Annotated in this window: 232 protein-coding genes, 1 pseudogene and 1 riboswitch (1 of these 234 running past the window's edge); of the genes and pseudogenes, 96 read left to right on the forward strand and 137 right to left on the reverse strand. The window is 63.9% G+C overall.

What is annotated here, in order from left to right; genetic code table 11:
• Together FJ988_RS16665 and FJ988_RS16670 are read left to right on the forward strand one after the other, a co-directional pair.
• Positions 1–479, forward strand: partial view of a phospholipase D-like domain-containing protein gene (locus FJ988_RS16665; RefSeq protein WP_140819438.1) — the 3' portion only. It extends 982 nt beyond the left edge of the window; the window shows 479 of its 1,461 coding nt (coding positions 983–1,461); its start codon lies beyond the left edge, outside the window; its stop codon occupies positions 477–479.
• 25 nt (positions 480–504) lie between these two features.
• A complete protein-coding gene (locus FJ988_RS16670; RefSeq protein WP_140819439.1) occupies positions 505–1,314 on the forward strand; it encodes an endonuclease/exonuclease/phosphatase family protein in 810 nt (269 codons plus the stop codon).
• A gap of 44 nt (positions 1,315–1,358) precedes the next feature.
• Here FJ988_RS16670 and FJ988_RS16675 read toward each other — a convergent pair whose 3' ends face one another.
• Positions 1,359–3,338, reverse strand: a complete 1,980-nt coding sequence (locus FJ988_RS16675) for a BTAD domain-containing putative transcriptional regulator (protein ID WP_140819440.1) — start codon at positions 3,336–3,338, stop codon at positions 1,359–1,361.
• Positions 3,339–3,499: 161 nt separating this feature from the next.
• Between FJ988_RS16675 and FJ988_RS16680 the strand changes: the two genes are divergently transcribed.
• Positions 3,500–4,552: a DMT family transporter gene (locus tag FJ988_RS16680; protein ID WP_140819441.1), complete on the forward strand. Its 1,053-nt coding sequence runs from the start codon at positions 3,500–3,502 to the stop codon at positions 4,550–4,552.
• Between the two features lies 1 nt (position 4,553).
• Complete coding sequence (locus FJ988_RS16685; protein ID WP_140819442.1) at positions 4,554–5,378, forward strand: DUF1194 domain-containing protein; 825 nt, start codon at positions 4,554–4,556, stop codon at positions 5,376–5,378.
• A gap of 20 nt (positions 5,379–5,398) precedes the next feature.
• Here FJ988_RS16685 and FJ988_RS16690 read toward each other — a convergent pair whose 3' ends face one another.
• The 5 genes from FJ988_RS16690 to FJ988_RS16710 all read right to left on the reverse strand — a co-directional run bounded on the left by FJ988_RS16690 (position 5,399) and on the right by FJ988_RS16710 (position 11,685).
• Positions 5,399–7,384, reverse strand: a complete 1,986-nt coding sequence (locus FJ988_RS16690) for a glycoside hydrolase family 127 protein (protein WP_140819443.1) — start codon at positions 7,382–7,384, stop codon at positions 5,399–5,401.
• A 24-nt stretch (positions 7,385–7,408) separates the two neighbouring features.
• A complete protein-coding gene (locus tag FJ988_RS16695; protein WP_140819444.1) occupies positions 7,409–8,266 on the reverse strand; it encodes a carbohydrate ABC transporter permease in 858 nt (285 codons plus the stop codon).
• On the reverse strand, positions 8,266–9,183 hold the full coding sequence (locus FJ988_RS16700) for a carbohydrate ABC transporter permease (RefSeq protein WP_181183556.1): 918 nt from the start codon (positions 9,181–9,183) through the stop codon (positions 8,266–8,268). Before FJ988_RS16700 ends, FJ988_RS16695 begins: the two co-directional genes overlap by 1 nt.
• A 127-nt stretch (positions 9,184–9,310) precedes the next feature.
• Positions 9,311–10,558 carry a sugar ABC transporter substrate-binding protein gene (locus FJ988_RS16705; RefSeq protein WP_140819445.1) on the reverse strand — a complete coding sequence of 416 codons (1,248 nt, stop codon included), beginning with the start codon at positions 10,556–10,558 and terminating at the stop codon, positions 9,311–9,313.
• Positions 10,559–10,638: 80 nt separating this feature from the next.
• A complete protein-coding gene (locus FJ988_RS16710) occupies positions 10,639–11,685 on the reverse strand; it encodes a LacI family DNA-binding transcriptional regulator (RefSeq protein WP_140819446.1) in 1,047 nt (348 codons plus the stop codon).
• Positions 11,686–12,171: 486 nt separating this feature from the next.
• On the opposite strand from FJ988_RS16710, the gene FJ988_RS16715 reads away from it, so the two are divergent.
• Positions 12,172–13,422 carry an outer membrane protein gene (locus FJ988_RS16715; protein WP_407067763.1) on the forward strand — a complete coding sequence of 417 codons (1,251 nt, stop codon included), beginning with the start codon at positions 12,172–12,174 and terminating at the stop codon, positions 13,420–13,422.
• 275 nt (positions 13,423–13,697) lie between these two features.
• Here FJ988_RS16715 and FJ988_RS16720 read toward each other — a convergent pair whose 3' ends face one another.
• From FJ988_RS16720 to FJ988_RS16740, 5 genes are all read right to left on the reverse strand, one after another.
• A complete protein-coding gene (locus FJ988_RS16720; protein WP_140819448.1) occupies positions 13,698–14,552 on the reverse strand; it encodes a patatin-like phospholipase family protein in 855 nt (284 codons plus the stop codon).
• Positions 14,549–15,943 carry a M16 family metallopeptidase gene (locus FJ988_RS16725; RefSeq protein ID WP_407067735.1) on the reverse strand — a complete coding sequence of 465 codons (1,395 nt, stop codon included), beginning with the start codon at positions 15,941–15,943 and terminating at the stop codon, positions 14,549–14,551. Before FJ988_RS16725 ends, FJ988_RS16720 begins: the two co-directional genes overlap by 4 nt.
• Positions 15,944–15,945: 2 nt before the next feature.
• The gene (locus FJ988_RS16730) at positions 15,946–17,307 is read right to left on the reverse strand and encodes a pitrilysin family protein (RefSeq protein ID WP_140819449.1); all 1,362 of its coding nucleotides are present in this window, start codon (positions 17,305–17,307) and stop codon (positions 15,946–15,948) included.
• Positions 17,308–17,389: 82 nt separating this feature from the next.
• Positions 17,390–17,944: a 16S rRNA (guanine(966)-N(2))-methyltransferase RsmD gene (rsmD, locus tag FJ988_RS16735; RefSeq protein WP_140819450.1), complete on the reverse strand. Its 555-nt coding sequence runs from the start codon at positions 17,942–17,944 to the stop codon at positions 17,390–17,392.
• A 17-nt stretch (positions 17,945–17,961) separates the two neighbouring features.
• A complete protein-coding gene (locus tag FJ988_RS16740) occupies positions 17,962–19,935 on the reverse strand; it encodes a pseudouridine synthase (RefSeq protein ID WP_140819451.1) in 1,974 nt (657 codons plus the stop codon).
• 184 nt (positions 19,936–20,119) lie between these two features.
• Here FJ988_RS16740 and FJ988_RS16745 point away from each other — a divergent pair, with 184 nt between their 5' ends.
• Positions 20,120–20,572 (forward strand): nucleoside deaminase, encoded by a 453-nt coding sequence (locus tag FJ988_RS16745; protein ID WP_140819452.1) that lies wholly within the window; start codon positions 20,120–20,122, stop codon positions 20,570–20,572.
• A gap of 22 nt (positions 20,573–20,594) precedes the next feature.
• Here the strand turns inward: FJ988_RS16745 and FJ988_RS16750 are convergent, their stop codons facing one another.
• Together FJ988_RS16750 and ileS are read right to left on the reverse strand one after the other, a co-directional pair.
• Positions 20,595–21,269 carry a hypothetical protein gene (locus tag FJ988_RS16750; protein WP_140819453.1) on the reverse strand — a complete coding sequence of 225 codons (675 nt, stop codon included), beginning with the start codon at positions 21,267–21,269 and terminating at the stop codon, positions 20,595–20,597.
• A 270-nt stretch (positions 21,270–21,539) separates the two neighbouring features.
• The gene (gene ileS, locus FJ988_RS16755) at positions 21,540–24,518 is read right to left on the reverse strand and encodes an isoleucine--tRNA ligase (protein WP_140819454.1); all 2,979 of its coding nucleotides are present in this window, start codon (positions 24,516–24,518) and stop codon (positions 21,540–21,542) included.
• Between the two features lie 366 nt (positions 24,519–24,884).
• Between ileS and FJ988_RS16760 the strand changes: the two genes are divergently transcribed.
• From FJ988_RS16760 to FJ988_RS16770, 3 genes are read left to right on the forward strand one after another with little or no spacing between them, the layout of a single operon-like run.
• The gene (locus FJ988_RS16760; protein WP_140819455.1) at positions 24,885–25,259 is read left to right on the forward strand and encodes a DUF2147 domain-containing protein; all 375 of its coding nucleotides are present in this window, start codon (positions 24,885–24,887) and stop codon (positions 25,257–25,259) included.
• Between the two features lie 13 nt (positions 25,260–25,272).
• Positions 25,273–26,733 carry a deoxyribodipyrimidine photo-lyase gene (locus FJ988_RS16765; protein WP_140819456.1) on the forward strand — a complete coding sequence of 487 codons (1,461 nt, stop codon included), beginning with the start codon at positions 25,273–25,275 and terminating at the stop codon, positions 26,731–26,733.
• A 4-nt stretch (positions 26,734–26,737) separates the two neighbouring features.
• Complete coding sequence (locus FJ988_RS16770) at positions 26,738–27,148, forward strand: DUF2177 family protein (protein WP_140819457.1); 411 nt, start codon at positions 26,738–26,740, stop codon at positions 27,146–27,148.
• On the opposite strand, the gene FJ988_RS16775 is transcribed toward FJ988_RS16770, so the two are convergent.
• From FJ988_RS16775 to FJ988_RS16795, 5 genes are read right to left on the reverse strand one after another with little or no spacing between them, the layout of a single operon-like run.
• A complete protein-coding gene (locus FJ988_RS16775; protein WP_140819458.1) occupies positions 27,127–27,720 on the reverse strand; it encodes a hypothetical protein in 594 nt (197 codons plus the stop codon). The genes FJ988_RS16770 and FJ988_RS16775 overlap by 22 nt on opposite strands.
• A 1-nt stretch (position 27,721) precedes the next feature.
• Complete coding sequence (locus FJ988_RS16780) at positions 27,722–28,750, reverse strand: cyclopropane-fatty-acyl-phospholipid synthase family protein (protein WP_140819459.1); 1,029 nt, start codon at positions 28,748–28,750, stop codon at positions 27,722–27,724.
• 2 nt (positions 28,751–28,752) lie between these two features.
• Positions 28,753–29,577 carry a DUF1295 domain-containing protein gene (locus tag FJ988_RS16785; protein ID WP_140819460.1) on the reverse strand — a complete coding sequence of 275 codons (825 nt, stop codon included), beginning with the start codon at positions 29,575–29,577 and terminating at the stop codon, positions 28,753–28,755.
• Between the two features lie 9 nt (positions 29,578–29,586).
• Positions 29,587–30,240: a ChrR family anti-sigma-E factor gene (locus FJ988_RS16790; RefSeq protein WP_140819461.1), complete on the reverse strand. Its 654-nt coding sequence runs from the start codon at positions 30,238–30,240 to the stop codon at positions 29,587–29,589.
• Positions 30,237–30,893 (reverse strand): sigma-70 family RNA polymerase sigma factor, encoded by a 657-nt coding sequence (locus FJ988_RS16795; RefSeq protein ID WP_140819462.1) that lies wholly within the window; start codon positions 30,891–30,893, stop codon positions 30,237–30,239. Before FJ988_RS16795 ends, FJ988_RS16790 begins: the two co-directional genes overlap by 4 nt.
• 158 nt (positions 30,894–31,051) lie before the next feature.
• Between FJ988_RS16795 and FJ988_RS16800 the strand changes: the two genes are divergently transcribed.
• The 3 genes from FJ988_RS16800 to FJ988_RS16810 are packed head-to-tail and all read left to right on the forward strand — an operon-like array spanning position 31,052 to position 34,405.
• Positions 31,052–32,386, forward strand: a complete 1,335-nt coding sequence (locus FJ988_RS16800; RefSeq protein ID WP_246688571.1) for an NAD(P)/FAD-dependent oxidoreductase — start codon at positions 31,052–31,054, stop codon at positions 32,384–32,386.
• Complete coding sequence (locus tag FJ988_RS16805; protein ID WP_140819464.1) at positions 32,383–33,201, forward strand: DUF1365 domain-containing protein; 819 nt, start codon at positions 32,383–32,385, stop codon at positions 33,199–33,201. The genes FJ988_RS16800 and FJ988_RS16805 overlap by 4 nt, the downstream gene beginning before the upstream one ends.
• Positions 33,185–34,405, forward strand: a complete 1,221-nt coding sequence (locus FJ988_RS16810; protein WP_140819465.1) for a cyclopropane-fatty-acyl-phospholipid synthase family protein — start codon at positions 33,185–33,187, stop codon at positions 34,403–34,405. The genes FJ988_RS16805 and FJ988_RS16810 overlap by 17 nt, the downstream gene beginning before the upstream one ends.
• A gap of 17 nt (positions 34,406–34,422) precedes the next feature.
• Here FJ988_RS16810 and FJ988_RS16815 read toward each other — a convergent pair whose 3' ends face one another.
• From FJ988_RS16815 to FJ988_RS16825, 3 genes are all read right to left on the reverse strand, one after another.
• Positions 34,423–35,220, reverse strand: coding sequence for a MipA/OmpV family protein (locus FJ988_RS16815; protein WP_140819466.1), 798 nt, complete (start codon positions 35,218–35,220; stop codon positions 34,423–34,425).
• 116 nt (positions 35,221–35,336) lie between these two features.
• Positions 35,337–35,549, reverse strand: coding sequence for a hypothetical protein (locus tag FJ988_RS16820; protein WP_140819467.1), 213 nt, complete (start codon positions 35,547–35,549; stop codon positions 35,337–35,339).
• Positions 35,550–35,572: 23 nt separating this feature from the next.
• Positions 35,573–37,117: an acid phosphatase gene (locus FJ988_RS16825; RefSeq protein WP_246688572.1), complete on the reverse strand. Its 1,545-nt coding sequence runs from the start codon at positions 37,115–37,117 to the stop codon at positions 35,573–35,575.
• Positions 37,118–37,259: 142 nt separating this feature from the next.
• Here FJ988_RS16825 and FJ988_RS16830 point away from each other — a divergent pair, with 142 nt between their 5' ends.
• Positions 37,260–37,814 (forward strand): HdeD family acid-resistance protein, encoded by a 555-nt coding sequence (locus FJ988_RS16830; protein ID WP_140819469.1) that lies wholly within the window; start codon positions 37,260–37,262, stop codon positions 37,812–37,814.
• A gap of 64 nt (positions 37,815–37,878) precedes the next feature.
• Here the strand turns inward: FJ988_RS16830 and FJ988_RS16835 are convergent, their stop codons facing one another.
• The 3 genes from FJ988_RS16835 to FJ988_RS16845 form a co-directional block, all read right to left on the reverse strand.
• Entirely contained in the window at positions 37,879–38,253 is a 375-nt protein-coding gene (locus tag FJ988_RS16835; protein WP_246688573.1) for a hypothetical protein, read from the reverse strand.
• A gap of 135 nt (positions 38,254–38,388) precedes the next feature.
• The gene (locus tag FJ988_RS16840; RefSeq protein ID WP_140819470.1) at positions 38,389–39,372 is read right to left on the reverse strand and encodes a bifunctional riboflavin kinase/FAD synthetase; all 984 of its coding nucleotides are present in this window, start codon (positions 39,370–39,372) and stop codon (positions 38,389–38,391) included.
• A gap of 32 nt (positions 39,373–39,404) precedes the next feature.
• Positions 39,405–40,265, reverse strand: a complete 861-nt coding sequence (locus FJ988_RS16845) for a TIGR01459 family HAD-type hydrolase (RefSeq protein ID WP_140819471.1) — start codon at positions 40,263–40,265, stop codon at positions 39,405–39,407.
• A gap of 269 nt (positions 40,266–40,534) precedes the next feature.
• On the opposite strand from FJ988_RS16845, the gene FJ988_RS16850 reads away from it, so the two are divergent.
• From FJ988_RS16850 to FJ988_RS16860, 3 genes are all read left to right on the forward strand, one after another.
• Positions 40,535–42,505 (forward strand): pilus assembly protein, encoded by a 1,971-nt coding sequence (locus FJ988_RS16850; protein ID WP_140819472.1) that lies wholly within the window; start codon positions 40,535–40,537, stop codon positions 42,503–42,505.
• A 199-nt stretch (positions 42,506–42,704) separates the two neighbouring features.
• The gene (locus FJ988_RS16855; protein WP_140819473.1) at positions 42,705–44,678 is read left to right on the forward strand and encodes a pilus assembly protein; all 1,974 of its coding nucleotides are present in this window, start codon (positions 42,705–42,707) and stop codon (positions 44,676–44,678) included.
• Positions 44,679–44,781: 103 nt separating this feature from the next.
• Positions 44,782–45,414, forward strand: a complete 633-nt coding sequence (locus FJ988_RS16860) for a LysE family translocator (protein WP_127304559.1) — start codon at positions 44,782–44,784, stop codon at positions 45,412–45,414.
• Between the two features lie 159 nt (positions 45,415–45,573).
• On the opposite strand, the gene FJ988_RS16865 is transcribed toward FJ988_RS16860, so the two are convergent.
• Together FJ988_RS16865 and FJ988_RS16870 are read right to left on the reverse strand one after the other, a co-directional pair.
• On the reverse strand, positions 45,574–46,398 hold the full coding sequence (locus FJ988_RS16865; RefSeq protein WP_140819474.1) for a DUF2189 domain-containing protein: 825 nt from the start codon (positions 46,396–46,398) through the stop codon (positions 45,574–45,576).
• Positions 46,399–46,566: 168 nt separating this feature from the next.
• On the reverse strand, positions 46,567–46,965 hold the full coding sequence (locus FJ988_RS16870) for a VOC family protein (RefSeq protein ID WP_140819475.1): 399 nt from the start codon (positions 46,963–46,965) through the stop codon (positions 46,567–46,569).
• Between the two features lie 97 nt (positions 46,966–47,062).
• Between FJ988_RS16870 and FJ988_RS16875 the strand changes: the two genes are divergently transcribed.
• Entirely contained in the window at positions 47,063–47,569 is a 507-nt protein-coding gene (locus FJ988_RS16875; RefSeq protein WP_140819476.1) for a CAP domain-containing protein, read from the forward strand.
• Positions 47,570–47,607: 38 nt separating this feature from the next.
• Here the strand turns inward: FJ988_RS16875 and FJ988_RS16880 are convergent, their stop codons facing one another.
• Together FJ988_RS16880 and FJ988_RS16885 are read right to left on the reverse strand one after the other, a co-directional pair.
• Positions 47,608–48,333 (reverse strand): haloacid dehalogenase type II, encoded by a 726-nt coding sequence (locus FJ988_RS16880; RefSeq protein ID WP_140819477.1) that lies wholly within the window; start codon positions 48,331–48,333, stop codon positions 47,608–47,610.
• Entirely contained in the window at positions 48,330–49,268 is a 939-nt protein-coding gene (locus FJ988_RS16885; RefSeq protein ID WP_140819478.1) for a DMT family transporter, read from the reverse strand. The genes FJ988_RS16880 and FJ988_RS16885 overlap by 4 nt, the downstream gene beginning before the upstream one ends.
• Positions 49,269–49,474: 206 nt before the next feature.
• Here FJ988_RS16885 and FJ988_RS16890 point away from each other — a divergent pair, with 206 nt between their 5' ends.
• The gene (locus FJ988_RS16890) at positions 49,475–50,365 is read left to right on the forward strand and encodes a LysR family transcriptional regulator (protein ID WP_140819644.1); all 891 of its coding nucleotides are present in this window, start codon (positions 49,475–49,477) and stop codon (positions 50,363–50,365) included.
• Positions 50,366–50,387: 22 nt separating this feature from the next.
• Here the strand turns inward: FJ988_RS16890 and FJ988_RS16895 are convergent, their stop codons facing one another.
• The 3 genes from FJ988_RS16895 to FJ988_RS16905 all read right to left on the reverse strand — a co-directional run bounded on the left by FJ988_RS16895 (position 50,388) and on the right by FJ988_RS16905 (position 53,872).
• Positions 50,388–51,920, reverse strand: coding sequence for a DHA2 family efflux MFS transporter permease subunit (locus tag FJ988_RS16895; protein WP_140819479.1), 1,533 nt, complete (start codon positions 51,918–51,920; stop codon positions 50,388–50,390).
• A 294-nt stretch (positions 51,921–52,214) separates the two neighbouring features.
• Positions 52,215–53,396 (reverse strand): HlyD family secretion protein, encoded by a 1,182-nt coding sequence (locus FJ988_RS16900; RefSeq protein ID WP_140819480.1) that lies wholly within the window; start codon positions 53,394–53,396, stop codon positions 52,215–52,217.
• Entirely contained in the window at positions 53,393–53,872 is a 480-nt protein-coding gene (locus FJ988_RS16905; RefSeq protein ID WP_140819481.1) for a MarR family winged helix-turn-helix transcriptional regulator, read from the reverse strand. Before FJ988_RS16905 ends, FJ988_RS16900 begins: the two co-directional genes overlap by 4 nt.
• A 265-nt stretch (positions 53,873–54,137) precedes the next feature.
• Here FJ988_RS16905 and FJ988_RS16910 point away from each other — a divergent pair, with 265 nt between their 5' ends.
• Genes FJ988_RS16910 through FJ988_RS16935 form a run of 6 tightly spaced genes read left to right on the forward strand, consistent with a single transcriptional unit; the run spans position 54,138 to position 59,938 of the window.
• Positions 54,138–54,740 carry a CDP-alcohol phosphatidyltransferase family protein gene (locus FJ988_RS16910; protein ID WP_140819482.1) on the forward strand — a complete coding sequence of 201 codons (603 nt, stop codon included), beginning with the start codon at positions 54,138–54,140 and terminating at the stop codon, positions 54,738–54,740.
• Positions 54,741–54,776: 36 nt separating this feature from the next.
• Complete coding sequence (locus FJ988_RS16915; protein WP_407067709.1) at positions 54,777–56,564, forward strand: bifunctional alpha/beta hydrolase/class I SAM-dependent methyltransferase; 1,788 nt, start codon at positions 54,777–54,779, stop codon at positions 56,562–56,564.
• An 11-nt stretch (positions 56,565–56,575) separates the two neighbouring features.
• On the forward strand, positions 56,576–57,907 hold the full coding sequence (locus FJ988_RS16920) for a phosphatase PAP2/dual specificity phosphatase family protein (protein ID WP_140819484.1): 1,332 nt from the start codon (positions 56,576–56,578) through the stop codon (positions 57,905–57,907).
• Positions 57,904–58,347: a hypothetical protein gene (locus tag FJ988_RS16925; RefSeq protein ID WP_140819485.1), complete on the forward strand. Its 444-nt coding sequence runs from the start codon at positions 57,904–57,906 to the stop codon at positions 58,345–58,347. The genes FJ988_RS16920 and FJ988_RS16925 overlap by 4 nt, the downstream gene beginning before the upstream one ends.
• Positions 58,344–59,003: a 1-acyl-sn-glycerol-3-phosphate acyltransferase gene (locus FJ988_RS16930; RefSeq protein ID WP_140819486.1), complete on the forward strand. Its 660-nt coding sequence runs from the start codon at positions 58,344–58,346 to the stop codon at positions 59,001–59,003. The genes FJ988_RS16925 and FJ988_RS16930 overlap by 4 nt, the downstream gene beginning before the upstream one ends.
• The gene (locus FJ988_RS16935) at positions 59,003–59,938 is read left to right on the forward strand and encodes a phosphatidate cytidylyltransferase (RefSeq protein ID WP_140819487.1); all 936 of its coding nucleotides are present in this window, start codon (positions 59,003–59,005) and stop codon (positions 59,936–59,938) included. The genes FJ988_RS16930 and FJ988_RS16935 overlap by 1 nt, the downstream gene beginning before the upstream one ends.
• Before the next feature lie 10 nt (positions 59,939–59,948).
• On the opposite strand, the gene FJ988_RS16940 is transcribed toward FJ988_RS16935, so the two are convergent.
• The 3 genes from FJ988_RS16940 to FJ988_RS16950 form a co-directional block, all read right to left on the reverse strand.
• Positions 59,949–60,935, reverse strand: coding sequence for an iron ABC transporter permease (locus FJ988_RS16940; protein WP_140819645.1), 987 nt, complete (start codon positions 60,933–60,935; stop codon positions 59,949–59,951).
• Between the two features lie 362 nt (positions 60,936–61,297).
• Positions 61,298–62,245 carry an ABC transporter substrate-binding protein gene (locus tag FJ988_RS16945; RefSeq protein WP_140819488.1) on the reverse strand — a complete coding sequence of 316 codons (948 nt, stop codon included), beginning with the start codon at positions 62,243–62,245 and terminating at the stop codon, positions 61,298–61,300.
• A 27-nt stretch (positions 62,246–62,272) separates the two neighbouring features.
• On the reverse strand, positions 62,273–63,061 hold the full coding sequence (locus tag FJ988_RS16950; protein WP_140819489.1) for an ABC transporter ATP-binding protein: 789 nt from the start codon (positions 63,059–63,061) through the stop codon (positions 62,273–62,275).
• A gap of 170 nt (positions 63,062–63,231) precedes the next feature.
• A riboswitch (cobalamin riboswitch) is annotated at positions 63,232–63,435 on the reverse strand.
• Between the two features lie 326 nt (positions 63,436–63,761).
• On the opposite strand from FJ988_RS16950, the gene FJ988_RS16955 reads away from it, so the two are divergent.
• From FJ988_RS16955 to FJ988_RS16975, 5 genes are all read left to right on the forward strand, one after another.
• Entirely contained in the window at positions 63,762–64,901 is a 1,140-nt protein-coding gene (locus tag FJ988_RS16955) for an efflux RND transporter periplasmic adaptor subunit (protein ID WP_140819490.1), read from the forward strand.
• Positions 64,898–66,472 (forward strand): FAD-dependent monooxygenase, encoded by a 1,575-nt coding sequence (locus tag FJ988_RS16960; RefSeq protein ID WP_210242767.1) that lies wholly within the window; start codon positions 64,898–64,900, stop codon positions 66,470–66,472. The genes FJ988_RS16955 and FJ988_RS16960 overlap by 4 nt, the downstream gene beginning before the upstream one ends.
• A 116-nt stretch (positions 66,473–66,588) precedes the next feature.
• Positions 66,589–69,693: an efflux RND transporter permease subunit gene (locus tag FJ988_RS16965; protein ID WP_140819491.1), complete on the forward strand. Its 3,105-nt coding sequence runs from the start codon at positions 66,589–66,591 to the stop codon at positions 69,691–69,693.
• A gap of 71 nt (positions 69,694–69,764) precedes the next feature.
• Positions 69,765–70,178 carry a hypothetical protein gene (locus FJ988_RS16970; protein WP_140819492.1) on the forward strand — a complete coding sequence of 138 codons (414 nt, stop codon included), beginning with the start codon at positions 69,765–69,767 and terminating at the stop codon, positions 70,176–70,178.
• A 29-nt stretch (positions 70,179–70,207) separates the two neighbouring features.
• Complete coding sequence (locus FJ988_RS16975) at positions 70,208–70,564, forward strand: hypothetical protein (protein WP_140819493.1); 357 nt, start codon at positions 70,208–70,210, stop codon at positions 70,562–70,564.
• Here the strand turns inward: FJ988_RS16975 and FJ988_RS16980 are convergent.
• Positions 70,540–72,075, reverse strand: coding sequence for a winged helix-turn-helix domain-containing tetratricopeptide repeat protein (locus FJ988_RS16980; RefSeq protein WP_140819494.1), 1,536 nt, complete (start codon positions 72,073–72,075; stop codon positions 70,540–70,542). The two genes, FJ988_RS16975 and FJ988_RS16980, sit on opposite strands and share 25 nt — an antisense overlap.
• 149 nt (positions 72,076–72,224) lie before the next feature.
• On the opposite strand from FJ988_RS16980, the gene FJ988_RS16985 reads away from it, so the two are divergent.
• Entirely contained in the window at positions 72,225–73,058 is an 834-nt protein-coding gene (locus FJ988_RS16985) for an AraC family transcriptional regulator (protein ID WP_140819495.1), read from the forward strand.
• A gap of 6 nt (positions 73,059–73,064) precedes the next feature.
• Here the strand turns inward: FJ988_RS16985 and FJ988_RS16990 are convergent, their stop codons facing one another.
• The 4 genes from FJ988_RS16990 to FJ988_RS17005 form a co-directional block, all read right to left on the reverse strand.
• Entirely contained in the window at positions 73,065–74,000 is a 936-nt protein-coding gene (locus FJ988_RS16990; RefSeq protein ID WP_140819496.1) for a helix-turn-helix domain-containing GNAT family N-acetyltransferase, read from the reverse strand.
• 335 nt (positions 74,001–74,335) lie between these two features.
• Complete coding sequence (locus tag FJ988_RS16995) at positions 74,336–75,472, reverse strand: alanine racemase (RefSeq protein WP_140819497.1); 1,137 nt, start codon at positions 75,470–75,472, stop codon at positions 74,336–74,338.
• Positions 75,469–76,749, reverse strand: a complete 1,281-nt coding sequence (locus FJ988_RS17000) for a D-arabinono-1,4-lactone oxidase (protein WP_140819498.1) — start codon at positions 76,747–76,749, stop codon at positions 75,469–75,471. Before FJ988_RS17000 ends, FJ988_RS16995 begins: the two co-directional genes overlap by 4 nt.
• 17 nt (positions 76,750–76,766) lie before the next feature.
• The gene (locus FJ988_RS17005) at positions 76,767–77,951 is read right to left on the reverse strand and encodes an MFS transporter (RefSeq protein WP_181183559.1); all 1,185 of its coding nucleotides are present in this window, start codon (positions 77,949–77,951) and stop codon (positions 76,767–76,769) included.
• A 121-nt stretch (positions 77,952–78,072) separates the two neighbouring features.
• Between FJ988_RS17005 and FJ988_RS17010 the strand changes: the two genes are divergently transcribed.
• Positions 78,073–78,699, forward strand: coding sequence for a TetR/AcrR family transcriptional regulator (locus FJ988_RS17010; protein ID WP_140819500.1), 627 nt, complete (start codon positions 78,073–78,075; stop codon positions 78,697–78,699).
• 49 nt (positions 78,700–78,748) lie between these two features.
• Here the strand turns inward: FJ988_RS17010 and FJ988_RS17015 are convergent, their stop codons facing one another.
• Positions 78,749–79,600, reverse strand: coding sequence for a hypothetical protein (locus FJ988_RS17015; protein ID WP_140819501.1), 852 nt, complete (start codon positions 79,598–79,600; stop codon positions 78,749–78,751).
• 70 nt (positions 79,601–79,670) lie between these two features.
• On the opposite strand from FJ988_RS17015, the gene FJ988_RS17020 reads away from it, so the two are divergent.
• From FJ988_RS17020 to FJ988_RS17045, 6 genes are all read left to right on the forward strand, one after another.
• Complete coding sequence (locus FJ988_RS17020) at positions 79,671–80,480, forward strand: class I SAM-dependent methyltransferase (RefSeq protein ID WP_140819502.1); 810 nt, start codon at positions 79,671–79,673, stop codon at positions 80,478–80,480.
• Between the two features lie 228 nt (positions 80,481–80,708).
• Entirely contained in the window at positions 80,709–81,005 is a 297-nt protein-coding gene (groES, locus tag FJ988_RS17025) for a co-chaperone GroES (RefSeq protein ID WP_073987612.1), read from the forward strand.
• Positions 81,006–81,067: 62 nt separating this feature from the next.
• Positions 81,068–82,720 carry a chaperonin GroEL gene (gene groL / locus FJ988_RS17030; protein WP_140819503.1) on the forward strand — a complete coding sequence of 551 codons (1,653 nt, stop codon included), beginning with the start codon at positions 81,068–81,070 and terminating at the stop codon, positions 82,718–82,720.
• Between the two features lie 602 nt (positions 82,721–83,322).
• Positions 83,323–85,398: a TadE/TadG family type IV pilus assembly protein gene (locus FJ988_RS17035; protein ID WP_140819504.1), complete on the forward strand. Its 2,076-nt coding sequence runs from the start codon at positions 83,323–83,325 to the stop codon at positions 85,396–85,398.
• Entirely contained in the window at positions 85,395–85,979 is a 585-nt protein-coding gene (locus tag FJ988_RS17040; RefSeq protein ID WP_246688574.1) for a TadE/TadG family type IV pilus assembly protein, read from the forward strand. Before FJ988_RS17035 ends, FJ988_RS17040 begins: the two co-directional genes overlap by 4 nt.
• 83 nt (positions 85,980–86,062) lie before the next feature.
• A complete protein-coding gene (locus FJ988_RS17045; RefSeq protein ID WP_140819506.1) occupies positions 86,063–86,509 on the forward strand; it encodes a TadE/TadG family type IV pilus assembly protein in 447 nt (148 codons plus the stop codon).
• 166 nt (positions 86,510–86,675) lie between these two features.
• On the opposite strand, the gene FJ988_RS17050 is transcribed toward FJ988_RS17045, so the two are convergent.
• Complete coding sequence (locus FJ988_RS17050) at positions 86,676–87,101, reverse strand: GFA family protein (RefSeq protein ID WP_140819507.1); 426 nt, start codon at positions 87,099–87,101, stop codon at positions 86,676–86,678.
• A gap of 192 nt (positions 87,102–87,293) precedes the next feature.
• On the opposite strand from FJ988_RS17050, the gene FJ988_RS17055 reads away from it, so the two are divergent.
• Complete coding sequence (locus tag FJ988_RS17055) at positions 87,294–88,283, forward strand: AraC family transcriptional regulator (protein ID WP_140819508.1); 990 nt, start codon at positions 87,294–87,296, stop codon at positions 88,281–88,283.
• Positions 88,284–88,314: 31 nt separating this feature from the next.
• Here the strand turns inward: FJ988_RS17055 and FJ988_RS17060 are convergent, their stop codons facing one another.
• Positions 88,315–89,388 (reverse strand): hypothetical protein, encoded by a 1,074-nt coding sequence (locus tag FJ988_RS17060; RefSeq protein ID WP_140819509.1) that lies wholly within the window; start codon positions 89,386–89,388, stop codon positions 88,315–88,317.
• Between the two features lie 229 nt (positions 89,389–89,617).
• The gene (locus tag FJ988_RS17065) at positions 89,618–90,229 is read right to left on the reverse strand and encodes a LysE family translocator (protein WP_140819510.1); all 612 of its coding nucleotides are present in this window, start codon (positions 90,227–90,229) and stop codon (positions 89,618–89,620) included.
• A gap of 124 nt (positions 90,230–90,353) precedes the next feature.
• Here FJ988_RS17065 and FJ988_RS31195 point away from each other — a divergent pair.
• Positions 90,354–90,490: pseudogene (locus tag FJ988_RS31195) on the forward strand (IS1 family transposase); the annotation flags it as partial.
• Positions 90,491–90,919: 429 nt separating this feature from the next.
• On the opposite strand, the gene FJ988_RS17070 reads toward FJ988_RS31195, so the two are convergent.
• The 6 genes from FJ988_RS17070 to FJ988_RS17090 form a co-directional block, all read right to left on the reverse strand.
• Positions 90,920–91,300: a YkgJ family cysteine cluster protein gene (locus tag FJ988_RS17070; protein WP_407067710.1), complete on the reverse strand. Its 381-nt coding sequence runs from the start codon at positions 91,298–91,300 to the stop codon at positions 90,920–90,922.
• A gap of 3 nt (positions 91,301–91,303) precedes the next feature.
• Positions 91,304–91,456 carry a hypothetical protein gene (locus FJ988_RS30830; protein ID WP_181183561.1) on the reverse strand — a complete coding sequence of 51 codons (153 nt, stop codon included), beginning with the start codon at positions 91,454–91,456 and terminating at the stop codon, positions 91,304–91,306.
• 27 nt (positions 91,457–91,483) lie between these two features.
• On the reverse strand, positions 91,484–91,867 hold the full coding sequence (locus FJ988_RS17075; protein ID WP_140819511.1) for a hypothetical protein: 384 nt from the start codon (positions 91,865–91,867) through the stop codon (positions 91,484–91,486).
• Between the two features lie 304 nt (positions 91,868–92,171).
• The gene (locus FJ988_RS17080; protein WP_246688575.1) at positions 92,172–92,501 is read right to left on the reverse strand and encodes a YciI family protein; all 330 of its coding nucleotides are present in this window, start codon (positions 92,499–92,501) and stop codon (positions 92,172–92,174) included.
• A gap of 46 nt (positions 92,502–92,547) precedes the next feature.
• Positions 92,548–93,222 (reverse strand): glutathione S-transferase family protein, encoded by a 675-nt coding sequence (locus FJ988_RS17085; RefSeq protein ID WP_140819512.1) that lies wholly within the window; start codon positions 93,220–93,222, stop codon positions 92,548–92,550.
• An 18-nt stretch (positions 93,223–93,240) separates the two neighbouring features.
• Positions 93,241–94,641 carry a patatin-like phospholipase family protein gene (locus FJ988_RS17090; RefSeq protein WP_140819649.1) on the reverse strand — a complete coding sequence of 467 codons (1,401 nt, stop codon included), beginning with the start codon at positions 94,639–94,641 and terminating at the stop codon, positions 93,241–93,243.
• Between the two features lie 204 nt (positions 94,642–94,845).
• Here FJ988_RS17090 and FJ988_RS17095 point away from each other — a divergent pair, with 204 nt between their 5' ends.
• Positions 94,846–95,025 (forward strand): CsbD family protein, encoded by a 180-nt coding sequence (locus FJ988_RS17095; RefSeq protein WP_140819513.1) that lies wholly within the window; start codon positions 94,846–94,848, stop codon positions 95,023–95,025.
• Positions 95,026–95,086: 61 nt separating this feature from the next.
• Here the strand turns inward: FJ988_RS17095 and FJ988_RS17100 are convergent, their stop codons facing one another.
• Positions 95,087–96,208 (reverse strand): metallophosphoesterase, encoded by a 1,122-nt coding sequence (locus tag FJ988_RS17100; protein ID WP_181183562.1) that lies wholly within the window; start codon positions 96,206–96,208, stop codon positions 95,087–95,089.
• 154 nt (positions 96,209–96,362) lie between these two features.
• Between FJ988_RS17100 and FJ988_RS17105 the strand changes: the two genes are divergently transcribed.
• The 4 genes from FJ988_RS17105 (at position 96,363) to FJ988_RS17120 (ending at position 99,809) form a co-directional block, all read left to right on the forward strand.
• On the forward strand, positions 96,363–96,956 hold the full coding sequence (locus tag FJ988_RS17105) for a hypothetical protein (RefSeq protein ID WP_140819514.1): 594 nt from the start codon (positions 96,363–96,365) through the stop codon (positions 96,954–96,956).
• 252 nt (positions 96,957–97,208) lie between these two features.
• Positions 97,209–98,606: a class II fumarate hydratase gene (gene fumC / locus FJ988_RS17110; RefSeq protein ID WP_140819515.1), complete on the forward strand. Its 1,398-nt coding sequence runs from the start codon at positions 97,209–97,211 to the stop codon at positions 98,604–98,606.
• Between the two features lie 186 nt (positions 98,607–98,792).
• Positions 98,793–99,209, forward strand: coding sequence for a DoxX family protein (locus FJ988_RS17115; protein WP_140819516.1), 417 nt, complete (start codon positions 98,793–98,795; stop codon positions 99,207–99,209).
• A 195-nt stretch (positions 99,210–99,404) separates the two neighbouring features.
• On the forward strand, positions 99,405–99,809 hold the full coding sequence (locus tag FJ988_RS17120) for a DoxX family protein (protein ID WP_140819517.1): 405 nt from the start codon (positions 99,405–99,407) through the stop codon (positions 99,807–99,809).
• A 6-nt stretch (positions 99,810–99,815) separates the two neighbouring features.
• On the opposite strand, the gene ppx is transcribed toward FJ988_RS17120, so the two are convergent.
• Together ppx and FJ988_RS17130 are read right to left on the reverse strand one after the other, a co-directional pair.
• Complete coding sequence (ppx, locus tag FJ988_RS17125; RefSeq protein WP_140819518.1) at positions 99,816–101,351, reverse strand: exopolyphosphatase; 1,536 nt, start codon at positions 101,349–101,351, stop codon at positions 99,816–99,818.
• A complete protein-coding gene (locus FJ988_RS17130) occupies positions 101,348–103,543 on the reverse strand; it encodes an RNA degradosome polyphosphate kinase (RefSeq protein ID WP_140819519.1) in 2,196 nt (731 codons plus the stop codon). The genes ppx and FJ988_RS17130 overlap by 4 nt, the downstream gene beginning before the upstream one ends.
• A 237-nt stretch (positions 103,544–103,780) precedes the next feature.
• On the opposite strand from FJ988_RS17130, the gene FJ988_RS17135 reads away from it, so the two are divergent.
• Entirely contained in the window at positions 103,781–104,026 is a 246-nt protein-coding gene (locus FJ988_RS17135; RefSeq protein ID WP_140819520.1) for a zinc-finger domain-containing protein, read from the forward strand.
• Positions 104,027–104,042: 16 nt separating this feature from the next.
• A complete protein-coding gene (locus FJ988_RS17140) occupies positions 104,043–105,275 on the forward strand; it encodes an FAD-dependent monooxygenase (protein ID WP_140819521.1) in 1,233 nt (410 codons plus the stop codon).
• A gap of 70 nt (positions 105,276–105,345) precedes the next feature.
• On the opposite strand, the gene FJ988_RS17145 is transcribed toward FJ988_RS17140, so the two are convergent.
• The 8 genes from FJ988_RS17145 to FJ988_RS17175 all read right to left on the reverse strand — a co-directional run bounded on the left by FJ988_RS17145 (position 105,346) and on the right by FJ988_RS17175 (position 111,311).
• Positions 105,346–105,534 (reverse strand): hypothetical protein, encoded by a 189-nt coding sequence (locus FJ988_RS17145; protein WP_140819522.1) that lies wholly within the window; start codon positions 105,532–105,534, stop codon positions 105,346–105,348.
• 19 nt (positions 105,535–105,553) lie between these two features.
• Positions 105,554–105,679, reverse strand: a complete 126-nt coding sequence (locus FJ988_RS31390; RefSeq protein WP_281407749.1) for a hypothetical protein — start codon at positions 105,677–105,679, stop codon at positions 105,554–105,556.
• 152 nt (positions 105,680–105,831) lie between these two features.
• Complete coding sequence (locus FJ988_RS17150; protein WP_140819523.1) at positions 105,832–106,497, reverse strand: TIGR02117 family protein; 666 nt, start codon at positions 106,495–106,497, stop codon at positions 105,832–105,834.
• A gap of 270 nt (positions 106,498–106,767) precedes the next feature.
• Positions 106,768–107,571, reverse strand: a complete 804-nt coding sequence (locus FJ988_RS17155; protein WP_095819976.1) for an amino acid ABC transporter ATP-binding protein — start codon at positions 107,569–107,571, stop codon at positions 106,768–106,770.
• 15 nt (positions 107,572–107,586) lie between these two features.
• Complete coding sequence (locus FJ988_RS17160) at positions 107,587–108,744, reverse strand: amino acid ABC transporter permease (RefSeq protein ID WP_140819524.1); 1,158 nt, start codon at positions 108,742–108,744, stop codon at positions 107,587–107,589.
• A gap of 4 nt (positions 108,745–108,748) precedes the next feature.
• Positions 108,749–109,936 (reverse strand): amino acid ABC transporter permease, encoded by a 1,188-nt coding sequence (locus FJ988_RS17165; RefSeq protein ID WP_140819525.1) that lies wholly within the window; start codon positions 109,934–109,936, stop codon positions 108,749–108,751.
• Between the two features lie 62 nt (positions 109,937–109,998).
• A complete protein-coding gene (locus FJ988_RS17170) occupies positions 109,999–111,027 on the reverse strand; it encodes an amino acid ABC transporter substrate-binding protein (RefSeq protein WP_140819526.1) in 1,029 nt (342 codons plus the stop codon).
• 83 nt (positions 111,028–111,110) lie between these two features.
• Positions 111,111–111,311, reverse strand: a complete 201-nt coding sequence (locus FJ988_RS17175; RefSeq protein WP_140819527.1) for a hypothetical protein — start codon at positions 111,309–111,311, stop codon at positions 111,111–111,113.
• A gap of 180 nt (positions 111,312–111,491) precedes the next feature.
• Here FJ988_RS17175 and FJ988_RS17180 point away from each other — a divergent pair, with 180 nt between their 5' ends.
• The 5 genes from FJ988_RS17180 (at position 111,492) to FJ988_RS17200 (ending at position 115,727) form a co-directional block, all read left to right on the forward strand.
• Entirely contained in the window at positions 111,492–112,664 is a 1,173-nt protein-coding gene (locus tag FJ988_RS17180; protein ID WP_140819528.1) for a cystathionine beta-lyase, read from the forward strand.
• 144 nt (positions 112,665–112,808) lie between these two features.
• Positions 112,809–113,507: an RNA polymerase sigma factor gene (locus tag FJ988_RS17185; protein WP_140819529.1), complete on the forward strand. Its 699-nt coding sequence runs from the start codon at positions 112,809–112,811 to the stop codon at positions 113,505–113,507.
• A 90-nt stretch (positions 113,508–113,597) separates the two neighbouring features.
• Positions 113,598–114,122, forward strand: coding sequence for a DUF4142 domain-containing protein (locus FJ988_RS17190; protein ID WP_140819530.1), 525 nt, complete (start codon positions 113,598–113,600; stop codon positions 114,120–114,122).
• Complete coding sequence (locus FJ988_RS17195) at positions 114,119–114,421, forward strand: cupredoxin family copper-binding protein (protein ID WP_140819531.1); 303 nt, start codon at positions 114,119–114,121, stop codon at positions 114,419–114,421. The genes FJ988_RS17190 and FJ988_RS17195 overlap by 4 nt, the downstream gene beginning before the upstream one ends.
• A gap of 232 nt (positions 114,422–114,653) precedes the next feature.
• Positions 114,654–115,727 carry an HPP family protein gene (locus FJ988_RS17200; RefSeq protein WP_140819532.1) on the forward strand — a complete coding sequence of 358 codons (1,074 nt, stop codon included), beginning with the start codon at positions 114,654–114,656 and terminating at the stop codon, positions 115,725–115,727.
• A gap of 12 nt (positions 115,728–115,739) precedes the next feature.
• On the opposite strand, the gene FJ988_RS17205 is transcribed toward FJ988_RS17200, so the two are convergent.
• Positions 115,740–116,597 carry a crotonase/enoyl-CoA hydratase family protein gene (locus FJ988_RS17205; RefSeq protein WP_140819533.1) on the reverse strand — a complete coding sequence of 286 codons (858 nt, stop codon included), beginning with the start codon at positions 116,595–116,597 and terminating at the stop codon, positions 115,740–115,742.
• Positions 116,598–116,678: 81 nt separating this feature from the next.
• Here FJ988_RS17205 and FJ988_RS17210 point away from each other — a divergent pair, with 81 nt between their 5' ends.
• On the forward strand, positions 116,679–117,320 hold the full coding sequence (locus tag FJ988_RS17210; protein WP_140819534.1) for a TetR/AcrR family transcriptional regulator: 642 nt from the start codon (positions 116,679–116,681) through the stop codon (positions 117,318–117,320).
• Positions 117,321–117,335: 15 nt separating this feature from the next.
• On the opposite strand, the gene FJ988_RS17215 is transcribed toward FJ988_RS17210, so the two are convergent.
• Together FJ988_RS17215 and FJ988_RS17220 are read right to left on the reverse strand one after the other, a co-directional pair.
• Positions 117,336–117,983: a class I SAM-dependent methyltransferase gene (locus FJ988_RS17215; protein WP_140819535.1), complete on the reverse strand. Its 648-nt coding sequence runs from the start codon at positions 117,981–117,983 to the stop codon at positions 117,336–117,338.
• A 114-nt stretch (positions 117,984–118,097) separates the two neighbouring features.
• Positions 118,098–118,601, reverse strand: a complete 504-nt coding sequence (locus FJ988_RS17220) for a hypothetical protein (protein WP_140819536.1) — start codon at positions 118,599–118,601, stop codon at positions 118,098–118,100.
• Between the two features lie 165 nt (positions 118,602–118,766).
• Between FJ988_RS17220 and FJ988_RS17225 the strand changes: the two genes are divergently transcribed.
• Positions 118,767–119,741: a nucleoside hydrolase gene (locus tag FJ988_RS17225; RefSeq protein ID WP_140819537.1), complete on the forward strand. Its 975-nt coding sequence runs from the start codon at positions 118,767–118,769 to the stop codon at positions 119,739–119,741.
• Between the two features lie 11 nt (positions 119,742–119,752).
• On the opposite strand, the gene FJ988_RS17230 is transcribed toward FJ988_RS17225, so the two are convergent.
• Positions 119,753–121,099, reverse strand: coding sequence for a tetratricopeptide repeat protein (locus FJ988_RS17230; protein WP_181183564.1), 1,347 nt, complete (start codon positions 121,097–121,099; stop codon positions 119,753–119,755).
• 202 nt (positions 121,100–121,301) lie between these two features.
• Here FJ988_RS17230 and FJ988_RS17235 point away from each other — a divergent pair, with 202 nt between their 5' ends.
• Together FJ988_RS17235 and FJ988_RS17240 are read left to right on the forward strand one after the other, a co-directional pair.
• Positions 121,302–123,344 (forward strand): YgiQ family radical SAM protein, encoded by a 2,043-nt coding sequence (locus FJ988_RS17235; protein ID WP_140819539.1) that lies wholly within the window; start codon positions 121,302–121,304, stop codon positions 123,342–123,344.
• A gap of 264 nt (positions 123,345–123,608) precedes the next feature.
• Positions 123,609–123,926, forward strand: coding sequence for a GYD domain-containing protein (locus FJ988_RS17240; protein ID WP_140819540.1), 318 nt, complete (start codon positions 123,609–123,611; stop codon positions 123,924–123,926).
• Positions 123,927–123,933: 7 nt separating this feature from the next.
• On the opposite strand, the gene FJ988_RS17245 is transcribed toward FJ988_RS17240, so the two are convergent.
• The 5 genes from FJ988_RS17245 to FJ988_RS17260 form a co-directional block, all read right to left on the reverse strand.
• On the reverse strand, positions 123,934–125,205 hold the full coding sequence (locus tag FJ988_RS17245) for an RsmB/NOP family class I SAM-dependent RNA methyltransferase (protein WP_210242768.1): 1,272 nt from the start codon (positions 125,203–125,205) through the stop codon (positions 123,934–123,936).
• Positions 125,206–125,432: 227 nt separating this feature from the next.
• Entirely contained in the window at positions 125,433–125,720 is a 288-nt protein-coding gene (locus FJ988_RS17250) for a hypothetical protein (RefSeq protein WP_140819542.1), read from the reverse strand.
• A 272-nt stretch (positions 125,721–125,992) separates the two neighbouring features.
• A complete protein-coding gene (locus FJ988_RS31030; RefSeq protein ID WP_210242769.1) occupies positions 125,993–126,433 on the reverse strand; it encodes a hypothetical protein in 441 nt (146 codons plus the stop codon).
• 127 nt (positions 126,434–126,560) lie between these two features.
• Complete coding sequence (locus FJ988_RS17255) at positions 126,561–127,778, reverse strand: hypothetical protein (RefSeq protein WP_210242770.1); 1,218 nt, start codon at positions 127,776–127,778, stop codon at positions 126,561–126,563.
• Positions 127,779–127,782: 4 nt separating this feature from the next.
• Positions 127,783–128,019, reverse strand: coding sequence for a hypothetical protein (locus FJ988_RS17260; protein WP_140819543.1), 237 nt, complete (start codon positions 128,017–128,019; stop codon positions 127,783–127,785).
• Positions 128,020–128,307: 288 nt separating this feature from the next.
• On the opposite strand from FJ988_RS17260, the gene FJ988_RS17265 reads away from it, so the two are divergent.
• Entirely contained in the window at positions 128,308–129,366 is a 1,059-nt protein-coding gene (locus FJ988_RS17265) for an aminopeptidase (RefSeq protein WP_246688576.1), read from the forward strand.
• Between the two features lie 406 nt (positions 129,367–129,772).
• Here FJ988_RS17265 and FJ988_RS17270 read toward each other — a convergent pair whose 3' ends face one another.
• The 6 genes from FJ988_RS17270 to FJ988_RS17295 form a co-directional block, all read right to left on the reverse strand.
• A complete protein-coding gene (locus FJ988_RS17270) occupies positions 129,773–130,006 on the reverse strand; it encodes a hypothetical protein (protein WP_140819545.1) in 234 nt (77 codons plus the stop codon).
• 159 nt (positions 130,007–130,165) lie between these two features.
• On the reverse strand, positions 130,166–131,149 hold the full coding sequence (locus tag FJ988_RS17275; RefSeq protein ID WP_140819546.1) for a substrate-binding domain-containing protein: 984 nt from the start codon (positions 131,147–131,149) through the stop codon (positions 130,166–130,168).
• A 70-nt stretch (positions 131,150–131,219) separates the two neighbouring features.
• Positions 131,220–132,275 carry an ABC transporter permease gene (locus FJ988_RS17280; protein ID WP_140819547.1) on the reverse strand — a complete coding sequence of 352 codons (1,056 nt, stop codon included), beginning with the start codon at positions 132,273–132,275 and terminating at the stop codon, positions 131,220–131,222.
• A complete protein-coding gene (locus FJ988_RS17285) occupies positions 132,276–133,793 on the reverse strand; it encodes a sugar ABC transporter ATP-binding protein (protein WP_140819548.1) in 1,518 nt (505 codons plus the stop codon). It lies immediately after the preceding gene.
• A complete protein-coding gene (locus FJ988_RS17290) occupies positions 133,790–134,803 on the reverse strand; it encodes a LacI family DNA-binding transcriptional regulator (RefSeq protein WP_140819549.1) in 1,014 nt (337 codons plus the stop codon). Before FJ988_RS17290 ends, FJ988_RS17285 begins: the two co-directional genes overlap by 4 nt.
• A 160-nt stretch (positions 134,804–134,963) precedes the next feature.
• Positions 134,964–136,190 carry an anion transporter gene (locus FJ988_RS17295; RefSeq protein WP_140819550.1) on the reverse strand — a complete coding sequence of 409 codons (1,227 nt, stop codon included), beginning with the start codon at positions 136,188–136,190 and terminating at the stop codon, positions 134,964–134,966.
• Positions 136,191–136,826: 636 nt separating this feature from the next.
• Between FJ988_RS17295 and FJ988_RS17300 the strand changes: the two genes are divergently transcribed.
• Positions 136,827–138,689: a CHASE3 domain-containing protein gene (locus tag FJ988_RS17300; protein ID WP_246688577.1), complete on the forward strand. Its 1,863-nt coding sequence runs from the start codon at positions 136,827–136,829 to the stop codon at positions 138,687–138,689.
• Between the two features lie 74 nt (positions 138,690–138,763).
• Here FJ988_RS17300 and FJ988_RS17305 read toward each other — a convergent pair whose 3' ends face one another.
• Positions 138,764–138,928 (reverse strand): DUF3309 family protein, encoded by a 165-nt coding sequence (locus tag FJ988_RS17305; RefSeq protein ID WP_140819551.1) that lies wholly within the window; start codon positions 138,926–138,928, stop codon positions 138,764–138,766.
• Between the two features lie 257 nt (positions 138,929–139,185).
• Here FJ988_RS17305 and FJ988_RS17310 point away from each other — a divergent pair, with 257 nt between their 5' ends.
• The 3 genes from FJ988_RS17310 to FJ988_RS17320 all read left to right on the forward strand — a co-directional run bounded on the left by FJ988_RS17310 (position 139,186) and on the right by FJ988_RS17320 (position 140,264).
• Positions 139,186–139,353 carry a Thivi_2564 family membrane protein gene (locus FJ988_RS17310; RefSeq protein ID WP_140819552.1) on the forward strand — a complete coding sequence of 56 codons (168 nt, stop codon included), beginning with the start codon at positions 139,186–139,188 and terminating at the stop codon, positions 139,351–139,353.
• A gap of 46 nt (positions 139,354–139,399) precedes the next feature.
• Positions 139,400–139,690, forward strand: coding sequence for a hypothetical protein (locus tag FJ988_RS17315; RefSeq protein ID WP_140819553.1), 291 nt, complete (start codon positions 139,400–139,402; stop codon positions 139,688–139,690).
• A 118-nt stretch (positions 139,691–139,808) separates the two neighbouring features.
• The gene (locus tag FJ988_RS17320; RefSeq protein ID WP_140819554.1) at positions 139,809–140,264 is read left to right on the forward strand and encodes a GFA family protein; all 456 of its coding nucleotides are present in this window, start codon (positions 139,809–139,811) and stop codon (positions 140,262–140,264) included.
• 183 nt (positions 140,265–140,447) lie between these two features.
• On the opposite strand, the gene FJ988_RS30835 is transcribed toward FJ988_RS17320, so the two are convergent.
• Positions 140,448–140,615, reverse strand: a complete 168-nt coding sequence (locus FJ988_RS30835) for a hypothetical protein (RefSeq protein WP_181183565.1) — start codon at positions 140,613–140,615, stop codon at positions 140,448–140,450.
• Positions 140,616–140,779: 164 nt separating this feature from the next.
• Between FJ988_RS30835 and FJ988_RS17325 the strand changes: the two genes are divergently transcribed.
• Positions 140,780–141,325, forward strand: a complete 546-nt coding sequence (locus FJ988_RS17325; protein ID WP_140819555.1) for a PAS domain-containing protein — start codon at positions 140,780–140,782, stop codon at positions 141,323–141,325.
• Positions 141,326–141,537: 212 nt separating this feature from the next.
• On the opposite strand, the gene FJ988_RS17330 is transcribed toward FJ988_RS17325, so the two are convergent.
• Positions 141,538–141,807: a hypothetical protein gene (locus FJ988_RS17330; RefSeq protein WP_140819556.1), complete on the reverse strand. Its 270-nt coding sequence runs from the start codon at positions 141,805–141,807 to the stop codon at positions 141,538–141,540.
• A 168-nt stretch (positions 141,808–141,975) separates the two neighbouring features.
• Here FJ988_RS17330 and FJ988_RS17335 point away from each other — a divergent pair, with 168 nt between their 5' ends.
• Complete coding sequence (locus tag FJ988_RS17335; protein ID WP_140819557.1) at positions 141,976–142,170, forward strand: hypothetical protein; 195 nt, start codon at positions 141,976–141,978, stop codon at positions 142,168–142,170.
• 112 nt (positions 142,171–142,282) lie between these two features.
• Here FJ988_RS17335 and msrA read toward each other — a convergent pair whose 3' ends face one another.
• From msrA to FJ988_RS17350, 3 genes are all read right to left on the reverse strand, one after another.
• On the reverse strand, positions 142,283–142,804 hold the full coding sequence (msrA, locus tag FJ988_RS17340; RefSeq protein WP_140819558.1) for a peptide-methionine (S)-S-oxide reductase MsrA: 522 nt from the start codon (positions 142,802–142,804) through the stop codon (positions 142,283–142,285).
• Positions 142,805–142,965: 161 nt separating this feature from the next.
• Positions 142,966–143,382, reverse strand: a complete 417-nt coding sequence (locus FJ988_RS17345; protein WP_140819559.1) for a hypothetical protein — start codon at positions 143,380–143,382, stop codon at positions 142,966–142,968.
• Positions 143,375–143,728 (reverse strand): hypothetical protein, encoded by a 354-nt coding sequence (locus FJ988_RS17350; RefSeq protein WP_140819560.1) that lies wholly within the window; start codon positions 143,726–143,728, stop codon positions 143,375–143,377. Before FJ988_RS17350 ends, FJ988_RS17345 begins: the two co-directional genes overlap by 8 nt.
• A gap of 497 nt (positions 143,729–144,225) precedes the next feature.
• Between FJ988_RS17350 and FJ988_RS17360 the strand changes: the two genes are divergently transcribed.
• The 3 genes from FJ988_RS17360 to FJ988_RS17370 all read left to right on the forward strand — a co-directional run bounded on the left by FJ988_RS17360 (position 144,226) and on the right by FJ988_RS17370 (position 145,687).
• Positions 144,226–144,537, forward strand: a complete 312-nt coding sequence (locus tag FJ988_RS17360; RefSeq protein ID WP_140819561.1) for a hypothetical protein — start codon at positions 144,226–144,228, stop codon at positions 144,535–144,537.
• Between the two features lie 149 nt (positions 144,538–144,686).
• Positions 144,687–145,214, forward strand: coding sequence for a hypothetical protein (locus FJ988_RS17365; protein ID WP_246688578.1), 528 nt, complete (start codon positions 144,687–144,689; stop codon positions 145,212–145,214).
• 203 nt (positions 145,215–145,417) lie between these two features.
• Complete coding sequence (locus FJ988_RS17370; RefSeq protein WP_140819563.1) at positions 145,418–145,687, forward strand: hypothetical protein; 270 nt, start codon at positions 145,418–145,420, stop codon at positions 145,685–145,687.
• Between the two features lie 287 nt (positions 145,688–145,974).
• Here the strand turns inward: FJ988_RS17370 and FJ988_RS17375 are convergent, their stop codons facing one another.
• Positions 145,975–146,598 carry a hypothetical protein gene (locus tag FJ988_RS17375; protein WP_140819564.1) on the reverse strand — a complete coding sequence of 208 codons (624 nt, stop codon included), beginning with the start codon at positions 146,596–146,598 and terminating at the stop codon, positions 145,975–145,977.
• Between the two features lie 176 nt (positions 146,599–146,774).
• Here FJ988_RS17375 and FJ988_RS17380 point away from each other — a divergent pair, with 176 nt between their 5' ends.
• Entirely contained in the window at positions 146,775–147,080 is a 306-nt protein-coding gene (locus tag FJ988_RS17380) for a hypothetical protein (protein WP_140819565.1), read from the forward strand.
• Positions 147,081–147,171: 91 nt separating this feature from the next.
• On the opposite strand, the gene FJ988_RS17385 is transcribed toward FJ988_RS17380, so the two are convergent.
• Positions 147,172–147,594 carry a DoxX family protein gene (locus FJ988_RS17385; RefSeq protein ID WP_140819566.1) on the reverse strand — a complete coding sequence of 141 codons (423 nt, stop codon included), beginning with the start codon at positions 147,592–147,594 and terminating at the stop codon, positions 147,172–147,174.
• A 290-nt stretch (positions 147,595–147,884) separates the two neighbouring features.
• Positions 147,885–148,652: a tryptophan 2,3-dioxygenase family protein gene (locus FJ988_RS17390; protein ID WP_246688579.1), complete on the reverse strand. Its 768-nt coding sequence runs from the start codon at positions 148,650–148,652 to the stop codon at positions 147,885–147,887.
• Positions 148,653–148,781: 129 nt separating this feature from the next.
• Here FJ988_RS17390 and FJ988_RS17395 point away from each other — a divergent pair, with 129 nt between their 5' ends.
• The gene (locus tag FJ988_RS17395; protein ID WP_140819567.1) at positions 148,782–149,252 is read left to right on the forward strand and encodes an Lrp/AsnC family transcriptional regulator; all 471 of its coding nucleotides are present in this window, start codon (positions 148,782–148,784) and stop codon (positions 149,250–149,252) included.
• Between the two features lie 115 nt (positions 149,253–149,367).
• The gene (locus FJ988_RS31035) at positions 149,368–150,234 is read left to right on the forward strand and encodes a hypothetical protein (protein WP_210242771.1); all 867 of its coding nucleotides are present in this window, start codon (positions 149,368–149,370) and stop codon (positions 150,232–150,234) included.
• Between the two features lie 53 nt (positions 150,235–150,287).
• On the opposite strand, the gene FJ988_RS17405 is transcribed toward FJ988_RS31035, so the two are convergent.
• From FJ988_RS17405 to FJ988_RS17425, 6 genes are all read right to left on the reverse strand, one after another.
• Complete coding sequence (locus tag FJ988_RS17405; protein ID WP_140819568.1) at positions 150,288–151,445, reverse strand: SdrD B-like domain-containing protein; 1,158 nt, start codon at positions 151,443–151,445, stop codon at positions 150,288–150,290.
• Positions 151,442–152,341 carry an HTTM domain-containing protein gene (locus FJ988_RS17410; RefSeq protein ID WP_181183566.1) on the reverse strand — a complete coding sequence of 300 codons (900 nt, stop codon included), beginning with the start codon at positions 152,339–152,341 and terminating at the stop codon, positions 151,442–151,444. The genes FJ988_RS17405 and FJ988_RS17410 overlap by 4 nt, the downstream gene beginning before the upstream one ends.
• Positions 152,325–152,765 carry a hypothetical protein gene (locus FJ988_RS17415; RefSeq protein ID WP_140819570.1) on the reverse strand — a complete coding sequence of 147 codons (441 nt, stop codon included), beginning with the start codon at positions 152,763–152,765 and terminating at the stop codon, positions 152,325–152,327. Before FJ988_RS17415 ends, FJ988_RS17410 begins: the two co-directional genes overlap by 17 nt.
• A 156-nt stretch (positions 152,766–152,921) precedes the next feature.
• On the reverse strand, positions 152,922–153,095 hold the full coding sequence (locus FJ988_RS30840; RefSeq protein ID WP_181183567.1) for a hypothetical protein: 174 nt from the start codon (positions 153,093–153,095) through the stop codon (positions 152,922–152,924).
• 264 nt (positions 153,096–153,359) lie between these two features.
• Positions 153,360–154,409, reverse strand: a complete 1,050-nt coding sequence (locus tag FJ988_RS17420) for a sensor histidine kinase (RefSeq protein WP_140819571.1) — start codon at positions 154,407–154,409, stop codon at positions 153,360–153,362.
• A 38-nt stretch (positions 154,410–154,447) separates the two neighbouring features.
• On the reverse strand, positions 154,448–154,693 hold the full coding sequence (locus FJ988_RS17425; protein ID WP_140819572.1) for a hypothetical protein: 246 nt from the start codon (positions 154,691–154,693) through the stop codon (positions 154,448–154,450).
• A 299-nt stretch (positions 154,694–154,992) separates the two neighbouring features.
• On the opposite strand from FJ988_RS17425, the gene FJ988_RS17430 reads away from it, so the two are divergent.
• Positions 154,993–155,307, forward strand: coding sequence for a hypothetical protein (locus FJ988_RS17430; RefSeq protein WP_140819573.1), 315 nt, complete (start codon positions 154,993–154,995; stop codon positions 155,305–155,307).
• 50 nt (positions 155,308–155,357) lie between these two features.
• Here FJ988_RS17430 and FJ988_RS17435 read toward each other — a convergent pair whose 3' ends face one another.
• The gene (locus FJ988_RS17435) at positions 155,358–155,582 is read right to left on the reverse strand and encodes a hypothetical protein (RefSeq protein WP_140819574.1); all 225 of its coding nucleotides are present in this window, start codon (positions 155,580–155,582) and stop codon (positions 155,358–155,360) included.
• Positions 155,583–155,688: 106 nt separating this feature from the next.
• Positions 155,689–155,898, reverse strand: a complete 210-nt coding sequence (locus FJ988_RS17440; RefSeq protein WP_140819575.1) for a cold-shock protein — start codon at positions 155,896–155,898, stop codon at positions 155,689–155,691.
• A gap of 276 nt (positions 155,899–156,174) precedes the next feature.
• Between FJ988_RS17440 and FJ988_RS30845 the strand changes: the two genes are divergently transcribed.
• The gene (locus tag FJ988_RS30845; RefSeq protein WP_181183568.1) at positions 156,175–156,348 is read left to right on the forward strand and encodes a hypothetical protein; all 174 of its coding nucleotides are present in this window, start codon (positions 156,175–156,177) and stop codon (positions 156,346–156,348) included.
• A gap of 2 nt (positions 156,349–156,350) precedes the next feature.
• On the opposite strand, the gene FJ988_RS17445 is transcribed toward FJ988_RS30845, so the two are convergent.
• Positions 156,351–156,764: an HD domain-containing protein gene (locus FJ988_RS17445; RefSeq protein WP_140819576.1), complete on the reverse strand. Its 414-nt coding sequence runs from the start codon at positions 156,762–156,764 to the stop codon at positions 156,351–156,353.
• A 261-nt stretch (positions 156,765–157,025) separates the two neighbouring features.
• On the opposite strand from FJ988_RS17445, the gene FJ988_RS17450 reads away from it, so the two are divergent.
• Complete coding sequence (locus FJ988_RS17450; protein WP_140819577.1) at positions 157,026–157,229, forward strand: CsbD family protein; 204 nt, start codon at positions 157,026–157,028, stop codon at positions 157,227–157,229.
• Between the two features lie 151 nt (positions 157,230–157,380).
• Here FJ988_RS17450 and FJ988_RS17455 read toward each other — a convergent pair whose 3' ends face one another.
• Complete coding sequence (locus FJ988_RS17455) at positions 157,381–157,674, reverse strand: hypothetical protein (RefSeq protein ID WP_140819578.1); 294 nt, start codon at positions 157,672–157,674, stop codon at positions 157,381–157,383.
• Positions 157,675–157,958: 284 nt separating this feature from the next.
• On the opposite strand from FJ988_RS17455, the gene FJ988_RS17460 reads away from it, so the two are divergent.
• Positions 157,959–158,471, forward strand: a complete 513-nt coding sequence (locus FJ988_RS17460) for a ferritin-like domain-containing protein (RefSeq protein ID WP_140819579.1) — start codon at positions 157,959–157,961, stop codon at positions 158,469–158,471.
• 50 nt (positions 158,472–158,521) lie between these two features.
• Here FJ988_RS17460 and FJ988_RS17465 read toward each other — a convergent pair whose 3' ends face one another.
• The 3 genes from FJ988_RS17465 to FJ988_RS17475 all read right to left on the reverse strand — a co-directional run bounded on the left by FJ988_RS17465 (position 158,522) and on the right by FJ988_RS17475 (position 160,516).
• Positions 158,522–158,704: a hypothetical protein gene (locus tag FJ988_RS17465; RefSeq protein WP_140819580.1), complete on the reverse strand. Its 183-nt coding sequence runs from the start codon at positions 158,702–158,704 to the stop codon at positions 158,522–158,524.
• A 115-nt stretch (positions 158,705–158,819) separates the two neighbouring features.
• Entirely contained in the window at positions 158,820–159,752 is a 933-nt protein-coding gene (locus FJ988_RS17470; protein WP_140819581.1) for a YihY/virulence factor BrkB family protein, read from the reverse strand.
• 461 nt (positions 159,753–160,213) lie between these two features.
• Positions 160,214–160,516 (reverse strand): hypothetical protein, encoded by a 303-nt coding sequence (locus FJ988_RS17475; protein ID WP_140819582.1) that lies wholly within the window; start codon positions 160,514–160,516, stop codon positions 160,214–160,216.
• A gap of 613 nt (positions 160,517–161,129) precedes the next feature.
• Between FJ988_RS17475 and FJ988_RS17480 the strand changes: the two genes are divergently transcribed.
• On the forward strand, positions 161,130–161,429 hold the full coding sequence (locus FJ988_RS17480) for a DUF982 domain-containing protein (RefSeq protein WP_140819583.1): 300 nt from the start codon (positions 161,130–161,132) through the stop codon (positions 161,427–161,429).
• A gap of 16 nt (positions 161,430–161,445) precedes the next feature.
• Here FJ988_RS17480 and FJ988_RS17485 read toward each other — a convergent pair whose 3' ends face one another.
• Positions 161,446–162,165 carry a Crp/Fnr family transcriptional regulator gene (locus FJ988_RS17485; protein ID WP_140819584.1) on the reverse strand — a complete coding sequence of 240 codons (720 nt, stop codon included), beginning with the start codon at positions 162,163–162,165 and terminating at the stop codon, positions 161,446–161,448.
• 114 nt (positions 162,166–162,279) lie between these two features.
• Between FJ988_RS17485 and FJ988_RS17490 the strand changes: the two genes are divergently transcribed.
• Positions 162,280–162,546, forward strand: a complete 267-nt coding sequence (locus FJ988_RS17490; protein WP_246688580.1) for a DUF6894 family protein — start codon at positions 162,280–162,282, stop codon at positions 162,544–162,546.
• Positions 162,547–162,555: 9 nt separating this feature from the next.
• On the opposite strand, the gene FJ988_RS17495 is transcribed toward FJ988_RS17490, so the two are convergent.
• The 3 genes from FJ988_RS17495 to FJ988_RS17505 form a co-directional block, all read right to left on the reverse strand.
• Positions 162,556–162,783, reverse strand: a complete 228-nt coding sequence (locus FJ988_RS17495; protein ID WP_140819585.1) for a hypothetical protein — start codon at positions 162,781–162,783, stop codon at positions 162,556–162,558.
• Positions 162,784–163,004: 221 nt separating this feature from the next.
• Entirely contained in the window at positions 163,005–163,463 is a 459-nt protein-coding gene (locus FJ988_RS17500; RefSeq protein WP_140819586.1) for an Lrp/AsnC family transcriptional regulator, read from the reverse strand.
• A complete protein-coding gene (locus FJ988_RS17505; protein WP_140819587.1) occupies positions 163,450–163,635 on the reverse strand; it encodes a hypothetical protein in 186 nt (61 codons plus the stop codon). Before FJ988_RS17505 ends, FJ988_RS17500 begins: the two co-directional genes overlap by 14 nt.
• Here FJ988_RS17505 and FJ988_RS17510 point away from each other — a divergent pair.
• Together FJ988_RS17510 and FJ988_RS17515 are read left to right on the forward strand one after the other, a co-directional pair.
• Entirely contained in the window at positions 163,634–164,377 is a 744-nt protein-coding gene (locus FJ988_RS17510; RefSeq protein WP_140819588.1) for an AzlC family ABC transporter permease, read from the forward strand. The two genes, FJ988_RS17505 and FJ988_RS17510, sit on opposite strands and share 2 nt — an antisense overlap.
• The gene (locus tag FJ988_RS17515) at positions 164,374–164,673 is read left to right on the forward strand and encodes an AzlD family protein (protein WP_140819589.1); all 300 of its coding nucleotides are present in this window, start codon (positions 164,374–164,376) and stop codon (positions 164,671–164,673) included. Before FJ988_RS17510 ends, FJ988_RS17515 begins: the two co-directional genes overlap by 4 nt.
• A 34-nt stretch (positions 164,674–164,707) precedes the next feature.
• On the opposite strand, the gene FJ988_RS17520 is transcribed toward FJ988_RS17515, so the two are convergent.
• The 6 genes from FJ988_RS17520 to FJ988_RS17545 form a co-directional block, all read right to left on the reverse strand.
• Positions 164,708–166,798 (reverse strand): EAL domain-containing protein, encoded by a 2,091-nt coding sequence (locus tag FJ988_RS17520; RefSeq protein ID WP_140819590.1) that lies wholly within the window; start codon positions 166,796–166,798, stop codon positions 164,708–164,710.
• Between the two features lie 100 nt (positions 166,799–166,898).
• Positions 166,899–168,056, reverse strand: coding sequence for a M20 aminoacylase family protein (locus FJ988_RS17525; RefSeq protein WP_140819591.1), 1,158 nt, complete (start codon positions 168,054–168,056; stop codon positions 166,899–166,901).
• 105 nt (positions 168,057–168,161) lie between these two features.
• Entirely contained in the window at positions 168,162–169,358 is a 1,197-nt protein-coding gene (locus tag FJ988_RS17530) for a diaminopropionate ammonia-lyase (RefSeq protein ID WP_140819592.1), read from the reverse strand.
• Position 169,359: 1 nt separating this feature from the next.
• Positions 169,360–169,548 (reverse strand): hypothetical protein, encoded by a 189-nt coding sequence (locus tag FJ988_RS17535; RefSeq protein ID WP_140819593.1) that lies wholly within the window; start codon positions 169,546–169,548, stop codon positions 169,360–169,362.
• Positions 169,548–170,783, reverse strand: coding sequence for a Zn-dependent hydrolase (locus tag FJ988_RS17540; RefSeq protein ID WP_140819594.1), 1,236 nt, complete (start codon positions 170,781–170,783; stop codon positions 169,548–169,550). The genes FJ988_RS17535 and FJ988_RS17540 overlap by 1 nt, the downstream gene beginning before the upstream one ends.
• Positions 170,780–171,982 (reverse strand): diaminopropionate ammonia-lyase, encoded by a 1,203-nt coding sequence (locus tag FJ988_RS17545; protein WP_140819595.1) that lies wholly within the window; start codon positions 171,980–171,982, stop codon positions 170,780–170,782. Before FJ988_RS17545 ends, FJ988_RS17540 begins: the two co-directional genes overlap by 4 nt.
• Positions 171,983–172,082: 100 nt before the next feature.
• Here FJ988_RS17545 and FJ988_RS17550 point away from each other — a divergent pair, with 100 nt between their 5' ends.
• Entirely contained in the window at positions 172,083–172,556 is a 474-nt protein-coding gene (locus FJ988_RS17550; protein WP_140819596.1) for an Lrp/AsnC family transcriptional regulator, read from the forward strand.
• 16 nt (positions 172,557–172,572) lie between these two features.
• Here the strand turns inward: FJ988_RS17550 and FJ988_RS17555 are convergent, their stop codons facing one another.
• The 5 genes from FJ988_RS17555 to FJ988_RS17575 are packed head-to-tail and all read right to left on the reverse strand — an operon-like array spanning position 172,573 to position 177,120.
• Positions 172,573–173,532 carry a branched-chain amino acid ABC transporter permease gene (locus tag FJ988_RS17555; RefSeq protein WP_140819597.1) on the reverse strand — a complete coding sequence of 320 codons (960 nt, stop codon included), beginning with the start codon at positions 173,530–173,532 and terminating at the stop codon, positions 172,573–172,575.
• Between the two features lies 1 nt (position 173,533).
• Positions 173,534–174,421, reverse strand: a complete 888-nt coding sequence (locus FJ988_RS17560) for a branched-chain amino acid ABC transporter permease (protein WP_140819598.1) — start codon at positions 174,419–174,421, stop codon at positions 173,534–173,536.
• Positions 174,418–175,122 (reverse strand): ABC transporter ATP-binding protein, encoded by a 705-nt coding sequence (locus tag FJ988_RS17565; RefSeq protein ID WP_140819599.1) that lies wholly within the window; start codon positions 175,120–175,122, stop codon positions 174,418–174,420. The genes FJ988_RS17560 and FJ988_RS17565 overlap by 4 nt, the downstream gene beginning before the upstream one ends.
• Positions 175,115–175,915 (reverse strand): ABC transporter ATP-binding protein, encoded by an 801-nt coding sequence (locus FJ988_RS17570; protein WP_140819600.1) that lies wholly within the window; start codon positions 175,913–175,915, stop codon positions 175,115–175,117. The genes FJ988_RS17565 and FJ988_RS17570 overlap by 8 nt, the downstream gene beginning before the upstream one ends.
• On the reverse strand, positions 175,912–177,120 hold the full coding sequence (locus FJ988_RS17575) for an ABC transporter substrate-binding protein (protein ID WP_140819601.1): 1,209 nt from the start codon (positions 177,118–177,120) through the stop codon (positions 175,912–175,914). The genes FJ988_RS17570 and FJ988_RS17575 overlap by 4 nt, the downstream gene beginning before the upstream one ends.
• A 375-nt stretch (positions 177,121–177,495) precedes the next feature.
• Here FJ988_RS17575 and FJ988_RS17580 point away from each other — a divergent pair, with 375 nt between their 5' ends.
• Positions 177,496–178,158: a GntR family transcriptional regulator gene (locus FJ988_RS17580; protein ID WP_140819602.1), complete on the forward strand. Its 663-nt coding sequence runs from the start codon at positions 177,496–177,498 to the stop codon at positions 178,156–178,158.
• A gap of 12 nt (positions 178,159–178,170) precedes the next feature.
• On the opposite strand, the gene FJ988_RS17585 is transcribed toward FJ988_RS17580, so the two are convergent.
• Complete coding sequence (locus FJ988_RS17585; protein ID WP_140819603.1) at positions 178,171–178,413, reverse strand: hypothetical protein; 243 nt, start codon at positions 178,411–178,413, stop codon at positions 178,171–178,173.
• A 179-nt stretch (positions 178,414–178,592) separates the two neighbouring features.
• Between FJ988_RS17585 and FJ988_RS17590 the strand changes: the two genes are divergently transcribed.
• The gene (locus tag FJ988_RS17590; protein ID WP_140819604.1) at positions 178,593–178,940 is read left to right on the forward strand and encodes a hypothetical protein; all 348 of its coding nucleotides are present in this window, start codon (positions 178,593–178,595) and stop codon (positions 178,938–178,940) included.
• 162 nt (positions 178,941–179,102) lie between these two features.
• On the opposite strand, the gene FJ988_RS17595 is transcribed toward FJ988_RS17590, so the two are convergent.
• Positions 179,103–179,699 carry a YdeI family protein gene (locus FJ988_RS17595; RefSeq protein WP_140819654.1) on the reverse strand — a complete coding sequence of 199 codons (597 nt, stop codon included), beginning with the start codon at positions 179,697–179,699 and terminating at the stop codon, positions 179,103–179,105.
• 186 nt (positions 179,700–179,885) lie between these two features.
• On the opposite strand from FJ988_RS17595, the gene FJ988_RS17600 reads away from it, so the two are divergent.
• Positions 179,886–180,608: an SDR family oxidoreductase gene (locus FJ988_RS17600; RefSeq protein WP_140819605.1), complete on the forward strand. Its 723-nt coding sequence runs from the start codon at positions 179,886–179,888 to the stop codon at positions 180,606–180,608.
• Here FJ988_RS17600 and FJ988_RS17605 read toward each other — a convergent pair.
• Positions 180,559–181,500 carry a LysR family transcriptional regulator gene (locus FJ988_RS17605; protein ID WP_140819606.1) on the reverse strand — a complete coding sequence of 314 codons (942 nt, stop codon included), beginning with the start codon at positions 181,498–181,500 and terminating at the stop codon, positions 180,559–180,561. The genes FJ988_RS17600 and FJ988_RS17605 overlap by 50 nt on opposite strands.
• A gap of 8 nt (positions 181,501–181,508) precedes the next feature.
• A complete protein-coding gene (locus tag FJ988_RS17610; protein WP_140819607.1) occupies positions 181,509–182,411 on the reverse strand; it encodes a S1C family serine protease in 903 nt (300 codons plus the stop codon).
• Positions 182,412–182,627: 216 nt separating this feature from the next.
• On the opposite strand from FJ988_RS17610, the gene yghU reads away from it, so the two are divergent.
• Positions 182,628–183,497, forward strand: a complete 870-nt coding sequence (gene yghU, locus FJ988_RS17615) for a glutathione-dependent disulfide-bond oxidoreductase (protein WP_140819608.1) — start codon at positions 182,628–182,630, stop codon at positions 183,495–183,497.
• A 33-nt stretch (positions 183,498–183,530) separates the two neighbouring features.
• Here the strand turns inward: yghU and FJ988_RS17620 are convergent, their stop codons facing one another.
• Both FJ988_RS17620 and FJ988_RS17625 read right to left on the reverse strand, forming a co-directional pair.
• Positions 183,531–184,076 carry a YbhB/YbcL family Raf kinase inhibitor-like protein gene (locus FJ988_RS17620; protein ID WP_181183570.1) on the reverse strand — a complete coding sequence of 182 codons (546 nt, stop codon included), beginning with the start codon at positions 184,074–184,076 and terminating at the stop codon, positions 183,531–183,533.
• Between the two features lie 392 nt (positions 184,077–184,468).
• The gene (locus tag FJ988_RS17625; protein ID WP_181183574.1) at positions 184,469–185,638 is read right to left on the reverse strand and encodes a PLP-dependent aminotransferase family protein; all 1,170 of its coding nucleotides are present in this window, start codon (positions 185,636–185,638) and stop codon (positions 184,469–184,471) included.
• 121 nt (positions 185,639–185,759) lie between these two features.
• On the opposite strand from FJ988_RS17625, the gene FJ988_RS30850 reads away from it, so the two are divergent.
• Together FJ988_RS30850 and FJ988_RS17630 are read left to right on the forward strand one after the other, a co-directional pair.
• Positions 185,760–186,047: a hypothetical protein gene (locus FJ988_RS30850; protein ID WP_140824862.1), complete on the forward strand. Its 288-nt coding sequence runs from the start codon at positions 185,760–185,762 to the stop codon at positions 186,045–186,047.
• Complete coding sequence (locus FJ988_RS17630; protein ID WP_140819611.1) at positions 186,044–186,358, forward strand: GYD domain-containing protein; 315 nt, start codon at positions 186,044–186,046, stop codon at positions 186,356–186,358. The genes FJ988_RS30850 and FJ988_RS17630 overlap by 4 nt, the downstream gene beginning before the upstream one ends.
• A 65-nt stretch (positions 186,359–186,423) precedes the next feature.
• Here FJ988_RS17630 and FJ988_RS30855 read toward each other — a convergent pair whose 3' ends face one another.
• The 5 genes from FJ988_RS30855 to FJ988_RS17650 form a co-directional block, all read right to left on the reverse strand.
• Entirely contained in the window at positions 186,424–186,579 is a 156-nt protein-coding gene (locus tag FJ988_RS30855; protein WP_181183571.1) for a hypothetical protein, read from the reverse strand.
• A gap of 280 nt (positions 186,580–186,859) precedes the next feature.
• Entirely contained in the window at positions 186,860–187,564 is a 705-nt protein-coding gene (locus FJ988_RS17635; RefSeq protein ID WP_140819612.1) for a hypothetical protein, read from the reverse strand.
• Between the two features lie 156 nt (positions 187,565–187,720).
• Positions 187,721–188,941 (reverse strand): amidohydrolase family protein, encoded by a 1,221-nt coding sequence (locus FJ988_RS17640; protein ID WP_140819613.1) that lies wholly within the window; start codon positions 188,939–188,941, stop codon positions 187,721–187,723.
• A 297-nt stretch (positions 188,942–189,238) separates the two neighbouring features.
• A complete protein-coding gene (locus tag FJ988_RS17645) occupies positions 189,239–189,700 on the reverse strand; it encodes a GFA family protein (RefSeq protein ID WP_140819614.1) in 462 nt (153 codons plus the stop codon).
• Positions 189,701–189,760: 60 nt separating this feature from the next.
• The gene (locus tag FJ988_RS17650) at positions 189,761–190,312 is read right to left on the reverse strand and encodes an isochorismatase family protein (protein ID WP_140819615.1); all 552 of its coding nucleotides are present in this window, start codon (positions 190,310–190,312) and stop codon (positions 189,761–189,763) included.
• Positions 190,313–190,451: 139 nt separating this feature from the next.
• Here FJ988_RS17650 and FJ988_RS17655 point away from each other — a divergent pair, with 139 nt between their 5' ends.
• Complete coding sequence (locus FJ988_RS17655; protein ID WP_181183573.1) at positions 190,452–191,000, forward strand: hypothetical protein; 549 nt, start codon at positions 190,452–190,454, stop codon at positions 190,998–191,000.
• A gap of 10 nt (positions 191,001–191,010) precedes the next feature.
• On the opposite strand, the gene FJ988_RS17660 is transcribed toward FJ988_RS17655, so the two are convergent.
• A complete protein-coding gene (locus FJ988_RS17660) occupies positions 191,011–193,038 on the reverse strand; it encodes an amidase (RefSeq protein ID WP_140819655.1) in 2,028 nt (675 codons plus the stop codon).
• 209 nt (positions 193,039–193,247) lie between these two features.
• Entirely contained in the window at positions 193,248–194,810 is a 1,563-nt protein-coding gene (locus FJ988_RS17665) for a WD40 repeat domain-containing protein (protein WP_140819616.1), read from the reverse strand.
• A 339-nt stretch (positions 194,811–195,149) separates the two neighbouring features.
• On the opposite strand from FJ988_RS17665, the gene FJ988_RS17670 reads away from it, so the two are divergent.
• From FJ988_RS17670 to FJ988_RS17680, 3 genes are all read left to right on the forward strand, one after another.
• Complete coding sequence (locus FJ988_RS17670) at positions 195,150–195,251, forward strand: putative RiPP precursor (RefSeq protein WP_140819617.1); 102 nt, start codon at positions 195,150–195,152, stop codon at positions 195,249–195,251.
• 225 nt (positions 195,252–195,476) lie between these two features.
• Positions 195,477–195,569, forward strand: coding sequence for a putative RiPP precursor (locus FJ988_RS17675; protein WP_140819618.1), 93 nt, complete (start codon positions 195,477–195,479; stop codon positions 195,567–195,569).
• Positions 195,570–195,610: 41 nt separating this feature from the next.
• The gene (locus FJ988_RS17680) at positions 195,611–195,709 is read left to right on the forward strand and encodes a putative RiPP precursor (protein WP_140819619.1); all 99 of its coding nucleotides are present in this window, start codon (positions 195,611–195,613) and stop codon (positions 195,707–195,709) included.
• Between the two features lie 216 nt (positions 195,710–195,925).
• Here the strand turns inward: FJ988_RS17680 and FJ988_RS17685 are convergent, their stop codons facing one another.
• The 9 genes from FJ988_RS17685 to FJ988_RS17725 all read right to left on the reverse strand — a co-directional run bounded on the left by FJ988_RS17685 (position 195,926) and on the right by FJ988_RS17725 (position 204,240).
• Positions 195,926–197,116 carry a hypothetical protein gene (locus FJ988_RS17685; RefSeq protein WP_140819620.1) on the reverse strand — a complete coding sequence of 397 codons (1,191 nt, stop codon included), beginning with the start codon at positions 197,114–197,116 and terminating at the stop codon, positions 195,926–195,928.
• A 145-nt stretch (positions 197,117–197,261) separates the two neighbouring features.
• A complete protein-coding gene (locus FJ988_RS17690; RefSeq protein WP_140819621.1) occupies positions 197,262–198,038 on the reverse strand; it encodes an exodeoxyribonuclease III in 777 nt (258 codons plus the stop codon).
• 173 nt (positions 198,039–198,211) lie between these two features.
• Positions 198,212–198,868 carry an alpha/beta fold hydrolase gene (locus FJ988_RS17695; protein WP_140819622.1) on the reverse strand — a complete coding sequence of 219 codons (657 nt, stop codon included), beginning with the start codon at positions 198,866–198,868 and terminating at the stop codon, positions 198,212–198,214.
• Complete coding sequence (locus FJ988_RS17700; protein WP_140819623.1) at positions 198,858–199,220, reverse strand: hypothetical protein; 363 nt, start codon at positions 199,218–199,220, stop codon at positions 198,858–198,860. Before FJ988_RS17700 ends, FJ988_RS17695 begins: the two co-directional genes overlap by 11 nt.
• Before the next feature lie 89 nt (positions 199,221–199,309).
• A complete protein-coding gene (locus FJ988_RS17705) occupies positions 199,310–200,413 on the reverse strand; it encodes a tetratricopeptide repeat protein (RefSeq protein WP_140819656.1) in 1,104 nt (367 codons plus the stop codon).
• A gap of 25 nt (positions 200,414–200,438) precedes the next feature.
• A complete protein-coding gene (locus FJ988_RS17710; RefSeq protein WP_140819624.1) occupies positions 200,439–201,344 on the reverse strand; it encodes a Ku protein in 906 nt (301 codons plus the stop codon).
• A gap of 325 nt (positions 201,345–201,669) precedes the next feature.
• Positions 201,670–202,866: a cell division protein ZapE gene (gene zapE / locus FJ988_RS17715; RefSeq protein ID WP_140819625.1), complete on the reverse strand. Its 1,197-nt coding sequence runs from the start codon at positions 202,864–202,866 to the stop codon at positions 201,670–201,672.
• Between the two features lie 180 nt (positions 202,867–203,046).
• On the reverse strand, positions 203,047–203,592 hold the full coding sequence (locus FJ988_RS17720) for a protease inhibitor Inh/omp19 family protein (protein WP_140819657.1): 546 nt from the start codon (positions 203,590–203,592) through the stop codon (positions 203,047–203,049).
• A gap of 210 nt (positions 203,593–203,802) precedes the next feature.
• Positions 203,803–204,240 carry a glyoxalase/bleomycin resistance/extradiol dioxygenase family protein gene (locus FJ988_RS17725; RefSeq protein ID WP_140819626.1) on the reverse strand — a complete coding sequence of 146 codons (438 nt, stop codon included), beginning with the start codon at positions 204,238–204,240 and terminating at the stop codon, positions 203,803–203,805.
• Between the two features lie 131 nt (positions 204,241–204,371).
• On the opposite strand from FJ988_RS17725, the gene FJ988_RS17730 reads away from it, so the two are divergent.
• The 8 genes from FJ988_RS17730 (at position 204,372) to FJ988_RS17765 (ending at position 211,609) form a co-directional block, all read left to right on the forward strand.
• A complete protein-coding gene (locus FJ988_RS17730; protein ID WP_140819627.1) occupies positions 204,372–205,388 on the forward strand; it encodes an MBL fold metallo-hydrolase in 1,017 nt (338 codons plus the stop codon).
• Between the two features lie 103 nt (positions 205,389–205,491).
• The gene (locus tag FJ988_RS17735) at positions 205,492–205,653 is read left to right on the forward strand and encodes a DUF1328 family protein (RefSeq protein WP_140819628.1); all 162 of its coding nucleotides are present in this window, start codon (positions 205,492–205,494) and stop codon (positions 205,651–205,653) included.
• A 96-nt stretch (positions 205,654–205,749) separates the two neighbouring features.
• Positions 205,750–206,634, forward strand: a complete 885-nt coding sequence (dapF, locus tag FJ988_RS17740) for a diaminopimelate epimerase (protein WP_140819629.1) — start codon at positions 205,750–205,752, stop codon at positions 206,632–206,634.
• Positions 206,634–207,959 carry a tRNA (N(6)-L-threonylcarbamoyladenosine(37)-C(2))-methylthiotransferase MtaB gene (mtaB, locus tag FJ988_RS17745; RefSeq protein WP_140819630.1) on the forward strand — a complete coding sequence of 442 codons (1,326 nt, stop codon included), beginning with the start codon at positions 206,634–206,636 and terminating at the stop codon, positions 207,957–207,959. Before dapF ends, mtaB begins: the two co-directional genes overlap by 1 nt.
• A gap of 16 nt (positions 207,960–207,975) precedes the next feature.
• Entirely contained in the window at positions 207,976–209,688 is a 1,713-nt protein-coding gene (gene ftsY / locus FJ988_RS17750; protein ID WP_140819631.1) for a signal recognition particle-docking protein FtsY, read from the forward strand.
• A 65-nt stretch (positions 209,689–209,753) separates the two neighbouring features.
• Positions 209,754–210,410: a septation protein A gene (locus tag FJ988_RS17755; protein ID WP_140819632.1), complete on the forward strand. Its 657-nt coding sequence runs from the start codon at positions 209,754–209,756 to the stop codon at positions 210,408–210,410.
• Positions 210,411–210,428: 18 nt separating this feature from the next.
• Positions 210,429–211,049: a pyridoxamine 5'-phosphate oxidase family protein gene (locus FJ988_RS17760; protein WP_140819633.1), complete on the forward strand. Its 621-nt coding sequence runs from the start codon at positions 210,429–210,431 to the stop codon at positions 211,047–211,049.
• A 35-nt stretch (positions 211,050–211,084) separates the two neighbouring features.
• A complete protein-coding gene (locus tag FJ988_RS17765) occupies positions 211,085–211,609 on the forward strand; it encodes an NADPH-dependent FMN reductase (protein WP_140819634.1) in 525 nt (174 codons plus the stop codon).
• A gap of 21 nt (positions 211,610–211,630) precedes the next feature.
• Here the strand turns inward: FJ988_RS17765 and FJ988_RS17770 are convergent, their stop codons facing one another.
• Positions 211,631–211,837, reverse strand: coding sequence for a 4-oxalocrotonate tautomerase family protein (locus FJ988_RS17770; protein ID WP_013892236.1), 207 nt, complete (start codon positions 211,835–211,837; stop codon positions 211,631–211,633).
• 156 nt (positions 211,838–211,993) lie between these two features.
• Positions 211,994–212,914, reverse strand: coding sequence for an SMP-30/gluconolactonase/LRE family protein (locus FJ988_RS17775; RefSeq protein ID WP_140819635.1), 921 nt, complete (start codon positions 212,912–212,914; stop codon positions 211,994–211,996).
• Positions 212,915–213,210: 296 nt separating this feature from the next.
• On the opposite strand from FJ988_RS17775, the gene FJ988_RS17780 reads away from it, so the two are divergent.
• Positions 213,211–213,375, forward strand: coding sequence for a hypothetical protein (locus FJ988_RS17780; protein WP_140819636.1), 165 nt, complete (start codon positions 213,211–213,213; stop codon positions 213,373–213,375).
• Positions 213,376–213,431: 56 nt separating this feature from the next.
• Here the strand turns inward: FJ988_RS17780 and ligD are convergent, their stop codons facing one another.
• Positions 213,432–215,930, reverse strand: a complete 2,499-nt coding sequence (ligD, locus tag FJ988_RS17785) for a DNA ligase D (RefSeq protein WP_140819637.1) — start codon at positions 215,928–215,930, stop codon at positions 213,432–213,434.
• Positions 215,931–216,208 lie beyond the last annotated feature (278 nt).

Below are 216,208 nucleotides of genomic sequence, written 5' to 3' on the forward strand. Positions count from 1 at the left end.
GCGCGTTTTCGGTGGCGCGCAAATCGATCCGCATCATGTCGCCCTATTTCCTCCCGGACCGGGAATTCATCAGCGCCTTGACCACGGCCGGCCGGCGCGGCGTCGAAATCGACATCGTGGTGCCGGCGGTGAACAATCTTTTCCTCGTCGACCATGCGATGACGGCGCAGTTCGACCAGGTGCTGAAGAACTATTGCCGGGTGTGGCGGCATGAAGGCGCTTTCGACCATTCGAAACTGATGGCGATCGACGGCGTCTGGGCCTATGTCGGCTCTTCCAATCTCGATGCGCGCTCGCTGAGGCTGAATTTCGAGATCGACATGGAGGTGCTCGATACCAGTTTCGCCGCCGCCATCGATGCCCGCATCGAAGCCGCGATCGCAACCGCCAGGCCGGTGACGCTTCAAGAGCTCAGAGCCCGGCCCTTCGTCATTCGTGTGTTTGACGGGTTGCTCTGGCTGGGATCGCCCTATCTTTAACGCAGAGAGATCGAGCAGCGGACCGATGGAGACGAACGACCTGAACGGACGCAGCCTGCCGGAGACCGTGCTGCTCACGCTCCGCGGCCGCAATGCGCGCAAGGCCAAAGCGACGCCGCGCAAGCGGGTCGCCGGCGCCGAGATCGTGGTCGCCTCCTACAATGTGCATAAATGCATCGGCACCGACCGCCGCTTCGATCCCGAGCGGACGGCGCGCGTCATCCGCGAGATCGCCCCCGACGTGATCGCGCTGCAGGAAGCCGACAACCGCTTTGGCGACCGCGCCGGACTGCTCGACCTTGCCCGGCTCGAACACGATACCGGGCTGGTGCCGGTGCCGATCACGGGTAACGGCAAGGGCCATGGCTGGCGCGGCAACGTGCTTCTGTTCAAGCGCGGCACAGTGCGCGACGTCCATCAGATCAAGCTCCCAGGGCTGGAGCCGCGCGGCGCGCTGGTCGCCGAAATCGACCTCGACGAAAAACGCTCACTGCGGGTGATTGCCGCCCATCTCGGGCTGCTGCGCCGCTCGCGCTCCGAGCAGGCGCGCGTCGTGCTCGACATCATGAGCCGGTCGGACGAGCGACCCACGCTTCTGCTCGGCGACCTCAACGAATGGCGGCTCGGCAACCGCTCGGCGCTGAATACGCTGCACGTCACCTTCGGCCCGACGCCGCCCGCTGTGCCGACCTTTCCGTCGGGCCTGCCGGTGCTGGCGCTTGACCGCATCATGGGCAACCGCAGCGACATGGTGAGCGCGGTGGAAGCGCATGACACGCCGCTGTCGCGCGTCGCCTCCGACCATCTGCCGTTGACGGCTTTCGTGCATCTATAAGTTGCCAGACGGAAACGTGCCGGGGTCGCCTTCGGCGCATCACTTCAACGTGAATCGGCAGCGGGGAGACCGGCTTTCGACAGCATGTCAAGGAAGCGCGCGTGATGACTGTCATTCACATATCGTGGCAGGAAGCCAGGGCAGACATTGTCCATATTAAGATGTGGAAGTTGCGACAGGCAGTGGTGGATGGCCCGTGACGCTTCTTCATTGTTTCCGGTTGCCGAAGCAGTTGCCGCCCAATAAAGCGCGCCGCGCACGAACCCTGGTTTTGTCCTGACCACCTTGCGGGCGACTTCGAGCGCCCGTCGATCGTCTCCGCCGGCGAACAGCGCTATAACCAGGCCGTGATGGCGCCAGAAGTCGATGACGTCGTGCGTTCCAAGCCGGACCGCCTCGTTGGCCTCGCGCATTGCCTCGCTGATCTGTCCGCGCAAGGCGAAGAGCATCGAAATATCGCCGTGGCCGCTTGGGTAGCTCGGGTTGAGACTGATCGCGTGCTGGCATTGCATGATTGCCTCATCAATCCGGCCATCGCATTCGTAGGCGAATGATAGGATGCAGCGGGCAATTTCGTCGTCGGGTACGGCCCTTACCGAGTCCTCGGCAAGCTCGATCGCACGATCGATGTGCTCCTGCTCGCGAGGCAAAGCACCGAACGCCACACCCATTGTTGTCGCGATGGAAAGCGTCCGTTTCGCGCGAACGTTGTCCGGCGCAATCGCCAGAGCTTTTTCGGCAAGACCCTTCGAGGCCAGGAGCGAGTCCCGTGTCATCTCGAAATACTTCATCAGGGCTTCGTTCACGAGCCGCCGTACCTCGGGCGGGCCGGGCGGGCTCTTGTCGCGAACCTTCCAGTTGGTCAGTTGAAGCTCAAGGCTGACTGCCAGCACGACCGACTGCGCGATCCTGTCCTGGAATTCGAGGGCGCTCTCCGATTGGCCGTCGAACTTCTGGGCCCAGACGTTGTGGCCATCCGCGGCATCGACAAGCTGGATGTTCACCCGCAGCCCGTCTCCAGACCTCTGAACAGTGCCCTTGAGCGTATAACGCGCACGCAAACTATCCGGCGCTCTCGGCTCCTCGCCGTTTTTCTCGATAGCCGAGATCACGATATAGTCGGCCACCTCGGAAAGCGCCGTGGTGATATCGTGAACCAGACCCTTGGCGAAGAAGTCGTCGCCGCGCTGTCCGGTCAGATTGACGAAGTCGGCCACGGCGATGGATGGGCGTCCCGAGCGCTGACCGGCGATGGCTCCATTGGCCGTCTGCGGATTTGAAGGGAGTTCGGTGGAGGAAAGCAGCGATTGCCAGAGCGCTCGTGTCTCAACGCTGACGTCGACACCAAACTCCTTTCTCAAGACGCTTCTGCAGGCCTCGAAGGTTCGCAACGCCTTGTCCCGCTGTCCGCCTGCAACCAGCAGCTCCATTTTCAGCCGGTAGGCTTCCTCACGCGTCGGCTCCATGGCCAGCATTCTATCGGCCACTGCCAGCCCGCTTTCGGGATCCACGAGCCGCGCGAGCTTCTCCAGCGATGCGAGCGCGCGGCTCAGCAGCCTTTCGCGCTCCAAGGCCGCCCAATCGTCGAAAACATTGGTGCCGACATAAAACCCGTCGAGAAACGGTCCATGATAAAGTGCCAAAGCAGTTTGCAGTTCGGCAGCCGAACGAGCTGACAGACCGGTTTCGAACTCTTCGACGTCAACTCTTACCGCATCCGGCCTGAGACCAATCAGGTCTCTGTGGGAATACAGAATGTCCAGGTTTTGCCGCGACAAATCCCGCCGCAGGACGCTGAGCGTTTGTCGCAGGCTGTTGCGCGAGTGTCCGCTGTCGCTGTCGCTCCACAGGAGGTCGGCCAGCCTCTCGCGCGGCGCTGCCATGCCTTGACACCGAGCCAGATAGGCAAGGATTGCAGGGCCACGCTTTCCGGTCAGCCAAATTGGACCACTAGCTTCCTTCTCAATCTGAAAGCCGCCGAAAAGCAAGATTTTACTGGCGGCAAAGCTTTCCGCACTTTGCATTGTCTAGTAACCCCAGCCTGACGAAATCCTAACTCGAAACTAACGCCTCGCAAGCTTTAGAACGGCGCGATCCAAGCGGTACCATGACGCACTTCATTTAGCGCTTGCTGAATTAGGGGTAACGGAACCTGAAACATGGTTCTGGCCCAGGGGTGCGGCGAATGTCAAAACTCACAGCCAATTTGTTGCTCCTGTTTGCAGCCGCGCTTTGGGGCCTCGGAAACGTGGCACAGAAGACGGTGCTCGATCACCTCGATGCGCTGAGCGCGGTCGGACTACGCTGCCTGATCGGTGGACTGCTGGTCCTGCCCTTTGCCCTGACGGAACGGCGAGCGCCGGCCGACGCCGGACATTCTTCCAGTCTAGCGCGGGTGGTCGTGCTGTTTGCGATCTCCGTCATGCTGCAACAGCTCTGCTATCTCGGTGCTAGCGTCACCAATGCAAGCTTCTTCATAAGCGCGGCAACGGTGATCACGCCGCTAGCCGCCTGGCTGCTCATTGGCGAACGTCCGACAGCAGGCCTCATGGCCGCCGCGGCATCGACAGTGATCGGTTGCCTTCTGTTGTCAGGCGGGGTTGCTGGTTTCGGCGGCGGCGACCTCACCGCACTCCTCTCGGCTTGCTGCTATGCGCTGTGGACAGTCGAGCTGGGGCGCCACATGCATGCCCATGCCCGCCCTTTCACGGCCGCAACCGCGCAGTTCCTTGCCGCTGCCGCGATTGCCCTGCCGCTCGGTGCAATTCAAGGCAATTTGTCATTGTCGGCAGCTTGCGAGGCCGGCCCTGAACTGGTCGTGCTCGGAGTTTTCTCCACAGCGATCGCCTTCAGCATTCAGATTGCCGCCCAGCGCTTCACATCGGCCAGCCGGGTGGCCGTGATCGTCAGCGCCGAAAGCGTTTTCGGCGCTGTGGGTGCGGCGATATTCCTCGGCGAGCGGTCTTCGACGGCAGGCGCGCTCGGCGCGGCCATCATTCTCGGATCGATTCTTTCGGTTGCGATATCCAACCGGACGTCGACGACGTCCTTGCGAACCGATCCCAACAGATCCGACGCGGCATTGCTTGCAGCCCCCTGGCCGGCTGCGAGACGCGCGTCATCGGCAATGCAGGTCAGAAGGACGCACTTGAGTGACCTTGCTGGCGACTACTCGCGCTCATCTCATCGGCCGAAGCCATATCGCGTCGAAAACGACCTGTATCGAGACGGAGGGTAAAATGGTCGAAGGTCTTCACGGCAAACCGGACTCTGGTGTCGGGCCTGCAAGGGGTGTTCTTTCATTGGCCAGGCTGACGACGCTGACTGTCGCACTCCTTTGGGGACCGGCCGCCGATGCAACGAATGCCGATGCGGTGTCGATGAATGTCGACGTCGCCGTGGTCTTCGCCGTGGATTTTTCCTCTTCCATCGCCCCCAGTATCGCCGACCTGCAGCGCGAAGGACATGCGGCGGCGCTCACCTCGCCCGAGATCATCCGCGCCATCTCGCAGAATTACCTGGGCTGCATCGGCGTGGCCTATTTCGAATGGTCGAGCCCCGGCCGCTCGCGCACCGTGCTGCCCTGGACCCGCATCTGCGGACTGGAAGACGCCGAGGCGGCCGCGGCCGTGATCAGGAAGAGAGGCGATACCGGGCATATCCGCCGAGGGCGAGGCGGAACCTCGGTCTCGACGGCAATCGATGTCGGAAGCCTTCTGCTCGACGAGTTTCCCGGAAATGCCATGAAGAAGGTGATCGATATCTCTTCCAATGGCGAGAACAATGACGGGTTGCCTGTGCAGCCGAGCCGGGAAACCGCCATCGCCAAGGGATACACGATCAACGCGATCGCCATCCCGGCGGATGACGAAGCCACGGGACGGCCGCTGGCGTCCTATTTCGCCCGGTCCGTCATCGGCGGCTCGCAAGCCTTCGTGATCTCGCCGAAGGGGCCGCGCGATTACGCGACGGCCCTACGCCGCAAGCTGGTGACGGAAGTGAGCCTGAACATCGGCGCGCCGGCTACGGAGACATCGGCGATGTCCACCGTCATTGCCGAGTAGGATTGTACCGCGCCACGCTCCTACCCCTCCCGCAGCCAGACCAGCATCTCGCCGGGATCGCGATTGTCCCAGGCGAAATAGGGAACCGCCTTAAGCTTCGTTTCCCCGGTCGCCGGCGGCTCGGCGCGATAGAGCTCCCTGCCCCAATTGTCGGTCTCCACCTTGTTGCCGATGGCCGAGAGCGTGACGATGCCGCCGAGCAGGTTCGGCTCGGCATGGGCCTCGAGCCTGGCCGTGCGCGGCAGGGCGATGCGGTGCAGCCCGCCGCCATTGTCGGTCTCCTCGACGCAGTAGATCAGCGGGCCACGCGCAAGTGCCACGCGGCCGATATCATCGCGCACATGCGGGTTGGCAAAGAACCTGGACATCGACATTTCTAGGTCGAGCTCGACGCGGTCGCCGGTTTGCCACTTGCGGCGGATCCCGGCATAGCCATCGCTGGTCGCGGCCTCGATATCGATGAGCTTGCCGTTGACCCGAAGTGCGGCCTTGCGGCACCAGCCGGGCACGCGCAGATGGAGCGTGAACTCGACCGGCGTGTCGGCGCCGATATCGATTAAAACCGCACCGTCCCAAGGAAAATTGCTGGTCTGGGCGAGGCTGACCGGACGGCCGGCGATCTCGAAACGCGCGGTCGAGTCGCCGTAGAGATGCACCGCCAGCGCGTCGTCGGCCAGGCCATAAAAATAGCTGCCGATGGACGCCACCATGCGACCTATATTGGGCGGACAGCACGGACAGCGGTGCCATTTCCAGCGATGATGGCCGCCACGGCTTTCCAGCGGGTTCTCGTAGAAGAACAGCGAGCCGTCGAGCGACAGGCCCGAGATCGAGCCGTTGTAGAGCGAGCGCTCCATCATGTCGGCATAGCGGGCGTTCGGACCCATGCCGAGCATGCGGCTCGCCCAGAACACCAGGCCGACGGAGGCGCAGGTCTCGGCATAGGCACTCTCATTGGGCAGGTCGTAGTCGCTGGTGAAGCCTTCGTTGTGCGCCGACGGGCCGAGGCCGCCGGTGATATAGAGGCTCTTGGTCATCAGATCGTCCCAGAGCCGGTCGAGCGCCACGCGCAGCGTATCGTCGCCATATTCGGTGGCGATGTCGGCCATGCCGGAATAGAGGTACATCGCCCTCACCGCATGGCCGACAACCTTGTCCTGCTCGCGCACCGGCTTGTGCGACTGGTTGTATTCGTAGGTCTTGAAGTGATAGGCCTTCGGGTCGGCGCCGCGGGCCAGCGCCTCTTCGTCGAAATAATGCGGCTCCTGGCCGCGCTGGTCGATGAAATATTTGGCCAGGTCCATGTATTTGCGGTTGCCGGTCGCCCGTGCCAGCTTGACCAGCGCCAGTTCGATCTCCTCATGGCCGCAATAGCCTTTCTTCTTCTCCGGCTCGGGGCCGAACATCGTGGCGATGTGGTCGACGTAGCGTGACAGGATGTCGAGCAGCTTGCGCTTGCCCGTCGCCTGGTAATAGGCGACCGCGCCCTCGATCAGATGTCCGGCGCAATAGAGCTCGTGGCAGTCACGCAGGTTCGTCCAGCGCAGGCCGGGCTGGATGCGCTGGTACCAACTCGACAGATAGCCGTCTTCCTGCTGCAGCTTTCCGTAGAGGTCGATGACGGCATCGATCTTCTTTTCCAGCTCCGGGTTGCGGCGGCGGTAGAGCGAATAGGCGGCGGTCTCGATGGTCTTGCCCCAGTCGGAATCCCAGAACATCTGCGTCGTCACCGTCGAGCCGGTGAAGGTGGGATTGGCCGCCTCGTCCGGCGACGGCGAATGGAAGGGAATGACGACGCCGGGCGACGGGCGGTCGGGATCGATCTGTTCCAGCATGCGCGCCTCGACGCAGCGCTCGTAGAGAATCTCGGCGGTCTTGGCGGCGACCGCATCGACACGGTCGCCCCAGAAGCCGCGCACATCGACCTGCGGCACCGGCAGGGGCCGGAAGGCGAGTTTCGGCCCGGCATCGGTCTGCGGGGCGGTGGCGGGTTGGGTTGCGGTCATGACGTCACTCCATTCGAATGCGATTTACTTGACGGCTCCGGCCATGAGGCCGCGGATGTAGAAGCGCTGCAGCGCCAGGAACAGGATCAGGCACGGCACCATCATCACGGTGACGCCGGCCTGCACCGCGCCCCAGTCGATGGCGCCGAAGCGGCCGGATTGAAGCGCCGTCATCATCACCGGCAGGGTGAATTTCGACTGGTCGGTCATCAGCACGAGCGCGGCCAAAAACTCGTTCCAAGCGCCGAGGAAAGCGAACAGCGCGATGGTGACGACGCCCGGCCAGACCAGGGGCAGCATGACCCTCAACAGCATGGTGACGTTGTTGGCGCCGTCCATGCGCGCCGCCTCCTCGATCTCGCGCGGCACGGCGTCGAAGGCGTTGCGCATCATGAAGATCGAGAACGGCAGTTGCAGCGTGACGTAGACGCAGACAAGCCCGGTCAGCGTGTTATGCAGGCCGAGCTTGGTCAGCACCAGGAAGATCGGCGTCAGGATCGACTGGAACGGGATCATGATCGTCGACAGGATGAGGATGAAGAAGAAATCCCGGAACGGAAAGCGGAAGCGGGAAAAACCGTAACCGGCGAGCACGCTGACCAGCACCGAAAGCAGCACCGTCATCACCGAGACATAGATGCTGTTTTGCGCCGAGGCCCAAAGCCCGTCGCCGAAGGAGTTCAGCGTCTCGTAATTCTCGATCGAGAAACCGGTGGTCGGCCAGGGCGGCAGCGGCGGCTGGCGCGCCTCTTGCGCCGGTTTGAAGGTGGACAGCACGGTCCACACGATCGGCGCCAGGAACAGCACCGAAGCGATGATGCCGGTGGAATGCCTGGCGAAGCTGAAGGCGGCCTTGCGGTTCTGCGACATCGCCTCGGCCATCAGTCGTCGAGCCCCGCCGGCTTGCGCAGCAGCCAGAGCTGGATGAGGCTGAGCGCGACGAGGATGACCAGCAGCACCATGGAAAGTGCGGCGCCGTAACCCAGCTTGAACGAGACGAAGGACTGGTTGAAGATCCAGTAGACGGCCGTCAGCGTCTGGTTGCGCGGGCCGCCGCGCAGGATGATGTAGAACTGGTCGAAGGCGAGGATCGAGCCCGCCACCGACAGGATCAGCGCCAGCGCCAGGGTGCGGCGCATCAGCGGCAAGGTGATCATCCGGAACCGGGCGAACGGGCCGGCGCCGTCGATGACGGCGGCCTCCTGCAGGTCCTGCGGGATCGACTGTAGGCCGGTCATCAAAATGATCATGGTGAAGCCGGCGACCTTCCAGACCACCATGGCGATGATCGACCAGAAGGCCGGCTGGAAGGTGGCGAGAAGATTGATCTTCTTCTCGGTCAGGCCAAGATCGTAAGCGGCCGGGCTGAACAGGCCGGAATCGACATTCAAGAGCCAGGACCAGAGCAGGCTCGCGGAAGCAAAGCCGACCACCGCCGGCATGAAGAAGGCGGTGCGGTAGAGGTTGGTCAGCGGCCGCGGCCGTTCGATGAAGATCGCCAGCGGAAAGGCGACGGCGAAGATCGCGATGGTGACGACCACAGTGTAGTAGAAGGTGAATTTCAGCGCGTTCCAGAAGCGCGTGTCGCGCAGGATGGCGACATAATTGTCGAGGCCGATGAAGGAGTGCTCGCCCATCAGCGGCCAGTTGTGCAGCGACATCCAGGCCGTCATGCCGAGCGGAATGACGAAGAAGACGGTGACCAAGGCGACCGCCGGCAGGACATAGAGCAGCCCCACCCATTGCCGCAGGCTGGTGCGCGCGCGGGCTCGGGCCGGTGCTATTGCAATGGAAGCCATTTCGTTCTCGCTGCGGGTGAACGATTGCCAAGTCCGGCCGCCCGGCCAGGGAGACGGGCGGGCGGCCGGGTCAGAGCTTTTCGGCGGTGAGCGTTGCCTGATCCTCGCCGCCGGCAAGCCCTGGTGTCTACTTGTTCGGCGCCTGGTCGATGATCGACTGCATGGTGTCCTGCGCGTTCTTGATGGCGCCGTCGACATCGTCGCCGAAAAACACCTCGTTGATCATCTGCGTCCACGGACCGTTGGCGGAGTTGATCAGGTCGTTGAACACCACCGAATAGGGCGTCTTGCCCTTGGCCATCGCCTCGGCCGCCACCTGGTAGCGCGGATCGAGATCCTTCAACGCTTCCTTGGCGATGTCGTTGCGCACCGGCAGGCTGCCATATTTGGCCAGGATCGTCTGCCCCTCGAGCGAATAGGCGAAGTCGAGGAACTCTTTTACCACCTCGATTTTCTTGGTGCCCTTGGTGACGACGAAATTATCGCCGCCGGCAAAGGACGACCAGCCGCCGTCTTTGCCCGGCAGGAAGGTGATGCCGTAGTCGACATTTGGGTACTGCGTGTTGAGCGCGCCGATGGCGAAGGCGCCGGAAGGCGAAATGCCGATATTGCCGGCGGCAAAGGCAGCGAAGAAGTTCGAGCCGGTGTCGGTCTGCGCGCCCTCGGGCACCAGGCCTTTCTTGACCATCGAGCGGTAGAGGTCGATGGCGCCGCGCAGCTGCGGGCTGTCCAGCGTCGCCTTCGAGCCGTCCTCCGACAGGATGTCGCCGCCCGAGGCCCAGATCAGCGGCGTGAAGGTGAAGATGTTGCAGCCGCCGCAGTTGCCGGAGAAATAGAAGCCCTTGATATCGCCGCCGAGCGCGTTGACCTTCTCGGCGTCGGCTTCGATCTCGGCCCAGTTGGTCGGGCCCTTCTCAGGGTCGAGGCCGGCCTGCTTGAACAATTTCTTGTTCCAGATCAGCACCGAGGCGTCGGCCGAGAACGGCAGGCCGTAGATGCGGTCCTTGTAGGTGCCGGTCTTGACATGCGCCGGCGACAGGCTGGCGAAGTAAGGCAAGGATTTCGCCCAATCGGTGATGTCCTCGAGCTGGCCGGCGGCAGCGAAGGACGGCGTGTAGATCAGGTCGAGCGACAGCGCGTCGGGCGCTGTGCCGCCTGCGGCGGCGGCGCCGTATTTCGGGATGATCTCGGCATTGGGGATGATGTCGAGCTTGATCTGATCCTTATGCGCCTTGTTGAAGGCATCGACGATGCGCGGCATGAAGTTCGAGCCGTCGGCGCGCACCCAGATGTTGGCGGTCTCGGCCGACGCCGCCTGCAGGCCGCCGCTGATGACGGCAGCGGCAAGCGCCAGTTTCGCGATCATGGTCTTCACTTTGTTCCTCCTCATGGTTCTCCTCCCAGTTTGGCCGTTGCCATCCGCGGGGGTCGGACGCGCGGCCTTCGACCATTGCTTCAGCCGCCCGGCGGGCGGCCGCATGACTGACGCACCACCAGCCGGCACGGCAGTTTCCGGATGCCCGGTGCGGCCGGCTGGCCGCCCACGAGCGAAAGCAGCGCGAGCCCGGCCTCGCGGCCGAGGCTCGCCAGATTCATGTCGATGGAGGTCAGCGGCGGGCGCGTCGCCTCGGCCACGATCTCCCAATTGTCGAAGCCGATGACGCCGACATCGTCGGGCACGCTTATGCCGCGCTCGCGCAGCGCATCGATGACGCCGCGCGCGATCTGGTCGTTGCCGCAGAAGATGGCGTCCGGCGGCTCGCCCCCACCCCCGAACAGTCTGGCGACCGCATCATGCCCCCAACCCTCCGACCACGGCCCAAGCAGCGGCTCGAAGGCAGGCAGACCATGCTCGGCAAGGACATCGCGATAGGCTTGGGCGCGAGCATGCACCACGGCAAAACTCGCCGGACCGCTGACATGGGCAATGCGCCGGCGGCCCAGTCGGCAAAAATGCTCGACTGCCAGCCGCGCACCGCCGACATCGTCGGAGACGAAGCCGATCGCGCCGGGATCCGGCTGGGTGAAGGCGTAGACGACGGGGATGCGCAGATTGGCGAGATCGACCGGCAGATGGCGGTCGATACGCTTTCCGGTGGCGATGATGCCGTCGACGCGCTTGTCGAGCATGGCCTCGACATGCAACTGGCCGAGCCGCTGATCGTCCTCGACATTGCACAGGAACACCGACACACCATTGTCGACCAGCGCATCCGAAACGCCGGCCATCAGCGGCAGCGAGAAGCGGCCGTATGTATCGTTGGTGAGCAGCCCGACAGTGAAGGAGCGTTTGCGCAACAGGCTCTGCGCCAGGCTGTTCGGCCGGAAGCCGAGATGCCTGGCCGTCTCGCGAATGCGCTCGCGCGTCTCGGCCGTCATGCGCCCCTGCCCGTTCAGCGCCTTCGACGCCGTCGCGACGCTGACGCCGGCGGCCGCAGCCACCTCGCGCAAGGTGACGGGTCTGTTGGCAAAGATAGGCGCTTGCTCGGCGTCCGAAGACATTTCAGCGTAGGACCTCCAAGTTTGGAAAAACCTTTTCTCCATGAGGCCTGCAGCGTTTCGAACCGAGGGGGCGGATGTCGAAAAGCGAACGACTGGGAAAAGGTTTTCTCAGATAGGACATTAAAGGGAAGCCGAAGTGGTTGGCAAGGGGGGGTTAGCATCTTGGGAGCGACATTGGCGAACTCGAGCCAAGACTCGCGTCGGGCACCCTTTTTAGCTGGCTTATGCGCCCGAGCATGCAGAACCTCCTGCAAGGCATGGTTAACAAATGATTTTTGGGTCAGCGACAAGTTGACTATTTCTGGGTGCATCGTCGCTATTTGCCTACTTTGAAGGCACTTTGCCTACCACTGTGGCATTTGTGCCACCACCAATTCTTACAACCGCTGTTAGAAGGTCGCCGGGGTTTCAATTGGGGTTAAGGGTATGGTTCTTCGTTTTTCTGCGAAATCTATCTTGCTGGGCGCTGTTTCGGCTGTCGCCTTGATGTCTGCCGCGCACGCCGCCGACGTGGTACAGGAGCAGGCTGCGTCCGGTTTTAACTGGAGCGGCGTCTATGTCGGCTTTGGTCTCGGCGCCGGCGCTAATGTTCACAAGCTGAGCAGCGATTTCATCCCGGGCCTGTCGTTCAACGGCATCGGGGGTGAAGGTGTCTATGGCCAGGCGACTGTCGGCTACGACTACATGGTTTCGCCGCGTTTTCTCATCGGCGGCCTGGTCGACGCGCATGTCGGCAACATCAAGACTTCGCTCGATATCGCCCCTCTTGGCGGCCTCAGTGCCGATATCAAGGAAACCTACGGCTTCGACGTAGGCGTGCGCGCCGGCTACCTGTTGACGCCGAACACACTGGGTTACGTGCTCGGTGGCTACGCCTGGCAGAAGTACAAGCTCGACACCAACATCGGAGGCTTCGGACTCGATTGGGACCAGGGCGGCTATTTCCTGGGTGTCGGCGCCGAAACCGCGATCAACAACAGCTGGACGCTCAAAGGCGAATATCGCTACACGCGCTTCGGCACGAATGACAATCTGCTGTCGCAGTTCGGCGCCCCGGGCGGCGCGCTCAACCTCGACACCTCACGCCACACGTTCGAGCTTGCCGCCAGCTATCGCTTCAACGCCAATGACGGCGGCGGCGCCAGCTTCGAGACGCCGAGCTACAACTGGACCGGTTTCTATGTCGGCGGCGGGCTTGGCGCCGGCGCGTCGGTGCACTCGATCGACTCCGACTTGATCGGCGTCAACTTCAACGGGATTGGCGGCGAAGGCGTGTTCGGCGAGGCCAGCATTGGCTACGATCACGATATGGGCAGCTGGGTAGCTGGTGTCCTGGTCGATGCGCGCTACTCCGGCATGACCTCGAAGCTTGAGCTACCCGGCGGACAGATCAACCTCGACACCGACTACGGCTTCGACGTGCTCGGCCGTGTCGGCATGAAGGTGAACGATAGCACCCTCGCCTACGCGCTGGCAGGCTATAGCTGGCAGCATTTCGACCTCAACGCGTCGTCGCCGATCGGCGACATCCTCGATTGGGGTTCCAGCGGCTTCTCGGTCGGCGCCGGCCTGGAAACGGCGGTGTCGGACAAGATGACTGTCGGCCTCGAATACCGCTATTCGCAGTTCGCCAAGAAGGACTTCTCATCGGACCTCGGCATCCCGGTCAGCGACTTCCTCACCTCGACGCCGTCCTTCCATACAGTGCGCATCGAGGCCAAGTACAAGTTCAACTAAGCAAGGCCCTCCAGCCAAAACAGAAGAGCCCGTCAACCGACGGGCTCTTCTTCGCTTGACCTGTTGCGTTGAGCCAAACTCGCGCGGCGGTTGCCTGGCTTTAGCCTTGTCGATCGGCTCAGGCTGCTCGTCTATCCGGCAGCCGCAGGCCGGGGCGAACGGCTTTTCCGTCCGACAAACCTGTCACGTTCGAGCTTGTCTCGGCCGTACCGTTCAACGATGGCGTGGCGGCGATGGAATACAGGACGAGCAAGGGATGACCGGCCAGACGAGTCTCACACAGTCTTCTTGCCGCGCTTGCCGCCACGAACCTCGACGGCCTTCTCCACCGCGCGCTTCAATTCGTCCTTGATCTCGACCGTCTCGGCCATCAGCGCTTCGATCTTGAGGAAATCGAGCACGCGGTATTTCGAGACTTTGGGGCGGATCAGGATGTCGGGTCCGGACTGCTGCAGCTTGTTGGCGATGATCGACTGCATCATCAGCTGCGAGGCGCCGTACATCAGGTCGACGGTGGTCGGGTGCTTGCGCTCGGCATCGCTCGGCGCGCCCACCACGTCGATGGCGATGATGATGTCGGCATCCTTCTCGAGCAGATCGAAAGGAACCGGGTTGTAGATGCCGCCGTCGATCAGCAGGCAGTCATTGCGCATCACCGGGCGGAACACGGCCGGAATGGCGGCCGAGGCGGCGAGCGCGGAATGCAATTCACCCTCGGCGAACACCGCGAGCTTATGGCCGAAATAGTCGGTCGCCGTCACCTTCAAAGGGATCTTGAGCTCCTCGAATGTCGCGGGGATGGCATCGGGCAGGAACGCCTTCAGGATGCGCTCGACATTGAACTGGCCGACGCGGATACCGCCTTGCATGGCTTCGGCGATCGTGCCGGGGCGCGAGCGCCACATGCGCGCCGCCATTTCCGCGCGGCTGCCGAGGACCGAACGGGAGTAGTCGTGGATCTGCGCGCCGGTCATGCCAGCGGCCATGCCGGCGCCCATGATTGCGCCGATCGAGGAACCGGCGATCGCCACCGGCTTGATGCCGAGCTCGTCCAGCGCCTCGATGATGTGGATATGCGCCAGTCCGCGCGCGCCGCCGCCGCCGAAGGCAACCCCGAAGGTCGGGCTCATCCCTTGCCGCTCCCCGCCACCTCAAGCATAGGCGGGCCAATGACCATCACGGCGGGGTCGACCGAGAGAAGCTTCTTCGCCGCCGCCTTGACGTCGGCCAGCGTCACCGCGTTGATCAGCGCCGCGCGGCGCTGCATGTAGTCGATGCCGAGATGGTCGACCTGCAGCTCGACCAGCGTCGCCGCGATCGAGCTCGAGGAATCCAGGTTGCTGATGGCGTAGGCGCCGATCATGTATTTCTTGATCGCCGCGAGCTCCTCCTCGTTCGGGCCGTTCTCGGCCATATCCTTCACCACTTGGCGCACGATCGACAGCGTCTCGGCGGCGCGGTCGGAACGCGTCGCCGTCGTCACCAGCAGCGTGTGTGAATGCTCGTTATCGACGAGGTCGGAGCTGACGCCGTAGGCAAGGCCGCGCTTCTCACGCACCTCGGCAAACAACCGCGAGGTGAAGGTCGAGCCGCCGAGGATCTCGTTCATGAGCACCGCGGCGAAGAAATCCGGATCGCCGCGCTTCACGCCCGGCCAGGCCAGTTGCAGCGAGGTCTGCGGCAGGTCGTAATTCACCTCCAGATGCTGTCCAAGCTTCGGCGTGACGTCGGCCACCGGGGCCAGCGCCTGTTTCTCCGGCAAGTCGCCGAACACCTCGTCCAGCCTGGCGCCGAGCGTCGCGGCGTCGATATCGCCGACTACCGCCACATGCACGCCGCCGCGGGCGAAAGCGGCCTTGTGGAAAGCCCTGATGTCGTCGGCGGTGATGCCGGCCAGGCTCTGCTTCGAGCCCTGATCGGAACGCGAATAGGGATGCTCGCCATAGATGGCGCGCAGCCAGCGCTGCTGCGCCACCGTGTTCGGATCGCGCTCGTTGGCGAGGATGCCGGACAGGATTTGACTGCGGATGCGATCGATCGGCGCCTGATCGAAGCGCGGCTTGTTGACTGCCAGCCGCAACAGGTCGAAGGCCTCGTCCTTTTGCTCCGACAGCATGCGCATCGAGCCATAGGTGCCGTCGCGCGACGCCTGGAAACCCATCTCGGCACCGGCATCGTCGAGCTTCTGCTGGAAAGCGTCGCTGTCGAGATCGCCGGCGCCCTCGTCGAACAGTCCGGTCATCAGATTGACCAGGCCTTCCTTCCCCGCCGGGTCCTGCGCGCTGCCGCCGTCGAAGACGAAGCGGATGGCGATCAGCGGAATCGAATGGTCTTCCACCAGCCAGGCGGTGATGCCTTTTGTCGACTTCACCTCCTGGATGTTCATCTCCGCGCGCGCGGCAAGCGCCGGCAAAAGCAGGAAGAACAGTGCGAAGCAGAGCGTGACTATTACGCGATATAGCTTACCCTCTCCCCGTTCGCGCGCAGGAAAAGCAGTCCTGTGGCCGAGAACCATGGTCATGATCAGTTCCCCGCCTGTTGCTGCGGCAAGAGGTAGCCGGTGGTCGAGCGGTCGAGCACGAGATAGCGGGCGGCGACCGCCTTGACCTCGTCGGCCGTGACCTTGCGGATGCGGTCCGGCCATTCCTCTACGTCCTTGACGTTGCCGCCGGTGGCGAGCGTCGAGCCATAGATGTTTGCCATGTCGTCCTGCTTGTCGCGGGCAAAGATCATCGAGCGCACATAGCGTGTCTTGGCGTGCTCCAGTTCGCCGTCGGTGACGCCGTCCTTGACGATACGCGCGATCTCGGCGTCGACGGCGGCCTCGACCTCGGCGAGTTTGGCGTCGCCGCGCGGCGAGCCGTAGACGGTGAAGTTGGTGGCGTCGAGCATGGTGCCCTGGAAATAGGCCGCGGCTTCCGAGGCAATGCCTTGCTTCACCACTAGCTGCTGATAGAGCCGGCTGCGGTTGCCGCCGCCGAGGATTTCCGCCAGCAGGTCGAGCGCCTCGGCCTCGCCGGGCTTGGCTGTGTGATAGGACGGCACCACCCATTGCGTGGAAAAGCTCGGCACCGAAACACGCGCGTCTGTCAGCGTCACGGTGCGCTTGGTGTTCTGCTCCGGCTCGACCGGGCGGATGCGCGGCGGCAGGTCCGGCCCGCGCGCGACCTTGCCGTAAGTGCGCTCGGCCATCGCCTTGACCGCATCCGGATCGACATCGCCCGCCACGATCAGCACAGCATTGTTGGGCCGGTAGTATTTGTCGTAGAAGGCGACCGCGTCGGGGCGGTTCAGCGCCTCCATCTCCTGCATCCAGCCGATCACCGGTATGCGGTAGGGCTGGTTCTGCCAGAGCGTCGCGTCGACCTCCTCGTCGAGCACCGCCTGCGGATTGTTGTCAATGCGCATGCGGCGCTCTTCCAGGATCACATCGCGCTCGGTCTTGATGACGTCGTCGGTGAGGATGAGGTTGCGCATGCGGTCGGCCTCGAAGTCCATCATCTTCTCAAGCGCCGAAGGCGGCACCGTCTCATGGAAGGCGGTGTAGTCGTAGGAGGTGAAGGCGTTGTTCGAGCCGCCGATCTCGGACACGGCCCGGTCGAACTCGCCGGCGGCATGATTGGTCGTGGCCTTGAACATCAGATGCTCGAAGAAATGCGCGATGCCGGATTTGCCGGGCGGCTCGTCGGCGCTGCCGATCTTGTACCAGACCATGTGCGTGACGATCGGGGCGCGATGATCCGGGATGACGACCACTTCCATGCCGTTGTTGAGCAGGAAGTCCTTGACCGAGCCGTCGTCGGTCGCGCGGGCCGGAGCGGTCGCCGCAAGCGCCAGCGTGCCGGCCAGAAGCGCTGCGCTGAGCCCAATGCCCGTTCGTGTCATCAAGGTCTCCGGTCCGGTTGCGCGACGATAGGCAAGCTTGTCGGCGAGGCAAAGTGAATTGTGAGTCATTTTCGAGGCGGCGCTAGTCCGCCTCAATGAAGCGGATGACCGTTTCGCCATAGCCCCGCTCGTCCACCACGGAAAAGCCCGGGCCCGCCTCGAACGGTGCCGAGGCCGCCTCCTCGACCACGCAGAGTGCGCCGGGCAGCACCCAGCCGCCGGCCTTTGCAGAGCGCAGCGCGCGCTCGCCGAGCCCCTTGGCGTAGGGCGGATCGGCGAAGATCAGGCTAAAGGGCGAAAGCGTGCCGGCCTCACCCAAATGAGCGGCGTCGCGACGAAAGATCTTGGTGCGGCCGGTGAGGCCGAAGGTCTCGACATTGTCGCGGATCAGGCCGCGCCCTTCCGTCGATTCCTCGATGAAGACGCAATAGGAAGCGCCGCGCGACAGCGCCTCAAGCCCCAGCGCACCGGTGCCGGCGAAGAGGTCGAGCACGCGGCCGCCTTCGAGCTTTTCGGCATAGCGATGCGCCAGGACGTTGAACACCGCCTCGCGGGTGCGGTCGGTGGTCGGGCGTATGGCATTCGAACGCGGCGTCGCCAGCGGACGCCCGCGAAACTCACCGCCGACGATTCTCATTTAAGTCCGGGCCCCATCTAGCTTCTGGGACCCTTGGGGCCGCGCGGACGCCCGCCGCCATCGGGGCGTTCGCCACGCGGCTTGCCGAACGGCTTGGCGCCGCCAGGCTTGCCACCCGGCTTGTAGGATGCCTTGCGCGCCTTCGCCTCGGCGGCCTTGGCGGCGTCTGCCTCCGCCCTGCCCTTGCCGATGGGACGCGCGCCCGGCGCCATCCAGACATTGGCCTTGCGTTGGCCAGGCGGCTCGATCGGCCGCTGCTCGCGCTCGGATTTCTTGCTGCCGAAGCGGGGTTTGTCGCCAAAGCCGCCACGCGGCTTGTCGCCAAAGGCACCACGGTCCGATTTCGGGCCGCGCTCGCCGAACGCCCTTTCCGGTTTTGTCGAGAGCTTGCTCAGCGCCTCGTCACGGCTGCCTTCACGGCGCTTGCGCGCCTTGATCAGGCCGCCTTCGCCGATCGGCCGGCGGTCGCCGTCGCGGGTGAATTTCGGCCGATCGTCCTCTTCGCGGCGCGGGCCGCTGCCGCGTACCGGCTTGTTGGAGAACGGCTTTTGGATATCGGCATCGAAATTGGCGCCGGCTTCCTCGATCAGCCGCTCGCCGAGCTGCTCGCGCAGCACGCGGCCCTTGATCTCCAGCACATGGCCCTCGGGCAGGTCCTCGAGCTGGAACGGTCCATAGGAAATGCGGATCAGCCGCGTCACGTCGAGACCGAGCGCGCCGAGGATGTTCTTCACCTCGCGGTTCTTGCCTTCGCGCAAGCCGATGGTCAGCCAGGCATTGGTGCCCTGCTCGCGATCGAGCGAGGCTTCGATCGAACCGTAGAAGACGCCGTCGACGGCGATGCCATCGCGCAGGCCCGCCAAGGCGCTTTCCTCGACCTTGCCGTGGACGCGCACCCGGTAGCGCCGCAGCCAGCCGGTGGCCGGCAGCTCCAGCACCCGCGACAGGCCGCCGTCATTGGTGAGCAGCAAAAGGCCCTCGGTGTTGATGTCGAGGCGCCCGATGGTCATCAGCCGCGGAAGGTCGGCCGGCAGCACGTCGAACACGGTCTTGCGGCCTTCCGGATCGCGGTTGGTGGTGACGACGCCGGCCGGCTTGTGGAACAGGAACAGCCGCGTGCGCTCGATCGGCGGGATTTCGGTGCCGTCGAGATGGATAACGTCGCTGGCGCTGACGTTGAAGGCCGGCGATCCCAACACCTTGCCGTTGACCTTGACGCGGCCGGCGGCGATCAGTTCCTCGGCATCGCGGCGCGAGGCGATGCCGGCCCGCGCGAGGCGCTTGGCGATGCGCTCGCCGGCCTCCGGCTCCGCATCGCCGGGACGCGGGCGCGGTTTGAAGCCGCCAGGCTTGCCCTGCGGCCGGTCGCCGCCGAATTCACGCTTGGGGCGATCGCTGAAATCGCGCTTCGGCCTATCCGCGAAATCGCGCTTGGGCCGGTCGAAGCGCCTGTCGCCACGCTCGCCCTCGGCCGCTGCGGGACGATCGCCGCGCGGCGTGTAGGGTTTGCGGGCGCCCTCGCGCTTCTCGAAAGGCTTGCCGTCACGCGGCGGGCCTTTGCGGAACGACCTGTCGCCGCGTTCGGCACTCTCGCCGGTTTCGCGTGGCTTATAGCTGCGCTTGAAGTCGCGGCGTTCTCCGTCAACCGCCATCGGCCGATCGCCGCGCGGTGTATAGGGTTTGCGGGCACCTTCGCGCTTCTCGAAGGGCTTGCCGTCGCGCGGCGGGCCTTTGCGGAATGGGCGGTCGCCTCGTTCGGCGCCCTCACCCGCTTCACGCGGCTTATAGCTGCGCTTGAAATCGCTGCGCTCGCCGTCCGCGGCCATGGGCCGGTCGCCGCGCGGCGCGTAGGGCTTGCGCGCGCCTTCATGCTTCTCGAACGGCTTGCCGTCGCGGGGCGGCCCCTTGCGGAAGGGCTTTTCGCCGCGCGCAGTTGGTTTCGATCCGCCCTTGCGCGGTCCCCGCGAAGATTTCTTGTCGTTGTCGTCCATTTGCTCTGGCTCTTCTTAAGCTGCTACAGCGGCGCACGCCCTTCCGGACGCCCAATGCAGGCAGTTTCATCTTGAATTTTGCGCCGGCACCCGGCGCGGCAAAAACCGATTCCGGTTTTCAGGGTCCCGCGCTAGATAACAGGATCGCTCACAGGTGGCGAGGAGTATTCGGAGTGGAAACCGCGTGAAACGGCCGGATTTCATGGCGTTGGCGTTGCAAGAGGCAGCAGCCGCGGCAAGCCGCGGCGAAGTGCCGGTCGGCGCGGTGATCGCCAATGGCAACAGCGTCATCGCGAAAGCCGGCAACCGCACGCGCGAACTCGCCGATCCGACCGCGCATGCCGAGATGCTGGCGATCCGCGAAGCCTGCCAAAAACTGGCCAGCGAGCGGCTGACCGGGCACGATCTCTATGTGACGCTGGAACCCTGCGCCATGTGCGCCGGCGCCATTTCCTTCTCGAGATTGCGGCGGCTCTATTTCGGCGCCGCCGACGAGAAAGGCGGCGCGGTCGTCAACGGCGTGCGCTTTTTTGCCTCGCCGACCTGCCACCACACGCCCGACATCTATCCGGGCATCGGCGAAAGCGACGCATCACTCATCCTGAAGGATTTTTTCCGCGGGCGGCGGGAAAACTAGAACTGCGGACGTCTTGGGACTTTTACAGCCCCAGCCAGTCGAACCAGCCGCCCTTCTTGCCTTCCGCCTGCGCCTTGAGGCGGCGTTCCTTCTTGAATTCGTCCTCGCCAAGCTCGTTCTGCGGCGCGTCCGAGGATGGCTGGCGATAAGCCAGCGGCGGCTCGCTCAGATATTTGCGCTGGGTCGGGTCGCCCTGCTTCTGCTCGGCCAGACGGCGTTGGATCTCGGCGGCGCGCTGCGGATTGGAATCTTCCGGCGACCAGCGCGGCGGGTGGCTGGAACCCGATTCGGCCAGCGCCTTCTTCACCGCTTCCGGATCGGTCTGCACATCCTCGGCCGTTTCCGGCTGATAGTTCGGATCGTTCTGATGCGCGGTGGCGTCGGCGCGGATACGGGCGCGGCGCGCCTCGGGCGATTCTGGCCAGTCGGCGCTGGCGGTCTCGATGCTCTGCTGCGGCGGCGGCAGGGTCTGCTTCTGGCCAGGGCCGGGTTTCACAAGATCCGGACGCGGCTTGTAGTCGATCGGATCCTTGTGCTTCGGCGTGATCGAGGCGGCGCCGGAAACATCGTCGAACAGCTGCGCGGCGGCGGTCTTGTCGGTTCCGTAGGTCGGCGAGCCCATGCAGCCCGACAAAGCGATGGCCGATGCCACAAGCGGCGCCGCCAGCGCGGCGCGCGCAAACGTTCTATCGGTCATGCCAAAAAATCCCACTCTAAAAGCCTTTCGGTCGTCACCGGCCACGGGCTCGGTCCCCATCACCACCGCCTTTGCGATGGAAATCCGGCGACAATTTGTCTGCCGGAGTTTGGCGTGTTTACCTCAACCACTTATTAAGGGCAACGCACGGGCGGATTTGCGCCGCCCGGCGTGGCATTTGTGCACTTGTTTGATGGTGCATGTCGTTGTCCCAAAACCGCTGCACACCCTCGGGTCAAGCCCGAGGGCATGCTTTTGGGCGACATGCACTTAGAGCCTGCCCAACGCTTTCAGCTCATGCAGAACAGCGGCATCGCGGGCCGAGACATCCGGAAATTCCGGATCCTGCCCGACATCTGCGGTGTAGCGCCAGGACCGCGCGCATTTGACCAGGCCGCGATCCTCGGCCTTCTCGACCACCACGCCGACGCCCTTGACGTCGTCCAGCGTGAAAGCTCCTTGCGGCGCCGCGCCATGCCTGACGACGAGATCGCTGGTGATGGCGATCTCGGCCATGTCGACGTCGGCGATCGCCGCTTCCAGCGCTGCATCGTCGATGGCGACCACCGGAACGGCTTCCAGCGAAGAGCCGATCAGCTTTTCGGCGCGCGCGATCTCCAGCGCGCCGGTGACGACGCGACGAACCTGGCGGATCTTGCGCCATTTCTCGGCCAGCGCCTCGTCGCGCCAGTTCTGCGGGATAGCCGGAAACTGGTCGAGATGCACCGAGACGGCGTCCGGATGGCGGTCGAGCCAGGCTTCTTCCGTGGTGAAAGGCAGCATCGGCGCCAGCCACTTCACCAGGCATTCGAAGAGATGGCGCACCACCTGCACGGCCGCCTTGCGGCGCAGGCTCGAAGGCCCGTCGCAGTAGAGCGCATCCTTGCGGATGTCGAAATAGAAGGCCGACAACTCGACCACCATGAAATCGAGCAGCGCCCGGGTGATGCGCTTGAACTCGAAGGCGTCATAGCCCTGGCGCACCACCTCGTCGAGCTCGGACAGCCGGTGCAGCATCAGCCGCTCCAGTTCCGGCATGTTCTCCACCGGGACTTCCTCGCCATCGTCATGGGCGAGCGTGCCCAGCATCCAGCGGATGGTGTTCCGCAACTTGCGGTAGGCATCGATATTGGTCTGCAGCACGTTCTTGCCGAGCCGCTGATCTTCCCAATAGTCGGTCGTCACCACCCAGAGCCGCAGGATATCGGCGCCGGACTGCTTGATGACATCCTGCGGCACCACCGTGTTGCCGAGCGACTTCGACATCTTGCGGCCTTCCTCATCCATGGTGAAGCCATGGGTGATGACCGTGTCGTAGGGCGCCCTGCCCCTGGTGCCGCAGCTTTCGAGCAGCGAGGAATGGAACCAGCCGCGATGCTGGTCCGAGCCTTCGAGATAGACGTCGGCCGGCCATTTGAGGTCCGGGCGGTCCTCCAGCGTGAAGACATGCGTCGAGCCGGAATCGAACCAGACATCAAGGATGTCCATCACCTGGTGCCATTTCGTGGCGTCATGGTTACCGAGGAAACGCTCCTTGGCGCCTTCGGCGAACCAGGCGTCGGCGCCCTCCTTCTCGAAAGCATCCATGATGCGCTGGTTGACGGCATCGTCCTTCAGCACATTGCCGTCGACATCGGCGAAGACGGCGATCGGCACGCCCCAGGCGCGCTGACGCGACAGCACCCAGTCGGGCCGCTCCTCGATCATGGCGCGGATGCGGTTCTGGCCGGCGGCCGGCACGAAGCGCGTGTCGTCGATCGCCTTCAGCGCGCGGCTGCGCAGCGTCGTGCCGTCGCCGAGGTCCTTGTCCATATAGACAAACCATTGCGGCGTGTTGCGGAAGATGATCGGCTTCTTCGAGCGCCAGGAATGCGGGTAGCTGTGCTTCAGTCGGCCGCGCGCGAACAGCGCGTTGCGCTTGATCAGTTCGTCGATGACGGCCTGGTTGGCATTACCCTTCTTGCCGTTGTCGTCAATGACGCGCGCGGCTCCGCCTTCGCGGTCCGGGCCGAAGCCCGGCGCGTCCTTGGTGAAGAAGCCGCCATCATCGACCGGGAACGGGATCGCGGTGTCGACGCCGCGCGCCTTGAGTTCGGCGGCCGCGTCCATCCAGGCGTCGAAGTCCTCGCGACCGTGGCTGGGGGCGGTGTGCACGAAGCCGGTGCCGGCATCGTCGGTGACATGCTCGCCGGCGATCATCGGCACGGGATATTCGTAGCCGCCGCCAAGGCCCTTGAACGGATGCGAAAGCGTAAGGCTGGCAAGCTGTTCGGCCGAGACACTGTGAAGCCGGTTCAAGGTGACTTTGGCCTTGGCCGCGCTTTCCTCGGCCAATGCGTCGGCGAAGATCAGCTTCTCGCCCGGCTGCGGGCCGAAGGCGTTCTCCGCCGCCGTCACCTCATAGAGGCCATAAGCGACGCGCGGCGAATAGCTCACGGCGCGGTTACCCGGAAGCGTCCAGGGCGTGGTCGTCCAGATCACGACATGCGCCTCGACCAGGTCGAGCGCGGCCCCATCAAGGGCCGGCGCCGCGCCTGCCGTCGGCTGGGCGAGGCTCGCGACCGGGAACTTCACCCAGATCGTGTCGCTCTCGTAGTCCTGGTACTCGACCTCAGCCTCGGCCAGCGCCGTACGCTCGACCACGCTCCACATCACCGGCTTGGAGCCGCGATAGAGCTGGCCCGACATGGCGAATTTTAGCAGCTCGGCGGCGATGCGCGACTCGGCGTGGTAAGCCATCGTCGTATAGGGATTCTCGAAATCGCCGATCACGCCGAGGCGCTGGAACTCGCCGCCCTGCACCGTGATCCAATGCGTGGCAAAGTCGCGGCATTCCCTGCGGAACTCGTTGACCGGCACCTCGTCCTTGTTCTTGCCCTTGGCGCGGTACTGCTCCTCGATCTTCCATTCGATCGGCAGGCCATGGCAGTCCCAGCCTGGCACGTAATTGGCGTCGTAGCCGCGCATCTGGAAGGAGCGGTTGATGACGTCCTTGAGGATCTTGTTCAGCGCATGGCCGATATGGATGTTGCCGTTGGCGTAGGGCGGGCCGTCATGCAGCACGAATTTCTCGCGGCCGGCGGCTTCCTCGCGCAGCTTCCTGTAAAGGTCCATGTCCTGCCAGCGTTTGACCAGGACCGGCTCCTTCTCGGGCAGGCCGGCGCGCATCGGGAAATCCGTCTGCGGCAAATAAAGCGTGGTGGAATAGTCGATCGTCTTGGACGTATCGGTAGTCGGTTTGTCGTTCATTGATCTGCCATCTCAGGGGCCCAGCGATGTAGCGCCGGGCGTTGAATTATCATCTTCTTGAGAAAGCGCGAGGGGGCGCGCCAAAAGTCCCGGCGGCTCCGGCGGCGCTCAAGCCACCCGGAACACCGGGCCCGTAATTCGTATCGCGATCGCGAAAAGGCGCGAAAAGCTCTTCATGGCGAGGCTTTTAGCGGATGGCGCGGCAGGAATAAAGCGCGGATTTCAGGGGCCGGAGCCTTCCGGCGCTGCGAAACCTGGCCCACATCCGTCCAAAGCACCCCGGATCTGGCAGCGGTGGATGCCTTAAGGTGATCCGATCTATCCCCCGCGCCGTAGAAACATCGAAGGTAGGCGGAGAAGAGGCCGATGCGTGGGACGATCGTATTTCTCAGCTTAGCGCTAGCCACCTCGGTCGCGCATGCGGACGCGTTCGCGGAAAGCCGCGGGGTCTGGATGCGCGACGACGGCAACGCAAGGGTTTCCATCGCGCCGTGCGGACAACAATTGTGTGCAACCAATCTTTGGATCCGCGACACCAGCAAGGGCGAACAGGCCGGCGACAAGCTTATAATGACGCTGCGGCCAACGTCCGGTAGCACGCTGACCGGCAAGGCCTATGACCCCAAACGGAACCGCACTTATTCAATGACGCTCCAGGTGACGGCCGGCGGCCTCACAACGCGCGGATGCATGGCCGCGGGCCTGATTTGCAGAAACGTTCACTGGACGCCGGCGAAGTGATCGACCAGACGGGATGAGCAGAAAGACCCAATCGCCGACGATTGTGCTGTTCCGGCGGGACTTGCGCCTTGCCGACAATGCGGCGCTTGCGGCGGCGGCCGAACGCGGTTCGCCGATCCTGGCGCTCTACATTCTGGACGAAAAGAGCGAAAACGTCAGAACCATGGGAGCAGCCAGTCGCTGGTGGCTCCACCATTCGCTCAAGGCCCTGGGCGACGGCATGCGCGACATCGGCGCGACGCTGTTCATGGCACATGGCCGTACCGGCGACGTCGTTTCCAAGGCTATTTCCGCCAGCGGCGCCGACTGCGTGTTCTGGAACCGGCGCTACGAGCCGGCGGAAGCCGCGGTCGATGCCAGCCTGAAGACGCATCTGCGCGGCAATGGCCTGACGGCGCAGAGCTTCGACGGCGCGCTGCTGCACGAGCCGTCGCTTTTGAAGACCGGGGCCGGTACCTACTACAAAGTCTACACACCTTTCTCGAAGGCTCTGGAGAGCGCGTGGGACCCACGCGATCCGATCGACGCGCCAACGTCGATCGACGGGTGGACAGGGAGATTTGAAACGTCGTCCCTAGCTGATTTCGGACTTTTGCCCTGGAAGCCTGACTGGTCCGGCGGACTGGCCGAGCAGTGGGCTCCCGGTGAAGCGGGAGCGCAAGAGCGGTTTCGGCGCTTCGTCAGCGACGAATTGGCCGATTACGAGCGGAAGCGGGACATTCCGGCCGATCCGGCAACATCGCGATTGTCGCCTCACCTCGCCTTCGGTGAAATCACGCCCTACCAGTTGTTCGCCGGGCTTCGCCGGTCACGCAGCAACGGAGCGGCCAAGTTCCGCAAGGAGGTCGCCTGGCGCGAGTTTTCGTATCACCTGCTTTTCCACAACCCCGATCTGCGCAAGCGCAGTTTCCGCGCCGAGTTCGAGGCCTTCCCGTGGCGGGACAACGCGCCGGCGCTGAGCAAGTGGCAAAGCGGATCGACCGGATATCCGATCGTCGATGCCGGAATGAGAGAGCTTTGGCAGACAGGCTGGATGCACAATCGCGTGCGCATGGTCGCGGCGTCCTTTCTCATCAAGGATCTGATGATCGACTGGCGCCATGGTGAAAAGTGGTTCTGGGACACGCTTGTCGACGCGGACCCTGCCAACAATCCGGCAAGCTGGCAGTGGGTGGCCGGCTCCGGGGCGGACGCCGCCCCTTATTTCCGTATCTTCAACCCTGTGCTGCAAGGGGAGAAATTCGACCCTCGCGGCGACTACGTACGCCGTTATGTACCAGAAGTAGCAGCTTTGCCCGACCGCTACATCCACCGACCGTGGGAGGCGCCGGGCGGTGTCCTCAAGGAAAGTAGGATCGAACTTGGCCGGACATATCCGAAGCCGATCGTCGATCACGCGTCCGCACGCGACCGGGCACTGACCATCTACCAATCCATCAAAGGCCACGCCGACGACCATAACAAAGCAGGATGACCGCATGATCCGCCATGCCTTCGCATATGTCGCTACCCTGATCACATTCCTGGCTATCGACGCGGTGTGGCTGACGATGATGTCGCAGCGCCTTTACCGCCGCTATCTCGGCGACATCCTCGCCGACAGCGTCAATCCCGCTCCGGCCGCGCTGTTCTATCTGGTCTATGTCGCCGGGATCATCTTTTTCGCGACGGCGCCGGCTTTCTCCAGCGGCAAATGGACGACTGCCGCGCTCAACGGCGCGCTCTATGGGTTCTTCGCCTACGCGACCTACGACCTGACCAACCAGGCCACCGTCCGCGGCTGGCCGACAATCATCACCGTCGCCGATATCTGCTGGGGTTCGCTGCTCAGCGCGGCTGCAGCCACTCTTGGCTTCCTGCTGACCCGCTACTTTTTGCGCGGCGCCTGATCGCCACGCTGTTCGGAGGCTGCCACCGCACCGGACAACAAGAGGCCGATGAAGACGACCAACGTCGCGGCGCTGACGGCATTGAGGCCGACCATGGCGCTGTTGTCGGCCGCGGTGTAGGCGGCCAGCGGCTGGCCGAAGAAGCGGGCCGGGATGAGATAGGCCGCCGCGCCGAGCGCTATCACAACAAGCCCGATTGCCCGCTCCGACGGCCTGAACAGCGCGGCGCCGATCAGCGCGCACGGGAGGAGAAAAATCTCGACGCCGGAGCCGACGCCGAACGCCTTGGTGCTCACGATACCGTTGGCGATGCCGGTCAGCGGCAGCAAGATGCGGGCGGCAAGCGGATGGCGCTTCGCGATGGCCGGAACAGCGAGAAAAAAGGGCGTGGAGAAGAAGGTGAGAAAAGACGGCGCAATCTTGTCGGCTCCGACGGCGGCCCAAAGGTACAGTGGATAGAAGGGCTGGTTCCAGGCGACGACCAGAGCGATCCAATTGGCTGCGCTGGTCAGTGGATCGTCATGTGCCGCATAGGCGGAGACCCGGCGCCATCGCCGCGCAAGGCCATCCATGTCAGCCGGCCGGCCGCAGCAGATAGTGGCTGACGCCCCACTCCTTGCCCTCGGCATGGCCGAACAAGCCTTCGGTGGCGAGATAGAACAGCCGCCAACGGCGACGCCAAAGCGCTGCATCCGGCCCATAGACATCGGCAAGGATCTCGCCGATGCGTTCCCGGTTCTCGTCGAAACGCGCCAGCCATTGCCGCGCCGTGCGCGCGTAGTGCACGCCGTTCCAGCGCCAGTCGCGCTCGATGGCGAAGCAGTCGGGAAAATGGCTGATCAATCCGTGGCTCGGCATGATGCCGCCAGTGAAGAAATGCTGCGCGATCCAGTCGGCGTCGTCGCGATGGTCGAACCGATAAGGGCTGTGGCGGTGGCTGAAGACGTGAACGAACAGCCGGCCTTCCGGTTCAAGCCAGGTGCGGATGCGCGCCAGCAGGTCGCGCCAGTTGGACATATGCTCGAACATCTCGACCGACACGACACGGTCGAACCGGCCTGGCGGCTCGAAGGCGTTCATGTCGGCGGTGATGACCTCGACATTGGTGAGCCCGCGCGCCGCCGCTTCGGCCTGGATGTACAGGCGCTGCGGCGCCGAATTGGACACCGCAACGATGCGGGCCGCCGGAAAGCGCCGCGCCATGAACAGCGTCAGCGAACCCCAGCCGCAGCCCAGTTCGAGGATCAACTGGCCGTCGCGAAGCCCGGCATGCTCGACGGTCTGTTCCAGCGCCGCGATCTCGGCCTCGGCCAAGCTCTCGTTGCCGTGCGGGTAGAGGCAGCAGGAATATTTGCGATTGGGACCGAGCGTCAGGGCAAAGAATTCGGGCGGAAGCTCATAATGCTGCTCGTTCGCGGCCGCCGTGTGTTCGGCGATGGAATAGCCCACCATGTCGCCGGCAAAGCGCTTTTCGTCGACCGCTCCAGGCCTGGCCAGCCGCCGGCGCGTCTTCCCGACAAGGACGCCAATGCCGTAGCGCGTGGCGGAATCCGGTATAGGCGTGCGCTCTACGGCGCGGATAGCGGTTGAGATCAGGCTCAAGGTCATCTCCCTGCGTTGACGGTTGCCGCTTTCGGCCCTCCGGGCCAGAAGGCGTTGACGCGCGCCTTGTAGCGGCGGAACTCATCGCCTCGCGATCGCAGCATATGCGCCTCGAGCGGCGGGATGCCGGAGACATGGACCAGCAGCCAGTACATCAGCACAGGCCCAGCAAGCGCCGCGTAGCCCCATGGATAGGCTGCTGGAGAGCCGAGCGCGATCGCCGCGTAAGCCACCCAGCCCAGCCATTCGAAGAAGTAATTGGGATGCCTGGAGAGGCCCCACAGACCGATATCGCAGACCTTCCCCCTGTTGGTCGGCTTGGCGCGAAAGGCTGTCAATTGGCGATCCGCGAGCGCTTCGCCGCCGACAGCCACGAGGAGAATTACAATGCCGGTCAGGTCGCTGAAGCCAAGTTCAGGCGCCGGATTGTGGGCCGCGGCCATGATCGAAATCACCAGCAGGAACGCGGCGGCGGCCTGGACCTGCAGGAACCAGAATAGGCGGGAAGCGAAGCCGGCGCCCCAATCCTGCTTGAGCTGGCTGTAGCGCGGATCGTCGCGGCCGTCGCCAATAGTGCGCATCGCGATGTGGAGACCAAGCCGGAGCGACCAGGCGAGCGCGAGGATGGCGACGAGCCATTGACGACGCTCATTGTCGGCCTCGGCGGTGGCGACGAGCGCCACGTAGGCGCCGAAGATTCCGACCGCCAACGACCAGATCGCATCGACCCAACCGGACCTGCCGGTGCGGATCGCGATCAACCAAGCCACAGCCATGGTCAGGGCAAGACCGACCGCGGCAACGACGATGGCTGAGACGATGCCCATCGGCGATGCTCAGCCCCCGAACAGAGGCTGGATCAGCCTACCGAAGAAGCCGCGCAGCTTCGTCTGGCCCTCGACCGCGGCAATGCAGATGCATTCGCCTTCCTTGTCGACGATCGGCTGGTGCTGGACCTCGTCATCGGCTTCGTCGAGATCTCCCGGGCCGTAACGGCCGCGCGCGTCCGAGAACGAGCCTTTCAGCACATGCGTATATTCATTGCCGACATGCGTATGCTCCGGCAGCCTGCGCCCGGCGACGACTTTCAGCAGCATGACGTTGGCGCCGTCGTCGTCCGGCAATGTCACGCGGCTCCAGCGCACGCCCGGTCCGATCCATCGCCACGGGCCTATGCCGCAATCGTCCAGCACCTGCGGCAGCCGGATGCCCACATCGGCGCGCGGCAACCGCCTCGCCGGTGCGGCCGCAGCGTGATCGGCCTCATCGGCTTCGATCCTCGCCATGACGCCATCAAGCGCCCCCGCATCCATTTGATCCGGCTCGATGTCGTGCAGCAGCGAACCGCCCACGGCTTCGAACTCGCCGATCCGGGCGGCGCAGGCCGCGCAGCCGCCGACATGGACCGCCACGACGATACGCGGACCCGGTTCCAGCGAGCCGTTGGCGTAGCGGAACAGCGTCTCATCGCTTGGATGATGCTTGATCATTTGAGGTCGTCCAGGATTTGGCGCAGGCGGCCAAGGGCCAGCCTGACGCGCGATTTGACAGTGCCTAGCGCTATGCCGGAGGCTTCCGCGATCTCGGATTGGGTTTCCTCGCCGAAGAAGGATTTTTTCAGGATGTCGGCCTGCTCGGGAGGCAGCAGCGCAAGTGCGGTCCGCACCCGCTCCTCGCGCTGCGCCACGATCATCGCCTGCTCGCCCGAAACCGGCTCGTCCGGTTGGTCGGAGGGGTCGAAAGCCTCGGCAATCGCCGCCGGTCGGCCGTCACGGCGCAGCCGGTCGATCCGCGCATTGCGGGCGATGGTGAAGATCCAGGTTGATGCCCCCGCACGCGCGGGATCGAAATAGGACGCCTTCTTCCAGACCAGCAGCATGGTCTCTTGCGCAACATCCTCGGCAACGGATCCCGTCATTCCCGAGCGCCTCAGGAAGGCCTTCAGGCGCGGCGCGTAGAAACCGAACAAAACAGCGAAGGCCGCCCGATCGCGCTTGGCCGCGACAGCCATCAGCAAACGGCTGGCCTGCTGCGCCGACAGAACCTCCTGGTCCTTGCGCATGGTCACCGCCAATCCGGTCTTCGCGAAATCGAAGGCGAGAAAGGCTTTGTCGGCAATGAAGAGGTGTCCCGATGCATTCATACGCCCTGTTACGCCCGGCAATCCCTTTCGGATCACAAGCCGCGCAACGAATGCCGGAAACAGGTGATCCACAACCCGCACCGCTGCGTAGAAATCGAAACTAGGGGAGGAAGGCGGTCCCTTCCATAGCAAATCGGAGGGCGAGGATGGCTGGCGGCATGCATCTCGAAACGGACAAGCCGATGGACATCGCCGTTATCGGCAGCGGTATCTCAGGCCTGTCCGCGGCATGGCTGCTTTCGACACGCCACAAGGTCTCGCTGTTCGAGGCGGACCGGCGCCTCGGCGGCCACAGCAACACCGTCGATGCCGGCGGCACCCCGGTGGACACCGGCTTCATCGTCTATAACGAAGTTACCTACCCCAACCTGACGGCTTTGTTCGATCATCTCGGCGTGCGCAGCAAGGCTTCCGAGATGTCCTTCGCCGTCTCGCTTGACGGCGGGCGCCTGGAATATTCCGGAACCGGGCTCGGCGGGCTGCTGGCGCAACCGGCCAATGTCGGCCGGCTGCGCTTCTGGCAAATGCTCAAGGAATTGCTGCGCTTCTATCGCGAGGCGCCATACGACATCGCGCGCATCGGCGAGATCAGCCTCGCCGAATATCTCGACGCCAAGGGCTATGGCGCGGCGTTCCGTGACGACCATCTCTATCCGATGGCAGCGGCGATCTGGTCGACGCCGGCGCTGGAGGTCGGCAGCTATCCGGCGGCGGCCTTCATACGCTTCTGCGAGAACCATGGTTTGTTGAAGCTGGCGGGACGGCCAATCTGGCGCACCGTCGACGGCGGCAGCCGCAAATATGTCGAGCGCCTGGCAAACAGCATCGCCGGCCGCGCTTTTGCCGGGCGCGGCGTGCGCTCGATTAGCAGGCGCGACGGCGCGGTGTGGCTTAACGACAGCGAAGGCACAGAGCAGCGTTTCGACCATGTCGTGGTCGCTACCCATGCCGACCAGGCGCTGCGCATGCTTTCCGATCCGGGCGATGACGAAGCGCGGCTGCTCGGCAGTTTCGGCTACAGCCGCAACGAGGCGGTGCTGCATGCGGACCCGCGCCTGATGCCGCGCCGCAAGCGCGCCTGGTCGAGCTGGAACTATCTGACCGAAGGCCAAGGTGAAACCCGAAAGCTCTCCGTTACGTATTGGATGAACAGGCTGCAATCGCTGCCTGACGATCAGCAGCTCTTCGTCACGCTCAATCCCGTCGTCGAGCCGGAGGCCAACATAGTGCGGCATCGCGAAACCTACGAACACCCCATCTTCGATGCCGCAGCGATGCGGGCACAGCGGAAGCTGTGGTCGCTGCAGAGCAGCCGCAACACCTGGTTCTGCGGCGCCTATTTCGGCGCCGGCTTCCACGAGGACGGCCTGCAGGCGGGCCTTGCCGTTGCCGAAGCGCTGGGTGGGGTTCGCCGACCCTGGAACGTGGCGAACGAATCCGGCCGGATCCACATCATCGATGCCGCGACGCGGCCAAACCTCGCGGCGGCGTGATGCCCGAGCTGAGGTCAGCCCTCTATGCCGGCAAGGTCATGCACCAGCGGCTTAAGCCGCTGCGGCATCGGCTTTCCTATCGCATGTTCTTCCTGCTGCTCGACCTCGACGAGATCGACGCGCTGGGCAGTCGGCTTCGCCTGTTGTCGCACAACCGGTTCAACCTTTTCGGCTTCGCCGACGCGGATCACGGCGACGGCGCGGGCGGATCGCTGAAGGCCTATGTCGAACGTCAGCTCGAGGCGGCGGGCATCGAAACGGATGGCGGTCCGATCCAGCTGCTGTCCATGCCGCGCATGCTCGGCTATGCCTTCAATCCGATCAGCCTCTATTTCTGCCACGACCGGCAGGGCGACCTGCAGGCGATCCTCTACGAGGTCAACAACACGTTCGGCCAGCGCCACAGCTACCTGATCCCGGTTGGGGACAGGCGTGACGGCATCATCCGGCAACACTGCGACAAGCGCTTCTACGTTTCGCCTTTCATGGCCATGGGAATGGACTACCGCTTCCGCATCGGTCTGCCGGGCGAGAACGTCGCCATCCACATCACCGGCAGTGACGGCGGGGGACCGCTGATCGTCGCCAGCTTCTCCGGAAAGCGCCGCGAGCTCACTGATGGCGCGCTCATGCGCGCGTTCCTGTCCTATCCGCTGCTGACGCTGAAAGTGGTTGCTGGCATCCATTGGGAAGCGCTGTTGCTCTGGCTAAAGGGCGTGCGCCTCCAGCAGCGCCCTACCCCACCGCACCAACCCATCACCCATGTCGCCGTGCCTAGACAGAGAAAGACCGAGCCCGATGTCGTTGGATACTGAAACCAGGACGAAAGCCGACCTCCGGTCCGGCATATTCGTCGGCCCGGTGCTGAAACGGCTGCTCGGCTGCCTGAAAGTGGGCAAGATCACCGTGCGCATGCCGAACGGCGCCACCCTGGACCATCAGACCGGCAGACCCGGCCCTGAAGCGACGGTGGCGCTGCATCGCTGGCGCGCGCTGCGGCGTCTGCTCACCGGCGGCGACATCGCCTTTGCAGAGGCCTATATGGACGGCGACTGGTCGAGCCCCGACCTGCCGGCACTGCTCGAGCTCGCTGCGGTCAACATCGCCGAGATCGAGCATGCCATCACCGGCCTGCTGCCCGTCCGCCTGTTCAACCGCGCGCGCCATCTGCTGCGCGCCAACAGCCGTAGCGGTAGCAAACGAAACATCGCCTTCCACTATGATCTCGGCAACGACTTCTACCGCCTGTGGCTCGATCCGAGCATGACCTATTCGTCGGCACTTTACCGAGCCGACAGCGACACGCTGGAGGAGGCGCAGGACCATAAACTCGACCGCATCGCAGAGTTGCTTGCGCCGTCGCCAGGCGCCGAGGTCCTCGAGATCGGCTGCGGCTGGGGCACGCTGGCCGCGCGGCTGGCCAAAGCCGGCGCCGACGTCAAAGGGATCACGCTCTCAACGGAACAGTTGGCCTGTGCCAGAGAGACGGCGGAGCGGGAGAATGTTTGCGATCAGGCTTGCTTCGAGCTGCAGGACTATCGCGACTGCCATGGCGCGTTCGATCGCATCGTCTCGATCGAGATGCTGGAAGCGGTGGGCGAGCAGTACTGGCCGGTCTATTTCGACAGGCTGAGGCAGTTGCTGAAAGCCGACGGCAAGGCCGTGCTGCAGGTGATCACCATCGACGACAGCCGCTTCGAGTTCTACCGCAAGGGCGCCGATTTCATCCAGCGCTACATCTTTCCGGGCGGCATGCTGCCGACCAAGGCGCTGATCGCATCTCACGCGGAGAAAGCCGGGCTGAAGCTCGTCGCTTCGGAGTGCTTCGGCGACAGCTATGCACGAACACTGGCCGAATGGCGCACGCGCTTCCGTCAGAACTCCGGAGCCGTGCAAGCGCTGGGCTTCGACCAACGCTTCCGCCGGCTGTGGGATTATTATCTCGCTTATTGCGAGGCAGGTTTCAGGGCCGGCACGATCGACGTGGGGCTTTTCGTCCTTCAACCCGATCGGAACTGATCCGGCCAAGCCTCAGCCTACATCGTGAAATTGAAGCGGTAGGTGGCCGATACGCCGAACATCCATTGGTCGCGGTCGCCACGCTCCTTGACCAGGCTGGAATCGGCCGCCGGTCCCATCAGGCGCGAGTACTCGGTGAAGACGCTGGTCGTGATCGGATCGGTTACCTTCCAGGTGATGGCGCCGCCGAGTCCGGTCGACTTCAGGCCGGAGCCCGGATGGTATTCACTTAGGCCCGAAGCAGCCGCTTCCTTGGCGTTGACGCCGTAATAGGCGTCGAAATAGTCGGACGAAGCGAAGGACACGCGCGGCCCACCGGAGATGCGCACGGTCGGCGTGATGTCATAGAAGGCGTCGACGTCAATGTCGGCGACGAAGCCGTTATGAGAGCGGATGCCGTGCCGGAGCTCGGCGCGCGCCCTCACCCAGTCCAGCGGATAGAATTCGAAGAAGCCACCCGCCTCGCCGCCGAAGCGCACCGGGTCGAGACCCTTCAGCTCGTCCTTGCTTTCGCGCGAGAAAATAAGCTTGCCGGTCAGGCCGGCGCGCACCGAGCCGTCGTCGATCAGCGCCAGCGAGATGTTGTCGTTGCGCGAGGTAAAGCGCGCCTCCGGGCCGACCTTGCCGAGCGAGATGATCGGCTGGGCGCTAAGCATATAGCGCTTGCTGCCCTCGAAATTCGGCGCGACGAGACCGGTAGCGCCGAGCGTCAGGTACCAGTCGCCGGAGAACCAGCTACCCTCGCCTGCCTGGGCGGCGGAGACGGTGAGCAGGCCGGCTGCCAACGCCAGCGGAATCGTGCGGACAATACGCATCCTTACCCCTTACGCGAAACCCGCCGGCAGGGCTACCCGCCAGCGTAAAAGCCATGGCTCGGCTTCAGTAAAATTTGACTTAAAATCCGAAACATCCCGACAGCGGGCCAAGTGGATCAGATACTGCGCGGCGCCGTCGGCAAGTCCAGCAGCCTGGTGACGGTCCTGGCTCCCTTTCCCGAAGCGCGCACCGATCCATCGTCGCCCACCTCGACCGTGGCGCCGCTGGCGAAGCTGAGCGACCAGCCGTCGCCCTTCGCGTTGCGCCGGCGATCGGTGAGCTCGATGCCGGCGGCCGTGACCAGGGCGACGATCCTGTCAGCGTCCATCGCCTTCCTCCGGACACGGGCCTTCAATTGAGGTCGAGCCCGCCGGTGAGATCGCCGAGCGGCGGCTCGCCATTCGCCGCAACGGCCCGGTCGCGAACCACGATGCCGCGCAGCACGGGCAATTCGAAGCGCTCGGTGATGAAGCGCAGGATCGAGGTCGTGTCATAGGGCGTATGATCGACGTAGCCGTGCTTGGCGAAGGGTGAAACGATGATCGCCGGGATCCGCGTGCCCGGGCCCCAACGATCGGCCTTGGGCGGAGCGACGTGATCCCAGATGCCGCCATTCTCGTCATAAGTGACGACGACCAGCATATGCGGCCATTGCGGGCTCTTCTCGAGATGGGCGATGACATCGGCGATGTGGTGGTCGCCGGCCTGGATGTCGGCATAGCCGGAATGCTCGTTGAGATTGCCTTGCGGCTTGTAGAAGGAGACCTGCGGCAGGGCGCCATCGTCGATGGCCTGGATGAAACTCGCGCCACCGACGCCGCCGTCACGCAGATGCTCGCGCCTGGCCTCAGTGCCCGGCGCGTAGTTGGCATAGTAGTTGAACGGCTGGTGATGGTACTGGAAATTCGGGATCGGCGTGTGGTTGCCGTGGTCGAGCGTGTATTGCCAGGCGCCCGAGTACCACGCCCAGCTGACATGCTTGAGACTGAGCATGTCGCCGATGGTCGGTTCGGTCTGCGGCGGCAGCGTGGTGGGCTTGGCCGGATCCGCCAGCAGCGGATCACCGCCAGCCGCCGGATCGTTGCCGCTCGGCTGGTAAGGCGGCTGCATCGTGTTCACCGCATAGAAATCCGGCGTCAGATTGCCGTCGGAGACGAATTTAGGGATACCGTCGCCCGCCGATTTCGGCGAGTTGTCGGCGATCTTCAGCGCCGTGCCGCTATCGTCCGTCACCGAGATCGAGGGCTTGGCAGGGCTCTTGTCGGCATTGGCGTAGTAAGGCGCGCAGGCGCAGATCAGCCATTGGTGGTTGAAGAAAGAGCCGCCAAAGCCGCCCATGAAGAAATGATCGTCCAATACGTATTTCTGCGCCACCGCCCACATGTCGGTCTTCGACGCGTCCCAGTTGCTCATCGGCATGGCGCCTGAATCGGCCCAGGCGACGAACATGTCGTTCTTGCCGCCGTTGATCTGCATCTGGTTCTGGTAGTAGCGGTGCCAGAGATCGTGCGTCGTGACGCTGAGCGCCACGTTGAAGCCCTTGGCGTCGTTGACAGTGAAGGGCGCGTTGGGAAGGTGCTCCGTCATCGCCTGCGTTACCGGCGGCGTCACGCCCTTGGCGGTCAGCCCGTCCCAGACCGGCGGCAGTTCGGACAGCACCGAGCCGTCACGATCGCGCTGCTGCAGGCTCTCCTGGCTTGCCTTGTCGATGCCCTCAGCGCCGGGAAAATGGCCGTACAGATTGTCGAAGGCTCGGTTCTCCGCAAAGATGACCACCACCGTCTCGATCTTGGAGATGCCGTCCGGCGGATCGCCGGGCTGCGCGGCGAAAGCGGCAGCGGCCGCACATAGGGCGAGTGTCGAGGAAAACAGGGCGAGCCAAAGGGTTCGCTTCATGGCCATACCTCCCTAGCGCAAGATGGGATGACACCAGCTTCGGCGCAGCTTGGCAATAGCCACCGCGCTGGACGGGTAGTGCCATCGGGATTACCTTCGATTGTGTGCGGAACGCGCGGCCAATTCTGGAGGGAGCAAGGTCATGACACTGCCCAGCGATGCCCTGAGAGACGCAATCGGAAAGACGCGCGACAAGTGGGGATGGTTCGTGGCGTTGGGCGTGCTGCTGCTGATTTTCGGCGGCATCGCCTTCGGCAATCTGATGATCGCCACCGTCGCCTCGGTCTATGTCGTAGGCTGGCTTATGCTAATGGCCGGAATCATCGAGATCATCCACGCCTTCGGCGTCAAGACCTGGGGCCGTTTCTTCTACTGGCTGTTGAGCGGCCTGCTCTATGCCGTTGCCGGCTTCTTCGCCTTCGACAACCCATTGCTCGCCTCGGCGGCGCTGACGCTGCTTCTGGCCATTGCGCTGGTCGCCTCCGGCCTGTTCAGGGCATGGGTCGGCTACAACCACCGGCCCGAGAAGGGCTGGGGCTGGCTGGTCATCGCCGGAGCTATTTCCATCTTGCTCGGCCTGACCATCGCCATGGGCTGGCCGGTCAACAGCCTTTGGGTGCTGGGCCTGTTCCTGGCCATCGACCTGGTCTTCCAGGGGTGGAGCTTCATTGCCATCGGGCTGGCGCTGAAGCGGTAAGGATTCTCGAATTCGGCATGATCTTATGCAAAAATCGGATCCCAACTTTTTGGGATCATGCCGCTCAGTCCACGTTGAGCAGCGTCACGGCGATCAGCGCCAGCGCGATGCCCAGATATTGCGCGGCCGACACCTCTTCCTTGAAGACGAGCGCGCCGACCAACACTGCGCCGGCGACCACGATCGTGTTGACCAGCGCACCGGTAACGGCGAGGTTCAGCCGCGTGTTGATCATGGCAAAGGCAAAGTAGGATACCGGCGACAGCAGCATGACCACGGCAAGGCTGCGGCCGCTGCCTGTCTTGCCCCAATGCGCGCTCAAGCCATCGCAAAGGATGAACAGCGCGGCGCAGACCAGCACGACAATCAGGACGACCGGATCGATCTTCATCGAGGCGTTTTGCAAGCTCGAGCGCCCCAGCACGATGAAATGTTTCACGAACCGCAGATCAACATTTCGATCTACTCGCCGAGAGCGTCTCACCGTTTCACGGAAACGGCGAGGCGCTCTAACCCTCTGTTTCACGCAACTCCGGACGGAAAAACGCTCACACTTTTCCTGGAATTGCTCCAGTTAGAACGCGATCGCGGCGTCCAGCTCGGAGAGCGGGCGCACTCCGGCCAGCAGCGCCCTCGCCTCGGCCTCGTCCGTCTTCATCTGTGCCACCAGCGCATCGAGGCCGTCGAATTTGAGCTCGGGGCGCAAGAAGCCGAAGAAAGACACCCTGCAGGTCTCGCCATAGAGGTCGCCGGAGAAATCGAACAGGAAGGTTTCGAGAAGCGGCGCGCCATTGTCGTCGACTGTCGGGCGGCGGCCGAAGCTGGCGACCCCGTCATGGAGCGTGCCGTCGGCGCGGCGGAAGCGGACGGCATAAATGCCTTCCTTGAGCGCGGCTTCCGGCGAAAGCCGCATATTGGCGGTCGGGAAGCCCAGCGTGCGGCCGAGTTGCTGGCCGCCGATAACTTCCGCCTCGACGGTGAAGCGATAGCCGAGCAGACCGGCCGCCTCCTCGACCTTGCCGTCGGCAAGCAGCGCGCGAATGCGGCTCGACGAGACGACCTCCGCGCCCTCGTCGCGAAAAGCATCGACCAGCGTCACGCCGAAGCCATGGCGCGCGCCGGCTGCCATCAGGAAGGCCGGGCCGCCTTGGCGGTCCTTGCCGAAATGGAAGTCAAAGCCGGTGACGGCGTGGTGGATGCCGAGATTCTTCTCCAGCACGTCGGTGACGAAAGCCTCGGCGGAAAGCGAAGCAAAATCGCGTGTGAACGGCTGCTCGACCAGAGCGGCAAAGCCGAGCTCGGCCAGGAGCCGCGCCTTCATCGGCGGCGGCGTCAGAACGAAGAGCGGCACGTCGGGCCGGAACACCTTTCTCGGATGTGGTTCGAAGCAGAGCACCAGCGCCGGCACATTGTTGCCACGCGCTTCGCCCAGCGCGCGTTCCAGCACCGACTGGTGGCCGCGATGCACGCCGTCGAAATTGCCGATCGCCACGACACCGCCGCGCAGATGCGCCGGCAGCGGCGCGGTTGCGGATATGCGTTCGAAAGTCTGCGTCATCCAGGAAGCGCCCGTCATGGCCAGGCCATACTCTATTGCAGGCGCGCGATGACGGCGACCGGTTGGTAGCCGTGCTTGTCGAGAAAGCCCTTCAGCCTCTCGGGGTCTGGCCTTAGCGGATCGCCATAGTCGCGAGCATGGATGCCGCCGGAGACATAGAGAACGTCGAAGCCGTTGTCGGCCGCGCCCTTGACGTCGGTCATCATGCCGTCGCCGATGGCCAGAACCTCGTTCCGCTCGACAGTACGTCCGAGCAGCGCGGCGACCTCCTTCATGGCGACATTGTAGATCGGCGCGAAAGGCTTGCCGGCAATCAGCGTGCGGCCGCCGAGCTGCGCGTAGTCGCGCGCGAGCGCGCCGGCGCACCAGATGGTGCGTTCGCCGCGCTCGACCATGATGTCGGGATTGGCGCATATAAAAGGCAGGTTGCGCGCGCGCAGCCGCTTGAGCAACTCGGCGTAGTCGGCCGGCTTTTCCACCTCGTCGTCGTAAAGGCCGGTGCACACGACGCCCGAAGCCTCGAACTCCTCGACCAGATCGACATCGACCCCGTCGTAAAGGGTGAAGTCGCGCTCCGGGCCGATGTGGAAGATCTTCCTCGGACCCTCGGCGATCAGGTCGCGGGTGACGTCGCCCGAGGTGACGACGCGGTCGAAGGCACCGGCGGGAACGCCGATGATTTCCATCTGCGCGACGACATCGGCGCTGCGGCGCGGCGAGTTGGTGATCAGCACGACAGGCACTTTTGCCGCGCGCGCTTTCGCCAGCGCCTCGGCGGCGGCCGGGAAATGCCACTCGCCATTGTGCACGACGCCCCAGACATCGCACAGGATGGCGGCATAGCGCCCCGCCAGAGGGCTGAGCGAAGCGATGATGTCGGGCGAATCCGCCATGTCGTGTCCTGATCCTCGATCCTGGCAAAGCCGCAGCCTAGGTTCGGCCGCGGCCGGTCCCGCATAACGGAAGCGCCTTGTCCTGTCACCCGCTTTCCCGCGCTCAAGCCGGAGGCGCGCAGTCGCGCGCTTGGCGATGCACAAACGGCACAAGGTTAACGGCCTCTCAAGAGACGGCGCGATCTTGATACTTTCGCGAGCTCTAAAATTTAACGATTTATGACCATGCTGAGGCTGGAAACTATAGGATCTTGGCGGGGGCTAGGTGCATGATCCGCAAATTCCTCAGTGACAAGCGAGGCAATTATGCCTTGATGACAGCCATCACGATGGTGCCATTGCTTGCTGCCGTGGGGCTGGCTGTCGATTACACCGAGCTGGTGCGCCAGCGGCAGGAAACGCTCAATGCGCTCGACGCCGCGGGCATGGCCACCGCACAACAGATTGTGGCCGGGGTCAGCGACGCCGACGCTAAAGCCTATGCAAAGTCTTTTTTCGAGGCCAATCTCAGGCACGTCCCTCCGGCAAACACCGTCCTCACGGTTACGTTGCCCAACAACAATACCGGCGGCGGCACGTTGGTCCTTCAGGCGGCGTTGAAATACCAGCCCATAATCATGCCGGCCGCGGCAATGCTGCTCGGCGGCCAGGCGGGCGCGACCGAGGTTAATGTCACGGCACGATCCGAGATTCGCCTTAAGAACACGCTGGAAGTGGCGCTGGTGCTCGACAATTCCGGCTCGATGTCGACCCTGGGTTCGGGAACCGGGCAGAAGCGCATTGATCTGCTCAAGAACGCAGCCGCGCAGTTGGTCAACACGCTGACACTGCAGGCCCAGCAAATGAAGCAGATTACCAAGCCGGTGCAGTTCTCCCTGGTGCCGTTCTCTGCCTCGGTCAATGTCGGACCTACCCATGACGGGGACGATTGGATGGATCAGGATGGCATCTCACCGGTCCAGCACGAGAATTTCGACTGGTCGACCATGACGCAGGCCAATTCTCCGTTTGGCGCGTCCAAATATGTCGAGAAGGTCAACGGCGTCTGGTACAAACGCGGTGCCGATTGGGGCGACAGCAAGGACGAACCGGCAACACGCTTCAGTCTTTATGCCGACATGACCGTGGAGTCGGGGCGCGAGGAAGTGCCCAATTCGAAGCAATACATTTGCGACAAGTACGACAAGAAGGGCAAATGCAGCTCGGGCCACTGGACCGATCCCGAATACGTCTACACGACCAGCCGCTATGCGAGTTGGCAAGGCTGTGTCGAAGCAAGGCCGTATCCATACAACAACGACGACACGACCCCGACAACCGCCACTCCGGGGACGCTGTTTGTGCCGATGTTCGCCCCGGACGAACCTGGTACGCTGTGGCGCGACTTCAACCGCGACGGCACGAATGATGTCACCAGCGTGAGCTACGGATATGACAACAACTGGTGGGCAGACTGGCCCAATTCTCCCAATCCGACCGCTACCCAACGCCAGACCGATATGCGGAAGTATTTTCTGGTGAAGCCTTATGGCTCGACTTCCGCCAGTTCCGGCGATGGTCCGAACGCGGCCTGCACCACCAATCCGATCACGCCGCTCAAGGACGTCACGGTAACGGCCCAGAAACAGGCACTGATCGACGCCATCAACGCCATGGCGCCGACCGGAAACACCAACGTGCCGGAGGGCCTTGCCTGGGGCTGGCGGACGCTCTCCAGCAACGAACCTTTTACCGAAGGTCGATCGAACGCGGAGAAAGGTAACGACAAGGTGGTGATCGTGCTCACCGACGGCGCCAACACCTATAGTGCGATCAGCGACGCCAGCTATGCCAACAACCGCTCCACCTATGCCGCTTATGGCTATACCGGCTTGGTCAACGCGGCCGTGAGCAGCGTCACGCGCCTGTTCATGAACACGACCAGTTCCGTGCCGAAGACGACCTATACGGACGCCAACTATACGGCTGCCCTCGATGAGCAGATGCAATCGCTATGCGCCAACGCCAAGGCGGCGGGGATCATGGTGATGACAGTGTCGCTGGATCTGGTCGACTCCAAGGCCGATGAGAAGAAGGCCATGGCCGCGCTCAAGGCTTGCTCGTCGGACTCGCGCTTTCGCAAGGATCCGACCGACCCGAGCAAGCCGGCGAAGCTGTTCTGGAACTCGACCGGCGCCACCTTGTCGGACGACTTCAAGGCGATCGGCAACGAACTGTCGAACCTGCGCATCGTCAGTTGAACGAAAGCAATCGAACGAGGCGCCCCTCCGCCATCGGGCGGGCGCCCTTGTTTGCGCGCAATGCCGCAAGGCGCCAGATTGGTTAGCGCTCGGTGAAACCAGGGGCGCGCAATCGAGCGGTTTCCCACACCGGTCCTTCAGCGTTTTGTGAAACTGTGATTCCGACAGCAAATCCGCCGGCGGGGGCCGCTTACCTGAAATGCGTGAATTCTGGCGTCACTTCTGCCGCGACCGGCGCGGCAACTATGGCCTGATGACGGCGATCGCCATGGTGCCGGTGATGGGCGCGGTGGCCATAGCCGTCGACTATAGCGAGCTCAGTCGCGAGCGACAGATGGTGCTGAACGCGCTCGACGCCGCGAACTTCGCCGCCGCGCGACGGCTTGCCGAAGGGGCGACCGACGATCAGATCAGAGCTTACGCGGTCGATTTCTTCAACGCCAACCTCAACAATATCGACCCCGCAAATGTGTCGGTCAGTGTCACGCTACCTACCAGTCAAGCGGGCGGCGGCCTGCTCACCATGAGCGCGACGCTGAACTATCGTCCTTACTTCTATCCGTCGTCGGCGCTGCTGGTCGGCGCTTCGACCGTCGATGCGAACAAGTCGGTCAAGCTCGACATGGACTCTCAGGTGCGGCTGAAGAACACGCTGGAAGTGGCGATGGTGCTCGACAATTCCGGCTCGATGACCACGAAGGGCACCGGTTCCGGCCAGAAGCGCATCGACCTGCTGAAACAGGCAGCAAAGCAACTGGTCGACACGCTGGCGCAGCAGGCGGCGCAGATCAAGCAGATCGACAAGCCGGTGCAGTTCAGCCTCGTGCCGTTCGCGGCGTCCGTCAATGTCGGAACGCAAAACGACGACGCCTCCTGGATGGACATTTACGGGCTATCGCCGGTCGCCAACGAGAATTTCGACTGGTCGACGCTCAGCGCCGCCAATAAATATGCGCAGAAGGTCGGCGGCATCTGGTACAAGAAAGGCAGCGGCTGGGGCACGACGGAAAACCAGGTGCTGAGCCGCTTCTCGCTCTATCGCGACATGCAAGTGGTCACCAGCCACGAGCGCATCGTCAGCAGCAAACGCGTCGTCTGCGACGAGTACCGCTCGAACAACACCTGCAAGCGCAGCCACAACGAATACGATTACAACGACACTTACGGGCCGTTCGCCAGTTGGCAGGGCTGCGTCGAGGTGCGGCCATACCCCTACAATGTCGACGACACGCCGGCCTCCGGCGGACCGAACAACACCGGCATCGGCGTCGGCGATCCGGCCACGATGTTCGTGCCGATGTTCGCGCCGGACGAGCCTGGCAATCACTGGAAGGTGACACAGGATCCGGACGAGCCGAACCCGGTGACCTATGGCGCCGCCAACAGCTGGTGGAACGACGACCCGTCGAGCACCACCGGCAAGACCAGACAGTCGAACATGGCCAAATATTTCATGCCGCGGCCGATCGATGCGCCGACGCTGAGCACAGGGGCCGGCCCCAACTACAGCTGCACCACGACGCCGATCACGCCGCTTACCGACGTCACCAACGCCGACGGGTTGGCTGCGATCAAGGCAGCGATCGACCTGATGCAGCCGAACGGCAACACCAACGTGCCGGAAGGCATGGCCTGGGGCTGGCGCACCGTCTCCAGCAGCCCACCTTTCACCGAGGGCCGGCCGGAAACCGAGCGTGGCAACGACAAGGTGGTTATCGTGCTCACCGACGGCGAGAACACCTATTCGACCGTGAGCCCCGACCCGGCCGGCAACAAGTCGACCTATGCCGCCTACGGCTATACCGGCGTCGGCTACAACGGCACGTCGGTGACGCGCCTGTTCGGCGGCACCTCCTCGGCCATCGGCCAGTTCAACTACTCGTCGAGCAATTACACCGCGGCGATGAACGAGCAGATGGCGAAGTTGTGCGACAACGCCAAGGCCGGAAAGATCATGTTGATGACGGTGGCGCTCGACATGTCGTCAACCGATTCGGATGACGTCAAAGCCATGAACGCGCTGAAAAGCTGCTCGTCCGACTCGCGTTTCCGCAAGGACCCGACCGACGCCAGCAAGCCGGCCAAGCTGTTCTGGAACGCCACCGGCGCGACGCTGTCGGACAATTTCAAGGAAATCGCCAACGAGCTGTCGAACCTGCGCGTGGTCGGGTAGGCCGCCGTCCGCAATTTTCAACACTGGCGCAAAAGCTTGCGCAGTCATGCTTCTTGCGGCCGACAGACGTCCATGGTGAGTGTCCGGACAACCGGAGACCCCGATGCCCGACGCCGCCAACCATCTGACCTTCGCGCTGATCTGCCTCGGCATGGTGCTGACGCCGGGGCCGAACATGATCTACCTGATCTCGCGTTCGCTGTCGCAAGGGCCGAAGGCCGGGCTGATCTCGCTGGGCGGCGTGGCGCTCGGCTTCCTGTTCTATGTCGTGTCGGCGGCCTTCGGCATCACCGCGCTCATCTTCGCCGTGCCCTTTGCCTATGACGCGCTGCGCTTTGCCGGCGCGCTCTATCTGTTGTGGCTGGCCTGGCAGGCGCTGAAGCCCGGTGGGCGCTCGCCCTTCCAGGTGCGAGAACTGCCGAGGGACAGGCCGCGCAAGCTGTTCGTCATGGGGCTGATGACCAACCTGCTCAATCCGAAGGTGGCGGTGCTCTATCTGTCGCTGCTGCCGCAGTTCATCAACCCGGCCAAAGGCCATGTTTTGTCACAGCTTCTGGTGCTCGGCGTGACGCAGATCTCGATCAGCCTGACCGTCAACGCCATCATCGCGGTGACCGCCGGCTCGATCGCGACCTTCCTGGCCGGACGGCCGTTCTGGCTGGTCGTCCAGCGCTGGATGATGGGTACGGTGCTGACCGCGCTGGCGCTCAAGATGGCGACTGAGGCGCAGCGATAGGGTGCGTTGAGATTCAAGTGAGGCCGGCCTGCGAATGATGCTTTCTGCGCTTCCGGTGCTCACGTACTTCAGTACGCTCCGCTCCGGTTCTCGACAGCCATCATTCTCGACTCGGCCTGACCTGAATCTCAACGCACGCCGGGGCAAACCGTCAGAACCCTACATCGGCCGGCGTGCCGGTCGGATCTGCTCCGGCTCGACCACCTTGCGGTAGAGATGCCAGGTCGCGTGGCCGAGGATCGGCATGACGATGGCAAGGCCGGCAAACAGCGGGATCGAGCCGATCACCAGAAGCACGGCGACGGTGAGGCCCCAGAGCGCCATCTGCAGCGGGTTGGCCATGACGGCGCGCGCGGACGTCTCGATCGCCGAGACGGCGCCGACATCGCGGTCGAGCAGCAGCGGGAAGGCAATGACGGTGGTGGCCAGGGCGACGACGGCGAAGACGAAGCCGACGGCATTGCCGACGAGGATCAGCGTCCAGCCCTTGCCGGTGGTCAACACGTCGCGCAGGAAAGTGCCGACGGAAGCCGGCGGCTCGGTTCCGAACAGGCTGGTGTAGAGCGACTGGGCGGTGAACAGCCAGAGCAGGAACAGCGCGAACAAAAGGATGCCGATGACCGCGATGGAAGGCAGTGCCGGCGAGCGCCGAACGTCGAGCGCATGGCGCCAATGGGTGTCCATGCCGAGTTCGCGCCGCCGGCTGATCTCATAGAGGCCGATGGCCGCGAACGGGCCGATCAGCGCAAAGCCGGACATCAACGGATAGACGAGCTGGATGGCGTTGGAGCCGGATGTCCATTGCGTCAGGATCAGGCCAACGATGGGGTAGACCAGACACAGGAACACATAATGCGAGGGCTTGGCCCAGAAATCCTCGGCGCCGAGCCTCAACGCATCGCGGAGATCCGCGGTAGTGATGCGGCGCACCGTGGGCTGCACATGCATCCCTTGCGCGTCCGCCATGACATGAAAACTGGCCATAACCATCCTCCGTTTGCCGGCGCATTCCATGCGCCTGATCAAAGCGGGCGGTCATCGCCTGAGGATGGCCGCCCCCTGGCTGCCACTTCAAGAACGGCGGCATGATAACCGATCTTCCGCGAAAAGTCGCCGTATCACGCGATTTTCATCGGTGGAGCCTCGAAAAGCCTATCCGGGCGCGTTGAAGACCGCCTCGAGGCGATGGCCGTCCGGATCGATGACGAAGGCGGCATAATAATGCGGGCCGTAATCGGCGCGCAGACCCGGCCGGCCATTGTCGTTGCCGCCATGGGCGAGTGCCGCCGCATGGAACTTCGCGACGCATTCGCGGTCCGGCGCGGCAAAGGCCAGATGAAATCCGAGACCGGGTGCGCGCTGGCCTTTCGGACGGAACTTCAGCGCCAGCTTGTCGCCGCCGCCGGGCAGGCCATAGCCGACCGCCTGGTCGGGCTCGCCCGGCCGAAGATCATCCCAGACGCGGACATAGCCGAGCGGCGCCAGCGCCGCATCGTAGAAGGCGGCAGCGCGTTCGATGTTCGAAACGCCGAGGGAGATGTGATGCAGCATTTGTGAGCCCCGCCAGAGAATCGGCCACGAAGGTGGCCAATGGCGATTTTGGCCACCCTGCCCGGCAAAAGCCATGATCGCCGGTATCAGAGGCCGGATGAGCATCATCGATATTCGCCCCGACCAACTCAACCGCCGTTCGCTGCTGACAGCGGCTGGACTGGCAGCGCTAGCCGGCATCGCCGCCTGCAGCACGGTCACCGTGCCCACCGGCGAAGGCGCCGGCGTTTCGTCCTCCGCCACAGCGACGCTGGCCGGCATCCGCAGCTCCGCCGGACTGCCCGCACTGACGCCTGACACGCAGCTCGAGCAAGCAGCACTCCAGCAGGCCGGCTACATGGCCTCGCGCGAGCGCATGAGCCATACCACCGGCTGGGGCAAGGATTTCGCCTCGCGCATGAAGGGCAATGGCGTGCGCGGCGCGGCGGCCGAAAACATCGCCGAGGGCCGCTTCGATCAGCAGAAGCTGTTCGACATCTGGATGCACTCGGCCGGCCATCGCCGCAACATGCTCGACCCGGACTTCAGCCGCTTCGGCCTCGCCTATGTGCGCGACGGCCGCGATCCCGCCCTGCGCTACTGGGCGCTGGTGCTCGGCAGATAAGATCGAGGAGCCGCCGCTTGCGGGCGGCTCGAAAAATATCATCCGCCGCGCAGTTCTTCGGCGTGCGCCTTGGCGAAGGCGGCCAAGCTGTCGAAGCGAAAATCCACCTTCGGCAGGTCGCCCGGGTGCATGGTGGCGCCAAAGCCCTCATCCGCATGCCTGCGATAGATCCAGCACGATTTCAGACCGATGCGGCTGGCGGGAACATGATCGTGGAACATGCTCTCGGCAGTGTGCAGAATCCGGCCCTTCGCGACGCCCAACGCCTCGAGCTTCTCCAGCATGTAATTGAAGTTGCGGTCGGACGGCTTGTAGGAGCCGATATCCTCGGCCGTGTAGACCGCGTCGAAATCCACGCCGAGCTTCTTGTTGCTGAACGAAAAGCTCGTGTTGTCGACGTTGGAAAGGATGATCAGCCTATAGTGCTGCTTGAGATATTGCAGGGCCTGCGCTGAATCGGCAAAGGCCGGCCAATCCTTCACGCTTTCGCCGTAGGCGACGCACTCTTCCCGGGTAACGCCGACGCCCCATTCCTCCGCAAGCCGCTTGTAGACGATCTGCAGAAGATCGCTGTAGCGCTTTTCGGGCGTCCATTTCTGCTGGCTGGACTCGTGCCGGGCGTGCGCCTCCAGTATCTCGTTGCGGCTCATGCCGCGGCCAACCCTCTCGATCAGCGGCCTCAGGCCGTCGATCATCCCGGATTCCCAGTCTATGAGGGTTCCGTAGCAGTCGAAGGTCAGCGCCTGGAAATCTGTCAGCTTCATGTGTTCAACTCCTTGACGTCCATGATTGGATCAATTCCGGCCCGCGATGTCGCGCTTCGCGACGAGGTGAGCCAGACCCCGAGAAGCGTCACGGCAAGGCCGAGGAACATCGCCACCGAAAGCGGCTCATTAAACAGCGACCAGCCCCAGAGCATCGTCACCGGCGGGCTGAGATAGATCACGCTGCTGACTTGGGCGACGCTGTAAAGGCGCAGGCTTGCGTAGTAGATGCCGTAGCAGAAGAAGGTCGAAAACAGCACCAGCCAGGCGATGCCGAACTCGAAGCGGCCATCAAGATGCGGCGCCAGCCCGCCGTTCCATGCGGCGCAGAGCGCAAAGAGGGTCGCCGCGGTCAGGCATTGGATGCACAGGGTCTGATGGATGGGCATATCGATCGCCCCCATCCGCTTCTGCACCACCGTTGCAAGGGCAAAGACGAGCATGGCGCCGACCGTCAGGACATAAGCCCAGGGCGGGGCCGTGCCGAGCGTCAGGCTGTCGAGCGAGACGATGAGCACGCCGATCGCCCCCAGAGCCGTTCCGATCCATTGCCTGCCGCTCAGACGCTGACCCAGAAGCGGTTGCGACAGGGCCGCGATGGCGAGAGGGACAAGATCGGAGATCAGTGCGACGAGGCCTGTCGGCACGCGTTGGCCGATGGCAAGCGCGAATCCGCCCAGATAGAGAAACATCATCGCGACGCCGAACATCATCTGCCGCAGCAGGGCGCGCACGCCGATGCGCGGCCCGATCAGCAGGGCAAACGGCAGGAGAAGCAATCCGGAGACCAACGTGCGCCAGAACAGGACCAGCATGACATCCGCATTCTCGCTGGCGAAGCGGATGCCGACAAAGCCGGAGCTCCAACTCACGACCAGGGCCATCGCCATGATCGGCCATAGGAGTGGATGGGCCTTGTTGTGCAGGAACGGCATGAGCTCTCTTTTCCCGGCGTCCACGCGTTCCAAAGGCGGATCGCAGCCAACCCGGTGCAGACATATGGCGGCGCAAATGCCACTTTGCACATGACAAATTTCGATATGTTCATGAAATGGTCGTTGTCGTTGGCATGATTGATTGCCGACAGCGAGATTCTGCGTCAGAAATTGGCGTGTTGTTTTTGCAATTAATAGGATTTGTCATGGCTGGAGTGATGAGCCGCCGCCTGGATGTCGATGCCATGCGGGCGTTGGTCGAGATCGAGAACCATGGTGGCGTCACGCGGGCGGCCGAGGTCCTGGGCCTGTCGCAATCGGCGGTCAGTCACAAGATCAGGAGACTGGAAGCGAGCCTAGACTGCGAGATCCTCAGCCGGAAGGCGAACACGCCGATGTTCACCGCCGCCGGGCGCGATCTCCTGGGTTACGCGCGGCGCATCCTCGGGATCCATGACGAAGCGATCCTCAGCCTGTCGAAGAGCACGTTGCAAGGCAAGATCGCGTTGGGAATGACCGAGGATACGACCTGCACGGACCTCTCGCGCATCCTTGGCCGGTTTCGCCGGCTCTATCCCGAGGTGAGCGTGCGCACGCAGGTGCGGATGAGCCTTGCCTTGCAGGGACTGCTCGGCCAAGGCGCGCTGGATGCAGCCATCATCCAGGTGTTCCAGCACGAGGTTCGCCCCACCGACATCCTGCTGTTTCGCGAAACGCTGCATTGGGTGAAGTCTACCGACCTCGTCCTGTCGAAGGACAAGCCGGTGCCTTTTCTGTCCTTCGACGAGAACTGCTTCTACCGGCGCTGGGGTCTCGATCTCGGGCAGGACGAAGGAACGCTGTTCGAAATCGTGTTCGAATGCTCCAGCGCGGCTGGAATCGTTGCAGGCGTCACCTCCGGCCTCGGCGTAGCGCTGTTGAGCCAGCGGCACCTGCAACCCGAGATGGAGATTGTCGACACGGCTTTTCCCAAGCCTCCGGACCTCGCCTACGTCATCAGGCGCGCACGCGGCCCCCGCAATCAGGCGCTGGAGACGTTGATCACGGAAATCGTCGCCGAGGTAAACCGTCACGGCGCGCTTCAAATAGCAGTCTGAGCAGAGGCCGGCTGGCCGCAGGTCAATCCATATGCGCTGCCGGCGCTCCACCGGCGGGTGCGGCCTTCGGCTTGCGCAGCAGGATGACGAAGGGGATCGCCGCCAGCGTCATCACCATCAGGATCTTGAAGTCGTTGATGTAGGAAATCATCATCGACTGAATGTTCACCGCAAGGTCGACCTGCGAAAGAGCCGCCGGATCGCCGGATGCCGCCGCCCGCGAAGCGGCCCACAGATTCGGGTTGTAGGGGTTGATGAAGGCCGACAGCTCGGTGTGGTTGATCTGTGTGTTGCGCACCATCAGTGCCGCGACCACCGAGACGCCGATCGAGGAGCCCAGATTGCGCACCAGGCTGAACAGCGCGGTGGCGTCGGTGCGGTAGCGCGCGTCGAGCGTGGCGAAGGCGACCGTCGACAGCGGCACAAAGACCATGCCCATCCCCAGACCCTGGATGACGCCCGAGGTGAGGATCAGCCAATTGTCCATCTGCGGCGTGAAGCTCGCCATGGTGTAGAGCGATTGCGCGGTGAGCAGGAAGCCGAAGGCGACCAGGATTCGCGCATCGAACCTGTGCATGATGCGGCCGACGACCAGCATCGAGATCATCGTGCCGATGCCGCGCGGCCCCAGCACGACGCCGATGGTCACGGTCGGGTAGCCGAATATGGTGGCCAGCATCGGGGGCAACAGCGACATCGAGGCCAGGATCAGCACGCCCATCACGAAGATGAAGCCCAGCCCGGTCACGAAATTGCGGTCGAGGAAAATCTTGGGATCGATGAAGGGATGCTCCGATGTCACGGTGTGGATGATGAACACCCAGAAGCCGGTGAGCGACAGAGCAAGCTCGATCCAGATTTCGGCCGAATTGAACCAGTCGACCTCGCCGCCGCGGTCGAGAAGGAGCTGCAGCGCGCCGACGCCGAGCGAGATCATGGCGAAGCCGAAGAAGTCGAAGCCGCGCACGCGCTTCGGGATGACAGGCAGATAGGCAGCCATGCCGACGAAGGCCAAAATGCCGACCGGCAGGTTGATGAAGAACACCCAGCGCCAGTTGAAGTTTTCGGTCAGCCAGCCCCCGAGTGTCGGCCCCAGGATCGGTCCGAGCATGATGCCGGCGCCCCAGATCGCCATCGCCTGGCCATGGCGCTCCTTCGGGTTGATGTCGAGCAGGAAGGTTTGCGACAGCGGCACGATGGCCGCGCCGAAGACGCCCTGCAGCAGGCGGAAAAGCACTATCGTCTCGAGGCTCCAGGCGAGGCCGCAGAGCATCGAGAAGATGGTGAAGCCGACGACGGATGCTAGGAACAGCTGCTTGCGGCCGAGCCGGTCGGCGAGCCAGCCGGTGACCGGCGTCATGATCGCGGCGGCGACGATATAGGAGGTCAGCACCCAGTTGATGTTGTCGGGCGAGGCGCCGAGGTCGCCGGTCATGGTCGGCAGCGCGACATTGGCGATGGTGGTGTCGAGCGCCTGCATGATGGTCGCCAACATCAGCGCGACGGTGATCAGCCCGCGATGCGGCACTTCCTTGAAGGGTTCGGGCGTGCTCATGGTGCTGAACTTCCAGCCGGTAACAAAGACGTGTAGACTAGGTTTCCGGGCGGCAAGCCTTCCGTTGAAAGACCTTCATCGCGGTGGGACGCGACTATCGATGTGGGGGTTACATCGACCGAAAGTCTCGACTGGAGCGGATGCCTGCCGCCCGGAAATTTGAGGACCGACGGGTCCGTGTTGAAGGCTTCAGTTTTGATGACGCCGCCAGGCGGCCGACCTCAAATGCTTGTCCTTCCCACCCCTCCCCTCAGACCAATCCCCTCCGCCCCCAATCCCCGGGCGCGTGTCTTGTTACTGCGTGTGCTCGCCCGCCGTGGCGTGGCTGAAGATCGACGGCCAGCCGCGCGCCACGCCGGTGTCGACGGTGACGGTGGCGCTCATGCCGGTGCGCAGCGCCATCTTGGCGTCCGGATCCGTCAACTCCAGCCGCACCGGAATGCGCTGCGTGACCTTGACCCAGTTGCCGGTGGCGTTCTGCGCGGGCAGCAGCGAGAACTCCGCGCCGGTGCCGGCGCCGATCGCCTTGACCGTCGCCTCGAAAGTACGGCCCGGATAGGTGTCGACGACGATTTCGGCCTTCTGGCCCGGCTTCATGTTGGTGAGCTGGGTTTCCTTGAAATTGGCGTCGATCCAGGTGTCGCCGGTCTCGACCAGCGCGAACAGCGGCGTGCCGACCGAAACATACTGGCCGACCTTGAAGGAGGCGGCCTGGTAGATGATGCCGTCGGCCGGCGCCTTCACCGTGGTCTGGCCGAGGTTGTAGGCCGCCTTGTCGCGCGCGGCCAAGGCCGACATCACGGTCGGATGCTTGTCGGTCTCGATGTCCGGATTGCCGCCTAGCGCGGCCTTGGCACTGACGATGCCCTGCTGGGCGACGGCCAGTTGCTGCTTGGCCTTGTCGAGATCGTTGCGGGCCTGGTCGAGCGAGGACTTGGCGTTGATGCCCTTCTGCGCCAGATCGGCGGCGCGGTCATATTGCGACTGCGCGAAATCGACCTCGCTGCTCGCCGACTTCTCCTGCGCCATCGCCTGGCTGTAGGCGGCGCGCAGCTGCTCGACATTGAGGCGTGCGGCGGCAACCGCCGCGTCGGCCTCGGCCAATGCAATGCGGTAAGGCTCCGGATCGATGACGAAGAGCAGGTCGCCCTGCTTGACCGTCTGATTGTCGTCGATGCCGACCTGGACGATGCGGCCGGCCGTGTCGGAAGCGACCGAAATCCTGGCCTGCTGCAGATTGGCGTTCTCGGTTTCCTGGTAGCGGCCGCCGGTCACCCAGACGTAAGCGCCGCCGATCGCCAACGCCGCCGGTAGGGCGATCATCAGAAGCATGCGGCCGATGCGGCGCTTCTTCTTCGGGGCTGCGGGTGCTGGCCGTGGCTCGGGCGCCGAGGCGACAGGAGCAGCAGCCGGCTGCGCCGGGGCCTCCAGCTTGGTGACGACGTTGTCGTCTTCTCGCTTGGCCGCCGCGCTCATGCCGCCGCCCCTTGTCTGCTCTTGATCTTTTCCAGGGACGATGCCTCGCCGTCCGTGAGGTTCTGCACGATAATGTCCAGCACCCGGATCAGCGTGCGCCGGTCTTCCGGCGAAACGCCGGTCAGGGATTCCTCATAGACCTCGCCGGCAAGGCTTTTGACGTCGGCATAGGCTGCGCTCGCCTTCTCGGTCGGGAAGATCATGCGCACGCGCCTGTCGGTCGCGTCCTGGCGGCGCTCGATCCAGCCACCCTCCTCCATCCGGTCGACCAGGCGCGAAACGCTGATCGGCTCGATTTCGAGAAGTTCCGCCAGCCGCGCCTGGGTGATGCCCTCTTCCTTGGCGACGCGCACCATCAGCCGCCATTGCGCCGAGGAAAGCCCCAGCCCGCGTGCGCGTCCCTCGAAGCGCTTGCGCATGAGGCGCTGCACGTCGTGGATCAAAAATCCCAATCTGTCGATGCCATCTGAAACCATGAGCGATAGATATAATAAGCGTGCTTACTATTCAAGGGAAAGCTTTGAGCCGGAGGCCGGCAATGGACATTGCCTGCATGCGATGCCTCCGCGGCCAGCTCCGTTGAGGTTTCGCTTGGTTCGGCCCAACGCGCCAGCAGGCTTGAGGCGATGCATTCACAGCAAGGCATCAAGCATCTGAAAATTCACTGTGTTTTTCATCTCACGCTGGCGCCGCCCGGCTCGCTCGTGATAGATATCGAGCCAAGGATCGGGGGATCATGCAATGCCGACGCTTTACGCGCTGAAGCCGGCTTTCCAGGACAGGTTGCGGCCGATTGTCGGCAGGCTGGCGGCCATGGGCGTGACGGCCAATGGCATCACCATCCTGGCAGCCGTGCTGTCGATCGCAGCCGGAACGGCCATCGCAGTCCTGCCCGGCTGGCGCTCGGTGCTCCTCCTCATCCCCATCGTGCTCTTCGTGCGCATGGCGCTCAACGCCATCGATGGCATGCTGGCGCGTGAGCACGGCCAGGCCTCGACCCTCGGCATGTATCTCAACGAAATCTGCGACGTAGTCTCGGACCTTGCGCTGATCCTGCCCTTTGCCGTCTTCGCGCAATTCGGCGCCTGGGGCGTGGTCGCTTTCGCCATCGCCGCGATGCTGACCGAGTTCGCCGGTGTGCTCGGCATTCCCGCGGGCATCGGGCGCAACTATGCGGGGCCGTTTGGTAAGAGCGACAGGGCGCTGGCGCTCGGCGTGATCGCGGTGCTCACCGCCGCCGGGCTGTGGCCCGGGGTGATCGCGCCTTTTGTGTTTCCGGCCATGGCTACGCTTTCGCTGCTGACCGCCATAAACCGGATACGTGCCGGTCTTACTGGCGGCTAGGTATCGAGGCCCACGATGCCGTCTGAGGGGAACACCATGCTGCACGAACCAATCGCCGCCGCGCCGGCGCAAAGCCTTGCGCGGAAGGCGCAGGAACGCATGTTCAGCAGCCATGACGGCACACAGATCTTCTACCGTTTCTGGCCAGCGGTATCAGCCGAGGCTAAGGGCGCCGTGGTGCTGTTCCATCGCGGCCACGAGCATGGCGGGCGCATGATGCATCTGGTCGACGAGTTAGGCATGCCCGACCACGCCTTCTACGCTTGGGATGCGCGCGGCAACGGCCGCTCGGCCGGCGAGCGCGGCTATGCGCCGTCTTTCGCGGCGCTTGTGCGCGACATCGACTGTTTCATGCGCGAGATCGCCGCCAAGGACGGTTTCGGCGCACAGGATATCGCGCTGATCGCGCAGTCCTTCGGCGCGGTACTGACGGCGGCCTGGGTGCATGATTACGCGCCGAAACTGCGCGCCATGGTGCTCGCCTCGCCCGCTTTCTCGGTCAAGCTCTATGTGCCCTTCGCCAAGGAAGGCATCGCGTTCTGGCAGAAGATCAAGGGGCGCTTCTTCGTCAATTCCTATGTCAAGGCTAGCCTGCTTACCCATGACCCGGTGCGCATCGCCTCCTTCGAGAACGATCCGCTGATCACGCGGCCGATCGCTTCCAACATCCTGGTCGAGCTCTACCAGCATGCGGCGCGGATTGTGTCCGATGCCCGCGCCATCACCGTGCCGACGCAGTTGCTTTTGTCGGGCAGCGACTGGGTGGTTCGTCACGGTCCGCAGCACGAGTTCTTCGTCAATCTCGGCAGCCGCGTGAAGGAACGGCATGTCCTGCCCGGCTTCTTCCACGACACGCTGGGCGAACGCGACCGCGCCAAGGCGATCGACCTGATCCGGCCTTTCCTGGAAGGCCAGTCCGAGGCGCCGGCTCCTATTGCCGACCTGAAGCAGGCGGACATCGCCGGCTATACCCGCGACGAGGCCGACAGGCTCGCGTCGCCGCTCGACCTTCTCTCGCCCAAGGGGCTCTACTGGGCATTGAGCCGCTCCTCCATCCGCATCGGCAGTTGGTTCTCGCGCGGCATGAAGATCGGCGTCGGCACCGGCTTCGATTCCGGCTCGACGCTGGACTATGTCTATGAGAACGACACGCGCGGCCTCGGACCGATCGGCCGCATGGTCGACAGGACCTTTCTCGACGCCATCGGCTGGCGTGGCATCCGCCAGCGCAAGCTCAATCTCGAAGAGCTGATCGGTTCGGCGCTGGCGACGCTCAAATCCGCCGGACGCCCCGGCCATATCATCGACATCGCAGCCGGCCACGGCCGCTATGTGCTCGATGCGATCGCCCAGAGCCCGGAGCAGCCGGCCAGCGTACGCCTGCGCGACTATTCCGACCTCAATGTCGAATTGGGCCGCAAGCTGATTGCGGATCGGCAATTGCCGGCGAGCGTCTCATTCGAGCGCGCCGACGCCTTCGACGGCGAGGGTCTGGCCAGGCTCGACCCGGCGCCGGATCTCGCCATCGTCTCCGGCCTCTACGAACTCTTCGCGGACAACGCGCTGATTTCGCGCTCGCTTGGCGGCCTGGCCCGCGCCATGCAACCGGGCAGCCTGCTGATCTACACCAACCAGCCCTGGCATCCACAGCTCGAAATGATCGCACGCAGCCTGACCTCGCATCGCGGCGGCGAGGCCTGGGTGATGCGGCGGCGCACGCAAGGCGAGATGGACCAGCTGGTCGAGGCGGCCGGCTTCGAGAAGCTCGACCAGCGCATCGACCAATGGGGCATCTTCACCGTCTCGCTGGCAAGGCGGCGCTAGGACTTCCACGCATGCCCGCCAGCGCCGAGCCCCCGCCACTTCCTGCCTCCTCCCAGTCCTATGGGCGTGTCGTCATTCGGGCAGCCCTTTGGCTCGCATTTCTCGCGCCGTTCTTCTACTCGACCTATGGCTTCGCCAATTGGCTGGCCTCGACGCGGGAGCACGTCGGCAGCATCGTGTTCTCCTGGGAACACCGTGTACCGTTCCTCGCTTGGACGATCGTGCCCTACTGGTCGATCAACCTGTTCTACGCCCTATCGCTGCTGCTCAACGACAGCACGCAAGGCGTGAACCGGCTGGCCGGGCGCTATCTTACCGCGCAGGTCGTCGCCGTTTCTTGCTTCATCCTGTTTCCGCTGACCGCCACCTTCGTGCGGCCGGCGACCACCGGCCTGCCGGGCTTCCTGTTCGCCGTGCTCGGCGGTTTCGACAAGCCATTCAATCAGGCGCCGTCGCTGCATATCGCGCTCCTGGTGATCATCTGGGATCACTGGCGCCAGCGCCTCGGCGGGTCCCTCCTGCTGGTTTGGCACATCTGGTGTTTCCTGATCGGCGCCTCGGTGCTGACGACCTGGCAGCACCATTTCATCGACATCCCGACCGGGGCGCTGCTCGGCTTCTTCGCGCTCTGGCTGTTCCCGGCCAAGGGCGAGCTGCCCTTCGCCGGTTTTCGTCTCACCGGCGATCTCAAAGCCAGGCGGCTCTCGCTGTATTACGGGCTCGGCGCCGCCTTGGCGCTTGCCGGCGCGGCCATCGGCGTCTTTTTCTCTCCGATCGCGCTTGTGCTCCTGTGGCCGGCGCTGGCGCTCGCCATCGTCGCCTTCGCCTATGCGGGGGCCGGCGCGAAAGTGTTCCAGAAGACGGCGAACGGCCATGTGTCGCCGGCAAGCCGCATCCTGCTCTGGCCGTACCGGCTGGGCGCCAGGGTCAATGTCTGGGCCTGGACGCGCAAGCTCCCGGCAACGGTGGCGATAACAGACGGCGTCTTCCTCGGACGATTTCCCTCGGCGAGCGAAGCCGACAGCTTCGGCACGGTGATCGATCTTGCCGCCGAGCTCGAACGGCCAAGCGGCGCGACGGAACGCTGGATCAGCGTCGACATGCTCGATCTACTGCCGCCGACGGCCGACAGGCTCGACCATGCGGCGGCGGCGATCGAGCCGGCGCGCCGTCAGGGCACGGTGCTGGTGTGCTGCGCGCTCGGCTTCCAGCGCAGCGCCACCGTCATCGCCAATTGGCTTGTCACCAGCGGCCGTTCGCACACGCCGGCGCAGGCGCGAAAGCAACTGGCCGCATCGGGCCGGCCGGTGCATCTTCAGGTCGGACTGGACGAGCCGGCATGAACGACGCCGCCTATCAGGAAAAAACAGGCCGCTTCGCCGCCATGCTGGTCACGCAGGCGACGTGGCCGGCCGTGATCGTGATCGCCGGCGACTGCCTCGCGCCGCTGGTCGCCTCGGCGCGCGGCGCGCTCCATGCTCCCTTCGCGATGCTGGGATTGCTCGGCGCGGCGGCGAGCGCGGTCGTGGTGCTTGGACTTTCGGCGCTTCTGTTTTTCGACGCGCTGCTGTTCCGGCTGATGGCGACGTATGATGACGAGCTTTCCGGCGGCGCCGCGGTCGACGACATGCTGGCGCGCATGCGGCTGAAGCCGGCGCCGGCCGTGACGCGCCCGCTCGACGATCGCATCGCCGGAACGCGCCGGCTGCTCGTCCGGCAGCGCATCGCCTTCGCGGTGTTCGTCGTTGCCTTCCTTTGGGCCGGGTTCTGGATGCCACGATGAGCAAGCTGGCGCTGCACACCTACACGCTCTTGCAGACGGTCACCTCCGTCGGCCTGTCGGCGATGGCCTGGGCGGTCACCGGCGTGCGTCCGATCTGGAACGGCAGCCAGCCGTCGGAGCGGCAGCGCATCTATTTCGCCAACCACACCAGCCATGGCGACTTCATCCTTCTGTCGGCCTGCCTCAGCGAGACCGAGCGCGCCAAGACGCATGCAATCGCCGCGGCCGAATATTGGGGCAAGTCGCGGCTGCGCCGCTTTATCGCGCAGGACATGCTGTCCTCCGTGCTGATCAGCCGGCAATGGACGAGCGAGGAAGAGCATCCGATCTCGATCATGCTCTCGGTGCTCGACCAGGGTCACTCGCTGATCATCTTCCCGGAAGGCACGCGCAACATGAGCGACGAGCTGCTGCCCTTCCGCTCCGGCCTCTACAATCTGTCGACGGCGCGGCCGGATGTGGAGCTCATCCCGTGCTGGATCGAAAACATGTCGCGCGTTTTGCCCAAGGGCCAGTTCCTGCCGGTGCCGCTGCTTTGCCGCGTCGTCTTCGGCGCGCCGGTTGCTGTGGCGCCGGGCGAGGACCGCCGCGCCTTCCTCCAGCGCGCCCGCGAAGCCCTTTTGGCGCTCGATCCGCGCCCCGACCGAGACGATTGATGCGCCACGAAATCAGCATTCTCATCATTGGTCTCTTCGTGGTGCTGAGCACAGCCAGCGTCACCGCCGGCATCTTGTCGATGCGCGCGCCGAAGCCGCTCAGCGCAACGCTCGTCAACCTCACCCAGCGCATCAACGCCTGGTGGGTGATGGTGGCGCTGATGACGGTCGCCTTCTTCTTCGGCCGTTACGGCATGACGATCCTGTTCGCCTTCATCTCGTTCGCGGCGCTGCGCGAGTTCGTCACGCTCACCCACAGCCGGCGCAGCGACCATTGGGTGCTGCTCGGCATGTTCGGCATCGTCATCCCGTTCCAGTACTGGCTGGTGTGGACAGCCTGGTACGGGCTCTTCGTCATCTTCATCCCGGTCTACTGCTTCCTGTTGATGCCGGCGATCACCGCCCTGCACGGCGACACCGAACGCTTCCTGGAGCGGGTCTCGGCGCAGCAATGGGCGATCATGATCTCGGTCTATTGCGTCAGCCACGTCCCCGCCCTGCTGACGCTCAACGTGCCCGGCTTCGAAGGCCGCAACTTGCTGCTCATCGCCTTCCTGATCATCGTCGTGCAAGGCAGCGACGTGCTGCAGTACATCTTCGGCAAGCTGTTCGGAAAGCATCGCTTCTCGCCCAATGTGTCGCCCTCGAAGACCTGGGAAGGGCTGATCGGCGGGCTGGTCGCGTCGAGCCTGCTCGGCGCGCTGCTCTCTTTCATCACGCCGTTCTCGCCGCTGGAGGCCTCCGGCGTCGCCTTCGTCGCCTGCACGATGGGTTTCCTCGGCGGCCTCGTCGCCTCGGCGATCAAGCGCGACCAGGGCGTCAAGGACTGGGGCCATCTGATCGAAGGCCATGGCGGCATGCTCGACCGCACGGACAGCCTGGTCTTTGCCGCGCCGATCTTCTTCCACCTCGTACGCTATTTCTGGACGGTCTGATCCTCGCCGATCACAGCCGATTGCGCATCAGCATGGTGACGACGAAGAAGGCGCCGAGCGAGCTGGTGATGATGCCGATCGGCAGTTCCTGCGGCGGCAGCAGCGTGCGGGCAAGCAGGTCGCTGGCCAGAAGCAGAATGGCGCCGAACAGCGCGCAGGCAACGATCAGGTTGCGGTGCAACGGACCGGCCAGCGGCCGGCTGAGATGCGGGATCATCAGGCCGACGAAGCCGATGACGCCGGCGACCGCGACCAGGATGGCGGTGGCCAGCGCCGCGACGAGGAAGGTGACCTTGCGCATGCGCGCCACCGGCACGCCAAGGCTTTCGCCGGCGCTTTCCCCGGCCAGGAAAGCGTCGAAGCGACGATGGTTCCAGAGCCCGTAGGCGACGATGATGCCCGCCCCCAGCGCCGCCAGGCCGATATTATCCCAACGGGCGAGGCCAAGGCCGCCCATGGTCCAGAACAGAACGGAATGGGCAGCGCGCTGGTCGCCGGCGAAGACGAGGTAGTTGGTCAAGGCGGTGAACAGGAAGGATACGGCGAGGCCGGCAAGGATCAGCCGCTCGGGACCTTGCCCCCTCACCCGTGACACCAGCAGAAGCACGATCGCCGCCGCCAGGATGCCGCCGGTGAAGGCGGCGAGCGGCAGCGTCCAGATGCCGAACGTGTCGCCGAAGATTGTGATGACGGAGACAGCGCCGGCCGCCGCGCCCGAGGACAGGCCGAACAGGAACGGGTCGGCAAGATCGTTGCGGGTGACGGTCTGCAGAAGCGCACCGACGACGCCGAGGCCGGCGCCGACGGCGATCGCCAGCAAGGTGCGCGGCAACCTGAGGTCGACGACGATGCTGCCGACCGGGCCGGACGGGCTTCCGCCATCCAGCCCAGCAGCGTGCGCCAGCGCGCCGATCACGTCGCGCAGCGGGATCAGCGTCGAGCCATAGGCGATCGACAAAAGGGCGAGCGCCGCAAGCAGCGCCGCGCCCAGCGTCATGGCCAGGGCGAAGGGTTTGTGATGTAGGTTCACGGCGTGGGGCCTGCCGCCGCGATACCTGCGTTCGGGATTAGCCGAGGCCTTCGCGACTTCGTCATTGCTGGGCGAAGCAGGAGCGAAGCTCCGTCGCGAAGACCCTGGAATCCATGCCGTGACCTCGCGCACGGGGTGCCACGGAGCAGAATTCTGCACCGTAGCGGCGCCTCAGCGTCACGGCATGGATCCTCGGGTCTGCGCCGCGTCGCTTCGCTCCTTGCTCCGCCCGTGGATGACGACGTCGCGGGCGTTTCAGCCAATCTCCAATGTGGGCGCTTCAAAGCCAGGCGATCCTTCAAGGGAGACATCCCCTACCCATCCGGACCTCAGAACGCTTCCGGGTGCATCGCGCGGGCGATCTTGCCGATGGCCTCGATGTTGGCGGGGCCGGGCGTCAGCTCGGCGTAGCGCAGCGCCACGAAGCGCTCGTTCTTGACGGCGTCCGTCTCCTTCATCGCGGGATGCGCCTTGAGGAAATCGAGCAGCTTCTTGTAGCCGCCGCCATCCTGGTAATCGAGCAGGATCAGGAATTGCGGGTTGCGCGAGGCGACCGTCTCCCAGTCGGTATTGCCCCAGCTTGTGTCCATATCGGCCATGATGTTCTCGCCGCCGGCTGCGGTGATCATGGCGTTGGGAATGGCGAACTTGCCGGCGGTGAAAGGCTTGTCTTCGCCCGAGTCATAGAGGAAGACCCGCGTGCCCTTGCGGTCCCCGACCTTGGCGGTGATGTCGGCAAGCTCGGCCTTCCAGCCGGCGACCAGCTTCTCCGCCTCGGCCTCTTTGCCAAAAATCTTGCCGAGCTTCTCGACGTCGCCATAGAGCAGGTCCATCGAGGCTGCGGGCCGGTTCTTGTCGAGATGGACGCAGCTTTCGGTCAGCACCAGCGTCTTGACGCCGTGCGGGGCGAGCGTGTCGGGCGTCACCTCGCCGCCCGGCTTCATGCCGTAATACCAGCCGGCGAAGAAGAAGTCGGGTTGTACGGCAACCAGGTTCTCCAATGTCGGATATTTCGGCGCGAGCTCCGGGATCGAGCCCTGCTCGGCCTTGAATTCGGGGCCGACCTTGTACCAGCCGGTGATGCCGGTCAGCCCGACGATCGAGGGCTGCAAATGCAGCGCGAAGGCCATCTCGGCCATATTGAGGTCATGGATGACGGCGCGCTTCGGCGGCGCATCGAAGGTGAGCGGCTTGCCGCAGCTGTCGACGGTGACCGGAAAGGCAAAGGCGGCGGACGCGACAAGCGAAAAGGCAAGCGACAAGGCAAGGCGTTTCACGGGGATGCTCCTTTTGGATTGGCAGGTTCAGGACGGCGAAGAGGTGCGGTTGGGCAGATCGAAAATTGTGAGCTCGCGGTCCTCGGTCGGGTGCGGCAGGCGCAGCACGTCGATGCCGAAGACGGCGCGGATGAGCGGCTGCGCCAGCGCCTCGCGCGGCGGCGCCAGCGCGTGCAGCCGGGCATGGCTCATCACCGCGACGCAGGTGGCGAAGGGCGCGACCAGCGCCAGGTCGTGCAGCACGGCGACGACCGTCATGCCGAAGCCGGCGACGAGGTCCAGCAGCTCGCCGCGGGCGCGCGGATCGAGATGGTTGGTGGGCTCGTCGAGGAACAGGATTTTTGGTTCCTGCGCGATGGCGCGCGCAAGCTGGGCGCGTTGGCGCTCGCCGCCCGACAGCGAGCCGATGCTGCGGCCAAGCAGCGGCAACAGGCCTGTCCGGCGCATCGCCTCGACGACGATGTCGCGATCCTCGTGCCGGCGCCGCAAGCCCGCATGCGGCACGCGGCCGAGCTCGACATAATCGATCACCGCCAATCTCGGATCAGGCTGATCGGTCTGACCGACGACGGCGATACTCAGCGCCCGCTCGGCCGCCGTGATCCTGTCGAGGCGGCGGCCGGACAGCCGCACCTCGCCGGCGCTGGGCGCCAGCGCGCCGCACAGCATGCGCAAAAGCGTGGTCTTGCCGGCGCCGTTGGGGCCGATAATGGCGAGACGCTCGCCGGCCGCCAGCGACAGGCTGACGTTCTCGACCAGAGTCCGGCCGTTTGCCGTGGCGTTGAGGTCGCGGGCATCGAGCAGCGGCGCGCTCATCGACCTCGCTCCCGCACCCTGCCCGAGGCACTCACGGGACAGCGGCACAGCGAACAGGCGATGCGATGGCTAGGGTCTTCCAGCATTCCGTCACTTTCCAAAATCGCGACGGAAGGAATCCGGACGGCCGACAGGACCGGCGCCCGCGTCTCCTCCCGGCACACCCCGTCCGGTCAACTCATGTCGATGGCAGGTCTCCTGGCTCGCGGGTCGTTGCGCCATCCGCCTTCCCAGCCTTGCCGGCCAGTGGCGTTTCGGATGGAGCTCGCCGCTCACAGTTGCGGGGGCAGCCACGGCATCGACCCAAAGGTCTCACCATGTTCCCTTTTCACCCCTCGCCTTGCGGCGCGGGGACCATGACGTGTCGAGCGTAGTCCGCCGGCGCGCGAGTCGCAACGGGGTTCTGCCCGGACATGCAGGGTGATGGCGCGGCCGCCGAAAGACGAGAGCATTCAAGATTACCACGGCTTGAAATGTAATAACGTTACATATTGTTGACATACGCATGTCAACCCCTGCCAGACCGTTCTCAGTCAAACATCGGAAAATTTTCAGAAACCGTTCGGGATTTCCGAGGCCCGAAACCGCAAAAAGATCGGGCTGGCGAAGACAGGCCGCAAACGCCCGATCTTTTTGGCCAGCCAATGATTTTTCCGGTTGCCGCATCCTCCTTGCGCGACCGCAACCTGGTGGAGACAACATGATTGCCGCAGTTCTTCATAACAAGGCGCTGAGGCGCCGCCTTGTCGCCGGCTCGATCGCCGTTCTTGCCTGCGGCGCCGCGATGGTCTGGCACGGTACGCGCAGCGAGGCCTCGAGCACAAAACCCGCCGCGCCCGAGACGAAGCTCGTCAAGGCCGTCGCGGTCGTCCCGTCCAGCAATGCCGACACCCGCAGCGCCATCGGCGAGATCCGCCCGAGGCTGGAGAGCGATCTCGGCTTCCGCGTTTCCGGCAAGATCGTCGAGCGCGTCGCCGAGATCGGCGCCACGGTGAAGAAGGGCGAGGTTCTCGCCCGCGTCGACGACCAGGATTACCGCAACCGGCTGGCCAGCGCCGAGGCCGATGTCGCCGCGGCCGAGGCCGTGCTGGTCGAAGCCAAGGCTGCCGAGGCGCGGATCGGCGCCCTGCTCGCCAAGGGTTTCACCACCCGCGCCAACCACGATGCGACGCTGAAGAATCTCCGCTCGGCCGAGGCCAAGCTGAAATCCGCCAACATCGCCTTCGCCATGGCCAAGGACCAGCTCGGTTACACCGAGCTGCGCGCCGAATTCGACGGCATCGTCACCGCCACCGGCGCCGAATCCGGCCAGTCCGTCAATGTCGGGCAGATGGTGGTGCGCGTCGCCGATCCCGAAAACCGCGACGCGGTGTTCTCGATCGCCGAAGCCGCCTTTGCCAACACCCCCGATACGCGGCATCCGCCGAAGGTGACGGTCTCGCTGCTCAGCAACCCGGCGATCACCGCTATCGGCACTGTTCGCGAAATCGCGCCGATGGCCGATGCCGCGACCCGCACCTTCCAGGTCAAGGTCTCGCTCGAGAATGCGCCTGCCGAAATGCGCTTCGGCTCCAGCGTCGCCGGCCGCGCCGAGATCGCCAGCAAGTCCGTCGTCGTGCTGCCCGGCAGCGCGCTGTTCGACAAGGATGGCCAGCCGGCCGTCTGGGTCGTCACCGCCTCGTCCGCTGTCGAGCTCAAGCCCGTCACCGTTGCCCGCTACGAGACCGACCGCGTTGTCGTCAGCGACGGGCTCGCCAAAGGCGATCTCGTCGTCACCGCCGGCGTAAACCGGCTGCGGGAACACGAAAAAGTCCGTATCCTCGAAGGAGGGATAAAATGACCATGTCCAAGACCAAGATCCTCATCGCCGGCGCCGGCCCGACCGGCCTGACGCTCGCGCTCTGGCTGACCAGGCTCGGTGTTCCAGTGCGTATCTTCGACAAGGCCGCCGCTCCCGGCGAAACCTCGCGGGCGCTGGCCGTCCAGGCACGCACGCTGGAGTTCCACCGCCAGATCGGCATCGTCGACGATATCCTTGACGCAGGTGTGAAGATGGAGCGGCTCACCATCCACACGCCGGCCGGCGTCGCCGCCAGGCTGCCGCTGTCGGATTTCGGCCGCGGCATCAGCCCATATTCCTTCGCCTTCGCCCTGCCGCAGGACATCCACGAGCGCGTGCTGATCACGCATCTGGAGCGCGCCGGCGTAAAGGTCGAGCGCGGCACCGAGCTCGTCGCCTTCCAGGACAAGGGCGATGCGGTGATCGCGACGCTCGCCAAGGACGGCCGCACCGAAACGGTGAGTGCCGCCTATCTTGCGGGTTGCGACGGCGCCCGCAGCGCCGTGCGCCATGGGCTGAACATCGGCTTTCCCGGCGGCACCTACGAGCAGTCCTTCTACGTCGCCGATGTGAAGGGTTCCGGCGAGGTCACGCCCAACGGCATGGACACGACGATCAGCAGCTACGGTTTCGCCATCGTCATGCCGGTCAGGCAGTTGGGCTCGCTGCGCCTGATCGGCATCGTGCCGAAGGCGCATGAGGCCGATGACGAGATCACCTTCGAGGCGATCCGCGCCGATGTCGAGCGCGACACCGGCATCAAGGTCGAGGAGGTCAACTGGTTCTCGACCTACCGCGTCCACCACCGCGTCGCCGAGCGCTTCCGCGTCGGCCGCGTGTTCCTTGTCGGCGATGCCGGCCACATCCACAGCCCGGCCGGCGGCCAGGGCATGAACACCGGAATGGGCGATGCGGTGAACCTCGCCTGGAAGCTCGGCGCCGTGGCGCAGGGCCGCGCCGATCCGCGCCTGCTCGACAGCTACGAGCCGGAGCGCATCGCCTTCGCGCACAAGCTGATCGAGAGCACCGACAAGGTGTTCCGTTTCATCACCAGCCGCTCGAAGGCAATCGGGCTCTTCCGCCGCTATCTGATGCCGAAGATCATGAACATCGCGCTGCACACCTCGTTCGGTTCGCGGCGGTTCTTCGGCCTGATCTCGCAGGCGGCGATCGAGTACCGCGCCGGGCCGATCAGCTCGGGTACGGCCGGTACTGTCAGCGGCGGCGACCGCCTGCCCTACGTGCCGGCCGCGAACGGCGACAATTTCGAGCCGCTGCGCTCGCTGGACTGGCAGGTCCATATCTATGGAGCGGTCAATGCCGAGTTCCGCGCGATGCTGGCGTCGACCGGCATTCCGGTTCACGCCTTCGCCTGGTCTGACGTAGCGGCGAAAGCCGGCCTGCAGCGCGACGCCGCCTATCTGGTGAGACCGGACGGCCATGTCGCGCTCGCCTCTCCCGTCCAGGAGGCTGCCAGCTTCCAGCGCTATCTGGCCGGGCTCGCCATCAAGCCGAGGCTTGGCGAGCGCGCGCCCTACCGTGTGCCCGGCACCATGCACAGCCTGGCCTGAATTGCCACGGCGCCCGCCAAGCGGCGGGCGCTGAGCGGAAACCCAACCGTCATTGTTTTGGCCAGCCGGCAAAAACCGGCGGAACGCGCCTTCGCGCGCGCTGAGAGGGATTTGTCATGACCAGCTTCAATCTTTCCGAATGGGCGCTGCGCCACCGCAGCTTCATCGTCTACCTGATGATCGCGGCAGCGCTTGCCGGGCTCTACGCCTATGGCGGCCTCGGCCGCGAGGAAGATCCGCCCTTCACCATCAAGACCATGGTGGTGAAGACGATGTGGCCGGGCGCCAGCACCAGCGACACGGTCGAGCAGATCACCGACCGCATCGAGAAGAAGCTCGAGGAGCTGCCCGACCTCGACTACGTCAAGAGCTACACCAAGCCGGGCGAATCCGTCGTCTTCGTCAACCTCAAGGACACCGTCGCCGGCGACCAGGTGCAGCCGCTCTGGTACCAGGTGCGCAAGAAGCTCAACGACATCAAGCCGACGCTGCCGTCCGGCGTGCAAGGGCCGTTCTTCAACGACGAGTTCGGCGACACCTATTCGCTGATCTATGCGCTGACCTCCGACAGCCTCGGCCATCGCGAGCTGAAGGATATGGCCAACAGCCTGCGCGCCGGCCTGCTCACCGTGAAGGATGTCGCCAAGGTCGACCTGATCGGCCAGCAGGACGAGAAGATCTATCTCGAATTCTCCACGCAGAAGGTGGCCGCACTCGGCCTCGACGTCGGCACGCTGACGCAGGCGCTGCAGGCGCAGAACGCGCTGACGCCGAGCGGCACGGTCGATGCCGGCCCGGAGCGCATCGCCATCCGCGTTTCCGGCTCCTTCACCTCGGAAGAAAGCCTGAAGGCGATCAACTTCTACGCCAACGGCCATTACTTCCGCCTGGGCGACGTCGCCGAGGTCAAGCGCGCCTATTCCGACCCGCCGCAGCCGATGTTCCGCTTCAACGGCAAGCCTGCCGTCGGCATCGCCGTGTCGATGACGGCCGGCGGCGACGCGCTGGCGCTGGGCGAAAACGTCAAGGAGAAGATGCATGAGATGGAGGCCGAGCTGCCGCTCGGCGTCGAGCTCGGCCTGGTCGCCGACCAGTCGCATGTCGTGGAAGAATCCGTCGGCGAGTTCACCAAGAGCCTCGGCGAAGCGATCGCCATCGTGCTTGCGGTCTCCTTGCTGGCTCTCGGCTGGCGCCCCGGCGTCGTCGTGGCCGTCGCCATCCCGCTGGTGCTGGCGATCACCTTCGTCACCATGGAGTATTTCGGCATCTCCTTGCAGCGCATCTCGCTCGGCGCGCTGATCATCGCGCTCGGCCTTTTGGTCGACGACGCCATGATCGCGGTCGAGATGATGATCGCCCGCATGGAGGAAGGCTACGACAAGATCTCGGCCGCCACCTACGCCTATACTTCGACCGCCTTCCCGATGCTAACCGGCACTGTGGTGACGATCGCCGGCTTCGTGCCGGTGGGCTTCGCCAAGAGCGGCGCCGGCGAATACTGCTTCTCGCTGTTCGCGGTCGTCGCTATCGCGCTCGTCGTCTCCTGGGTGGTGGCGGTGCTGTTCACGCCGCTGACCGGCGTCTTCCTGCTGCCCGACCGCATCAAGGGCCATGGCGGCAGCCATCAGCCGTCGCGCATAGCCCGCGGCTTCCAGGCGCTGCTCGAAATGGCGATGCGGGCGAAGTGGCTGGTTCTGTCGGCGACCGCGGGTCTGTTCGCGCTCTCGGTCGTGGGCATGGGCTTTGTCGGCCAAGAGTTCTTCCCGAAGTCCGACCGGCCCGAGGTCATGGTCGACCTCACGCTGCCGCGCACTGCTTCGATCAAGGCTACGGACGCCGTGGTCGAGCGCGTCGAGAAGCTGCTCGCGGCCGATCCCGACATCGACCATTGGAGCTTCTATGTCGGCCAGGGCGCGGTGCGCTTCTATTTGCCGCTCGACGCGCAGCTCGCCAACGACTTCTTCGCCCAGGCGGTCGTCGTGACCAAGGGCCATGTCGTGCGCCAGGCGGTCATCGACCGGCTGGAGAAGCAGCTGTCGACCGGCTTCGACGACGTCATGGCCCGCGTCACCCCGCTGGAGCTCGGCCCGCCGGTCGGCTGGCCGCTGAAGTTCCGTGTCAGCGGTCCGGATGCGGACAAGACGCGCAGCCTCGCGCAGCAGTTCGCGCAGGTGCTGGGCAGCGACGCCTCGGTGCGTAACATCAACTACGACTGGAACGAACCGGCCAAGGTGATCAAGGTCGAGGTCGACCAGGATCGTGCACGGGCGCTGGGCATCTCCTCGCAGCAGCTGTCCGAGACGATCAACGCGATCCTGTCGGGCTCGAAGATTACGCAGATGCGCGACGACATTTATCTCGTCGACATCGTCGCCCGCGCCGTGGAACAGGAACGCGCCAGCATCGAGACGCTGCGCGGCCTGACGATCAGCGCTGCGGGCGGACGGCGCGTGCCGCTCGAACAGGTGGCGAAACTCAGCTACCAGACCGAACCGCCGCTGATCTGGCGCCGCGGCCGCCTGCCGACCGTGACCGTGCAGGCCGACGTCGCGCCGGGCGAGAACGCCACCATCGTCTCGAAGCGGCTGGAGAAGGCGATCGCCACCTTCAAGGCCGAGCTGCCGGCGCGCTACAGCATCGAACAGGGCGGCGTGATCGAGGACAGCGCCAAGGCGCAGGCCAGCATCTTCGTGGTCTTCCCGCTGATGCTGTTCATCATGGCGACCGTTCTGATGATCCAGCTGATGAGCTTCCAGCGGCTGGTGCTGGTGCTGCTCACCGCTCCGCTCGCCATCATCGGCGTCGCCGGCGCGCTGCTTCTGTCGGGCGCTCCGATGGGCTTCGTGGCGATCCTCGGCGTCATGTCGCTGATCGGCATGGTGATCCGCAACTCGGTGATCCTGATCGCGCAGATCGACCAGCACATCGCGGCCGGTGAGGAGCCCTGGGCGGCGGTGATCAGCGCCACCACGCACCGGCTGCGGCCGATCCTGCTCACCGCGGCGGCCGCCATCCTCGGCATGATCCCGATCGCGCCGACGGTGTTCTGGGGTCCGATGGCTTACGCCGTGATGGGCGGGCTGATGGTGGCGACGGTGCTGACCTTGGTCTTCCTGCCAACGCTCTACGTCACCTGGTTCGGCATCAAGGCGCCGACAGAGACCGCCGCTGCGGCTGAACCGGCGGCAGTCGCCGCCGAGCCGCAGGCCATCGCGGCTTGAACCGACAACGCAACCCGACACGTCACGGCGGCGGGACCGCCGTGACAACTCCCAACCCGAAAGGAACGACCATGTCCCCCTTCTATGGAAATCTGCTTGTTCGCTTCAACGCCGGCTTCCTGATGCTGGCCTCGGCCGGCGGGCTGTTCACCGATATCGCCGGCTCCTTCTTCGGGCGCGGCCCGGAAGCGATCCTGCTTGGCGATGCGCCCGGCACCGGCATCGGCTTCATCGAGGCGCATGGGCTGGCGCTGATCATCGGCGTGACGCTCTGGCGCATCGCCTACTCCCGCAACTGGCACGCCGTCCTGGCTGCCGTGCATGTGCTGCTTGGAACGGCAAACCTTCTGTTCTGGCAGTTCTTCATCGCCGCCGACGTGCTCGTCGTCGGCTACGTCACAACCGCGGCGCACTGGCTGTTCGTGGTTGCTCACCTGGCGGCATTGACGGGCTCGACCCGGCTTGCCGCTCAATCCTCCCACTAGACTTCAACCCAACATCTGGAGAAACCGACATGTCTATGAAATCGTTTAAGAAATACAGCTCGGCGGCAGCCTTGCTCGCCCTTGCCATCACCGCCGTCGAGATCGTCGGCACCGCCGTGCCGGCACTGTCGCTGGTCAGCACCGCCGAGGCCCGCGTCGGGGCGCCCTGGACGCCGCGCAGCGCCGCCGGCGTCGCCCGTCGCACCACCGCCGCCGGCGTCGTGCGCCGCAATACGTGGCGGGTGCTGCGTCACACAAGCGTCTGGGTCGCGACGCTGCCGGCCGGCTGCGTTCGCACCAAGGTCAGAGGCTTCGACGTCTGGCGCTGCGGCGGCACCTATTATCGCCTCTATCAGGGCCGCTATATCGTGGTGGTCGTCGATTGAGGCGGCTCAGGAACAGTCTCGCCGAGGGCAAGTCTAACGCCTTCGGCGAGATGCTCGGCATCGGCGCGGTTCTCGAACGGAACGCCGCGCAGCGCATAATCGAGCGGCGAGAAGGGATCGCCCTCTTCGATGAGGGCGATCTGCCGCTTCGCCTTCTCCATGTCGCCCATCTGGGCATAGCAGGCCGCGAGCCGCGTGCGGATCCACGGCGCCGGGCGCGTCGCCAGTTCCAGCGCGTCGGCCGCCTGCCTATATTCCCCCATCATGTAGAGCGCCAAAGCGCGGTCGAACTGGTACCAGTGCGGGTGCAAGGGATCGATGCGGATGCCGCGCGCCAGCCAGGTCAGCGCGTCCAGCGGCCGGCCGCGCATGGTGAGCAGCATGCCCATCTGCTCGATGCTATCGGCATCGCAGGGGTTGAGCTGCAAGGCGATGCGCATGTGATGCTCGGCCGCCTCATGGTCGCGCATATAAAGGCGAATCAGCGATTGCACGCGATGGCCGGTCGGCTGGTCCGGCGACAGCGCCAGGCCTTTGTCGGCGAGGTCGCGGGCATTTTCCAGCACGGCATCGCTGGCGCGGCCGAACTCGCCGTCCAATGACCGCACAAGCCCGAGATAGGTATAGGCCAGGCCATAGTTTGGATCCTTGGCGATCGCCGCCTCGAACAGAGCTTCGGCGCTTCGCTGGTCGGTCTGGGCGGGATCGCGCAGCATGGCAAAGCCGCGCAACAGAAGCTCGTAAGCGGCAAGGCTGGTGACCGGCTTGCGCGACGCCTGCTCCAGTCCGGCATTGGCGACCCGGGTGACCAGCCGGCTGACGATCTGCTCGACGATCTCGCGCTCGATCGCGAACAGGCCCTCGCCATGCGATTGGAAGCGGTCACCCCAGAGCTGGCTGGCGGTGGCGATGTCGACAAGGCTGACGGCGACCACGACATGTTCGCCCTGGCGACGCAGCGACCCTTCGACCAGATAGTCGGCGCCGATGCGGGCGCGGATCTGCGGCCACTCGGCGCGCCCGAAAGAGGAGAAGGAGAAGCTGGAGTTGCGCGCCAGCACGGTGACCGTGCCAAAGCGCGCCACGCCATTGATCAAGTCCTCGGCAAAGCCGTCGACCATCGCCTCGTCGGCCGGATCGCCGCTTTCGTTGCGGAAGCGCACCACCGCGACGATCGGCTGCGAGCTGATCTCGGGCGCGGCTTCGGCTTCCGCCGCCAGCATATAGCCACGCTTGGAGATCGTGCGCACCATTTCGTCGCCCAGCACCTTGCGGATTTCGCGCACCGACTGCGTCAGCGAATCCTCGGTGACGTAGACGCCCGGCCAGACGGCATCCATCAGCTCGGACTTCGGCACCACGCGGCCCATGTTGCGGGCAAGATGCGAGAGCAGCGCGAAAGCCTTCGGGCGCAGGAAAAGCGGCTCGTTGACGCCGCGCAACGTCCCCATGGCGAGGTCGAGCGTGAACCCGCCAAACCGGAAAACCTGATCGGTCGTCGCCGTCGTCATCGGGACACCCCTTCCCGTCTATCCGCATTTGCCGTGTCGATTCCACTTCGTCGCGGCATGCTCGAAGCGCATTATTGCCCAGGGCGCAATTTCTATCAAACTGGCTGCCGGCGCGGTCGCTAGTCTCGGCCCGCCAAATGCGAGGAGCCATGAACCCGACCGAGAAAGCGCTGTGGTTCGTCGAAAGCCACCTGCCCGATGCCATCAGCCTCGACGATGTCGCGGCCAGCAGCGGCGTGTCGCGCTTTCATGTGACGCGCGCCTTCGGCGCCGCCACCGGACGATCCGTCATGGGCTATATGCGGGCGCGGCGCTTGAGCGAAGCGGCGCGCAAGCTCGCCGGCGGCGCGCCCGACATCCTGTCGGTCGCGCTCGATGCCGGCTACGGCTCGCATGAGGCGTTCACGCGAGCCTTTCGCGACGCGTTCGGCACCACGCCGGAACTGGTGCGCGCGCAAGGCTCGACCGACAACCTCGACCTTACGGAGCCTATCCTGATGGACAGCACCCTTCTCACCGCGCTCGAGCCGCCGCGCTTCGAGACCAGCCGCCCCTTCCTCATCGCCGGGCTCGGCGAGCGCTACAGCTGCGAATCCAGCGCCGCCATCCCGATGCAGTGGCAGCGCTTCGCCCCCTATATCGGCCACATCCCGGGACAAGTGCCCGATGTCTTCTACGGCGTCTGCACCAATGGCGACGATGCCGGCAATTTCGACTACATCGTCGGCGTCGAGGTGACGGATTTTTCCGACCTGCCCAAGGATTTTTACCGGGTGCGCGTGCCGGCGCAGAAATACGCCGTGTTTTCGCACCGCGAGCACATCTCGACCATCCGCCGCACCATCAACACGATCTGGAACAGCTGGCTGCCGGCCTCCGGCCACGAGGTCGCCGACGCGCCGGAATTCGAGCGCTATGGGCCTGAATTCGACGCGCATTCCGGCAATGGCGGGCTGGAGATCTGGGTGCCGATCAAGGGTTGAGCAGCACTACAATTCCAGGTCCCAGGTCTGCCCGACCAGATCCTTGCCGAAGGAATGGTGACGGTCCTCCGCGACCAGCTTGAAGCCCGCCGCCTGATAGATGCGGCGGGCGGCGCCCAGTATGTCGTTGGTCCAGAGCGTCAGCGTCTTGTAGCCTTTGGCGCGCGAGAACGCGATGCATTCGTCGACCAGCCGCGCGCCGATGCCGAGGCCGCGCGCGGAAGGCTCGACATAGAGCAGCCTCAGCTTCGCCACTTGCGGCGACTTGCGCACGATAAAGACGGAGCCGACCACCTCGCCGCCGCGCTCGGCGATCCAGGCGCGCTCCCACTGCGGATCGAACTTCTTGACGAACTCGCCGAGGATTTCGGCGACCAGCCCCTCATAGGTCCCATCCCAGCCATACTCCTCAGTGTAAAGCATGCCCTGGCGGCGCGTGATCCAGCCGATGTCGCCGACCTGCAGCGGCCTCAGGATGTAAGGCACCTTGGCTTCGGCCTTGTCGCCGAGCAGGTCCTGCACGGTGCGCATGGCCTTGACCAACCGCTCCTGTTCGGCAAGCGCCAGGCGGTCGAGCAACGCCGCCACCTGCTCGTGCGAGCCCTGGTTGAGCGGCGCAAAGGCATCCCTGCCCGCCGGTGTGATCGCAATCGAGGCGCGGCGCGCATCGACCTCGCTGGCGGCACGCTCGACCAGCCCGCGCTCCTCGAATTTCTTCAACAGGCGGCTGACGTAACCCGGGTCGAGCCCGAGATCGCGCACGAGGTCGCTGGCAACCAGCCCGTCGCGATGGGCAAGCTCGTAAAGCACCCGCGCCTCGGTGAGCGAGAACGGGCTCTTCAACAGCCCCTCGTCTAGCAAACCAATCTGGCGGGTGTAGAAGCGGTTGAAGGCGCGCACGGCGTCGATGCGGTCTTTGCCGGGGTGGTTGTGGACGGTCATGGCGCAGTTCTCCTGTCCGAAACAGGATCGGCTATTTAGTTGACTTAGTCAATAAATGCGCAAGCGGAGTGCTACACAACTTCGTCATTCCAGGGCGGAGCAAGGAGCGAAGCGACGCGCGCAGACCCTGGAATCCATTCCGTGACGGCGGTCGCAGAGTGCTACGCTGGAGAACAGACTCGATGGGTCTGCATTGGGTGCCAAGGAGCCATTTCGTTGCATAGCGGAAAGGTAACGGAATGGATTCCAGGGTCTGCGCTCCGCTTCGCGTCGCTCCGCCCTGGAATGACGAGGTCGCAGGGACCGGCGCCAGTCACGACCGTAGTGGTGCGTCCTCACCCCATCGGCAGCACGGGCCAGAACTCCGCGATCCGCCCAGCCGAAAACACCGCAATCGCACCGAAATGCTGTAGCACGGCCTCGCTCTGCGTTGGGCGCAGGAAGGCGTAGTCGCCGGGTTTCACATCCACCGTCGCCGGCAGGCCCATGAATTGCTGGTTGGAGGAGAAACCCATCAATCCATTCGTATTCATGCCTTCGGGGAACACCGGCTCGGCCATCCATTTGCCGCCGTAGAGATAGCAGCCCTTGCGCGGGAACAGGCCGAGCACCTGCAAAACCTTCGACACCCACTCAGGTCCCGGCAGCGCCGGATCGCCCGTTTTCAGGATCGGCGTGGCGATGAAGGCGGCCGGCTGGAGACCCTCGAGGCCGGGCGTGTCGAAGTCGCCCGGCAGCACGAAGGCTGAACCCATCGACACTTCGTTGGCGACGCCCGCGCCATGCAGCAGCGCTGTCTTGGAGCCGCCGATGTTGAGGATGCGGCGCTGGTCCGGATTGAGCGCCGCGACGAATTCGGCCGCCTGCACGGAGGCTTTCTTCAGAGCATTCGACGCTCCGCCGAAGAGGCCGGGGATTTCCGGCGCATGCGCCTCATAGGCCATGATGCCTTCGCAACGCAGGCCTTTCGGTATGGTCAGCGCCTTGATCTCGGCCGGGCTGGAGAAACCGCCCCGATGAAGACCGACATCGACCTCCAAGGCGAAGCGCAATTCGGCGCCGAGCTCGGCGGCCAAAGCGCCATATTCCGCCAGCCGTTCGGCTGTGTCGATCAGCCAGCAGACGCGCGACCACCAGCCGGCGCCGCCCCTGGTCAGCGAGGCCCTGGCGGCGCCAACGGGCATCGGCTTGCCATACAGCAGGTCGCCCTCGGGAAAGGCATCGAGCACCGCCTGCGTAATCGGCGGATGGAAAGTCATGAAGCGCTTGGTGTCGAGCGCCCTGGCGATTTGGGACAGGAGCGGCATGCAAGGCAGCGACTTGTCGACCAGCCGTATGGCAAGGCCCGGGGCCAACCTTTGCCTGACCTGCGCAATGTTGCCATCCAACCGGTCGCGGTCGAGCACCAGGCAGGGCCGGAAGATTTCGGCCGCCTGCAGCGCCTTCGACAGTTCGGCGAAATAGGAGTTCATCGTTCGATACCGAACAGGCCGGCCATATAGGGCGACACGAAGCGGTTGTCCGGATCGATGTCGCGGCGCACGGCCATCGCCTCGTCCCAGCGCGGATAGAGTTTTCTGAAATCCGCCGCGTTCAGGCTATGCATCTTGCCCCAATGTGGCCGGCCGCCGTACTTGCGGAAGATCGGCTCGGCGGCGCGCATGAAGGGCAGCGGGTCGTTCGCCGCATCGTGATGGATGGCGATCGAGCAGGTCAGCCTTTTGTGGAAGGGCGAAAGCCAGAATTCGTCGGGCGCCACCGAACGCACCTCCATCGGGAAATAGACTTCCGGAAAGTGCTTTTCGGTCAGCGCGATGATCTCGGCCAGCGCCTTCGGTCCTTCCTCGAAAGGCAGGTGATACTCCATCTCGTTGAACTTGGTCTGGCGGTCGCTGGCGTAGACGTTGAGCCAGTCCTGCACATAGTCTTCCGACGGCACCTTTTTGACCGCGCCCTTGATCAGCGCACGGCGCAGCGATGGCAGCCAACGCAGCACGGTGCGCAGCTTGCGCAATGTCGCCAGACCCTCCTCGTCGTCCTCGGTCGGCCGCGGCGTCGTCGCCGCATCGCTGAGGTCGCTGGCGATGAACTGGGCGTAGCCGGAAAACGGAATGTAGTAGAACTCGGCCGAGCGGTGCATGGCCATCATCGTCTCGAAATCGCGCAGCATGTCGCCGATCGGCAGCACCCATTTGCGGCGCCGCAGGCGATAGCTCGGGATGTTGTTGAGCGTCACTTCGGTGAGCACGCCGAAGGCGCCGAGGGCCACGCCGCTGGCGTGGATCATGTCCTGGTCATGCGCCCGGCTGAACTTGCGGATCTTGCCTTGCCCGTCGACGATCTGCACCGCCTCCAACTGCGTGTGATAGGCGCCGAGCGTTGTGCCGGAGCCATGCGTTGCGGTGCCAAGCGCGCCGCCGATCGCCTGCTTGTCGATGTCGCCCATATTGGGCAGGCCCTGGCCAATGTTCTGCAGGATGCGCATCAGGGCGCCCAGCCTGGTGCCAGCCCTCACCCGCGCCCGGTTGTTTTCGGCTTCATGCGAAACCAGTCCCTCGATCTTCTCCAACGAGACGATGGTGCCGTCGGACTGCACCAGCGGCGTGAAGGAATGGCCGGCGCCGGCGACGCGCAACGGACCGGGCGCCGAGCGCACGAGATCGGCCAGTTCGCCAATATCCGCCGGGGTCGCGATCGCTTTCGGCGAGGCGGTGACGAAGCCCGACCAGTTGCTCCAGCTGTTTGCCATTCGGTACGCCTTCTCGATCAGGCCTGGCCGCGCCGCCGAGCCGCCAGCACGAAGAAGCCGAGCAGCGCCACGCTGGCCACAGCGGTGGCGGCCGCGAATTCCGGCACCGGCCGGAAATTCCCCCCGTCGATCAGCAGCGAGGCGGCGATCGGGCCGATGGCCAGGCCGAAGAGTTGGGCCGCCGGCACAAGGAGTGCGGCGTTGCGGGTCTCGTCGGCGGCGATGGCGAGGCGGATCTGATAAGGGACGACGAAGAGCAGGATGAAGCCCATCACCAGCGCGACGACCCAGAACAGCGAAAGCCCCGGGCCGAACGCAAGCAGCACCGAGCTTATTGCCGCGACGATGCCGACGACGGTGATGGCGAAGCGATAGTCGATGCGCGCTTCGAACACCGTCGCGGTCATGGCGCCCAGCACCTGTGCCGCGAGGCTCGCCGAGACCATCAGGCCGACGGTGCGGTCGTCAATGCCGAATTGCGCGCCGAGAGGCTCGAGGAACGCCCAGACCGATCCGAAGAACATGAAATAGCAGAAGATCGACAAAAGCGCGGTGATTGCCGGCACGGTGAGCACATTGGCAAAATGCTCTTCCTTCGGCAGGTCGGCATAGTCGTCGGCCACCGTCCAGGCGACGACCAGCGACAACAGGCAGACGACGCCGAGAGCGAGGAAGCCGCCGGCCGAGCCGGCTTTCGGCACGGCGTAAAGCGCGAGGAAAAGTGCCAGCGCGCATTGCGCCAGCGTCTGCAGCGTGACGAAATAGCCGCCGATGCGCTCGGCGCGGCGCGAGCGGGCGATCAGTTCGGTGGCGACGGCGACGAGGCCGCCCTCGGCGAGGCCGGCGACGGCGCGCGCGGCGATCAGCGTGTTCGCGGTGACGGCATAAGCCGTCCAGACATTGCTAAGGCCCAGCACGACCAGGAGCAGACTGCTCTTCCAGCGCATGTTGCGAGCAGGAAGCAGCATCGCCACGATCGCCGAGCCGATGGCGATCGCAATCATCTCGGCGGTGGCGACCAGCGCCAGCTCGTCGCCGGTTACGTGACCCTCAGTATAAAGCGCGCCGAGCAGCACCGGTTGCAGCCCGAGGATGAGCAGGCCGACCGAGCCGATCCACAACGCCGAAGCGAGCTGCAGCCCAGTCGGGTTGCCGACGAGCCAGTCGTCATTTCCCGCTTGCGCGGCATCCGCTGCAGTCACGAGGCGCCCTCCCTTGCAGCCCGAGTGAAAAACTGACAAGTTGTCAGCATTTGACGAAACTGATACTTGATCATCTTTCTTGTCAACCGGGAGTTCGCACTTTTTCGGGGAAGATGGGCGCATGACGGCAGCAAGGCGAACAGCGACGGAGCCAAGGCGCAGGCCCAAGCAGGAGCGCAGCCGCGAGCGCATCGACGCGATCCTGGCCACGACCATGCGGCTGATCGGCGAAAAGGGCATCGACGCGGTGACGATGAAGGAGGTCGGCGCGCAGGCCGGCGGACCGATCGCGACCGTCTACCACTATTTCCCGTCGAAATCGGCGATCCTCGCCATGCTTTACGAGCGTTTCTCGGAGGAAAGCCGCGCCCGCTTCGGCGCCATCATCGCCGAGATCCGCGATCTCGGCGACGTGTCGGCGGCAGCCGATCGCCTGCTCGACGACTACTACGCTCGCGTCGCGGCGGACCCGGCGATCCAGGACCTGCAGAACGCCATCCAGGCCGACAAGGCGCTGCAGCATCTCGACATCGCTGAAACCAGGCATCAGGCAAAGATGTTCTGCGACCATGTCGGGCCGATGCTGCGGCCGGAGCAGCGCGAGGCATTCGGGCGTGTCGTGTTCCTGATCTTTCAGCTCGCCGGGGGCTTGGTGCGGCTGGCGCTGACGCAGGACGAAGCGGAAAGCCGCCGCACGATCGAGGATTATCGCTCGATCATCCACACGCAGTTGCGGCTGTTTTTGTAGGACGGCGCCATCTGGGCTCGACGCCCCGGAACAGCGCGCATGCCGCCCGTCACGTGACTTGCCTGATCAGCCCTTCGAAGCCGTCGGCGAGATTGGCATTGCCGGCGGCGACGAAGCTCGACAGGTTGCGGGCGCGCCCGGGGGTCTTGTTGGCATCGAGCAGCACCGCTTTGCCGTCATGCATGACGAAATCGAATTTGCCGTAGTCGAAGCCGAGCTTGCGCCGTAGCGCACGCAGTTCGTCCGGCACCGGAACCGCCTCGCGGCGGATGGTGTCGTCGCCCTTGACCAGGCTCTGCGGCGAGACATGGCGCGTGCAGCGCTCGCGCTCGCCGCAGAACAGCCAGAAACGGGCCCCGAAACCATCCGGCTCCGGCTCCGGAATGAATTTCTCGACAACTAGATCCTGGCGCTCGAAGACGTCTGCCGGAACGTCGGCCAGCGAAGCATGAATCTCGTATCTTTCGAAAGCTTCGACACCCGGAAATGGCTCCGGCTTGCTCGCGCGCCGCGCGCGCTGGTTCAGTTGTTCTTCCGGCGTACCCCAATGGTTTAGGCTGCTCTTGACGATGACCCGCCCTTTCCAGCCGTCATCCCTGCCGATGACGGCGCCGCTGATGCGGCGCTTCGAAATGTCGGTGGCGCCGAGGTTGAGGCAGAAGGGAAAGCGGCGCGCATACTCGGCATAGTCGGGTGGCGTCACGGTCACGTCGAGATGCAGCACCGCGATGTCGGCGGCCGGTTTGGCCGAGGTGCCGCGCAGGATCCGGACCGAGTGGCCACGGCGCTTCAATTCCTCCAGCAGGTCGAAGAGCATGTAGGGGCTGTCGCGGCGCAGCAGCAGCCCGCGCCGGCTCTGGAACCGATCCAGTTCATGTGTGACCACCGCAATTCGCGCCATGCGCCCCTGCTTGGTTTCTCAAGCGTCCTCTACTATTCACTACAACTCACGGACGAGGCTGGGGTTCTGCATGACGGATCACTGGAACGCAATTCGCAAGCACTGGGAATTGCTCGGGCCACCGCTGCGGCCACCGGCGCAAGTCGTCGAAGCCTATAATCGCGAGCTCGATCTTGCAGGGTCGCATGTCGTGATGCTCGGCGTGACGCCGGAACTCGCCGGGCTCGGCGCGAGCTTGACAGCCGTCGACGAGTCCCGCGACATGATCGCGGGCATCTGGCCGGGCGACACCGAGCGCCGCAAGGCGGTGCGCGGCGACTGGTTCGATTTGCCGTTTCCCGATGCAAGCGTCGAGGCGCTGATCGGGGACGGATGTCTTTCGGTCATCGGTGCAGCCGACCTTAGGCGAAAGCTGTTAGCGTCGATCGCGCGTGCGCTGAAAGCCGACGGGCGCGCCGGGATCAGGCTTTATGCATTGCCCGAGATGCGTGACGAGCCCCGAGATGTCCGCGAGCTGGCAATGGCCGGCGGCGTCTCGACCTTCCACGATCTCAAGTGGCGCGTGGCCATGACCGCGATCGGCGACGCGCCCGACCACACGATACCGGTCGCGGGCATTCTCGAGCAATTCGACCGGATCTTCCCGGACCGTGCGGAGCTATCGGCACGCACCGGTTGGGAAATGCCGGTCATCGGCACCATCGACGTCTACAAAAACTCACCCGCCATCTACAGTTTTGCGCCGGTGTCGGCGCTTATCGAGGAGGCCAAAGCTTTCTTCGACGATGTGCGCGTGGCCTCGACCGGGAACTACGGGCTCGCCGAGCGCTGTCCATTGCTTGTCTTGCGGTCGGCGCGAAGCCAACGGCAAATCGGATAATAAGCAAATTTCCGGCACTGTTACCGGTGGCGAAAGGGGCATTTCCGGGATAGCCGGGCATGCAGCAAAATTTTCTCGCCAACGCCCCTCCCCGCGCGCCTTGACTCTGGCAAGTCAGCGGCCTATCTCAGCGCCACGTTAGCACTCGCCTTTAGTGAGTGCTAACTCATATCCGGCCTCGCCGGATGGAGGAACAGTTCTCACCGTTCTCACTCGAGGAAGACACTAATGGCAAAGTCCAAGTTCCGCCCGCTTCATGACCGCGTGGTCGTTCGCCGGGTCGAATCCGAATCCAAGACCGCCGGCGGGATCATCATCCCGGATACGGCGAAGGAGAAGCCGCAGGAAGGCGAGATCATCGCCGTCGGCTCCGGCGCTCGCGACGAAAACGGCAAGCTCGTGCCGCTGGACGTCAAGGCCGGCGACCGCATCCTGTTCGGCAAGTGGTCGGGCACTGAAGTCAAGCTCAACGGCGAAGACCTTCTGATCATGAAGGAATCCGACATCATGGGCATCATCGGCTGAATATCGGCCACTCCATCAACTGAGTTTTCGGGCTTACCCCAAGCCCCTGTCAGGAGCTAACAATGGCTGCAAAAGACGTAAAATTCTCCCGCGATGCCCGTGAGCGCATGCTGCGCGGCGTCAACATCCTCGCCGACGCGGTGAAGGTCACGCTGGGCCCCAAGGGCCGCAACGTCGTCATCGACAAGTCGTTCGGCGCCCCGCGCATAACCAAGGACGGCGTCACCGTCGCCAAGGAAATCGAGCTTGAGGACAAGTTCGAGAACATGGGCGCGCAGATGGTCCGCGAAGTCGCTTCGAAGACCAACGACATCGCCGGCGACGGCACGACCACCGCGACCGTTCTGGCCCAGGCGATCGTCCAGGAAGGCAACAAGGCCGTTGCCGCCGGCATGAACCCGATGGACCTGAAGCGCGGCATCGACCTCGCCGTCGGTGAAGTCGTCGCCGCTCTCGGCAAGGCCGCCAAGAAGATCAAGACCTCCGAGGAAGTCGCCCAGGTCGGCACGATCTCGGCCAATGGCGACGAGTCGGTCGGCAAGATGATCGCCGAAGCGATGCAGAAGGTCGGCAACGAAGGCGTCATCACCGTCGAGGAAGCCAAGACCGCCGAGACCGAGTTGGAAGTCGTCGAAGGCATGCAGTTCGACCGCGGCTACCTCTCGCCCTACTTCGTCACCAACGCCGACAAGATGGTCGCCGATCTGGAAGACGCCTACATCCTGCTGCACGAGAAGAAGCTTTCCAACCTGCAGGCCATGCTGCCGGTGCTCGAGGCCGTCGTTCAGACCTCGAAGCCGCTGCTCATCATCTCGGAAGACGTCGAAGGCGAGGCTCTGGCCACGCTGGTCGTCAACAAGCTGCGCGGTGGCCTGAAGATCGCCGCCGTCAAGGCTCCGGGCTTCGGTGACCGCCGCAAGGCCATGCTGGAAGACATCGCCATCCTCACCGGTGGCCAGGTCATCTCGGAAGACCTCGGCATCAAGCTCGAGAATGTCGGCCTCAACATGCTCGGCCGCGCCAAGAAGGTGTCGATCTCCAAGGAGAACACCACCATCGTCGACGGCGCCGGCAAGAAGGCCGAGATCCAGGGCCGCGTCGCCCAGATCAAGCAGCAGATCGAAGAGACCACCTCGGACTACGACAAGGAGAAGCTGCAGGAACGTCTGGCGAAGCTCGCCGGCGGCGTTGCCGTCATCCGCGTCGGCGGTGCGACGGAAGTCGAAGTCAAGGAAAAGAAGGACCGCGTTGACGACGCGCTGAACGCGACCCGCGCGGCCGTGGAAGAAGGCATCGTCGCCGGCGGTGGCGTGGCGCTGCTGCGCGCTTCGGCCAACGTCAAGGCAACCGGCGTCAACTCCGACCAGGCTGCCGGCATCAACATCGTGCGCCGCGCGCTGCAGGCTCCGGCCCGCCAGATCGCTGCCAACGCTGGTGCCGAAGCTTCGATCGTTGCTGGCAAGATCCTTGAGAACAAGGGCGCGACCTTCGGCTACAACGCTCAGACCGGCGAGTATGGCGACATGATCGCCATGGGCATCGTCGACCCGGTCAAGGTCGTTCGCACCGCTCTCCAGGACGCGGCCTCGGTCGCCGGCCTGCTCGTCACCACCGAAGCCATGATCGCCGAAGCTCCGAAGAAGGAAGCTGCCGGCGGTATGCCGGGCGGCATGCCCGGCGGCGGCATGGGTGGCATGGGCGGCATGGACTTCTAAGAAGTCCATAAAGCCCGCCCATCAACCAACATCGCTCAAGCCCGCAAGCGGGCTTGAGTGGCGGCATGGACTTTTAAGAAGTCCTACCCTTCGTGCATTCGGAAAGGGCGGCAGAGATGCCGTCCTTTTTGTTTGCGCATCGGCCTGAACTATCTGTGCTTCGTCGCCGATAGCCCAAAGCGGAATTGCATCGCCGCGGATATGAGTTGCAGCAGCGCGTTCATGCCGACCGCGAGCTTCCTATCAGTTCGCATCGTTCGACCTTTCGAGCATTTCCTTCACGCCCGCGAGGTCGGCGAAAGAAGCAATCGCCCCCGAAGTCACTGGCCGCGCGGCGATCAAACGCTTCGCTGCCCCGGCCGAAACACCATGGCTTGACTATGATTGGAAGGGTTGCACATCAAGCCCGCTTCCCGCCACGGTAGCGCGGCTACCCGTCACCAGGCCAATTGTCTAAATTTTGTGCAGCCGTTCAATAAAATCAGCAACTTCAGTCAAGTGTCCGTGATTTTGTCGGACAATAAATCTTAACACATTCACGTCTACTAAAGGAGCCGGGCACGGCTGAGTGCTCGAACGTGTGTCGCGTATCAGGTGTTTCCATGCAGATCCTCCGGGGATTTTGGCGTAGCCGTGACGGCAACGTCCTCATCATGTCCGCGCTGCTTTTGCCGCTGCTCATCGGCATGGCCGCGCTGGTCACCGAATATGGCGGCGCGATGGTCGAACGCGCCAGCAACCAGCGCACCGCCGATCTCGCAGCCTTTGCCGGCGCGCTCGCCTACAACAAGACGCAGTCGACCAGCCAGATGACAGCGGCGGCCGCCAGTGTCGCGGCGCTCAACGGCGTTCCGGCGGCGAACGTTTCGGCAAGCCTCGTTTCCTCGCCGAAGACAACCGGCATGAGCGCGGTCTCGGTATCGATCCGGACGCAGAAGACGCTGCTGTTGGCGCGCGTGCTCGACGATCGCCAGCAATTGCAGATCTACGCCAATTCGGTCGCCGAACTCGGCACGCAGGCATCGACGCCTGGTTGCGTGCTGGCATTGGACGGCACCCAGACCGGCGTGACGCTTTCCGGCGGCACGGCCATCAACGCCCCCAAATGCACGGTGTCGTCGAACAACACGGTCACGGTTCCCTGCGGCACGACGATCTCGGCGATCGGCGTCAACTACAATTCGGCGGCCGCGCCCAGCCAGCCCTGCAACGGCATCACCGGCCCGAACGGCACCGCGGCGGTGATCGCCAAGAAATCGACCCCGGATCCGCTGGCCGGCAACACGGCCGTCACCGCCGCGGTCGCGCGCTTCTCGACGGTCGCGGCGATGTCGGCGACGACGGCGCCGGCAGCTCCGGCCAGCGTGGCAGGCACCGACATCAGCTTCGCCTGGAGCACAAGCTCGACGCAGAGCCAGGCGACCGCGCTCGGCTGCACGGCGACATGGGCATCCTCTTCATCGACCTGGACGTTGAATTGCGGCTCTAAGACCACCGTCAATCTCGGCACCATCACAATCGGCGGCGGTATCAACCTCAACTTCGCCACCACGGGTGCCGCGACCACCGTCTACAACATCTCCGGCGACCTAACGACCAGCGCCACCACCAATTTCGGCCCGGGCACCTATAATTTCGCCGGCAAGCTGACCACTGCCGGCACCACCACCTTCGGCGCCGGAACCTATAATTTCGGCAATCAGGTGACCACCGCCGGAACCACGACCTTCGGCGCCGGAAACTTCAATTTCACCAAAGGCCTGACGACCGGTGGCGGCGCTACCACGACCTTCGGCGCCGGCACGTTCAAGATCGGCATCAGCGACAATACTTGCAGCGGCACGGCGCGCGTCAGCCTGTGCAACACCAGCACGCTCACCTTCGGCGGCCCGAGCACGTTCGAGCTGCCCGGCGGCTTCAACAACACGGGCGGCGCGACCATCAACTTCGGCTCCGGCACGTCCAACAGCTACAAGATCGGCCCCGGCGGCAATGGCGACGCCATCACGCTTGGCGGCGGCTCGAAGACGATCATGGCCGACGCCACGAGCTCAGGCGTGTTCCAGGTCATCGGCAATGTGAATGGCGGCGGCGGCGGCAGCTGCTTCGTCGTGCCGGCCACAGCGCAGCACGACATCGAGGGCAACTTCATCGCTTCGGGCGCGGTGCTGCTCGGCGCCGGCGTCTACACGATCGACGGCTATTTCGCACTGGGCGGCAGCGGCGGCGGCAGCGCAAGCTGCGGCGGCTCGACGATCAGCGTCTATGGCGCGAACGTGACGCTGGTGCTGTCGGGCAAGACCAAGTCGAGCTCGGGAAGCTGCAGCGGCTATGTCTTCTGTGTGGCTGCCGGCTACAGCAACATCGTGTTGACCGCGCCGCAGACGGGCGCCACGGCGAAGCTTGCCGTGGTCGGACCGACATCGACCTCGGTGACGGCCGGCGCCACCTTCGCCGAGGGCGGTTCCAACGCGCAGATTTCCGGCGCCTTCTACTTCCCCTATGGCCCGATCATCATGAATGGCGGCTCCAGCGTGCTCGGCTCGCCGACCGATGCGACCAAATGCTTTCAGATGATCGGCTCACGCATCACGCTTTCCGGCGGCACTGCGGCTACGTCGGAATGCATCGCCGCATCCGGCGCAACCACCAGCAGCAAGGTGAGCCTCGTCCAGTGATCCCGCATTTCAACCTGAGTTTTGCCTTCGCCCGGTTTCTGCGCCGCGAGACAAGCGGGGCCTCGGCGGTCGAGTTCGCGCTGATCAGCCCGGTGCTGATCCTCATCCTTGCCGGGCTGGTCGATATCGGCGGCTCGCTGAAGGCGAAGTTCGACCTTTCCTCGGCGATCTCGGCCGGCTCCAACTACGCGCTGCTTGGCGCCGACAAGGTCAACTCCGCCGGCGGCAGCACGCTTGCCAGCAATATCCTGGCAGTGGTGGCCAACGGGCTGGGCAGCGCGGGCGGCAGCGTCCAGATCGTCGTCAACAACGGCACGACCACCAGCTACAACAGCAGCACCGGCGCCGCGACCCAGACCGGCACCGCGGCCAATGCCGATCTCTGCTATTGCCCGACCGGCAGCGCTGCCAGCGTTACCTGGGGATCCGCGGTGACCTGCGGCTCGATCTGTCCGGCCGGCAACCTCGGCGGCAAGTTCGTGACGATCAGCGCGAGCCGCGCCTTCTCGCCGCTGTTCGGCGGCTTCGGCGTGGTGAGCAGCGGCAACATCACCGTGCAGTCCATGGTGCAGCCACAGTGAGACGGCTCTTGCTGAATCGTCTATCCCTCTGTTTTCACGCAATTCCGGACGGAAAACTGCGTCCCACTTTTCCTGGAATTGCCATGGTGCCGACGTCCCTGAAAAGGTTCATCCAGGACCGGTCCGGCGCCAATGCGGTCGAATTCGCGCTGCTTTCGGTGCCGCTCCTTTTGGTGCTGTTCGGCACGGTGGAGTTCGGGCGCATGTTCTGGACGCAGCATGTGCTGCAGGACACGGCGACAGCCGGCGCGCGCTGCGTCGGCGTGCTGCAGAGCGGCTGCACGCAAAACGGCGCCTACAACGCCGCCAGCACCGTCACCTTCATCAGCAGCGTGGCGGCGGGCGACGGCATCACGCTCACCGGGACCAATATCAGCGTCAACAACAACACGACCTGTTCCGGCCTCAGCGGTTTCTCGACGGTACAGATATCCTACACTTTCGCGACCGTGCTGCCGTCCTTCCTGACGTCTTTGGCCAACGGCCCGCTGCTGAAGGCCACGGCCTGCTTCCCCAACCAGGGCGCATAAACAGTTTAGCGACCCGCGTCGAATTGTGATCGACGCTCGGTACCGACCCCGGCACGCGCTTCGACCGCGAGGAGACGGTCGTCGCCCGCGAGCACGCGACCATCCGCTGGCGGTTCTGGAAAGCAGAGGCTTGGCGCGGCGAAGTCAGGTTCAGCCGCGCTCATGCCTATTCCGGCACCGCGATGCCGGAGCCGCCGAGTTCGGCCGGAAAGTCCTTCAGCTTCGGCAGGCCGTCCTTCATAGGCAGCACGGTCTCGGCGTAGTTGACATGGACCGCAGGCGTGAATGCAATTGTCGGGATCGCCGCCGCATAGACGTCGACCAGTCCGAGCGGCGGGTGGTTCGTCATCAGATGCCCGCCGCATTTCGTGCAGAACTGGCGATCGCTCATCTGCGATTTCATGAAGCCGGAGAGGAACTCTTCGCCCTTGGTGACCTTGACGTTGCCCGGCTTCCACAGCGTGAAGGCATTCACCGGAGACGCCGACCACGAACGGCAGGAACTGCAATGGCAGTAGCCCATCGCCTCGGCGGTTCCGTGGACTTCGATTTCCACGGCGCCGCAAAAACACCCGCCCTTATGTACAGTCATGACTTTCGTCCTTGTTCGTTGGTTCCGATTGCGCCGAGCGTCCGGTTCAAGCGGCGCCCGACAACTGGCGGGTTGTAGGATTTTCAGCGGCGAACTGAATGGCAGGGCGTCCGCCTTGCTTGACAGCGCGTCCGGAACTCGGAAGGGATATCGGCGCCGGTTTCCCCGGCGACGCGCACGGGACATGACGAAATGGCCGGGGACGCCTTGTCTGACCTGTTGAGGACGGTACGTCTGACGGGTGCGACGTTTTTCGATATCGAGGGCCACGACCCGTGGGCCGTCTGCTCGCCCGCGCCCGCTTCGATATTGCCGAAGGTTCTGCCCGGCGCCGATCACCTGATTTCCTACCATGTGGTGACGGCCGGCCGCTGCTTTGCCCGCATCATCGGTGAAGAGGCGATGCTGCTTGAGGCCGGCGACGTCGTGGTCTTCACCCGAAGCGACCCGCACATCATGTCCAGCCATCCGGACCTGCGTGCCGAGCCGCCGACGGCCGACGTGCTCGACATCGTCACCGCCGGCCGGATGCCGTTTTACATCAACTGCGCCGGCGACGAGCCGGTCTCGGCCAGGCTGGTCTGCGGTTATCTCGCCTGCGATGCAAACCCCTTCAACCCGCTGCTCGAAGCGCTGCCGCCGGCGATCAAGGCCTCAGATGCGAAAGGCGACGGCGGCTGGCTCGGCCAGTTCATCAACTTCGCGGTATCGGAGGTGGCGCAGAAGCGCGCCGGCAGTGAAACCGTGCTCACCAAGCTCAGCGAGCTGATGTTCGTCGATGTGCTGCGCCGCTATGTCGAATCGCTGCCGCCGCAACATACGGGCTGGCTGGCGGGCCTGCGCGATCCGCATCTGGCGCGCACGCTGGCGCTGATCCATGATCGACCGGCGCAGAACTGGACGGTCGAGGCCCTGGCGAAGGAATCGGCGCTGTCGCGCACCGTGCTTGCCGAACGCTTCACCCGGCTCGTCGGCATGCCGCCTGTGCACTACCTCGCCAAATGGCGCATGCAGATCGCCTCGCAACTGCTCAGCACCGGCAGCAGCAACATGGCAAGCATCGCGGCCGAGGTCGGCTACGAGTCCGAAGCGGCGTTCAGCCGCGCCTTCAAGAAGATGATCGGCGTGCCGCCTTCGGCCTGGCGTCTTGGTATGCGGCCTGGATCAAGCAGCGACGAGTAGCTTTTGGCTGGCCCTGGTCGATCGGTACGAGCTACGGACTAGCCCGAAGTTGATCCACGAGCGACAGTGCTTTCGAATAGACCGCGCGTGACTTGGCCTCACGGCCCTCGACAGGCGAATGAAAGCTGTATCCGGCAAAGAGACCGTTGCCGATGGAAAAGGCAACCCGGCACCAGTCGCCCGAACAGTTCATCATGTAGCGTCCGTTGTCCGGCAGCAGCCATTTTGGATCGGTGCTGACCCAATACTCCGTCTTCCAGGGCATTGTGTAGCGATCGAAACCGGCCACTGGCTGCGGTGCGATCGACCTGCCTTCGCTCACGGCCTTCGCCAGGCCTTCGGCCAGTTCGTTGCGCGGCGGTCCATTGACTAGAAAAACCCGCCGCAATTCGTCGTCGGACGACAGCCCGATGCCAAGCATTTCCGGCCAATCCGCAAGCCCATCGGCGTCGACTGCATCGCACCATTCGGCGGCCCAGCCAGTCTGTTTCCGCGCCGTGCAAAACGCCTCCTGAGCGGAACCCGGTCCGCCTCGGCTAGCGGGACCGGTGAAGCTCAGGGAAAATGAGCTGGCGACCAGCGGAAACGAGCCATTGTCGGTCGCATCGCACACGGAGCGTGTGCCCTTCGCTCGATTGAGGGCGTAGTTGGTCTGGTAGCCATTGCGTATCTGCATCGCGGGCACTGGAGGAGTCGCGAACAGGGATCGGCCGATGCTGACGTGGAGCATCGATGCAAGGCAGGCTTGGGACGCCGGCCGCGCGTCCAGTTTCGGCCTGATGACGAAGAGCCGTGAAAATCCGCCCGCCAACAAAAGGAACGCGATAAGCACCGGAGCCTGAACGATGACGGTGCTCTCGCCGACCGAACGCAACCAAAGGCCTATGCCTCGGGCAAGGACGCCCGCCGATGCGCCTATCGCCAACTCCAGCAACAACAGGATACCCATAAAGCCCGCGTTTCCGTCGAAGGAACTGTCGACCCACAGATAACCGATGCCGGCAGTCATGAGGGCGGCACAGACCGCCAGCCAAATGCCATTTGGCATTATGGCGGCGGCGAAGAACGGCACGAACAGAAAAAGCAGAATGAACATCAGCAACATGGGCATCCCTCGGCATTGGCCGATTGCCATTTGCTTGCTTATGAGCGCCGAACCATGGCGAAGCAGGTCAGGCGCCGTGCAGATGCCGCACAGGTTTTCAGCACACTCCTAGTGCGTCGCGTGGAAACGGATCCACGCGACGCACTTTAGGTCTCTGTTGTTATGCATGTCGTCTTCCCAAAACCGAGATCAATTTTGGGCGACATGCATTAGAGCGGATTGGGCGACCTTAGCGATCCGCCAGCGCCAGCTTGGCGCCGAGCATGACGAAGGCGGCGGCGAAGCTGCGGCGCATCCAAGTCAGCACCTTCGGCCGCGACACGATGTGGCTGCGCACGGAAGCGGCGAACACGCCGTAGGCGGCGAAGACCACGAAGGTCATCAGCATGAAGACGCCGGAGAGTTCCAGCATCGTGGCAAAGGCATGCGGCTCGGTCGTGCTGACGAATTGCGGCAGGAAGGCGAAAAAGAAGATCGACAGTTTCGGGTTGAGCACATTGACCAGGATGCCGGTGGTGACGATCCTCACGGCCGAGTGCGGCGCGGCATTCTCGTCGATGCTGAGACCACCCTTCTCCTTCAGTGTGTTCCAAGCCATGTAGAGCAGGTAGGCGACGCCGAGATATTTCAGTGTCTCGAAGGCGACGGCGCTGGTGTGCAGCACCGCCGCAAGGCCGGTGATGGCGGCCAACATATGCGGGATGATGCCCAGCGTGCAGGCGAAAGCGGCGATGACCGAGGCCCGCGCGCCGCGCGAAAGGCCGGCGCTCAGCGTGTAGAGGACGCCGGTGCCGGGCGAAGCCACGATGATCAGCGACGTCAACAGGAATTCGATGCTCACGGATGGTTCCTCCAGCGCCCTGCCCGGCGGGAGAACGTATCGGGAGGCAAGGGCGGCGGCAAGCCGCGCCGTTTCCTGGTAGTGGGTCAGTTTGAAATTTCGCCCTGATCACGATAGGCGCTTTCACGCCAAAGCCGTTGCCTTGCACTTCATGTACTACAATTTCGTGCGCATCCATGCCTCGCCGCGCATGACCCGGCAATGGCCGCTGGCGTCACTGACAAACTCTGGCAAATCAGCGATATTGTCGCGTTGATCGAGGCAAGGAGCCGAGAAGCCGATGGCTCGCCGACCCTATAATGTGCGCGCCTTATAGCATTTAAACAATGCAGTATGTTTTGCTGGGGATCGAGAATGCGTGATATCTCTGCCAAGCTGATATTCCTATTGGTTGCAAGCATATTTTTAGGAAGCGTCTTATACAACTCATTGTTGGACGACAGATTTGTCTACTACCCAAAGACCCCTGAGGCTCAATCGGACAGGATTGTCCCTTATCATGTTAAGGGGATATATGTTTATCTAACTCCCGAGCAAAGCAGGTTTGTCCATTGGCTCCGAATTGTCGAAATTGGTTCGGGGATTTTGTTTTTTGGAGGTTGTTTTCTGGCACAGATGCGGGCCCAAGGCAGATAGGCTCTTTGGCTAGCAATTGACGATCAATTTTCGAACTGGCCCACTACCCGTTTCCTAGCGGAGCGCCAACCCGTGCGCTGCCCTTGCGATCAGGCATTCGGGGTCGCCCGGCATGCAGGCGCGGCAGACATGCGGGCGCGCGTCGTAGATGCCGCAGGCGGTGTGCTTGCCGACGTCGCCGATCAGCGCCGCGCAGCGGCCGTTCTCGAACTTCATGCCGGAGAGGTCGGCGGCGACCAGCGCTTCGGGGATGCGGTCGAGCTCGGCATCCTCCTCGGTGGAAAAGCGCGGCCAGTCCGCCGCATAGGCGCAGCAGGCGCCACAGCTCTGGCAGTCGAAAACAGCGACCGGGCCGGCATCCGGAGACAAACCGGCATGGGCAGCCAGGTCAAGCAATCCTGGCCCGAAGGCGGTGCGACCGGTGTCTTGCGGCAAGGGCTACTTCTTCCTGGGCTTGCGCGTCGGTGCTTCGGCCGGCGTCTTGAACAGGTCGGTCGCAACCTCGACCGGCGCCTTTGGCGCAGGCTTGGCCGGCTTGGCGGCCGCGGGCGGAGTTGCCGTTTGGTCCTTGGCGGAGAATTTTATGGCCATATGTCAATCCTCGTCGGAAAGGCGCGATTATCGCGCCTTCGGGTTGCGCAAGCGGCCGATCAGGGCCGAGACCGCCGTGATGTTCATTTCCTGCGGCGACCACATACCGGCCGCGTCGATATGGTGCGTTCCAAGCTCGCGATGCGTGCTGCCGCTATAGGCTGCGTCCTGATGGGTGGCCTGCTGATGCGTCTTGGCATCTTCGCGGACATATTCGATCAGGTAGTTCGGACATTCGGCGCGGCTGAGCACGGCGATCCGCACCTGCGCATTGCCAAAGGCGCGCTTGCAGCGCTCAAGCCTTTCAAGCACGCGCCCGACATACTCGACCGGCTTGTCCAGGCCATCGACCATATCGGCGATGGTGGCATTGCTGGGTATCTGGATTGGCGGCACACGCTTGGTGGCCATCGGCATTGTCTCCGCTCGTACCGCTCTTCAGCCAGGATCGAGCACAAAGCAATATGGCAATTCATCGAACCGCCGATCCTACCAACATAATCGCGGCCGGCGACGAACGGCGGCAAATTTTTTTCATTTTGCCGGGAACCATTTTGCCGGCTGCTGGTTATGTTCTAAGTCGCCAGCAATTCTTGCGTAATCGAGAAGAGCTGACGGCAAAGACGCCTCCCGCGCCGTGAAAAGCGCGAGAGGCGTTTTTGTTTGCTCGGGCTTGCGCTTCGGCGTTTCACGCAAATGCCTGCGCGATTGGGCCCTACATGATGGTGCTGATCATCGGCAGGATTTCGTAGCGGAAGCCGCGACCCGACTGCGCCACCGGATCGCCGTCGGTCACGGCCTTCGCCTCGGCCTCGCTGCCGGCGCGCAGGATCAGCAGGCCCCACGGGCCGGCGGGGTCGGCGACTGGGCCTGCCATGATCATGACGCCCTCGCGCAGCTTGGCGCGCAGATAGTCGGCATGCCGGCCCATCAGCGTCCTCTCTTCCTCGGTCATGGTGAAGGCGAAATCCGGGCGCGGCGGGATCAGCCGGCAATGGAATATCTTTTGCGCCGGAGCTTCGCGTGGTGCTTCGTTGCTGGCCATCTCTCCCCTCCGGAATTCAAACCGCGTTGATGCCGCTGCCGCCCCTTCAATCCTGTTCATGCGGCCCCGGCTCCGGCCAAGGCTCCTTCGCTGCTTCCGCATACCAGTGCCGCATCGCCGGCGTCGCCAATACCGCATCGACATAGGCGCGGGTGACGGGTGCCAGCGCGCCGCCATAGGTGTCGAAGCGGGTGACGACGGGCGCGTACATGGCGTCGGCAGCGGTGAAATGGCCGAACAGGAACGGGCCGCCCTCGCCATATTGCTCGCGGCACTGGCGCCAGATCGCCTCGATGCGCGCCCGCTGCGCCTCGCCCTCGGCGTCGAGGGGCTTGTGCGACTTCGGCCGGCGCAGATTCATCGGCCAGCCATAGCGAACCTCGCGGAAGCCCGAATGCATCTCGGTCGCCACGGAGCGCGCCAGCGCGCGGGCACCGAGATCATCCGGCCACAGTTTCTTCTCGGGAAAGAGATCGGCCAGATATTCAAGGATGGCAAGGGTTTCCCAGACAATCCTGCCCCCTCCCTCATGCAGTTGGTGATTCAAGACGGGCACCACGCCCGTGGGCGACACCTTGGCGAGATTGGCTGCGGTCTCCGGCGTGCGCAGGCGCACGAAACCTTCCTCGAAGGGAATTTCCAGATGCTTCATCGCCACCCATGGCCGCAGCGACCAAGAAGAAAAGCACTTGTTGCCGATATAGAGGGTGAATTCAGCCAATTCCGTCTCCTGAAACCATCAATTCGCTGCGACCGCCAAAGCGGACGGCCTGACGCCGGCGCGGGCCTGGATCGCGGCCACCGCTGCCGCTATGTCGGGGTTGACCTCGAGCGCCTTGCGGCCGGCGCCGATCAACAGGTCGACCTGGTCGACCGGCAAGCGCAGCCTTGTCGGTATGTCGTTGAGCTTCGCTTCGGTCGCCGCATCGGCATCGACGAAGGAGAGGTGCTGGACGACGAGGCGGACGTCGCGGCAGTTCCAGCCGCCGGCCGAACCGCGATAGGCCGAAACGGCCGAGGCCGGCAGTCCGCAGCGGAAGCGCACCAACTCGCCCTTCCATTGCGAGACGGCGAGCGTCAGCGCATCGAATTCGTCGCGCACCGAGGCGGCGAGCGTGGTGCTTGTCGTCACGTCGAACAGCTCGCTGGCCTTTGGCCCGTGCAGCGACTTCGCCCAGGCCTTGTTCGAGCCGTTGCCGGCATCGACGACGATGAAGATCAGTGTGTTCAGCCGCACCGCTTCCGAGGGCGACAATGGCCCGTAGGGCGTGCCGGCGGCGGAGCGCTCGAGCGTGAAGCCGGTGACGCCGATATTGTCGGTCAGGCCGCCGTCGAGCAGCTTCACGTAGTCATGCGGGCCGGCGTTCTGGTAGGCATCGAGCGCGCCGGCATAGGCTTTGAGACGCAGCGAGGCGTTGCGGTCGGCCAATGCCTGGCTCAGCCAACCGGGTCGGTGATAGCCGCAGTCGGGGCTGGTCGCCGCGACCACGATCGGCGCGAAGACTACCGGCACCGCCGCGGACGCAGCCACCCCATCGGCCAGCCGCACCTTGTCGAGGTCGCTGCAGAGTGCCGCGAAGGTGTCGTAGGTGAACAGGAACGGCGTGCGGTTGTAGATGTCGGACGCATTGATCCAGACGATCGGACCGTTCGGCTTGTGCAGCGCCTTGAAGGTGGCGCCGTCGAAGAGATGGTCGTTCAGCCATTTGGCGAAGCCGCTGCGGTCGTTGACGCCGCCATAATAGGCGCGCACCAGATTGACCGGATCGATCGCTTCGCGCAGATCGGCTTCGGCATTCTGGATCAGGAAGCGCTCGCGGAAATCCTTGTAGCCGTCCCTGCCCTTGTAGCCGAAATAGGCGGCGGCGATGGCGCCGCCGGAAGCGCCCGAGATCATGCGGATGTCGTCGACCAGCGTGCGGCGCTTCGGCCGCTCGTCGATAACGATGTCGTCCAACGCGCGCAGCACGCCGTAGGAGAAAGCAGCCGCCCTCGTGCCGCCGCCGGAAAAGGCGAGGCCGACCACGGTCGAACCGTCATCGGCGGGATCGGGAATGTAAGTTGGCGAGGGGTGGCCGACCTCGGTGGTCAGCACGTTGATCGGCCCGACGTCGTCGGCGACGCAGCCGGCCACGGCCATCAGCACTGCGACAAAGGCCACACGAAGACGCAAAATCCGGTTCCCCCCGGCCGCCTCCACCCGCGACCGCGGCGAACCCTAACCGGATTGCTTTGTCCGATGCAACCGCACCCGCAAAGGCCATGCGAGAGGTGGAACCCGAACCGGATGCGCGCGTTGAAGGACCCGGATGCAGTTCGCATCCAGTTCCCAGGAGATGCGCATATGGTGAACAAGGATCAGCTTGCCGGTCTTGCCAAGCAAGTGAAGGGTTCGGTCAAGCAGGCGGCTGGCAAGGCCACCGGCGACCGGCAGACGCAAGCCGAAGGCACCGCCGACAAGATCGCCGGCAAGGTGCAGAAGGCCTATGGCGACGTGAAGGACAAGGTCCGCAAGGCTTTCTGAGCCTTGATCACCCGCCTTCGTTGCAAGGCTTTAGGAAGGAGGCCGCCGCGGGCGGCCTTTTTCATGTCTGGAATTGCTTGGTAAAGGCGTTGGTGAAGACGATCTCGCCATGATCGCCCGCCGCTTCGCCGAGCACGACGTCCATGTAATCACCGGTCACCCTGGCCAGCGCGAAGCCGCCCATATAGGCGGCTTTCGGTTTGACGAGATCGAGCCCGTCGCGCTGATAGATCATCGGCACCGCGTGCTGGTGACCGTGGAAGACGGCAATCACGTTGTAGCCCTTGAGCGCCGCCAGCAGCGCCTGGCGGTCGGCCTCGCCCCACCAGTGCGGCTTGCCGGAACCGTCATCGTCAAAGGTGCGTTTGACCGGATCCCAGCGCTCGATCGAGAACGTGTCCCAGCCATAGTGCTGGAAGAGGATGACCGGGCGGCCGTCGCCGGCATAAGTTGCGAGATCCTGCTTCAGCCAGGGCAGGCTGCTCGGCGCGCCGTGGCCGGTGTCGCCGGCGAAACGATGCGTCTGGATGAGATGCAGGCCGCCCCAGTCCCAGGAATAGCAGTCGGTCTCGACATCATATTCGGTCGCCGGCACCGGCGGCTTGAAGAAGACGCCAGCGCGATGGTTGACCTCGACATAGTCGCGCAATTCGCGGCGATACCAGTCGACATGCGGCGGCGAACCGTTCTGGTCGAGATCGTGATTGCCGAGCCCGACATAGACCGGCATGTGGACGCGATCCGGCCCGACGCCCTGGCTGTAGCGCTGGGAGAACTGCAAAAGCTGCGTGCCTTCGCTGGGCTCGGTGACCTGGCCGCCGCCATCGTCTGTGATGTCGCCGCCGGTGACGATCCCGAGCGGCGTCCCGATCGTGCTGCCGGCCGAACCGAGGCCGGTGGCGACGCCGCCGATCTCTGTCGGCCACTTCTGGCCGGCGATGCCGTTGAGCGCCGCGACATTGCGCAAAAGGGCCGCGTCGGTCTTGCCTTCCTGCAGGCAATGAGGGCTCAAGCCGCTCGCCATGCGGCAGGCATGAATGTCGGCGATGAAGAGGAAAGTGGCGTCGATCGGCTGAATGCGCTGCCCGGTCTGGGCGAAGGCCGCGCGAGGAATCGCGCAGGCGGCGAACGCTCCCATCTGGGCGAGGAATGCACGACGTGAGGTGATTGCTGGGCGATTCATCACGCAGGATTGAACAACCTCGACGCCGCTTCGTCCAGCCTGGCATCGCGAAGGCCGTTTCCCTGGAGGTTTCATGCCTTGCATGAAACGCGCTTAGATCGACAGCCTCGCGGAGGTCTGTCATTCCTTCAGCATAGATTGAGGGGAGGAAGGCATGAAATCCACGACGATCGGCATGGCGTCGGCCATTCTGGCGCTTGCTAGCGCCGCGCAGGCCGCGCCTTGCGTCGACGCCAAGTCGGCCAAGACCGGCTTCGTGCTGGAAAAGCCTGGAATAAGCAGCGAATTCCGGCCGGCGCCCGGCGGCATGGTCGCGGTCGCCAACACCTACCAGTCGGAATCGCCGCAGACGCAATATCTCTACGCCGGGCTGATCGAAGTCTTTCGCGACAGCGACACCGGACGGCTGTCGATGATCCCGCTCGGCGACATCAAGAAACTGTTCCCACTGAAGGCCGGGGCCAAGAGCAAGACCGACTTCGTGCGGCTGTCGTCAAAGAAGCCGCCGAAGGGCATCGAAACGCTGGCGCTGACCGTCAAGGGCAAGGAGACCTACAGCCTGGGCGACTGCAAATACAATGTGCTGGCCGTCAACGAGACGATCACCGGCGAGACCGGCAACGTCATCGACAGTTTCACGGCGCTCTATTCGCCGGACCTGCAGGCGGTGCTGGCCCGGCGTTACGATGAAGGCACCAGCGCGCAAAGCGAGGTGGGGTTCGAGACGATCAAGCCGCTGGCGGAGTGAGGCTTCGGCTGGATTGGAGCGGCTGGCGGGACAAGCGCATTGACTATATTCGACCGAACGAAACAGCAGCTCGGATCATCCCAGACGCCGTGATCCTTCGCGCCCCCCTCTGCCCTGCCGGGCATCTCCCCCACGAGGGGGAGATCAGCTAACTCTTCAACCGATTTGCACGGCGCTGACCTTCAATCTCCGCTTGAAGGGTTTTGTGCAACGCGATACGCCGTTGCCGAATTCGACAACCGGAGACCTGCCGTGAGCGCTGAAAAGACCAGAACCGAAACCGATACGTTCGGTCCCATCGAGGTCGCGGCCGACCGCTATTGGGGCGCGCAGGCGCAGCGTTCGCTGGGCAATTTCAAGATCGGCTGGGAAAAGCAGCCGGCCTCGATCGTGCGCGCACTTGGCATCGTCAAGCGCGCCGCGGCCGAAGTGAACATGGAGATGAAGCGGCTCGACCCCGCGATCGGCAAGGCGATCGTCGACGCCGCGCAGGAAGTCATCGACGGCAAGCTCGACGCGCATTTTCCGCTGGTGGTCTGGCAGACCGGTTCCGGCACGCAGTCCAACATGAACGCCAATGAGGTGATCTCCAACCGCGCTATCGAGATGCTTGGCGGCGTCATGGGCTCGAAGAAGCCGGTGCATCCCAACGATCACGTCAATATGAGCCAGTCGTCGAACGACACCTATCCGACGGCCATGCACATCGCCTGCGCCGAACGGGTCGCGCATCATCTGATCCCGGCCCTGCACCATCTGCACAAGGCACTCGACGCCAAGGCGCGCGCCTTCAACCACATCATCAAGATCGGCCGCACGCATACGCAGGATGCGACCCCGCTGACCCTTGGCCAGGAATTTTCGGGCTATGCCGCGCAAGTCGCCTCGTCGATCAAGCGCATCGAATTGACGCTGCCCGGCCTGCAGGAGCTGGCACAGGGCGGCACGGCCGTGGGCACGGGCCTCAACGCGCCGGTCGGCTTCGCCGAGAAGGTGGCGGACCGCATCGCCGCCATCACCGGCATTTCCTTCGTCACCGCGCCGAACAAGTTCGAGGCGCTGGCGGCGCATGATTCCATGGTGTTCTCGCATGGCGCGATCAACGCGGCGGCGGCGGCGCTATTCAAGATCGCCAACGACATCCGCCTGCTCGGCTCCGGCCCCCGCTCGGGGCTTGGCGAGCTGTCTCTGCCGGAGAACGAGCCGGGCTCCTCGATCATGCCGGGCAAGGTCAACCCGACGCAGTGCGAGGCGCTGACGCAGGTCTGCGTGCAGGTGTTCGGCAACAATGCGGCGCTCGCCTTCGCCGGCAGCCAGGGCCATTTCGAGCTCAACGTCTATAACCCGCTGATGGCCTATAATTTCCTGCAGTCGGTGCAGCTGCTCGCCGACGCTTCCGTGTCCTTCACCGACAATTGCGTGGTCGGCATCGAGGCGCGCGAGGACAACATCAAGGCGGCGCTCGAGCGCTCGCTGATGCTGGTGACGGCGCTGGCGCCAACCATCGGCTACGACAATGCCGCCAAGATCGCCAAGACCGCGCACAAGAACGGCACGACGCTTCGCGAGGAAGCGCTGGCGACGGGGCTGGTCAGCGCGGCCGATTACGACCGGCTGGTGCGGCCGGAGGACATGACGCATCCGGGGTGAGCGCTGCGGGCATTTGGTGCCGGGCGAATTTGCTCCGTCTACCCAACTCGCCGACAAGATTTTCGCTCGGGTCTGCCGATCACAGGAACATATTCGCTGTGAACAATGTGTCGCTACATAGGCGACTTTGGTGAACAGTCTCCATCGTCTATCTCAGCGAACATTCAACCCGTTCGGAGACTCAGCATGTCCATCGCCTCTTCCGCCGCCGGCACCACGTCCAATGGCTCGTTCACCATCCTGCTCGGCCGCATCCTGCTCGCCGTCATCTTCCTGCTTTCCGGCTTCGGCAAGCTCACCGCCATTTCCGGCACCGCCGCCTATTTCGGCGGCCTCGGCCTGCCGGTGCCGACCGTCACGGCCGTCGTCGTCGGCCTGATCGAACTGCTCGGCGGCATTGCCGTGCTCGTCGGCTTCCAGACCCGCATCGCCGCCTGGATTCTGGCCGTCTTCACCATCGCCACCGGACTGGTCGCCCATACCGGCTGGGCCGACCAGATGCAGATGATCCAGTTCCTCAAGAATCTCGCCATCACCGGCGGCTTCATCCTGCTCGCCTCCTCCGGCGCCGGCGCCTATTCGATCGACGCCAAGCGCGGCTGAGGCTCTTTCGTTTGACGCAATTCCGGACGGGGGCGACGGCGAAGTCGCCGCGCCTGACCGCTTCACACTTTTCCTGGAATTGCTTTCCGAGCCTGACTAAGCGGCGCGGAATTTTCCGCGCCGCTTTTTCGTTGCGGGGTTAAACTGCGAGGCAGGCCGGCATAGCCGGATCGCGCTTAGCATGGGAGGTCGGCCATGACTCGCAACGCATTGCTTCTCATCTCGCGGCTGCTGCTTGCGGCGCTGTTCGTGCCTTCCGGCTTCCAGGCGCTCGGCAACATTGCCGGCACCACCAGCTATTTCGCCGGCCTCGGCCTGCCGTTGCCGGCCTTGGCCGCATGGGGCACCGGCCTGTTCGAGCTGATTGCCGGGCTTTTGATCCTGATCGGCTTCCAGACACGGATCGTGGCGCTGCTGCTTGCGGCCTTCTGCGTAGTCGCCGGCTTCATCGGCCACTACGGCCAGGGCGCCGACGACGCGACTTTAGCCTTCCTGCACCGGCAGATGCTTATGAAGGACATCGCCATTGCCGGCGGCTTCCTGGCGCTCGCCATGGCCGGCGCCGGCGCGTGGTCGGCCGATGGGCGGGGCAGCGGCTGAAAGAGCCTACTTCACCGACACGCTCGGCCCACCCTCGACCGCCAGCACCAGGCGGCGGTTGGTGATCCTGGCCAGTTGTGCCAGCCGGCCAGCCGGGCGCTCGCCATAGAGGTCGGAAAGCGAGGCCGGCAGCACCAGCGCCAGCGCGCCGTTGCCGCGGCTTTCCCATTTCAGCCTCGGCATGACACCCGGCATCGCTGCCGTCAGCAAATAGACGACGCGCATCATCGCGGCGAGCACACGCGCGCGCTCGAGCAGGCGCGGCGGCGCCAGCGCCTTGATCTCGGGCGCGATGCCGTCGTTGAAGATGCCGTCATGGCGATAGGCGTTGGCTAAAGCCAGATAGGCGCGTCCGGGATGGTCGACGCCGATGAAGGAGGCATGCGCGATGATGTTGAGCGACTGCTGGCCGCGATATTCCGGATGCGCACGCCAGCCGATATCAGCGAGCAGGCAGGCGGCGTGGCGATAGCGCGCCTCATCCGCGGTCTCGTCGATGCCGAAGGCTTTGAAGGCTTTGCCGGTCCATTCGACGAGGTCATGCGCATGGTGCACCGAGCGCGAGCGCAGCAGCGCCAGTTCCTCCGCCGCCGAGATCAGCGGGTCCGACTTCTGCTCCTCCTCGTCGAGGAGCGAGTAGAGAAAACCTTCGCGCACGCCTTGCGCCGAGACAACGATCTTCGACGGCTGCATGGCCGACATGATCTCCTGCAGCACGACGGCGCCGTAGGGCAGCAGCGAGCGGCGGTTCTTGGACACGCCCTCGATACCCTTGACCTTCTCGACCTCGGCGCGCGCCACATGCTTCAGGAAGGCCTGCGCGCTGTCGGCCGAAATCTCGTAGTGATGCATGACGCCGAGCGGATAGTTGGTCATCTCCATATGCAGCCGGGCGAGGTTTCGCCAGGTGCCGCCGACGGCGTAGAAGACCCTGCCCTGCCCGCCCTTCAGGAGCTTTGCCCGCGCCAGTTCCTGGCGCGCGATCTTCTGCGCCTGGACAAGCGAGTTTTTGGCCATGTCCTGCAGGCGCAGGCCGCCGAGCGGCAGGGTGATACCGTCGCCGATCGCCTCGCCATCGATGTCGATAAGTTCGAGGCTGCCACCGCCCAGGTCCCCGGCAATGCCGTTGGCTGGATGGAAGCCGGAGATGACGCCGAGCGCTGAATAATAGGCCTCTTGGCGGCCGGTCAGCACGCGGATCTCGGTCTTGAGCACATCCTCGGCACGGTGGATGAAGTCCGGGCCGTTGCCCGCCTCGCGCGCGGCGGCGGTGGCCAGCACATACATGAATTCGGCGCCGGCCTGGTCCGACAGCGCGCGGAAACGGCGGAACTCCTCCATCGAGCGCGTCACCGCCTCGGGGTCGAGCTTGCCCGTCGAAACGATGCCGCGGCCGAGGCCGGCGAGCATCTTTTCGTTGAACAGCAGCGTCGGCGAGCGCGCCAGCCCTTCATAGACGACAAGGCGGATCGAGTTCGATCCGATGTCGATGATCGACAGCGGCCGCCGGTCCTGGAGCCGGCCCTGGGAGGCAGAAATCACGCGGCGCCGTTCTTCTTGCGGCGCTTGAACTGGGCGATGCGCTTGGGCGCATGCGATTTCAGCGCGTCACCCCGTCCCGAAAGGCTCGGATTGGTCATGAAATATTCCTGCGCGTTGAACGGTTCCTCACCCTCCTCCAGCACAACGCGCCGGGAGGTGCCGTCAGCCAATACGTCGAAACTTTGCTGATTGTCCATGATATTGCCGAGCATGATCTGGCCAAGCACCTGTTCATGCACAGTTGGATTGGTGATCGGCACCAGGGTCTCGACGCGGCGATCGAGATTGCGCGGCATCATGTCGGCCGACGAAATGTAAACGATCGCTTCGTCCGACGGCAGGCCGTGGCCGTTGCCGAAGCAGAAGATGCGGCTGTGCTCGAGGAAACGGCCGACGATCGATTTGACCCGGATGTTTTCCGACAGGCCCGGCACTTGCGGCCGCAAGCAGCAGATGCCGCGCACGACGAGGTCGATCTCGACGCCTGCGCGGCTGGCGTCGTAGAGCGCGTCGATGATGATCGGATCGACCAGCGCGTTCATCTTCATCCAGATGCGCGCCGGCCTTCCTTGGTGGGCATGCCCAATCTCTTCGGCGATGTGCTTGAGGATGCGGTCGCGCAGCGTGAAGGGCGACACGGCAAGCCGCATCTCCTCGGCCGGCTCCGCATAGCCGGTAATGAAGTTGAAGATCTGCGCCACGTCGCGCGCGATGGTCGGGTCGGTGGTGAAGAAAGACAGGTCGGTGTAGATACGGGCGGTGATCGGATGGTAGTTGCCGGTGCCCAGATGCACGTAGTTGCGCAGCTTGCCGTCCTCGCGCCGCACCACCAGCGACATCTTGGCGTGGGTCTTCAACTCGAGGAAGCCGAACACGACCTGGACGCCGGCGCGCTCCAGGTCGCGCGCCCAGCGGATGTTGGCCTCCTCGTCGAAGCGCGCCTTGAGCTCGACCAGCGCCGTCACCGACTTGCCGGCCTCGGCCGCGTCGATCAGCGCGCGCACGATCGGGCTGTCGTTGGAGGTGCGGTAAAGCGTCTGCTTGATCGCCACCACTTCGGAATCAGCCGCCGCCTGGCGCAGGAACTGGACCACGACATCGAAGGATTCGTAAGGGTGATGGACGACGATGTCCTTCTCGCGGATGGCCGCCAGGCAGTCGCCGCCATGCTCGCGGATGCGTTCGGGAAAGCGCGGGTTGTAAGGGACGAATTTGAGGTCGTCGCGCGGGATGGCGACGATTTCGGAAATCTGGTTGAGCGCAAGCGGGCCGGTCAAGACGCTGATGCGGCTCGACGACACGCCCAACTCGCCGGCGACGAAGTCGCGCAGCGCGGCCGGCATCAGCGTGTCGAATTCGATGCGGATCACCGAACCGCGGCGACGCCGCTTCAGCGCCGTTTCGAACAGGCGCACCAGGTCTTCCGACTCTTCCTCCACCTCGATATCGCTGTCGCGGATGATGCGGAAGGTGCCGGAGCCCTTGACCTCGTAACCCGGGAAAAGCTTGCCGATATAGATGCCGACCACCTCCTCCAGCGGAATGAAGCGGACATGGTTCTTGCGGTCCGGCAGGCGAATGAAGCGCCGCAGCGCCACCGGCAGGCGCAAAAGCGCGCTCATTTCCTCGCCGTTCTTGCGGTGGCGCAGTTGCAGCGCGATCGAGAAACCGAGATTGGGGATGAACGGGAACGGATGCGCCGGGTCGATCGACAGCGGGGTCAACACCGGGAAAACCTGTTCCTGGAAATGATCTTCCAGCCAGTTCTTCTCGTCCTTGGTGAGCGCGTCGCGGGTGATACTTTCGATGCCTTCCTTGTTGAGCAGTTGCATCAGCACCGACAGGCTCTTCTGCTGATCCTCCTGCAGGCGCTCGACCTCGCGCAGCAGCTGTTCGAGTTGCTGCTCGGGCGTGCGGCCGTCCGGGCTCTTCAGCGCGATGCCTTCGCGCACCTGACCGGCGAGGCCGGCGACGCGGACCATGAAGAACTCGTCGAGGTTGGCGGCCGAGATCGACAGGAAGCGCACGCGCTCGAGCAGCGGGTGATGCCCGTTCAGCGATTCCTCCAGCACGCGCCGGTTGAACTGTAGCCAGGAGAACTCGCGATTGACGAAACGGTCGGGATTGCCGCCCTCGGGGCTTGCCGCCTCGATGGTGATGAACTCGCTCTGCACCGGCTTCAGTTCGTTCATGGTTCCCGCTCTTGCCCCGCAACCCTTCCTGAGAAGCGCCGCCCGTTGCCGTTAGCGACGCCATAACATGTCTTTGTGACGCATGATCGTCACGGAATCGCTCAACGCCCAGCCTCAGGCGCTTAACCGGCTCAACTTATCCTCTGACAGGCTTTTGCGACAGTTTGATTTCATCGATCTTGCAAACGGGCCGGTTATGCTCCAGATGCAGATGGCCGAACCCAATTGGAGACGACGATGGCAGGCGGTAGCATTCCCCATTTCCAGAACGATGCCGGCCATCCGGTGATCGAGATCGGCGTCAAGGAATTCATGTGCACCGGCGCCAATCCGCCTTTCGACCATCCGCATGTGTTCCTCGACATGGGCGACGACAATGAGAAGGTCTGCCCCTATTGCTCGACGCTCTACCGATATTCGCCGTCGCTGAAGGCCACGCAAACGCAGCCGGTCGGCTGCCTCTATGTCGACCAGGCCGCCTGATCGCCTTTCTTCGACCATGAGCGAAACGCGGTCCCGGCAAATCGTCATCGCCGGGGCCGGCATAGCCGGGCTGACGGCGGCGATAGCCTTTGCGGCGCGCGGCTACCGGGTAAAAATCTTCGAGCAGGCAAGGCAGCTCGAAGCAGCCGGTGCCGGCATCCAACTCTCTCCCAATGCGACACGCATCCTCGCCCGGCTCGGCGTGCTCGACCGTTTGCTGCCCGATGCCGTGCGGCCGGAAGCGGTGGTGCTGAAGGATGCCAAAAGCCTGCGCGAATTGGCGCGAGTGCCGCTCGGGGCGGTGGGCGAAAAGCGCTGGGGCGCGCCTTACCTTGCGGCGCACCGCGCCGACCTGCAGGCGGCATTGATGGCCGAGGTGGCGCAGCGGCCCGACATCGAGCTCGTCACCGGCGCGGTGGTCACTGGCATCGCCATCGAACCGCAAAGCGTGACCGCGACCGTCGAGACCGGCGGCAAAGCCATGACTATCACGGGCGGCCTGCTCATCGGCGCGGACGGCGTCTGGTCATCGGTCCGCGCCGAGCTCGCCCGGACCGTCGGCTTCGCGGCAAGCCGCTTCTGCGGCGAGCTCGCCTGGCGCGCCACGATCCCGGCCGACGGCGCCGCGGGCCGTATCTTCGCGGATATCGGCGCCGCGAACTGCGTCACCACTTTCCTGCATCCCGGCTTCCATATGGTCGCCTATCCGGTGAGCAAGGGCAGCGCCGTCAACCTTGCCGCCTTCACCAGGGGCGAACGTATCGCCGAAGGCTGGTCCGGCCATGCCGACCCGGCCATCCTCGCCGGCGCCATGCGCGGCACGGCGCCGGCGCTGGCGAAGCTTGTGGCGCTTGCCGGGCCGTGGACGGCGTTTCCGATCCACACGGTCGAGCAGCGGCGCTGGACGATGCCGGAAGGCATCGCGCTGATCGGCGATGCCGCGCATGCCATGACGCCCTTCGCGGCCCAGGGCGCGGCGATGGGGATCGAGGACGCAGCGCTGCTTGCCAACCTCGTCGCCGACTTTTCTGGCGATGCACGGCAGGGCCTCACCGTTTGGGAAAATCTGCGGCGCCCGCGCATCGAGAAAGTCATCCGGCGCGGTGCGCTCAACCGGCTCGCCTGGCACGCCCGGGGACCGGTGGCGTTGGCGCGCAACCTGGTGCTGGCGACGCGGCCGGCGGAGAGGCTCGCCTCGGATCTGGACTGGCTCTATGGGTGGGAGCAGCGGAAGATTACGAGGCGCTAGGCTCTCCGGAGATCAACGTCACGCGTGCGTGTCGCGCGCGAGCCCCATGCGGCATTGGAGGATAAAATTCCTAGTTATGTCCTGGCTGCAGGCCCAACAGCTTGGAGTCGCGTTCAACAGCTAGCCGGCGCTCTCTCTCGTGGGCTTCATCGGCCTGCTCGTTGAAATATTCATGCTCCTGACGCATCCGATCAACGCTCGCCTCTTTGCGCTCGCATAGCCGATCGTAGACCTGACGGATCTTGGCAAATATCCTCATTAGCCCAACTCCTTGTCCTCTACCTTGCGCAGCCGGTATCCTGGAAATCTGGGAATGGACGCTCCTCGCCTCGGTCAGCAGGTTGCTGCAGGATCGCCGCCATGACGCGCATGTCGTCGCGCGAGCTGGCGACCTCGATGGTCATGCACTCCAGGTGCATTCCGAAGAATGCGAGGGGCACATTCTCTTCGGAATGGCTCAGATATAGCACCGATTTTGACATTCCGCACGAAGCGACGAGTTTTGGCAAAGAGCCGTACGTTGGCGCGAGCGAGCTTCGTCGCAGAACCGCCGCCATCAGTTATACAACCCCATCGACCACCACAGCGACACCGGCAGCGGGTTCCACCATCCCGTGCGCAGGCCGGCAACACGCAATCCTGCCGCCGTCCAGGTGTTGCATCCAACCAGCGCGTTGAAGTGGCCGTTGGCCTCGTAGAAGCGGTCGTAGGTGGAGTAGCCGGCATCTTCGATCGCCATCGGTCCGTCCGGCCCCTGCCGGAAACTCGCCGCGATATAGTCGAGGAGCGCCACAAAACGCGTCTCGTCGATGTCGAAACCGGCAACGTCGGGATGTGGCTCCTTGATCGCGCCCGCGACATCGACATGCATCACCGAGGCATCGAGCGTCAGCGCCTTCAGCACCGGCTCAGCCTTCAACTGCGACCACGTCGGCGTCTCCAAGTAGAAGGCGCGGCCGCCCCAGCCGAAGACGATGTAGCGTGCCTCCGGCACGTCGATGGGCAGTCCGGCTTGCGTCAGGAAGGCGAAGCGCCGGCGCACGCCGTCGTCGATGGGGACGGCGATGTCGGTGTGGATCGGGTTCTTCAGCACGAGGATGTGCCGTGTGCCCTCGCCTTTGGCGGCGGTCGGCCAAAGCGGACGCGGGACAAGCGTACCGAGCGCGGCGGCGAGCAGCACCGCCGCGACCAGCATCGTCAGGTATCGCAGGACTTTTGTCATCGCGCGCGGTGGTTCGGTCGCATTGCAACGAAGTCGTTGGTTCGGTCAGGAGTTCTTCTATTGCGGCTTCCGAGATTGGCCGAAGCCGCCCGCGACTTCGTCATCCTCGGGCTTGACCCGAGGATCCATGCCGTGACCTCCGCCACAAGCGCAGCGGTTCTGAATTCTGTAAGCGTCGCAACGCCTTAGCGTCACTGCATGGATTCTAGGGTCTGCGCCGCGTCGCTACGCTCCTTGCTCCGCCTTAGAATGACGAGGCAGAGGGGCGCCTCAGTGTAGGATCTGCGACAGGAACAGCTTGGTGCGCTCATGGCGCGGATGGTCGAAGAACTCGGCCGGCGTATTCTGCTCGACGATCTGGCCCTGATCCATGAAGATCACCCGGTTGGCGACCTTGCGCGCGAAGCCCATCTCGTGGGTGACGCACAGCATCGTCATGCCTTCCTCGGCCAGACCCACCATCGTCTCCAGCACTTCCTTGATCATTTCGGGATCGAGCGCCGAGGTCGGCTCGTCGAACAGCATGATGCGCGGGTTCATGCACAGCGAACGCGCGATCGCCACGCGCTGCTGCTGGCCGCCGGATAGCTGTCCGGGATATTTGTTGGCCTGCTCCGGGATCTTGACGCGCTTGAGGAAATGCATGGCGATCTCTTCCGCCTGCTTTTTCGGCATCTTGCGCACCCAGATCGGCGCCAGCGTGCAGTTCTCCAGAATCGTCAGATGGGGAAACAGGTTGAAGTGCTGGAACACCATGCCGACCTCGCGGCGCACCTCATCGATCTTCTTGAGATCGTTGGTGAGTTCCTTGCCGTCGACGATGATCTTGCCCTTCTGGTGCTCCTCAAGCCGGTTGATGCAGCGGATCATGGTCGACTTGCCGGAGCCCGACGGACCGCAGATGACGATGCGCTCGCCGCGCATGACCTTGAGGTTGATATCCTTCAGCACATGGAACTCGCCATACCATTTGTGCATGCCGACGATGTCGATGGCGACATCGGTGGTCGAGATGTGCATCTTCTTGGCATCGACCTTCAGGTCTTCCGCGCTGACGGCGTTTTCGGTGGTCATGGTCATTTCCCCTTTTTATCTCTTATAACCGGTGTCGAGCCGTCGTTCGGTATACATTGAATAGCGCGACATGCCGAAGCAGAGCAACCAGAACACGAAGGCCGCAAAGATCAGGCCGGATTTGGGCGTCTGCGGCGACGCCCAGTTGGGATCGGCGAAGTTCTGCTTCACCACGCCGAGCAGGTCGAACATCGAGATGATCAGCACCAGGCTGGTGTCCTTCAACATGCCGATGAAGGTATTGACGATGCCGGGGATAACCAGCTTCAGCGCCTGCGGCAGCACGATCAGGGTCATCTTCTGCCAATAGCCGAGTCCGAGCGAATCGGCGCCCTCATACTGGCCCTTCGGGATCGCTTGCAGCCCCCCGCGCACCACTTCCGCCATATAGGCGGCGGCAAACAGCGAAAAGCCGATCAGCGCCCGCAGATATTTGTCGAAGGTGACGCCCTCGGGCAGGAACAGCGGCAGCATGACGCTGGCGAAGAACAGCACGGTGATCAGCGGAATGCCGCGCACCGCCTCGATGAAGACGACGCACAGAGCCTTGACGATCGGCATCTTCGAGCGCCGGCCGAGCGCCAGGATCACGCCGAGCGGTAGCGACACGGCAATGCCGACGAAGGAGAGGCTGAGCGTGACGAGCAGCCCGCCCCAGCGCGGTGTCTCGACGTGCGGCAGGCCGAACACGCCGCCGACCAACAGGAAAAAGGACACGATCGGCAGTCCGAGGAACAGCAGGATCGCGTTCAGCCCCTTGCGCGGCACGCGCGGGATGAGCATCGGCACCAGCAGCACGACGAACAGGATGCCGACCAGGATCGGCCGCCAGCGCTCCTCGATCGGATAGGTGCCGAACATCAACTGGCCGAACTTGGCGTTGACGAAGGCCCAGCAGGCGCCGGTCCAGCCGTCGGGCTGGATGCCGCCCTGCGCGGCGGTGGTGCACACCGTGCGGTCCGGCCCGCTCCACACCGCGTTGATGAAGGCCCAGTTGATGATCTGCGGCAGGGCCCAAAGGACGATGGCGATACCCAGCACGGTAAGGACGGTGTCGCCGATCGAGCCGATCAGGTTCCTGCGCACCCAGGCATAGGCGCCGCGCTCTCCGGGGGGCGCCGGCTGCGCCAGCGCCATCTCGGTACGCACCCAGGACATATCGTGTTCCTGCATGGCCCTACCTTTCCACCAGCGCCATTCTGGCGTTGACGACGTTCATAACCGCGGACGTCACCAGGCTCAGCACCAGATAGGCGATCATCATGATGAACACGCCCTCGACAGCCTGTCCGGTCTGGTTGAGCACCGTGCCGGCGGTGGCGGTGAGATCAGGATAACCGATAGCGATCGCCAGCGAGGAGTTCTTGGTCAGGTTCAGATACTGGCTGGTCAGCGGCGGGATGACGATGCGCATCGCCTGCGGGATGACGACCAGGCGCAGGACAGGACCGGAACGCAGGCCAAGAGCACTGGCGGCTTCGGTCTGGCCCTTGCTGACGCCCCTGATACCGGCGCGCACGATCTCGGCGATGAAGGCCGCCGTGTAGAAGGAGAGCGCCAGGAGCAACGACAGGAATTCCGGCTTGATCCAGAAGCCGCCGGTCAGGTTGAAGGTCGACTGTTTCGGGAAGTCGAATGTGAGCGGCATGCCGCTGAGCAGGTAGGCGAGCACCGGCAGACCGACGATCAAAGCGGCCGAAGTCCAGAAGACCGGGAATTGCTGGCCGGTCGCCTTCTGGCGCTGGCGCGCCCTGCGGGCGACGAACCAGGCCATGGCAATGGCAAGCAGCAAGGCAACGCCGATCAGCCAGGAGCCGTCCCCCCATATGGCACGGGGGAAATAGAAGCCGCGCTGGTTGAGGAACGAGCCGAAGGGCAGATGGATGCTCTCGCGCGGCGGCGGCAGCACCGCAAGCACGCCCGAATACCAGAAGAAGATGACCAGCAGCGGCGGGATGTTGCGAAAGGTCTCGACATACACCGTGCAGATCTTGCGGATCAGCCAGTTCTGCGACAGGCGGCCGATGCCGACGATGAAGCCGACGATGGTGGCGAGCACGATGCCGGCGGCAGCGACGATGATGGTGTTGAGCAAGCCGACGACGAGCGCGCGGCCGTAACTGGCATCCGACGTGTAGGCGATCGGTGTGTCGGAAATGTCGAAACCGGCCCTGCTCTTCAGGAAATCGAAGCCCGAGGCGATGTGCAGGCGCCTCAGATTCTCGATGACGTTGTCGACGATCCACCAGATCGAGGCGAAGACCAGGATCACGACCAGCGTCTGGAAGAACAGGCTGCGTGTTCTCGGGTCATTGATGAAGGAGCCGCGACTCGGCTCCCCGCGAAGGATTTCCTGCGAAGCCATGGATCGTCCCCTGGAAAGAGAAACCGGGAGCCAGACAACCTGGCTCCCGGATCACGTTTCGATCAGCGGATCGGCGGGCCGTATTGCAGGCCGCCCTTGGTCCACAGCGCGTTGATGCCGCGCGCAATCTTGAGCGGGCTGCCCGAGCCGACATTGCGCTCGAACATTTCACCGTAATTGCCGACGGCCTTGACGATGTTGACCACAAAATCGTTCGACAGGCCGAGATCGGCGCCGTACTTGCCGTCCGGCTCGGTGCCGAGAAGGCGCTGGATGTTCGGGTCGGTCGAGGTCTTCATCTCGTCGACATTGGCCTGGGTGACGCCGGCTTCCTCGGCGTTGAGCAGCGCGAAATAGGTCCAGCGCGCGATGTGCGCCCACTGGTCGTCGCCCTGGCGCACGGCCGGGCCGAGCGGCTCCTTGGAGATGATCTCGGGTAGCACGACATGGTCGGCCGGCGAGGACAGCGTCAAGCGGATGCCGTAGAGGCCGGACTGGTCGGTGGTGTAGGCGTCGCAACGGCCGGAATCATAGGCGGCGTTGACCTCTTCGAGCTTCTCGAAGACGACGGGGTTGTACTCCATCTTGTTCTTCTTGAAGTAGTCGGCGAGGTTGAGCTCGGTCGTGGTGCCGCTCTGCACGCAGACGGCGGCGCCCGAAAGCTGCAGCGCCGAGTTCACGCCGGGCAGCTTCTTGGCGTTGATCATGAAGCCCTGGCCGTCATAGTAGGTGACGCCGACGAAATCGAGGCCAAGCGCGCTGTCGCGGTTGCTGGTCCAGGTGGTATTGCGCGACAGGATGTCGATCTCGCCCGACTGCAGCGCGGTGAAACGCTCCTTGGCGCTGAGGGGCGTGAACTTGACCTTGGAGCCGTCACCGAAGACGGCGGCCGCGACGGCGCGGCAGAAATCGGCGTCGATGCCCTTCCAGTCGCCCTTGTCGTCCGGCGCCGAGAAGCCGGCGAGACCGGTCGAGACGCCGCACTGGATGAAGCCCTTTTGCTTCACTGTATCGAGCGTGCCTGCCGAGGCGGCGGACGCCGTGAACCCGAGCGCGGCGGCGCCAAGGATGCCCAATGCAATGTGTTTCATGACCCACAGACCCTTTTCTGTTACAGGCGCCCCTACTCCCAGGCGACGCTTGATCTTTTTTCGCTTGTGAACGCAGCTCCCACTTAGGCCCACTCCCGGACCCGCATCGTCTGCCGATGCGCTGCCTCCCATTCACGAAACGCATCGAAGGCGATTATTCCCGTGAGGTCAAGGGAAATGACCGTTTGACGACAGGTTTGAAAAGCAATTGCCGTAAATGCCTGAATTGCGGACAAGAGCACCGTGAAATCGGCAGGCCGTGCAAACAAATCGGTCAGTTTCATCGATAGGAATCCACTATCTGCCGGCAAAATCCGCTTCGGCAATAGCGATGCTTTATTGGGCGAGCGCGCTGTTGGATTGGCCCAGCGAAAGGGCCGCTTTTGGCGGGCCTGCGGCGGTTGCGCGGCCCTTGCCGCCGCTCTATGCCTGCTCATCTCACATCATTTGACGGGCAACGAACCATGGCAAGAGACGGCATCGAAATGGGCACCAACACATTGCTTGCCCATTCCGGCAACAACCCGCGGGACTATTTCGGCTTCGTCAATCCGCCCGTCGTACACGCCTCGACCGTGCTCTACCCCGACGCCGCCTCGATGGCCGGGCGCAGCCAGAAATACACCTATGGCACGCGCGGCACGCCGACGATGGATGCGCTCACACTCGCCGTCGACGCGCTGGAAGGCTCGGCCGGCACGATCGCGGTGCCGTCGGGGCTGGCGGCAGTGACCGTGCCGCTGCTGGCCTTCCTCGGCGCCGGCGACCACATCCTGATCGTCGACAGCGTCTACCACCCGACACGCCATTTCGCCGACACGATGCTGAAGCGGCTCGGCATCACGGTCGAGTATTACGAGCCGCGCATCGGCGCCGGCATTTCCTCGCTGATCAAGCCCAACACCAAGGTCGTGTTCACCGAATCGCCGGGATCGAACACCTATGAGGTGCAGGACATTCCGGCGATCGCCAAGGCCGCGCACGCGGCGGGCGCCATTGTCATGATGGACAACACCTGGGCGACGCCGCTCTACTTCAAGCCGCTCGACCACGGCGTCGACATCTCGATCCACGCGGCGACGAAGTATCCAGCCGGCCATTCCGACGTGCTGCTCGGCACCGTCTCGGCCAACGAGGCCTGCTGGAAGCAGCTTTACGACGGCTTCTGCACGCTTGGCTGCTGTTCCGGCCCCGACGACATCTATCAGGTGCTGCGCGGCCTGCGCACGATGGGAGTGCGTCTGGAGCATCACCGCAAGAGCGCGCTGGAGATCGCGCGCTGGCTGGAGGGGCAGCCGGGGGTGGCGCAGGTGCTGCATCCGGCGCTCGAAAGCCATCCCGACCATGCGATCTGGAAGCGCGATTTCTGCGGCTCCAGCGGCGTGTTCTCGATCGTGCTCGACGGCGGCGGACAGAAGGCGCAACACGCTTTCCTGGACGCGCTGAAAATCTTCGGCCTTGGCTATTCCTGGGGCGGCTATGAGAGCCTCGCCGTGCCGGTCTTCCTCGGCGACCGCACGTTTGCCAAAGGTTCTTATGCCGGCCCGCTGGTGCGCCTGCAGATCGGGCTGGAGGATGTCGAGGATCTCAAGGCCGATATCGCGCGCGGCCTCGCGGCCGCCGCGGCAGTCGGGTGACAGGTCGATCGGCGGGGTGCCGGCGGCCAGCAGACAGGCATTGGCCGAAGCGTTAGCATAGCCTCGCAACTTACTCGGGAACCTTTTGCCGGCGGGCGCATCCAATAGGCGGATGTGATGCCTATGCGGGGAGATCGGGGCCGGATGAGAAAGCACGCTATTCAGGCCACCGGAATTGGCGCAGCCGAGGGCGGCGACATGGCGCTGGTGCGGCGCGCGCTGGCGCGCGATCCAGAGGCCTGCCGCGCCATCATCAAGACACACAATCAGCGGCTCTACCGCATCGCGCGCGGCGTGGTGCGCAACGACGCCGAGGCCGAGGACGTCGTGCAGGAGGCCTATATGCGCGCCTTCGCCAGCCTCGACGCCTTTCGCGGCGAGGCCTCGTTGTCCACCTGGCTGTCGCGCATCGTCATCAACGAGGCGCTCGGACGGCTTCGCAGGCGAAAGCGCATCGTGGCTATGGCGGAAAATCCGGAGGCGCAGATCATCCGCTTTCCCCTAAACCCAAACGGTGTGAATCCAGGCGACGATCCGGAGCGGACGATGGCGCAGCGGCAGATCCTGAAACTTGTCGAAAGGGCGACCGACAGCCTCCCCGATGTCTATCGCAGCGTTTTCGTCGCCCGGGTCATCGAGGGCCTGAGCATCGAGGAAACCGCCGACCTGCTCAGCGTACGGCCCGAAACGGTTAAAACGAGGCTGCACCGGGCGCGCACCCTGGTGCGCAAGGCGCTGGACGACGAGATCGGTCCGGTGCTGCTCGACGCCTTCCCCTTCGCCGGCCGGCGCTGCGAGCGGCTGACACAAGCCGTGATGAAGCGTCTGGGTTTCGAAGGCTGATTTTCCCGGGAACGTTTCGCCACGTCCAGCATCCAATCGGCGTCAACCCAGATGAAGCCCGAAGCCAATGCGCCGGGCGAAGGAGATGCCATGTTCATGCGACCGACCGCCGCCCTCGCCGCCCTTTTCCTGATCAGCGCCGCGCCGCTGGCGCAAGCCGCCGACAAGCCCACCGACCCGCAGATCGCCCATATCGCCTATACGGCCGGCTCGATCGACATCGAGGCGGCCAAGCTGGCGATCAAGAAATCGAAGAACAAGGAGATCGTCGCCTTCGCCAAGGATATGGAGCGCGACCATGAGGCCGTGAACAAGCAGGCGCTGGACCTGGTGAAGAAGCTGAAAGTCACGCCCGAGGACAATGACACCAGCAAGGCGCTGGCCAAGGCGGCCAAGGAAGAACGCGGCAAGCTGGCGAAGCTGAAGGGCGCCGATTTCGACAAGGCCTATATCGAAAACGAAGTCGCCTATCACAAGCAGGTCAACGGCGCGCTCGAAACCCTGCTCATCCCGTCGGCCAGCAATGCCGAACTGAAGAGCCTGTTGGAGACCGGCCTCAAGATCTTCCAAGGACATCAGCAGCATGCCGAACATGTCGCCGGCATGTTGAAATGAGGCCGCTGCTTCTCGCCTTGGCCATGGCCCTCATTGCGTCGCCGGCGCTCGCGGCGACGATCGAGGTGACGATCGACAAGCTGGTTTTCTCGCCAGCCAGCGTTCAGGCCAAGGTCGGCGATACGATCGAGTGGACGAACAAGGATGTCTTCGCCCACACCGCGACCGTGAAAGGCGGCTGGGAGGTGATGATCCCGGCAAAGTCGAAGGGCAAGGTCACGCTGAAGGCGGCTGGAGCGGTCGACTATTTCTGCCGCTTCCACCCCAACATGAAGGGCTATATCGAGGTGGTGCCTTAGCCTGTCGTCTCGCCCGGGGAGGTGCGGCGCGCCTCCCCGGAGCGATTCTACAAACGGCCCTAACGCCTTGGCGCGATTGGCAAAGTCGAGGCCGTTGACGGCATGCCATCGCTGTGGCGCCGCGCAATAATATTCTCTTCGGCTGCACTTAGGCGGATTGGTTTGGCTTCCCAATCCGCCTTAGCGGCTGCATTGCGGGTACCGCAATTTCTCCGTTTCGACAGGACCCGCCATGGCGTTGCGCCTCTTTGTCCCGATCCTTGCCGGCGCCACGCTGCGCGAGCGGCTGAGCGCCTGCATCGGCGCCGTGATCGGCATCGCGCTGACCGGCGTGATCAGCGGGCTGACGATGGGCAAGGGCCCGCAAGTGGCGATGCTGGTGGCGCCGGTGGGGGCGTCCGCAGTGTTGCTTTTTGCCGTGCCGTCGAGCCCGCTGGCGCAGCCCTGGTCGATCATCGGCGGCAACACGATTTCGGCGCTGGTCGGCGTCACCGTGGCGCGTTTCGTGCATGACCCGGTCATCGCCTCGGGCCTCGCGGTGGCGCTTGCGATCGCCGCCATGTCGTTCACGCGCTGCCTGCATCCGCCAGGCGGGGCCGCGGCGCTGACCGGCGTGATCGGCGGGCCGGCCGTCGCCGCCGCCGGTTTTCTGTTCCCCTTCGTACCGGTGGCGCTGAACTCCATCGTGCTGGTGGCGCTCGGTCTCATCTTCCACAGACTGTCGCGACGCAACTATCCGCATGTGCACCAGCCGGCAGCGGCCGGGCACGGCACCGCGGACCCGCCGCCGACGACGCGCGTCGGCTTCCGGCCCGAGGACATCGATGCCGCGCTTGCGGCGCTCGGCGAGACCTTCGACATCGACCGCGAGGATATCGAAAGGCTGCTGCGCCAGGTCGAGTTGCAGGCGATGGTGCGTTCGCAGCGCACACTGCTCAGCAGCGATATCATGTCGCGCGACGTGATCGCCGTGCCGCAGACGGCCAGCGTCGACGAAGCGCGCAAACTTCTGCTCGACCACAACATCCGCACCTTGCCGGTGCTGGATGCCAACGGCCGGCTTGCCGGTGCCGTCGGCCTGCGCGAGCTGACCCAAACCACCGGCACGGTGAACGGCGTGATGGCGAAGGCCGGCACGGCGGCGCCCGACACACCGGCGATGAGCCTGCTGCCGGTGCTGACCGACGGCCGCAGCCATGCCGTGGTGATCGTCGACGCGGAGCGGCACATCCTCGGCCTGATCACGCAGACCGATCTTCTAGCCGCGGCGGCGCGGCTGCAGCCGCCGCTGAAAGCCGTCGCATAGTAGGCGAGCCGGTCAGCCGGCCGCCCGGTCGAGCCGCCGCGAAGTTTGCCGTGCCTCCGCCGGCCGGGTGATGTGCGTCCACGAGCCGTCATAGCCTGGTTTTCGGCCTTCGACCCAGGCGCCCAGGCCCTCACGCAGATCGGCGGTCGGCGCCATTCGGGCGAACTGCTCGGCCTCGACCAATAGGCCCTCGGCGATGCTCAAGTTTATACCGCGCGTCACGGCGGTGAGGATGCTCGCCACGGCAAGAGGCGAATGGACGAGGATGCGGCGGGCGAGATCGAAGGCCGCCGGCATCAGCTCGGCATACGGCACGACGCGGTTGACGAGGCCGAGCTCTGCGGCGCGTGTGGCGGAGAACGTCTCGCCGGTCAACAACAGCTCCAGCGCGCGCTTGCGCCCGGCGAGCCTGGGCAGGCGCTGCGTGCCGCCGAAGGTCGGCGGCATGGCAAGTTTTATCTCGGGCTTGGCGAAGATGGCGCGGTCGCTGGCGATGGCCAGCGGCACCGCTTCGGTGATCTCGCAGCCGCCGCCAAAGGCAATTCCGTTGACGGCGGCGATGACCGGCTTGCGGAACGCTTCCAGCTTCGCGGTCAGCCTTTGGCCGCGCATGACGAAGTCGCGCAGCGCCGCGTCGGCGCCTTCGGCGACGCTCAGCGAAAACTCGTGGATGTCGGCGCCGGCGGAAAAGGCGCGCTCCCCTGCGCCCGTCAGGATGACGGCGCCGACCGCGCCGTCGGTCTCGATCTTGTCGAGGGTGACCAGCAGGCGGTCGATCAAAGCGTAGTTCAGCGCGTTGAGTTTTTCGGGGCGGTTGAGCGTCAGCACCGCGACGCGGTCGCGGATCTCGCAAAGCACGGGGTCGGTCATGGTTTTTCCTCTGCGTTCGGATCGCTGCAGGGGATCAGCTTCGCGGTTGTCTGTATATTCACTAGTCGGTATACTTAGCAGATGGATGAAGCCGTCAGCCCGACCCGCAAGCGCATCGTCGATGCGGCGACAAAACTCTTCTATGCCGAGGGCATCGGCCGGGTCAGTGTCGACGCGGTGGCCGAGAAGGCCGGACTGACCAAGCGCACGCTCTACTATCATTTCCGCAGCAAGGACGATCTGATCGCCGCCTATCTGGAGGGCCGCGACCAGCCCAACCTGAAGCAGATGGCTGGCTGGTTCGATGACGCCGAAGGCGGGCCGGACAGCAGGGTCGAAGCGATCTTCACCAACCTCGCGCGGGTCGCGCGCCATCCGCGCTGGAAAGGCTGCGGCTTTCTGCGCACGGCCGCCGAACTCGCCGCCATGCCCGGCCATCCGGCGGTCAAGGCCGGCGCGCGGCACAAAGCGCGCTTCGAGGCGTGGCTGGCGGAGGCCCTGTCAGGCCACGACGTCACCGAGGCCGGAACGCTGGCGCGCGAGATCGTGCTTCTGATGGATGGCGCGTTCTCGGTGATGCTGGTGCATCGCAACGCCGACTATATCGAGGCGGCGGGACGAGCGGCGACGACGTTGGTCAGGGTGCGGATGGCAGCGGCGGTTCCGCCGGCCGCTGGCCGGCCCGCGCGGCGGCGTCGGCGGATCGTCGCCCGGACGCCGTGATCCAAGGGCTGAGCGCTAGAGCTTGCTGAAGAAGCCGGACAGAATGTTCGGACCCGTTTCGCCGGGCCGCAGCCTGATCCCGTCCTCGAAGGAGTTGAGCGTGACGCAGCCGAAGCCGTTGTCCGCCAGCAGCGCCACCAGCGACTCGCGGTCGAAATGGTGCAGGTGCTCGTTGGGCAGACGCATGCGCCACGTCTGGAACCACGCGTCGCCATCGGCGCCGAGCTCACGCCAGCGGCAGTAAGGGACGGCAACGGCCAGGTGGCGGGCCTTCAGGCGGGCGAGGAAGCTCAGGTCCGGGATGTGCTCGAGCACGTCGAACATGGCCACCAGATCCCACGTGCCGGCCAGCGCCTCGTCCCAATCGACAAAGCGGACGCCCTTGGGCAACGGATATCTGGCGATGTCGCAGCCGGCGCAGTCGGCGACCCCGGTTATCTTCGCGGCCTCGACAAAGGTGCCGGTGCCATAGCCGATCTCCAGCACGGACCGGGGAACCTCGCCGGTGATGCCCAGCACCCAGCCAAGCCGCTGATAGCCGAGCTTGATGGTGCGGTCGCTCAGATCCTCGTAATAGGAGATATACTGCTTGTCGTATTTGATCGGCGAGAAGTCGATCTGGTGGATCACGCCGAAGCGGTCCACCTCGTAATTGTCCAACATCGGCGCGCGGCCCCCGGAATTCGCCATTCCTTACAGGACGGAGCTAAACGCAACGTAAGCGCCCCGCGGAGCGGCGCCCTGCTCTGCCGCGGAGTGTCTCAGGTTGTCGCTGGTTTAAGCCGCTGCTACCGGCGCATTCAACGCGGCGATGGCGGTTTGCAAAGCAACATCGCATTCGCGCTGATGGCTCCAGTGAACGCTTTGTGATGCGCGTTTGACGCGCTCCAAGGCTGCTGGCTCCAAGTGCACGTCCCATAAGCCCGATACGGCCGCCCTCGTCTTTGGAGCAATCCATGCCATAACGTTGTCTATGTCAGTACAATGGTCAAAAGCGTGCTCGTAGAAGGAAACTCCAGCAGCGTTCCAAAGCTGTTTGTTGGGGTGCCATAGGCTCCATTCGGCAAGTGCGTAGATTTTGGGAAGCTCGTCGCGATCTTCGACCGAATGGGCTCTGCGAACAGAAGAAAGTACCTCGGCGAAAAATGCAAAAATTGAACAACGCTCTGTACGATTTATGGATGCCGCAGAAAACTCGGCCGGCAACATCACCTGAGCCAAAGCTCTCCAGCGAGGCAGCCGGTCTAAAGTATGCGCTAACTGGTTGTTCTGCCGATCCATCTCCAAAGCATATATAGAAGTTCGTCGGCTGGTGCGACAGGCGAGCGGTGCCGGCTGAGAGCCGGTCAAAACTCAAACTGAGACACTACATGGCCGGCGAGAACCTTGACGGCGCCGGCCGTCGCAGCCTGTAATCGCGCAAGGCCCGGAGGAGAGCCGACACACATGGAAAAGATCATCCTGGACTGCGACCCCGGGCACGACGACGCCATCGCCATCCTGCTTGCGGCCGGCAATCCCAATATCGAGCTGCTCGGCGTCACCACGGTCTCGGGCAACCACAATGTCGAGAACACCACGCGCAACGCGCTTTCGGTCTGCACCGCCTACGGCATCAAGGTGCCGGTGGCGAAGGGCTCGCCCGGGCCGCTGATCATCGACCAGGTGCTGGCCGTCGAGATCCATGGCGAGACCGGGCTCGACGGCCCCGAACTGCCGCCCGCCTCCTTCGCGCTCGATAAGCGCCATGCCGTCGACTTCATCATCGACACGGTGATGGCGCATGAGCCGAAGACGGTTACGCTGGTGCCGGTCGGCCCCTACACCAACATCGCGCTCGCCGCGCGCAAGGAGCCGCGCATCATCGGCCGCGTGAAGAAGGTCGTCGCCATGGGCGGCGCCTATACGCGCGGCAACATTACGCCGGCGGCCGAGTTCAACGTGTATGGCGACCCGGAAGCCGCCGACGTGGTGTTCCGCGCCGACTGGGACGTGACCATGGTCGGGCTCGACCTGACCCACCAGGCACTGGCCACGCCGGAACTGCAGGACAGGGTGCGCGCCGTCGGCGGCCCGATCGCCAAATTCATCCTCGACATCTGGGCGTTCATCGCCACCACGCATGGCGGCCTGTTGCAGATCGCCTACCCGGCCGTCCACGACGCCTGCTGCGTGGCGGCGATGATCGACCCGACTGTCTTCACCACCGAGAAGGCCGACATCCGCGTCGAGATCGCGGGACGCTGGACCAAGGGCATGACCGTCTGCAATTTCGAAAAGATGGGCGGCATGCGCCATTTCGGCGGTACGGCGAGCGAGCAGATGAATTTTCGCCACGACGTGGCGATGACGCTCGACCACAAGAAGTTCTGCGATCTGATCGTGGACGCGCTTGAAAGGCTGACGAAGGCGTTGGGCTAGGCCGCGGGGTTTCAGTTCCCCGCGCCGGTCTCAACCAGTTGCGCAAGCCGACGCTCCATGTCGCGCCTGAGATTGTAGTCGGGGCGTCCGAACGATCTGTTGCGCTCGGCGATGAAGCGGCGCTGCTCCTCGCGCAGCCCCCGCGCCACTTTCCGGTCGGCCTTTGCCAGCGCGGCCTTGTAGACGTCGTCCATCCGCCGGTCGATGCGCGACAGGTCCGGATCGGAGCAGATCGCCTTTTCGACCGCGTTGTTCGCCGACTTGCACTTGAAGGTCGGCAGCAGCCGCTCGGCGCGCACCGACTGGCGGCGGTCGCGATCCTGGCGCAAGTTGGCCAGTTGCTCGGCGTCCGAACCCGCCTTTGGATCGATGCGCAGCGCCTGCTCGTAATCGGCGATGGCGCTGTCGGCATCGCCCTTCTGCTGCCAGGTCGCGGCGCGGTTGTGATAGGCCAGATAGAAGTTCGGATCGAGCGCGAGCGCGCGGTCGTAGTCGGTGATGGCGCGGTCCAGATCGCCCTTCAAATTGTAGGCGTTGGCGCGGTTGGTCAGGAAGTTTGCCTGCGGGCGCAGCCGGATCGCCTCGTTGTAGTCGGCGATGGCGCGGTCATAGTCCTTCTTGTCCTCATAGGACAGGCCCCGGTTGTCGAAATATTCCGGCTTGGTGGGATCGAGCCGGATTGCATCGCTCTCATCGGCGATGGCTTGATCGGTACGGCCCATCGCCTTGTAGGCCGCGCCGCGGTTGGTGAAGAAGCGGGCGTTCTTCGGATCGAGCCGGATCGCCTCGTCATAGTTCCTGATCGCCTCGTCATAACTCTGCTTGAAATAATAGGTGGCGCCACGATCCTGCCAGGCCTGGGCATATTTGGCATCCAGCCGGATCGCCTGGTTGTAGTCGGCGATGGCGCGATCATACTGCTTGTCGTTGCTGAACACGTTGCCGCGATTGGCGAAGGCCTGCGGATCGTTCGGATCGAGGCGTGCCGCCTCGTTGGCGTCGGCCAGAGCCTTGTCGAGATTGCCGCTGGTTCGATAGATGTTCGAGCGTTCGCGGTAGGCGCGCGCATTCTTCGGGTCGAGCGCGATGGCGCGGCTGAGATCGGCAAGCGCGAGTTGCATCTTGTCGACATTCCAATAGGTCGCGCCACGGCTGACCAGGGCCGCGACGAAATCCGGCGACCGGTCGTTCTTGCCGCCCTCGATCAGGGCGGTGCAGGCCGCGATGCGCTGCTGGGCGGAATAGGCGCTGTCATCGCTCGAAGCGCAGATGGCGGTGTCGGCCGCACCTTCGGCCTTCGCGTGGGGCATGGCGGCAAGCGCGAGTGGAGCAACGGCAAGCAGCAAGAGACGGCGCATGAAAACCTCCTTGGGCCAAGCCATCGCGGGCGCGGAAATGCCTGCCGTCATGGCTCGCATGACTTATGTCGCGGCACTGCAACCAAAGGTTCAACAATCGCGAATGATAAACGTTTGCGTAGGCGTGCTTCAAGACAACGACGATTGCTCTCCTGGTTCGAGGTTAATTGAATTCGCGGCGGCGGCGGCCTATACGTCGCCCATGGAAACCCTAGCCAGCGCCCAAAAACAGATAGCTCCGCTATCCGTCCGCCAGCCTCCCGCCCGACGGGCAGCACCATTCCTGCCGATGAGCCGCGCCGAGATGACGGCGCTCGGCTGGGACGAATGCGACATCGTGCTGGTCACGGGCGATGCCTATGTCGATCACCCGAGCTTCGGCATGGCGATCATCGGGCGCCTGCTCGAATCCCAGGGTTTTCGGGTCGGCATCATTTCGCAGCCCGACTGGCAGTCGGCTGAGCCGTTCAAGGCGCTGGGCAGGCCAAGACTGTTCTTCGGCGTCACCGGCGGCAACCTCGATTCCATGGTCAACCGCTACACCTCGGACCGCAAGCTTCGCCATGACGACGCCTATACGGCGGGCGGCGAAGGCGGCAAGCGGCCGGACCGCTGCACGATCGTCTATACGCAGCGCTGCCGCGAGGCCTACAAGGACGTGCCGATCGTGCTGGGCGGCATCGAGGCCTCGCTGCGCCGCATCGCCCATTACGACTACTGGTCCGACAAGGTGCGCCGCTCGATCCTGGCCGACGCCAAAGCCGACCTGTTGATCTACGGCAATGCCGAGCGCGCCGTCGTCGAGGTGGCGAACCGGCTGGCCGCCGGCGACACGCCGCGTGAACTCGATAGCATCCGGGGCGTCGGCCTGTTCCGCCGCGTGCCCGAGAACTTCACGGAACTCCATGCCGACGATCTCGATTCTTCAGACGAGGGCGCGACCCGCAAGCCCGGCGACACGGTGATCCGGCTGCCCTCCTTCGAGCAGGTCGAGGGCGATCGCGACGCCTATGCGCGCGCCTCGCGCGTGCTGCACCGCGAGGCCAACCCAGGCAATGCCCGCCCGCTCGTCCAGCGCCATGGCGACCGCGACCTGTGGCTGAACCCGCCGCCCATCCCGCTGACTTCCGAGGAGATGGACGCCGTCTACGACCTGCCCTATGCGCGCGCGCCGCATCCGTCCTATGGCGATGCGAAAATCCCCGCATGGGACATGATCAAGTTCTCGGTGACGGTGATGCGCGGCTGCTTCGGCGGCTGCACCTTCTGCTCGATCACCGAGCATGAAGGCCGCATCATCCAGAACCGCTCCGAGGGCTCGATCCTGCGCGAGATCGAGAAGATCCGCGACAAGACGCCGGGCTTCACCGGCGTGATCTCCGACATCGGCGGGCCGACCGCCAACATGTACCGGATGGCCTGCAAGGACCCCAAGATCGAGGCGGCCTGCCGCCTGCCGTCCTGCGTGTTTCCCGACATCTGCCCCAATCTCAACACCTCGCATGACGACCTTATCCGGCTCTACCGCAAGGTGCGCGAGGTCAAGGGCGTCAAGAAGGTGATGGTCGCCTCCGGCGTGCGTTACGACCTGGCCGTCAAGAGCCCCGAATATGTCAAGGAACTGGTGACCCACCATGTCGGCGGCTATCTGAAGATCGCGCCCGAGCACACCGAGCGCGGGCCGCTCGACAAGATGATGAAGCCCGGCATCGGCACCTATGACCGCTTCAAGGAGATGTTCGACGCAGCCGCCAAGGAAGCCGGCAAGAAATACTATCTCATTCCGTATTTCATCGCCGCCCATCCCGGCACGACCGACGAGGACATGCTGCAGCTGGCCATCTGGCTGAAGAAGAACCGCTACCGCGCCGACCAGGTGCAGACCTTCCTGCCCTCGCCCATGGCGACCGCGACGGCCATGTACCATACCGGCGTCAACACGCTGAAGGGCGTGCGGCGCGGCGCGACCGACAAGGTCGAGACCGTGCGCGGCGGCCGGCAGCGCCGGCTGCACAAGGCGTTCCTGCGCTACCACGACCCCGACAATTGGCCGCTGCTGCGCGAAGCCTTGAAGGAGATGGGGCGCGCCGACCTTATCGGTCCTCGCCCCGACCAGCTGGTGCCCGCCCACCAGCCGCCCGGAACCGGCAAGGCCGCCGGCACGAAGCGCCCCATGCGCCCGATCGGCAGAGGGCAGAGCTTCACCACCAAGGGCGTGCCCTTCCCAAAGAAGTTCAGCCGCTAGGGACCGGTGGTCTGTCTGTAGTGCTCCGCCAGCATAGCTGATCTGCCAGGTGGCGATCCGAGCCACCAGCAGATCCGCTTTCGCCGGCAGCTTGGCGCCTCATGTCGGGCGTCCAAGTGAACTTTGCCGCCGCCTCAAAGCGGATGTCGTGAGACGCGCCCGAAGCCGTGCCCGTAAGCTGAGATTGGCAACCCTATTCCGCGATCCAGTTGCAAGCTGTAGCCTGCGTCCCGTCACCACGAACTTTGAAAGGGAGGAGCAGCGATGCCGAAATATCTCGTCCAGGGTTCTTACACAGATCAGGGTCTCAAGGGCTTGCTGAATGAGGGCGGTTCGAAACGGCGAATGATGGTCGAAAAGCTCGCCGAGGAGATCGGCGGCAAACTCGACGTGTTCTATTTCGCCTTCGGCAGCGATGACTTCGTTATCATTCTCGACCTGCCGAGCAACATTGACATGGCTGCGACCGCCATTGTCGCTCAGGCCAGCGGCATGGTGAAGTCTCGGGTCACGGTGCTCATGGATCCGAAGGATGTGGACCAAGCCGTTCAAAGGAAGATCGACTTCCGCCCACCATCGTAGGCTTAAATTAGGACGCGAGCGCGCCTTCTCGCTGCATGACGGCGGCAAAGAAGCCGTCAGTATCATGGCGCGCGGGTGTCAGCGACAGATGGTCGGGATGGGCTGAAGTGGTCAGTTGCGGCGCGGCCTCGCGCAGCGGCACGGCGCGAAAAGCGGGATGCGCCGCCAGGAAAGCGGCCACCTGGTCCTCATTCTCCTCGGACATCAAGGAGCATGTCGCGTAGACCAGCCGTCCGCCGGGCTTCACCAGGCGCGCAGCGCTCGCCAGGATGCGGGCCTGCAGCGATACGAGATTGTCCAGCCCCTTTTCCTCCGGCGCGCGCCAGCGCGCATCGGGATTGCGCCGCCACGTGCCGGTGCCGCTGCATGGCGCGTCGACCAGCACGCGATCGAACCCGCCCTTGTGGCGCTTGATCCAGCGGTCCGTTTCGCTGGCCAGAAGCCGCGTCTCGATATTGTGCAGCCCTGCCCGCCGAAACCGCTCGGCGCCGCGCTTCAGACGGCCTTCCATGACGTCGCAGGCGACGACATGGCCCTTGTTGTTCATCTGCGTGGCGATGGCCAGTGTCTTGCCGCCGGCGCCGGCGCAGAAATCGACGACGCGCTCGCCCGGCCTGGCGTCTACCAGCATGGCGACAAGCTGCGAGCCCTCGTCCTGGATCTCGACTTCGCCATTCTTCAGCATCGGCAGGCCCGCCAGCGAGGGGCGCTCCTGCACGCGGATGCCGCAAGGCGCGAGCGCCGACGGCTCAGCCCGCAAGCCGAGATCCTTCAGCGCGGAAAGCATGGCCTCGCGGGTCGACTTGAGCGGATTGACGCGCAGGTCAAGCGGCGCCGGCGTCAGCAGCGCGGCCATCTCCCGGCCGAATGCTTCCTTGAAGCGGCGCCGCAGCGGATCGGCCGCCCAGGACGGGCATTCAAGGCGCACGTCCTGCGGCATGCCGGGATGGTCGATCGTGCCGTCCTGCAATTTGACCAGCAGCGCGCGCTCGCGATCCGTCAGCATGGCCGGCGCGAATTTCGCGCCATTGAACAGGCGCTCGACCTGATCGAGCGTCCTACCTTCCTTAAGCGTGAGCCACGCGAGCAGCCGGTTGCGAGGCACATCCTCGCGCCCATGCCTGGCCAGCCACCAGCCAAGCCGCGCATGATGCCGCAGAAGCGCATAGAGCAGCTCCAGGATCTGCCCACGGTCCCCGTCGCCGATATAGCGCCGGGTGCGAAACCAGGCCGAGACGACAGCATCCGCGGGACGCGCGACGCTGTCGACTTCATGCATGAGTTCAATTGTGGCTTGCAGGCGAGCGGCGGCGTTCACGGGACGAGGAGCTGGCTGAAAAAACGCCTATATAGGCGAGACAGGCGCTCCTGACCATTGGTTGCGGGTGTCGGTTCAGCGGCACTACACCGCCGACGGCAATGCCACCCGCAAAAACAGCAAAGCTGATCGCGATAGGCAACTCGAGGCGGATTGAAGCCCGGTTCCGCCAGCGGTGGTGCCTAGCTCTATGTTGCCTTCACGATTCTGGGCTTGGCCGGTCGGCGGGGCTGGCTCGCGCTCTCGATAGTCAAGGCCAATCGCTTCTCATCCTCGATGGCGCGATCGACCGCCTCGATCTGCTCCTGGAGCAACTGCAGCTGGGCTCCATAGCTGGAGCCATCGCTGTCCCCGATCTGGAAACCGCTGGCTCGCATTGCGTCACGCGTATGGTGGACGTTGCGGACGCCTTCGCGTCGGGTCGCGACCAGAATTTCCCTGAACTCTCCAAGACGTTCAACATGGCTACGGGTCATCGCTTGCTCCTATTTCGCCATCGCCGACGGCGCTTCAAAACGGCCGCGAAACGCTACAGGAGATACTCTCGACAAAGCATGAGTTCGAAAGATCAAATTTGAATGGCTTGGGGGATGGTGCGGATCGCCTATGCCGCCGTCTACGCGGCAATGATCGACCCCACGGTGTTCACTGAGGGGGCGACACCCGCGTGGAGACCGCCGCCTGCTGGACCAAGGGAATGGTAGTCCGCAATTTCTAAAAAGTTGGGCGGCAACCACGGCGAGCCACGTTAAGCGGCGTCAACCTGTTCAACCTTTGATACCTTGATCATTTCGCGGGCCCATTTCCTGGCAACGGTCAACCCTTGCTTATAGTCGTCTGCAGCCATGGAAAGTGACTCCGGTGAGGTCGCCCGCTCTAGGTCATCGCCCGACCAGTCGTCGGACAATCGCTTGCTGATCGCGTAGCACGTTACCTTTCCGACGCGAAAAGCCGCGGAGCGACGCGCTGCTCGAAGTGCTTCAGTTCGCACGACCTCGGGCTCACCAGTACCTGTCAACTCCAGTTCGAGTTCAGCCGCCATTCGCTCTATGATTGGGTATAGTCCATTCACAAACAGCGTTTGCGACTCGCTGTAGTACAAGCCGGCGCGCCCCTTCATACCCTTATCGGAAATCTCGTCTGGATCGATCAGAATGGTTATTGTCGGCACGCGTTCTAGAGTTTGCATTGCTTTCGACGGTTTCGAGCCTGCCGGCGCTTTTCGAACCTTCGCCGATGAAGCCCGAACACCACTGGTATTTGATTGACGTTCGCTGCGATCGAGTTCGATCTCGGCTTCAACATCCAGATCAATGTCAGCAGGTTCCGTTAACGCGGAACTCGTCCAGCAACCGTTGAAGATCAGTCTGGAGGTCGTCGAGATTATCGTCGGATTCCGGCGATTCAGATCGAATAACGTCTTTCACCCACTGCGGCATCAGTTCGCGAACATAGTCCATGAAATCGTCAGCAGTTAAAGTCGCGCGGTCCTTGGGCCACAGTAGGCCATCGCGATATTGGTTAGGAAGCGCCATAGTGTCGGGAATCTCAATCTCGACAGTGAGCACCTTGGACCCAAAAGGTATGCCAAATTTCGGTGCGGCGGCCGACCACGCTTTGCTTGTTTTTATGTCGTACCGCTCGCCCTTGTGCACGACAGCACAGAAGGTAGTCGAAGACGTTGCCGGGTTTGCTCGAGCACTCAAGGAATGGCTCGAAAGTGGGTGCTTTGGGTCGTGAATATAGTGAATGGTCAGCCCAGAATCCTGCTCTTTTACGCGCTCCGCATTCGGCAATTTGTCCAAGATATCGGCGAGCGGTCTCAGTTGTCGGTACTTTCCTGTCTCGTCTTTGCCGCCTCCTTTGGTCATCGCCACGTCGATACGAACTTCGACGCCTTCGGAAAAATTGGCAAAGCGCCGAAAAATTGCGCTCGGCACATAACTTCGATCAACGGATTTTCCTTTGCCCATCGGTTCCGCAACCGTGTCGTGGTCTTCGCTTTCCCCAAACAGGATGACCTCAGTCCAGTCCTGCAGTGTACCTCTTCCTTCCGCGACTGCCGCCGCTGTCACGTCGTATACAGTTTGGTAGCTTCCATTCGGCAACAACACAGGAAAACGCACATAGGTACCCTCGCCTTCGTCGTAACCAATCGTGACTTCGGAGACCGCACCGTTTTTGCATGAGCGATACCGGATGCCTGACTTTGACATCGTCAATCCGGAAACCTTTGCCCCAATCCCGAAATTGGCGTCGAGGGCCATATCTTTGCCGATGGAGGAAGATAGGTCTGTCGCCTTTTTTAATTCCGCCCCATCCATTCCAGGGCCAGTGTTCCAGAAGGCGAGCTTACGAACGCCGTCGAACTCGACCGGATAAATCTCGATGCGACGGCTACCCGCTGGCGCCAGCGCTGCGCTTTCGTCGGCATTCTTGAAGAATTCGCGAATGAGGGTGCTAACCGGCGCCTGTTCTATTAGCCGATTGATAAGGAAGCGCTTGTCATTGATATTGAGCGGCTCGGCCTTCAAAGCGCTACCCTTTCAGCTTGAACTTGTTAAAAGTCTCACCTGTCGTAGAGCTGAACTTTCGCTCTATTTCTCCGGTCGCTTCACGCAATGCTTTCACAATCGCCTTCACATCGGTGTCTGTGTATTCGTATGCACGGCTATTTGAAAGATTGCCGATTTTTCTGATTGCGTCCAGCGCGAGCTGTGTCCGACCTTCGGCAAGCCTGACGAAATTCTCCCGCCGCTCATTCTTTGATGCCATGACGATTCCGCGAATTTCCTTTCGCTAGCAGATAGGCGAACGAATGATATTCGTCAAACATATTTCAATGAATTTCACCAAAATATTCAGAGAACTGTCAAAGGTGCGTTTTAAGCGAGAGTGTGCGGTCGCCACCATGGATTCATGGACAAATGGCCACACTGCCAATCTCAGCAAAGTCGAAAGTACACCCTCCATGCTCCGCCAGCCCTTGACGAAAATCGGCGCGCCTGTTTGAGACACGGGGACATCCGCTCCCCGGGAAAATCACCAACCGATGGCCAACCTGTGAAGCGCCTCTTCCGACCGCTAGCCGCCCTCCTCCTCGCCTCCACCCTCACCGGCTGCACAACCGTCTCCTATTACGCGCAGTCGATCGAGGGCCATGTCGAGATCATGGCGGCGCGCAGGAATGTCGGGGGGCTGATCCGCGATCCTTCGACGCCGAAGGCGTTGCGCGCCAAGCTGACGTCGGCTGCCGCCATACGCCGCTTTGCCACGGATGAGCTCTCGCTGCCCGACAACTCCAGCTACCGCGCTTACGTCGACATCGGCCGGGACAATGTGACCTATGCCGTCTTTGCCGCGCCGCGCTTCTCGCTGGCGCCGGTGACATGGTGCTTTCCGGTGTTCGGCTGCGTGCCTTACCGGGGTTATTTTTCGCCGAAATCCGCGGCTGAAAGTGCAGCCGGCCTGCAGCGGCAGGGGCTCGACGTCTACATCTCGGGCGTCACCGCCTATTCGACGCTGGGCTGGTTCAGCGACCCGCTGCTCTCGACCATGCTGCGCCAGGACGACAGCTATATCGCCAGCCTCATCTTCCATGAGCTGGCGCATCAGAAGGTCTATGTGAACAACGATTCCGCCTTCAACGAGGCTTTCGCGGTTTCGGTCGAGACCAGCGGCGTGCGCAAATGGCTGCGCGCCACAGGCAACCGTGCCGGATTGCGCCGCTATGATACGAACCGCCGGCGCAGCGCCGATTTTCTCAAGCTGATCGCGCAGACGCGCGACGAGTTGAGGCAGGTGTATGGCAGCCCGCGCACGCCGCAGATGATGGCGGCCGCCAAGGCGGCCACGATCGAGACGCTGCGGGCGCGCTACCGGCATTTGCGCGATACGCGCTGGGGCGGATATCGCGGATATGACGCCTGGTTCGCCGCCCCGATCAACAATGCAAAGCTTGCCGCGACTTCCGTCTATGGTGAGCAGGTGCCGGCGTTTCTGCGCCTGCTCAATTTGTGCGGCGGCGATTATCCGAGGTTCTATGCTGCGGTTCGACGGATCGGGGGTTTGCCGGCAGCTTCGCGGGTGCAGGCGCTGAAGGCGGCGGCGACGTGTGATTGACGCTGGCGAGCGAGGCGGCCGGCCGCAAGTATGGTTGAGCGATGCCGGCTGGGGCAGCCAATCGCATAGGGCGCTCCCCCTCTCCGTCTCGGCTTCGCCGAGCCACCTCTCCCCCACCTTCGGCGGGGGCGAGGAACCCAGGATTGCGAAGGTCGCGGCCCTCGGCGATTAGCGTTGTCCAGCCGATAGATGGGTAACACTTTGAACCGGATAGATGGGTAACACTTCTCCCCCTATGTATTATCCGCCGCAGCGCCGAGACGGAGCGGGGGCAGCGCTGCCCAATGCAATTGACCTCGGCAGCCAAGCGACGCGCGCCGTAGCCCAAAAAGCAAAATAGGGCCCCTTGTGGGGCCTTTTGCAACACCATCCGGGCCGTGTGAGGCGCCAGGTCCGGCGCGCGGCTCTACTTGTCCGAAAACGTCACCGTCACGCCGCGCTGGCGGAAATAGGCCTGCATCAGCTTGCGGCCCTGGCGGTTGCCCTGCACCAGCTTGGCCGGCTCGAACACCGCCTCTTTGACCCCTTCGCGGGCCATCGCCGCCTTGAGCGTCGCGATATGGGCATCGAGGTCGGCATTGTCGGCCTTGATCGAGGCATAGATGCTCTCGATCGCCTGGGCCACGGTCGTTTCGCTCACTTTGTGTCGTCCTTCGGTTGGTTCAAGCGGCGCGCTTAACACAAAATCGCAGCTTCGCAATACCGATGAGAGCGTCGCAGCGCGGCAGCGACCCGCCCGAAACGAAAAAAGGCCCCCGTGCGGGGGCCTTTGCAACGTCTTCGATTGTAGAGCCCTGCCCTACTTCCCGGCCAACGCCTTCGCGTTCTCCGCCGTGATCGCGGTGGTGTCCACCGTCACCGTGGCGTCCACCGAGGTCGCGCAGTCGAGCAGGATTTTCTTCGACATCTCGATCGCTTCCTTGGCGCCGGTCGGATAGGTGAAGGTCGCGGCCCAGTCGCCCTTGGCGACGGCCTCGATGCCGCCGGCCGGGCCCGGCAGGCCGTCGGTGCCGATGATCTTGACGTCCTTGCCGGCGCCCTTGGCGGCAAGCAGCGCGCCCGCGGCCATCATGTCGTTCGAGGCATAGAGCACCTTGATGTCAGGATGCGCCTGCAGCATGGCGGCAAAGGCGGTCTGGGCTTTATCCGGAACCCAGTCGGCGGCCTGCTCGGCGACGATCTGGATCTTCGAGTTCGCCTTCACGCCTTCCTTGAAGCCGTTGAGGCGCTCCACCGCCGGCGTCGAGCTCGGCAGGCCTTCCAGCACCGCGGCCTCGCCGCCATCGGGCAGCAGCTTTTCGGCGGTGAACTTGCCGGCGGCCTCGGCGATCTTGAAATTGTCGCCGCCGATGAAGGCGGTGTAGTCCTTGCCGGGGTCGCCGACCGTCTTGCGGTCGAGCTCGATGACCGGAATGCCGGCATCCATGGCGCGTTTCACCGCCGGCGTCAGCGGGGCGGCTTCGAAGGGCGAGATCAGCAATATGTCGACCTTCTGGGTGATGAAATTGTCGACCTGCGAGGTCTGCGTGTTGACGTTGCCGGCGCCGTCGGCGATCTGCAACGTGAAGCCCGGCACTTCCTTGGCCGCCGCGGTCAGCTCGTCATTGACGTGCTGGCGATATGGTTCGGCGTTGTTGGCCTGCGAAAAGCCGATGACGAACTGGCCGTCCTTGGCGCAGGCCTTGACCAGCGGCTCGGCCGCATAGGCGCTGCCGGCGATGCAGACGCCCGCGCCTGCCATCAGCGCGGCCCGAAGGACGCGCGATCCTGTCTTGGTTCTCATACTACTCTCCTCCTTGTCCGGCGGGGGTGCCGGAGCGTGGTTACAGTCTCTTCCCGGTGCCGCCGGCCTCCTATCGTCCCAAACCCTCGCGGCGGCGAACGAGGGATTGAAGCACTGCCGCCAGAACGATGATCGCGGCGGTCGCGAGCAACTGCGTGGCGGGGGTGATGTTGTTGAGCTGAAGGATGTTGGCCAAAGCGCCGAGCATGATGGTGCCGGCCACGGTGCCGACCATCGAGCCGGCGCCGCCGAACAGGCTGGTGCCGCCGATGACGACGGCGGCGATAGCCGTCAGCTCATAGCCCATGCCGTCATTGGCGCTGCCGAAGTTGAACTGGCCGGCATGGACGATGCCGGCAAGTGCGGAGGCAAAGCCGGTGATGGCGTAGACCGAGATCTTCACCATCGACACCGGCACGCCGGAAATGCGCGCGGCGCGCTCGTTGCCGCCGACGGCATAGACGTAGCGGCCGAAGCGCGTGGTGTTGAGCACGATGGTGGCGATGGCCGCGAAGATGATGAAGACGATGGTCGCCACCGGCACGGTGTTGTCGAACAGACGCTCGCCGAGCACCGCGAAGACCGGCGGCGCCAGGCCCGGGCCGTCGCCGTAGGAGATGTTGATGTACTGGTTGCCGGAGACGATGAGCGCCAGGCCGCGCGCCGCCTGCAGGCCGGCCAGCGTGACGATGAAGGGCTCCAGCCTGAAGCGCGTCGATATGGTGCCCTGGACGACGCCGAAGACGATGCCCATGACGAGCACGGCGAGGATGGTCGGGATCAGGCCGAAGCCGCCGGAGATCATCATCGAGGCGGTGACGACGCTGGACAGGCCGAGCACCGCGCCGACCGAAAGATCGATGCCGGCGGTGATGATGACGAAGGTCATGCCGATGGCGATGATGCCGGTCTCCGACACGGCGCGCACGATGTTGGCGATGTTGTCGGGGTTGAGGAACAGAATCTCGCCATGGCGTCGGGGCGAGAAGATGACGCCACCGATGGCCACCAGCACCAGGCCGATCAGGCTCTGGAAGCGCACCACGATCGCCAGCGGGTCGACGCGGCGCTTGGGCGCCGAAGGCACCACCGGATTGGCCGCTACCTCGATCTTCTCTCCCGACAATCAGGCCTCCCTGCCATTGGCCGCGGCAAGCACGGTGTGCTCGTCGACGCCGCCCAAGAATTCCGCCACATTGCGCCCCTGGCGCAGCACCACGATACGGTCGCAAAGCCCGATCAGCTCCGGCATCTCGCTGGAAGCGACCAGAATGCCCAGTCCTTGCGCGGCGAGTGCCCTGAGCCGCGCGTAGATCTCGCCCTTGGCACCGACATCGACGCCACGCGTCGGCTCGTCGAGCAAAAGCAGGCGCGGGTTGCCGAGGATTTCCTTGGCCAGCACCACCTTCTGCTGGTTGCCGCCCGACAGGGCGCCGACCGATATGTCCGGGTTCTTCGGGCGGATGTCGAACTGGCCGAAGGATTGCTTCACCGCCTCGGCCTGGCGGCGCGGCGACATCAGGCCGGCCGGCGAGATGCGGCGGATCACCGACATCACCAGGTTGAGGCCGACGGCCATGCGAAGCATCAGGCCGCTGCCGCGGCGGTCGTCGGTGACGAAGGCGATGCCGGCCTTGCGCGCGGCGTGGATGGAGTGGAGTTTCACCGGCCTGCCGTCGACCGCGACCTCGCCCTGCCAGCGGCCGGCAAGGCCGGTGCCGTAGAGTGCCGAAAGCAGTTCGGTGCGCCCTGCGCCCATGATGCCGGCCAGGCCGACGATCTCGCCTTGCCTGACCTCGAGCGAGATATCGTCCGGCGCCTGCCAGCCGGCGCTCTGGCTGGCCAGCTTGAAGCTGGCATGCTTCAGGCTGAGCAAGGTCTTGCCGGCGCTTTTCGAGCGTTGCGGATAAAGCTCGTCCAGCGGGCGGCCGACCAGCAGACGCACCAGTTCGGCCTGTGGCGCATGCGGCTCGGTAACGCCGGCGACGCGGCCGTCGCGCATCACCGTCACGCGGTCGGCGATTTCGGGCACTTCCTCCAGCCGATGCGAAATATAGACGATGCCGACGCCGGTGGCGGCGAGCTTGCGCATGATGTCGAACAGGCGCTCGACCTCGCCGACGGTGAGTGCTGCCGTCGGCTCGTCCATGATCAGCACGCGCGACGCATAGGACAGCGCCTTGACGATCGCCACCACCTGGCGCTGGCCGATGGAGAGGTCGGCGACGAGGCGCGCCGGATCGATGGCAAGCTCGATCGCTTCCAGCCGCTTCCTTGCCTCGCGGCGCATCGCCGGCACGTCGAGCAAGCCGCCCGGCCGCATCAGCTCGCGGCCGAGGAACAGGTTCGCCGCGACGTCGAGCGAGGGCACCAGGTCGAGTTCCTGGAAGATGGTGGCGATGCCGGCGGCTTGCGCCTCGCGCGGGTTGCTGAAGGTGACCTTGTTGCCGTCGATGCGGATCTCGCCCTCGTCCGGCGCGTGGACGCCCGACAAAAGGTTCATCAGAGTCGACTTGCCGGCGCCGTTCTCGCCGAGCAGCGCGTGAATCTCGCCGGCCTTGAGATCGAAGTCGACGCCGCGCAGCGCCTGCACGCCGCCGAAATGTTTTACCGCACCAGTGACGGAAAGCAGCGGCGCGCTCATCTCGACCTCGCCGGGGCTGGAGTCGCGCAGGACTCCCGCGCCTGCAACTTCGCCTGCAGCCGTACGGCGCGCGGTGCCGCATGGCTGGAGGCGATGCGTTCCGAAAGCAGCGCCGCCGCCTGGCGGCCGATCTCGGTGCAAGGCTGCTCGACCAGGGTCAGGCGCGGCTCGAAACAGTCGGCCCATTCGAAATCGTCGAAGCCGACGATCGACAGATCGCCGGGGATGGAAAGCCCTTTCTCGCGGATGGCACGGACTGCTCCGATGGTCGTCATGTTGTTGCCGGTGACCAATGCGGTGGGCGGCTCGGGCAGCGACAAGATCGCATGCGTCGATGCCGTGGCGCTCGCCGTGTCGACGTTCTCGGCCGAGACATAGCGCGGCAAGCATTCAAGTCCATTGGCGGCGAGCGAAGCGCGAAAAGCCTCGATGCGCTCGCGGGTGGTGGCCAGCCCCGGCTGGCCGGCAATGTAGCCGATACGCTTGTGGCCGAAGGAAGCGACATGGTCGATCAAGGCATGCATCGCGGTCTCGTTCTCGACGCCGATCTGGTCGAAACGGTCGTCGGCGAAGCGGTCGATCAGGACGCAAGGCAGCTTCTTGTCGGCGAGATAGTCGATGGCGCGCTGCGGCGAGCCGGACGGCGCCAGGATGACGCCGTCGACGCGGCGCTGATGGAAGGCGCGCACCACCTGCAGCTCGCGGTCCGGGTCTTCCTGGGTGTCGGAAAGGAAGACCATCAGGCCGAGCCGGGCGCATTCGGCCTCGACGGCGCAGATGATGTCGGTGAAATAGGGATTGGAGATCGCCGAGATGGCCAGCCCGACGCTGTTGGTGGAAGCGACCTTCAGCGATCGCGCCAGCTCGTTGGGCTGGTAGCCCATGGCGGCGATGGCGTCGTTGATGAGCTGCGCCTTCTCGGGCGAGACGAAGCGCGTGCGGTTGACGACATGCGATACCGTCGAAATCGAGACGCCGGCGCGGCGCGCGACCTCAGCCATTGTCGGCATGACGGCTCATCCAGAGTGCCGGCAAGCGCTCCTCCCTTCGATCGCGTTTCCCATTCCGCTCTGTGGCGGATTTTCATAAACCATAGAGTCATCGAAACGTTTGCGCAATCGCTTCGATGACGAGGTGCAGAAGATTTTCTCTTCTGTGGAAATCAAGACGTCAGGAGGTGAAGGCGAGCCAGGCCGTGCCGGCGACCAGCGTCAGCAGCGTCAGCGGCAGGCCGACCTTGAAGAAGGCGGTGAAGGACAATTCCTTGCCGGCCGCCTTCGCCTGCTCGGCGACGATCAGGTTGGCGACGGAGCCGAGCAGCGTGAAATTGCCGGCGAGCGTCGAAGACATCGCCACGACCAGCCAGGCGCGCTCGGGGTTTTCCAGACCCGGGATGAAAGGCCTCAACGCCAGCACGGCCGGTACGTTGCTCATGATGTTGGACAGCACAGCGGTGAAGCCCGACAGACGCCAAACATCGTCGAGGCCGATGGTCTTCGCCCAGGCGATCATGTCTGGGGTAAGCAGCGTCTTTTCGGCTCCTGCGACCACCACGAACAGGCCGGCGAACATGAAGAGCAGCGGGCCGTCGATCTCGCGGTAGATGCGCTGCGGCTTGATCGCGCGGGTGACGAGCAGGAAAGCGCCGGCGATCAGCGCCGCCTTGGCGACAGGTACGCCGGCGAAGAAGGCGATTGCCAGCGCGACGCAGACGATGGTGGCTTTAAGCACCTGGCCGGGCAGCATGCGGCCTCGATAGACTTCCGGGCTGAGCTCGGCGGCGCGCGAGAATTCGGCGCGGTAGACGATGCGGATGATGACGATAACCGCCAAAAGGCCGAACAGCGCCACCGGTGCCAACGCCAGCGTGAAGGCAGGATAGGAAATGCCCGACAGCGCGCCGATCACCATGTTTTGCGGATTGCCGGTGATGGTGGCGACGCTGCCGCAGTTGGAAGCGGTGCAGACGGCGATGAGGTAAGGCACCGGGTTGCGGTTGATGACGCGGGTGACGTGGACGACGATCGGCGCCATCACCAAGCAGATCGCGTCATTGACCAGGAAGGCCGAGAGCACGCCGGTGAGCAGCGTCACCATGACGAGCAGCATCAAGGGCGCGTGCGCATGCTCGATGGCGTAGCCGCCGAGCGCCCTGAAGGCGCCCGAGACCTTCAGATGCGCAACCACGATCATCATGCCGAGCAACAGCGTTATGGTGTCGAAATTGATCGCCTTGTAGGCGTCCTCGATGCCGATGGCGCCGATGGCGATCATCGCGGCGCCGCCAAGCAGCGCGATACCGGCGCGATCGAGCCTGAGACCAGGGATGCGACCGACGGCGACGCCGGCATAGGTCAGCACGAGGATGATGAGCGCGCCCGCGCTGGTCCATGTCATGGAGGAGAGATTCCCGTTGCCCTGCCCCGGCCCGAAAGCTGCCGGCGCTTCGCCGCATCACATTTAGCAAGGGCGGCGCAAAGGGGAAGCGCCGAAGCGGCCGAAACTTAGCTCGCGCGCTCTCGCGGCTTTCATATTCAAAATTCCTAATGTAAAGAATGCTGAAACATATGTGACCGATAATCCAGTCGGCGTTGGGGACGAAACGGATGAGCACGGTCGTTAATGCGGAGCATTGTGTCTCGCAAAGGGAGAAACTAATGCGTCCGCAGGAATGCCCGCGCTGTCGCGGAGCAAGGAAGGTTTTCGTCTGTGCCCGCTGGCTGAGCTCGAACGGCCACTGCTGCCCGGAGGGCACGCACCGGCTCAATTGTCCGGGACACTCCATCGCGTGTATCGAGTGCAGCGGACGCGAGCCTTAGCGAGAGGCTGCCAGCCCACGGGCTCCCTTGGCGGCCAAACGGGGCACCGCAACATTTCATTGCCGCACCGACCAAAGCGAGCCGTATTAAACTTTGACATAGTGGGGTCCGCTTAGCTTCTGCAATCATTGGGCTTATCGACGCGGCACTTGCCTTGCGCATCGACGGCGCTTACCACTTGCGCAACTCGCGATTTCTCAGGCCCAACAAAGCAATGACCGCACGACTGCGACGCGCCCTGCGCTGGCAAGCGCTTCCGCTGCTTGCCGGCTTTGCCATCGTCGCGGCGATCATCGGCGGGCGCGCCATTCTCGCCGAAACCCAGATCGCCGACCGCGACGCCAGCCTGCAGGCGATCGAGGCGCAGCAACTGCTTTCGGGGCTGCTTTCGCTCGCCCAGGATGCCGAGACCGGCCAGCGCGGCTATCTGCTGACCGGCGAGAAGACGTATCTGCAGCCCTATCAGCAGGCGCTGGACTCGCTGCCGGCCCTGCTTGCTCATGTCGACGACATGTTCCCGGTCGGCAGCGACCGGGCGCAGCAAGTGGTCGGCATCAAGGATGCGCTTGCCCGCAAACAGGCGGAACTTGCCGAGACGATCAGGCTTTACGATGCCGGCAACATGACGAAGGCGCTGGAGATCGTGCGCGGCGGCCGCGGCAAGCTCGACATGGACCAGATCCGAGCCAATATCGATGCGATCCGTCGCATCGACGGCGCCAGCCTCAACGCCCGCGCCGTGCGGATGGAAAGTATCGAGGGCTGGCTGCGCATCGGATCGTTCGCGGCGCTGCTCGGCATCTTCCTGCTCGGCCTCTTCACGATCCGCCAATCCAACCGCCGCTTCGGCGAAGTGGTCGCCGCCCAGAATGAGCTCAGCGCCAAGAACGAAGCGCTGACCGTCGAGATCGAGACGCGCGAAAAAGCGGAATCGCAACTGCGTCAGGTTCAGAAGATGGAAGCGGTCGGCCAACTCACCGGCGGCATCGCGCATGACTTCAACAACATGCTTGCCGTCATTACCAGCGCCATGAATCTTGCGCAGCGCAAGCTGGCACGCGGCGAGCACGACGTGCAGAGTTTTGTGGAAGCGGCGGCGGACGCTGCAGCCCGCGCAGCCAACCTGACGGCGAGGCTGCTGGCCTTTTCAAGGCAGCAGCCGCTGGCGCCGCAGATCGTCGACGCCAACCGGCTGGTCACTGGCATGTCGGACCTTTTGCGTCGCACGCTCGGCCAGGCCATCGACATCGAGACGGTGCTGGCCGGCGGCTTGTGGAAAACCCATGCCGACCCGAGCCAGGTGGAGAACGCGGTCCTCAACCTTGCGGTCAATGCGCGCGACGCCATCGGCGAGAAAGGCAAGCTCACCATCGAGACCGCCAATGGCTATCTCGATGAGGCTTACGCAGCGACGCATCCGGAAGTGAAGGCCGGGCAATATGTGATGATCGCGGTGACCGACACCGGGACCGGCATGACACCCGACGTGATCGCGCGAGCCTTCGAGCCGTTCTTCACGACCAAGCCGATCAACAAGGGCACAGGGCTGGGATTGAGCCAGGTCTTCGGCTTCGTCAAGCAGTCCGGTGGGCACGTCAAGATCTATTCGGAACCCGGCGAAGGCACAACCATCAAGATCTATCTTCCCCGCTTCACCGGCCCGGATGACGTCGCGCCGGCAAAGGCAAGCGCCAGACGCGATGTGCCTGCGACAGAAACCATCCTCCTGGTCGAGGACGATGCGCGTGTGAGAGCCTCGACGGCCGCCTTGCTGCTCGAACTCGGCTATACCGTCATCGAGGCGGCCGGCAGCGAGGAGGCGCTGCGCAAGCTGGCCGAGAATACGGCCATCGCGCTGATGCTGACCGACATCGTCATGCCGGGCATGAATGGCCGCCAGTTGGCGGAAGAGGCGAAAAGGCGCGGACTTTCGCCCAAGGTCGTCTTCATGACCGGCTTCACCCGCAACGCGGTCGTGCACAATGGCGTGCTCGACCACGGTGTCCACTTCATCGCCAAGCCGTTCACTCTGGACCAGCTGGCGGCGAAGCTGCGGGAAGCGCTCGCCGCGCATTGACGGCGGCCAGCGCGATGGGCGAGAGAAGCGGTGCCCGAACGGTTGCTCCGTTCCAGCGTCGGCTCCTGCCGCAACTAGATGATCCGCAGCAGCACCAGGATTATGACGATCACCAGGACGAGGCCGAGCCCGCCACCGCCGTAATAGCCCGTGCCGTAGAACGGCCCACCGCCCAGGCCGCTGAAGCCGCCGAGCAAGGCAAGAATAAGAATGATGATGAGAATTGTGCCGAGGCCCATGGTTTCTTCCTTCTTTCTGGCTGCGCGATCCCGCGCGTTGTTTTTGCAGTGCCCCGCCTTGTTATTGAGGAAGTGAACTCACGAGTGGCGCGCATGTTCCACCGACGGCGCGCTCATGCTTAGCCGGCATTGGCTGAGTGGGCGCCACGATCGGCTGCAGGAATTGCTTGCAGTTCCTCGGGAACCAAAGACGTCGGCGCGACGTTTGCAGCAGCCCGGTTCGGGCAAACTTGAGGACAAGAGGGAGACGGCAGCTTATGGGTGCATCGGTTCTTATCGGCATTCTGATCACATTCCTGGTGATCATCCTGGTGCTTTATCTGGTGCAACGCCTGCCGCTCGATGCACGCGCGCGTCAGATCGCGCAGATCGTCGTCATCATCATCGGCATCATCTCGCTGCTCAAATACCTTGCGGTGTTCTAACCGCGTCCCATATTCGCCACTGGAACCACGTCCGAAGTCGGCGTCCATGAAAAACCTGTCGATCTTGCTTGTTGCAGGCACGATTGTCTGCGTAGCCGGCGCCGCTTACGCCAGGCCGGACACGCGCAACATGACCTGTGCCGAGACCCAAGCGCTGATCCAAAGCCGCCACGCCGCGGTGCTGACCACTGGCCGCGATCTATACGACCGCTTCGTGCGACAATACGGCAATGAATGCGATTGGCCGGAAGTGCCTGTTTCCATGACAGTTCCGACCAGGACCGGCGGATGCCGCGTCTATCACTGCGCCGAACCGGTCTTCGATTTCCCCGATTGAGCGCAGCTTCTTGCGCCATGACACGGAACCGTTGCAAGGTTGCGCGGGTTGTAGCGGGCAGCAGCGGAATGGGCGCGCAGAGTTGTCGACCATTCGCGTGGCAGCAGGAGGAAGCGCCATGTCCAACGAGATCACACGCAGCGGCAGTTGCTTGTGCGGAGGCGTGCAGTTCCAGGTCAGCGGCGAGCCGCAGCGGGTCGGCCTTTGCCACTGCAAGGATTGCCGCAAGACAAGCGGCTCGGTTTTTCACGCCTACGCGATATGGCCGCGCCAGGCCTTTGAGGCCACTGGCATCACCAGCACATATGGCGCCCGCAGTTTTTGCCCGACTTGCGGTGGTCGCGTCCCTTTCATCGGCGAGGACGAAGTCGAGGTGACGATCGGCAGCCTGGACGTGGCGCCGACCGAAGGGCTGGTGCCGGGCTACGAATTGTGGATCGGCCGCCGCGAGAGCTGGTTGCAGCCTCTGCCCGAGGCACAACAGTTCGAGCATGACCGCTTCGCCGATGATCCGGGGTTTGCCAGCGGCGCCGTACCGCAAAACAACCTGGAACGACAGCGAAAGTCGGCCTAAGCCCGCGCCTCCGATGGGATTTGAGTCCGAGGAAGGATGATCTTCGGCCGCCCTGACCGGTGGGGCAGCGTCTTTTTCTCGAAATTTCGCATTTTCAACCACCGGTCGGTTTGCCGGCTTTCTCGACGCCGTTAGCATTCGCGATGCGGCAAATTCGCGAAGGGCTGCGCTGGTCAACGCGACTCAGGCAATTATGCTTTGGCGTTTTGTTTGTCCCACAAAAGCATAAGAACGTTTTGACACATCTTTTAAATCATAGGTAGCATAAGCATTTCTTGCCAAAAGATTTAATTGGCGAGTGGAATACATCGCTGAGTTCACAGCACCATGGTGAAAATTTTTTCCGTTCAAGAAATTTCCAACAATCCTAGTTCTGGTTGTACCAGTTATGACATGCGACAGGCAGCAAACAGTAGAGGACGTGATTTCTGGCCTTTTACAAAAGACCACCTTTGTTTCTTTCAATTTTTGCTACATAGTGTTGCCGAATCTTGAGGCCGGACGGGGCGGTTTTCATGACGTCGGGACCTGAACGCAGCCGCAATATGCATACGCGGTATCCACCGATAGACGGGTTCTGGACCTGGGACATCAAGCGCGACCGGGTCTATGGCGATGCCAATCTTTCAGCTTATTTCGGCCTCACGCTCGAAGAATTCTCGCACGGCGCGCCGTTGGAGCGGTGGATGCAATGCATCGACCGGGACGACCGACCGAGGATCCGGCTGGCGATCCGCAAGGCTATAGAACGCAGGTCGGGCTTCAGGGAGGTCTACAGGATCCGCTCTGAGAAGATGGGCCTGCGCAAGATCCTGGCTGTAGGCCAGTGCTATGTCGACGGCGTCGGCGAGGCCGCGCTCTATCCTGGATGGTTTATCGACCTGACGCAGGACACCGCGTGCGAAGAGCAATCCTTGCGCGATATCCACAGCCACGTCGAACAGGCCAGGGACATCGCACAATCGATCGGAGATGATATGCTGTCCTACCTCCTGGACAATGTCGAAGAAGAAGTCGAGCAGCGGTTCGGCGGGAGAGTGGGGAGGCGCAAATCGTCCTGAAACGAACTTTGCCGTGTTCCGGACCCATTCCCCGGTCGCGCTGCTTGCCGGTGTGTTTCACCGTTTCACGAAAACGGCTAGCCGCTCTATCTATTTGTTTTGACGCAACTCCAGACGGAAAACCGCTTCACACTTTTCCTGGAGTTGCTCTAGCTATTTGTTTTGACGCAATCCCGGACGGAAAGCCGCTTCACACTTTTCCTGGAGTTGCTCTAGCTTTTTGGCGACAGCCTGCCGCGCCGGCCGACTTCAGCCGTGACCATGCGCGCGAAATGGGACTGCGGAGATCGGCGCTCGATAAGTTTCGCGCGTTCCAGGGCCGCATCGCCGTAGAATTCGATCAGCACGCCCGCCGCCTTGGCCGCATCCGCCTTCAGACGGCTGAAATCGGCCTCGCCGCCCTCGCTCGAGGGCTCGCTCCTGGCAATCACGTCAAGCATGGCTTGCAACTTGTCAGGCGTGCTGCCCTCGTCTTCGTGCATGGTCCCTACCCAATTGGGCGCGTAAAATATCGACAATTTGGCGCGATGTCCAACAGGTTCGTTGATCGAGCGTCGGTACAACCGAGTACAGCTTCACCGTGAGAGAGGCGACAACCTTCATACAAGCATAGTTAGCCAAACTTACCTCGCAGACATTCGGGGGCGCCCATGGACCAGCCAAGCAAAATGGAAAACCTGCAATTCGCGCAAGGGATCTTGCGGGAGCTTCGCCAGAGGGCTGAAGCCGATGGCGAGAAGCTGCTGACATATCTTATCGACATGGCCTATCTCGAAGCAAGCGACCGAATCCGCGCGCATTGGATCGGCAGCCACGAACACGAAGGCCGTCGCGCCAAAGGCTGAGCGACCGGTGGCCACAAGGCGCCCGGAACGCAAAAAAGCCCGCCATGCCTTGCGGTATGGCGGGCGAGAACTTGGGTGATGCAGGTTAGGCCAAAATGGCCTGATTGCCGGTTTAAGACGCGGCGGCCTGCTGGCGGACCGGAAGCTTCCAGCCCGGCCGCGAGAAATGACAGGTATAGCCGTTCGGATAGCGCTCCAGATAGTCCTGGTGCTCCGGCTCGGCCTCCCAGAATGGTCCGACCGGAGCGAGCTCGGTGACGACCTTGCCGGGCCACAAACCGGATGCATCGACATCGGCGATCGTGTCTTCCGCGACCCGCTTCTGCTCATCGCTGGTGTAATAGATCGCCGAGCGATAGCTCATGCCGACGTCGTTGCCCTGACGGTTCCTGGTTGTCGGGTCGTGGATCTGGAAGAAGAATTCAAGCAGCGTGCGGAAGCTGGTCTTGGCTGGATCGAAGACGATCTCGATCGCTTCGGCGTGGGTGCCGTGGTTGCGGTAGGTGGCGTTGGGCACATCGCCGCCGCTATAGCCGACCCGGGTCGAAATCACGCCGGGAAAACGGCGGATGAGATCCTGCATGCCCCAGAAGCAGCCGCCGGCAAGCACCGCGCGTTCGGTGGAAGAAGTCATGTCACACCTCCTTTGGATTGCCCCATATGTAGGCGTTGTGGTGCACTTCTTCCAGCCGCTCCCGGCGCCTGGCGAAGGCAAGATAGCTTTCGCCTGACACGGGCGGAATGTTTCATGTTCACCCAAAAGAATGTCGGACTGAAAATCATGCGGAAAGCAAATCAGCCGTCGCTACCGGTTATTCCTCGGAACCTGCGCACCACGACCTCGAAGACAATGTCTGAAAGGTCCACATCGTCGAGGAACGGCCGTACGGTGGCTTCGAGGCCGCGGATGCGGTTTCGGATCTCCTCATCGCTCAACCGCTCAAGATTGTTGTCACTGGCCACACCTTGCGAGAACTCCTTCGGCATCATGGTCAGCACGACCTTCAGATACTGTTCCGGCTTTTCCGCCCTGACCGCCGCGATGACGCCGGCGCCATGGGCGCGGAAATCGGCGCGAAGTGCCGCAGCGAAATCGTCGCCAAGCGTCTTCTTCGCGCGCTTGGGGCGGGCGGCGGCTTGAACATCCGCCGGCTTGCGGCGGGGCGGTTTCGTGGCGGCTGCCTTGCGCCGCAACGGCTTGACCTCAGCCATGCGCGGCCGCATCGGACGCCGGCGCCTTGGCCGCCGCCCTCGGCTTCTTGCGGACCGCTTTCCTGCGCGGCTTGGCGCGGACCGGCTTGGGCGCGAGCGGAGCGGAGACCGCCTTCAGCCTTGCGGTGACGGCCTGGATCGACGACCGGTCGAGGTCGCGGCGCGCAAAGCCGAAGCCGCCGACCGCTTCGAGCGGCCCGCCGCGCACCATGCCGATCCGCACACCGGGCGCGACCTGTTCAACGCGACTGGCGCGATGCGGCGGGGCCGACGATTCGAATTCGCCGATGGCGCTGACGATCTCGGCGCCGTCGTCGCCGGTGATGAGGGTGGCGTAGCGTGGCATGTCGGCCTCGGGGGGTCTGGAGGCAAATCAGGGAGTTTGCGTTCTGTCGCGCCCCCCTCTGCCCTGCCGGGCATCTCCCCCACGAGGGGGAGATTGGAAGCTTCGGCGCCTCGCTCTTCCTGCAGCGTTGGAGATCAGCGAAAGCCGGCATGACAACTGATCTCCCCCTTGTGGGGGAGATGTCCGGCAGGACAGAGGGGGGCGCTGTACTGCCGACGTTGGCGATCGGATCGCCAGCAAAACAAAACCCGCCTCGCGGCGGGTCGTCGGCGCAAATCAGCACCATGGACAAAATCATAGCAGAGCTGCCCTCACCCTGCAACAGAAAATAGGGAAATTTTCCTAGATTGTTTCATGACGCCCTCCGCACCCCGTTCCGGCGGACGATCAAAACCAGCGGAAAATCGATCCAAATTTTCTCGGAACAATCATCTTTCCGATCGGTTCTACCCTTGGTCGCAATGCGACAATCGTCTCGCAACCATAGGAGAAGAATCATGCTTACGAGGATCCTAGCAGCTTCCGCCCTGACCCTTGGTCTCGCAACGGCGGCGATCGCCCAGACCGCCACGGATGGTACAGGCGGCAGCGGCCAGACCATCACCGTCGACCCGAAGACGCCGGCCACGCCTTCGCCTGACCAGGCTTCGCCGGACACGACCACGACGGGCAGCACGACAGGCGGCGACATGAATTCGAACGCCGACAAGAACTGCCCGAACAGCCCGCAGGGTGCTGAGGGCGATGCCAATTCGACGACGGCCGGCACGATGGCGCCGAACGTCAACGGCAAGAATTGCGGCAACTAATACTTCCGTTCCTTGTCGCACCAGGGCCGTGGAGTTCGCTCCGCGGCCCTTGCCTTTTCCAGTAGAAACGCCGAGCCATGCGGGCAATCGTCCCGGCGCGGGAACCATGCGGCTTCGTGGCCGTTGCAAAGGTCAAAAAGGAGAAACCGATGGCCGATAACGAAAACACCACCTCCGCCGCAAACGGCACCGCCAAGCCGGCGCCCAGCGCCAGCCGTCCCCGCAACGCCGCCGCCCGCGCCAGCACGCGCTCTTCCAAGGCGTCCGAGGACGTAATGAAAAAGCAGATCGCCGAATTGAAGCGCGAGGTGACGAGACTGAACCGCGCGCTCTCCGACCAGGCCGAGGAAGCCGCCGAGGCCGCGCAGGGCTGGTACCAGGGCGCGGCCGACCGGGCTTCGGATTTCTACAACGGCGCCGCCGACCGCGCCTCCGGCTTCTACAGCGGCGCGACCGACCGTGCTTCTAATCTCTATCACGGTGCATCCGACAGGGCGTCGCGGGCAACACGCCAGCTCCGCAACCAGGCGCAGAGCGTTTCGGAAACGGTGCAGCAGAACCCCGGCACCTTCTCGACCGCCGTGCTGATGGGCGGTCTGGTCGGCGTCTTGGTCGGCATGGCGATCGGCAGGAGTTCCCAGCCCGATCCCGACTGGTTCCGCCGCTGGCAGCGCTAGGTCGCGACACACAAGTAGCGAGCGCGGCCCCGCATGGTGGCCGCACGGGAGGTAGGCCGGATGCGAAGCGTCCGGCCTTTCTTCTGGTCCTTGGCCGACCTCTATTGGGTCGACCTATGCCTGCTGCCTGCCCGCACAAGCGCTGCTCTGGCCATTAGCCGGCGCTTATGGGATCATTCCCTTAGGGAATCGCGGAGAGCACCATGGATAGACCCGCCATGGCATCCGTCTTTCGGATGCGGCATGTGCCAGCCAGCATTTCGGGCGTTCGCAGCCTGGGCCGAGGCCAGGCCGATCCGGTGTTCCATTCAAGACCGCTCGGCGAAGCCATCCGCCTCATCGTCCAGGCCGACGGCCAGTACGATCTGAGCGCCGTCCTCATCGCCTATGGCGACCGCGCCACGCCGGCGCTCAGCGGCTATGAGATCAAGCAGCTGTGGGCCGAATACGGCCAGCGCTGGATGGAGGCGTAGGCCGCCATTGCGCAGTGCCCGCATTGGTGGAATGCTGCCGTGCTTCCATTGACCAATTCCTGGAAAAAGTAACACGGATTTTCGCTCGGAAGGCTATCGCAATGGCGAAAGAGATTGGAACGTTCGAGCCCGGTATCGTGGGCGGAGACATCTTGCGGCCGGACATCCTGGCGCCCGACTTTCACCGGCCGGACATCGGCACAAAAGTTTGGGTGCCGCCGACACCTCAGCCGCGTGACAAATCATCTCCAAAGCCGCCACCACCGCCACCGCCGAAGAAATAGGCGTCAGGCCTTTTTGCGGAAGCGTATATCGAGGGTGTGGATGCTATCGGCGGGGATGACGGTCATGTTGTCGCCCCAATAGTCGTCGTGCGTATCGGCATGCGCCGTGGCGGTCGCCTTGCCAGTCTTGTCGCGGCGGTAGGTGTGCGTGACATACATGGTCACCGCTCCGTCCGGTGCCACCATGAAAGGCGCGAAAGCGGCAGCGGCGAATCTCTCGGTGTTGTCGCAGAACAGCTCTCTGCCGTCCTTCAACACCGCGCTCACCTGGGTGATTTCATGGCTTGTGTCGGCGGCAAGCGTGGTCCAGACCGTCGCATCGTCGTCGGCATAGCTTACTTGGGTTTCTCGATAAACCTTGCGCACCAACGGTCGGCCGAACTTGCGCCAAATGAGGGCGGCGACGACCGGCGCCAACACTGCAACGACAATCGACACATTCGTCGGCAGATAGGGCGACAGATATTTGGCAGCAAGTGTCGCGACGATTCCGAAGGCGACGGTGAGGAACACGGTGTCGACCTGCTGGTGTTCCTTGCGGATGCCTACATAGGCCACGAGATAGCCAAGATAACCGCCGCCAAGCGCAATCTGCACCGGAAGCGATACTTCGAAGAACTTGTCCATCGACCTGTCCCCTCGCCAGCCGCCATGTTGCCGACACGCTATCGCACCGGCTCGCCTTCGGACACCGAAATCGTGCCCCGCCCGGTCCGCGCCAGCGATTGACCCGTTAGCAGCCCTGCCGGATCGGAAATGCCCCTCATGCGTTCTTCGAGGCGAGGTCAATGGGAGGAAACACCATGAACGTCGCCAACCTGCAACTCGAGGGCCTGCTGATGGCCGTCGCCGCGATCAACCATGTGCTGGTCAGGAAAGGCGTGCTGACTGTCGAGGAGATCGACATCGCGCTGCGCAAGGCCGAGGCCGGTGAGACCGGCGAGGAGCGTTCCGACGCCATTTCGGCCTCAAACCGCGACGCCATCAATTTCCCGATCCGGCTGCTCGAACTCGCCAACCAGTGCCAGCCCGAGGCGGACATGCCGTCCTTCTCGAAGCTGGCGCGCATGGTCGGGCAGATGAAGGAGCCGTATAATGACCAGATGTAAGGGGCTTGGGCGGCAAACCTCAGACGTCGGCGCTGCCCCTCATCCGCCCTTCGGGCACCTTCTCCCCGTTGAACGGGGAGAAGGAATAGCGTCATGCCCGGCCCGGCCAGCCCTGCTTAAGTGCCAGCACGCTGCCCGGCCCGTGGACCGCGGCGTAAAGCAGGCCGGCGGCGAAGGGGAAATGCGACATGAAGGCGCCGAACTCGGCTTGCTCCGCGGCCCAGTGCGACGGGCCGTGGAAGGCGAAGCCGAGGAAAGTGACATAGACCGCGCCGATCAGCGCCAGCGGCGTGAGGAAGGCGCCGGTGAGGAAGGAGATCACCAAAAGCGTTTCGAGGATCGCCGCGCACCACGCCAGAAACAGCGGGAATGGGAAGCCGGCTGCGGCGATGTAGCCGGCGGTGGCGCCCATATCCATGAACTTGAAGGCGACGCCCATCGCGAACATGGCGGCGAAAATCAGGCGGGCGATGAGAATGGCGACGGTCTGCCAGGTCGATTGGGTGTTTTCCACGTTTGTCCCTCCGGATTGTTGAAGCGGGTGATGCTTCAAGGACGGCCAGCGGGTGGAGGTTCCGACAGGGGTGGGAAAATTGTTTCCAGGGTCTCTTCCTCGCCCGCGCGAAGCGGGGGGAGAGGTGGCCGCGAAGCGGTCGGAGAGGGGCAGCGCCGGCGATGATGATCGGGCGCGGTGCGGCGTGCCCGAGACCGTATTGATTATAGCGCTACGACGGCCCCTCTCCGTCGCGGCTTCGCCGCGCCACCTCTGCCGCCGCTTCGCGCGGGGCGAGGAAAGTAAAAAGCTCAGCCGACCTTCGCCTGCGGCGGATGGCTGATCGAATCGCGCACGGTGCCGTACTCCGCGCCCCAGCGATCGGTCATGTCGCAGCGAATGTCCCAGAGGTCGGGGAAGAAGCGGTGGCGGGCGCCGCCCTCCAGCATCTCCACGGGGCGGCCTTTCAACGATTTCGAGCCGAGGCCAATCGAACGGTGGATGAGATAGAGGTGGTTGGCGCGGAATTTCTGGAACAGCTCGTCGAACTCGATCAGCGCCTCGGCCACGACATAGGCGTCGCCGTGGTCGTAGTGGTCATCATAGATGTCGGCGACGGAGAGCCGGCGGCCGTCGAGATAGGCCGCCTTGAAGGCCCGCCACAGGTCCGGCGGCATGCGCAGGATGAGCTTGAAGCCGGGTGATTCCTGGCCGCTGCCATTGCCGAGCTGCAGGCGGATCTGCTGATATTCCTTGGGCGACATGGTCTCAAGCAGGTCGAGCTGTGCCGTCATCATGCGCATCAGCCTGTGCACGCGGCCCATCAGCGTCACGACGCGGTGGGTATCCTGCCTGTCCAGATAGTCCAGCACGTCGACCAGCGTGTAGGCGATAAGCTTCATCCAAAGCTCCTCGACCTGATGCACGATCTGGAACTGCAGCTCGTCGGCATTGACCATGTCGGAGAGCGGCTTCTGGCAGGCGAGCAATCGATCGCATTTCAGGTAGACGCCATAGTCGCGCATTTCCGGCGCCTCGATGCGGGCGTGGTATTCCTCCCGGCTCATACGCTTGTCCATGGCTTTTTCTCCTGGTCGACCTTGGCCGAGGATAGCGCTTTGCGCTTGAACATTGTTCCTTTCTGTTATCCAAATAGCGAAAATAGAAGGACGAACATTAGTCTTTGCATAGAATTTGGAGAACGAAGCGTGCTGGATGCCATCGACCGCAGGATCGTTGCCGAACTGGAGCGGGACGCGCGAATCTCCTTCGGCGAGTTGGCGGAGACGGTCGGCCTGAGCAAAACGCCATGCTGGAAACGGGTCAAGGCGCTGGAGGAGGCCGGAATCATCCGCGGATACTCGACCCGCATCGACCCGGCCAGGATCGGCTTCGGCATCGAGGCCTTCATCCAGGTGTCGATCGACTTCGAAGTGTCGGACGCCTTCGAAGCGGCGGTGCAAAAGCACCCGCTGATCCGCCGCTGCTATGCCACCACCGGCGAGGCCGATTATCTGCTGCAGATCGTCACCGTCGACATGATGGCGCTCGACCGCATGCTGCGCGAGGAGCTCAGCCGCCTGCCCGGCGTGCGCCGCACGGTGACCTCGATGGCGATGCGCGAGATCAAGGGCGACATCTCGTTCGCCGAGGCGGCGGGGCGAGCGCTGCGCGGGTAGCCCGGACCAGTTGAACGGCCTGCCGCGAGGGGCGCGGCGCCTAGCTCCTGACTTTTTCTGGCATGGTTGAGGAAGGGGCGCCGAACCGGTTTATACGAGAGCCGGGGGTACGCCAGTGGCAGGTTTCATCTCAATGAGAATCGGTTCGGAGTCTGGCCGGTGGCTATCGACCGGAAGGTTTTTTGCATTCGCGGCGAATGCCGATATTGCGCGCCACTTCCTGCCCAAGAATATTCTGGCTGCGGCGCTGCTTGCATCGACCATGCTCTTGCCGACGGCCATATCGACCCGCGCGGCGTCGGTAGTGCCGGAGCCGCAAGACGGACTTCACCAACCGGACGCGAAAACCATGTTGCAGGACGCCAAGCGCGCGCTTGTGGCGCTGGGCAATGGCGGTAACGGTGGCAACGGTGGCAACGGCGGCTCCGCTGGTGGTAACGGCGGAAATGGCGGCAACGGTGGCAACGGTGGCAATGGCGGCTCCGCCGGTGGTAACGGCGGAAATGGCGGCAACGGTGGCAACGGCGGTTCCGCTGGTGGTAACGGCGGAAACGGCGGCTCCGCGGGTGGCAATGGGGGTAACGGTGGTTCCGCAGGCGGCAATGGTGGCAATGGCGGTTCCGCGGGCGGCAATGGTGGAAACGGTGGCTCCGCGGGCGGCAATGGTGGAAACGGCGGTTCCGCTGGTGGCAACGGTGGCAACGGCGGTTCCGCAGGCGGCAATGGCGGTAACGGCGGTTCCGCGGGTGGCAATGGCGGTTCCGCTGGAAATGGTGGCGGCACCGGTGGCAATGGGGGCTCTGCCGGAAACGGTGGCAACGATGGTTCTACCGGCAACGGCGGTTCCGGTGGCAATGGCAGCTCAGGCGGAAACGGCAGCTCCGGCGGGAATGGCCACGGCAACGGCCATCACGACTCCGGCTTCGGCCACTCGGACGGCGGCCCCCGTTCTTGCGGAACCTCCCCGCGAGCGTCTTGCTAACGCGGCCTGACCTTAAGCACCACGTCCTACGAGGAAGGAACGCAGCGGTCGCTCTACGGACCGGTGCGATAGGCGAAATTGTCCATCGCGGCCTGCCAGTAATGCTGTGTGCGGATCTCGAGCCGGGTGATACGCCTGTAGTCGGCCGCGAAGTAGGCCAGCCCGTTCGCGGACAGCGCCATCTGATCCTCATAGGCAGGCTCATCGCCGCGCCAGCCCTTGAGGATAAGCGTCTCGCCCTCCGCGTCGTCCCAGCCCGCGCCGAAATAGGCGCCGGTGAAATCGAACGGCTTGTCGCTGAACACCTCAGCCGGGTGGCCTGAGCTGTTATAGGCGATGAATTCGCCCGACATGGTGGTGTTGATATAGCCCGGCCCGTCTGTGAAGCGCTGGTGCATGGCGACGACATTGTACCAGTCGAGCCCGCCATAGCCGACCGGAACCTCGAACACGCCGGGCGTCGTCATCAGGTCGTCGAAACCGACGACATGCTCGTTGGGCAGCGGCGCTTCGGCCGGCCCGCTTTTGCCCGAAAACGCCGAGAGCACCACCGGCGCCGTGCCCGCGACCGTCACGTGCCGCCGCTCGGTCACCCCGTTGGCCGAGAAATCGACCAGCCATTCGCCGGGCGCGGCGGGCGCGCTGAAGCGCCCATCCGGGCCAACCGTAGCGGCCGTGGCGACCCCGTCCGGCCCTGTCAGGGAAACGCGCGCGCCCGCGGCGACGGCGCCGCTGATCGTCAGGTCCGGCGCGATCCCGACCGGGTGCGTCGTTTTGAGCGCGATCATGTCGCCCGGCGATCCGGGCGAGACGACATAGTCGCTTTCCTGCGCGGCGTTGCCGGTGGTCACGGAGTAACCCGGCGGCGGCACGACGCGGAACGCATAATGGCCAGGATCGACGACTTCGAGATGGCGCTGGCCGACCGACATGCGGAAGTTGGCGAAGCCGCTGACATTGGTCAGGCGCATGATGGTGCTGCCGTCCGGCTTCTTGAGCTCGACGGCGATACGCGACATCGGCCGGTCGCCCATATCGTAGACGCCGTTCCTGTTGAGGTCGCGGAACACGAGCAGCGACGTGTTCATCTGGCCGCCGCCGAAGGAACCCCATGCGCGCTTGGGATAATAGTCGTTCGCATCGCCGGCGCGCGCCGCGCCGCAGACCATGGCCAAGCCGACGGCCACCGGAAACACCAAACCAAGCTTCACGAAATTTCCTCTCCGACAGTGGACCCGATCCCCTGAAGCCGCGCGATGACCCTGTCGACTTCATCGGCATCGAAATAGGCGAGATAGAGCAAGACCATGGTGGCGCTGAACGTGTAGACCGGCAGCGTCAGATAGATGATGGCGTGGAAGACGAGGCCCGGCAGCAGCAGATAGCGCCTCGTCGCGCGAAACGGCAGGCCGAAGGCAAGGCTGTATTCGAGCGCGACCACGCCGAAGGATATGATGGTGGCTGGCCAGGCAAGGCCGGCCGGATAGTCCGAACCCGCGTAGTACCAGAGGAAGATCGCCTCGATCCGCGCGCCGCTCAGGAAGGCATAGTTCGACTTGTCGAAGGCGGCGAAGAAATAGAGCACCGAGAGCTGCATCACGATCAGCCGCAGCCCCCAAAGATTGCCGCGCTCGGCAGGTGCCGGCTGTCCGGCGCGCTCGGCGCGCAGCACCGCCAAATAGCGGTCCAGCGAATAGGAGCGGCCGCAAGGGGTCAGCGAAATCAGCAGCGCCGCCGCGGCAAGCAGATAGGTATGGTGGTGGGTCCAGGGCTCGCGCCCAAGCTCGAAGCCGAAATAATAGTACATGGCCAGACCTACCAAGCCCGTCCAGACCGCGGCGATGCGGCTCTGATAGCCGACGAAGAGCAGCGTTGTGGCGACGAAGAAGTTGGCGCCGAGGAACAGGCCGGCCGGCGACTGGTCCATATAGAGCAGCAGCTCGCCTGCCCAGCGCGACCAGAACAGCATCGCCAGGCCGATGCGGATCAATGCCGACGAGCGCGACGAACGCTCCGTCTCGACCGCCCAGCGGACGAAGCGCGCGGCCGTGGCTTGCACCAAAGGCCGGCCGGACCAGTCAGCGGCGGCGTCAGTTGGCGCAAGCATTTTCGGCATCGCTGTGGATGATCTGCCAGCCGCTGCGCGTGGCCTGCCGCGCGCGCACGCGGATATCGGCACCCTGCCCGGCCACCGTACAGAGCCGCTTGATGACGGAAGCCAGTTCCTCGCGGTTCTGGATCCACTTCAGCTTGCCGTTGCGCGGAGCGCCGAGCATTTCGAACCGGTCGAGTGGGATAAATCTGTCATCGGGCTGACGGATTTCGAAGGAAGCGTCGATGACGCCCACCCCGATGGCGCTGAACATCGTCCAGGAACGCAGCCAAGCCGATTGCACCCCGAAGACCTGTTCGGCCACCGGACCGGCGATCATGAAGCCGGCGATCGCGACGAATGCTGTCAGCCGCAGGCGCCCCGCCGAGACGCGCCCGGCAGGCTTCGCACCCACTCCGATCGAAACGATATCCGCCACCCGGCCACCCCCGCCGCGACTATAGACCGGCTCAACGCTTGCGCTTCGACCATACCAGAAAAAGTCAGGATCGAGACTTGCGCGCCAGAACCCGATCGCGGCGGCACGAAGCGCTATGACCCTCTGTAATGCCTCGCCGTCACCGGCGCACCAGGGTCAAGAGGCTAGGACCGGAGCGTTGGATTTGACCTTGGACGGCTCGGGTTCGCGCACCGCCTGCTCTTTCTCGGCGTCGGACTTGCGCTTCGGGCACTCCTCGAAATCATGGTCGCGGCCGCCGCAATAGGAGCAGCATTTCGCCGGCGTGTCGGGGTTGAGCAACGAGGTCATTCCCAAGAATGCACGAAAAGTCTTCCGGTTGCAGCAATTCGTGAAGCCGCTACCACAATGCCGGGCCCAATGCTAACTTGCCAGAAACGGATTTGATGCGATGTGCGCAGGTCAGCAAGGCGCCTCCCGTCCGGCTTGTGGGGGAAATCCGATGCCGAGGCACGATGAACCGGCTGGCACGCAGACCCATGCCGCGCCGAGCAAACCGGGACGAACCGGCTGCATAGTCCCGAGCCGGCCTGCTCAAGGCCGCCAGCCCGCCGTTCAAACGCTGAAATCCGCCGGCTCGGCGCCGAGCTGCGGCACGATGATCGCCTCGAGCGGAGCGTCGAGCTCCCACTTCACATGACCGGGCAATCGTTCGAGGCTTGACGCACCACTCAGCGACTGCGGCGCCACGCGCTGCAGCACGACCGTGCCGAACCCCTTGCGCTCCGCCTTCGCCTCGCCGGCGTCGGCCCCTGCCTTGGAGGTTTCCCGCCAGACGAGGTGGAAGCGCCGCTCTGCCTTCTCTCCCGTCTCGACCTTCCAGGTGATTTCGATGTGGCCGCCCTCGCCGGCCAGCGCGCCGTATTTGGACGAGTTGGTGCCGAGCTCGTGGAAGGCCATGCCGAGATTCTGCACGGCGTTCGATTGCAGCGTCAAAAGCGGGCCGGAAAGCGAGATGCGCTCCTCGTGGCCGAAGGGTTTGAGGTGTTCCTGGATGAGGTCGAACAGGCTGGCGCCGGCCCATTCGGAAGTGACCAGAAGATCGTGCGAGCGCGACAGGGCCATGATGCGCGAGCGGATCAGCTCCTCGAATTCGCGCGGGTCGGTCGATCGCTTGCTGGTCTCGCGCACCATCGACAGGATCACCGCGAACTGGTTCTTCACGCGATGGTTGACCTCGCGCATCAAAAGCCGGATGCGGCGCTCGCTCTCCTTGGCGGCGGTGATGTCGCGGGCGATCTTCGAGGCGCCGACGATCACGCCTTCAGGGGTGCGGATCGGCGAGATGGTCAGCGAAACGGTTATCGGCGAACCGTCCTTGCGCTTGCGAATCGTCTCGAAGCTGGGAATGCGCTCGCCCTTGCGGATGCGGGCGATGATCTCTGGTTCCTCGCCCTGCAAATGTTCGGGGATCAGCATCAGGATCGATCGGCCGATGGCTTCGTCGGCCGAATAGCCGAACATGCGTTCGGCCGCTTGATTCCAGTCGGTGATGACGCTGTTCAGATCTTTGCCGATGATGGCATCGTAGGAAGAATCGACAATCGCCGCGAGGCGTGCATCGGCACTCGCACCCTGTCGGATTTGCCCCCCAGCACTCGTCATGGGCGCTAGCTAGCGCGAAAGCAGATCAAGGCAACCGCCTATGCCTTGGAATTTTTAGGTTTTTCATCATCGCCGGCGGCCTGCGAAATCACACCGAAATCCTGGGACTTGATGCCGCTGCCCGCAGTCAGGAAACCCTCGGCGGCAAGGCCGCGACGCAACAATTCGCGCACTGCGGCCGAGCGGCTCGGCATGCGCTTTTCAAAACGCCAGTTCTCGAGCGCCGCCAGTTCCTCGTCGGTCAACATGATCTGCAGCCTTTGCGGCCTTTCAAGTTCCGCCACGCCTGCCTCCCTCAAGACAACCTGTGCCTATGAATGAGTAAGTGTCTCACTCTACATAGAGATAGGGTTCACCCCATAATCAGTCAAGAATGTGCGATACATCAACGAAGACGCACGCTAACGCTGCCAACGATGCTTTGAAGCCGCGTTTGTGGTTATATGCTAACTCATTGATTTTATTTTTGATTTTTAACATTTGTGTATTGCCATTCGCGTAGCTGGCGCGCATGGTGGCAACAGAGGGACAAACCGTCCGCGAAAGGGAGGGTTTTCCAATGCTACGAGGATTTTCCGACCAGTTGCGCGATGACGCCCATTGCAAGGTCCGCGAGGCCCTGCGAGCTAACGGCATCGTCAACATCATTGGATTGTCAGAGGAAATCCGCCTGAAGCACGTCCATGAGAACATCGCGCGCGAGGATATCGAGAACCTCGTGCTGCATGTTGCCCAACTCTACGGGGCGCCGATCGAGTTCGATGTCCATGCGCTTACGGCGCTGGATCTGCCGGACGCATACGCCGCCGACAACCGCAACGATCTCGAAAAAATTCTGGGTGAGCGAAGGCAGCCGGATGTCCCTGCCGACCTGCTGCAAGTGGAAACCGACCAATAACGCGGACGGTCCCTCGGTGCCGACCAGGGAAACCCGGAACGGCCGGGCTTTCAGGATTTCGCAGTCTGTCGCTTTCGGGCAGGTTTTTTCGGCGCAGCCACAGCCGTGGAGGATTCCTGCGCTAGCCTTGCGGCGCGCAACCGTTCCGTCTTGGCTGCCCTCGCCGTCGCTTCCAGGTCGAGGATCTGCCGCGCGACACGCGTGGTCATGTCGGTCTTGGCTTCCGTTCGCGACGGGGCCGGCTTGAACAGGCCAGTATCCGGTAGGGATTTCATCGTGTTCTCCTTAAGTAAAAAGGCCGGGCAATGCCCGACCTTCTCCAACGCACCTCAGCAGCCAATGCCAGTACATCCGTGGTCAAAGGACCGCGAGGCGCTGTGATCAGGCAGCCTGCAGATTCTCCGCCGCGTTCTTGCCGCTGCGGTTGTCCCTCACGATATCGAAGCTGACCTTCTGGCCCTCGACGAGCGAACGCATTCCGGCGCGCTCCACGGCCGAGATATGAACGAACACGTCCGGCTGGCCGCCGCCCTGCTCGATAAAGCCAAAACCTTTGGTAGCATTGAAGAACTTGACGGTTCCGGTAGTCATTGCGATCTCCTTACAAATCGACGCAAAATCATACGCGTCCAGCAATTGCCAAACGGCGCTCTCTTCGAAATTGAGATGGAAGATCGTAGAAGCGCAAATTTGCGCGGGAACAACGTTCGTTCAACAAAATCGATTTGCGAGATATAGCGCTTAATTTCGTGAGCGGCAAGGGTTTGCAAAATAATACTACCGGATGCGGGCTAGCCCGAACGGCAAGAGTCGACCGCGGGAACAGGCGCCCCAACCACACGTTGTCCCTCGGAAGGGAAAACAACGATGGCAGACAAGGATGACCATGGGGATGAACTCCCCACTCTGGACGAATTCGTGCAGCGGCTGGTTGACGAGACCGGCATCAGCGAGGCGCAGGCACTTGAGCTGATTTATCTCATCGGACTCAATTGGAGTTCGCTGCTTCGCGAAGCCAAGGTGATTGCCGCGCAGGGCTGAGGTCAGGGCCTGGCGTTCAGATGATCGAGGATGACAAGGCCGGTTTCATACTTCTGCGGAGCCAAGCCAGCCTGATGCGCCTGCCAGAGATTGTCCCTAAGATCGGCTGCCTTTACCGGCCCGGCCAGCTCGTTCGACACGGCACGGCAGATGAAACCCTCTTCGCTCTCGTCCATGCGCCTGGTCAGCGCGTCGACCGCCGCCACGACCGCAAATCCGAAGCCAGCAGCCTCCAACCTAGCCAGCGTCCAGCCTTCGCCCTTCTCGATGACGTCATGCAGGTAAGCGACAGTCTTTTCGTCGAGCGTCTCCACGGCGTCGGCTACGCGTCGCAAATGCTCGATATAGGGTTGGCCTGTCTTGTCGGTCTGCCCGCGATGGGCATCTTCGGCGATCCTGGCTGCTTCGTGAAGCATGGTCTTCTAGCTCGTCAAAAGACTAAGCCCGCCCCGGCGAGGGGGACGCCGAGGCGGGCTTTGCTCGGGTTCGAAACCCGGTTGGCAGCGCGCTTTCGCGGGGGACGGGCTGCGCGCCATCCTGCATCCAAAAACATCGGGGGGCGGCGAATGTTCCCTGCGATCCCGGGTTTTTCTTAACTCGGTCCATAAAAGGATTCGAGCAGGAACCTCGGCCGATCGGTGCCGTTAGCCTTCAGTGTTCAACAAGGAGATCCGACCATGGATTGGAACCGCGTCGAAGGCAATTGGAAGCAGGTCAAGGGCAAGGTCAAGGAACAGTGGGGCAAGCTCACGGATGACGACCTCGACCGCATCGCGGGAAAACGTGACCAGCTTGAAGGCAAGATCCAGGAGCGCTACGGCATCGCCAAGGATCGCGCCAAACGGGATGTCGACGACTGGTACTCGATGCAGGGCTGGTAGTTTTGCCGATCGATCGGAGGGCGCCGCCGCGAGGCGGCGCCCTTTTCATGCCAGGCTATCACTCATCGGCATTTCATAAGTGGAATCGAAAGTGGCGGCTGGAGATAGCCGCCACTTTCCTTGAGCCAGTCGTTGCACCGGCTGGAGCCGATCAGTTCGCGCCGCCGAGTTCCTTGGTCATCTTGCAGAAATTGTCGTGCGCCTTGGCGATGGCATCGTCGCCGCAGTCCTTCTTCATCGCGGTGCGATCGTCCTCGGTGAGGGCCATCCAGGCTTTCTTGAACTCGTCGCCCGACTTCATGGTCTTCATGCCGGCGTCGGTAAAGAAGGGCGACATCTTTGCCGGATCGTCAAGCGCCGAGGTCCCGGTCCCACTACCGGCTAATGCGGCACCGGTCATCAGGGACAATGCCAACGCACCCATGCAGATCATCTTGGTATTCATTTTCCTGCTCCCTACCAAAATTAGAAACAACTACATTGGCAAAGCGCGCTTGTCGGAGAAATGTTCCGGACAAAATCGGATAAATCTTCTCGGACATCTGTCGACCGAGGATTTTTCCATTGAAAGAGGCTGTCGGAACTGCGCCTGATTTTCGGCGCATCGTTGGCTTTGCGCTGGTCAATAACAATTGACAGTTCTAGGCCGCAATTACGCAAAAATTCTTTTCGGAACAAGTCGGATGACCTCGGGTTGGTGCTGATACAACCTCACCCGGGAGATCCGACATGGCGACGACGAAAGCGGCTTCGAAGAAGGGCCTCAACGAACTTTTCCACGACACGCTGAAGGACATCTATTTCGCCGAGAAGAAAATCCTCGCGACGCTGCCCAAGATGGCCAAGGCGGCGCAGGACGACGCGCTGAAGATGGCGTTCGAAAAACACCGCGAGCAGACGCAGGAGCATGTCGCGCGGCTGGAAGAAGTGTTCGAGGTGATCGACAAGAAGCCGGCCGGCAAGACCTGCGCGGCGATCATGGGTATCACCGAGGAAGGCGCCGAGATCATGGACGAATACAAGGGTTCGCCCTCGCTCGACGCCGGCCTGCTCGCCGCCGCGCAAGCCGTCGAACATTACGAAATTTCGCGCTACGGCACGCTCAAGACCTGGGCGCAGGAACTCGGCCTCACCGAAGCGGTCACCCTGCTCGACCAGACGCTTGCCGAAGAGAAGGAAACCGACGCGGCGCTTACCCAGCTTGCCGAGTCGGCCGTCAACGTGGCGGCCGAGGCGGCGTAACTCTGTTTCATTCGATGTCGGGCCTCGGCGGGCTTCGCCGGGGCTTGGCCTCAGGCCTCCTGGCCAACCTTCAATCCAAGGCCCAGTCTCTGGCCGTCGGCAAAAGCGGTGGCGAAGGATTCCAACTCGAAGGACGTGACGCTCTCAGTGCCGTCCCGCGTCACGAGGACAAACCATTCGCCCATGTTCTCGTAGACCTGGACAGAATTGGATTGGACGATTTCGGAGCACATAGCTTTCTCCCATGCTGCGTTGGGCGAAAGCACCTGAGTTGACTTTCAAGCGTCCTCTTGCCGCGTAGACGAGGACGACTCCATGATCATATGCCTTTCCAAGGCAAAAGCGATCTCATTTGTTTAGCCTCTGGCTTTTGTTTCCGGCCGGCGCATGCGCGGCACTGACGTCGGCGGCCACGAGCCGGGCAAGGTCCTTGCGGCTGCCGCGCCGCACGGAATAAGCCCGCGTGATCTCGGCGCCGAAGAGGAAAATCTGCGCCGAATAATAGACCCATATCAGCACCACCATCAGCGCGCCGGCCGCGCCGTAGGAGCTGGCGATGGCGCTGGTACCGATGTACCAGCCGATCAACGACTTACCGAGCGTGAAGAGCAGCGCCGTGACGACCGAGCCGATGGCGACGTCGCGCCATTTGAGCGACCTGTCCGGCAGGATCTTGTAGATCGCGGCAAAGAGCAGCGTGATCAGCACGAAGGACACGACCGTGTTGATCACGCTGACGATTAGCGTGCCGAAGGGCATCTGCTGATTGATGACGGCGCCGAGTGCCGCGATGGCCGTGCTTGCCGCCAGCGAGACAAGGAGCAGGAAGCCAAGCGCTGCAACCAGGCCGAGACTGACCGCGCGGGCGCGCACGATCCTGGTCAGCGAGACACCATTTGGCTTCACCTTCCAGATTTCGTTCAGCGACTGCTGCATCTCGCCGAAGACGCCAGAGGCCGTGACGAAAAGTGTGACCAGTCCGACGAGCGTGGCCAGCGTGCCGGACCAGCGATGCGCGGCGCTCTCGATCGTCGCCTTCAAGAGGTCGGCGCTCTGTGGTCCCATGACACCCGAAATCTCGGCAGACAGCGCCAGTTGGGCGGCATCGTTGCCGATGACGATGCCGGCGATCGCCACAACGATCAAAAGGATCGGCGCCAGCGAGGTGGTTGCATAGAAGGCCATTGCGGCGCCGTGGCTGAGCGCATTGTCTGCGACATAGCCGGTCACGCTTTCGCGCAACAATATCCAGCCTTCCTCGGCCCAACTGGTTTGCGCCATGGGCGGCACCCGCGCGGCGGGCATGGCTGCGGCAGATGACGAAGCTGTACCACTTGACCCTCGAACTGCAGGAGCCTTGCCGACTTCATTCTTGCGGCGAGGTCCAGTCTTCTGCCGCTTGTTCGCGACTGCTCGAGATCCCGCTCTTTTCGTCATGCCCTGCCCTCGCCCGCCCAGGGCGGGAAGCCAGAAAAACCTGCCCATACCCTTCGCCGCCTGATCCAGCCGACGCGGCCCGCCGAAACTTAAGTCGGTGCCAGCGCGATGGTTCCGATACCGGCAATCCACCGAGCAAAAAAAGACCCGCCCGGAAGCGAGTTTACCGGGCGGGCCAGATCCGGGCTGGTGGAGCCCGGAGACGGGAGGTTTGAGGAATGCGTAACCCCACGCCCGCGCCAAAACTTCCGAAGCACCGGATCAGTTCCATGTAACCTGTTAAGCCAGTTAGTCTTTTAAGCCGGTTAGTTCGAGTTCTGCGGCGGAACCTCGCCCGGCTTGATCACCGGCATGTCGCTGCCGGTAGCCGGCGGCGTGGTTGCGTTCTGGTCACCGGTCGGCGGCGGCTTGAGGACGCCACCGCAATTGCCAAGCTGCTTCGACAACTCGTCGGTGTCGGCCTGCTGCTTCTGTTTCTGCTGCTGGTCATTGGCGTCGGGCGTCGCCTGGCAGTCCTGCGTCTGCTTCGGTTCTTCCGCCGCTGTCTGGGCGGCCGTGGGCATTGCGTGGATCAGCAGCAGGGCGGCGGTCAGGATCGCTTTCTTCATGGCATCCTCCTTATTCCCTCAAGGCGACAACGCATGCCGGCTGGAAAGGTTTGATCCGTGACGCTGGTCGTGAGTTTGCAGCCTCTTGATCTTGTCCAAGGAAGCCGGACAACTTTGGGGAGCGCATGGTCTTTCAAGCCGCGGGTCCTACATCAAAGTTAAATGCGGACGGCCGCCGGCGGTGATAGGCATGGAATCAAACGGGGGGGACCCTTTACGGAGGAGTCCCATGGACGTTCGCAACCTCATCGGCACACTCTCGGCGAACCTTTTGCGCCGGCGGGCGGCCGCAATGACTAGCCCCGTATCGCCACTTCCGGCAAAGCCGATCCGGTCTTCGCTCGCGGATCTGCCTTTGCGTCCGCGCCTGCGCCCGCCGCACAGGCCGGCACCGCCGATCCGGCCCGCAAGCAACATGTAGTCGTGTCCAACTGTGGCGGCTGGATGCAACCAGCCGGCGGCCGAGCCGTTACCTGCGACCCCATTTTTTCAAGGTGCACGATGAAATCTCTTCGTACGAACAGTCCCCTTTTTGTCCTCGCCGCAGCCATGATCACGGCCGCGCCCTTTGTCGGTCTCGCCCTGCGCACGCGCGAATGGCTTGGATGGTGACATGAGCCGTTTCCTGCCCCTCACCATCCGCTTCGTCAGCGGCGGCACCATGGTGGTCACCACGATAGCCGAGGCGAAGAGAGCGCTCGCCGGCACCTGGAAGAACAAGGATGCGCCGGCCTATCTCGAAGCCGCGCGCCTGGTCGACGACGCCATCGCCGGCATCTGCCGGCCGGCGATCGCTTTCGCCGCCTTCAAGAAGGTCGCCGCGCAGCAGGGCCTGCTGAAACCCACAAGGCCAAGTGCCGCGCTCAGCATGCTCGACGAACTGTGGTTGCGCCGCAAGGCACCGCCCGGCTGAGTGCTTTCCGGCAAGCCTATCTCGGCTCGCGATTCATGCTGAGATATGTCGGGTCGAATTCGGCAATCTCGACCAGGCGCTGCCAGTCGAGGATGGTGATCCGATGGTTCGTCCAGTTGATCACATTCATGCGGCGCAGCGTGCCGATGACCCGGTTCATATGCACAACCGACAGGCCGAGCACGTCGGCAAGCTCGGCCTGCGAGAGCGGCAGGTGGAAGCTCATCTCGCGGGTCTTCTTTACCACCTGCAGCCGCACGAACAGTTCGCAGATCAGATGCGCCAGATGCGAGGTCTTGGAGCGCCGGCCCATGGCAACGATCCATTCGCGATGGATGGCGCCATCGACCAATGTGTCCAGCCAAAGCAGCCGCGTCAAATGCGGCGCCTTCTCGGTGATCGTTTTCAGCTTGCCGTGGTCGGCTGCAAGCACATGGCAGGGCGACAGCGCGATGATGCCGTGGTCCATGGTCTTCAACAGGAAAGCATGCAGGTCGACGAAATCGCCGGCTACCTGCAGCGAAGTGAATTGCCGCCCGCCATCCTCCAGCACCTTGTAACGGGCAGCTAGCCCGTCGACGATCAGCGTACTGGTGCTCGGCCGTGTGAATTCCGAGACGATGTCCTCGCCGGCCGTCACGTATTTTTCGACCGACATGGCGTCGGCCAGAAGCGCCTTCTCTTCTTCCGAGAGGGCGTCGTGCTGGCCGAGGTTGAGATAAAGCGATTCCAGCATCCGGCTTTCCTGTCTCTGCGCTTGCAATGCCTAACGTCGGAGGCTCGGGCTGGTTGCAGCGCGACGGTCTCGCCGCGCGATCAAACCTTTGGAACCATGGGGGCGGCTAATGGATTGAAGCTCGAAATCGCCGGAATCGACATGCCGATGCAACGCTTCTACTTCGACGTGTACAACACCGAACACTCCCAGACGGATGGCGAGGGCCAGTTCTTTGCCGACCGCGAGAAGGCGGGCATGGAGGCGCTGCGCATCCTGCATGACGTCGCTCGCGACGAGATGCCGGGCGGCACGAATCTGAAGATCACAGTCAAGGTATTGGACCACAAGCGCGACCAGGTCTTCGAGGCCTCGCTGACGCTGGATTCGGCCTGGAGTTGACCGCGCAGACTAAAGGTAAAGCGAGGCCAGATAGATCGCCGGCGCGACGATCAGGCACAGCGCGATCAGCGCCAGCACGACATGGCCAAGACGCTCCGCGCGCCTGGCAGTGGCGGCGACCTCTTCATCGCTGTTGATCAGATCGAGGAACGAAAGATCGCCGTGGCTGTCGCGACGATTGTCGTTGGCGGCCGGGCTTTCGGCATCTTGGGCGGGTCTTGGGGAGATAGAGGTCAAAAATCGTCTCGCTTTGGCAGTCGATCGCGCGGCTCGTGGGGGCTCCGCCTCAGAGGTGCGGGGAATCGGATGGTCACGTGGAAGATGACCGACGACAGAGAACACTTTTCGCCGGACGCTCATCAATTCGCAAGACGCTTTTTGGTTGCAGCAGCCGGCCCTATGCGTGGCGATGTCGGACTTCAGTCGGATCTGGGATGCGGCGTGCAAGCGGCACAGGCTCACAGTGGCATGGCCGACGTCTGCTTGATCGTTTGGCTGGGCACATCCGTCTTGACGTTCTGCACGCCCTTGATGCGGCTCAGATGCTCCGACTGGAAGCGGCGGTAGTCGTCGATACCGGCGGCGACGATGCGCACCATGGCGTCGCAGTCGCCCAGCATCAGGTAGCACTCCAGCACCTCGGGGAACTTCGCCACCTCGGCGGCGAAATGCTCGATCGTCGCCTCGTCCTGCTGCTTCAGCCAGATGCGGGTGAAGAAGGTCTGGCCGCGGCCGACCTTGGCCGGGTTGAGCACCGCGACATAGCGGTCGATGACGCCGGCCTCCTCCAGAAGCTTCACCCGCCGCAGGCAAGGCGACGGCGACAGGCCCACTTCCCGTGCCAGGTCGTTGTTGGCCATGCGCCCGTCACGCTGCAGGGCGCGCAGGATGCGTTTGTCGATGTCATCCAGCTTCATGGCTCATGATTCCAATTTTTTCCGCAAATACGATACTCAATGCCAAATTGTCGCAGATATGGCGCATCTTCGCAACCCGATTGCGGGGCAGTTGGGCTATGGTCCGGCGATCGATAACCCCACAACCGACAGGGAGAACGGCGGCCGCATGGCCCGCCGAAGGCAGAGCCATGAGCGTTTCCGAAATCGCCCTCGCCGAGGGCCAGATCAGCCAAGGGCGTGGCGGCGAATTCCGGCGCGGCCTGGCCGCCTCGACGCCGGTGCTGCTCGGCATCATCCCTTACGCGCTGGTGCTCGGCGCGCAAGGCGCACAGAAGGGCCTGAGCGTGGTCGAGGTGCCGATGATGACCGGCTTCAACTTCGCCGGCGGCTCTGAATTCGCCGCGATCCAGCTCTGGACCTCGCCGCCGCACATCCTGTTGATCGCGGCCATCACCTTTCTGGTCAACAGCCGGCACTTGCTGATGGGCGCGGCGCTTGCACCCTTCCTCGCGCACCTGCCGAAGCGCAAGGTTTTCCCGGCGCTGTTTCTGATGTGCGACGAGAGCTGGGCGGTGGGCCTGGCCGATGCGCAGCGCCGCGCCGCCCAAGGCCTGCGGCCGGCCTTTAGCCTACCCTTCTATCTCGGCGCCGCCCTGCCCTTCTACCTCGCCTGGGTGGTGTTCACGACCTGCGGCGCCGCGCTCGGCCCGGTACTCGGCGATGTCGAAAAATACGGTTTCGCCATGGCCTTCCCGGCCGTCTTCCTGGTGCTGATGCGCGGCATGTGGAAGGGATTTGCGGCCGCGCGGCCGTGGCTGGTCAGCCTGGTGGTGGCGGCGCTCACCTATCTCATCGTTCCCGGCGCCTGGTATGTGGCCGCCGGCGCGCTCTCCGGCCTCGCGGCGGCCTGTTTCCTGGCAGGCGACAAATGATCGATCCGATGACCGTGCTCGCCATCCTGGCGATGGCCGGCGTGACCTATCTCACCCGCATCGGCGGCTATGTGGTGCTGCGCAACAGAACGCTGAGCGCACGCGCCACGGCCGTGATGGAGGCCGCGCCCGGTTGCGTGCTGATCTCGGTGATCGCACCGGATTTCGTGTCGAAGAATCCGGCGAACCTGGCGGCTTTGGCCATCACCGTCCTTGCCGCGACCCGGCTGTCGATGCTGCCGACGGTGGTGATCGGGGTGGCTTCGGCCGGCGCGTTGCGGTGGTTGATGGGCTAGGCGATTCCCCCCGCGCGTGGAGAGATCGGTTGTATCAACCCGCCCGCATTTCCAGCGTCTCGCCGGTCGCCCGCGCCACGATCGCGTCCAGCGGCTCGGGACGGTGCAGGAAATAGCCCTGGCCGTAGGCGACGCCCATGCCTTGCAGGATCTCCAGCGCGCTTTTTTCCTCGACCTTCTCGGCCACCACGGCCGCCCCCATCGAACGGGCGATGCCGGCGATCGCGGCGACGATCTCGCGATCGAAACGGCTTTCGGCGATATGCTCGACGAAAGAGCCGTCGATCTTGATGGCATCGACGGGAAAGCGCCGCAGATATTGGAAGGAGCTCATGCCGGCGCCGAAATCGTCGAGGCTGACACGGCATTGGCGCTCGCGCGCCCTGCGCACGAATTCGGCGGCGGCATCGAAATTGGTGACGGCGGCGGTCTCGGTGATCTCGAAGCCGAGAGCCGAGGGCGGCGCGCCGCTGTCGGCGATCGCCTGGTCGACGAAAGACCAGAGCTGGGGGTCCGACAGCGTCTGCGCCGACAGGTTGAAGCCGAACGAGATGGCGCCCGCGCGCATCGCCTCGCCATGGCGGGTGAGCGCGGTGCGGATGATCCAGCGGTCGAGCCTTGCCGCGAGCCCGAAGCGCTCGGCGACCGGCATGAAGTCGCCCGGCGGGATCAGCTTGCCGTTGCGGGCCTCCAGCCTCGCCAGCACCTCGACATGGCCTTCCCAGGGCTGGCCGAGGCGATGGATCTCCTGGCCGTAGAGCTTCAGCCGGCCGTCCTCCATGGCGTCGACCAGATCGGCGGCGAGCCGCGCCGCGTTGAGTCCGCCGGCGCCCGAGGCCGTCTCCGGCGCGAACACGGCGAAGCGGTCGCGGCCGCCGGCTTTGGCGGCGTAGCAGGCATCGTCGGCGCAGGCGAGCGCGTCGGCGACCGTCATGTCAGGGTCGCGCACGAACGCGATGCCGACGCTGGCGGCCAGCCGGCGCGAGGCGATGGTCGCGCCGAGATCGGCGTCGCGCACAGCGGCAAGCACATCGCGCGCCAGCCTTTCGGCGCAGTCGTCATTGCAGTTCGGCACCAAAAGCGCGAACTCGTCACCGCCGAGCCGAGCGGCATGCGCCGAAGCCGGCAAGCTGGCCATAATGCCGGCCGCAACGCTCTTCAGCGCCAGGTCGCCGGCGGCGTGGCCGGCATAATCATTGAGCGCCTTGAAGTAATCGAGATCGACATAGAAGACGGCGAGCGGCAGCCGTTCAGCCCTGCCAATGTTTTCGGCGAGTTGCCGGTCGAAGGCCGGGCGGTTGAGCAGCCCCGTCAGCGCATCGTGGTTGGCGGCGTAGGCAAGCTCCTCGGCCCGGTTCTTTTCCTCGGTAATGTCGCGCACGGTGCCGAGGAACTGGCCGGCCGAGCCAACGCCTGCGATGAAGCGGACCAGGGACTCGATATGGCGGACCGCGCCGTCGCGGCGGATGATGCGATACTGCACGGCAACGACGCTGTCAGTGCCGAGCGACATCCGATGGGCGCGCTCGGTGGCCTCCCTCTCGTCCGGATGCAGGAAAGTGTGCCACAGATCGGCGGACACCTCGTCCGTGTCAGCGACCAATCCGAAGATCTCGCGCGTGCGGGCATCCCAATAGCTCTTGTTGGTGCCGACGTCGAAGTGCCAGATCCCGGTGCCGCTGGCTGCGAGCGCCAGGCGGAAGCGCACATTGATCTCATCGAGCGCAGCCTCGGCCTCTTTCTGCTTCGTGATGTCAGTCTGCACGCCCATCAACCGGAGCGGCCGGCCCTCGGCATCGCGCTCGACGATGCCGCCACGGTCGAGCACCCAGATCCAGCGGCCATCCTTGTGGCGCAGCCTGAGCTCGGTTTCGATCGACGGGGTAAGGCCGGCGATATGGCGATCGCCGCTTTCGCGCGCGCGCTCGCGGTCGTCGGGATGGGTCAGGTTGAACCAAAGGTCGGCCGTATAGGCAAGTTCGCCCTCGGCATAGCCCAGCATCTTCGCCCAGGTCGGCGAGTAGTAGCAGTCGCCGGTCGACACATTCCAGTCCCAGAGCCCCAGATGAGCGCGGTCAAGCGCCATGGCCCAGAACTCCGCCTTCCGTGTCTTGTTGTCCGCCATACCCTGTTTTTCTTTTCGTCCCGTCGGCCAATTCTGCTCGAAACGAGACAAGAAAGAGTTACCGGGCGTACAGCTGATCGCCCTTCTCGTATGGGAGAGATCAGCTAGCCGCCAGCCTCCTTCTCACCACCGCCTCATGAAACCGCGCGCCGAAGAGCAGGCCTTCATCGTTGAAATCATAGGCGGGGTTGTGCAGCGGCGCGGTGTCGCCATTGCCCATGAAGACGAAGCAGCCGGGGACACGGTGCAGAAAGCGGGCGAAATCCTCCGAGGCTGTCATCGGCTCAGCCGCGACGCGAACAGCGTCGTCGGCCAGCACTGTCCTGGCTGCCGCAAATGCTTCGTCGACCAGCGCCGCGTCGTTGATCAAGGGAACGAACTCGCGCGTGTAAGTGATTTCAGCTTCAACATTATAGGCCTGCGCAGTGCCTTCGGCGATGCGGCGCATTTCCTGCTCGATCGCAGCACTTACCTCCGGGCGAAAGCTGCGGCAGTCGCCAAGGATGCGCGCGGTTCCCGGCAGCGCGTTGCGGGTGCCGTCGGTGATCAGCTCGGTCACCGAGACGACGCCGATATCGGCGGGGCTCAGCCGGCGCGCGACGATGGTCTGCAGATTGACGACCAGCGCGCAAGCGGCGACCAGGGTCTCGCGCCCGGCATGCGGGCGTGCGGCATGGCCGCCGACCCCCTTGAGCACGATCTCGAAATTGTCCTCGGCCGACATCACTGGACCGGCCCGGGTCTCGAAATGGCCTACGGGCAGGCCCGGCATGTTGTGCAGGCCGAAAATCTCCTCGAAGGGGAAGCGTTCGAGCAACCCGTCGTCGAGCATGGCGAGCGCGCCTTTGCCCCATTCCTCGGCCGGCTGGAAGATGAAGCGCACCGTGCCGTCGAAACCGCCTTCGTCGGCCAGGACTTTTGCCGCGCCGAGCAGCATCGCGGTGTGGCCGTCATGGCCGCAGGCATGCATGGTGCCGGGGGTTTGCGAGCGGTGGGGCGCCGTGCCCTGCTCAGCGATACGCAAGGCATCCATGTCGGCGCGCAGTGCGATGGCGCGGTTGCCGCTGCCGCGCTTCAGCGTGCCGACGACGCCGGTGCCGCCGATACCTTCGGCAACCTCGATGCCGAAATCCCGCAGCTTTTGCGCCACAAAGGCGGCGGTGCGATTTTCCTCGAAGCCGAACTCGGGATGGGCGTGAAGATCGCGCCGCCACATTGTCATCTCGCGGTGCAGTGCCTCAAGGTCGAGTCTGGCCATTGGTCGCCCTTTTTGCGCTATAGCGAACGGAAAGCTACGGCGAAGCCGCCGAGCCTGCTACAGCAAAGTCGAGCCTGACCACCGTACAACTTTCTTCGAATTGCCTCAGGCAACCTGCATCAGCACATCGTCCGGCGCCACGCCGACCAGTTCGGCAAAGCGGCCGGGGTCGGTCGCGCCCTCAGAGTTGATGACGAGCACGCGCGAGTGGCTGTCGAGGCCGAGCGCCGTGCGCATGGAACGCTCGCCCGCCGCGCGGATCAGTCCGGCGAGCCCTGCCCCGCCGCTCTCGCCGGAGACGATCGCCGGATCGTTGCCCAATGGCCGCGCCAGCCGCTTCATCACGGCGATCGCATCCTCTTCCTCCACGGTCATGAAGGCATCGCCGACACGCGCCAGAACGCGCCAGGCGACCGAGGACGGCTCGGCGCATTCGAGCATCGTCATGACCGTCGACTGCTGATTGGCGATCGTCACCGGACGCCCCGCCTGGGCGGAGGCGTAGAGGCAAGCCGAGCGTGTCGGCTCGACAATCACGGCCTTCGGCCGCCGCGTGCCGAGCATGATCGCCATATGGCCGGCGATCGCCGCCGCGAAGCCGCCGACGCCGGCCTGCAGGAAGATATGCGTGGGCGGCTCGGCCATATGGCGCAAAGTCTCGCGCACGATGACCGTATAGCCCTGCATGACCAGGCCCGGCACGCGCTCATAGCCCAGCCAGGAGGTGTTGGAGACGATCTTCCAGCCACGCTCGGCGCCGACCCTGGCGACCTCGCGGACCGCATGATCATAGCCGCCCTCGACCCGCACGATCTCGGCGCCGAAGCGGGCGATGGCCGCGACACGCTCGGCGCTGACGCCGGCATGGACGAAGATCACCGAACGCGCGCCGACCAGGCCGGCGCCCTGCGCCACCGAACGGCCGTGATTGCCGTCGGTGGCGCAGACGAAGATCATCCCGGAGGCGATCCGGCGCACCTTGGCGTCGTTGATCTCGCTGATGTCGACGGTACGCCCGAGCCACTTGCCCGCCTCCTCCAGCACCAGCCGGATGACGGCATAGGCGCCGCCCAGCGCCTTGAAGGAGCCGAGGCCGAGGCGCTGCCCCTCGTCCTTGACGTGAAGTGCTGCGATGCCGAGCTCATCAGCCAGCGCCGGCAACGCGTGCAATGGCGTTTCGACGTGGTTGTCACGCGCCTTGAGATAATGCTCGGCGCGATCACCGCCCGCCATGCCCAGGGCCTCGGCATCGGCCTCCACCAACGGCTGGTTGTATTCGGGACGTTGGTTGAGAAGCAGCATGCTATTCTTTCTTCCAGGCACTGAAGTCTGTTGGCGGGCGCGTTTCGCGTACATTTGATTTTGCTAAGTGATTGAAGTTTGTTTCCGCCGGATGTCGCCGGATGTTCGGCTGCGAAGGCCTTGATACGTCCAGCATGACTATTTTTGGGGGTAATTCCTGATCGAAGCTGGCGATTGCGCGTTTTTTCATCAGTCGGCTGCAAGCCGGGCGGCAACGCCGAGCAGGATGTTGGCGCCGGCAACCAGGTCTTCTGGGACGGTGAATTCGGCCGGGTTATGGCTGATGCCGCCTCGGCTTGGCACGAAGATCATGGCGGAGGGCGCGATGCGGGCGATCATCTGCGCATCATGGCCGGCGCCCGAGGTCATGCGCCGGCAGGACAGGCCGGCGGCCCTGGCGCCATCCTCGATCAGCGAGACGATGCCGGCATCGAAGCTCACCGGCTCGAAACGCGCCAGGCTTTCGGCCTGCACGGTGACGCCGGCGCTTGCTGCAAGGTTGTCAAGGAAAGCAGCCAGTGCTGCTTCCTGTTCGCGAAGATGCGTTTCGTTCGGATCGCGCAGATCGATGGTGAAGGTCGCCCGCGACGGGATGACGTTGATGGCGTTGGGCTCGAAGGCAATGGTGCCGACGGTGGCGACCGTCGGTGTCGGCGACGCGCTCGCACGGTCGGCGAGGAAGCCGATCACCCGCGCGGCGGCGACGCCAGCATCGCGGCGCATCCTCATCGGCGTGGTGCCGGCGTGGTTGGCCTCGCCGTCGATGGTGATGCGCTGCCAGGAAATGCCCTGCAGGTTTTCGACCGCGCCGATGGCGATGCCCTCGCGCTCGAGCACCGGCCCCTGCTCTACATGCAGCTCGACATAGGCATGCGGCTTGAGGAAGCCGGGGGCATGCCGGCCGGCATAGCCGATACGCTCCAGTTCCTTGCCCAGCACCGCGCCATCGGTACCGACCGAGGCCAGTGCCTCCTCGAGGTCGCGGCCGCCGGCAAAAACCAGCGAACCCATCATGTCGGGCGAAAAGCGTACGCCCTCCTCATTGGTGAAAGCGGCGACCACGAGCGGCCGGGCCGGCGCGAAGCCGGCCTCCTTCAGACTCTCGATCGCTTCGAGGCCGGCAAGCACGCCGTAGCAGCCGTCATAGATGCCGGCATCGATCACGGTGTCGATATGCGAGCCGAGCATGACGGGCGCCTCGCCGGCATTGGCATCGTCGCGCCAGATGCCAAAGATGTTGCCAATGCGGTCGACGGCGACCTCGAGGCCCGCCTCTTCCAGCCAGGCTACGAGGCGGTCGCGGCCGAGCTTGTCCATATCGGATGCGGCGACGCGGACGAGCCTGCCCTGCGCGTCACGGCCGAGGCTGCCGAGCTCCTCGATACGACGAAGAAGACGGTCGGCGTCAACAGTCAGATTGCTCATGCCGGTTGCCTCTCCCGCGTGACCTCGTCCGGCGCCATCCCGACCAGCTCAGCATAGCGGCCGGGATCGGTCGCGCCTTCCGAATTGATGATGAGGACCCTGGAGTCAGCGTCGAGGCCGAGCGCCGCCCGCATCTCGCGGTCGCCGGCCGAGCGGATCAGTCCGGCGAGCCCCGCCCCGCCGCTCTCGCCCGAGACGATCGCCGGATCGTTGCCCGCAGGCCGCGCCAGGCGGTTCATCACGCCGACGGCATCGTCCTCATCCACAGTCATGAAGGCATCGGCGATCCGCGATAGCACGCGCCAGGCGACCAGAGACGGCTCGTAGCATTCGAGCATCGCCATCACCGTCGGCTTGCTGTGCGCGATCGCGACGGGATGCCCGGCCTTCGCGGTTTCAAAGAGGCAAGCGGCGCGAGCGGGCTCGACGACCGTCACCGTCGGCCGTGCCTCGCCGAGCACGATGGCAAGATGGCCGGCCACCGCCGCCGCGAAGCCACCGACGCCGGCCTGCAGGAAGATATGGGTGGGCGGCTTGGGCATGCGCTTCAGCGCTTCGCGCACGATCACCGTGTAGCCCTGCATCACCAGTCCCGGTATGCGCTCATAGCCCGGCCAGGAGGTGTCGGAGACGACGGTCCAGCCGCGCTCGGCGGCGACGCGGGCGGCTTCCCTCACCGACTGGTCGTAATCGCCGGCGATGCGCACGATGTCGGCGCCGAAGCGGGCGATGGCCGCGACGCGTTCGTTGCTGACGCCCGAATGGACGAAGATGACTGAGCGCGCGCCGACCAGGCCTGCGCCCTGCGCCACCGAGCGTCCATGATTACCGTCCGTCGCGCAGGCGAAGGTCATGCCGGCGGCAATCGCCTTGACGTCAGCGCTATGCAGTTCGGCGACATCGACGGAACGGCCGAGCCGTCTGCCGGCCTCTTCCAGCACCAGATGCATGACGGCATAGGCGCCGCCCAGCGCCTTGAAGCTGCCAAGGCCGAGGCGTTTGCCTTCGTCCTTGATGTGCAACGCGCGGATGCCGAGCTCATCCGCCAGCGCCGGCAAGGCGTGCAGCGGCGTCTCGGCATGGTTGTCGCGGTGGCCAAGGAAGCGCTCGGCCTCCCCGGCTCCAGCGAGCCCAAGCGTCACGGCATCCTGCTGGGTCAATGGCTGGCGATGGTCCGGATGGCGGTTGAGCAGGAACATGGGTTTCTCCGTCTTGATGGCTGAAATTTATTGCACCGCGAGCGAGAAAGGCGCTCTGTTTTGCTAGTTGAAATGCAAGTTTGTTTCGTTGAGACCCATAATGACCGCTCAGTCCGACCTCGATGCCTTCGACCGCGCCATCCTCGCTATCCTGCAAAAGGACAACACGACGCCGCAGCGAGTGATCGGTGAGAGTGTCAACCTGTCGGCGCCTGCCGTGCAGCGGCGCATCAAGCGCATGGAGGAGACGGGCGTCATCCGCGCCAATGTCGCGCTGGTCGATCCGGGCAAGGTTGGCCACCCGATCACCGTTTTTGTCGAGGTCGAGGTCGAGAGCGAGCGCGCCGAATTGATCGACGCTGCCAAGCGCGGCTTTGCCCAGGTGCCTGAGGTGCAGCAATGCTACTACGTCACCGGCGAAGCCGATTTCATTCTCGTCGTCACCGTGGCGAGCATGGCTGATTACGAGGCGCTGACTAGGCGGCTGTTCTTTGCGAACAACAATGTCAAAAGGTTTCGCACCTTCGTGGCGATGGATCGGGTGAAGGTGGGGCTGGAGGTGCCGGTGGGATGAGGCCTGGCCTCAGCGCTTACCGCCCCAGCCACCGCGCATAGATCTCACCAACGATCCCGCGCCGGAAAATCAGCACGCAGATCATGAAGATCAGCCCCGTGGCGATGGTCACCGGGAAGCCGGAGGTGGCCAGCGTGTTCTCCAGCCCGACGACAAGTCCGGCACCGACGGCCGGGCCGACCATCGTGCCGATGCCGCCGAGCAGGTTCATCAGGATCACCTCGCCCGACATCTGCCAGGTGACGTCGGTGAGCGTGGCGAACTGGAAGACGATTGCCTTGGTCGCGCCGGCAAGACCGGCAAGTGCTGCCGACATGACGAAGGCGGCGAGCTTGTAGCGGCCGACCGAATAGCCCAGCGAAATGGCACGGTTCTCGTTCTCCCTGATCGAGCGCAGGATCATGCCGAAGGGCGAGTTGACGATGCGCCAGATGGCGAAGGCGCCGATCAGGAAGACGGCGAGCACGAAGAAATACATGTTCATGGTGTCGCCAAGATCGAGGACGCCGAAGAGCGTTCCGCGCGGCACGCCCTGGATACCATCCTCGCCCTCGGTGAACGGCGCCTGGACGCAGAAGAAGTAAAACATCTGCGCCAGCGCCAGCGTGATCATGGAGAAATAGATGCCTTGCCGGCGGATGGCGAGGAAACCCATCACCAGCCCCATGCAAGCCGCGCCCGCCGTGCCGAGCAGTATGCCGGCCTCGGGCGGCCAGCCCCAGGCCTTCACGGCATAGGCGCAGAAATAGGCGGCTCCGCCGAAAAATGCGGCGTGACCGAAAGAGAGCAGGCCGGTGTAGCCGAGCAAGAGATTGAAGGCGCAGGCGAAGAGCGCGAAGCACAGCATCTTCATGACGAAAATCGGGTAGATGACGAAGGGCGCCGCGATCAGCGCCACGATGCCCAGCGCTAACAACGCCCGCTCCAGCCTGAGCGAGGCAGCGGCACGTTCCTGGTGCAGGGTCGCCTCACTCATCTCAGGCGTCCCTTCCGAACAAGCCCGCCGGCCGCAGCAACAGCACGATCGCCATGATGACGAAGACGACCAGGTTCGAGGCCTCCGGATAAAACACCTTGGTCAGGCCCTCGGCGAGGCCGAGCATGTAGCCGGTGACGATGGCGCCGAGGATCGAGCCCATGCCGCCGACGACAACGACGGCGAAGACGACGATGATCAGGTCCGAACCCATTAGCGGGCTGACCTGGTAGACGGGTGCTGCAAGGATGCCGGCCAACCCGGCAAGGGCGGCGCCCAGCCCATAGGTCAGCGTCAACAGCAGCGGCACGTTGACGCCGAAGGCCTGCACCAGTTCCGGGTTCTCGGTCGCTGCGCGCAGATAGGAGCCGAGCCTGGTCTTCTCGATCAGCAGCCAAGTGCCGATGCAGACGATGAGCGAGGCCACCACCACCCAGCCGCGATAATTGGGCAGGAACATGAAGCCGAGATTGGTGCCGCCGGCAAGCAGCGCCGGCACGGCGTAAGGATTGCCGGAAACGCCGTAGAAATAGCGGAACACGCCTTCGATGACCAAGGCCAGCCCGAAGGTGAAGAGCAGGCCGTACAGCGGGTCGAGCCGGTAGAGGCGCGAAAGTGCTACGCGTTCCACCACCATGCCGAACAGGCCGACGATCGCCGGCACGATGATCAGCGCCGGCCAGTAACCGATACCGAGCTGAACGAGCAGCAGATAGCCGATGAAGGCACCCAGCATATAGAGCGCGCCATGGGCAAAATTGATGATGCGCAAGAGGCCGAAGATGACGGCCAGCCCAAGGCTCAGCATGGCGTAGAAGGAGCCGTTGATGAGGCCGACCAGGAGTTGGCCGAGAAGCGCCTGGATGGGTATGCCGAAGAACGTGGTCATACCCCGAGCACCTCATGCAGTTTCTCGGTATGCGCGGAAAGCTGCGCGACCGGGAAACTCTCCACCACCTTGCCGTGGTCCATCAGATAAAAACGGTCGGCGATGCGGGCGGCGAAGCGGAAATTCTGCTCGACAAGGAGAATGGTCATGCCGCGCCTCTTCAGTGCCGCCAGCAACTCGCCGATGCGTTGCACGATGACCGGCGCCAGGCCTTCCGTCGGCTCGTCGAGCAACAGCATCTCGACGCCGGTCCGCAGGATGCGGGCGATGGCCAGCATCTGCTGCTCGCCACCGGACAATTTGGTGCCCTGGCTGTTGCGGCGTTCCTTGAGGTTGGGAAAGAGCTCGAAGATTTCCTCCACGCTCATGCCGCCCTTGGCCACCACGGGCGGCAGGATCAGGTTCTCGTCGACGGTCAGCGTGGCGAAGATGCCGCGCTCCTCGGGCACGAAGCCGATGCCCTGATGGGCGACGCGGTGCAGCGGCAGGCGCATCAGATCCTTGCCGTTGAAGGTGACGGAGCCGGTGCGCTTGCGGATCAGCCCTATGATGGCGCGCAAGGTCGTCGTCTTGCCGACGCCGTTGCGGCCGAGCAGGGTCACCGTCTCGCCGCGAAAGACATCGAGGTTCACGCCGTGCAGCGCATGGCCCTCGCCATACCAGGCGTGGAGATCGCGCACCGCAAGCAACGGCTCACTCATGTTCCGTTCCCATGTAAGCGACGCGCACGCGCTCGTCCTGGCTCACCGTGGCGTAGTCGCCGGCGGCCAGCACCTGGCCGCGCTGCATGACGGTGATCCAGTCGCAGAGGTCGGCGACAACGGTGAGGTTATGCTCGACCATCAGCACGGCGCGGTCTTTCGCCAGCGAGCGGATGATGCCGGAGATCATGCCGACATCCTCATGCCCCATGCCGGCCATCGGTTCGTCGAGCAAAAGCACTTTCGGATCGAGCGCCAGCGTGGTGGCGATCTCCAACACGCGCTTGCGGCCATAGGAAAGATCGCCGGCGAGCCGATGCGCGGCATCGTCGAGGCCGACGACGGCGAGAAGCTCGCGCGCCCTTGGCGTCAGTCGATCGAGTGCGGAGACCGGGCGCCAGAATTGATAACCCAGCCCGCTCGGGCGCTGCAGCGCGACACGCACATTGTCGAGCACAGTGAGGTGCGGAAAGATCGCCGAGATCTGGAAGGAGCGCACCAGCCCCATGCGCGCCACTTTTGCAGGCGGCGTGCGGGTGATGTCGGTGCCGAGCAATTCGATCCTGCCGCTGGTCGGCTGCAGGAACTTGGTCAACAGGTTGAAGATGGTGGTCTTGCCGGCGCCGTTCGGTCCGATCAGCGCGTGGATCTTTGCGTGATGGACCTCGAGGTCGACATCCTTCACGGCGACGAAGCCGGCGAAGTCGCGCCTCAAACCGCGGGCGGAAAGCACCACCCGCGGCCTCTGTTCGGTGCCGCCTGGACGGGCGGCGGTAGCGGTGTCGAGCGTCACTTGGTGACGAGCGGGCAGCCGCTGTCTTCGGCCTTCATGAAGGCCTGCTCGCCCGGAATGGTCGCCAGATAGTTGTAGTAGTCCCAGTCCTTCTTCGACTCTTCCGGCTTCTTGACCTGGTAGAGATACATGTCGTGCACCATCGAACCGTCGGCCTGCACCTTGCCGTTGGCGGTGAAGACGTCGTTGACCGGCATCTCATGCAGTTGCTTGGCCACCGCTTCCGTCTCGTCGGTGCCGGCCTTGTCGACGGCTTTCAGATATTGCAGCACCGCCGAATAGGTGCCGGCCTGGATCATATTGGGCATGCGGTTGGTGCGCTTGAAGAAGCGCTCGGCGAATTTTCGGCTCTCGTCGTCGCGGTCCCAGTAATAGCCTTCGGTCAGGACGACGCCCTGCGCCGCCTGCAGGCCAAGACCGTGCACTTCGGCCAGCGTGAAGAGGAGCGCTGCCAGCCGCTGGCCGCCGGCGACGATGCCGAACTCGGCCGCCTGCTTGATCGAGTTCGAGGTGTCGAGGCCGGCATTGGCAAGGCCGACGATCTTGGCGCCGGAGGACTGCGCCTGCAAAAGGAAGGAGGAATAGTCGGTGGAGCCGAGCGGATAGCGCACCTCGCCCAGCACCTTGCCGCCCGCAGCCTCGACGACCTTGGCGGTCTGGTCCTTCAGCGAATAGCCGAAGGCGTAGTCGACGGTGATGAAATACCAGCTGTCACCACCCTGCTTGACCAGCGCGCCGCCGGTGCCGACCGCCTGCGAATGGGTGTCGTAAGCCCAGTGGAAGCCATAGGGTGAGCACTGCTTGCCGGTGAGGTCGGTGGTGGCCGCGCCGGTGACAATGTCGATCTTCTTCTTTTCCTTTGAAATTCCTTGGACGGCCAGCGCCACCGACGAGGTGGTGAGTTCCATGATCGCGTCGACCTGCTCGGTGTCGTACCACTGGCGGGCGATGTTGGAGGCGATGTCGGGCTTGTTCTGATGGTCGGCGCTGACGATCTCGATCGGCGCGCCCTGGACCTTGCCGCCAAAATCCTCGACCGCCATCTTAGCCGCCTCGACCGACCACTTGCCGCCGAAATCGGCATAGACGCCGGACTGGTCGTTGAGGATGCCGATCTTGACCTTGCCGTCGGAAATTTCGCCGGCCGCCGCCGGCATCGCGGTCGCCGCAAGCAGAGCGGCCGAGACGAGATAGGATGCTTTCACTGGTGGTTCCTCCCTTGTGGCCGACGCCGGGAAATGCGGCGGCCTCGCAATGGTTCAACAGGATGCGCTAAAACATGAGCAATGCGGGCTCGCGCCCGTTTGGTCGGTCCTCCTCTACCCGATCCCGCCCCGGATGCGCGGGACCCTAGCATCGGGTCCGGCGAACAGAGAATGCTATTTTCGTAGCATAGCTGGCAACGTATCAACCGGCTCTGTGAGCTGATGCCGCGGATTTGATCTCAAACGCAAAACGATGTTTGACGTGTTCGTGGATCCACCTTGCCCGGGCGCCATGCCGGCGACAGAGAATGCTATTTTCGTAGCATGCCGCGATGTTAGACTAGCTGGTGAAGCAAGGACGGCGGGACGCCCAACATGACCGATTATGGCGGCAAGGAAGCCGACATCGTTAGGGCGCTGGAGGAAGACATCATCTTCGGCCGGCTGGCGCCCGGCGCGCGGCTGGTCGAGGACGTGCTGCTCGCCCGGTTCCCGGTCTCGCGCCACTCGATCCGCCAGGCGCTCTATCAGCTCGAAAAACTCGGCATCGTCACTCGCCAGCGCAACAAGGGCGCGATGGTGCGGCGGCTGTCGCCGGGGGAAGTCAGGCAGATCTACGAGGTACGCGAGCTCTTGCAGCGGCAGGCGGCGCTGATGATCCCGCTGCCGGCGAGCGAGGCCCTGATCGCGGAACTTACGGAGATCCACCGTGTCTATAGCGCCCATGTCGAGGCAAACTATCTAAGCGGCATTCACGAGGCCAACGACCGCTTCCACCTGACCATGTTCTCGGCCTGCGGCAACGACTATCTGGTGTCGTCGATCGAGCAATATATGCGGCTCAGCCTGCCGGTGCGCGCCAATTCGCTCGCCGATCCGGAAAAGCTCGAAGTGTCGCGCCAGCACCACTGGTTCATGATCGAGGCGATGAAGCGGCACGACAACTGGATACTGGCGCAGCTCTGCGTCGACCACCTGCAACCGAGCAAGCAGTTCTATCTCGAAGAGATCGAGAAGGCACGCGACGACGCAGCTTGAGGCGGACAAAGTCTACGAAGACAATATCTTATGGCATTTTTCCACTGCCCCGTCCGCTTTCGCGGCCGCGCGGGCCGTCGCATCGGGCACGGCGACGTCCAGTTCGGTCGCTTCGACCTTGCCGCCGAGCTGCTTCGCCGCATCCTCGCCCTTGGCGACGCCGCGCACGCCGATCACCCCGGTGAAGCCAAGTTCGGCAACGCGGCAGGCCGATGCCGCGATTGCCGCCCGTGACCAACGCTGCCTTGCCGGCATCCGGGTCGATTGGCCGGCCAGACAAGTTGGGCCTCCGTCCTGCCAGACACAATCCAGAAACAAGATTCAACAGTAGGGAAAAACTCGCGAAAAGAGCGGCTGTCATAAGCGGTACCGGAGCAGCCGACGATTTGCGGCGCGCGACACAGGACATTGTTCTTAATCAAGGAATGCCGATTATGAAAAAGACCCTTCTTTCCGCACTCGGCCTTGCCGTCGCGCTCGCTTTCGCGGTGCCGGCGCTGGGCACCACTGAAGCCAACGCCGCCGCCACGACCACCGCGACCACGACGACGACCACGACTGCTGCTCCGGCCGCGACCACCGAGACGGCGAAGCCCGCCGCCAAGGTCGAGCACAAGAAGCATCACCGCAAGCATCACCGTCACCACGCCAAGAAGCATCATCACGGCAAGAAGCACGCGAAGCATCATGCCAGGAAGCATCACGTGAAGAAGCATCATGTGAAGAAGCACCACGTGAAGAAGCATGCGGTTAAGAAGCCCGCCGCGAAGAAGGCCGCGTAAGCGCCTCGATCACCTTCATGACCGGATGATCCCGGACCGCTTCAAAAGGGTTCAGGATCATCGCTTCCCGAAAACGCCGCCCCTCCCTTCCGGGCGGCGTTTTTGTGTCATCTTCGAAGGGCATGATCCCGAAAGCCGGTAACCACCTTTCGGGATCATGCCCTACTTTTTCTGCGGATGGATCGTCTCGCCGCGCTTCAGCATCGCCACCAGATCGGCGATCTTCTTGCTGCGGCCCGCTTCGGTCTTCATGTTGTGGGTGCGGAAGGCGAGCGCGAACCGGTTCTGGGCCGAAAGCGTCGCCAGCATCGCCTTGGCCCTCGGTTCGGCGTCGATCGCCGCCTGCAGGTCGGGCGGAATGGTCATCTCCCTCGATCCGGCATAGGCGCGGTCCCAACGGCCATCGGCCTTGGCCGCCTCGACCTGCTCAAGACCATGCTTCGTCATGCGCCCCTCTTCGACCAGGCGGGCGACATTGTCGATGTTGATCCTGCTCCAGATGCTTTTCCTGCCGCGCGGCGTGTAGCGCTGCAGAAAACTCTTGTCGTCGAGCGATTTGCGCACGGCGTCGATCCAGCCGAAGCACAGCACGACATCGATCGCCTGTTTCGGCGTGATCGAGGCCAGACCCGAGCCGACCTTGTGGATTTTGATCCAGACCTCGGTTTCGCCGGCGTGGTTGTTGCTGAGCCAGAGGTGGAAGCTCTCGGCATCTGGAAACTCCCGCACCTTTTCGGGATCGACTTTGATCGGGGGCATCATGACCTCGCCTTGCTTTCAAATAGTCTGGATGATTCCCGGAAGGCTGTAGCGGTCACTGGTGCCAGTTCCTGTCAGCAGCCGTCGAGCGCTATCGGACTCTCCGATATCGCTATCGGTTTCTTCCGCTTCCGCTCCACGCCGCGCCTTGCCACATCAGCGTCCATGCAACGCAAAGGCATCGACATGGACAAGGCAAATATACTCATCGTCGGCGGAAGTTCAGGCATGGGGCTGGCGCTCGCCCGGCGCTGCCTCGATGAAGGCGCTGATGTCGTCATCGCCGGGCGCAATGCGGCGAAGCTCAATGCCGCGCGAGAGGAACTTGGCAACCCGGCCGCGCTCGAAATGGCAGTGGTCGACATCAGCCGCGAGGACCAGGTTGCGGCGCTGTTCGCCCGTATCGGGCCGCTCGACCATATCGTCAGCACGGCGGCCGACATCGAGGGCGCCTACCGGCTGTTGCCCGAGATCGAACTGGCCGCCGCGCAGCGCGTGGTGAACAGCAAATTCTTCGGGCCGCTGCTTCTGGCCAAGCATGGCGCGCCGAGGCTCTCGCCCACCGGTTCGATCACCTTCGTCTCCGGCATCGCCGCCTACCGGCCGGCCGCGCGCGGTTCGGTGGTCGCGGCGGTCAACGCAGCGCTTGAAGGGCTGGTGCGCGCGCTGGCCGTCGAGCTGGCGCCGATCCGTGTCAACGCCGTCTCGCCCGGCTGGGTCGACACGCCGATCTGGGAATTCGTCGCCGGCGACCGGAAGGACGACACTTTAGCCGCCATGGCCAAGCGCCTGCCGGCGGGACGGGTCGGCCGGCCGCAGGACATAGCGGATGCGCTGCGCTTCCTGATCGGCAACGGCTTTACGACCGGAGAGACGCTGCATGTCGAAGGCGGCCACAGGCTGGTGTGACGGCCGCGAAATCCTCGCCCATCGCGCCGAGCAATAGCTTCAGCGCCGGCGGCTGCACGCGCCGCCGGCGCCAGATCATGACTAGGTCCGCCGCGCGGACCGTGCCCGGCCATGTCATCTCGGCCACCTCGCCGCGTTCGAGCGCGGCGGCGACCGCGAGCCGCGGCACCAGCGCCAGTCCGGCGCCTCCCGCCACCAGGCCGGCAATGGCGTCGATGCTGCCGGCTTCGGCGGCTAGTCTCGGCTTGCCGAGTCCCGCCTCGGCAAAAGTCCGGTCGATCAGATGGCGGTAGACGCAGCCGGTCTCGGTGGCGACGAAGTGCCGCCCGGCCAGCTCTGCCAGACCAGCCTCCGCGCCGTTTTCGCCGGGCGGCGCGATCAGCACGAGGCGCTCGGCCGCGACGCTTCGCTTGGCGAAGCGATCGTCCAGCCCATCGCTATCGGAGCGGTCGAAGCAGAAGGCGACGTCGATGTCGCCTTCGCCAAGTCGACGCAGCAACTCGCCGGTGCCGGCAATCTTCAGCTTCATATCGATATCGGGATAGGCGATGCGGAAACCCGAAAGCCAGCCGGCCAGCCTCGCGGCGGCAATCGTCTCCAGCGCGCCGATCGACAGACTGCCTTGCGTCTCGCCCGAGGCCGACTGCACAGCTGCCCGCGCCTCGTCGGCAAGCACCAGCCATTGCTCGGCATAGGGCTTCAGCGCCGAACCCGCCGACGTCAGTTCCAACCCCTGGCGCGTGCGTGCGAACAGGGTCGCGCCAAGCTCGGCTTCCAGCGCCTGGATCTGGTCGCTGACGCTCGACTGGGCGAGATTGACCTCTTGCGCCGCGCGCGTGACGTTACGCGTTCGCGCGACCGCGAGAAAGGTCTTCAGCAGCCTTGGATGCATCCCGGCGGCTACTGCAGCTGCGGCTTCTTCAGGAAGGAGTTGCGGTCGGCGGATTTTACCCTGAGCCAGGTCTCGCGGCCGTCGCGCACGACGCGCAGCGGGATTTCGGAACCGGCCGGATTCTCCCAGATCTTGCGGTAGAAATCGGCGAGACCGTCGACCTCGCCGTCGCGCACGTCGGATATGATGTCGCCTTGGCGCAGGCCGGCCTTGGCGGCGGGACCGCCCTCGGCGACGCTCATCACCACCACCATGCCGTTCGATTCGGCCGAGAAGGCGCCGAGCCATGGACGCGGCGGTTTGGCGGTCCGGCCGCGCTTGACCAGGTCGTCGAGGATCGGCGGCAGAAGGTTGATCGGCACAACCATGTTGATGTCGGCGACCTCGCCAGCACGGCTCATCTGCAGGCGCAGCGATCCGACGCCGAGCAGTTTGCCGTCTCGGTCGAACAGCGCGGCACCGCCCCAGGACGGATGCGCCGGCGCGGTGAAGATCGCCTCGTCGAGGAGATATTCCCAATAGCCGGCGAATTCCTGCTTGGTGACGATATGAGCGTCGACCTGCTGGCCGATGCCGTCGGCAAGGGTGACTGCATCGCCGGCACTGGCCTTGGCGGCATCGGCGAACTCGACCGCCGGCAGGCCGAGCGGCGACAGAGCCTGCACCAGGCCGAAGCCGGTCTCCTGGTCATAGGCCAACGCATGCGCCGGCACGACGCGGCCGTCCTGGTCGGTCAGCCAGACTTCCTCGGCCTCGGTGATGAGATAGCCGATGGTCAGCACCAGCCCGTTGTCGCGGATCACCACGCCGCTGCCCTCACGGCGCGTGCCCAGCGCATTGGCGGTGAAAGCATCGTCCGGCACGGTGGCGCGCACGGCAACGACGGAGCGTGAAATCTTTTCGACGGTCATCAATCCAACCTGGCTTACGAGTCTATCTCGTATAGGTATGGCCAAAGAGGCGCGGTGCAAGGGCGATCTTCCCTTCTGTCGCGGGGTAAGGGACGCTGGCACAAGCACTAGTTCAACAAGAATTGAACTTTTTTCTTTGACGCGCGCACGGTCGTACCTAATTCTAGCGGCAACCAGCCGTCGCTCAGTTCACCCAACCCTGCAAGGCCACACCCGATGAACCAATACATCCCGCCGAAAGTCTGGACCTGGAACAAGCCGAATGGCGGCACTTTCGCCTCGACCAACCGGCCCGTCGCCGGGCCGACGCATGAGAAGGAATTGCCGGTCGGCAAGCATCCGCTGCAGCTCTATTCGCTGGCGACGCCCAACGGCCAGAAGGTGACGATCATGCTGGAGGAGCTTCTGGCGCTCGGGCATAGCGGCGCCGAATATGATGCCTGGCTGATCAAGATCGGCGACGGCGACCAGTTCGGCTCGGGCTTCGTCGAGGTCAACCCGAATTCGAAGATCCCGGCGCTGATGGACCGCAGCGAGCCGAAGCCGGTGCGCGTGTTCGAGTCCGGCTCGATCCTGACCTATCTGGCGGAAAAATTCGGCGCGTTCCTGCCGACCGAGCGCGCCGCGCGCGCCGAAACCTTTTCGTGGCTGTTCTGGCAGATGGGCTCGGCGCCCTATCTCGGTGGCGGCTTCGGGCACTTCTACGCCTATGCGCCGGAAAAAATCGAATACGCCATCGACCGCTTCGCCATGGAGACCAAGCGCCAGATGGACGTGCTCGACCGCAGGCTGGCGGAGAGCGAATATCTCGCGGGGCCGGAATACACGATCGCCGACATGGCGGTGTGGCCCTGGTATGGCGGGCTCGCCAAGGGCCGCAGCTACAGCAATGCCGACGAGTTCCTGTCCGTGCATGAGTACAAGCATGTGCAGCGCTGGGCCGAAGCGATCGACAAGCGGCCGGCGGTGTCGCGCGGCCGCATGGTCAACCGGATGTCCGGCGACCCCGCCTTCCAGCTGCGCGAGCGCCACGACGCCAGCGACTTCGAGACGAAGACGCAGGACAAGCTGGAAGCGGCTGAGTAGTCGGGCAATCTTCCTCTTCCCGAGGGAGGCCCGCTACCTACCAAAGGTATACGTCACGCACGCCTCGCCCAGCGCCGAGCTCTTCGCCGCCACCGCGACCATCTCAGGCAGCGGGTTTTCCGGTGTCCGCAGCGTCTTCTCGCCCAACGCAAATAGGGTGAAGACGTAGTGATGCGTGCCGCTGCCGGGCGGCGGGCATGGGCCGAAATAGCCGGCGCGGCCGGTGCCGCTTTTGCCGAGCACCGCGCCTTTCGGCATGTGCTTGCCGCTTTTCGAAGCGGCGCCTTCGGCGAGGCCCTTGACGCTTGCCGGGATGTTCCAGGCCAGCCAGTGCCAGAACCCCTTGCCGCCATTTGCGTCGGGGTCGAACATGGTGAGCGCGTAGCTTTTGGTGCCGGCCGGCGGTTCCTTCCATGCCAGCGCGATCGAGACGCTCTGGCCACCGCATCCGGGATTGTCGCCGAGATATTTCGCATCCCATTTGCCGTCGGACACGGACGGGCTGGAGATTTCGAAAGCCGACGCCTGGCCGGCGAAGGCGATCAAGGCAAGCACGGTGAAGCCGAGGCGCAAAGTCATCACGGTCTCCTCTTTTTGGCCAGTCTCCCGCTTGGCCAAGCCGGCGAAGAGTCCAGCGCAAAAGCGGCCCGAACAAGGCGGCGCGACGCCTGGCTTCGGCCATGAAAAAAGCCCCGCCGGTGGAGGCCGTCGGGGCTCTTTCGTTCGGTCCGTAAAGGTGGGACCCCACGGCCGGATCGATCCAGGGGGTGTTGGATCGAGGGCGACCCTAGAGAAGATTCGGCCGCGCGGATAATCACGCCTGCGCACTCCCATTCACGCCTGCGCGAGAACGAGGTGATGGCCGGCTTAAAGCGCGTCGCGCTGAAACGGATTCAGTTGACGCGCTTTAAGTTTTTGCTTTGATGCATGTCGGCCTCCCAAAACCGCTGCCCACTTTTGGGCGACATGCATTAGCCTTGCAACAGCCTCGCCAGCCGCGGCACACCCTCACCCACTGCGCGATCGTCGGCAAGCGTGAACGACATGCGCAAAGTGTTGCGGCCGGTGCTGTCGGCGAAGAAGGCGTTGCCGGGCACGAAGGCGACGCGCGCCTCCTTCACCGAACGCGCCAGGAGCTCGGTGGCGTCAGTGCCTTCCGGCAGCGTCAGCCAGACGAACATGCCGCCGTCGGGCCGGCTCCAGGAAATGCCGTCGGGCATGTTTTCCTCGAGCGCGCCAAGCAACGCGTCGCGCCGCTTGCGGTAGGCGCCGACCAGCTTCTCCACCTGGCCGTCGAAGATCGTTTCGGCGACGCGGTGCATGACCATCTGATTGATCGACGGGCTGTGCAGGTCGGAAGCCTGCTTCATCAGCACCAGTTTTTCCACGACATGGCGCGGTGCGCAGACCCAGCCGACGCGCATTCCGGGCGAGAGGATCTTCGAGAAGGAGCCGCAATAGAGTGTGCGCGCATGATCGATGCCGCCGGAGCGAGCGCAGTCGAGCGCCAGGATCGGCGGCACGCCCTCGCCGTCATAGCGGAGCGCCCGGTAGGCGGCGTCCTCGATGACTGCGATGTCGAGTTCGCCGGCAAGGTCGAGCACCGCCCCGCGCTGCTTGGCATCCAGCGTGTTGCCGGTCGGGTTGGCGAAGTCCGGCACCAGATAGGCGAACTTCACCTTGCCGCCATTCGCGCCGGCAGCAGTGCGATAGGCCTCGGGCGTCATGTTGCCGCCGGCGGTGTTCAGCCGGTCGTAGCGCGGCTCATAGGCGTTGAAGGCCTGCAGCGCGCCGAGATAGGTCGGCCAGGTGACCAGAGCGGTGTCGCCGGGCGAGAGGAACAGCTTGCCGAGATAGTCGAGCGCCTGCTGCGAGCCGGAGGTGATGAAGATGTTGCCCTCGTCGCACTGGACACCAAGCTTGCCCATATAGGCGGCCAGCCATTTGCGCAGCGGCAGATACCCTTCGCTGACCTGGTATTGCAGCGCCGTCCCCGCCTCCTTGCCGCCGAGCACCGCCTGGTAGGCATCGGCGATCGCTTCGGCCGGGAAAAGCGACGGATCGGGAATCCCGCCGGCAAAGGAGATGATGTCGGGCTGGTCGAGCAGCTTCAACAGTTCGCGGATTTCCGAGGCTTTCATGCGCGAGGAGCGCGAAGCCAGAAGGTTCAAAAGGGTCAATGCGCACCTCCCGCAGTGCTTGGCATAGAGCTTCGTATTTTAGGTCAGCTTGGTTGACCTATTACCAGCGATGATGCCTTGCGTGAATACACAAAACGGTCATGGCGCATCGTCCGGGCGACATTTGGCCTACATAGTCGCCGTGCCGGCGGCCTTCTGGATAGTCGAATGGCCATCGGTCAACGCAAACATCATTGTCGTTATATTAGAAATAGCGCATATTACCGCAAGCCGAAGCCAGGCTCCGGCCGAACCGCCGTTAATCATTGTCGAGGCGGTCCACAGACATGGTCAAATCGTCGAGAAAATCAAGCACGTCCGCGCTGCCCATGCAGCCGGCGATAGCGATATTTGGAGGGAGTTTCCATGAAGGTTACCATACTTGCGACTTACGAACCCCATGCAGCGAAGGGGTTGATGCAAGGCTCGGACCGGGGCGCCGCGATCAAGGCGCTCTTTGAAAGCGTCGGCGGCAAGATGAGCAGCCTGATGTTCACGCGTGGCATCTACGACGTCATCGTCAATGGCGAGGTCCCGGATCAAGTTGCCGGGATGGGCATGACGCTGGCGGTGCGGGCAAGCGGCTCCGTAAGCGACCTGGTCGTCCTGGAAGAGTTGGACATGAAAGCTGTCATCGCGGCCGCCAACAAAGCCGCCGGCGCCTACAAACCGGCCGGCTGATCGTCCCCTGGTGGTGGCACGGCGCATCCAAACAGCACCGTGCCGCCGCTCCAAAACGCATCGATCTAGAAAGGCAGCCGGATCTCGTCGGGCTCCGCCCGCTCCGGCCAGTCGATGTCGCGCTTGATCTCCTGCGGCAGCTCATTGAGCTCGCGCGTCGTGCGGCGACGCAGGCTTGCCTTGGCGAAGGCTGCACGGATTCGGCTGAGGCTTTTGAACATCGGGACCTCCATGAGACAGCGGCGGGAAAAACGGTGCCACCTGTTCACCAGGCGCCGCTTTTGAGGTGCGTCTGTATCGGGGCGATTGCGCGCGAACGGTGAAATGCTTCACGAAGCCGGCGCCACTTGAAACATATGCATGCAAACTAAATTACCAGATCGGCCAGGCGGCTTGTGCCTCGGTCACGGGCCGGAACGGCCCGCGACGTCATGTGTTAGACTTTTTGACTTGTCCGTTGATTCACATCCTACTGAAACTCAGTCTCGTCCAGCGCACGCGCTATTGTTTGGCGGGAGCGACTTGAAGCGACTGGATTTCGAATTTGCGAGGGCCGCCAAGCGCCCACAACAAGTCTCCGCCATTGGAAGGGGCCGTCTTAACTGACAGGTCGATGTTAGTGAGTGAGTCTGTGGTCTTGACAGGCTCATCCGAAACAAAGACTTGGGAGGTGTTAGGGGGCAATGTGAATGAAGTGGGTGATGACAAGTCCTTGATCTCACCTAGATCAATGATCTTAGTCTGATCGCCGGTCTTCACCTCGGCCGTCACGGGTATCGACGTTGCCCTCGGCAATCCACCGTCCACCTGTGGGGATATGACGATCGCACGCGATCCGGTTGTCGTGCTGCCGGTTTCCTGTTGCGCGTAGGCGGATATGTCGAGAAAGGACACTTTAGTTCCCGGTGTACTGGTCGCACCAGAAATCAAACTCGCAAGTATGGCCGGCGCAGCGACACCGGCGAAAATAGCTTGTCTGGTTTCATAGCTTGTGTTTGTCAGAGCCACGCCGCCTCCGACGATTGCCCAGAGCATAACGCCAAGCAATAGGCCGAGCGCTGGCAGAGGAGTCGTTGGAACTGCAACATATGTACTCGCCAATTTTGCTATGGTGGGGAGTGCCCCACCAAAGGCGCCCCATGCAAAAGCAACAATCTTATTATCTGCGTCCATCGCCTTGCCCTCCAAGAGGGAGGATTTTCTCATTTTTTTGTCAATTTGCAAAATTCAAAGACAAGAGGACGGTAGTCCACACAAATTTATCGGAACAATCCGAAGCGTTCGATGGATTTGATCTTTGCGTCGACAGCACATGCTCATCACAGCAAATAGGGCCAAACGGCAATGTGTTCCGCTGGACAATCAATTGGCGGGCACTGCCGGTCTAAGCCCAATTGGGCGCACCTCTCCACCCCTCGCCACTTCCCTGCCCGCGCGATAGACCGCGCGATGCTTCGGAACGGCGACCACCGCTTCCGGCACATGCCGTGCCTCGAGCGCGACGAAGTCCGCCTTGGCACCGACCGCAATGCCATAGCCCTCCAGGCCCAGCGCCTTCGCGCCGGCATTGCTCACCAGCTCATAGGCCGTGTCCAGCTCCCAATCCTCGTAGAAACCGGAGCGGTAGCCGATCATGTTGGCGCGGTTGAGCATGTCGCCATCGCCATAGGGCCACCAGGAATCGCGGATGTTGTCGGAGCCGGCGAAGACGGTGACGCCGGCTTTGCGCAATGCGGCCACCGGCGGGAAGGCGTGGTTGCCGGGCGCGTTGGTCATGATGGAAACGCCGGCGACGGCCAGCATCTCACCGGCTTTCGCCAGCGCATCGGCCGAAATATCGCCCAGCGCATAGGCGTGGCTGATCGCGACCTTGCCGGCCATGCCGAGCGCCTTTGTCCGCGCCGCGATCTCCTCGATCTCGAACAGGCCGAGCGTGCCTGCGTCATGCAGATGGATGTCGACGCCAGCGCCGCACTTTTCGGCAAGGCCGAAGACGACATCGAGATGGCCGTTGACGTCGCGATCGAAGCTTGCCGGATCGAGGCCGCCGACGAGGTCGCAGCCGAGCTTCAGCGCTTCGTCGAGAAGCTCGGCCGTGCCCGGCGACGACAGGATGCCGCTCTGCGGAAAGGCGACGAGCTGGATGTCGATCAGGTCGCGATATCTTTCGCGCACGCCGAGGATACATTCCACATGCTTCAGGCCGACCGCGGCGTCGACCATGACGTGGCTACGCATGGCGAGGCTGCCATGGCCAACGCAGAGCTCGAGCTGGTTTTTCGCCCGCTCCGCCATCGGCGCTGCGAGCGTCAGGTTGCGCATCTGGAAGGCGACGCGCTCACGCACGTCGAAACCGTCGGTGCAGGGAATGTGCGGCCGCCAGGCATCGCCGTAGAAGGAGGTGTCGAGATGGATATGGCCCTCAACGAAAGCCGGCAGCACGAGCTGGCCGGCAAGATCGATGGCGCCCGGGCTGGCCGTGCCGCCGGCGGGCACGATGGCGCTGAAGTGGCCGTCTGCCACCGTGAGGTCGGCGAGCATGTCGTCGGCAAGCCTGGCGTTGAAAAAATGAGTCCGGTTCACGATGCAATCCATTGAAGGGAAAGCGTCAGTCGTCGCTGGTCGGGCGCGCGCGGTCAATGCGGGTTGAGGGAGAAAGTGTTTCGCCCTTCCTCTTCCGAGTGACCGGGAGGAGAGCTGTCATATTCCGTTTTCGCGGAAGTTTCCGCGCGCAAAAAATATGCGATGTTGTTCCTGCGGATACGAGGCCGCCTTGGTCGACGCGGACGCCCCAAGCACATCCCCAACAATGCGCCCCCAACGCCCGCGTCGACCTTGTAAGCAAAACGGCGACCTGAGCAGTCGCCGTTTTTGTTTGCATCAGGCCTGCTCCTGCGCCCTGGCGTATTCCGCGACCAGACCCTCATAAGCATCGAAGGCGGGCAGCGCTTCATAGCTGTGTACCGCGGGCGTCATCGCCCAGGACAATTTCTCAGCTGTCCAGGTCTCAATGAAGGGCGTGAACCAGGCATGGTCGTCGAGCATGGTCGGGCGCAGATTGACAAACCAGTCCAGCCCCTCTGGCCTCGTGAACATCCAGGTCATGCACCAGCCGCAGAAATAATGTTTAGAGGCGCCGTGCAGGCCACCTACCACCGGCTTGCCCTTAGTTACTTCAAAGCCCTCCGAAGGGATCGCCGCGCTGAGTGAATAGGCGCTGGAGGACATCGACTGGCAGCCGGTGCAGTGGCAGGCCATGGTGATCAGCGGCTTCGCCGAGATCTTCAAGCGCACACGGCCGCAGCGGCAGCCGCCTTCGGCGGGCAAGGTCAAGCTTGGCAAGGCGAAGTCTCCTTGGATTGGGTCGTTCTCCTTCTTTCCTGGAGGAGAAGGTGGAGGCGATCAGCTCTGCGTCAGCTCCGCCGTGGTCGTCATCCGCGCGCCCTGACTGGCAAACGCCTCGTTGTGCCGGGCGATGATGGCGGGCGCTTTTTCCTTCTCGGAATCCAGCGTGGAATGCGCGTCCGAAACCACGGTGACGCCGAGCCCCTCGGCGAATGCGCCCTTGACGGTGGCGGCAACGCAGAAGTCGGTCTGGGCGCCGATCAGCACGACATCCATCGCACCCTGCCCCGCCACCCATTCGGCAAGGGCCGCGTTGGAAAAGGCATTGCCCACCGCCTTGCCGAAGGTCGGTTCGCCGACGGCCTGGCCTAGCTCTGCCCACACCGACCAGCCTGGAGCGCCGGGTGCCAGCGGATCGCCAGTTGGGCCGTCATGGCGGATGAAGGCCACCTTGCGGCCGCTGCGCCGCGCCCATCCGATCAGCGCGCGCGTGCGCTCGGCTATGGTCGCGGCATCATGGATCGGTGGCTCAAAGCGGCCGTCGAACATGCCGGTCTGCAGGTCGATGACGATGAGCGGCGCTGCGGCGGATGGGGTGGTGTGTGACATGGCGCCGAAGATAGCGTGGGCGGGAGATGGGTCAAGCAAGGCGCGGGAAAGCCTATTCTTAGGTCATAACGACGAACAATCCATGGTTGAAATCTGAAAATGATACAACTAACATGGATCGAGGGATTGGGGGATGACAATGAATGAACAATACACGGTGTACCTGATCGGCGGAGACACCGGCGGTGACGAGCCAGCGGTGTTCACGCTGCACGACGTGGGAACCAGATGCAGGCTCACCTGCAGTTATCGAAACAAAGTCATCGAGGCAGAGGAAGACGACTATTTCGAGGCTTTATGCCAGATTCGTAAGAAGCTCGAAGTGGAAGGGATACTGCCCTTTTGCTACGGCGCGAGTTGCAATGTTTTCCCCGAGGGCACCGTGACAGCGATGAGTCGAGGCTTGGTGGTCTGCAAGATCAAATCGGGAGAACGTCCTAAGGAGAACAACCTGGTCAATATATTCGACGAAGGTCATGACGTGGTGCCCGTATTCGTCTCCATGCAACAGCAGTTTTGGGATTCGTGGCTCGCCTCGCTGGCGTCTTCGACATCAACTCCGCCTTCTCCCCAGCCTCCTGAGACAACGAAGGCTAAGGTCGGCACTATACGCCCTCTCTCGCGATTTCTAACACTTGGTTTCGTTAAGATGTTGAAATCGCTTTCTCCCCCACCAAAGGGGAAATAGGGCGCCGCGTCTAGCCAATCCCGCCCGTCACGACATATGCCCCGCCCGTGCGCCCATCCGCCGACCTCACAACCGCCGTGACGATCGAGCCGTACGCTCTGCGCCAGACGCTGTGGAAGCCTTGATGGGTCGCGGTCGGCACGGTAACCTGGCCGGTGTAGCGGTAGCCGCTGGCTGCCATCAGAACCGGCTCGCCGTTGAGGTGCACTCTCACCATCACCACCTCGCTGGCGCCGGCAACGATCTCCAGCGATACCGCGATCTCGTCGCTGTTGCCGGCACGGCTCGTTTGGGCAGTCAGCCCGAGGCCGAGCGGTGTCTCGCCGGCATGGCGATACACGCCCCTACCCGCCTCGCCCGCAAACACATCGTCCGCCAGCGCTGGCGTGCGCGGCGGCACGGTGCGGCGCCGGGTGGCGCGCTCGTAGTCGCCGGCCAATTGCAACAGCGCCACATCCTCGTAGGCCTTGCCGGCAAAGGTCAAACCGACGGGCATGCCGATATCGCCCATCGTGCCCATCGGCACCGTCACCGTCGGGATGCCGAGATGGCGCCAGACGAGGTTGCCGTTGGCGACCCAGGTGCCGTTGCGCCAGGCGAGCCGGGCGGAGGCCTGGTTGACGTCGGCGTCGGCCGGGCCGACATCGGCGGCCGCCGGCAGCACGACCGCGTCGAGCCGGTTGGCGTCCAGCCAGTCCTCGAAATCGATGCGGCGCGTTTGCTCCAGCCCCTTCAAACCGGCCTCGACAGTAGGAATATCGCCAAGCGGCGCGACGCCCCGTTTGGCGCGTTCGACATACTGCGCCAGATCGAAATCGGCATCGCCGCCATAGCGGTCGGGCAAGGCGCCCGGCGGCTGCGGGAAGATCTTCGCGCCGTCGACCGCAGCGAGATCCGGGATTATCGGATCGGCATTGGCGCGCAGGAAATCGTCCCAGGACCAGATGGAGAGATCCCAGAGCTCGCGCTCGGCAAATGCCTCCGGCACCAGTCCGCGATCGACCATCGAGCGTGCGCCCGGGCGGTCGCGCTCGTAATTGGAGACGACCGGGAAATCGACCTCGACCACTTCGGCGCCGAGCGCTTCCAGATCGCGCGCCGCCTGCCGCCAGAGATCGAGCACCGAGGCGCGGATCTCGATCGGATGGTCGGCGCCGTCGTCCTTGCCGATATACATTTTCGGCACGCCTAGCCGCTTTCCTCTGAGCGCGCCTTGCAGCGGAAGCGCGGCGTAGCTGGCCGGCCGTATCGCCGAGGCTTTCGGGATTGCCACCCAGGGCTGCACGCGCCAGAAATCGCCGCGCGTCTCAGCATCATCGGCGACGATGACGTCGAGCAGCTCCAGCATGTCGGGAATGCTGCGGGTGTGCGGCACAACCACGTCCATGGTCGGCACCAAGGGCCAATTGCCGCGCACCGAGATGACGCCGCGCGAGGGCGTATAGGCGACCAGCGCGTTGTTGGAAGCCGGCGCGCGGCCGGACGACCAGGTTTCTTCCCCCAGCCCGAAGGCGGCGAAGGACGCGGCCGTTGCCGTGCCCGAACCGTTGGACGAGCCGGACGCGAAGGCGGCCGTGAGATAGTCGGCGTTATAGGGGCTTTCGGCGCGGCCGTAGACGCCGCGCTGCATGCCGCCATTGGCCATAGGCGGCATGTTGGTCAGCCCGATCAGCACAGCACCCGCGGCGCGCAGCCTGGCGATGGTGAAGGCATCTTCCGTGGCGACGAGATGCTCGAAGGCCGGCGAGCCGGCGGCGACGGTGAGGCCCTTCACCTTGTAGCTGTCCTTGGCGGTGTAGGGGATGCCGTCGAGCGGCCCAAGCGTTTTGCTTTCACGCCGGCGGCGGTCGGAAGCCGCCGCCTCGTCGAACATCTTTGGATTAAGGATCGGCACGGCGTTGAGCGCGATGCCGTGGCGGTCGTAATGCGCGATGCGGTTGAGGTATGCGGCGGTGAGCTCGACGCTGGTGACGGCGCCGTCCGCCAGCGCGCGGCGCAGATCGGCGATCGAGGCTTCGACGAGGTGGAGTGGAGGCATCATTGGCTCGGCTGGCGTTTCGTCATCTCTTGCCCTGCCGGGTATCTACACTGCAAGAGGGAGTCGGATGATGGCGAGGCGCGCAAGCTGCTGATCTCCCCCTCGGCTATTTTGAAATGCTGGCGGGACAGCGCCCCTCTCTGCCCTGCCGGGCATCTCCCCAAGAGGGGGAGATTGGATGTCGCGCAGGCTTTCCGCAATCATCAACGCTATTCCGGCGCCCCCGCAAACAGCACCGTCCCATCGCCGCCAGCGGCTGGCCAGTCGCGGATGGTGCGGTCGATGCCGCCGGTGAGAAGCGTGCCGTCGGCGGCAAATGCCACCGAGTACATCGGTCCGGTGCCGGGGTCGAACTCGGCGATCTGATCGCCGGTGTCCATGTTCCAGATGCGCGCCGTGCCGTCGAGCGAGACCGAGCCCAAGCGCTTGCCGTCAGGCGACAAAGCCAGCGCGTAGACGGTGCCGTAATGGCCGTCGAAGCGGCGCACCTCCTTGAAGCTGTCGAGGTCCCAGAGTTTTATCGAGTAATCGCCGCTGCCGGTCACCGCGTGATGGCCGTCGGCGGTAAAGACCGCGCCATAGGCGCCCCGGTCGTGACCATGCCAGCTGCGCAGCTGTTTGCCGGCTAAGATGTCCCAGAGCTTCAACTCGCCGTCGATGCTGCCCGACAGCGCTTTGGTGCCATCTGGCGAGACGGCGACCGAGCTGATCGGCCAGTCGTGGCCGGGCAGGACATGCAAAACGGCGCCTTTCGCCAGGTCCCAGACGACCACCGAGCCGCTGTCGTGGCCGCTGACGGCGAGCCTACCGTCGGGGCTGATCGCCAGCTTGCGGACGCCGCCGTTCTGGCCTGACGAGAAGACATGCAGAACCGCGCCGTCGGAGAGCTGGCGCAGCACGATCTCGCCATCGTCGGCCGCGGTGAGCGCCGTCTTGCCGTCGGGCATGAACAGCGCCGTTCGCGCCATGTCCTTGTGTTCGCCGACGTTGCGGATCAGCCGTTTGCCGTCGATGTCCCATAGCTTGATCATATGGTCGGTGCTGGCGCTCATGATCTCGTGGCCGTCGGCCGACACCGCCAGCCAGACGACGGCGTCTCGATGGCCATCCGACTGCGTCGGCTGAGCCGGCGGTGCCGGTGGAGGCGGCGCCACGGTTTCCGGCGGCGTGGCGGGCGCCAGCGCTGTCTGCTGGGTCGCCGGGGCGGGCTGCTCCGACTGGGCAGGCAAAGGTGCGGCAGGCTCGGCCGGCGCGGCGGCCGGCGTTGGTTGCACCGGCTGAACGGGCGCAGGCGCTGGAGCGGGTTCGACGGGGCGCGCAGGCTTGGCGGCGGATTCCTGCGCGGGCACGGCGGGCTCGGCAAGTGGTTCAGGTGCCGTTTTCGATTCGGTGGGTTCAGGCACCGGCGCGGTGGCGACTTCCTTTGCCGGCTCGCCGGCCGACCACGCGCCGAACTGGTCGGCGAGGATGACGATCACAGCCAGAAGAGGCAAAGCAAGTGCCGCGCGGCGCAGCCGCGGACGGCCGGCCGGCACGACCTCGGCGTCGCGTCCGAACAGCGGCGCGTAAGGGTCGTGCCTTGCGGCCGTCGGAAGCAAGCCAGCGAGAAACAGCAGCCCGGCGACGACCGATAGCCCGCCGGCGGCGCCCAATACTTCCAGGCGGGTCGTGGCGAAGGGCTTGTCGCCCGCCGCCAGAAAAATCTTGGCGAAGCAGGCGGCGCCAACGATCAGCATCGCCAGCGCCAGCAATCTGTCGGTCGATCTTTTCATCCGTTCCCCCGTCCCCCGCACCGCCGCGCGGCGCATGAAGGTCCGGCATCTTAGCCGAGCTTGCCGCAGAGGCTAAGTGCGCGGCCTCACACGCGAAAGACAAATCGGCCGCCCTGAGGGCAGAATCTGCCTGCAAGGAATATGGCGCGACTGTCCGGGGATTCTGCCAGCATCGGCACCGATATCTGACTGTAAGGCGTGTCTTTGCTGCAACGGAAGGCGATTAACTACAGCAAAACCGGCTGGTTCCCCAAGGAAAGGAGGCCTGACCGGCGGGTTCGGTTGACAGCAAACGCTAATATGAGACTATCCGGGCGGGATTTTCAGGAGAGCAATGGCATGAAGAAGTCCTACGAGAAGCCTGCGTTCGTCCGCAAGGGCAAGCTTTCGACGATCGTTGCCACCGCTTCGACGCCCGTCGTCCTAAACGGCGCTGGCTGAGGCGCGTTGCCGGTCCGGGTCTGTGCATAGCGGACCAATGTCTTCAGGGAATTGGGGGAACTGCAGATGAAGAAGGCCTACGAGAAGCCTGCTTTCGTTCGCAAAGGCAAACTTGCGGCGGTCGTGGCTATTGCGTCAAAAGTGCCGGGCTGACGCGCCGCCCGAAGCAGGCGATAGACGCCCCGCTTAAAAATACGGCATCAGCTCACAATGGAAAACTTTTCTATGAAGAAAACCTATGAGAAGCCGACCCTAATCAAGAAGGACAGGCTCTCGGCTGTCACCGCCAACGGCTCGGGCTCCAAGATCCCGACCTGATAGCAGCGTCGTTCAACAAAACACTTACGAAGGGGCAGGCAATGAAGAAGTCCTATGAGAAACCGATCCTGATCAAGAAGGATCGGCTTTCGGCCGTGACGGCTGGCAACGGCGCATCCATCGCCGCCCCGCCTCCGTGACCCTGCTGAGCGGTACAGCGAACCGTTCCATCTCAATGTTGACGCCATTGCTAACGAAGGCTTCGGGCAAAATCACTCGGGCTGACTGTTGATGCATGTCGCCCGAAAGTGCGCAGCGGTTTTGGGACAACGACATGCGTCAAAACAAACACTTAAAGCGCGTCGCCTGAATCCGTTTCAACGCGACGCGCTTTAGCGTTTTTGCTGCGACTTGCCTCAGAGCGCCACAACCAGATCATCCAGCACAGCCTGCCAGTAATGCTCGGTCGAGATGCGCACGCGTGTCACCGCCTTGAGCATAGGCGCGTAATGCACCGGCGCCAGCGCCGACAGCACCACTTCGTCGATGGCGATCAGTTCCTCCCCTAAAAAACTCTCGATCAACGCCACCTCGCCTTCCGATCTCAGCCAGGCCGCGGTCAGCATCACCGAATGGAAGCCGAAGGGCGCGGCGCGGCCGAACTCGGCCGGGTGGCCACTGCTGGTATAGGCGATATGGCTGCCCGAGACATTGCCGTTGACATAGCCCTCGCTGTTCTTCGTGTGATCGCGCGACATGGCGTTGAGGTTAAGCCAGTCGAGACCTGCATGGCCCGACGGGATCTTGCATAGGCCACGCGTGGTGATGTCATCGAAGCCGATGGTGGTGAGCGAGGCCTCCATGGGCAGCGCGCCGGGCACAAGCAGACCGAGATTGACCGGATAGGCCGACAGAGCAAGTCGCCGGTCGAGCCCGCCGCCGGTAATGACGATTTGGTCGGCATCGATGGCAAGCGGGAAGCGAAAGGCCGCGTCAGCCGGCAGCGCGCGGCTTTCGAGCACCTGGCCCTTGCTCAATATCGAGAGCGTCGCCCCTGCCGCGGCCGACATCCTGCCGCTGACCCTGCGCCCCGGCGCGAGGCCGACGGGCCTTGGCAGGCCTCCCTCCACAACAAGCCCGACCGATGTGCCCGGAGCCGCGATCAGGCGAACGGTCTGGTCCGCATTGCCGCCGGTGGGGCGCCATCCGGGCGGCACCGAGACCGAAAACCGGTAGCTGCCCGGTGCGCCGATCACCGCGCTGCGGCGTTTCGACGAGGTCGGGAAATTGGCGAAGCCGGCGGCGTTGCTTGCCGCCGCGGCCAGGAAGGCGCCGCGCTCGTCATGGAGCCGCACCACGATACCGGCCATCGGCCGGTCGCCCAGGCTGTAGGTCCCGTCGCCATCGACATCCATGTAGACGAAAGCCGAGAAATTGAGCTTGCCGGAGGTCGGCGCCCAACTGGTGCGGCGCGCATAGTCGCGGGACGGGTCGGGATTGCCGCGCGCCTTGCGCCGGCGACGCCGGTCGAGCGTTAGCGCCACGAGGGCGCCGGCGCCGGCAAGGACAAGCGCCGAAATGAGGAGGACAAGGATGATGTCAGCCATGGCTGGGGTGTGAAGGCCGAGAACAATTGTCCGCCATCATGATTTTGATCTCCCCCTTCTAATCTCCCACAGACTAGCGTTCGATGTTGATGCCGCAAGTCATTGTCAGCGAAAGGCCCGGTTGGACACCAAGTCTCCATTAACGTCAGACCGCCAGTTCCACCCACACCGGCGCGTGATCGCTCGCGCCATTCCCTCCCCGAACGTCCCTATCTATCCCCGCCCCTCTGAGCTTCCGCGCCAACTTCTTCGACAACAGGATGTGGTCAAGCCTCAAGCCGGCGTCGCGCGGCCAGCGGTTGCGACGGTAGTCCCAGAAAGTGTAGAGCCGCTGCTCCTTCGGAAAGACTTTGCGCAGCGCATCCGTCCAGCCCTGCTCGATCAGCGCCGCGAAGGCGGCGCGGCTCTCAGGCTGCACCAGAGCGTTGTCGTCATAGGAGCGGGTTTCGTAGATGTCGCGCGGCTCGGGCACGATGTTGAAGTCGCCGGCCAGCGCCACCGGTACGCCGGTGTCGAGCAACTGTCCGGCATGGGCGGCGAAGCGCTCGTGCCAGGCGAGCTTGTAATCGAATTTCGGGCCGGGCCGCGGGTTGCCGTTCGGCGCATAGAGGCAGGCGACGACCACGCCGCCGACCGCCGCCTCGATATAGCGGGCCTGGCGGTCGGCCTCATCGCCGGGCAGTGTGTCGCGTGTCAACACCGGTTCGGCGCCCCTGGCCAGGATGGCGACGCCGTTCCAGGTTGGCTCGCCCTTCCAGACGGCGCCGTAGCCGGCATTGGCCAGGCGGGTCAGCGGAAATTGGGTGTCGCGCGATTTCAGCTCCTGCAGGCAAACGACATCGGGTTTTGCGCGCGCGAGCCAGGCGAGAAGGTTCTCGATACGGCTGTTGATGTTGTTGATGTTGAAGGTGGCGAGTTTCATGTTTGGATGCCAAAAGCGCCGCTCGCTTCGTCATCCTCGGGCTTGACCCGAGGATCCATGCCGTGACCTTCACCGTGGAGCTCGGCGAGGCAGAATTCTGAACCGTTGCAACGCCCTAGCGTCACGGCATGGATTCTAGGGTCTGCGCGCGTCGCTTCTCTCCTTGCTTCGCCCTAGAATGACGAGCCCAACGGCTGCGCCATCCTGGCCTTTATTGTCTCCGCCACCGTTTTCAGATGATCCGCGGTCGAAAACCCCGAGATCGCCTTGCGCGGCTTGAGATCATGGTCGCCGTCTTCCAGCCAGACCACCTCGATCGAGCCCGAGAGCCCGTAGGTCGCGACTTCGCCCTTGGTGCCGAACTCGTCGCGCGTGCCCTGGAAAATCAGCGTCGGCGTCTTCAGATCGATGAGATGCTTGGTCCTGAGCTGCTCCGGCTTTCCCGGCGGATGGAACGGGTAGCCGAGGCAGACGAGCCCTGCGATCTCGCCCTTGGCGAACATCTCGTCGGCCACCATCGAGGCGACGCGGCCGCCCATCGACTTGCCGCCGATGATCAGTTTTCCGGTGACGCCCCTGGCGCGCAGGTCGGCGATGGCCTTCACATATTCCGGGTTCACCGTCTCGGCGCGTGGCGGCGGCTTGCGGTGACCGTAGCGGCGGGCGGCCATGTAGTGGAATTCGAAGCGCGCAACCTGGAGGCCGGCGGCGGCCAAAGCCTTGGCGGTGGCGGTCATCGAGGGCGAGTCCATCGACGCGCCGGCGCCATGGGCGAGCAGAATCGTGACTGGGGCGGTGTCGTCGCCGTCGAAGAGGAAGCTAGTTGCCATCTGGTTGCGGCGTCCCGATATACTGATACGTGACTTTTGAGCCGTTCACTACCTTGCGCCATTGCTCCGGGTGAAGCGTGATGTGACCCGATGCAAGCGCAAGGACCGCTACACAGAACATCACGAAAGGTCGAGCAAAGCAGACGCGTTCCTTGTTGGACGCAAGATATTCGCTGGGAGTCGGCCCGAGGTCGAGAAACGGCCTCCGTCTTCCCTTGCGGATCTTCAGCCAGTTGATGTTGCTATCCACCGAGAAATCCCAGCCGCTTTTTTTATAGAACAGCAATTCTCTGATCTGGCCAATCGCCAGGAGTACGAAAAACACCGCAAATCCGATGAATAGAAAGGCCATATGATTCCTATCGACCCGCATCGGCATAGTAATGGGATGAAGACTCCGCGAACGCTAGGAAATCCTTTCTGTTGTGGGAAAGAAGGCGCTCACCCCGCCGTGCGCGCCATATGCAAATCGACGAACTGTATCCCCTTCTGCGCCAGCTGGGCCCATTCGGAGTCGGCATCGAGCTCCAGATACCGCGCCCACCACCGCCGCGCCTCGGCGAGGTTGCCGGCATCGAATTCCAGCCGCGCCAGGTTGAAGACCGGGTCGGCATAGGCCTTGTCTAGCGCGATCGCCTTCTGCAGATGGCGCCTTGCCGAGGCGACCTTGCCCTCGTCGCTCATCAAGCCGGCGAGGTTGAACCAGGCCTCGACAAAACCCGGATCGAGCTTGATCGCCCGGGCATAATCATGCGCGGCTTCCGCCACGCGGCCGGCGCCGCGCAGGCAGTTGGCGCGGTTGAAGGCGGCGATGGCGTCCCTGGGGTCGATGGCGAGGCAGCGCTGGTAGAGTGCGGCTGCATCGTCGTGGCGCCCCTGCTCCTCGCTGGCTTCCGCCTCGGCGAAGAGTTCTTCCAGCGTGTCGTCTTCCGAAGAGCCGAGGTCGAACAGCAACTGGCCGTCCAACTCACTCTTGCCCTCGTCGAGATAGATCGCGTCGGGGCGGCCGTGCTGGGAGCCGAGATTGAGCGATTTTGCCGTGAGCGAGGCGACCGGGCCGGAGCGGTGGACGGAACGCGCAATGGCGCCCCAGCTGGCGCCGCTGGCGATCAGCCCGGCATATTTTCTGGCCAGGATCAGGTCGCGGAAGGAATAGGGTTCGGCGTCATGCTCGAAGGCGTCGAACAGCGACAGCATGTCGAGATCGGCGCCGGCAAGCCTGGATTGATCGATGATCGCCTGCCTCGACAGTGAAGACGCTTCGGGCGCCTTCATCAGGCCAAGCAGGCGCAAAAATCCGTTCTCGCTGATCAGTGCCCGACCGGCTTCGCGCTCGGCTTTGGCGCGGCGCTCAAGCTCGGCATCCCCTGCCCGGCTGAGCGCCGCCTTGGCGAGCAGCGCGCGGCCGAACACAACATGCGAGGTGCGCCGCGTGACGCCGCGCCTCATCTCGGCATGGCGGCGCTCGACCTCGCGCGCGGCGAGCCGCAACGGAAAAGCGGCCAGCGCGCCGACGACGCCATAGACGGCGCCGGGAACGATCACAGGCGCTGCGTTCACCCGATCTCCGTTACTTCTTGCTCTTGCCGACGGCCTTCAACAGGTTCGCCTTCAGCGGGTTCTCGGTCGCGCCGCCGGCGGCTGCCTTTTTTGCGGGCTTGGCCGGCGCCTCGTCCTTGGTCTTCGACTTGGCCGGCGGCTTGGCCTGCTGCGAGAGGCTCGCCTTCAGCGCATCCATCAGGTTGATGACATTGCCGCGCTCCGGTGCGGCCGCAATGATCGGCTTGTGACCTTTCAGCTTCTCGCGGATCATCGCCATCAGCGCCACTTCGTAGCGATCCTCGTAATTCTTCGGATCGAAGTGGGTTTCCTTCTGCTTGATCAGCGCTTCCGCAAGCTGCAGCATTTCGGCATCCGGCTTGCCGGCCGGGATGTTGCCGAAATATTCAGCCGTGCCGCGCACTTCGTTGGGGTTCCTCAAGGTGCAGACGAACATGCCGTTTTCGCGTGCGCCGATCGTCACGATCCGCTCGCGGCTGGACAGCACCAGCCGCGCGATGGCGAGCTTGCCGGATTTTCGCATGGCTTCGCGCAGCACCGCGAAGGTTTCCTCGGCCATCGCGCCGTCGGGCGCCATGTAATAGGGCGCATCCTGGTAGATGACGTCGACCTCGCCCTCGTCGACGAAGGCCTCGATGTTCATCGTGTGGTTGGATTCGATCCTGACCGCATCGAGGTCCGCATCATCGATGATGATGTACTGCTTGTCCTCGTATTCGTAGCCGCGCACCAGGTCCGAACGCTCGACCAGGCCGAGCTCGGGGTCGACCGGCTTCATGTTGATGCGGTTGTGAGTCTTCTTGTGCAACTGGTTGAACGAGATGCGCTCGCTTGCGCTGGTGGCCGGATAGAGCCGGACCGGACAGCTGACGAGGCTGAGCTTGAGGTAACCTTTCCAACTTGCCCTGGGCGCCATGATGAACTCCTACGCGGCCACGCACTTATCTTAGCTGGAGCATGATCTTATCCGAAAACCGGTTCCCACTTTTTGGGATCATGCTCGTTAGCTTGAGCACGATCTGGTCCAAAAACGGGTTCCCACTTTTTGGGATCATTCTCACTGCAGTGCTTTTCGTCCAAAGGACGAGCGGCACCCTGGAAATCCTACACCGACCCCTCACGATAACGGTAAAATCCTAGCGAAATGTTTTTCAGGCCCGCCGCCAGGTTGGCAGGAGAATAATTCAAATTGTAGGAAGCGTCGATGGAGACGGGATGATGGCGGCTGGCGGACGGCCTTTTTACGCCTGTTTCGCCATCTCGCCTGTCCCCTCGCCCTTCTGCCGTTCGGCCCAGCCATCCAGCCAGTCGCGGCTCTGCATCTCGACCAGGCGCGATGCAGTGCGCTCGAATTCGAACACCTCGTGACCGCGCTTGGCGGTGTAGAGCCCTTCGGGCGGCGCGGCGGCGCTCACCACCAGCCGCATGTGGTGGTCGTAGAGCGTGTCGATCAAAAGGATGAAACGCTTGGCTTCGTTGCGCTTGCCTTCGCCCAGCACCGGCACATGATCGATGAAGACGGTCGAGAAACGGGCAGCAATGGCGAGATAGTCGCGGGCGCCGAGCGGCTTTTCGCAGAGATCGGCGAAGCTGAAACGCGCGGCGTCGCCAGCGGCCTGTGGCACTATAAGCTGGCGGCCCTTCAGCGTCAGCGTCATCTCCGCCGCCGGCTGGCCATGCGTCATCGCCTTCCAGGCCTCGTCCAGCGCTCGGTCGGCCGCGGCGTCGTCCGGCGTGACATAGACCGGCTGACGGTTGAGCTTTTCCTGCCGATAATCCTTCTCGGCATCCAGCGTCATCACTTGGGCATTGCGCTCGAGCAGCGAGATGAAGGGCAGGAAGAGTTGGCGGTTCAGCCCGTCGCGGTAAAGATCTTCCGGCGCGACGTTGGAGGTGGCGACCAGGACCACGCCGGCAGCGAACAGCGCCGAGAACAGACGCGACAGGATCATGGCGTCGGCAATGTCGGTGACGGAGAACTCGTCGAAGCAGAGCACCCAGGCTTCGTCGGCCAGCGCACGCGCCACCGGCGGGATCGGGTCGTCCTCCTTGACCGTGCCTTCCTTGCGCGCCTGCCGATGTTTCTGGATGCGGTCCTGCACATCGGCCATGAAGTCGTTGAAATGGACGCGACGTTTGCGCCTGACCGGCAACAACTCGAAGAAGAAGTCCATCAGCATGGTCTTGCCGCGACCGACGCCGCCATGGATGTAGAGGCCCTTGACGGGCTCACGCGGCTGGCGCTTGGCGGCGAACAGCCAGCCCAACGCGCTCGATTTATGCGCCAGCCTTTTGGCAGCGATTTCTTCGGTCAGCCGGTCGAGCGCGACGACGATGCGCTCCTGCGCCGGGTCGCGCTCGATCGCGCCGCTTTGAACCAGATGGTCGTAGCGCTGCCTGACGGTCGCATGGGTCTGGATGCCGTCACGCAGATGCATAGGTCAAATCATTTTCTTTGCGCGAACTGCTGCGGGAGGAGCCTGGGTATGTCGAGATTCAGGTCAGGCCGAGTCGAGAAGGGTGGATTCCGAGAACCGGAGCGTACTTGAAGTACGTGAGCACCGGAAGCGCAGGAAGCCGCCCTTCGCAGGCCGGCTGCAGCTGAATTTCGGCATGCCCTATCTTGTGAGCGAGATGGGCTGCCCGCTGGACGTCTGGCCATCGAACTTTTCGCCGCCAGAGGAATAGAGCCTGGCCAGCGTACCGCCATTCTCGTCATAGAGCGTGAGTTGCTTGCCGGCGACGTTCCACGACTTGATGCCGTCGATCGGCGCCGGGCAGTGCAGCGGGCCGGCACGGTAGCCGGCGCCGAACTTGGTCTGCGGCGTCGCCACCTTGCAGCTCTGACCAGCGACGTTGACGCTCCATACGCCGGCGACGCTGGCCGCCGTGAGATCGGTGGCACCGGCGGGCGGCGCGCCATCCGCAGGCAGCGAAGCGACCTGGGTGTTCTTCGGCGCGGTCGGGAATTGCGAGGGATCGGTGGTGCCGGGCGCCGCCGGCGGCGGCAGTTGATTCTGCGTCACCGTGCCGGAGGGCGCCGGCGTCAGCGGCGCCGGCTGCTGGTCGTCCATCGACGAGAAGCGCGAGGTCGAGCAGCCGCTCGCAATCAGCGCGGCCAGCGATACGGCCAGAAGGCCACTCTTCGAAAAGGGGCGGGTCATCGAAAAATTCATCCAAACCTCCGTCGGATCCGGCTGGGGGGAAGCCGTCCGCGTAATCTTCGCCTCACCAAGACGGCGAAGGTGGCAGAATTTCAACCCGATATGGTTAAAATAGGGTTTTCGGAGCCGCTGTTGCAAATTTATCGCAACAATCCGGTCGCGCCGCGGCGATGACAGAACAAAGACGCTTAAAACATTGAAATTTCTACACTATATCCGAGCGCTCGGTACGAATACATAACCGTCTGGACCGACGATGTAGCATTCGCGCAGCCCGTGAGGCTTGTCGATTGCGCCGGCAAGCACGATGTGGCCGGCAGCAGCCGCCTTTTTCTCGATTCCGTCAGGGTCGGCGCCGTAGAGGCGCAATTCGATGCCGGCGCCTCGCGTGTCGGCGCCGGCAATGACGCCGGTCAGCGGATTGTCGAGATAGGAATGGTCGGCATGCAGCATGAAGACCGAGCCCAACAGCTCGATCGCCGCAAAATCCTCGTCGGCATAGATGATGCGAGCCTCCAGCACGTCGCGGCAGAAGGCCTCCATCGCCGCCATGTCGGTGACCAGAAGATTGACGCCGAGCCCAAGCGGCAGCGAGCGGCCGAAGTCCTCAGCCTTCATCCAGGGTGTCTTGGTCCGCTTCATCGCCATCGTGGAATGTCTCCCCTCTGCCGATTCTAGGCCGAAACCGGAGCCAGCCCGTTGGCCTTCCCCGGCAAATTGCTTGCGCCAGGCGGACGGCTCCTTATCTCAGCAGACAGCACAACCGGGCGGGAGACAGAATGGCCGCGAGGACGAAAGGCGCCAACCGCTATTACAGCGGCCCGCGCAGCGACCATTTCGACGGCACGCTTTTCTTCAACCCGGGCGGCAAGCCGCCTGGGCGTTTTGCCGATCTGCTTCGATGGCAATTCAGCGGCCAGCGCGCAAAATGGCCTATCACCTGGCCGAGCCCCTTTCCTCGGGCGAAGCCGCAGCCGCGTGTCGAAGGCGATGCGCTGCGGCTCACCATGGTCGGCCATGCCTCGCTGCTCATCCAGACCGCGGGCCTCAGTATCCTGACCGATCCGGTCTGGTCCGAGCGCGCCTCGCCCTTCACCTTTGCCGGCCCGAGGCGGGTCAACGCGCCGGGCATCGCCTTCGCCGACCTGCCGCCGATCGATCTGGTGCTGGTCAGCCACAACCATTACGACCATCTCGACCTCGCGACGCTGAAGCGTCTGAAAGTGAGCCACGACCCGCTGACGATCGCGCCGCTGGGCAACGACGCCATCATCGCCCGCGCGGCGCCGGGCATACGCATGGCGGTCCATGATTGGGGCGACCGGGTCGAAGTCGGCGATGCCGCCATCCACATCGAACCGGCGCATCACTGGTCTGCGCGCGGCGGGCGCGACCGCCGCATGGCGCTGTGGGCGGGTTTTGTAATCGAGACGGCGGGCGGGAAGATCTATTTCGCCGGCGACACCGGTTTCCATGACGGCGTCAACTACCGGCTGATGGCCGAAAAGCATGGCGGCTTCCGCCTCGCCATCCTGCCGATCGGCGCCTATGAGCCGCGCTGGTTCATGGCGCCGCAGCACCAGAACCCGCAGGAAGCGGTGCAAGGCATGAAGCTTTGCAACGCGGCTTACGCCGCCGGCTGCCATTGGGGCACGTTCCACCTCACCGACGAACCGATTGACGAGCCGGCCCGCAAGCTCGTCGAAGCGCTTGCGACTGAAGGCCTTCCTGAAGAGCGCTTCCACGCAATGCGCCCGGGTGAAGTGTGGGAGGTACCGAATACGATACTGAGATGATGCCGGTTACTCAGGCGTCGAAATCAACCTCGCGACGGAACCAGGACATTGCGGCCGCGTTTCCTAAGCCACTGCAAACAAAGTGGATTTGCGAGGTTTTTCCATGATCAAATGGATCGTCATTCTGTTGATTGTCGCCGCCGCCGCGAGCTTGCTCGGCATGCCGGCGCTGGCCGGAGCCGCCGCCACTGGCGCTCGCATCCTGATAGGCATAGTGCTGGTCATCTTCCTGCTGATCGTGCTCGGGGTGTTCGCGGTAACGTAAGCCGGCATCTTTGCCGTGTCCTTCAGCTGGCCGGACTGGTAATTCCCGCCCGTTTCCGCCATATAGCGGCCAAATGGAACTGGAATGACCGCTTAGATGGCTGGCAGCGCCCCTTTCGCCAAGATGAACGGCATCGGCAACGAGATCATCGTTGCCGATATGCGCGGCCGTGCCGACAAGGTGACGTCGGCCGCCGCGATCGCCCTCAATGGCGATGCCGCGACCAAGTTCGACCAGATCATGGCGATCCATGATGCGCGCACGCCAGGCACCGCTTATTATATCGACATCCTGAATTCCGATGGATCCGGCGCGCAGGCTTGCGGCAATGGCACACGCTGCGTCGTGCAGGCTTTGGCTTCCGAGACCGGGCAGAAGGATTTCACCTTCGAGACGCGCGCCGGCATCCTGAATGCCAAGGAGCATGCCGACGGCTCAATCTCGGTCGACATGGGCAAGCCGCGCTTCGGCTGGCAGGACATTCCGCTCGCCGAAGAGTTCCGCGACACCCGCATGATCGAATTGCAGATCGGCCCGATCGACGCGCCGGTGCTGCATTCGCCATCTGCGGTGTCGATGGGTAATCCGCATGCGATCTTCTGGGTCGATGACGATGTCTGGTCCTATGAGCTCGACCGTTTCGGCCCGTTGCTCGAAAACCATCCGATCTTCCCGGAGCGCGCCAACATCACCATCGCGCAGGTCACCTCCCCCGAAACGATGGTCATCCGCACCTGGGAGCGCGGCGCCGGCCTCACCAAGGCTTGCGGCTCGGCGGCCTGCGCGGCGGTAGTCGCCGCGGCGCGCACCAAGCGCACCGGTCGCAGCGTGACGCTGATGACGCCCGGCGGCGGCTCGCTGCACGTCGAATGGCGCGACGACGACCACGTCATCCTGACCGGTGCGGCCGAATGGGAATTTTCCGGCAGCTTCGACCCCTCGACCGGCGCCTGGGCCCGCGACACCGAAAGCGCCGCCTGATGTCCGTCCTTGAAAAAGGCGAGGCCCAGGGTCCGACCGGCAAGGGCATCGACGTCGTCACCTTCGGCTGCCGTCTCAACACCTATGAATCGGAAGTGATGCGCCGCGAGGCCGAGAGCGCCGGGCTGGGCGCGCTGCAAGGCGGCGCCGTCATCTTCAACACTTGCGCCGTTACCGCCGAAGCGGTGCGCCAGGCCAAGCAGGCGATCCGCAAGGCGCGCCGCGAAAATCCTGAGGCGCGCATAATCGTGACCGGCTGCGCGGCGCAGACCGAGCCGCAGAACTTTGTCGCCATGGACGAGGTCGACCTCGTCCTTGGCAATGAGGAGAAGCTGAAGGCCAACTCCTACCGGGCTCTGCCCGATTTCGGCGTCAACGACACCGAAAAGGCCCGCGTCAACGACATCTTCTCAGTGCGCGAGACGGCCGGCCACATGGTCGACGCCATCGAAGGCCGGGCGCGCGCTTTCGTGCAGGTGCAGAATGGCTGCGACCATCGCTGCACCTTCTGCATCATACCCTACGGGCGCGGCAATTCGCGCTCGGTGCCGATGGGCGCCGTGGTCGAGCAGGTCAAGCGGCTGGCCGGCAACGGCTATGCCGAGATCGTGCTCTCCGGCGTCGACATGACCAGCTTCGGCGCCGACCTGCCCGGCGCGCCGAAGCTCGGCAAGCTGGTGAAGACCATTCTCAAGCAAGTTCCGGACGTGAAGCGGCTCAGGCTTTCCTCGATCGATTCCATCGAGGCCGACGACGACCTGCTCGACGCCATCGCCACCGAACCGCGACTGATGCCGCATCTGCATCTGTCGCTGCAGTCGGGCGACGACATGATCCTGAAGCGCATGAAGCGCCGGCATCTGCGCGACCAGTCGATCCAGTTTTGCGAAGACGTGCGCAGACTGCGGCCGGAGATCGTGTTCGGCGCCGACATCATCGCCGGCTTCCCCACCGAGACCGAGGCGATGTTCGAGAATTCGGAAAGAATAGTCGATGAGTGCGGGCTGACGCATCTGCATGTCTTCCCGTTCAGCCCACGCGAAGGCACGCCCGCCGCGCGCATGCCGCAGGTGCGCCGCGAGCTGGTGAAGCAGCGTGCCGCCAGGCTGCGCGCCGCCGGCGAGGCCGCCTACCGCCGCCATCTGTCGTCGCTTGCCGGAACGCGGCAGTCGATCCTCATCGAGCGCGACGGGCTTGGCCGCACCGAAGGGTTCACGCTTGCGGCAATCGCCGCCGGGCAACCGGGCGAGATCGTCGAGGCCGTGATCACCGGCCATGATGGCGCACGGCTGATCGCGGCGCCGCTTGCCGCGCAAGCCGCCTGAGAAACTGCGAGACTCGATGGCCGGTTTTTTCAAGAAGATATTTTCGTTCGGCAAGAAAGAGGTCGTCGAGGAGCGCGTCGACGAGACCGCGCCGTTGCCGCCTATCAAATGGGATCAGCTGGAGGCGCTGAAGCCGGAGGCCGAGCAGGTCGCGCCGGTGGCAGCGGCGCGCGAGCCAGAGCCTGTGGCCGAGGCCGCGCCGGTTCTGGAGCCGGCGATGGAAGCCACTCCTGCCCTTCAGCCGCTTCCTGTAGAGCCGGTACCCGAGCCGACGCCTGCGATCCCGCAGCCTCCGGAGCCGACGGTTCCCGCCGAGCCGGAGCCGCTTCCGGAACCCGAGCCGGAAGAAGCGCCGCAGCCGACACCAGAGACACCGAAGCCGCCGGCGCCCGAAGAAGTGCCGCCCGCACAGCCTGAGCCTGCAGAACCCGCGCCGGAACCAGAGCCGGAGGTGCCAGAGCCCTTGCCGGCCGAGCCGGAGATCGAGCCGTCGCGTCCCGAACCGCGGCCGGAGCCTGCGCCTGTCGAGGTGCCAACGCCCACCGAAGCGCCGGCGGAGATGCCGGCGCCGATCGAGGTGCCGCCGGCCGCTCCAGTGGAGGCACCTTCGGTTCAGCCAACCTCGGAGGTCAGCGCCGCCCCTCATCCGCCTGCCGGCACCTTCTCCCCGTATAGTGACGGGGAGAAGGAAGAGGCTGCCTCGCCTGCGCCTGTTTCACCGCCATCGCCTACGCCCGCCGCGGGCAAGGTGACGGTGGCGAAAAAGGTCGAGCAGAAGGCGGAGCCGGTGAAGGCGCCGGAGCCGGTGGTCCGCCGCTCCTGGTTCCAGCGCATGCGCGACGGGCTGTCCCGCTCCTCGCGCGAGCTCACCGGGAGCATCGCTGGCGTCTTCACCAAGCGCAAGCTGGACGAGGACACGCTACAGGATCTGGAAGACGTACTGATCCGCGCCGATCTCGGCGTCGAGACGGCGCTGCGCGTCACCGATTCACTCGCCTCCAGCCGCTACGGCAAGGATGTCTCCGACACGGAAGTCCGCGCCGTCATGGCGGCGGAGGTCGAAAAAGTGCTGACTCCAGTGGCAAAACCGCTGGAGCTCGATCTCAGCCACAAGCCGCATGTCATCCTGGTCGTCGGCGTCAACGGCACCGGTAAGACCACCACCATCGGCAAGCTGGCCGCCAAGCTGACCGACGGCGGCCTCAAGGTGATGCTGGCTGCCGGCGACACGTTCCGCGCCGCCGCAATCGAGCAACTGAAAATCTGGGGCGAGCGCACGAAGTCCCCCGTCATCGCCACCAAGCTTGGCGCCGATGCGGCGGGCCTTGCCTACGACGCCTTCGAGAAGGCGAAAGAGGCGGGTTCCGACGTGCTAATCATCGACACGGCCGGCCGCCTGCAGAACAAGACCGAACTGATGGCGGAGCTGGAGAAGATCGTGCGCGTGCTCGGCAAGCTCGACCCCGAAGCACCGCACACCGTGCTGCAGACGGTCGACGCCACCACCGGCCAGAACGCGCTGAACCAGGTCGAAATCTTCCGCAATGTCGCGGGTGTCAACGGGCTGGTCATGACCAAGCTGGACGGCACGGCGCGCGGCGGTATTCTTGTGGCGATCGCGGCCAAGCATCGGCTGCCGGTCTATTTCATCGGCGTCGGCGAGCAGGTCGACGACCTCGAACCGTTTTCCGCGAGCGAATTTGCCAGGGCAATCGCCGGCGTGGCTTGAAAACAAAGGCGTGATCTCTTGAAATGGCCTGCTTTTCGGCCAGATCATGCGCAAGAAGGACTTTTATGAACATCCTCGAACGCGACCCGTCCGATCCACGCCGCAAGCCGATCAACCCCGGCCTGAAGTTCCTGCTCGAGCTCGGGCCGGGCCTGGTGTTCTTCTTCACCACCATCCGCGGCGAATGGCTGGCCGCGAAATTCCCGATCCTCACGCATCTAGGCGAACCGATCCTGATCGCCACTGCCTTCTTCATGGTCGCGACCGCGCTTTCGCTCAGCGTTTCCTGGGCGCTTATCCGCAGCCTGCCGCTGATGCCGCTGGCGTCGGCCATCGTCGTGTTCGTCTTCGGCGCGCTGGCGCTCTATCTGCAGGACAAGACATTCGCATTCATGAAGCCGACCATCATCAACTCGCTGTTCGGCGTCACCCTGCTTGGCGGGCTTGCCTTCGGCCGCTCGCTGCTCGGCTATGTCTTCGATTCCGCCTTCCAGCTCGACGCCGAAGGCTGGCGCAAGCTCACCTTCCGCTGGGGCCTGTTCTTCCTGTTCCTGGCCGTGCTCAACGAAGTCATGTGGCGCAACTTCTCCGAAGCGACCTGGCTATATTTCAAGGTCTGGGGCACGATCCCGATCACCTTGCTTTTCACCTTCTGCCAGATGCCGCTGATCATGCGCCACTCGGTTGACGAAAAACCCAAGGAAGAAAAGGCCGGGAACTAAGGACGGTCAGGAGGGCGTATGGAATTCCTCACCACGCGCGACGAGCTGAGGACGATCTACAAGACGCCCCGGCCGACGGACGGCTCGATCCGCAAGGAACTCAAATTCCTCGACGGCCATTGCCGCTCTTTCATCGGCAAGAGCCCCTTCGTGCTGATCGGCTCTTCCGACGGCGCCGGCAATGCCGACGTAACGCCCAAGGGCGACAAGCCCGGCTTCGCCGCCATCCTCGACAACTCGACCATCGCCATCCCCGACCGTCCCGGCAACAACCGGCTGGACACGCTGGAGAACATCATCCGCAACCCGTCGGTCGGCTTGCTCTTCCTCATCCCCGGCATGAACGAGACGCTGCGCGTCAATGGCGATGCCCGCATCACCGCCGACGCGACCCTGCGCGAGCGCCTGGCCGTCGACGGCAAGGAGCCGCTCAGCGTCATCGTCGTCGCCGTCAAGGCCGCCTACATGCACTGCGCCAAGGCCTTCATGCGCTCCGACCTGTGGAAGCCCGAAACCTGGTACGACCGCGCGAGCCTGCCGACGCTCGGCCAGATCATCCGCGACCAGCTGGCGCTGACGGAAAGTGCGGGCGACATCGACCGGGAACTCGACGACGATTACCGGCAGACCATGTGGTAGGCTCGGGCACGACTCATCCGCAGCCCAGAATCCCCTTGATCGAACTCCTTGCCATATCGGGCAGCCTGCGCGCCGCCTCGACCAATTCGGCGCTGATCGCCGCGCTTGCCGCCAACGCGCCCGCCGGTTGCCGCATCACGATCCATGACGGTCTCGGCCGGCTGCCGATCTTCAACCCCGACGACGAAGGCGAGCGCACGCCGCCGGAAGCCGCGCGGCTGATCGAGGCCGTCACCCGGAGCGATGGCGTCATCGTCTCCTGTCCGGAATATGCGCACGGCGTTCCCGGCGGCATGAAGAACGCGCTCGACTGGCTGGTGTCGCGCGACGCCGCTGTCGGCAAGCCGGCGATGCTGGTGCACGCCTCGGCGCGCTCGCTCTATGCGCGCGCGGCGCTGGCGGAGATCATGCGCACCATGTCGTTTGCGATGTATGACGAAACGCTGGAGATCGCGCTGCTGGGCAAGAAGCGGGCGGAGATGGAAGCGATCCTCGGCGCAAACCGGCCGGCGATGCGCGACGCGGTGCAGGGCTTTGCAGGATTTATTGGCGGGCTGTGAGCGGCCCTACCCTTTCCACCCCTACCCCTTTCGCAACGTCTCGACATCCGTCTTGCCGACATACCAGTCGCGCGCATTGACCTCCTCGAACACCACCCAGACGTCATCATTGCCGAGCCCGGTGGCGTCCATGATGGCCGCGGTGACCTTCTTGGCGATGTCAGCCTTCTTGCCGGCCGGATCGGCGGCGATCACTTCCTTGACGATGCGGATGTTGACGAATGGCATGATGTCCTCCCTTTGAAGCCCGGCGGCCGGCGCCGGGAAGTTCTTTGGCTGTCCGCTCCGGCGTGCCCGGCGGCGGTTGCGGAAACCGCAGCGCGGCTGGCGCTGAGGGAATGCGCAGAAAGGCCAGAAACGGCCACAGAAGTGCTCGCAGCAGCCTCAAAAAGTCTTTGCTCCGTTCACCATCAGCCGCACCGAATAGAGCGACGTGGTGCCGGCGATGTAGAGGCAATTCAGCTTGCTGCCGCCGAAGACGCAGTTGGCGGTCACTTCCGGCACCTTGACCTTGCCGATGAGCGTGCCGTCCGGATCGTAGCAATGGATGCCGTCGGCGGCACTGGTCCAGATGCGCCCGTCGGCGTCGAGCCTGAAACCGTCGAAAAGGCCGGCGGTGCAATCGGCGAAGACCTTGCCGCCCGAGATCTTCTTGCCGTGCTTGCCGACATTGAAGACGCGCATATGCGCCGGGTTGTGCTCGCCATGGGTGCGGCCGGTATCGACGACGTAGAGCTGGCTTTCGTCTAGCGAGAAGGCAAGCCCGTTCGGCCGCACCATGTCGGTGATGACGGCCTCGATGCCGCCGGTTTCGGGATCGATGCGGTAGACATGGCAGGCGCCGATCTCGCTCTCGGCCTTGTTGCCTTCATAGTCGGTGTCGATGCCGTAGGTCGGGTCGGTGAACCAGATCGAGCCGTCGGAGCGCACGACGACGTCGTTGGGCGAGTTCAGCGGCTTGCCCTTCCATTTCTCGGCGAGCGTGGTGACCGAGCCGTCGAACTCGGTGCGGCTGACACGGCGGCCGCCATGCTCGCAGGTGACCAGCCTGCCCTGCCGATCGACGGTGTTGCCGTTGGAATTGCCGGAGGGCTGGCGGAAGACGCTGACGCTGCCGTCGGTCTCGTCATAGCGCAGCATGCGGTTGTTGGGGATGTCGGACCAGACCACATAACGGCCGGCGGCGAACCAGGCCGGACCTTCCGCCCAGCGGCAGCCGGTGAACAGCTTTTCCACCTGCGCATTGCCGTTGAACAGGCGCGCGAAGCGCGGATCGAGAACTTCGTAATAATCTTCGGTCGCCATGCTTACTCCTCCGGCACCAGGTGACGGCGGATCAAGCCAGTCCTAAGCCGATCTGGCAAGACGCGATACCTGCAATTTGTAAGACAAAACAGATGAGAATTGCGTGAGGCCCGGCCCGCTCGGGGCCGGCGCGCGGCACATGACCCGTTAGAACTGGATTAACCGGCTATGCGCTGGCTGCAATGGTGCATTGCAACATCTTTCTTTTGCGATGCACCATTCCTATGTCATGTTCGTAATCGTCAGGGAGGAACAACCAAGCCGAACCAGTTCGGCATAGAAGGAACCCTGTCACCATGTTCGACACTCTCGTCTCCCGCGCTCGCAACAGCATCGCCAAGCGCCGTCACTACAACCGCCTCGTCGCCGAAATCGAGAACCTGTCCAGCCGCGATCTCGCCGATCTGCGCGCCGACCGTTCGGAAATGCTCTACCAGATCCACAAGCAGGTCTACGGCTGAGCATAACGGCCTAGAGCCAACCTTCAGTAAGGCCGCCACGCCACCCGGCGGGCGGCCTACTTTGTTGCCAGCGGCGGCAAGTCCCTGGCAAATTCGTCGATCTCCGCCCACGGATCGCCCGAGGTCTCCAGCAGGCCCGGCAGCGAGGCGTAGTTCAGATCCTCCGGCGCATCGATCGCCTCCAGATCCGTCCAGCTGACCGGCGTCGAAGCCGGCAGATTGGTGCGGGCGCGCAGCGAATAGGGCGCAGCGGAGGTGTGGCCGCGCGCGTTGCGGTGGAAATCGATGAAGATGCGCTTCTTGCGGTTCTCCTTGCCCATCGTCGTGGTGAAGGTGTCAGGCGCGCTTGCGGCGAGCAAAGTCGAGATCGCGCTCGAAGCCTGATGCAGTTTCTTCCAGTTCTGCTTCCTGGTCACCGGCACGGTGATGTGGATGCCCTTGCCGCCAGAGGTCTTGGCGAACGGCACCAGCCCGAGGCTTTCAAGCCCGGCCTTGATGTGGACCGCCGCCTCCACCACCTCGCGCCATGAAATCCCCTCGCCCGGGTCGAGGTCGAAGACGATCTGGTCCGGCCTGTCGAGTTTCGAGCGATGCGTGCCCCAGGTGTGGAACTCGACCACTCCGAACTGCGCCAGCGCGAGATAGCCCTTGGCGTCCTCGACCGACAGATAGGTTTTCGTCTCGTTCTCCGAGTTGATGCTCTCGAACACCGCGACCGAAGGCGGCATGCCGGTGAAGGCGTGGCGCTGGAAGAAGCAGTCCTGCGGCTTGCCGGTCGGGCAGCGCACCAGCGACACCGGGCGGCCGATGATGTGCGGCAGCATGAAGTCGCCGACCAGCGCGTAATAGACGGCGATATCGAGCTTTGTCGGTCCGGTCTTGCCGAACAGCCGGCGCTCCGGATTGGTCACCCAGATTGTGGCCAGATCGGATTCGGCAATCAGCCGCTTGCGCTTGATGGGAACCGGCGTGCTTAGCCCGCCGACATCGCGCAACCCGCGAAAAACGCCGTGGCGGATCGCATTGTCGCCGGTACGGTTCGAATAGCGGACGCGGGCCGACAGCAGCGGCTTCACCCAATGCATCTCGCGCATGATCTCGCGCGGCACCCCTTCGGGCGGGGTGGCGCCGGCCGTCATCCGCTCCAGCCGGGCGAGCAGATCGCGCGCCATGCCGCTGTCGAAGCCGGTGCCGACCTTGCCGCGGTAGTGCAATTCGCCATTCTCGAACTCGGCCATGCCGAGCGCCGCCAGCCCCTCGGCGCGGTCGGAGACCGTGTAGCCGGCGATGACGAAGTCGTCCGTCTTCTGCGCCTTGACCTTGGTCCAGCTTTTGGTGCGGCCGCTGATATAGATGGCGTCGACCCGCTTGGAGACGACGCCTTCCAGGCCGAGGTCCGACGCCTGGTCGTAAAGCCCCTGCCCGTCGCCCTCGACATGATCGCTGTATTGAATCGCGGCATTGGCGGCCTGGCCGGCGAGCAACTCGGCCAGCAACGCCTTGCGCTTTTGCAGCGGCGCCTTGCGCAGGTCCCAGCCGTCGAGATGCAGGAGATCGAAGGCGTAGAAATGCAGTTTACTGCCGGCGCCGGCCGACAGCGCATCCTGCAACAGCGCGAAGCGGGAAATGCCTTTCTCGTCCAGCACCATGATCTCGCCATCGATGATCGCCTGGCTCACCGGTAGCCTGGAAAAGGCCTGCGGAAGATCGCCATAGCGCTTCGTCCAGTCTATGCCGCCGCGGGTGATCAACCGCACCTCGCCGTCCACGACATGCGCCATGGTGCGGTAGCCATCGAACTTTATTTCGTGCAGCCAGGTCTCGCCCGTGCGCTCACCAGGATCGTCACCACCCGGCGGCTTCGGCACCTGTGTGGCAAGCTGCGGCTCGATGCGCGCGGGCGGATCGGCTTTCACCGCGCCGGGCAGCGCGCCAGGCTTCAGCGAACCTTGCTTCGGCGGCAGGCGTTCCCGCTTCTTCGGCGGCGCCACCAATTCCTCGATGCGGCGGCCGGATTTCACGCTTTCCGGCCGTGCTTCGAGAATGTCGAGGTCGGTGTCGGAGGCGAGGTCGCGCTCCTTGAACAGGAGCCAGTTCTTCTTGTTCGCGTCCTCACCGGGCTTCGGCTTCAGCCGCGTCAGCATCCAGCCGCCATTCAGCTTTTCGCCCGCCAGGCGGAACTTGAAGGCCCCGGTGCGCAAGCTCTTTTCGACATCCTCCATCGGCGCCCAGGTGCCGGTGTCCCAGACGATCATCGGCCCGCCACCATATTCGCCCTCGGGGATGACGCCCTCGAAATCGATATATTCGATCGGATGGTCCTCGGTCTCGACGGCAAGCCGCTTGTCGGCCGGATTCAGCGACGGCCCGCGCGGCACCGCCCAGCTTTTCAGCACGCCGGCGACTTCGAGGCGCAGATCATAGTGGTCGGCAGTGGCGTGATGCTTGTGGACGACGAAGCGGTTGCCGCCCACGCCGGCTGTACCACCGGCAGGCTCCGGGGTGCGGGAGAATTCGCGCTTGGCGCGGTAGGGTTTGAGGTTGGCGGGCGGCATCAGGGCCTCGCCAATGACAAAGGCCGAGTTCCTTCGCGCCCCCCTCTGTCCTGCCGGACATCTCCCCCACAAGGGGGGAGATTGGATATCGCGCAGGCTTTCGCCAATCGCCAAAGTTCAAGGAAGAGCGCCACGGACGAAGCTGCTGATCTCCCCCCTTGTGGGGGAGATGTCCGGCAGGACAGAGGGGGGCGCTGTCCCGCCAGCCTTGCCCGGATCATCCGTGAGAACTCAATCGTCAATCGCCGGCGTCAATTCCAACTCGGCCGGGCTCAACC

It is taken from the genome of Mesorhizobium sp. CU3 (assembly GCF_006442965.1).
Taxonomy (GTDB): domain Bacteria; phylum Pseudomonadota; class Alphaproteobacteria; order Rhizobiales; family Rhizobiaceae; genus Mesorhizobium.

Coding starts and splice junctions, on each gene's coding strand:
- FJ988_RS16670 (WP_140819439.1), top strand. CDS start 505: ATGGAGACGAACGACCTGAACGGACGCAGCCTGCCGGAGACCGTGCTG.
- FJ988_RS16675 (WP_140819440.1), bottom strand. CDS start 3,338: ATGCAAAGTGCGGAAAGCTTTGCCGCCAGTAAAATCTTGCTTTTCGGC.
- FJ988_RS16680 (WP_140819441.1), top strand. CDS start 3,500: ATGTCAAAACTCACAGCCAATTTGTTGCTCCTGTTTGCAGCCGCGCTT.
- FJ988_RS16685 (WP_140819442.1), top strand. CDS start 4,554: ATGGTCGAAGGTCTTCACGGCAAACCGGACTCTGGTGTCGGGCCTGCA.
- FJ988_RS16690 (WP_140819443.1), bottom strand. CDS start 7,384: ATGACCGCAACCCAACCCGCCACCGCCCCGCAGACCGATGCCGGGCCG.
- FJ988_RS16695 (WP_140819444.1), bottom strand. CDS start 8,266: ATGGCCGAGGCGATGTCGCAGAACCGCAAGGCCGCCTTCAGCTTCGCC.
- FJ988_RS16700 (WP_181183556.1), bottom strand. CDS start 9,183: ATGGCTTCCATTGCAATAGCACCGGCCCGAGCCCGCGCGCGCACCAGC.
- FJ988_RS16710 (WP_140819446.1), bottom strand. CDS start 11,685: ATGTCTTCGGACGCCGAGCAAGCGCCTATCTTTGCCAACAGACCCGTC.
- FJ988_RS16715 (WP_407067763.1), top strand. CDS start 12,172: ATGTCTGCCGCGCACGCCGCCGACGTGGTACAGGAGCAGGCTGCGTCC.
- FJ988_RS16720 (WP_140819448.1), bottom strand. CDS start 14,552: ATGAGCCCGACCTTCGGGGTTGCCTTCGGCGGCGGCGGCGCGCGCGGA.
- FJ988_RS16725 (WP_407067735.1), bottom strand. CDS start 15,943: ATGACCATGGTTCTCGGCCACAGGACTGCTTTTCCTGCGCGCGAACGG.
- FJ988_RS16730 (WP_140819449.1), bottom strand. CDS start 17,307: ATGACACGAACGGGCATTGGGCTCAGCGCAGCGCTTCTGGCCGGCACG.
- rsmD (WP_140819450.1), bottom strand. CDS start 17,944: ATGAGAATCGTCGGCGGTGAGTTTCGCGGGCGTCCGCTGGCGACGCCG.
- FJ988_RS16740 (WP_140819451.1), bottom strand. CDS start 19,935: ATGGACGACAACGACAAGAAATCTTCGCGGGGACCGCGCAAGGGCGGA.
- FJ988_RS16750 (WP_140819453.1), bottom strand. CDS start 21,269: ATGACCGATAGAACGTTTGCGCGCGCCGCGCTGGCGGCGCCGCTTGTG.
- ileS (WP_140819454.1), bottom strand. CDS start 24,518: ATGAACGACAAACCGACTACCGATACGTCCAAGACGATCGACTATTCC.
- FJ988_RS16760 (WP_140819455.1), top strand. CDS start 24,885: ATGCGTGGGACGATCGTATTTCTCAGCTTAGCGCTAGCCACCTCGGTC.
- FJ988_RS16765 (WP_140819456.1), top strand. CDS start 25,273: ATGAGCAGAAAGACCCAATCGCCGACGATTGTGCTGTTCCGGCGGGAC.
- FJ988_RS16770 (WP_140819457.1), top strand. CDS start 26,738: ATGATCCGCCATGCCTTCGCATATGTCGCTACCCTGATCACATTCCTG.
- FJ988_RS16775 (WP_140819458.1), bottom strand. CDS start 27,720: ATGGATGGCCTTGCGCGGCGATGGCGCCGGGTCTCCGCCTATGCGGCA.
- FJ988_RS16785 (WP_140819460.1), bottom strand. CDS start 29,577: ATGGGCATCGTCTCAGCCATCGTCGTTGCCGCGGTCGGTCTTGCCCTG.
- FJ988_RS16790 (WP_140819461.1), bottom strand. CDS start 30,240: ATGATCAAGCATCATCCAAGCGATGAGACGCTGTTCCGCTACGCCAAC.
- FJ988_RS16795 (WP_140819462.1), bottom strand. CDS start 30,893: ATGAATGCATCGGGACACCTCTTCATTGCCGACAAAGCCTTTCTCGCC.
- FJ988_RS16800 (WP_246688571.1), top strand. CDS start 31,052: ATGCATCTCGAAACGGACAAGCCGATGGACATCGCCGTTATCGGCAGC.
- FJ988_RS16810 (WP_140819465.1), top strand. CDS start 33,185: ATGTCGTTGGATACTGAAACCAGGACGAAAGCCGACCTCCGGTCCGGC.
- FJ988_RS16815 (WP_140819466.1), bottom strand. CDS start 35,220: ATGCGTATTGTCCGCACGATTCCGCTGGCGTTGGCAGCCGGCCTGCTC.
- FJ988_RS16820 (WP_140819467.1), bottom strand. CDS start 35,549: ATGGACGCTGACAGGATCGTCGCCCTGGTCACGGCCGCCGGCATCGAG.
- FJ988_RS16825 (WP_246688572.1), bottom strand. CDS start 37,117: ATGAAGCGAACCCTTTGGCTCGCCCTGTTTTCCTCGACACTCGCCCTA.
- FJ988_RS16830 (WP_140819469.1), top strand. CDS start 37,260: ATGACACTGCCCAGCGATGCCCTGAGAGACGCAATCGGAAAGACGCGC.
- FJ988_RS16840 (WP_140819470.1), bottom strand. CDS start 39,372: ATGACGCAGACTTTCGAACGCATATCCGCAACCGCGCCGCTGCCGGCG.
- FJ988_RS16845 (WP_140819471.1), bottom strand. CDS start 40,265: ATGGCGGATTCGCCCGACATCATCGCTTCGCTCAGCCCTCTGGCGGGG.
- FJ988_RS16850 (WP_140819472.1), top strand. CDS start 40,535: ATGATCCGCAAATTCCTCAGTGACAAGCGAGGCAATTATGCCTTGATG.
- FJ988_RS16855 (WP_140819473.1), top strand. CDS start 42,705: ATGCGTGAATTCTGGCGTCACTTCTGCCGCGACCGGCGCGGCAACTAT.
- FJ988_RS16860 (WP_127304559.1), top strand. CDS start 44,782: ATGCCCGACGCCGCCAACCATCTGACCTTCGCGCTGATCTGCCTCGGC.
- FJ988_RS16865 (WP_140819474.1), bottom strand. CDS start 46,398: ATGGCCAGTTTTCATGTCATGGCGGACGCGCAAGGGATGCATGTGCAG.
- FJ988_RS16870 (WP_140819475.1), bottom strand. CDS start 46,965: ATGCTGCATCACATCTCCCTCGGCGTTTCGAACATCGAACGCGCTGCC.
- FJ988_RS16875 (WP_140819476.1), top strand. CDS start 47,063: ATGAGCATCATCGATATTCGCCCCGACCAACTCAACCGCCGTTCGCTG.
- FJ988_RS16880 (WP_140819477.1), bottom strand. CDS start 48,333: ATGAAGCTGACAGATTTCCAGGCGCTGACCTTCGACTGCTACGGAACC.
- FJ988_RS16885 (WP_140819478.1), bottom strand. CDS start 49,268: ATGCCGTTCCTGCACAACAAGGCCCATCCACTCCTATGGCCGATCATG.
- FJ988_RS16890 (WP_140819644.1), top strand. CDS start 49,475: ATGGCTGGAGTGATGAGCCGCCGCCTGGATGTCGATGCCATGCGGGCG.
- FJ988_RS16895 (WP_140819479.1), bottom strand. CDS start 51,920: ATGAGCACGCCCGAACCCTTCAAGGAAGTGCCGCATCGCGGGCTGATC.
- FJ988_RS16900 (WP_140819480.1), bottom strand. CDS start 53,396: ATGAGCGCGGCGGCCAAGCGAGAAGACGACAACGTCGTCACCAAGCTG.
- FJ988_RS16905 (WP_140819481.1), bottom strand. CDS start 53,872: ATGGTTTCAGATGGCATCGACAGATTGGGATTTTTGATCCACGACGTG.
- FJ988_RS16910 (WP_140819482.1), top strand. CDS start 54,138: ATGCCGACGCTTTACGCGCTGAAGCCGGCTTTCCAGGACAGGTTGCGG.
- FJ988_RS16915 (WP_407067709.1), top strand. CDS start 54,777: ATGCTGCACGAACCAATCGCCGCCGCGCCGGCGCAAAGCCTTGCGCGG.
- FJ988_RS16920 (WP_140819484.1), top strand. CDS start 56,576: ATGCCCGCCAGCGCCGAGCCCCCGCCACTTCCTGCCTCCTCCCAGTCC.
- FJ988_RS16925 (WP_140819485.1), top strand. CDS start 57,904: ATGAACGACGCCGCCTATCAGGAAAAAACAGGCCGCTTCGCCGCCATG.
- FJ988_RS16930 (WP_140819486.1), top strand. CDS start 58,344: ATGAGCAAGCTGGCGCTGCACACCTACACGCTCTTGCAGACGGTCACC.
- FJ988_RS16935 (WP_140819487.1), top strand. CDS start 59,003: ATGCGCCACGAAATCAGCATTCTCATCATTGGTCTCTTCGTGGTGCTG.
- FJ988_RS16940 (WP_140819645.1), bottom strand. CDS start 60,935: ATGACGCTGGGCGCGGCGCTGCTTGCGGCGCTCGCCCTTTTGTCGATC.
- FJ988_RS16950 (WP_140819489.1), bottom strand. CDS start 63,061: ATGAGCGCGCCGCTGCTCGATGCCCGCGACCTCAACGCCACGGCAAAC.
- FJ988_RS16955 (WP_140819490.1), top strand. CDS start 63,762: ATGATTGCCGCAGTTCTTCATAACAAGGCGCTGAGGCGCCGCCTTGTC.
- FJ988_RS16960 (WP_210242767.1), top strand. CDS start 64,898: ATGACCATGTCCAAGACCAAGATCCTCATCGCCGGCGCCGGCCCGACC.
- FJ988_RS16965 (WP_140819491.1), top strand. CDS start 66,589: ATGACCAGCTTCAATCTTTCCGAATGGGCGCTGCGCCACCGCAGCTTC.
- FJ988_RS16970 (WP_140819492.1), top strand. CDS start 69,765: ATGTCCCCCTTCTATGGAAATCTGCTTGTTCGCTTCAACGCCGGCTTC.
- FJ988_RS16975 (WP_140819493.1), top strand. CDS start 70,208: ATGTCTATGAAATCGTTTAAGAAATACAGCTCGGCGGCAGCCTTGCTC.
- FJ988_RS16980 (WP_140819494.1), bottom strand. CDS start 72,075: ATGACGACGGCGACGACCGATCAGGTTTTCCGGTTTGGCGGGTTCACG.
- FJ988_RS16985 (WP_140819495.1), top strand. CDS start 72,225: ATGAACCCGACCGAGAAAGCGCTGTGGTTCGTCGAAAGCCACCTGCCC.
- FJ988_RS16990 (WP_140819496.1), bottom strand. CDS start 74,000: ATGACCGTCCACAACCACCCCGGCAAAGACCGCATCGACGCCGTGCGC.
- FJ988_RS16995 (WP_140819497.1), bottom strand. CDS start 75,472: ATGAACTCCTATTTCGCCGAACTGTCGAAGGCGCTGCAGGCGGCCGAA.
- FJ988_RS17000 (WP_140819498.1), bottom strand. CDS start 76,749: ATGGCAAACAGCTGGAGCAACTGGTCGGGCTTCGTCACCGCCTCGCCG.
- FJ988_RS17010 (WP_140819500.1), top strand. CDS start 78,073: ATGACGGCAGCAAGGCGAACAGCGACGGAGCCAAGGCGCAGGCCCAAG.
- FJ988_RS17015 (WP_140819501.1), bottom strand. CDS start 79,600: ATGGCGCGAATTGCGGTGGTCACACATGAACTGGATCGGTTCCAGAGC.
- FJ988_RS17020 (WP_140819502.1), top strand. CDS start 79,671: ATGACGGATCACTGGAACGCAATTCGCAAGCACTGGGAATTGCTCGGG.
- groES (WP_073987612.1), top strand. CDS start 80,709: ATGGCAAAGTCCAAGTTCCGCCCGCTTCATGACCGCGTGGTCGTTCGC.
- groL (WP_140819503.1), top strand. CDS start 81,068: ATGGCTGCAAAAGACGTAAAATTCTCCCGCGATGCCCGTGAGCGCATG.
- FJ988_RS17035 (WP_140819504.1), top strand. CDS start 83,323: ATGCAGATCCTCCGGGGATTTTGGCGTAGCCGTGACGGCAACGTCCTC.
- FJ988_RS17045 (WP_140819506.1), top strand. CDS start 86,063: ATGGTGCCGACGTCCCTGAAAAGGTTCATCCAGGACCGGTCCGGCGCC.
- FJ988_RS17050 (WP_140819507.1), bottom strand. CDS start 87,101: ATGACTGTACATAAGGGCGGGTGTTTTTGCGGCGCCGTGGAAATCGAA.
- FJ988_RS17055 (WP_140819508.1), top strand. CDS start 87,294: ATGGCCGGGGACGCCTTGTCTGACCTGTTGAGGACGGTACGTCTGACG.
- FJ988_RS17060 (WP_140819509.1), bottom strand. CDS start 89,388: ATGTTGCTGATGTTCATTCTGCTTTTTCTGTTCGTGCCGTTCTTCGCC.
- FJ988_RS30830 (WP_181183561.1), bottom strand. CDS start 91,456: ATGGCCATAAAATTCTCCGCCAAGGACCAAACGGCAACTCCGCCCGCG.
- FJ988_RS17075 (WP_140819511.1), bottom strand. CDS start 91,867: ATGGCCACCAAGCGTGTGCCGCCAATCCAGATACCCAGCAATGCCACC.
- FJ988_RS17080 (WP_246688575.1), bottom strand. CDS start 92,501: ATGGCCAGCAACGAAGCACCACGCGAAGCTCCGGCGCAAAAGATATTC.
- FJ988_RS17090 (WP_140819649.1), bottom strand. CDS start 94,641: ATGGCCGTGGCCGGCTGCGTCGCCGACGACGTCGGGCCGATCAACGTG.
- FJ988_RS17095 (WP_140819513.1), top strand. CDS start 94,846: ATGGTGAACAAGGATCAGCTTGCCGGTCTTGCCAAGCAAGTGAAGGGT.
- FJ988_RS17100 (WP_181183562.1), bottom strand. CDS start 96,208: ATGAATCGCCCAGCAATCACCTCACGTCGTGCATTCCTCGCCCAGATG.
- FJ988_RS17105 (WP_140819514.1), top strand. CDS start 96,363: ATGAAATCCACGACGATCGGCATGGCGTCGGCCATTCTGGCGCTTGCT.
- FJ988_RS17115 (WP_140819516.1), top strand. CDS start 98,793: ATGTCCATCGCCTCTTCCGCCGCCGGCACCACGTCCAATGGCTCGTTC.
- FJ988_RS17120 (WP_140819517.1), top strand. CDS start 99,405: ATGACTCGCAACGCATTGCTTCTCATCTCGCGGCTGCTGCTTGCGGCG.
- FJ988_RS17130 (WP_140819519.1), bottom strand. CDS start 103,543: ATGAACGAACTGAAGCCGGTGCAGAGCGAGTTCATCACCATCGAGGCG.
- FJ988_RS17135 (WP_140819520.1), top strand. CDS start 103,781: ATGGCAGGCGGTAGCATTCCCCATTTCCAGAACGATGCCGGCCATCCG.
- FJ988_RS17140 (WP_140819521.1), top strand. CDS start 104,043: ATGAGCGAAACGCGGTCCCGGCAAATCGTCATCGCCGGGGCCGGCATA.
- FJ988_RS17145 (WP_140819522.1), bottom strand. CDS start 105,534: ATGAGGATATTTGCCAAGATCCGTCAGGTCTACGATCGGCTATGCGAG.
- FJ988_RS31390 (WP_281407749.1), bottom strand. CDS start 105,679: ATGACCATCGAGGTCGCCAGCTCGCGCGACGACATGCGCGTCATGGCG.
- FJ988_RS17150 (WP_140819523.1), bottom strand. CDS start 106,497: ATGACAAAAGTCCTGCGATACCTGACGATGCTGGTCGCGGCGGTGCTG.
- FJ988_RS17155 (WP_095819976.1), bottom strand. CDS start 107,571: ATGACCACCGAAAACGCCGTCAGCGCGGAAGACCTGAAGGTCGATGCC.
- FJ988_RS17160 (WP_140819524.1), bottom strand. CDS start 108,744: ATGCAGGAACACGATATGTCCTGGGTGCGTACCGAGATGGCGCTGGCG.
- FJ988_RS17165 (WP_140819525.1), bottom strand. CDS start 109,936: ATGGCTTCGCAGGAAATCCTTCGCGGGGAGCCGAGTCGCGGCTCCTTC.
- FJ988_RS17170 (WP_140819526.1), bottom strand. CDS start 111,027: ATGAAACACATTGCATTGGGCATCCTTGGCGCCGCCGCGCTCGGGTTC.
- FJ988_RS17175 (WP_140819527.1), bottom strand. CDS start 111,311: ATGAAACTGACCGATTTGTTTGCACGGCCTGCCGATTTCACGGTGCTC.
- FJ988_RS17180 (WP_140819528.1), top strand. CDS start 111,492: ATGGCAAGAGACGGCATCGAAATGGGCACCAACACATTGCTTGCCCAT.
- FJ988_RS17185 (WP_140819529.1), top strand. CDS start 112,809: ATGAGAAAGCACGCTATTCAGGCCACCGGAATTGGCGCAGCCGAGGGC.
- FJ988_RS17190 (WP_140819530.1), top strand. CDS start 113,598: ATGTTCATGCGACCGACCGCCGCCCTCGCCGCCCTTTTCCTGATCAGC.
- FJ988_RS17195 (WP_140819531.1), top strand. CDS start 114,119: ATGAGGCCGCTGCTTCTCGCCTTGGCCATGGCCCTCATTGCGTCGCCG.
- FJ988_RS17200 (WP_140819532.1), top strand. CDS start 114,654: ATGGCGTTGCGCCTCTTTGTCCCGATCCTTGCCGGCGCCACGCTGCGC.
- FJ988_RS17205 (WP_140819533.1), bottom strand. CDS start 116,597: ATGACCGACCCCGTGCTTTGCGAGATCCGCGACCGCGTCGCGGTGCTG.
- FJ988_RS17210 (WP_140819534.1), top strand. CDS start 116,679: ATGGATGAAGCCGTCAGCCCGACCCGCAAGCGCATCGTCGATGCGGCG.
- FJ988_RS17215 (WP_140819535.1), bottom strand. CDS start 117,983: ATGTTGGACAATTACGAGGTGGACCGCTTCGGCGTGATCCACCAGATC.
- FJ988_RS17220 (WP_140819536.1), bottom strand. CDS start 118,601: ATGGATCGGCAGAACAACCAGTTAGCGCATACTTTAGACCGGCTGCCT.
- FJ988_RS17225 (WP_140819537.1), top strand. CDS start 118,767: ATGGAAAAGATCATCCTGGACTGCGACCCCGGGCACGACGACGCCATC.
- FJ988_RS17230 (WP_181183564.1), bottom strand. CDS start 121,099: ATGCGCCGTCTCTTGCTGCTTGCCGTTGCTCCACTCGCGCTTGCCGCC.
- FJ988_RS17235 (WP_140819539.1), top strand. CDS start 121,302: ATGGAAACCCTAGCCAGCGCCCAAAAACAGATAGCTCCGCTATCCGTC.
- FJ988_RS17240 (WP_140819540.1), top strand. CDS start 123,609: ATGCCGAAATATCTCGTCCAGGGTTCTTACACAGATCAGGGTCTCAAG.
- FJ988_RS17245 (WP_210242768.1), bottom strand. CDS start 125,205: ATGCATGAAGTCGACAGCGTCGCGCGTCCCGCGGATGCTGTCGTCTCG.
- FJ988_RS17250 (WP_140819542.1), bottom strand. CDS start 125,720: ATGACCCGTAGCCATGTTGAACGTCTTGGAGAGTTCAGGGAAATTCTG.
- FJ988_RS31030 (WP_210242769.1), bottom strand. CDS start 126,433: ATGCAAACTCTAGAACGCGTGCCGACAATAACCATTCTGATCGATCCA.
- FJ988_RS17260 (WP_140819543.1), bottom strand. CDS start 128,019: ATGGCATCAAAGAATGAGCGGCGGGAGAATTTCGTCAGGCTTGCCGAA.
- FJ988_RS17275 (WP_140819546.1), bottom strand. CDS start 131,149: ATGAGAACCAAGACAGGATCGCGCGTCCTTCGGGCCGCGCTGATGGCA.
- FJ988_RS17285 (WP_140819548.1), bottom strand. CDS start 133,793: ATGAGCGCGCCGCTGCTTTCCGTCACTGGTGCGGTAAAACATTTCGGC.
- FJ988_RS17290 (WP_140819549.1), bottom strand. CDS start 134,803: ATGCCGACAATGGCTGAGGTCGCGCGCCGCGCCGGCGTCTCGATTTCG.
- FJ988_RS17295 (WP_140819550.1), bottom strand. CDS start 136,190: ATGACATGGACCAGCGCGGGCGCGCTCATCATCCTCGTGCTGACCTAT.
- FJ988_RS17300 (WP_246688577.1), top strand. CDS start 136,827: ATGACCGCACGACTGCGACGCGCCCTGCGCTGGCAAGCGCTTCCGCTG.
- FJ988_RS17305 (WP_140819551.1), bottom strand. CDS start 138,928: ATGGGCCTCGGCACAATTCTCATCATCATTCTTATTCTTGCCTTGCTC.
- FJ988_RS17310 (WP_140819552.1), top strand. CDS start 139,186: ATGGGTGCATCGGTTCTTATCGGCATTCTGATCACATTCCTGGTGATC.
- FJ988_RS17315 (WP_140819553.1), top strand. CDS start 139,400: ATGAAAAACCTGTCGATCTTGCTTGTTGCAGGCACGATTGTCTGCGTA.
- FJ988_RS17320 (WP_140819554.1), top strand. CDS start 139,809: ATGTCCAACGAGATCACACGCAGCGGCAGTTGCTTGTGCGGAGGCGTG.
- FJ988_RS17325 (WP_140819555.1), top strand. CDS start 140,780: ATGACGTCGGGACCTGAACGCAGCCGCAATATGCATACGCGGTATCCA.
- FJ988_RS17330 (WP_140819556.1), bottom strand. CDS start 141,807: ATGCACGAAGACGAGGGCAGCACGCCTGACAAGTTGCAAGCCATGCTT.
- FJ988_RS17335 (WP_140819557.1), top strand. CDS start 141,976: ATGGACCAGCCAAGCAAAATGGAAAACCTGCAATTCGCGCAAGGGATC.
- msrA (WP_140819558.1), bottom strand. CDS start 142,804: ATGACTTCTTCCACCGAACGCGCGGTGCTTGCCGGCGGCTGCTTCTGG.
- FJ988_RS17345 (WP_140819559.1), bottom strand. CDS start 143,382: ATGGCTGAGGTCAAGCCGTTGCGGCGCAAGGCAGCCGCCACGAAACCG.
- FJ988_RS17350 (WP_140819560.1), bottom strand. CDS start 143,728: ATGCCACGCTACGCCACCCTCATCACCGGCGACGACGGCGCCGAGATC.
- FJ988_RS17360 (WP_140819561.1), top strand. CDS start 144,226: ATGCTTACGAGGATCCTAGCAGCTTCCGCCCTGACCCTTGGTCTCGCA.
- FJ988_RS17365 (WP_246688578.1), top strand. CDS start 144,687: ATGGCCGATAACGAAAACACCACCTCCGCCGCAAACGGCACCGCCAAG.
- FJ988_RS17370 (WP_140819563.1), top strand. CDS start 145,418: ATGGATAGACCCGCCATGGCATCCGTCTTTCGGATGCGGCATGTGCCA.
- FJ988_RS17375 (WP_140819564.1), bottom strand. CDS start 146,598: ATGGACAAGTTCTTCGAAGTATCGCTTCCGGTGCAGATTGCGCTTGGC.
- FJ988_RS17380 (WP_140819565.1), top strand. CDS start 146,775: ATGAACGTCGCCAACCTGCAACTCGAGGGCCTGCTGATGGCCGTCGCC.
- FJ988_RS17390 (WP_246688579.1), bottom strand. CDS start 148,652: ATGGACAAGCGTATGAGCCGGGAGGAATACCACGCCCGCATCGAGGCG.
- FJ988_RS17410 (WP_181183566.1), bottom strand. CDS start 152,341: ATGCTTGCGCCAACTGACGCCGCCGCTGACTGGTCCGGCCGGCCTTTG.
- FJ988_RS30840 (WP_181183567.1), bottom strand. CDS start 153,095: ATGACCTCGTTGCTCAACCCCGACACGCCGGCGAAATGCTGCTCCTAT.
- FJ988_RS17420 (WP_140819571.1), bottom strand. CDS start 154,409: ATGACGAGTGCTGGGGGGCAAATCCGACAGGGTGCGAGTGCCGATGCA.
- FJ988_RS17435 (WP_140819574.1), bottom strand. CDS start 155,582: ATGAAATCCCTACCGGATACTGGCCTGTTCAAGCCGGCCCCGTCGCGA.
- FJ988_RS17440 (WP_140819575.1), bottom strand. CDS start 155,898: ATGACTACCGGAACCGTCAAGTTCTTCAATGCTACCAAAGGTTTTGGC.
- FJ988_RS30845 (WP_181183568.1), top strand. CDS start 156,175: ATGGCAGACAAGGATGACCATGGGGATGAACTCCCCACTCTGGACGAA.
- FJ988_RS17445 (WP_140819576.1), bottom strand. CDS start 156,764: ATGCTTCACGAAGCAGCCAGGATCGCCGAAGATGCCCATCGCGGGCAG.
- FJ988_RS17450 (WP_140819577.1), top strand. CDS start 157,026: ATGGATTGGAACCGCGTCGAAGGCAATTGGAAGCAGGTCAAGGGCAAG.
- FJ988_RS17455 (WP_140819578.1), bottom strand. CDS start 157,674: ATGAATACCAAGATGATCTGCATGGGTGCGTTGGCATTGTCCCTGATG.
- FJ988_RS17460 (WP_140819579.1), top strand. CDS start 157,959: ATGGCGACGACGAAAGCGGCTTCGAAGAAGGGCCTCAACGAACTTTTC.
- FJ988_RS17465 (WP_140819580.1), bottom strand. CDS start 158,704: ATGTGCTCCGAAATCGTCCAATCCAATTCTGTCCAGGTCTACGAGAAC.
- FJ988_RS17470 (WP_140819581.1), bottom strand. CDS start 159,752: ATGGCGCAAACCAGTTGGGCCGAGGAAGGCTGGATATTGTTGCGCGAA.
- FJ988_RS17475 (WP_140819582.1), bottom strand. CDS start 160,516: ATGAAGAAAGCGATCCTGACCGCCGCCCTGCTGCTGATCCACGCAATG.
- FJ988_RS17480 (WP_140819583.1), top strand. CDS start 161,130: ATGAGCCGTTTCCTGCCCCTCACCATCCGCTTCGTCAGCGGCGGCACC.
- FJ988_RS17485 (WP_140819584.1), bottom strand. CDS start 162,165: ATGCTGGAATCGCTTTATCTCAACCTCGGCCAGCACGACGCCCTCTCG.
- FJ988_RS17500 (WP_140819586.1), bottom strand. CDS start 163,463: ATGAAGCTGGATGACATCGACAAACGCATCCTGCGCGCCCTGCAGCGT.
- FJ988_RS17510 (WP_140819588.1), top strand. CDS start 163,634: ATGAGCGTTTCCGAAATCGCCCTCGCCGAGGGCCAGATCAGCCAAGGG.
- FJ988_RS17505 (WP_140819587.1), bottom strand. CDS start 163,635: ATGGCTCTGCCTTCGGCGGGCCATGCGGCCGCCGTTCTCCCTGTCGGT.
- FJ988_RS17515 (WP_140819589.1), top strand. CDS start 164,374: ATGATCGATCCGATGACCGTGCTCGCCATCCTGGCGATGGCCGGCGTG.
- FJ988_RS17520 (WP_140819590.1), bottom strand. CDS start 166,798: ATGGCGGACAACAAGACACGGAAGGCGGAGTTCTGGGCCATGGCGCTT.
- FJ988_RS17525 (WP_140819591.1), bottom strand. CDS start 168,056: ATGGCCAGACTCGACCTTGAGGCACTGCACCGCGAGATGACAATGTGG.
- FJ988_RS17530 (WP_140819592.1), bottom strand. CDS start 169,358: ATGCTGCTTCTCAACCAACGTCCCGAATACAACCAGCCGTTGGTGGAG.
- FJ988_RS17535 (WP_140819593.1), bottom strand. CDS start 169,548: ATGAAAAAACGCGCAATCGCCAGCTTCGATCAGGAATTACCCCCAAAA.
- FJ988_RS17540 (WP_140819594.1), bottom strand. CDS start 170,783: ATGAGCAATCTGACTGTTGACGCCGACCGTCTTCTTCGTCGTATCGAG.
- FJ988_RS17545 (WP_140819595.1), bottom strand. CDS start 171,982: ATGTTCCTGCTCAACCGCCATCCGGACCATCGCCAGCCATTGACCCAG.
- FJ988_RS17550 (WP_140819596.1), top strand. CDS start 172,083: ATGACCGCTCAGTCCGACCTCGATGCCTTCGACCGCGCCATCCTCGCT.
- FJ988_RS17555 (WP_140819597.1), bottom strand. CDS start 173,532: ATGAGTGAGGCGACCCTGCACCAGGAACGTGCCGCTGCCTCGCTCAGG.
- FJ988_RS17560 (WP_140819598.1), bottom strand. CDS start 174,421: ATGACCACGTTCTTCGGCATACCCATCCAGGCGCTTCTCGGCCAACTC.
- FJ988_RS17565 (WP_140819599.1), bottom strand. CDS start 175,122: ATGAGTGAGCCGTTGCTTGCGGTGCGCGATCTCCACGCCTGGTATGGC.
- FJ988_RS17580 (WP_140819602.1), top strand. CDS start 177,496: ATGACCGATTATGGCGGCAAGGAAGCCGACATCGTTAGGGCGCTGGAG.
- FJ988_RS17585 (WP_140819603.1), bottom strand. CDS start 178,413: ATGCCGGCAAGGCAGCGTTGGTCACGGGCGGCAATCGCGGCATCGGCC.
- FJ988_RS17590 (WP_140819604.1), top strand. CDS start 178,593: ATGAAAAAGACCCTTCTTTCCGCACTCGGCCTTGCCGTCGCGCTCGCT.
- FJ988_RS17595 (WP_140819654.1), bottom strand. CDS start 179,699: ATGCCCCCGATCAAAGTCGATCCCGAAAAGGTGCGGGAGTTTCCAGAT.
- FJ988_RS17600 (WP_140819605.1), top strand. CDS start 179,886: ATGGACAAGGCAAATATACTCATCGTCGGCGGAAGTTCAGGCATGGGG.
- FJ988_RS17605 (WP_140819606.1), bottom strand. CDS start 181,500: ATGCATCCAAGGCTGCTGAAGACCTTTCTCGCGGTCGCGCGAACGCGT.
- FJ988_RS17610 (WP_140819607.1), bottom strand. CDS start 182,411: ATGACCGTCGAAAAGATTTCACGCTCCGTCGTTGCCGTGCGCGCCACC.
- yghU (WP_140819608.1), top strand. CDS start 182,628: ATGAACCAATACATCCCGCCGAAAGTCTGGACCTGGAACAAGCCGAAT.
- FJ988_RS17620 (WP_181183570.1), bottom strand. CDS start 184,076: ATGACTTTGCGCCTCGGCTTCACCGTGCTTGCCTTGATCGCCTTCGCC.
- FJ988_RS17625 (WP_181183574.1), bottom strand. CDS start 185,638: ATGAAAGCCTCGGAAATCCGCGAACTGTTGAAGCTGCTCGACCAGCCC.
- FJ988_RS17630 (WP_140819611.1), top strand. CDS start 186,044: ATGAAGGTTACCATACTTGCGACTTACGAACCCCATGCAGCGAAGGGG.
- FJ988_RS30855 (WP_181183571.1), bottom strand. CDS start 186,579: ATGTTCAAAAGCCTCAGCCGAATCCGTGCAGCCTTCGCCAAGGCAAGC.
- FJ988_RS17635 (WP_140819612.1), bottom strand. CDS start 187,564: ATGAGAAAATCCTCCCTCTTGGAGGGCAAGGCGATGGACGCAGATAAT.
- FJ988_RS17650 (WP_140819615.1), bottom strand. CDS start 190,312: ATGTCACACACCACCCCATCCGCCGCAGCGCCGCTCATCGTCATCGAC.
- FJ988_RS17655 (WP_181183573.1), top strand. CDS start 190,452: ATGAATGAACAATACACGGTGTACCTGATCGGCGGAGACACCGGCGGT.
- FJ988_RS17660 (WP_140819655.1), bottom strand. CDS start 193,038: ATGCCTCCACTCCACCTCGTCGAAGCCTCGATCGCCGATCTGCGCCGC.
- FJ988_RS17665 (WP_140819616.1), bottom strand. CDS start 194,810: ATGAAAAGATCGACCGACAGATTGCTGGCGCTGGCGATGCTGATCGTT.
- FJ988_RS17670 (WP_140819617.1), top strand. CDS start 195,150: ATGAAGAAGTCCTACGAGAAGCCTGCGTTCGTCCGCAAGGGCAAGCTT.
- FJ988_RS17675 (WP_140819618.1), top strand. CDS start 195,477: ATGAAGAAAACCTATGAGAAGCCGACCCTAATCAAGAAGGACAGGCTC.
- FJ988_RS17680 (WP_140819619.1), top strand. CDS start 195,611: ATGAAGAAGTCCTATGAGAAACCGATCCTGATCAAGAAGGATCGGCTT.
- FJ988_RS17685 (WP_140819620.1), bottom strand. CDS start 197,116: ATGGCTGACATCATCCTTGTCCTCCTCATTTCGGCGCTTGTCCTTGCC.
- FJ988_RS17690 (WP_140819621.1), bottom strand. CDS start 198,038: ATGAAACTCGCCACCTTCAACATCAACAACATCAACAGCCGTATCGAG.
- FJ988_RS17695 (WP_140819622.1), bottom strand. CDS start 198,868: ATGGCAACTAGCTTCCTCTTCGACGGCGACGACACCGCCCCAGTCACG.
- FJ988_RS17700 (WP_140819623.1), bottom strand. CDS start 199,220: ATGGCCTTTCTATTCATCGGATTTGCGGTGTTTTTCGTACTCCTGGCG.
- FJ988_RS17710 (WP_140819624.1), bottom strand. CDS start 201,344: ATGGCGCCCAGGGCAAGTTGGAAAGGTTACCTCAAGCTCAGCCTCGTC.
- zapE (WP_140819625.1), bottom strand. CDS start 202,866: ATGCATCTGCGTGACGGCATCCAGACCCATGCGACCGTCAGGCAGCGC.
- FJ988_RS17720 (WP_140819657.1), bottom strand. CDS start 203,592: ATGACCCGCCCCTTTTCGAAGAGTGGCCTTCTGGCCGTATCGCTGGCC.
- FJ988_RS17725 (WP_140819626.1), bottom strand. CDS start 204,240: ATGGCGATGAAGCGGACCAAGACACCCTGGATGAAGGCTGAGGACTTC.
- FJ988_RS17730 (WP_140819627.1), top strand. CDS start 204,372: ATGGCCGCGAGGACGAAAGGCGCCAACCGCTATTACAGCGGCCCGCGC.
- FJ988_RS17735 (WP_140819628.1), top strand. CDS start 205,492: ATGATCAAATGGATCGTCATTCTGTTGATTGTCGCCGCCGCCGCGAGC.
- dapF (WP_140819629.1), top strand. CDS start 205,750: ATGGCTGGCAGCGCCCCTTTCGCCAAGATGAACGGCATCGGCAACGAG.
- mtaB (WP_140819630.1), top strand. CDS start 206,634: ATGTCCGTCCTTGAAAAAGGCGAGGCCCAGGGTCCGACCGGCAAGGGC.
- ftsY (WP_140819631.1), top strand. CDS start 207,976: ATGGCCGGTTTTTTCAAGAAGATATTTTCGTTCGGCAAGAAAGAGGTC.
- FJ988_RS17755 (WP_140819632.1), top strand. CDS start 209,754: ATGAACATCCTCGAACGCGACCCGTCCGATCCACGCCGCAAGCCGATC.
- FJ988_RS17760 (WP_140819633.1), top strand. CDS start 210,429: ATGGAATTCCTCACCACGCGCGACGAGCTGAGGACGATCTACAAGACG.
- FJ988_RS17770 (WP_013892236.1), bottom strand. CDS start 211,837: ATGCCATTCGTCAACATCCGCATCGTCAAGGAAGTGATCGCCGCCGAT.
- FJ988_RS17775 (WP_140819635.1), bottom strand. CDS start 212,914: ATGGCGACCGAAGATTATTACGAAGTTCTCGATCCGCGCTTCGCGCGC.
- FJ988_RS17780 (WP_140819636.1), top strand. CDS start 213,211: ATGTTCGACACTCTCGTCTCCCGCGCTCGCAACAGCATCGCCAAGCGC.
- ligD (WP_140819637.1), bottom strand. CDS start 215,930: ATGCCGCCCGCCAACCTCAAACCCTACCGCGCCAAGCGCGAATTCTCC.